This window comes from Phytohabitans houttuyneae, assembly GCF_011764425.1.
Lineage (GTDB): Bacteria > Actinomycetota > Actinomycetes > Mycobacteriales > Micromonosporaceae > Phytohabitans > Phytohabitans houttuyneae.
Genome location: NZ_BLPF01000003.1, coordinates 1,359,814 through 1,589,034, shown reverse-complemented (window position 1 = coordinate 1,589,034; position 229,221 = coordinate 1,359,814). Strand labels below are relative to the sequence as shown.

Genomic DNA, 229,221 nt, shown 5'->3' with positions numbered 1-229,221 from the left:
GTTGCGGCTGGTGGGCGAGATCGTGACGACGGTACCGAGGACGGCGCCACCGTCGTTGACCGGCACCGCCACGATCAGTGGCTGCTCGTGCCACGGCCACAGCGTCGTCGGCGTGCCCACCTGGCGGCCGGCGAGCGCGCCGCGGATCACCGGGTGCAGCTGGTCGTCGGCCGGCAGCGGCCCGCCGAAGACGCTCTTGACCTGTGCGTCCTGGTCGAGCAGGACAGAGGCGATGCCGTACAGGTCGTAGTAGCGCCGCAGCTCGGCCTTGACCGTGTCCAGCTCGTTGCCGCGCAGGGCGGGCGCCGCGAGCGCGGCGAAGCGGGTCGCGTCGGCGAGGCGGTCGGCCAGCACGCGCTGCGTCTCGCGGTTGGTCAGGGACACCGCGAGCGGCACCTCGAGTGCGAGCAGCACCATGCAGAGCAGCAGCACATAGGTACTCACCAGTCGTCGGCGCACGGCACCCCTGCCCCGCTAGTCGGTGCGCAGACGGTAGCCCACGCCGCGGACGGTCTGCACCAGGTTGGGCTCGTCGAGCTTGGCGCGCAACGACGCCACATGCACCTCGAGCGTGTGACGGCCGGACCAGGTGGTCTGCCAGACGTCGAGCAGGATCCGCTCGCGGGTGACGGCGACGCCGGGCTGGCGGGCCAGCGAGGCGAGGATGTCGAACTCCTTGCGGGTCAGGCTCACCGGACGCCCGTGCAGCTCGACGGTGCGGGCGGCGTGGTCGATCTTCAGCCCGCCGACCTCGACCGCCTCGCGGGGCGGCACGTGGCGGGCCGCGCGGCGCAGCAGCGCCTCGATCCGCGCCTGGAGCTCGGCCATGGAGAACGGCTTGACCACGTAGTCGTCGGCGCCCACCCGCAGCCCGGTGACCCGGTCGCGCTCCTCGCCCCGCGCGGTGACCGCGATGATGCCGAGGTGCTCGTTGCGCGCGCGCAGCGTGCGGCACACGTCGACGCCGTCGCCGTCGGGCAGGTTGAGGTCGAGCAGCACGAGGTCGCACGGCGCCGCGGCCAGCGCGGCGGTCGCCGTGGCCGCGTGCTCGACCTCGTAGCCGCGCCGCTGCAGCATCGACGTCATCACGGCGGTGACCCGCCGGTCATCCTCCACGAGCAGTATCCGCATCGGCTTCCGCCCATCGCCCGTCATGCTGTGAACCTCGTCAACCTCCCTCACTGTGAGGGTGCCGCGCACGCTCCGCGCCATCCAGGTCGATAGAGGTCCAACCCCAACGGGCCGGAATGTAGCCCATGGATGTTTCTGGAAGGTGTGCACCGCCCTGAGCCCTGGCCGCCAACCTAGTCCACCGCGGCGGCGCGTTCCGGGCCCCGGCGGTAACGGGAAGATAACGCGAGCGACGGCGAGTGAGCATCGCAGGGAGCGCTAGCGACCGAGGAGCGGAGCGAGCCCAAAGCGAGCCCGATGGAACCGTGGCGGCACTTCCGCGGTCATGGTCGCATCGGATACAGTGCAGCCGACTAGCCGGGCGATCCACCATCCTGGATGGATGTGATGTCGAGTGCCCCGCTTGCCTGTCATCTTTCTCGCTGTCCTGGTCACCGGGATCGTCGTACCCGCCGCCCCCGCGTCCGCCGAGGTCACCTTCACCAGCACGGTCGTCAACCACAGCACCGCCACCTGCGCCGAGGTGCCCGGCGGTGCCACGACCAGCGCGCTCCAGCTCGCCCAGGCGGCCTGCGGCGCCGGCGCGCGCCAGACATTCACGTTCACACCCGCGGCCGGGGTCGCCGCCACGTACACGATCCGCACGCTGACCGCCGGTAGCTGCGTCGACGTGAGCGGCGCCTCCACCGCCGACAACGCCGCGATCATCCAGTACGCCTGCCACAGCAACAACAACCAGCGCTTCCGGCTGACGCAGACGTCCGGCGCGTTCCAGCTGATCGCCGTGCACTCCAACAAGTGCGTCGCCCCGGCGTCCGACAACCGGCTCGTCCAACTGCCGTGCAACACGACCGCGGCACGGCTGTGGCGGCTCGCCGGCTACACCAACGGGGGTACCGGGACGCGCACCTTCACCAACCCGATCAAGATGCGTGGTCCGGATCCGTGGTTGACGTACTACAGCGGTTTCTACTATCTGGCGACGACGACGTGGAACAACACGATCACGATGCGCCGCTCCCGGACCCTGGGCGGCCTGGCGAGTGCGCAGGAGACGGTGTTGTTCACGTTGACCCGGCCGAATGGTGCCGGGACGATGTGGGCGCCGGAGTTTCATCTGTTGAACGGTCCGAGTGGTCAGCGGTGGTACTTCTACTACACGGCCGGTCAGGAACCCTTCAACCTCGGCACACAGCGGATCCATGTGTTGGAGAGTGCGGGGTTGGATCCGATGGGGCCGTATACGTTCAAGGCGGACCTGTTGGACCCGGTCTCGGACAACACGTGGGAGCTGGACCCGGGGATCCTGCAGCTGAACGGCAATCTCTACCTGTTGGGGACGTTCTACAACGGGTCGCAGCCGATGTTCATCCGGCCGTTGAGTAATCCGTGGACGGCGTCCGGCACCCGCAGGATTTTGACGACGCCGACGTTGTCGTGGGAGACGGTTGGTGGTGCGGTGGCCGAGGGTGGTGAGGTGTTGCAGCGTGGTGGGCGGACGTTCATCGTGTACTCGGCGTCGCACTGTTCGACGCCGGATTACAAGTTGGGGATGTTGGAGTACACCGGTGGTGATCCGCTCAGTAGTTCGTCGTGGCGGAAGTTCCCGAACCCGGTGTTCCAGCGCAGCAACGCCGCTGGGGTGTATGGGCCGGGGCACAACGGGCTTTTCACGTCGCCGGATGGGACTGAGGACTGGATCGTGTACCACGCGAACAGTTCGGCTGGTGGTGGGTGTGACATGAACCGGTCGACGCGGGCGCAGAAGTTCACCTGGAACGCGGACGGTACGCCGAACTTCGGCACTCCGGTGTCGTTGGGTGCCCAGTTGGCGGTGCCGTCCGGCGAACCGGCTTCCTGACGGGCTGGCCGCCGGGGAGCCCGACCCTCAAGCTCCCCGGCCGCCGGTCAGCGCTCGAACTCCTGCCGCACGACGCCACCGGCCACCGCGCACCACGTCGCGAGGTCGACCCGCCCGGTCGGCGCGAGGCCGTGCAGGCGCTGGACCGCGCGGACCGCGTCGCGGGTGGCGGTGTCGAACGCCCCGGTCAGCTCCACCGGGTACCCCTTCGACAGCAGGATGCTCTGCAGCCCGAGCACCGCGTCGCCGGTCGACCGGCCGTCCAGCGCCGGCACCAGCACGTCCCACGTCCCGCCGAGCACCTCACCCAACCCGGCCGCCGGCATCCCGTTGCGCACCTGGAAGTCGTTGACGGCGGCCACCGTCCCCGCGTCGAACGTGCCCGTCGCCTGCACCGCGTACCCGTGTGTCCGCAGTAGATACTGGACGAGCCGCACGACCGGCCCGGTGCTCGGTGAGAGCACGTTCGGCCAGGTGCGCGCCGGGGTCGCCGACGGCCGCTGGCCCAGCGCGCGGGCCACGTCCCGCCGCACGTTCGGGAAGAGCTTGTAGAACTCGATGCCCGGGCACTGCGTCTCGCGGAAGTCCCAGTGGCCGAAGAGGACGTGCGCGCCCAACCCGTACCGCCGGCAGACCTCCACGCACAGCGACGTGAGCCCGGCGAGCATCGACCGCGGCGGCGCCTCCTCGACGTAGATGCCCTCGTTTTCGATGCCGATCGCGCGACCGTTCTCACCCGGCGAGTGCGCGCCGACGACCTGCTGGGTGCCGCCGCGCAGTGCGGCGAGGCTGCCGGCCCGCCCTTCCAGCACGAAGCCGCCGCGGCTGACCGTGAAGTGCTGGCCGCTGTCGAGCCAGCCGTTGCCGTCCATGTGCAGGTTCTGGATGTCGCGGGCGAGCCAGATCGCCTGGTTGACCGAGTAGTCGGTGCTGTTCGGGTACGCCGTGTGGTGGATGACGACCTTCTGCGTCGTACCGGTGTTGAGCGTCGGCGTACCGGACGGGGCGCGGGCCGCCCACGACGTGCCGGTGATGATCTGGTCGATGAACGGCTGCGCCGGCCGCCTGTCCGCTGTGGACGGTGCCGCCGCCGCGACGCCCGGGAGCGCGAGGCCCCCGACCGCGGCCGCGCCGGCGCCGCTCTTGATGAGGGTACGGCGGTCGAGGGTCATGGCTCACTCCTGGTGGTTTCTGCCGACAAAGTGGACCGCGCGTGAAAGATATTGCCAGCGGTCGACACGCCGGGTCAATCGCCACGTCCGAATCCCGCCAGCAACGCGGCCCGCGAGGGGGCAGATTGGAGTCATGTCCACTGTGTTCGCGACCCTCGAAACGCCCGTCGGAGCCCTTCTACTGGCAGCCTCGGACGGCGCGCTGACCACCGTCCGCTTCGGCCGGCCGGACCCCTCGTGGCGGCCCGGCGCGCTGCCCGACGCGAGCGACCAGCTGCGCGCGTACCTCGCCGGCGAGCGGCACGCGTTCGACCTGCCGGTGCGCACCGTCGGGACGCCGTTCCAGGAGCGGGTGTGGGCGGCGCTTTCCGGCATCCCGTACGGGCACACGCTCACGTACGGCGCGCTGGCCGAGCGGGTCGGCGCACCCCGCGACCGCATTCGCGCCGTGGCGGCCGCGGTCGGCGCGAACCCGCTGCTCGTCGTCCGCCCGTGCCACCGGGTGATGGGCGCGGACGGTTCGCTCACCGGGTACGCGGGCGGCCTGCCCGCCAAGCGCCACCTGCTCACGCTCGAAGGCGCGCTCCAGGCCGCCCTCTTCTGAGCCTTGTGCGACAAGGCCGGGGTGGCACGTTCCGGGGATATCACCGGACAGGCGCTTTCCTAGCGTGAAGGCCATGACGGACTTCCATGTCCCGCCCGAGTCCGGCCACGAGCCCACGGCCGGTACCCCCGGCGACCGCGTCCTCGACCACTACCGCAACCGGCGCGGCCCGGCGGACCGGCTCTCCTACGACCTCGCCGGCGGCGGCCACTTCGAGCTCGTCAAGGCCGAGATCGACGCCGCCGGCCCGGCGGAGAACCCCAACCGCTGCTGACCGCCACCCCCACCCCGCCCGGGTCCGGCGGCGCCCGGGCGCGGTGGGGAGGATGTACGGATGCGGTACGGGGTGCTCGGCGCGACACAGGTGCGCGGCGCCGGTGGGGTCGAGGTTCCCGCCGGTGGCCCGCGGGCCCGCGCGCTGCTCGTGCTGCTCCTGCTCGACGCCGGGCGGATCGTGCCCGCCGAGCGGCTGATCGACGGCCTCTACGGCGACAACCCGCCCGCCGGCGCGGCGAACGCACTCCAGTCGCAGGTGTCGCGGCTGCGCCAGGCGCTCGGGGAGTACGCGCCGATCGAGCACCACACCGCCGGCTACCGGCTCGCGGTCGAGCCCGACGACGTCGACGTGCACCGCTTCACGCGGCTGGCCGCCGAGGGGCAGCGGGCGCTCGTCGCCGGCGACCTGGCCGGTGCGGCCGCGGCGCTGCGGGAGGGCCTGGGCCTGTGGCGGGGGCCGGCGCTGGCCGACGCGCCGTACGCGGCCGGTCGCGCGTCCCGCCTCGACGAGCTGCGGCTCGGCGCCGTCGAAGACCGGGTCGAGGCGGAGCTGGGGCTCGGGGCGTCCTCCGGCCAGCTGGTCGCCGAGCTGCGCGACGTCGTGGCGGCCCACCCGCTGCGGGAGCGCCCGCGGGCGCTGCTGATGCGCGCCCTGTACGCGGCGGGGCGGCCGGGCGAGGCGCTGGCCGCCTACGAGGACGCGCGCCACGTCTTCGCCGAGGAGCTGGGCACCGACCCGTCGCCGGAGATGGCCGCGCTGCACGTGGCCATCCTGCGCGACGAGGTGGCGCGGCCGGCCGGGTTTGTGGGGCGCGACCAGGTGGCGCGGCTGCCGGGTCAGCTGACCAGCTTCGTGGGGCGCGAGGAGGAGCTGCGCCGGGTGGGCAAGCTGCTCGGGGAGGCGCGGCTGGTGACGCTGCACGGGCCGGGCGGCGCGGGCAAGACGCGGCTCGCGGTCGAGGCGGCGGGGGCGCAGGACGGCGAGGTGTGCTTCGTCGAGCTCGCCGCGCTGCGGCCCCCGAGGCTGCCCGACGGCGCCGAGCACCCTGTTCACCCCGCGAGCGAGGCCGGCCCCGACGACGACGTGGCCCTCGCCGTGCTCGGCGCGCTCGGCCTGCGCGAGGCCGGCCTGCGCGGCTCGGCCGACCCGCGGGACGCGACCGAGCGGCTTGTCGCGGCGCTCGCCGACCGCCGGCTGCTCGTCGTGCTCGACAACTGCGAACACGTCATCGCCGAGGCGGCCCAGCTGGCCGCGCGCATCCTCGCCGCCGCGCCGGGCGTGCGGGTGCTGGCCACCAGCCGCGAGCCGCTGGGCATCACCGGCGAGGCGCTCTGCCCGGTCCTCGGGCTGGCCGTCCCGCCCGACGAGGCGCCGCGGGACGCCGGCACGTACCCGGCCGTGCGCCTGTTCGCCGACCGGGCGGCCGACGCCGTGCCCGGGTTCGCCGTCGACGACTCCACTGTGGAGGATGTGCTGCGCGTCGTCCGTACCCTCGACGGGTTGCCACTCGCGATCGAGCTGGCCGCGGCGCGCCTGCGGGCGCTGCCCGTCGCGGACCTCGCGGTCCGCCTCGACGACCGCTTCCGCCTGCTCAGCCGCGGCAGCCGCGCGGCGCAGCCCCGCCACCAGACCCTCCGCGCGGTGGTCGAGTGGAGCTGGGACCTGCTCGACGAGGCGGAGCGGGCGCTCGCCCGCCGGCTCACCGTCTTCTCCGGCGGCGCCACATTGGACGCCGCGGAGCGGGTGTGCGGCGCCGACCTCGACGTGCTGGCCAGCCTGGTGGACAAGTCGCTGGTGGTGGCCGCCGGTGGGCGGTACCGGATGCTGGAGACCGTGCGCGCCTTCTGCGCCGAGCGGCTCGCGGAGGCCGGGGAGGTCGCCGGCGTGCGGGCGAGGCACACCGCCTACTTCCTGGAGCTGGCCCGCGAGGCCGACCCGCACCTGCGCCGCGCCGAGCAGCTGGAGTGGCTGCGCCGCCTGGACGCCGAGCGGGACAACCTGCGTACCGCGCTGGCCCGGTCGGTCGACGACGACCCCATCACCGCGCTGCGGCTGCTCTCCGCGCTCTCGTTCTACTGGTGGATGCGCGGCCTGCGCACCGAGGGCGCGGTGCTCGCGGCGCGGTTGCTGGCCGCGGTGGGCGAGCAGCCGGAGGGCATGGCCGAGGAGTACGCGATCTGCGCGATCACCGCCCACCTCGGCGGCGCCGCCGACGTGCCGCTGCGCCCGTGGGCGACCGAGCACATCATCCCCGCGCTGGGCAGACCGCCGCGGCAGCCATTTCTGCTGTACCTCTCGGCGATGGCCACCGGCCCGCCCGACGAGGGCCCGCTCACCATGCCGGAGATGGTGCGGCGGTGGGGTCCGATCTTCGGCGACGACCCGTGGATCCACGCGTTGGGCGCGATCGGCTCGGGCCTCATGCAGCTGTTCCGGCAGCGGGTGGACGAGGCCGCGCGGGAGATCGAGGGCGCGCTGGCCGGCTTCCGGGCGATCGGCGAGCGGTGGGGCATGATGCTGGCGCTCGCGGCGACGGCCGAGTTCGCGGACGGGCGCGGCGACCACGCGGCCGCCGCGGCGCCGATGGACGAGGCACTGCGCCTGGCCGAGGAGCTGGGCTCCACAGTGGACATGGCCGACCTGCTGCGCACCCGCGGCGACGGGCGGGTCGCGGCCGGCGAGCTGGAGCGGGCGCGCGCCGACTACGAGCGTTCGGCGACGCTGGCCCGGCGCTCCGGCGCCACCGAGATGGTCGCCGCCGCCCACCTGGGGCTCGCCGAGGTGGCGCGCCGCGGCGGCGACCTGGCCACGGCGCGGCGGTGGTGCGCGCAGGCACTGGCGGAGTGCCCGACCGGATGGTTCAGCGCGGACGCGACCCGCTTCGGCCTGCTGGTGGCCCAGGGCCGGATCGCACAGGCCGAGGGGGACGAGGCGGCGGCCCGAGACTGGTACCGCCGGGCGCTCGCCGCGACCACCGGCGTCCGCGCGATGCCGGTGGCGGTCGACGCGATCGAGGGACTTGTCGCGCTCTCCCCGCCGGATGAGGCGTCGGTGCTGCTCGGCGCCGCGGCGGCGGTGCAGGCGCTTCCGCACGACGAGACCCGCGCCCGCGCCCCGTCGGTGCCGGCCTTCGACCGCGCCGCGGCCTTGTCCCGCGACGAGGCTTTGGCGCTGCTGGCCGGTCACCCGTCGTAGAGCGGGCCTTCCTCGGGGTGGCTTGGCGCTCCGACTCCGCGCGGGGCGCCGCATCGCCATGATCACGCGGGTTCGGGGGCGCCGTCGGCGCGCCGGCCCGGCCACCGCCGGCGGCGCGCTGACCGGGCGGTCAGCGGGCGGTGCGTGGGCGGTCAGCGGCCGGCGGGACGGTGGCCGGCATGACGACGACGACTCCCGCGGTGGTGGCGGAGGACCTGCGCAAGCGGTACGGCGCGACCGCCGCCCTCGACGGCTTCGACCTCACGGTGCCGGCCGGCACCGTGTGCGGCATCCTCGGCCCGAACGGCGCGGGCAAGACCACCGCGGTGCGGGTCCTCTCCACGCTGGTGCGCCTCGACAGCGGCCGGGCGTGGGTGGCCGGCCACGACGTGGCCCGCGAGCCCAGCCGGGTGCGCGGCGCGATCGGCCTCACCGGGCAGTACGCGGCCGTGGACGACATCCTCTCCGGCCGCCAGAACCTGGTCCTCTTCGGCCGCCTGCACCACCTGCGACCGCGCGCGGCCAAGCGGCGGGCGGACGAGCTGCTGGAGCGGTTCGGGCTGGTGGAGGCGGCGGACAAGTCGGCCAAGGACTTCTCGGGCGGCATGCGGCGGCGCCTCGACCTCGCGGCCAGCCTCATCCGCACCCCGCAGGTGCTCTTCCTCGACGAGCCCACCACCGGCCTCGACCCGCGCAGCCGCAACCAGCTGTGGGACGCGGTGCGCGAGCTGGTCGGGGGTGGGACGACGGTGCTGCTCACGACCCAGTACCTGGAGGAGGCCGACCAGCTCGCCGACCGCATCTCGGTGGTCGACCACGGGCGCGTGGTGGCCGAGGGGACGTCCGACGAGCTCAAGCGGAAGATCGGCGCGGACCGCATCGAGGTGGTCGTGCGGGACGCGGCGGACCTGGGGGAGGCGGCCCGGCTCGTCGGCCAGGCCACCGCCGCGCCGCCGCAGGTGGACGATGATGTACGCACGGTGAGCGCACCGGTCGCGGACCGCGTCGCCGCCCTCGCCGAGGTGATGCGGGTGCTCCAGGCCGCGCGGATCACCGTGGAGGACATCGGCGTGCGCCGGCCCACGCTCGACGAGGCGTTCCTGCAGATCACCGGCCACCCGGCGGGGCAGGAGGTGTCGCGGTGAGCGCGCTGCGGTGGGGGATCGCGGACGGGTGGACGATGACCCGCCGCAACATGGCGCACGTCGTGCGCGCCCCGGAGGAGATCGTCATCTACTTCAGCCTGCCGATCATGTTCGTACTCGTCTTCGGGTACGTCTTCGGCAGCGGCATGTCCGTCCCCGACGGCGGCGGCTACCGGGAGTACCTGCTGCCCGGCGTGTTCGTCATGACCATGCTGTACGGCCTCGGCGCGACCGCCACCGGCATCGCCGTCGACGTCAGCCGCGGCGTCGTCGACCGCTTCCGCTCGATCGACATGGCCCGCTCCGCGCTGCTGGTCGGCCGCAGCGGCGCCGACCTGCTCCGCGCGCTGCTGGAGATGACGACGCTCGTCGTGTGCGGCCTGCTGGTCGGCTGGCAGTGGCGCAACGGCGTGGTCGACGCGCTCGCCGCGGTCGGGCTGATCCTGCTGCTGCGGCTCGCGCTGACCTGGGTCGGCATCTTCCTCGGCCTGGTCGTCCCCAACCCGGACACCGTCTCGGTGATCGTGTTTCCGCTCGCGTTCCCGCTGACCGCGCTCTCGAACGTCTACGTCGCTCCCGAGCTGATGCCCGACTGGCTCGGGACGGTCGCCTCCTGGAACCCGCTCTCCGCGACGGTGGCGGCCAGCCGCGAGCTGTTCGGCAACCCGGGCACCGGCGGCGACTCGTGGGTCGCGCAGCACGCCCTGCTGCTGGCGTTCGTGTGGCCGGCGCTGCTGATCGCGATCTTCGCCCCGCTGGCGGTGCGGCGCTACCAGCGCCTGAGCCGCTGAACCCACCCCTCGGCGACGCGGCCGGACCGTCCCGCGGTCCGGCCGCCTACTATACCCCCCTAGGGTAAATCTGGCGGGTAGGATGGGCGGTCGGGAGAGGATGACATGGACGAGACCGCACACGCACACCACGGATACATCCACCAGAAGGACGACTACCTCAAGCGCCTGCGCCGCATCGAGGGTCAGGCGCGCGGCCTGCAGCGCATGGTCGAGGAGGAGAAGTACTGCATCGACATCCTGACCCAGGTGTCGGCGATGACGAAGGCACTCCAGTCGGTCGCGCTCGGCCTGCTCGAAGAGCACCTCAGCCACTGCGTGGCGCAGGCGGCGCAGGCCGGTGGCGCGGAGGCCGACGAGAAGATCCGTGAGGCGTCCGACGCCATCGCGCGGCTCGTCCGCTCGTAAATTCGGAGGCGCCGCCCGGCCGGCGGCGGCAGGCTGAGTGGATGTCCACGTTCGAGGAGCTGGTCGAGGAAGGGGCGTCCGCGCCCGTCGAGGGCTGGGACTTCTCGTGGTTCGCCGGGCGGGCGACCGAGGAGCGGCCGCCCTGGGGGTACGCGCGGCTGGTCGGGCGGCGCATGGCCGAGGTGGAGGCCGGCCTCGACGTGCAGACCGGCGGCGGCGAGGTGCTCGCCACCATCCCCACGCCGCCACCCCGCCTGGCCGCCACCGAGTCGTGGCCGCCCAACGTGGCGGTGGCCCGCCGCAACCTCGCGCCGCTGGGCGCGACGGTGCACGAGGTGGCCGACGAGGCGGACCTGCCGTTTCCCGACGGCTCGTTCGACCTGGTGGTGAGCCGCCACCCCACGATGACCCGGTGGGACGAGATCGCGCGGGTGCTGCGGCCCGGCGGCACGTACCTGTCGCAGCAGATCGGCAACGGCACCATGCGCGAGCTCACCGTGGCGATGATGGGCCCCGTGCCGGCCGGCACCGCACGCGACACGGGCCGCGCCGTCGCCGCCGCCGAAGCCGCCGGGCTGCGCGTGGTCGACCTGCGGGAGGTGGCGCTGCGGGCGGAGTTCTTCGACGTCGGCGCGGTCGTGCACTTCCTGCGCAAGGTGATCTGGACGGTGCCGGGCTTCACCGTCGACGCCTACCGCGACCAGCTGCGCGCGGTGCACGAGCGGATCCAGGCGGAGGGACGGTTTCTGGCGTGGAGCCGCAGGTTTCTGATCGAAGCGGTCAAACCCGACGATCCAGCCGGGGCGCCGAGGCCAGCGTCCTGACCGCCGCCACCGTCGCGTAGCCGCGCCACTCGAGGGCCGCCGCCGGCGAACCCGCCGCGAAGTCGACCCGCCACCCGCCGTCGTCCTGCTGGCCGTCCGCGAGGCGGGCGAGGTCGGCGGCGATCAGGTCCGCCGGCATCGTGTCGCGCAGCGGGCCGGGGTGCGGCGCGAGGTCCAGGGGGCGCATCGACTCGCCCTCGATCCCGCCGGCCACGGGCAGCACGCCGGACTCCGGCAGGAAGCCGACCAGGCGGCGCAGCTCGGCCGCCGCGCCGGGCCACGCGCCGTGCGCCGCGTCCAGGAAGAGCAGCATGTACCGGTACTCCAGGGCGTGCCCCACCTCGGTCAGCGCGGCGATCCGCTCCTGGCAGTACGCCGTGGCCCGGGCCAGCCACGGATGCTCGCGCACCGCCGGGTCGACGGCGGCGACCCAGTGCGCGGACGCGGCGACCGCGCACGTCATGTGCGGTGACGACGCGGTGGTGTCGGCGTCGGTCCAGACCCACGAGGAGCCGGCCGGCACGGTGAGGGGGAGCGCGAACGGCAGTCCGCCGTCACTGAAGGTGACCGTGTCGAGCCAGTCGCAGAGCGGGCCGCCGAAGCCGCCGCCCGTCCCCGCCTCGGCGAGCGCCTCGAACGCGTGCAGCGCACCGGCCGGCTGGCTCTCCGGCGAGCGCAGGTCCGGCTCGACGGACCAGCCGAAGCCGCCGTCCGCGTTGCGGTAGCCGGCCAGCGCGGCGAGGACACCCGCGCCGTCGCCCCGCCCGGTCACCAGGTCGAACCGGCGCCGGTCGATGAGCCGCGCGGTACCGGCCAGAAACTCCTCGGCCCTTCTCAGATAGGTCTCCACGGGCCCATCGTGGCCGCCGCGTACCGGTCGCGTCTTGAATAAAAGAGACAAGCGCGAACTATCGCACACCGGACACGTCGTATCACCGGGACGCGCGGGCCGCTCATGTCTGCGTGATGCCAAAATCGATCCCGTCCAATCAGCACCGTCCAGGGGCGCGTCGTGGACTTGCCGGTCGGCCGTTCGCGAGAATGGGGCCGGCGATCCGGGGGACGGGATGGACCCATTGGCCGAGGCGGATGCGCGCGATCTCGTGGAGCGGGTGCGGGGTGGCGACAATGACGCGTGGACGGCGCTGACCGACCGTTACGTCAGCCTCCTCTGGTCCGTGGCCCGCGGCATGCGGCTCAGCGAGGCCGACGCCGCCGACGCGGTGCAGACCACGTGGCTGCGGCTGGTCGAGGCGCTCGACGGGCTGCGCGACCCGGCGCGGGTCGGCTCCTGGCTGGCCACCACGATGCGGCGCGAGTGCCTGGCGGTGCTGCGGCGCCGCGCGCGGGTGGTGGTCGCGGCCGAGGGGTGGGACCAGCTGGCCGGCGACACCGCCGCGCTGGACGAGGCGCTGCTGCGGCAGGAGCGGGACGCGGCGCTGTGGCGGGCGTTCAAGGGGCTCGGCCCGCGCTGCCAGTCGCTGCTGCGGATGCTCATGGCCGACCCGGCACCGTCGTACGCGGAGGTCTCCGCGGCGCTCGACATGCCGGTCGGCGGCATCGGCCCGACGCGGCGCCGCTGCCTCGACAACCTTCGCAAGATCATGCTGACCGGGGCGCATCCCTTCGAAGCCCCGTCCGCCGGAAGCGTGTGAGGACGGCCGCCATGAACACCACACCCGTCAGCGCCAGCGACCGCGACGACGACGCCCTGATGGCGGCCCTGCGCCGGGTCGCGGCCGAGGTCGATCCGGTGCCGCCCGGCGTCATCGAGGCGGCCCGCGCCGCGATCCTCACCCGCCACCTCGACCACGAGCTAGCCGAGCTGATCGCCGACTCGGCGGACACCGGCTCCGGCCTGCTCTTCGAGGCGGTGCGGGGGCCGGGGGCGGCGGAGAGCCGCCTGCTCACCTTCGACGGCGGCGGCGTGCAGGTCGACGTCGACCTGGAGCCGACCGGGCAGGGGCTGCGGCTGATCGGCCAGTTCACCGGCGCGGTCACCGAGTGCGGCGTGGAGCTCGGCGACGGCGGCGCGGTCGAGATCGACGTGGACGAGCTGGGCCGCTTCGTCGCCGACGGCGTGCCGGCCGGGCCGATCCGGCTCCGCTACCGCTCCGAGATCGGCCAGCTGGTGCGGACCGCGTGGCTCGTGCCGTGACGCGCGCCGAGGGCGCGGCGTGATCGCTCCGCTAGCGGCCCAGGGCGAGAAACGACAGGGCGGTGGCGGTGGCGACCGGGTCGTCGCCGCCGCTGGCGCGGACCGCGAGCAGCGCCTCGGCGAACGACGCACCGGCCCGCAGCCGCTCGTGGAAGGCGACCATCAGCGGCGCGGTGGCGCCGTCGTGCACCGGCACGACGCTGGCCAGGATGCTCGCGGTGCCGAGCGGCACGAGCGCGGTGACCATGCCGAGCAGCTCGTCGACCACCGGGACACCGGACGAGGGCGCGGCGACGTTGCCCGCGGTGACCGTGCCGGCCACGCCGGACTCGCAGCTGGAGAGCACCAGCCGCAGCGGCGCGCGGCGCAGCCGGCCCAGGTCGTGCACCATCAGCGGCCCGTCGTCCAGCGACAGCGCGGAGAAGAGCGGGTTTTCGCTGTGGAACGTGCCGTGCGCGGCCACATGAGCGGTCCACGCCCCGTCCAGCGCGGCCAGCGTCGCCGCGGCCGTGGCGGCGCCCTCGCTGAGCATGACCGCGTCGGGGTAGAGGGCAGCGAGCTGCTTCAGCTCGACCGCGCTGGCGTCCAGGCCCGGCCCGCCGACCAGTGCCACCCGGTGCCGCCGCGGCCCCGGCACGGCGCCGGCGCGCAGCCAGGTGACGGCGGACGGCGCGACCGCGACCGGGGTCCCGCGCAGCGCCGGGAGCAGCGCCCACGGCACCGCGTGCAGCTGCGCCGGCGGCACCACGACCACCGGCCCGTCGCCGGCGAGGTCGCCGGCGGCCGGCCCGAGCAGCGCCCGCTGCAGCGCCGCCCCGGCCCGGTCGAGGCGGTCGAGCGCGCCGCGGGGTGCCCGGCCGTGCGCGAGGCGGCGCAGCATGAACCGGGCCAGCTCCACCTCCCGCTCGGCCTCGGCGACCGGGCCGACGGCGTGCATGCGGACGCGGCGGCCGACGACCGTCGTGGCGTACAGCACGCCGTCGACCGCGGTCAGCTCGGCGAGCCGGTGGCCGCCGAGGCCGTCGAGGATCGCGGCGACGTCGGCACCGGCGAAGCCGCCGCCGGCCGGGTCACCCGCCGCCCGCCGGGTGCGCGCCCGGATCGAGGCTTCGAGCAGGCCGCGCTCGTGGTCGAGGCGCGCGGTCGCCGAGCCCTCGGCGCGGGCGGACTCCAGCCGGCGTACCACCGCGCGCAGCGCGCCGAGCTCGGCGACCAGCTCCGGGTCGTCGGGCGGCAGCGCGGGCGGCACCGCGAGCGCGCTGGCCCGCCACCGCTCGGTCCACCGCAGCAGCATCCGCCCGTCGCCGCGCTTGACGGCGTGGCGCAGCGCGATGGCGACCAGCTCCGTACCGTACGCCGCGGCGTGCGCCCGCAGCTCCGGCGCGCCGAGCGTGCGCTGGTGCTCACCGGCGGCGACGAGCCCGCGGCGGCAGGCGACGAGCACCGCGGCGGTGTCGCCCCGGCTCTGCGCCCGCAACGCCTGGGCCAGCCAGCCGGCCGCGTGCCCGAACGTGGGGCCGCGGTGCCGGAAGCGGGCCGCGCCGGCGAGGTGGCGCTCCGCGTCGTCCGCCCGGCCCAGCCCCGCGGCGAGCCGCCCGGCCAGCAGGTGCGCGGCCGGCGCCTCCTCGGCCCGCAGCGCGTCCAGGCGGTGGGCCAGCTCGACGGCCCGCCGCAGCAGGCGGACGCCGTGCTCGCCCGCCGCGTACCGCGACTGGGTCACCACGAACTCCGCGCGGGCGTGCCACCACCGCCGCCCCTGCCGGCGGAAGAGGTCGCGGGCGGCGGCGGCCCGGGTGGACGCGTCGGCGAAGCGCCCGGCGGCGAGGGCGGCCCGCGCGCCGGCGAGCGTCAGCTCCGCCACCTTCGACGCCCAGCCGGGGCCGATGCGCCGCACCGCGTCGTCGGCCACCATGACCGCCTCGACGGCGAGGCCGGCCGCGAGCAGCACGGCGCACCGGTCGAGGGCGAGGTTCGGGCGCACGGCGCCGAGCGCCGAGTACCTGTCGTCGGCCTCGTCCAGGAAGCCCAGTGCGCGCGGGACGTCGCCGCCCTGCAGGGCGACGTCGGCCCGGTTGTGCACCGCGATCGCCGACTCCAGCTCCTGCCCCTGCGCGGCGAACAGGCGCTCGGCGATGACCAGGTCGCGGTCGGCGCGGGCGGCCTGACCGAGCGCCGCGTACACGAGGAAGCGGTGCGTGCGCGAGCGGGCCTCCCAGATCGGGTCGCCGCCGCGGCGCAGGAGCTCGATGGCGCGGCGCAGGTCGGTGAGCGCGTCGTCGTACCGCCCGACGAGCCGCAGTATGCTGGCCCGGCGCATCAGCACCCGGCCGGCGAGCACCCCGCCCGCGCAGCCCGCGACCGCGGTGTCCAACATGGTCAGACCCTGCGACGTGCGCCCGGCGAAGCCGAGCGTCACACCGAGGGTCGCCCGCACGTCGACCAACCGCTCGGCCGAGCCGGATCGGCCGGCGGCGCGCAAAGCCGCACGAAGCTCGACGACGGCCTCGTCCACCCGGCCGGAGTCACGCAGTACGATCGCCCGCGCCTGATGCGCGAACGACTCCGTCAGCGCGTCCGCCGCCTCGGCGAGCAGCTGGCCGGCGCGGGCGAGCGCGTCCGCCGGACGGGACAGGGTGAGGGCCAGCAGCGCCTCGCCGTGCCGTTCGGCTTCGTTCACCAGAACATCGTAGGAATTCCATGGAAGCGATACGGACACCGGGGAGGGTGCCGTGGCTGAGAAGCCGGCAGGCAAGTCGAGATCGATTCAGCAGATACAGACCGACCACGCCGTGCGCGCGCTGGGGGGCGCGGACGAGGTTGGCGTGCGCCGGGACGGCGAGACGGGGGAGATCCAGTACCTGTACCGCAAGGGCTGCATCCTGGTCCGCGAGGAGGCGGTGCCGCACGTACGGTCCATTTTGGACCGGTACGAGGAGAGTGTGCGGGGCCGGCGTGACTACGGCGACCGGGACCGCGACGACCGCACCGACCCGCCGCCGGCCCGCGAGCGGGACCGCATCGAGCAGGTGGTCAACGGTGTCCGTCTCGTGTGGCTGCGCGGCCTGGAGACGCACGACGCGCTCGACCTGGTGCGGGAGGGCAACGAGGAGTTCGACATCCCGGGGCTCGGCGCGGGGTGGGCCGCTCCCGACCACGCCGTGCACATCGCCGGTGACGCGGGGCACTGCCCGGCGACCGAGCCGGAGCCGATCGGGCCGGGCGGCGCGCCGTACCCGCCGATGTCCGCCGACCCGGCGGCCGGCGCGGGCGTCAAGGTCGTCGTGGTCGACACCGGCCTCGACACCGAGCTGACCGCCAACCCGTTCTGGATGCGCGGGGTCACCGGCGAGCGCGACCCGCTGGTGCGGCCGGGGCGGGTGCTCGACCCGTACGCGGGGCACGGCACGTTCATCGCCGGGCTGGTGCGGGCGATGGCGCCGCGGGCCGAGGTGCACGTGCTGAGCCTCTTCGCGCGGGGCGGCGCCACCTGGGAGTCCACGCTCGTGCAGAACCTCGACCGGGCCGTCGCGGCCGAGTACCCGGACGTGATCAGCATGTCCGCCGGCACCCGGGCGTACGCGGGCGGGCTGCTGGCCTTCAAGGTCTGGGGTGAGGAGCGGCTGCGCCACCACAAGGGGATCGCGCTGGTCGTGGCCGCCGGCAACGACGGGGACCGGACGTTCTTCTGGCCGGCGGCCGCGCCGTTCACGGTGTCGGTGGGCGCGCTGGGCACCGACTGGCGCAGCCGGGCCGAGTTCAGCAACTTCGGCGGCTGGGTCGACGTGTACGCGCCCGGCACCGACCTGGTCAACGCGTTCCCGGACGGCAAGTTCACCTACCAGGAGCCGCCGAACATCCCGCCCACGCTGCCGCAGGCGCGGGTGGAGACGTTCGCCGGGCTGGCGATGTGGAGCGGCACGTCGTTCTCCACGCCGATCGTCGCCGGCATGATCGCCGCGCGGATGTCCCGCACCGGCGAAAACGGCCGGGACGCGGCGGCCGCGCTGCTCGCGCAGGCGCGCGCCCAGGCGGTGCCGGGAGTGGGCGCGGTCCTACTGCCGTAGGCCGGCGACCAGGCGGTCCAGCTCCTCCTCGGTGTTGTAGTAGTGCACCGAGGCGCGCACGACGTCGGGCAGGCCGCGGGCGGCGAGGTCGAAGCGGGCGTACTCCATCGGGGAGACGCTCGTGTTGACCCCGGCCGCCCGCAGCCGCCGGCTGACCTCGGCGGCCGGGACGCCGTCGACGGTGAACGTGACGATGCCGCACCGCCGCGTCCCCTCGTCGCGCACGGTCACGCCGGGCACCTCGGCGAGCCGCTCGCGCAGCCCGGCCGCGAGCGCGGTGACCCGCGCCTCGATCGCGTCGAGCCCCCACCCGAGCGCGTAGTCGACCGCCACGCCGAGCCCGATCTTGCCGGCGTAGTTGGTCTCCCACGTCTCGAAGCGGCGGGCGTCCGGCCTGATCTCGTACGCGTCCGGCGCCGTCCAGGTCGCCGCGTGCAGGTCCAGGAACGGCGGTTCGAGGCGCTCGACGATCCGCTCGGACACGTACAGGAAGCCGGTGCCGCGCGGCCCCCGCAGGAACTTGCGGCCGGTGGCGGCGAGCATGTCGCACCCGATCGCGGCCACGTCGACGGGCAGCTGGCCGACCGACTGGCAGGCGTCCAGCAGGTACGGCACGCCGGCCGCCCGGGCCAGCGCGCCGATCTCCGCGGCCGGGTTGACCAGCCCGCTGTGCGTGGGCACGTGGGTGACCGCGACCAGCGCCGCGCCCCGCGAAAGCTCGCGGGCCAGGTGGTCCAGCGAGGGCAGGCCGTGCCCGTCGGTCTCGATCACCTCGACGGTGGCGCCGGTGCGGGCGGCCACCTGGAGCAGGGCGATCACGTTGCTCGCGTACTCGGTGCGGGTCGTCAGGATGCGGTCGCCGGGCCCGAACGCCAGCGCGTAGAACGCCATGTCCCACCCGCGGGTGGCGTTTTCCACCACCGCGACCTCGTGCGGCGCGCACCCGATCAGCCGCGCGATCGCCGTGTAGACGTGCTCCACCTCGGCCTCGGCCGCCTCCGCCGCCTCGTACCCGCCGATCCGCTCCTCCAGGCGCAGGTGGCCGACGACCGCGTCGGTGACCGCGGCGGGCGGGAGGGCGGCGCCGGCGTTGTTGAGGTGCGCCACGTGCGCGCAGCCCGGCGTCTCCCTCCGCGCCCGTTCGACGTCGATCACCGGATGGCCGCCCGGGCCAGCGTCACGCCGAAGCGCCCCGGCGTGTCGGTCCACCACCGCACCGGCTCGAAGCCCGCCGCCGTGAGCTCGGCCGCGATGCCGGCCCGGCGGAACTTCGCGGAGATCTCCGTGTACAGCTCCTCGCCGTTCGCGAAGGACACCGACAGGTCGAGCGCCGCCACCCGCACCCGCATCGGCCGGGCCGCCCGCAGCCGCATCTCGATCCACTCCCGCTCCGCGTCCCAGAGCGCCACGTGGTCGAACGCCTCCGGGTCGAAGTCGGCGTCCAGCTGGCGGTTGAGCACGCGCAGCACGTTGCGGTTGAACTCGGCGGTGACGCCGGCGCTGTCGTCGTACGCCGCGACCAGCGTGTCCGCGTCCTTGACCAAATCGGTGCCGAGCAGGAACCACTCGCCCGGGTGCAGCACCGCGCGCAGGTCGCGCAGGAAGCGGGCCCGCTCGGCCGGCTCGAAGTTGCCGATCGTGCCGCCCAGGAACACGACGAGCCGCCCGTCGCCGGCCGGTATCTCGTCCAGGTGGCGGGTGAAGTCGCCGGCGATCGCGTGCACGTCGAGGTCGGGGTAGTCCGCGTCGATCGCGGTGGCGGCCGCGCGCAGCGCCGGCTCGGAGACGTCCAGCGGCACGAAGCGGCCCAGCGTGCCGTACCGGTGCAGCGCGTCCAGCAGCAGCCGGGTCTTGTCGGAGGAGCCCGAGCCGAGCTCGACGAGGGTCTTCGCGGCGGTGACCTCGGCGATCTCGCCGGCGTGCGCGGTGAGCGCGGCCCGCTCGGCGCGCGTCGGGTAGTACTCCGGCAGCTCGGTGATCCGCTCGAAGAGCTCGCTGCCGTGGGCGTCGTAGAACCACTTCGGTGGCAGGGTCTTGGGTGTCGCGGTGAGCCCGGCGCGCGCGTCCTCGCGCAGCGCGCGGGCCAGGTCGGCCTCGGTCAGGTGGATGTCGAGCCTCACAGGTCCTCCACGTTGTGGGTCGCCAGGTCGGCGACCACGAGCGAGCGGTCGGGGACGGGCTGCCACGCGGGGTCGCCGTCGTAGGGTTCGGAGGCGACGAGTCCGGGCCGCGTCCACAGCGAGTGGCCGGCCGCCGTCGCGTAGATCCGGTCGCCGTCGGTGAGCAGCAGGTTGAGCCGCGAGCCCGGCGCCGCGGCGTCCACTTCGGACACGAGCGCGGCGAGCGCGGCGGCCGGGTCGGCGCCGCCGCGCAGCCGGTGGCGCAGCAGCGCCCACAGGAAAGCGGCGTCGGTGGGCGCGTCGAGCGTGAGAAGGTCGGTGACGGGCAGCTCACCGGCGAGCTTGGCGACGCTGTGCGGCCAGCCCGTCACCCGGCCGTTGTGGCTGAACAGCAGGCCGTCGCCGGCGAACGGCGCGGCCGCCGTCTCCACCACCGGCATGCCCACGGTCGCCGAGCGCACCGCCGCCAGGACCGCGCCGCTGCTGGTCGACCGCGCGAGGTCGGGCAGCGCGGCGTCACTCCACATCGGACTTCCGCGCCGGTACCGGACCGGACCGTCCGGTGTGTACCAGCCGACGCCGAAGCCGTCCGCGTTGATCGTGCCGCCGCCACGCATGTCCCGCGGCGCCCAGGACTGGCGCAGCAGCGAGTGCGGCGGCTCCAGCAGCAGGGCGGCCAGCGTCACCGGCCGCCCCACGTACGCCAGGTGCCGGCACACTAGGCGGGCTCCGGCGTCGTCGCTTCGCTCCTTGCCAGCTCCGGTGCCGTGCCTGGCGCGCTCGCTTCGCTCGCTGGGTGGCCCCTGGAGCCGGCGCGCTCCAGCCTCGTCGCTTCGCTCCTCGGGCCGGAGCTTGCCAGCTCCGACGGGGCCGTGCGCGCGCACCGGAAGCCGGCGAAGATCTGGCGCCGGATCGGGTAGTCCCAGTTGCGGAACGTGCCGCGGCAGGCCGCCTTGTCGGTGCCGAACGAGCCGCCGCGCAGCACCTTGTACTCCGGGCCGAAGAACACCTCCGAGTACTCCCGGTACGGGAACGGGGCGAACCCCGGATAGCCGTGGAAGTCCGACGACGTCCACTCCCACACGTCACCGATCAGCTGGTGCACGCCGGCCGGCGAGGCGCCGCCCGGGTAGGCGCCGACCGGCGCGGGGGAGAGGTGGCGCTGCCCCAGGTTGGCGTGGTGCTCCGCCGGGTCCTCGTCGCCCCACGGGTACCGCCGCGAGCGACCGGTCGCCGGGTCGAAGCGGGCCGCCTTCTCCCACTCCGCCTCGGTCGGCAGGCGCTTGCCGGCCCACGCCGCGTAGGCCTCCGCCTCGTACCAGCACACGTGCACCACCGGCTCGTCCGGCACGAGCGGCTCGCGCCGCCCGAACCGCGTGTACGTGCCGTCGCCGTGCCAGTGCATCGGCCCGGCCAGCCCCGCCCGCTGGCGGTGCTCCCACCCCTCGGGGCTCCACCAGCGCGGGTCCTCGTAGCCGCCCGCGTCGACGAACTCCTGGAACTGGCGGTTGGTCACCGGCGCGCGGTCGATGAGGTACGCCGGCAGGTCGACGGTGTGCGCCGGCCGCTCGTTGTCGAGTGCCCAGGGCTCGGCCGAGGTACCCATCGTGAACGGCCCGGCCGGGATGAGCGCCTCCCCGTCGACGGCGGCCGCGGGGCGCGGCGGCGGCGCGGCCGCGAGCACCGGCGGCCCGGCGCGCAGCTGGTGGGTGGCGAGCATCGTCTCGTCGTGCTGCTGCTCGTGCTGCACGATCATGCCGAAGGCGAACCCCTGCTCGACCAGCGGCCGCCCCTCCAGCTCCACCCGGTCGAGCAGGTCGAGCACCTTGTCGCGCACCGTGCGCGTGTACGCCCGCGCCTCGGCCGGCCCGAGCAGCGGCAGCTGGGGGCGGTCCTTGCGGGGGTGCTTGAACGCGTCGTACAGATGGTCGATGTCCTGCCGCACCGGCTCGCGCCCGCCGACGTCGCGGACCAGCCACAGCTCCTCCTGGTTGCCGACGTGGGCGAGGTCCCACACCAGCGGCGACATCAGCGGGGAGTGCTGGCGCACCAGGTCGTCGTCGTCCACCGCGTCGGTCAGCGTGACGCTGCGCCGCCGGGTGCGCTCCAGCTCGGCGGCGACACGCGCGCGAACGTCAAGATCAGTCACTGCAAAGCCTCCTGAAGCCGCTTGTCCACCGCGCCGGCCTGCGCCGCGGTGAGGTCGGTGTCGGCGAGCGCCCTGCGCGCCAGCTCCACGAGCCCCGGCGCGACCGCGCCGATCACCGGGTCCGCGAGCCCGTCGCGCGCCGCCGCCACCCATCGGTCCGCGGTGGGCAGGGCCCGCGCGGACACCTCGTCCACCGTCTCCTCACGAGCGAAAAGCGCCGCGAGTACCGCCACCGGGGCGAACCAGTCGCCGGACGGCTGGGTGTCCAGGTAGCGGACCTCGAGATAGCCCCTGGCCCGCACCGGCGTGAAGAGCGTGGACAGGTGGTAGTCGAGGTCGTCGTAGGTGGGTGGCCGGTCCGGCGCGCCCGCGACGCCGTCGATCCAGCCGGCGAACGTCACCGGCCCGGGCGTGTCCACCACCTCCTCGCCCTCGCGGACGAAGAGCACCGGCGTGTCGAGGATGCGGCCGGCCCACGAGCCCGCCTCTCCGTCACCCGGCGGTGGCGGATGGGTGCGGCTCGGGTCGGTGCCGAACCAGGTGCGCACCCGGCTGGACGCCCAGCCGGTGTGCCGGCCGGCCTGCCGGGGCGAGTTGGCGAACAGGGCCACCAGCACCGGACCGAGCCTGTGCAGCGCGGTCCAGCGGGCGGCGACCCGGTCGCCTGTTCCCGCGTCGAGGCAGACCTGGAGCCCCGCGGACCCGGACATCCAGTCGCGGCCGTGCGGCCCGATGCGGTCGAAGGCCCGCTCCATCGCCTGGTAGCGCGGCGTGTGCAGCACGCGCCGCGCCGGCCGGTGCGGGTCGCACCCGTGGTCGCCGAGGCGCAGGCCGGCGCCGGCCAGGCGGGCCGCGACGTAGTCGATGTCGGCCGCCGTGCCGGCGTGCAGTCGGGAAAGGGAGGAGGCGGGCGGGGTGGATATCTCCACCTGGCCGCCCGGCTCGAGGGTGACCGTGCCGCCGTGCGGCAACGGGAGGTGTGGACTCTCCGGCCGCAGCGTGCGCGGCGCGTGGTCACCGAGTGCCGCGGTGAGCGCGGCGGGGTCGAGGGGACGGGACAGATCTTCGGTGTGGTGGACGGTCCATTCGAGCTCGACGCCGACGTGGCGGGGTGGTCCGGTCTTGAAGCAGACCCGCCCCACATAACCCTCGGCATCCGCCCGATCGGTGACCAGTGGTGCGGTCGCCGTTACCGATTCGAGATGTGACACGGTCGCGACCATACCCCGGCCGTATGACATCTACTCCAGCTTGGGGCGTTCCTTCAGGTCGCGGGGCGGTGCACGTCCTCAAGACAGGGCCAGTCGCCGCCCCCGCCGGCGCGGATCCGGCCCGTGCCGCCACAACGCCGACAGTCGTCCGTGCCGAGGCTGGCGGCGGGCTTCCCGCGGGAGCCGCGGAGCGCGAGGGAAACGGCCACCAAGATACCGACCAGAAGCAGGGCGAGCATGCCGAGATCTCGCGGTGCCTCCTGAAACAACCACGGGAACACGGGTCACCTCTGTACCGGACGAGGTTTGATGGAGGAGCATTCTCCGGACCGATTCATCTGTCAAGTACGAATGAAAGTCTGGACAGCGTCGAGAAGATGGGCGACAGTGTGCGCTCATGGAGAGTACGGCCATGCGCGGTCTACCGGATCTCGCCGGCAGATCTTTATCGGCCGGGTCGCCTTCTCCGCTTGCCGAGCGGCAGAATGCGAAGGATCTTATCCATTTGTTGAAGGCGATCATCATCGCGCACCGCCGGGCCCGGAGGTACGACGCGACGTATCTTTCGGTATCGATTCTTGTCGCGTTGTCCGGCCTGGTCGCAACATTTGTCAAAGGACTCGCCGTGCCGGTATCCGTGATCGGCGGACTATGGGCCGCCGCCTGCGCGGCGGGTGTGGTGGCGTGGACGCGGCGCGAGATCCAGCGTGCCGCCACAATCCAGGAGATGTTCGACGTGCGGCTCTTCCGGCTGTCGTGGAACTCGATCGCGGCCGGCGACCCGATCGACACCGCGCAGGTGAACTGGCTGGCCAAGCGGTACCGAGGGGACCGGTCGGCGCTGCGTGACTACTACGACGTCCCCAGGCTGCCCGCCCCGTACGACGTTGTCGCCTGCCAGATGCTCAACCTCGCCTGGGGCGCGCGGGTGCGCCGCCGCTACGCCCGGGTGCTGCTCACGGGCGTCCTGGCCTGGTCCGTCGCGGGCGTAGCGGTCGGCGCGGCGGCCGGACTAACGGTGATCGAGACGGCTCTGTGGTGGTACGTGCCGTCCCTCGGCGTGGCGCTGCTGGCCTGGGACGCCCTGCGGGCGCAGCGGGAGGTGGCCGCCGAGCGCGAGCGGCTGCTGGGCATCCTCTGGGAGCGGGTCCGGGCAAGCGTCACGGGCAGCGGCGTGGACCTGCCGGCGACCGTACGGGCGGTCCAGGACGCGATCTTTCAGACCCGCCAGCGGGACATCCGGGTGCCGACCTGGTTCTTCAGCCGTTTCGAGGCGGCTGACCGCGCCGACTTCCGGGCCATCATGGCCGAGCTCACGTCGACGGTCAGCGTCCGGACCGCCGGCGACCGGGCGAACGCGTGACGGACCAGGACGCGCTCGCCGCGTACCTCAAGAGCGTCGACGTTGCCAACGAGCTGGTCGCGTGCGGTCGGGAGCGGGGCTGGACCCCACGGGCGCCGGCGGATGGTTGGCAGGCCCGGGGATACACCGATGCCACGCTCGCCACAGTCGTGGTCGACTGGGGCGACCGCGCCGAGAAGGTCATCGTGAAGGTGGCACCCAGCGCCACCTGGGACCACGCGGCCTACAAGGCGGCCGACATACAGTGCCCGGACGACTTCCGCGGGCACCTCGTGCTCGACGCCATGCCCTCCTGGCGGATGGACTCAGGCGGCATCGTCACCTTTCAGAGGCTCGCGGCCGACGACGTCACCAACTGCAAACCGCTCTCGGCTCTCGCCGTCGCGGACCTGCCAGCCGCCTGCGAGCTGATCGTCCGTGGGCTCGCACACAGCTGGAACCCCGAGCCGCCGCGACCGGTCCGTCGGCTCCTCACCGCGGTGCTGCGCGACCAGATGGGGTGGGAGCTGGGCAGCTACGGCTCGATCCGGGCCTGGGCGCGGGACGCGGACCTGCTCGCCGAGGAGATGCCGTGGCTCGCATTGAGGGACGAACCGGCCGTGTGCCCCAACCCGCTGCTGCTCGCGGACGACCCCTCACCACTCGGCGCGGCGACCGCCGAGATCCTGGAAGGGCGGTGTCACGGGGATCTCCACCTCCTCAACGTCCTGCTGCCCTGCCGTCCCGGCGGCACGCTCCTGCCGGAGGACTTCCTCCTCATCGACCTCGGCGGATACCAGCGTTCCCGGCCGCTGACCACCGATCCGGTGTTTCTGATGCTCTCCGCCATCGCGTCCGGCCTGGGCCGCCTCACTCCGGAAGGCCGCCAGGAACTGCTCGACCACCTCGTCCGCCCAGGCGCGACCGCCCCGCGGGGATACCTCGCCGAGGTCGTCGACCGGGTGATGGGCACCGTGGCTGGCCGGGTCACCGCCGACGACCGGGGGTGGAGCCAGGAGCTGCGCGCGCAGCTGCGGCTCTCCATCATCGGCATCGCGACGCTCTTCACCAGCTTCAGCAACCTGGGTGCGCAGGCCCGGTGGTGGTTCTTCCGCCTCGCCGCCCGCCTCGGGCGCGACCTGCTCGGCGACCTCGAGGTGCAGATCCCCGCACAGGCGCCGCCGGCCACCAACCCGTTTCACGACACGCCGGTGTCCGCTCCCGCGCCGCGCCGGCCCGCCGCCTACGCGCCCGCCACGCGCGAGGTCGTGCTCGCCTGGCGTGCCGCACTCTCCGACCCCGCGGCCGCGCGCCACCACCTCCGGGCGGCCTACGCGCTGGTTGACCTGGCCGCTGACCGCGGCCCGGCAGGTGCGGCCGCGACCTGTGAGGCGCTCGATGGCCTGGTGCACGATGCCGCGCGGATCCTCGGCGATGAGGATCCGTGCACGCTGCGCCTGCGGCACAAGCTCGCCGGCTGGACCCACCTGGCCGGCGACGCGGTCACCGCCCTGGAGACCTATCGGGCGGTGGCGGGGATACGCGCCCGCGTGCTCGGGTCCAACCATCCGGACACCCTGGAAAGCGAACGGCGTGCCGGCTGGCCGCCCCTGCTCGACGACGCGGCGCGCCAGGCCTACGGCTCCTGAACTGCCTCGCCTGTGCCCGCCAGGGTCTTCTCCGCGACGCTGATCAGCTCTTCGTACGTGATGACGGTGATCCCCGTGACGAACGTGTTGCGTACCCGGATCTCCTCCCGGACCTGCCGCCGATCGAGCTCCGGCACGTGGCCGGGGTGCCCGATGAGGATGGTGACGAACGGCCGCCGGTACTCGACCGGCAGCTCTTCGCTCACCTCCTCCTCGTGGTCGTCGAGCGCGCGAACCAGCCCACGGGCCCGTGCCTCGGCGGCCGCCACGAGCGGGGACAACGCGTATCCGCCACCCTCCACGGCCACGACGAGGTCGGGCACGGCGGGCGGGCCGACGATCACCAGGTGGATCGCGCTGTCGTAGCGGAGCATCGCGATGACGTCGTCCGCCGCCCCAGGGAGGATCTTCGTGGTGATCCTGGGCATCAAGTGGCCACCGAACACCCACCACTCCTTGCGCAGGAGCCGGCACAGCTCCGGCAAGCTGACCGCCGGGTTGTCGACGGCCAGCCGGAGCTGGCTCAGCCCTTGGAGCCGCCTCATCTGCTGGATCAGGTGCGTCAGATGGCCGGCCGCATCGAGCTCGACCAGGCGGGGCAAGAGCTGCTCGTTGCGGGAGAACGCGTCAAAGATGCTTTTCAGCGAGCCCTCGTCCAGCGAGCTCGACTCGATCAGCTCGACCACCGATGGGACTATCGCGCTTTTCGACTCTGACGGTGTGCGGGTCCGAACCGCGCCGGTGCTCAGCAAGGCCTCCAGGCGCCGGATCTGTTCGCCCGGTGAGTCGATGCCGTTCCGGGAAAAGGCAAAGGTCTCGATACGGTCACCAGCCACCGCGGCGCGAGCGGATGGCAGTGGCGGCGCGGGAACGGAAACCGTTATCGCGCCCGTCCAGACGGATCTTTCCGGCGACGTGGTGCCCACGAATCGACGGTAAGCGCCGGGATACGAAGGCACCCCTCGTCCGAACGGGTGACGTTCAGTAATGATCAACGATTGCAAATGCGGAATGCGTCGGAAGATGCACAGTGGGGATGAGCGTTTGTTCCCCACCCGCTAATATTTCGTTCGCCCAATTTCCGCTGCACCATGATCCTCGGATGGAGGCGGCAGTGTCGGTCCGGCCCGACGCCAGCCCAGCCGTGTGGATCCTCGCCCCGGGCAGTGACCCGGAGGACGCGCCCGCGGCCTGCGGCTGCCTTGTCGCGGACGACCTCGTTCTTACCTCAGCGATACCGGATCTCCCGGACGACGGTTACCGGGTCACGTTCGGGCCCGGGCCCCAGGTGTACTCGGGCCGGCTCGTCGTCCGCTCGCATGACGATACGACCGGCATGAACGCGGGTCTACTACGCATAGAAGACCCGGGATGGGCGCCCCCGGCCGACCGCCAGCCCCCGAGGTGGGGCACCTTCACCGGTGGCCTGGCCTGGTCCGCCGCGAGAGTCCATGCCGACGTGGCGCACCCGGTGGACGTCAGTCCGCTCTCCTGGCGGCGACGGGCCCGGTGGGACCTGCGGCACGGTCCGTCCGCCGGGCACGGCGGCGACGGGGCGCCGCTGTTCATCGGCGACCTCCTCATAGGCGTGGCGATCGGCGAGGGCGAGGGCGACGCCCGCCGGTGGACGGCCGTGCCGGTCGCCGAGCTGGTCCGGCTCGCCGAGTTTCGGGCTCCGATCGAGGACCGCGTCGGACGGCCGCTGCACCTGGAGCCGATTGAGTGCGCCGGGCTGCTCGCGCCGTGGGCGCCGGTCGCGGGCTGCCGCATCGCCGCGGATCTCCTCGACCCGCGACGCGCGGTGGCACCATTCGTCGGTCAGGGCGACGCGCTCCGGCGGCTGCTCGCCTGGTGCCACCGGGGAGAGGCGCTGGCCGGACTACTGCTCACCGGCGCGCCCGGCCGCGGTAAGACCCGCCTCGCCCGGCAGGCCGCCGACCGGCTGTACGCGCTGAACTGGCTGGTCGGTGAGGTCGCGGCCACCACCGTCACCGACGCCTGGCTGCGTCACCTCGCCGCCCTCGACCGCCCCGCGCTGCTCATCTTCGACGGCATGGGCTCACTCGACATCGCGGCCGCGGTCGTCGACCACCTCGCCGCCGAGCCACCCCGCCACCCGGTTCGGCTGCTGGTCACGGCGGTCGCCGGCGATGAGCGCTGGACCGCCTGGCGAGAGCGGCCGGGCGCGATCCCGTCGGTATTCGGGGCCGCGGCGCTGGTGCTGCCCGAGTTTTCACTCGGGACCGACGAGGCGGAGACGGAGGTCGCCACCACCCGGTTCGGTTCGGCGTTCGCGCGAAGCCTGGAGCGGTTAGTCGGGGCGGCTGACCTCGAGCGGCGGCTCGCCAAGCCCGAGACCCGGGCCGCACCTACCTGGGTGGCCGACGGTTCCCCGTCGACGGTTGCGGTGGCGATGCTGGCCACGCTGCTCAGCGATGAACCCCTGGCGGGCAGCGCCGAGGCCGAGGAAGTCCTTCTGGCGGACGCGGTGAGCCGTTGGCGAAGTGAGTCCGAAGCACTCGATGACGGGCAGGCCCGCCGGCTGGCGCAGCCGGCCCTCGACCTTGCCCTGGTCACCCGCCCCGCCGATCAGGCCGAGGCCGTCGAGGTCCTCACGGCGCTGGCCGGGGCGGGCGGGCCGGCGGCGGCGCTGGCCGCGTGGATCCGCAGGCTCCATCCGCCGGCCGAGCCGGACCAGCGCTACTGGGGAGCGCTGTTGCCGCCGTCCTTGCGCGCTCGACGGCTGGCGGTGGCGTGCGGGGAGGCCGAGTTTTCGGCTGCGTTGCGCCGCCTGGGTGCGGAGCGGCTTACGTACGCGCTCGCGCGATTGGCCGAGGCCGCCGACAATCACAGCGCCCCGGCCGCGCTGCTCCGGGACGTCCTCGGCGACGATCCGGCGGGCCTCGGCACCGCCGCGGTCGTCGCCGTGTCCGTGACCGAGGCGCCGGCTCCGCTCGTCGCGGTCCTGCGCGATGTGGCCAGCCGCGACGATCTGCCGACCGAAGCGGCGGCGACCCTGGCCGACGCGATTCCCGCCCCGGCCGGTGCGCTCTGCGAGGTGGAGGTGCTGCTGCGCGCTCGGATCACTGACGAGCACCGGCGGGCCGGCGAGGGCGGCCAGCGGCAGGCCTGGTCCCGCCTGGCGACCGAGCTCGTGTCCCTGTCCCGGGCGCTGGCAGCGGTCGACCGTCATGCTGAGGCCCGGGCCGCCGCGAGTGAGGCCGTAGACCGACACCGCGCACTGTGCGACACCACGCCCGGCCCCGCCGTCGTGCGCGGGCTGCGCACCGCGCTGCGTGTGCTGGGCGAGCGGGAGCTGGCGCTCGGCGACATGGAGGGCGCCACCAAGGCGGCGTTGGAAGCCACCGGCGTCTGCCGCGCCGCCGCCGCGACCGACCGCCGGTTCTCCCCGTGGCTCGCCGCCGACCTGGAGTTCCTGGCGGTGCTGCGCCTCGACGGCGGCGATCCGGAGGGCGCGGTCGAGGCATACGAGGAAGCCGCCCGCGAGCACCGGTCCGGGGACACGGTGGACCTCGATGCGGCCGGCGCGGTGCTGTGCGGTCTGTCGGATGCCCTCGCCACCTGCGGGCGGCCGGGGGCCGCGGCCGCAGCGATGGCCGAGGCGGCCGGCCTGTACGAGGGACTGGCTGGTGCGGACCCACGTGCGTACCTGCGTCCCTTCGCCGCCGCGCTTGAGGTCTGCGCCGGGCGGCTCGCCGAGGCCGGCCGAGGCGGCGAGGCGGCACAGGCCGCCGAGCGCGCGGTGTTCGCTTACCGCAGGCTGGACGAGCAGCGCCACGACGCGACCTCGACGGACTGCGCCGAGGCCCTGCGGCGCCTCTCCGACCGGTACGCGGCCATTGGGCGTGGGCCGGATGCGTTGGCCGCCGCGCACGAGAGCGTGAGCAAGCACCGGGCCGCCACCACGGCGGCGAAGCAGATGGTGTCCGCGCCACTGTGCCTCGCGCTGCACACCCTCGCCCGCCGCTATGACGAGGCGGGCCAGGTGGACTATGCCGCCGACGCCTCGATGGAGGCCGCGCAGGGGTACCGGAGGCTCGTCGAGCGCGGGCAGCAGGAGTACCGGGCGGCACTCGCCGGTGCCCTGAGCAACGCCGCCGTGTTACGCGGACGGCAAGGTGTGCCGCAGGAGAGCGAGCCATTGGCCCGGCAGGCGCTGGAAGCGGCTGACCAGCTCGATCCGGCCACGATCGCAGGTATCCGCAACAACCTCGCCATCGTGCTCGGCGAAGCGGCTGACCGGACGGGTGCCACGCGGCTGGTGGACGAGAGTGCCGCCCTCGCCGCCCGCGCCGTACGGGATCTCGGCGAGGCCGGCCAGTCGGGCCACGTCGCCCTGGCGCGCGCGCTGATCACGCTGGCCCACCGCGAGGCCGCCGCCGGTCGTTCGGCGGAAAGCATCGCCGCGGCCGAGGGCGCCGTCGAGGCATGCGACACCACGGACCCTGAGCAGGTCGTGCTGGCCGCCGCACTGCGCACGCTCGCCGAGCAGTACGTGGACGCGGAGCGGTTCAGCGAAGGGGCGCCGGCCGCTGAGCGCGCCCGGACGGTGTACCGCCAGCTCGTCCGGATGGGGCGAGCCGAAAGCCGGGCCGATCTGGCCGCGTTGGCGATGTTACAGGCCAGCATGCCCACCGACGTCCTGTCGCCGTTGGCCGCGGCGGCTGCAGCAGAAGAGGCGGTTCTCTGCTACAGCGCGCTCGCGGCCGAGAGTCCCGAGCGGTACCGCGACGCCCTCCTCGCCGCACTCGACCTCTCGGCTCACCTGCACGCCTCGATGGAGGGGTACGAGCAACGCGCGGAAGAGCGCCTCGCGGAGGCGATCAACCTCGGCGACACGCTGGTCGACAATGCCCCGCGCGACCACGCCGCCGGCCAGTCGGCACGCCTGCGGTGGCTCGCCGAGCGGCTCCTGCCAACCGACCGAGCCGGTGCGTTGGCTGCGGCCGAGCAGGCATTCGCCCTGAGTCAGGAGGTGCGCGACCTCGCTTCGACCCGGCTGGAGCTGGCGGCGTCAGCGGTGCTGCTGGCGCGGCTGCTACCCCGCGACGACCCTTCCGGCGACGGTGCTCGTCCGATGCGGCTGACCAACGCAGCGGTGGTGTGGTTCGAGGAACTAGCACGCGAGCGTCCCGACCTGCACCTGGCCGATCTCGCCACGGTACTGATGTTTCGCGCCTACCTCAGAGCCCAGGTAGGTAACGACCGGGGGTGCGCCGCCGACGCGGACCTGGCGTTGAGATACCACCGGGACGTCGCTGCCAACGTCGCCGCGCATCGGCCGGCGCTGGCCGAGGCCCTGCTGGCACGGCTGGAACTGCCGGCCGACGGGCGACTCGACCGCCTGACGCTGCTACGCGAGGTGACGGCAGTTTACGAGGAGCTCAGCCAGGACGACCCCGACGAGTACCTGCCAAGCCTGGCGCGCCTCCACTTGCGCCTCGCCGCCGAGCTGCAGCCGAACGAGAAGAAGGCCACGCCGGAGAGCCTCCTGCACCGACGTCAAGGCATCGACATTTTGGCGGACCTGGCCGAACGTGGGCGTCTCGAGCTGGGTCCGGAAGCGGTCCGGGAGCTGCTCCGGCTCGGCACGCTCCTGGCCAGGGCAGGCCGTGATGTGGAGGCCCAGGGAGTACGCGGACGGGCGTCACGGCTCAACGACCGGCTGGGGGCTGGCGGCGGGGGTACGGACGACGAGCAGGAGACCTGAGCTGCGGGTCAGGCCACGTGGTTGGCGCGGAGGCCGACGCCTCGGTCAATGCCTCGTGGGTTTGAGGGTGTCGTCCAGGAAGTCGATCGACGCGTCGATCAGGGCGGCCACGTCCGGGGCGCCCTCGAAGATGTGGTCGGCGCCGGGCACCGGGTGCAGGTCGCAGCGCAGGCCGTACGCGTGCAGCAGCGCGGCCAGGTGTTCGCTCTGTGAGTAGGGCACGACGCGGTCGTCGGTGCCGTGCACGCACAGGAACGGCGGCGCGTCCGGATGGGTGTGTTCGGTCGGGCTGGCCAGCCTCGCCAGGTCGGGCACCTCGGCCGGCGGCGCGCCGAGCAGCTGCGCCGACGGGCTCTCCGGGTTTCGGCCGCCCATCGCGAGGATGTCGGTGACGCCGTACCAGTCGACGGCCGCGTGCACCGCGCTCGACACGCCGGTCAGCCCCACGTCGCCCTCCAGCGTGGCGTGGTCGGGCGTCAGCGCGGCGAGTGCGGCCAGGTGCGCGCCCGCGGACTCGCCCCACACCGCGAAGCGGCCGGCGTCCAGGTCGAGGTCGGCGGCGAAGGCGCGCAGCCACCGGACCGCCGCCTTCACGTCGTGCAGCTGAGCGGGGAAGTGCGCCTCGGCGGACAGGCGGTAGTCGACGCTCGCGACCGCGTACCCCCGCTGCTGGATGCGCTCGAAGAACCGCAACGGGGCGATGGTGGCCGGCAGAATGCGGCGGTCGCCCGTGCGCCACCCGCCGCCGTGCACCCAGATGGCGACCGGCCACGGGCCGGCGCCGGCGGGGACGCGCAGGTCGAGGCGGAGGGGGCGGTGGCCGAGCACCGTCGCGTAGATGGCGCTGGCGTACAGGCGGGTGCCGTCCGGGCGGACGTGGGCGCGCGGCGGCGGCGCGGTGTCGGCGTCGGTCACACCGGGAGCGTAGCGAGGTTTGCCCGCGGATCACCCGGGTAGCAGAGCGCGGACAGGGGGTTGAGAGCGGAGCCCGGGCTCGTGTTGAGGCATCCCCTGCCGACCGGGCCCCGCCTGGCGCCCCCGGGGAGGAAGCCGGACCGGCGGAAGTGACCTCCGCGGCCGACCATACGGCGCCACACTTGAGGTATCCCAGGCGGCCGCCTTCCAAACCCCGAGAGACCACCCGAGCAGGAGAGGTTGATCAATGGCTCGTCCGCGGATCGTCATCGTCGGGGCCGGGTTCGCCGGCTACCAGTGCGCACGGAAGCTGGCCCGCCTCTCCAAAGGGGCGGCGGACATCGTGCTGCTCAACCCGACCGACTACTTCCTGTACCTGCCGCTGCTGCCGGAGGTCGCCGCGTCCGGGCTGGAGGCGCGGCGGATCGCGGTGTCGATCCCCGGCACGATCGGCGACCGGGTGCGGCTGGCGCTGGGCAAGGCGACGGCCGTCGACCTCGACGGGCGGCGCGTGGAGTACACCGACCCGGAGGGCGGCGGCGGCGACCTGCGGTACGACCGGCTCGTGCTCGCCGCCGGCAGCGTCAACAAGCTGCTGCCGATCCCGGGCGTGGCCGAGCACGCGCACGGGTTCCGCGGCATCTTCGAGGCCCTGTACCTGCGCGACCACGTCACCCGCCAGGTCGAGCTCGCCGACGCCGCCGACGACCGGGGCGAGCGGGCGGCGCGGCTGACGTTCGTGGTGGTGGGCGCCGGCTACACCGGCACGGAGGTGGCCGCGCACGGCGCGCTGTTCACCCGGGACCTGGTCGCCCGCCACCCGCGGCTGGCCGACGACCCGGTGCGGTGGATGCTGCTGGACGTGGCCGGCCGCGTGCTGCCCGAGCTCGACGAGCGGCTGTCCCGCACCGCCGACCGGGTGCTGCGCGAGCGCGACGTCGACGTGCGGACGGGGTGCTCGGTGAAGGAGGCCACGCACGAGGGCGTACACCTCAGCGACGGGAGCTTCGTGCCCACCCGCACGCTCGTGTGGTGTGTCGGCGTGCGGCCGGACCCGCTCGTGGCCGACCTCGGCCTGCCCACCAACAAGGGGCGGCTGGTGGTCGACGAGTACCTCGGCGTGCCCGGCCGGCCCGAGGTGCTGGCCTGCGGCGACGCCGCGGCGGTGCCCGACCTGACCCGGCCCGGCGAGATCACCGCGATGACCGCGCAGCACGCCAGCCGGCAGGGCAGGCTCGCCGCGCACAACATCGCCGCGTCGTACGGCAAGGGCCGGCCGCGCGCGTACAAGCACCACGACCTCGGCTTCGTCGTCGACCTCGGCGGCGTGCAGGCGGCGGCCGACCCGCTCGGCATCCCGCTCGGCGGGCCGGTGGCGAAGGCGGTCACGTCGGGCTACCACCTCCTGGCGATGCCGGGCAACCGGGTGCGTACCGCCGCGGACTGGGCGCTCAACGCCGTGCTGCGGCGCGAGACCGTCCAACTTGGACTTGTGCGGGCCCCCGCGGTCCCGCTGGACACGACGCAGCCCGAGGTCCGTACCATCTGATCATGGTGCGGTACGCGGAGGCCGCCGGCCGGTGGGTCCTGCTGGCCACCGTGCTCGGCTCGGGCCTCACGTTCCTCGACGCCACCGTGGTCAACATCGCGCTGCCCCGGATCGGCGAGGACTTCGAGGCCGGCGCGGCGGCTCTGCAGTGGACGGTCAACGGGTACACGCTCAGCCTCGCCGCCCTCATCCTGCTCGGCGGCTCGCTCGGCGACCGCTACGGGCGCCGCCGGGTGTTCGTGATCGGCGTCGCCTGGTTCGCCGTCGCCTCGCTGCTGTGCGGCCTCGCGCCCAACGACGAGACGCTGATCGCCGCCCGCGTCCTGCAGGGTGTCGGCGGCGCGCTGCTCACGCCCGGCTCGCTGGCGATCCTGGAGGCGTCGTTCGACTCCGACGACCGCGCCAAGGCGATCGGCGCGTGGTCGGGCATGGCGGGGGTGGCGGGTGCGATCGGCCCGTTCCTCGGCGGGTGGCTGGTCGGCGCGGCGTCGTGGCGGTGGGTCTTCCTGATCAACGTGCCGCTCGCCGCGCTGGTCGTCTACGTCGCGCTGCGGCACGTGCCCGAGTCCTCGAACCCCGACGCCGCGCCGCGCCTCGACATCGCCGGCGTGGTCACCGGCGCGGCCGGGCTCGCCGGCCTCACCTACGGCTTCACCGCGTGGGCCGCCGAGGGGCCCGGCTCGCCGGTCGTGCTGGCCACGCTCGCGGTCGGGGTCGGCGGGATCGCCGCGTTCCTGCTCGTCGAACGCCGCTCCAGCCACCCGATGCTGCCGCTCGAGATCTTCCGGATCCGGCCGTTCACCGCGGCCAACCTGGTCACCTTCGCCGTGTACGCGGCGCTCGGCGGCGTGTTCTTCCTGGTGGTGCTCAACCTCCAGGTCGTGGCCGGCTTCAGCCCGCTCGCGGCGGGCACCGCGCTGCTGCCGGTCACCGCGCTGATGCTGGTGCTCTCCGCCCGGGCCGGCGCGCTGGGCCAGCGGATCGGCCCGCGCATCCCGATGACCGCCGGCCCGCTGCTGTGCGCGGTCGCGCTGGTGCTGCTGTCCCGGGTCGGCGCCGGCGCGGACTACGCGGTGGACGTGCTGCCCGCCGCGATCCTGCTCGGCCTCGGCCTGTCGCTGACCGTGGCGCCGCTCACCGCGACCGCGCTGGGCTCGGTGCCCGAGCGGCACGCCGGCATCGCCAGCGGCGTCAACAACGCCGTGGCCCGCGCCGCCGGCCTGCTCGCCGTCGCGACACTCCCGCTCGCCGCCGGCATCGGCACCGGCAGCCTCACCGACGCCGGCGACCTCGCGCCGGTGTACCGCAACGCCATGCTGATCTGCGCCGGCCTCCTGGTGGCCGGCGCCGCCGCCGCGGTGGCCTGGGTGCCGCGCCGGGTGGCCCGCGACGAGCCGGTCCCGGTCCATTGCGCCGTTACCGGCCCGCCGCCGCGCCAGGTCGGGGAACAATCGCCAGGATGAGCGACATGCTGGCGTGGGAGGTGCGGCAGCCGGGCCCGATCGCCACGGACCCCCTCCGCGCGGTGGTCCGGCGCCGCCCGGAGCCCGACGTGGGTGAGTTGCTTCTGCGGGTACGGGCGTGTGCCGTCTGCCGCACGGACCTGCATGTGGCGGAGGGCGACCTGCCCGTGCACCGCCCCGGCGTCACCCCCGGCCACGAGATCGTGGGTGAGGTGGTCGCGCTCGGCGACGGCGTCGAGGGGTTCGGCGAGGGGGAGCGGGTCGGCGTGGCGTGGCTGCGGCACACCTGCGGCCACTGCGTGTACTGCCTGCGCGGCGCGGAGAACCTCTGCACCGAGTCCCGCTACACCGGCTGGGACGCGGACGGCGGGTACGCGCAGTACACGGTCGCCCCGGCCGCATACGTATACCGGCTGCCCGAGCGCTACTCCGACGCCGAGGTCGCCCCGCTGCTGTGCGCCGGCATCATCGGCTTCCGGGCGCTGCGCCGCGCCGACCTGCCGCCCGGCGGCCGCCTCGGCGTGTACGGCTTCGGCGCCTCCGCCCACCTCGCCACCCAGGTCGCCCTCGCGCAGGGCGCGCGGGTGCACGTGCTCACCCGGGCGGCCGCCGCCCGCGCGCTCGCGCTCGACCTCGGTGCCGCCTCCGCGGGCGGTGCGGACGAACCGCCGCCCGAGCCGCTCGACGCCGCCATCCTCTTCGCGCCGGTCGGCGACCTCGTACCGGTCGCGCTCGCCGCCCTCGACCGCGGCGGCACGCTCGCGATCGCCGGCATCCACCTCACCGACATCCCGCCGCTGAACTACGAGCGCCACCTCTTCCAGGAGCGGCAGGTGCGCAGCGTCACCGCGAACACGCGCGCGGACGGGCGCGACTTCCTCGCCTTCGCCGCCGCGCACCCGCTGCGCGTCACCACCACGCCCTACCCGCTGGAGGCCGCCGGCACCGCGCTCGCCGACCTGGCCGCCGACCGGGTCAACGGGGCCGCCGTGCTGGTCCCGTGATCCACCTCCATACTTAGGCGCGTGACGCACGAGTTCGAGCTCGGGACGGACGGTCCCGCGGTGCTCGTCGTGGGCGTCGACGGCTCGACCACGTCGATGCGCGCCGGTGCGTACGCGGCCGGCCTGGCCCGCCGCCAGCGCTCCCGCCTCGTCGTCGTGTACGTCTCCCGCCCCGGCGCCTTCGTCGGCCTCGCGCCCGGCGCGGCGGCGGTGGCGCGGCAGGCCGACCACGAGTTCGCCGAGGACCTGCGCCGGCAGGTCGAGGAGGCGGCCGTGTCGACCGGCGTGCGCGCCACCTTCCAGGAGGTCTACGGCGACCCCTACTCAGAACTGGTCCGCGTCGCCACCGAGGTGAACGCCGACGGCGTCATCGTCGGCGCCTCGATGCGCGCCGGCCACCGGTTCGCCGGCTCCCTGGCCATCCGCCTGGTCAAGTCCGGCCGCTGGCCGGTGACGGTAGTCCCCTGACCCCCTATCCCCGGTTGATCAGGGAGTTGGTGGGCGTGTGGGGCGGCGCGTCCGGGCACGCGGTCGCTGATCAACGGGGGGTTGTCCGGCCCGCGGGGAGCGGGAAGGCGCGCCGCCGGCAGGGCGTCCTGCAGGGACTGGGCCAGGCGGCGGACCACCGGCTCCACCTCGGCGCCCTCCACCAGGTCGACCTCGGCCCTGGCCAGTGCGGTCCACACCTGGCGCATCTCCGGGCGCGAGGGCATCGGGTCGCCGGACCGGCACTCGGCGTAGAAGGCGGCCATCACCGCGTCCCGCGCGACCACCTCGTCGAGGGCGCTGCGCAGTGCCGGCGGGCGGGGCTGCAGGTCGTACAGGGCCTGTGCCACGTCGGTACGGGTCAGGTAGTGCGCGGCGAGGTCCTGCGCGATCGTCTTGTTGCGCCCGCGCTTGGTGAGGAAGAACCCGTGCACCGACGTGAACGGCCGCACCGCCGCGTGCCCCTCGTACGCCGGCACCGGCCCCACCGCGAACGACAGCCCCGCGCGGCGGGCGTCGGTGACCACCCGCGAGGCGCAGATGAGGTACGGCGTGCGCCCGGCCTCGAACAGCGCGGTGGCCCGGTCCTTGTCGATCTCCCGGCGCAGCACGCCCGCACCCCGCGCGCCCAGCCCCCGGATGCGCGCGAACGCGGCCACCGTCTCCGGCGCGGTCACGCCTAGCCGCGTCGGGTCGGGCCGGCCGGCCGCGTCCCGCCCGAATAGCCAGCCGCCGGCGGCGAGCAGCAGCGGGTACATGTAGTACGGGTCGCCCTCCGCGCCCACCTGCACGACGAGCGCCTCGTCGGCCCGCCCGGCCGCCCGCAGCGCCTGGCCCGAGGCGAGCAGCTCCTCGAACGTCGCGGGCTGCTCCGGCGCCAGGTCGGTGTTGCGCAGCAGCACGGCGGTGTCGAGGGCGTACGGCACGCCGTACAGCTCGCCGTTCCACGTCATCGCCTCGATCGCCTCGGGCAGGAACGCCTCCCGCCGGCGGTGCGACATGACCAGCGGCTCGATCAGCCCGCGCGCGGCCAGGTCGCCGACCCAGTCGTGCGGGCCGACCACCACGTCCGGCACCTCGTCGCCGTCGCCGCCGTCGACCAGCAGCGCGTGCAGCCGCTCCAGCTGCTCGGTGCGGAAGCGCAGCCGTACCCCGTGGGTGGCGAGGAAGTCCGCGGCGAACCTGCGCAGCGCGTCGGCCCGCCGCTGGTCCGCCCAGATGAGCACCTCGGGCCGCAGCTCGGAGAGGCGGCCGAGCTGGTCGCGGATCCACCGCACGCCGGCCGAGTCGGTGAACGTGACCTCCACCCGGTAGTCGACCGCCCGTGCCCCGTCGGCGATCAGCCCGGTGCCCAGCTCGCTGGGGTGGAAGGCCGGGTCGGCCGACGGCGGCACGATCGGCAGGTCGACGCGCTCGCCGACGTTGGGGTCGTGCACGTCCAGCACGGTGAGGCTGACCTGGTAGACCGGCGTCTCGGAGGCGTTGCGCACGAACGCGCCCCACCGGTCGCGGTCCCAACCCCACCACGCCGACACGAGCGCCGCCTGCGTACGCCGCTGGAACGCCTCCTGCTGCCGCCGGGCGTCGGCCGCCACCCGGTCGCGCTCCGACTCGATGCGGTACACCCGCTGCGCCCCGAGGGCGGCGAGCGCGGCGAACAGCAGCGCCAGGATCGTCGCGATCGAGGAGAGCCAGGTGGGTACGTCACCCCAGTCGGCAGCCAGTGTCACGCCTCGACTGTAGACAGTGGATCAACCGTGGCCGCGGAAGGTGCGGCGGTAGGCGGTCGGCGGTACGCCGATCGAGAGCTGGAACTGCTGGCGCAGCGCGGCCGCCGTGCCGAAGCCGGACTGGCGGGCGACCTGGTCCACGCCCAGGTCCGTGGTCTCCAGCAGCAGGCGGGCACGGTCGAGCCGCTGCTGGAGCAGCCACCGGGCGGGGCTGACGCCGGTCTCCTCGCGGAACCGCCGCGTGAACGTGCGCACGCTCATCCGCGCGTGCCCGGCCAGCCCGCTCAGCGTGAGCGGCTCGTCGAGGCGGGCCAGGGCCCACTCGCGAGTGGGTGCGGTGCCGGCCGCGCCGATCTCCGGGACCGGGCGCTCGGTGTACTGCGCCTGGCCGCCCTCCCGCCACGGCGGCACCACGCACCGGCGGGCCGCGCTGTTGGCGACCTCGGCGCCGTGGTCGCGGCGGATGATGTGCAGGCACAGGTCGATGCCGGCGGCCACGCCGGCCGACGTGAGGATCTCGCCGTCGTCGATGAAGAGCACGTCGGGGTCGAGCTTGACCTTCGGGTACATGACGCGGAACTCGTCCGCGTGCGCCCAGTGGGTGGCGGCCGGCCGGTCGTCGAGCAGCCCCGCGGCGGCCAGCACGAACGATCCCGTGCAGATCGACACGATCCGCGCGCCCCGGCCGTGCGCGGCCCGCAGCGCCTCGCCCACGGCGGGGTCGACGGTGCCGTCGGTGAGCGGTGGGCCGTCGTGGATGCCGGGCACGACCACCGTGTCGGCGGTCGCGGTCAGGTCGAGGCCGTGGTCGGGCACCACCTGGAAGCGGGCGGCGGAGCGGACCGGGCCGCCGGTGGGGGTGCACACGTCCACCGCGTACCGCCGGTCGCCGCGCGCGTCCCGGGCGGCGCCGAGCACCTGGGACGGGGTGCCGAGGTCGAGGCCGACGACGTGGTCGAGGGCGAGGACGGCGACGCGGTGGGCGTTCGGCGCGATGCTCATCGCCCGAGTATATGGCCGAATCTTTGCGCATGATGGCTCGCGGGCCACTCGTCGTTTCGTACCCCTTGATCGAGACTCGGTGCGTGACCCGTCGCCTCCACCCCGCCTGGCTCGCGGCCGGCGTGGCCCTCGTCGCGCTCGTCGGCGCCGCCGGCTTCCGCGCCACCCCGGCCGTGATGCTGCACCCGCTGCACGAGGAGTTCCGCTGGCCGCTCGCCACGATCTCCGCGGCCGTCTCCGTCAACCTGATCCTCTACGGCCTCACCGCCCCGTTCGCGGCGGCGCTGATGGAGAAGTTCGGCATGCGGCGGGTGGTCAGCGGCGCGCTGCTGCTGGTGGCGGCGGGCAGCGGGCTCACCGTGTTCATGAACGCCAGCTGGCAGCTCATCCTCTGCTGGGGCGTGCTGGTCGGCCTCGGCACCGGCTCGATGGCGCTCGCGTTCGTGGCGACGGTCACCGGCCGCTGGTTCGTCAAGCGCCGCGGCCTGGTCACCGGCGTGCTGACCGCCGGGGGAGCGGCCGGGCAGCTCGTCTTCCTGCCGCTGCTGGCAACGGTCGTCGAGAAGAGCGGGTGGCGCACCGCCGCGCTGATCGTGGCGGCCGCCGCGCTCGCCGTGGTACCCCTCGTCGTGTGGCGGCTGCGCGACCACCCGTCCGACCTGGGCGTGTCCGCGTACGGCGCGGCTCCCGACGACCCGCCACCACCCCCGATGACTGGCGGCGCCGCCGCACGGGCACTCGGCGCGTTGCGCGCGGCCGCGAAGACGCGCCCGTTCTGGCTGCTGGCCGGCGGCTTCGCGATCTGCGGCGCCACCACGAACGGCCTTGTCGGCACCCACTTCATCCCCGCCGCCCACGACCACGGCATGTCCGAGACCACGGCGGCGAGCCTGCTCGCGCTGGTCGGCCTCTTCGACATCGCCGGCACGATCGCCTCCGGCTGGCTCACCGACCGGGTCGACAGCCGGGTACTGCTCGGCGCCTACTACGCCCTCCGCGGCGGCTCGCTGCTGGTGCTGCCCACCCTCTTCGCCGAGACGGTGGGCCCGAGCATGCTGGTCTTCATCATCTTCTACGGCCTGGACTGGGTGGCCACGGTCCCACCGACGGTCGCCCTCTGCCGCGAGTACTTCGGCGCCAGCGGCCCGGTCGTCTTCGGCTGGGTCTTCGCCTCACACCAGTTCGGCGCCGCCATCGCCGCGACCGGCGCCGGCCTGGTCCGCGACCAGCTCGGCACGTACGCCCTGGCCTGGTACATCGCCGGCGCCCTCTCCATCGGCGCCGCCGTGCTGTCCCTCCTGCTACGCCGCGGCGGCCGCGCCGTCCCGGTCGCCATCGAACCGCCCGCGCCGAAGATCCCCGTCGGCTGGCGCCTACGCCCCGCTGAGGACTAGCGACCTTTTCGAGGCCGCCCGGGGGTGAGATCTCGGCGGCCTTCAGGAGACCCAACCCAAACCCGATGCGAGCTACCGCGACGCCCGTCGTGGTCCGGACCGTCGCTCCCGCGGCCTCACCCTCCGCGTCGGCCCAGCTCACCCCGCTCCCGCAGATCTCCGGCAGCTCACCTCCAACTCGGGGCGGGGCCGCTGCTCAGGTGGTCCAGGGGCGGAGCTTTTCGGGGTTGCGTACGGCCCAGATGTGGGTGATCCGGGCGCCGGCCACCTCGAAGGCGATCACCGTCGCGGTCGCGCCGTCCAGTTGGGCGACCAGGCCGGGCTGGCCGTTGACGGTGCGCTCCAGCAGCGTCATGTCGCGGATCCTCGGGGCGAGGTCGGCGAAGTAGCGGGCGACCGGCTCGCCGCCCTCGACCGGGTGCAGCATGGCGCTGACCAGGCCGCCGCCGTCGCCGACCGCGAGCACGGCGGGGTCGAGGAGGGCGATGAGGGCCTCGATGTCGCCGGCCTCCCACGCGCGCTTGAAGTCGCGGACCACGGCGGCGCGGCGGGTCGTGGGGGTGGCGGGCGGTTGGGAGACGTCGATGCGGTGGCGGGCCGAGGAGGCCAGCTTGCGGCAGGCGGCCGGGGTGCGGCCGACGATCTCGGCCACCTCGGCGAACGAGTAGCGGAACACGTCGTGCAGGACGAACGCCACCCGCTCGGCCGGCGTCATCGACTCCAGCACCACCAGGAACGCCATGTTGACCGACTCGTCCAGCGTGATGCGGTCGGCCGGGTCGCCGGCGGGGCGGCCGGTCGTCCACTCGGCGCTGTCCGGCAGGGGCTCGGGGATCCACTCGCCGACGTACCGCTCGCGCCGCACCCGGGCCGAGCCGAGCAGGTCCAGGCAGACGCGGCTGGCGACCTTGGTGAGCCAGGCGCCGGGGGACTCGATCGCGTCCTGCTGCTCGCGGGACATCGCGTACCAGCGGGTGTACGTCTCCTGCACCGCGTCCTCGGCGTCGGCGAGCGAGCCGAGCAGGCGGTACGCGAGGTTGATCAGCTGTCGCCGCTCACTCATGATCGCGTCGAGGCCGTCGTCCGGCTCCGGTTGGCTGCCCATGGTCCACACCTCCACCCGGTCCGACGAGACAGCGCGCCGGAGTGTGAGGTGGCCGGCCCGCCCTCACAATACGAGGGCCCGCGTCGTCGGACCGGGCATGGAACCTGTCAACGTCTCGATCATCTACTACAGCGCCACCGGTACCGTGCACGCGCTGGCCCAGGCCGTCGCCGAGGGCGCGGAGAAGGCCGGCGCCCGCGTGCGCCTGCGCAAGGTGCGTGAGCTGGCACCCCAGGAGGTGATCGACACCAACCCCGCATGGGGCCAGCACATCCAGGACAGCGCCGGTGTCACCGAGGTCAGCCACGACGACGTGGCCTGGGCGGACGTGGTGCTGTTCGGCACGCCCGCCCGTTTCGGCAACATGGCCGGCCCGCTCAAGGCGTTCCTCGACACCACCGGCCGGCTGTGGCGGTCCGGGCAGCTCGCCGACAAGGTGTGCTCCGCCTTCGTCGCCAGCAGCACCCTGCACGGCGGGCAGGAGTCGGCGCTGCTCGCGCTCGGCAACGTCTTCTACCACTGGGGCGGCATCATCGTCCCGCCCGGCTACACCGATCCGGTGCAGTTCCGGTCCGGCAACCCGTACGGCACGTCGCACGTCTCCTCCGCCGGCCCGCCGGACGACGTGGCCCTGGACGCGGCCCGCTACCAGGCGCGCCGCGCCGTGGAGACCGCGGCGGCGCTCAAGGCCGGGCGCGAGGCCCTCGCCGCGTCCCGCTGAGCCGAGACACCAACCCCGGGCGCGCCGCTCACCGCTGCGCGGCGCGCCCGATCGGCCGGGCCGGGTTGCCTCCCCACAGCTCGTCGTCCGGGATCACCGTGCCCATCGTCGCGACCGAGTTGGGGGCCAGCACCGCGTGCTCGCCGAGCGTCACGCCGGGCAGCACGACCGAGTGCACGCCGACGACCGCGTACGCCCCGATGCGCACCGGCGCGAACACGACCCGGTCGCCGGTGATCAGGTGGGCGGTCACCACCGAGCCGTGGCCGAGCGTGCTGCGCGGGCCGAAGTCGACAAGCGGCAGGTCCTCGGCGTCACCGCCGAACGCGGCCTGCGCGCCCACCCGGGCGCCGAAGACCGCGTACAGCAACGGCTTGGTGAACACCGTGGTGAACGGGCGCAGCGCCTTGTGCGCCAGGTCGGAGAGGACCGCGCAGAGCTTCCAGTACGTGAACTGGCGCGACACCATCGGGTACTCGCCGACGGGGTAGGGCGAGAACCGCCGGACCATCGCGAGCAGCAGCGCCGTGAACAGGCCGTAGGCGAGCAGGAACGCCGCGGTGCCGAGCAGGACGCGGTACGGGCTGTGCTGCCAGGGACCGTTCGTGGAGACCGCCCACGCCGTGCCGGTGGCCAGGCACAGCAGCACGGTGACGCAGGCTCCACTGAGGACGTAGTCGAGCGGTCCGGTCTTCATCCGTTTGGTCGCTTCCTGGAAGGCGTCGCGGCGCGCACATCGTCGCGGACGGCGCGGGCGGGAGCAACCCCGGCGACCATTGATTCCTACTAAATCTATAGGGTAACGTCCTGACCATGGACGAGGCTCAGTACGACCGGACGCGCCTTGCGCAGTTTCTCGCGGGGGAGGCGCGCGCGGACGGCCTCTCGCGGCGGGGCCTGATGCGGCTGTCGGCGGCGGTTGGCGTCGGCGTCGCCGCGGGAGGCGCGGGTGCGTCGGTGGGGGCGCACCCGCGCGCGCGGCCGACCCGCCGATCCTCAAGCCGCTGCCGGCGGAGCTCTTCACGGTCTTCGGCACCAACGCCGAGACACGGTGGGAGGCGCTGCGCGACACCGGCTACCTGGTACCCGTGGACCGCTTCTTCGTGCGCAACCACACGCTGACGCCGCGCATCGACGCGGACGCCTGGCGGCTGCGGATCTCGGGCAGCGGCCTGCGCGGCGGACCGGTCGAGCTGACCTACCGCGACCTGCGCCACCTGCCGTCGGACACGATCACCGCGGCCGTCGAGTGCGCCGGCAACGGGCGCAGCTTCTTCACCAGCCAGCAGGGCCAGACCGTCTCGGGCACCGCGTGGAAGCTCGGCGCGATCGGCGTGGCCCGCTGGAAGGGTGTGCGCCTGTCCACGGTGCTCAAGCGGGCGGGCCTGCGCCGCGCGGCCGTCGACGTGCAGCCGGTCGGGCTCGACCCGGACTTCGTCACCGGCGGCGTCAACCTCGGCCCGGTGCGCCGCCCGCTGCCGCTGGACAAGGCGCTGCACGACGTGCTCCTCGCCTACGAGATGAACGGTGAGCCGCTCCCGCCCGACCACGGCTTCCCGGTGCGGGTCGTCGTGCCCAACTGGATCGGCATCGCCTCGATCAAGTGGCTGGGGCAGCTGGAGGTCTCCGCCGAGCCGCTCTTCTCGCCGTGGAACACCCAGTTCTACCGACTCTTCGGCCCGGCGTACCCCACCGATGGCGAGCTGGTGAGCCGGCAGACCGTCAAGAGCGCGTTCGAGCTGCCGTGGGAGGCGAGCCTCGCGGCCGGGCGCCAGGTGCTGCGCGGGCGCTCGTGGTCCGGCAACGGGCGCATCCGCCGCGTCGAGGTGAGCACGGACGGCCGCACCTGGCGCCCCGCGCGCCCCATCGGTCACGGGCCGGTGTGGCAGCGCTGGGAGCTTCCGTGGCACCCGGCGCCCGGCGCGTACACGCTGCGGGCGCGCGCCACCGACGTCACCGGCGTCACCCAGCCCGAGACGGTGCCGCACAACACGCTGGGGTACCTGTTCGGTGCGATCGTTCGGCATCCGGTGACCGTCGTGTAGACGTACCGTGATCGGATGAGCGAGGCGTACCGCCGGTGGGCGTGGGTCGCGGTCCTGGTGGTGGGCCTGATTCTGTACCTCGTCGTGCTCCGCACGATGGTCAGCACCAGGAACCCGAACTTCGTGCCCACCACCATCCTGCTCGGCGCGACGGTGGTACCGGCGACGTTCCTGACCTTCGCCGCGGGGCGCTCCGGCAGGTGGCAGGTGCCCGCGTGGCTCCTGGTCGCGGCCGCGTTCTTCGGCGGTGTGGTCGGCGTGATCGTGGCCGGCCAGCTCGAGTACGACGCCCTGCGCGACCTGGGCGCCCTGCCGATGCTCTTCGTCGCGGTGATCGAGGAGTGCGCCAAGCTCATCGTCCCGGCCGTGATCCTCGCCCTGCTGTGGCGCCGCCGGCGCGAGCCGGCCGACGGCCTGGTCATCGGCGTGGCCTGCGGCGCCGGGTTCGCGGCGCTGGAGACGATGGGGTACGCGTTCACCGCCCTGCTCGCCTCCGGCGGCAACATCGGCGCCGTCGAGGAGACGCTCTTCGTCCGCGGGCTGCTGGCGCCCGCCGGGCACACCGCGTGGACGGGCCTCACCGCCGGCGCGCTCTTCGCGCTCGCCGCCAGGCCGTCGGGCCGCCGGGTCTGGATCTTCCTGGGTACCCTGCTCGGCGCGATCGTGCTGCACGCCCTGTGGGACAGCATCGGGGCGGTCCTCGGGTACGTGGTGCTCGGCGTGGTCAGCGTCGGCTGGCTGCTGCTGGAGATGCGCCACTACCGCACGTTCGGCGAGCACCGCGCGCCCGCCAGCGCCGCCCGCCGCCCCGTCGTGGCCTCCTGACCCGCGCTACGGCACCTCGACGGCGAGGCGCTCCGGGCGTGCCTGCCGGATCGGGGTGAGCGTGCCGACCACGGCCACCAGCAGGCACGCCACGCCTGACACGAGGGTGGTGGCCGGCACGCCGTAGGTGGCGGCGGAGGCGGTGAGCACGGCCGCGCCGAGCGGGCCCAGCGCCGAGTGGATCGTCCAGAACGACGACGTGACGCGCCCCAGCATGTGGTCCGGCGTGACCTCCTGGCGCAGCGACATCGAGCAGATGCCGGCGACGCCGATGCCGAACACGACGGTCGTGGCCAGGGCGGCCACCACCGGGACGCTGCGGGTCATGCCGATGCCGGCGATGGCGAGGCCGCAGAGGGCGTACGAGCCGAGCCAGCAGGCGCCGAAGCCCCACGAGCGGCGGGCCGGTGCCACCACGAACGCGGCGAGGATCGTGCCGGCCGCGGCGGTGGCAAGCACGTACCCGACCGTGGTGTCCGGGCGGCTCAGCTCGTGACCCACGTAATACACGATGATGTCGGTCAGTCCCAGCGTCAGGAACGTCAGAAACCACAGCAGCATGGTCAGCGCCCGCAGCACCGGGTGCCGCCACAGGAAGCGGACGCCCACCACGAGGTCGCGCCAGGACATGCCGTCCGGCTGGCGGGGCTCGCCGGCCGGGACGCGCACCCGGAGGCGGACGAAACAGAGCCCGACCGCCGACACGGCGAAGGTGATCGCGTCGACGGCGATCGCGGCCGTCGGGCCGTGCAGGCCGGACAGGACGCCGGCGAGCACCGGGCCGCCCACCGCCGCGGCGGCGTAGGTGGCGGAGAGGCGGGCGTTGGCCTCGGTGATCCGTTCCGGGTTGACCAGGTTGGGGAGGGCGGCCACGTACGTGACCCGGAAGATCATCGCGAACCCGGCGCCGAGCGGGACGATCGCGTACAGGATCCAGATCTGCGGCGAGAAGATCCAGAGGATCGGGATCAGCGCGTACAGGGCGGCGCGCGCGACGTCGCAGACGATCAGCAACAGGCGCCGGTCGACCCGGTCGGCGAGCGCACCGGCGAACACGCCGGTGAGGATCGTGGCGGCAGCGGCGAGGCCGGTGAGCAGACCCATCTGCGATACCGAGCCGGTGCCGCGCAGCACAAGGAGAGGAATCGCCACATAGGAGAACGAGTCGCCCGCGACGGACAGCGTCTGCACCACCCAGAACAGCGTGAAGTCGCGGTCTCGCCACAGCGACGCGGAGACCATGGCGTATTGGATCACTCACAGCACGTGTTCGTCAGTATCGATGAGCGTTAACATCCTCACATTGACGTGCGTACGGTATGTTTTGCGTGTATGAGAGCGATCTTCGCCGTGATCCCCGCCATTGTTCTCGCCGTCACCGCCACCCCCGCCCACGCGGCCGGCCGACCCTCGTGGCAGCTCGCCGAATCCGGCTCCACCGCGCGCCTGCGGGGCCTCGACGTGGTCAGCGCGAAGGTGGCGTGGGCCAGCGGTTCGGGCGGCACCGTGCTGCGCACCGTCGACGGTGGACGCACCTGGCGCTCCGTGGGCCCGCCGGACACCGCCGACCTGCAGTTCCGCGACATCGAGGCGTTCAGCGCCGACCGCGCGGTCGCCCTCTCGATCGGCGAGGGCGAGGCCTCCCGCGTGTACGCGACCGGCGACGGCGGCCGCACCTGGACCGAGACGTTCCGCAACGACGAGCCGCGCGCGTTCTACGACTGCATGGCGTTCTTCGACCACCGCCGGGGCCTCGCGCTGTCCGACCCGGTCGACGGGAGGTTCCGGATCGCGTCCACCGTGGACGGTGGGCGCTCGTGGAGGGTGCTGCCGGCCGACCGCATGCCCGACGCGCTCGCCGGCGAGTTCGCGTTCGCGGCGAGCGGCACGTGCCTGGTGACCGCCGGGCCGGGGCCGTGGGCGTGGTTCGGGACCGGGGGTGGCGCGACGGCGCGGGTCTTCGCCACCGCCGACTACGGCCGCGGCTGGAGGGTCACCGACTCGCCGCTGCCCAGCGGGGCGTCGGCGGGCATCTACTCCCTCGCGTTCCGCGACCCGTGGCACGGCATCGCGGTGGGCGGCGACTTCGCCGCGCCCACGGCCGCGCCGGACGGTGCCGCGACCACGCGCGACGGCGGCCGCGGCTGGCAGGTCGCGCGCACGGTGCCGGGGGAGTACCGCTCCGGCTCGGCGTGGGTCCCCTGGCGCTGGAACACCGCGCTCGCGGTCGGCCCGACCGGCAGCGACGTCTCGCGGGACGGCGGCCGCACGTGGACCCGCTTCGACACGGGCAGTTTCGACGCCGTGGACTGCGCTTTCGACGGCACGTGCTGGGCGTCGGGGGAGCAGGGGCGGCTGGCCAGGTTGCGCCACTTGTAACTGGTTTGTCACAGTCGCCGTCCGGCGCGGCGGTCGCTCGATGGCTCGTACCAATGATGGTATTTCGGGGTGAATCGCGCATCGTGGCGCGTCCGCGGCGGCGCGGCACTGGCCGTGCTGCTCGCGGGCGTCGCGGGTCTTGTCCTGGTCCGTCCCGGGGTCGCGGCGGCGCCGTCGCGGCCCAACATCCTGCTGCTCGTCCTCGACGACGCGCGCACCGGCGCGACCGGCGTGATGTCCAAGACGGAGGACTGGCTGCGGCGCGGCGGCACCTATCTGCCCAACACGGTCGCCACCACGCCGAGCTGCTGCCCCAGCCGCGCCTCGCTGCTCAGCGGCCGCTTCACGCACAACCACGGGGTCAACCAGCAGGACGCGATCGGCCGCTACGACCACGAGCGCACGCTGCAGCACGACCTCAAGGCCGCCGGCTACGGGACCGCCGCGGTGGGCAAGCTCTTCAACCGCTGGCCGCTGGCGCAACGGCCGCCGGGCTTCGACCGCTGGGCGCTGACCCATGGGGGGTACGACGGCGCGTGGTTCGGCGTCGAGGGCAAGAGCCGGCGGGTGGGGTACTCGACGACGTTCATCGGTGAGCAGGTCAACCGGTACCTGGATGATTTCGAGGCCGATGACACGCGACCGTGGTTCATGTACGCGGGCTTCACCGCGCCGCACTCGCCCTACACGCCGGAGGACAAGTACGCGGGGCGCGAGTTTCCGTGGGACGGCAACCCCGCGACCCGGGAGACCGACCGGCGGGACAAGCCGTCGTGGGTGCGCAAGTACTCGATCAGCTTCGAGGAGGGCACCGCCACGCGGGCGGCCCAGCTGCGCACGTTGCTGTCGGTGGACGATGCGGTGGAGTCGGTGCGGCAGCACCTGTCCGCGCGCGGCGAGCTCGACAACACGCTGGTCATGCTGGTCTCGGACAACGGCAAGGCGTGGGGCGAGCACGGGCTGCCGAGCAAGTTCACGCCGTACCGCGAGTCGGTCAACGTGCCCGTGTACCTGTGGTGGCCCGGCCACGTCCCGGCCCGCGAGGACACCCGGCTCGCCGCCCTCGTCGACGTCGCGCCGACACTGCTCGCGGCCGCCGGCCTGCGCCCGAGCTACGAGCTGGACGGCCGGTCGCTGCTCGGCCCGGCGCGGGAGCGGGTGCTGCTGGAGTACTGGCGCGACAAGGCGAACGGCAGCTTCCCGACCTGGGCGTCACTGCTGTCGTGGGGCCGCTACCAGTACACCGAGTACTTCGACGGCGAGGGGCGGCGCACGGAGCGCGAGTACTACGACCTCGCCGCCGACCCGTGGCAGCTGACCAACCTGCTCGGCGACCGCGACCCAGCGAACGACCCGGCGCTCACTCCGCTGGCGGACGCGCTGGCCGCGCAGCGGCGGTGCGCCGGGTCGGGCTGCTTCTAGGGTTGGCCTTTTGGGTTTTCGGCTGGCCTTTGTTCTGGCCGGCTTGCTCCGGTCGGCCTGTTCTGGCCGGCCCCGGTCGGCCTGTTCTGGTCGGCCCTGGTCGGCCTGTTCTGGTCGGCTTGTTCTGGTCGGCCTGTTCTGGTCGGCTCTTTGTTTCAGAGGAAGCTGATTGGCGGAGGTTCGTTGCCGGGGCGCCATTTGATGCCGCAGCCCGAACTCGGCACGTGCGGCTCCGGCACGGACTCGCCGCGCAACACCGCGTCGGCGGCGGCGCGCAGCAGGTTGCCGGTCACCGGGACATCGTTCTTCGGGCGAGCCTCGTCGAACGCGCCGCGGTAGACCAACCGCCGCTGCCCGTCGTAGAGGAAGAAGTCGGGCGTGCACGCGGCGCTGTACGCCTTCGCCACGTCCTGCGCGCTGTCCACCAGATAGGGGAACGTGAACCCGGCCCGCTCCACCTGCCCGGCGAGGCCCGGCACGTCGTCGTCGGGGTAGTTCACGACGTCGTTGCTGCTGATGCCGATGGTGGCGAGCCCCTTGCCGACGTACTCCGCGGCGAAGGCGCCGAGCGCCGACTCGACGTGCCGCACGTACGGGCAGTGGTTGCTGAGGAAGACGACGAGCAGCGCCGGCGCGGACACGTCGGCGAGCTTCACCTCCCGCCCATCCACGGACGGCAGGGCAAAGTCCGGCGCGGGCGTGCCCAGCGGCACGAGAAACGACGAAACGGCCATGCGTCGAAGCCTAGCCGGACGGTGGGAGATGCGCCGTCGCGCCCTAGCCCCGTCTTTGTGGCTGCCCCGCCCGGGGCCCGTGGACACCGCCCGCCAGGGTGAGCCCGTGCTGGGTGCGTGCGTGCCCGTGCTGCGCGCGTTGTTCTGCCGCGGCGTTTTCCGTGGTGGGTGCGTTGTCGTGATTGCGCGCGTCCCCATGCTGGGTGCGCGCCCATGTTGGGGTGCGCGCCTGTGCTGGTTGCGTCCCTGTGCTGGGGCTTTGTGTCTGTGATGCGTGCTGGGGCGTTTCCGTGGGGGTGCGTTGTCCTGTTGCGCGTGCCCCCGTGCTGGGTGCGTGCCCGTGTGGGGTGCGTTGCCGTGCGGCACCTTGCCGTGCTGGGCGCGTGAGCTGGCTCGGTGTGCGCACGCCGGTGCTGCCTGCCCTCCTGGTGGCCGGGGTCGTTGAGCCGTGCGGCCCGCGGCCTCAGGCGCCCGGCCGGACCAGGCCCGTCTCGTAGGCGAGGATGACCGCCTGGACGCGGTCGCGCAGGTCGAGCTTGGCCAGGATGCGCTTCACGTGGGTCTTGACCGTCGACTCCTCGACGACCAGCGACCTCGCTATCTCCGCATTGGACAGTCCACGCGCGACGAGCTCCAGCACGTCACGCTCCCGCGGCGTGAGGTCGCGCAGCCGGCGGCCGGCCGCCGGGTCCGCCTGCGGCTGGCGCGCCATGCGGTCGATCACCGTCCGGGTTACCGACGGCGACAGCAGCGACTCGCCACCCGCGATCGTGTGGATCGCCTCGATGAGCTGCTCAGGCCGGGTGCGCTTGAGCAGGAAGCCGGACGCGCCGGCGCTCAGCGCGCCGAATACGTAGTCGTCGTCCTCGAACGTCGTCAACATCAGAATCCGCGTCTCCGGCGCCGCCCCGAGCAGCTCCCGCGTGGCGGCGATGCCGTCGAGCCGCGGCATGCGCACGTCCATCAGCACGACGTCGGGGCAGAGGCGGCGGGCACCGTCGACCGCGGCCCGCCCGTCGGCCGCCTCCCCGACCACATCGATCGCCTCGTCACTGGAGAGGACCGCCCGCAGCCCGGCCCGCATGAGATCGTCGTCGTCGACAAGCAGTACCCGGATCATGCCGCCGCGCGCCCCTTCGGCCTTGCACCCCTGTGCCAGCGCCCGTGCCTTTGCCGGCGGTCGTGCACTTCCCGGCCGTCGTGGTCTTCCCGGCGGTTCAGCTCTTGCTTGCGGTCGTGCCTTTCCTGATGCTCGTGCCTTTGCTGGTGGTCCTGCATTCGCAGGCGGGCGCGCCTTGCTCGCGCCTCGGCTGGCCGGTTCGGGCCCGCTGGGGTGTGCCGCCCGGGCCTGCCCGCGGTCATGCCGGCTGCCCGTGCGGCAGGTGGGCGTGCAGCCGGAAGACGCCGCGCTCCACCGCGGCGTCCAGCGTCCCGCCCAGCAGGGTGGCCCGCTCGCGCATCCCGACGATCCCGTGGCCGCCGCCGGTGACCGCGGTGGTGCCAGCCGCCGGGGTGGTGCCCGCGGTCGGGTTGGTGACCGTGATGTCGACGGCACCCGGCGCGAACCGCACCGCCACGTCCGCACTGCCCCGACCGTGGCGCGCCGCGTTGGTCAGGGCCTCCTGCAGGATCCGGTAAGCCGCCCAGGCCACGCCGTGCGGCAGCGTCCGGCCCGGCGGCGGGATCACCGCGGCGATGGCCAGCCCGCTGGCGCGGTGCCGCTCGACCAGCTCCGCCAGCGCGGTCGGATCGGCGGGCGCGGGCGGCACCGGACCGTCATCGCGCAGCGCCCGCACCAGGCGGTCGATCTCGCCGATCGTGCCGCGGGCCACGTCCTCGATGGCGGTGATCGCGCGCCGCGAGCCCGCCGGGTCGCGCTCGTGCAGCAGGCGGGCGGCGCCGGCTTGGACGAGGATCACGTTGATCGCGTGGCCGGCGGAGTCGTGCAGCTCGCGGGCGATCCGCGTGCGCTCCTCGGCGACCGCCAGCCGCCGCTCCCGCTCGGCGTCCCGCCCGGCGCGGCGGGCCTGCTCCTCCAGCTCGGCCATCCGCTCCCGGCGCATCCGGGCCTGCTCCTCCAGCTCGGCCATCCGCTCCCGGCGCATCCGGGCCCGGTCGCCGGCCAGGTAGAGCGTGGCCGCGACCAGGGCGACGCCGAGCAGCTCGGGCACCAGGATCTCGCCGACGTCCTCGCCGCGCAGCAGGTAGGCAAAGCCCAGCAGCGGCGCGAACGCGAGCGCCACCTGCAGCGCGAGCCGCCGGTGCCACGGCCGCGGGTCGCCGCCGTAGGCCATGCCGAGCGTGTAGATGGCGATGCCCGGACCGATAGGCAGGTCGAACGGATACCCGAACCGGTACAGCACGGCGCTCGCCGCGAACGTCACCACGCACACGACCATCGGCGCCCGCGCCCGGAACACGAGCGGCAGGGCCGTCATCGCCGTCACCAGCACGCCGATGCCGTCGAGGTGGTGCACGCTGGCGTCGGGCGTGCCGAACCCGTCGGCCGCGAGGACGCCGAGCGACAGCACGAACGCGAGCACGGCGAGGCCCGCGTCGACGGTCGTGCTGCGGCGGATCACGGTTCCGAGCGTAAGCCAGCCGGGTGCCTCACCGGATCGCCCCGCGGGAGCACGCCGTGTACCCCCACGGGGGGACGGACGGTTCGCCCCGCGGCGCGACGCGGCGAAGCGCCCACCGTCCCTAGCGTTGCCGCATGCCCGTTTCCGCACCGTCCCGCCCCACCACACGCACATCGCGCCTCGCCCGCCTCGCCGGCTGGTCGCAGCGGCACCGCTGGTGGGCCCTCGTCCTGTGGGTGCTGACCCTCGCCGCTGTCACGGTCGGCTCGCAGGCGGTCGGCAGTGCGTACCACAACGACTTCTCGCTGCCCGGCACGGATTCGCAGCGGGCGGTCGACGCCCTCCGCGAGCACGCCCCGGTCCGGGCCGGTGACACGGTCCAGATCGTGGTGCAGGACCCGGGCGGCGTGAGCGCACCCGGCACGCGGGAGCGGGTCGAGGCGATGCTCGACCGGGTGCGGCCCCTGCCGTACGTCGCCGATGTCCAGAGCCCGTTCGGAGGGCCGGGGGCCGTGTCGGCGGACGGCACGATCGCGTACGCGACGGTCACGCTCGACGGGCATGCGCAGGACGTTCCGCTCGAGGACGTCCGCACGATCATCGACACGGCGCAGGCGGCCGAGGGCGACGGGCTGCGGGTCGAGCTGGGCGGCGACGCCGTGCGCGGCGCCGAGGAGAGCGAGGGCGGCGCGGCGGAGGGCATCGGCCTGCTCGCCGCGCTGGTGATCCTCGTGCTGCTTTTCGGCTCCCTGCTCGCGGCGAGCCTTCCGATCGTCATCGCGGTGTTCGCGGTCGGCAGCTCGATCGGGCTGGTGGTGCTCGCCTCGCACCTGGCGACCATCGCCGACTTCACGCCGCCGCTGATGATCCTCGTCGGCCTCGGCGTGGGCATCGACTACGCCCTGCTGGTCTTCTCGCGGTACCGGGCGGAGCTGATCGCCGGCCTCCGGGACGGCGAGGACGCCGGGCCGGACCGTGCGGCGGCCGTCCGGGTGGCGCTGGACACGGCCGGCCGCACCGTGTTCTTCGCCGGCTGCACGGTGATCATCGCGCTGATGGGGCTCGTCGCGCTCGGCCTCGGCTCGCTGCAGGGCGTGGCCGTCGCCGTCGCCGTCACCGTGCTCGTCACGATGATCGCCTCGTTGACGCTGCTCCCGGCGCTGCTGGCCATCTTCGGCCGCCGCATCGAGCGGGGCGTGCGCCGCCGCGCCGGCAAGGCACGCCGTCCCGAAGGCGACCGGTGGCGGCGCTGGGCGGCCGGGGTGCAGCGCCGTCCGTGGACCGCCGCGCTGGTGTCGGTGGCCGCGCTGCTGGCGATCACCGCACCCGCGCTCGGCATCCGCCTCGGTTTCGCCGACGCCGGCAACGACGCGCCGTCCACGACCAGCCGCCAGGCGTACGACCTGCTGGCCGAGGGCTTCGGCCCGGGGTTCAACGGCCCGCTCGTCGTGGTGGTCGAGGGCGACCTGTCGGCCGCGGCAGCCGCCGCGCAGGCTCTGAAGCGCGTGCCCGGCGTGGCCGAGACCGTCGCGCCCCCACCCTCCGGCGACGTCGCGACGCTCATCGTCTTCCCCTCGTCGAAGCCGCAGGACGCGCAGACCCACGACCTCGTGGAGCGCCTGCGCGACGAGGTGCTGCCGCCGCTGTCCCGGGAGACCGGCGCCACCTTCCTGGTGGGCGGCAGTGTGGCAGCGGCCGAAGACTTCGCCGACGCGGTCGCGGGGCGCCTGCCGCTCTTCGTGGCGGTCGTGGTGGGGCTGTCCGCGCTGCTGCTGATGGCCGTGTTCCGCTCGCTGCTGATCCCGATCAAGGCCGCGGTGCTCAACCTGCTCAGCGTCGGCGCCTCGATGGGCGTGATCACGCTGGTCTTCCAGCACGGCCTGTTCGGCGCCCAGCCCGGCCCGATCGAGGCCTACGTGCCCGTCATGATCTTCGCGATCGTGTTCGGCCTGTCGATGGACTACGAGGTGTTCCTGCTGTCCCGCATGCACGAGGAGTGGGAGCACCACCACGACGCCCCGGCGGCCGTCCGCGAGGGCCTGGCCACGACCGGCCGCGTGGTCACCGCGGCCGCAGCCATCATGGTGGTGGTGTTCGGGGCGTTCCTGCTGAGCCCCGACCGGATGCTGCAGCAGTTCGGCCTCGGCCTCGCGGTCGCGGTCCTCCTCGACGCGGTCGTGATCCGCTGCCTGGTGCTGCCCGCGGTGATGCAGCTGCTCGGCGCCCGCGCCTGGTGGCTCCCACGCCCGCTCGCCCGCATCCTGCCCCGCCTCGCCATCGAGCGCCCGACGAACGGCTGACCGGTGGAGACCCGCGCCCGACGAGGGGCTGACCGCGGAGACCGTGCACGACGGGCACCCCGACACGCGGCTCACGGTGGAGACCCGCGCACGATGGGGCACCCCGACGAGCGGCTGACCGGTGGAGACCTGCGCGCGATGGAGCACCCCGACGAGCGGCTCACCGTGGAGGCCCGCCGGCCGGGGAGAGCACGGCCCGCCCGGGACCGGCACCAGGCGCCAGCGCGGAGCCGGCGGCGAGACCCCATAATGGACGGATGCTGAGGTGGGAGTACGCCCTGCTGGTCCGCCGCCGCGAGGCGTCAGGGCCGTCGGATTGGCGCATGTCGTATACGTGGTACTCGCCGGACGGCACCCGGCAGGACGTGTCCGCGCTGGGCGACACCGCGATCTCTCACCTGAACCGGGCCGGTGCCCGCGGCTGGGAGCTGGTGTCGACCGAAGAGGACGTCAACAACCTCGAAGGGACCACGGAGGTCCACCGCTACTACCTGAAGCGACCACTGCCGGAGGGCGACCCTGTCCCTTAGCATCCGGCCCGCCCGCGGTCCGACCCGCGACCGTCAGACCCGCCCGCCATGCCAGGCTCGTCCGAGATCCAGCCCGCCACGGCCAGGCCCGACAGGCCAGCCACGGCAAGGGCCAGACCAGCCCGCCAGGGCAAGGCGCGGACCGTCCATGGTCCAGCCCGCCACGAGCCGGGCCGGGAAAAAGGGGCCGGGACGGAAGGGACAGGACGGGACGGGACGTCCTAACGACTGCGGGCCGGCCGCCGCGACGCCTGGAGGAAGTCGCGGTTGAGCTGCCCGATCGTCTCCAGCGGGATCCCCTTCGGACACACCGCCGTGCACTCGCCCGTGTTCGTGCACCCGCCGAATCCAGCCACGTCATGCGCGGCCACCATGTCCAGGACGCGCGTCCGGCGTTCCGGCTGGCCCTGGGGCAGGTGGCCGAGGTGGGTGACCTTCGCGGCGGTGAAGAGCATCGCGGAGCCGTTCGGGCAGGCGGCCACGCACGCGCCGCAGCCGATGCAGGTCGCGGCCTCGAAGGCGGCGTCCGCGTCCGCCTTGGGCACGGGGATCGCGTGGGCGTCCGGGGCGCTGCCGGTGGGTGCGCTGACGTAGCCGCCGGCCTGGATCACGCGGTCCAGCGCGCCGCGGTCCACGACCAGATCCTTCACGACCGGAAACGCCCTGGCCCGCCACGGCTCCACGTCGATCGTGTCGCCGTCGCGGAAGTGTCGCATGTGGAGCTGGCAGGTGGTGGTCGCCTTCTCCGGGCCGTGCGCCACGCCGTTGATGACCAGGCCGCACGCGCCGCAGATGCCCTCGCGGCAGTCGTGGTCGAACGCGACCGGCTCGGCGCCCTCCACCGTCAGCCGCTCGTTGAGCATGTCGAGCACCTCGAGGAACGACATGTCGGGCGAGACGTCCTCCACCCGGTACGCCACCATGCGCCCCTTGGCGTCGGGACCGCTCTGCCGCCAGATGCGCAGGGTCAGGTTCACTTGTAGCTCCGCTGGCTGGGTGTCACGTACTCGAACTCCAGGGCCTCCCGGTGGAGCACCGGCGCGCCGCCGGTCCATTCCCACGCCGCCACGTACGCGAAGCGCTCGTCGTCGCGCAGCGCCTCGCCGTCCGGGTCTGGCTCTCCGCCCGGAAGTGGCCGCCACACGACTCGGTGCGGTGCAGCGCGTCCACGCACATCAGCTCGGCCAGCTCGAAGAAGTCGGCCACGCGACCGGCCCGTTCGAGGGCCTGGTTGAGGCCGTCGCCGTCGCCGGGCACCCGTACCCGCGTCCAGAACTCCGACCGCAGCGCGCGGATCTCCTCGATGGCCTTGCGGAGGCCGGCGTCGGTGCGTTCCATGCCGCAGTGGTCCCACATGATGCGGCCCAGCTCGCGGTGGAAGGAGTCGACGGTGCGGTCACCGTTGACGGCCAGGAGCCGGGCGAGCCGGTCGTTCACCGCCGTCACCGCGGACGAGGCCTCGGCCCGAGAGACCGGCGGGAACGGGCCGTCCGCCAGGTAGTCGTTGATGGTGTTGGGCAGGACGAAGTACCCGTCGGCGAGCCCTTGCATGAGGGCGGAGGCGCCGAGGCGGTTCGCGCCGTGGTCGGAGAAGTTGGCCTCGCCGATCACGAACAGGCCGGGGATCGTCGCGCGCAGGTCGTAGTCGACCCACAGGCCGCCCATCGTGTAGTGCACCGCCGGGTAGATGCGCATCGGTACCTCGTAGGGGTCCTCGCCGGTGATGCGCTGGTACATCTCGAACAGGTTCCCGTAGCGCTCCTCGACCGCCGGCCGTCCCAGCCGCGCGATGGCGTCCGCGAAGTCGAGGTGGACACCGAGCCCTCCAGGCCCCACCCGCGGCCGTCGTCGCAGACGTTCTTGGCGGCGCGGGAGGCGATGTCGCGGGGGACGAGGTTGCCGAACGCGGGGTACATGCGCTCCAGGTAGTAGTCCCGCTCGGCCTCGGGGATGTCGCCGGGCGCGCGGCCGTCGCCGGCCCGCAGCGGCACCCACACGCGGCCGTCGTTGCGCAGCGACTCGCTCATCAGCGTCAGCTTCGACTGGTGCGGGCCGGACTGCGGAATGCACGTCGGGTGGATCTGCGTGAAGCAGGGGTTGGCGAACAGCGCGCCCCGCCGGTGCGCCCGCCACGTGGCGGTGACGTTGCAGCCCTTGGCGTTCGTGGAGAGGAAGAAGACGTTGCCGTACCCGCCGGTGGCGAGCACCACCGCGTCCGCGAGGTCGGTGGTCACCTCGCCGGTGACCAGGTCGCGCACGACGATGCCGCGGGCCCGCCCGTCCACCACGACGAGGTCGAGCATCTCGTGCCGGGTGAACGCGGCGACCGTGCCGGCCGCGACTTGCCGTTCGAGCGCCTGGTACGCCCCGAGCAGCAGCTGCTGCCCCGTCTGCCCCCGCGCGTAGAAGGTGCGCGACACCTGCGCGCCGCCGAAGGAGCGGTTGTCGAGCAGCCCGCCGTACTCCCGCGTGAACGGCACGCCCTGCGCCACGCACTGGTCGATGATCTCGACAGAGACCTGGGCGAGACGGTGCACATTGGACTCCCGGGAGCGGAAGTCGCCGCCCTTGACCGTGTCGTAGAAGAGGCGGTGTACCGAGTCGCCGTCGTTGCGGTAGTTCTTGGCCGCGTTGATGCCGCCCTGCGCGGCGATCGAGTGGGCGCGGCGCGGGCTGTCCTGGTAGCAGTACGACCGCACCCGGTACCCCGCCTCGCCCAGCGTCGCGGCGGCCGACGCGCCCGCGAGCCCGGTGCCCACGACGATGATCGTCAGGCGGCGGCGGTTGGCCGGGTTGACCAGCCGCGCCTCGAAGCGCCGCCGGTCCCACCGCTCCTCGATCGGCCCGCTCGGCACGCGCGTGTCCTTGATCGGCGCACCCTCAGTGAACAGCATCAACCCACCAGCCCGAGGTGAACAGCATCAAGCCACCAACCCGAGGTGAACAGCATCGACCCACCAACCCGATGTAAACGCATCAACTCACCAGCCCCAGCGAGACGGCGAAGGGCACCGACAGGAAGCCGGCGCACAGGCCGACCGAGGCCACCAGTGCCACCAGCCGCGCGCGCCGCTCACCCGCCGCGGTGCGCTGGCCCAGCGTGCGCATCGCGCTGAACACGCCGTGCCGCAGGTGGAGACCCACCGACAGCACCGCGAGCGTGTAGAAGAGCGTGACGTACCACCGCTGCGGCGCGAAGTCCGCGACCACGTTCCCGTACGGGTGCGCGCGGTCGCCGACCGGGTTCAGGTGGCCGGTGGTCAGGTCCAGCACGTGGTACACGGCGAAGAGCAGGATGATCACGCCACCCCACCGCATCGTGCGGGCGGCGTAGCTGCCCTGCACCGGGCGGCGGTGCGCGTACCGCACCGGCTGCGCCGCACGGGCCCGGAGAGCGAGCGTGGTCGCCGCCCACACGTGGGCGGCCAGCGCCGCGGTGAGCACGGTCCGCTGGATCCACAGGTACCCCGAGTCGGGCAGCAGCGGCGCGCCGATCGTGCGCAGCCAGTGCGCGTAGTGGTCGAACGACTCGGCCCCCACGAACACCTTGAGGTTGCCGATCATGTGCGCCACCAGGAACAGCACCAGCACGATGCCGCTCACCGCCATCAGGGCCTTCTGCCCGACGGAGGTCCGCACCGCACTCACCGTTACCACGGCACCGACGCTAGGTGCGGCCGGATCATTCGTCCAATGAATCATTACGGTACCGGCGATAGCTGTAGGCTATGGCGGTGCAGCTCCAGCAGCTCAGGTACTTCCTCGCCGTCGCCGATGAGCGCCACTTCACACGCGCGGCGGCCGACCTCGGCGTGGCGCAGCCCACGCTGAGCAAGCAGATCCACAGCCTGGAGCGCGACATCGGCGCCCCGCTGCTCGACCGCACCCGCGGCGCCGTCACGCTCACCCCGGCCGGCGCGGCGCTGCTGCCGATCGCGCGGCGCATCCTCGCCGACGTCGAGACCGCGCGCCGCGAGGTGCAGGAGCTCGTCGGGCTGCGCCGCGGGCGGGTGCGGCTCGGTGCCACGCCCAGCCTCTCCACCAGCCTCGTCGCGCGCGTGCTGCCCCGCTTCCGCGCCGCGCACCCGGGCATCGACCTGCACGTCGAGGAGAGCGGCTCGCAGGACCTCGTCCGCCACCTCACCGAGGGCAACCTCGACCTCGCGCTGGTCATCCTGCCGCCGCACGGCATCGACCCGGCCCTGCGGGCCGAGCCGATCCTCCGCGAGGACCTCGTCGTCGCCTCGGCCTCACCCCTTCCGGCGCCCGCGGGCCGCATTCCGATCACGGACCTGCGGGACCGACCTCTGGTGATGTTCCGCCGCGGGTACGACCTGCGCGACGCGACCCTCAACGCCTGCCGCGCCGCGGGGTTCGAGCCGTCGTTCGCGGTCGAGGGCGGCGAGATGGACGCGGTGCTCAGCTTCGTCGCCGCCGGCCTGGGCGTGGCCGTGGTGCCGGCCATGGTGCTCGCCGCCCATCCGCGCCTGCACTCGGCACCGCTCGCGCCGCCCGGCATCCAGCGCACCGTCGCGATCGCCGAGCGCCGCGAATCGACGCCCACCCACGCGGCGGCCGCGCTGCGCCGCGAGATCCTCGCGTTCCTGGGAGACTGAGCCGCGTGGACCATTCCGACGTGCTGCGCTGGGTCGAGTCGTACGAGCGGGCGTGGCGCGCGCCCGGCACCGCCGGCCTCGGCGCCCTCTTCACCGATGACGCGAGCTATCTGCAGGGGCCGTTCGAGCAGCCGGTCGTGGGGCTGCCCGCGGTCGCCGAGATGTGGGAGGCGGAGCGGGAGGGGCCGGACGAGGCGTTCGACATGAGCTGCGACGTGGTGGCCGTCGACGGCGACACCGCGGTGGTGCGGGCCGAGGTGCGGTACGGGCCGCCGCTGGACCAGCTGTGGCGCGACCTGTGGATCCTGCGGTTCGCGTCCGACGGGCGGTGCGCGTGGTTCGAGGAGTGGCCGATCGCTCCGCGCGATTGACGCCTGGCGATCAACCTCGGCCGCTTGGGAGGATATGACCGTCTCCTGGGGAGGTGGTGCACCATGTCCACATCACTGTCCGACACCCCTACCCGCGCCGGCCGCGCCACCGAGGTGGCCACCCCGCGCGAAGACCTCGTCACCGTCCTGCTCGGTGCCTGCCTGATCGGCGGTGCGATGTCCGACGGGTGGGCGCACACCAACATCCTCGACACGATCGAGGGCTTCTTCACGCCGTGGCACGCGCTGCTCTACTTCGGGTTCGCCGCCACCGGGGCGTGGATCTTCTTCCTGGCGTACCGGCGCCGCGCCGCCCACCCCTACTGGTGGCGGGACGCCTGGCCCAGCGGCTACCGTGCCGGTGCCGCCGGTGTCGCGCTCTTCATGGTCGCCGGCCTCGCCGACATGGTGTGGCACGAGACGATCGGCGTCGAGGTGGGGCTCAACGCCGCGTTCAGCCCCAGCCACATGCTGCTGGACGTCGGCGCGCTGCTGATGCTGAGCAGCCCGCTGCGCTCCTGGTGGGCCGGGGGTGCCGGCGGTGGCCTGCGCGCAGGTACCGGCGTGGCCTCGCTCGCGCTGACCGCGATGGGCGCCACCATCCTGCTGAGCCACTCGATCATCTTCTCGATGGCCCGCCCCACGCTGCCGTACGAGGCGATGGACGGCGCCAGCAACGAGCGGCTCGAGCACGTGCTCGCCGTGCAGGGCGTCGACGCGTACCTGGTGACGACGCTGCTCATCGGGATACCGCTGCTGATGGCGCACCGCCGGCGGGCGACGCCCGGCGCGGCGGCCGCGCTGGTCGGCGGCGTGGCGCTCTTCGTCCTGGTCATGCGGGAGTTTCCGGCGGTGCTGGTCGCGGGGGCGCTCGGCGCGCTGGTGGGGGCGGCCGTCGCCGACATCGTGCTGGAGCGGCTCGACGCCGTGCGCGGCGCCGACGCCCCGCTGCGCCTGCCGATCGCCGGAGCCCTCCTCGCCGCCGCCGTGTCCGGCGGCAACCTCGTGGGCCTCCACCTCGCCGAGGGCGTCCGGTGGCCGGTCGAGATGTGGACCGGGCTGGTGGTGCTCTGCGCCGTTCTCGGCGCGCTCCTCGGCGGTCTCGTGGCGCGCCCCGCGCCACACGTACACAGCTGATTTTCAGTCGCTTTTCAGTAGCCGGCGTTACCGTCGCTGGATGGACGAGAGCAGGGCTCAGCGGGTCGTCGACGCGCTCCGCGACCGTGGCGTGCCGGCACACCTGGAGCGGGCGGGAGTCGCGCAGTACGGGGTTCGGGTCGCGCTGCGCGACGGCCGCCAGGCGATGTGGGACACCGACGGCACCGCCGGCCTGGAGGCCCAGGTCATGCGGGACGGCGTGCTGGTCGGTTTCGTGCCGCACATCGAGGGTTCGGAAAACTTCGACGAGCACCAGGTCGTCGACGCGATCGCGCGCACCGACTACGACCAGCCGATCGCGCGGCAGCGGACCACCGCGCCACCCGCGGCGCCGCCCCTACCCCGCGAGGGTGGCCTGTTTCGCCGATTCAGGCAAGGCTTTCGAGAGTAACCCGGGCAGTTATGCTCCGCATTTCCGCCAATGGTGGGAAAGGGCCGCATGAAGGCGGTCTTCTATGGCGGCTGATTTCATTTCCCGGGGTCATCCCTACCGGGGAATGTGACCTTGTCAATGTCTTGATATCGTCCTGTGATCGTTGGATCGCGGAGGGCGAATAGGCTTTGACGACAAGGACGCCGGCAGTTGGGGCAGCGGCACGCATGCTGTTGCTCGCCGCCGCTGCCGTCGTGGCGTACCTTCTGCTGTCCCTCTTCGACGACCCCGCCCACGCCGACGAGGGCCTCGACCTCGGCCTCGGCCCGGCCACCACCGCCACGCCCGCCCTGCCCCCGGTCGGCGACCTGCTCGGCCTCACCGGCGGCCGCGACGCGCCGCCACCCGCCACGGCACCGCCCACAGCCGACCGCGGCGGCCCGCTCGACGCCGGCCCGCCAGCCCGAGGCGGCAAGGTCCCCGGCGTCCACACCGGACCCCCTCGTCCGGGCCGGGAGGCACGGATCGCGACCACGACCGCGCGCCGCCCGCCGCGGCGGGGAGGACGCCCCGCGGAGCGGGAGACCTGGGCACCCGCGTCGGTCGGGGTGGACCCGTCAGCGGCGCTCCGCCCATCACGAGCGCTCCCCACACAGCCGAGCCAGCAGGCGCCGCGACCCCGCCCTCGACGGGCCAGGTCGGTGTCCCCGACGCCACTCGCCCGGCGGCGACGCGCCCGGTGCCGGCCGGCCTCGTGGGCGGCGCGCCGGCCACCGCGCCGCGGCCGGCACTCGATCCGGGCACCCTCACCGGCGTAACACGGCCCACGACCGGCCCGAACACCCTCAGCCAGACCGTGGATGCAGTCGCTGGCCCGGGCGGCCTGAGCGAAACCGTGGATATGGTGGCGGGCCGGAGCGGCGCCAGCCAAACCGTGGATGCGGTAACTGGCCCGAGCGGCCCGAGCCCAACGGTGGGCGCGGTGGCTGGCCTGAGCGAGACCGTCGGCGCGGTGGCCGGCCCAAGCAGCCCCAGCCAAACCGTGGAGGCCTTGGTAGGGCTAGGCGGCACCAGGCAGACCGTCGACGCCGTGGGCGGGCTCGTTGGCCAGGCCCTCAGCGGCGCGGCAGGGACCGTGATCGGTGCGGACGGGCTCATAGGCGGGACGGCCGACACCCTCACGCGGCCACTCGGCGTAGACCTTGAGACGACTGTCGTCCAGCCGGTCGTGCGCGTGGTCGAGGTGGCTGCGGCGACCGTCGTCGAGCCGGTCGTGCGTGTGGTCGAGGTGGCTGCGGCGGCCGTCGTCGAGCCGGTCGTGCGGGTGGTCGAGGTGGCTGCCACGACCGTCCTCGATCCGGTCGTGCGGGTGGTCGAGGGGACCACCGCGACCGTCGCCCCCATCCTCGACCAGGTCCTGCCGCCCGCACCCGCTCCGGGCGACGGCGCACCGCCCGTGCCGGCCGCCCCCGACGTGCCGCAGACCGAACAACCGCCGGCGACCCAGCCGCCGTCCGATCAGCCGCAGGCCGGCCAACCGCCATCCGACCAGCCTCAGACCGGCACGTCCGGCCCCGGAACGGCCCCGACCGCGGCCGCCGCGAGCGGGCCGACCGCCGCCCTCCAGACCGGTACCGAGCGATGGGCCGCGGCGATGATCGGGCCGCGGGTCGGCGCGAACAGCAGCATCACCAAACCGCCCCAGCAGCCCTTCGCCGCCGTCCGTGCGCGCACCGAGCCGGTCGTGCCCGGTCCGGGTCTCGGCGGCGGGTGCGTGCCCGGCGGGTGCGCGCACACCAGCGACGCCATCAGCGCCGGCGGGCAGCCGCTCGTGCTCCCCGCCGTGCTCACCGTGCGGCCGGACGTTCGCGGGGGCCTCGTCGCGCCACCCGCGGGCCTGCCGTTCGCCGGCCGCCTTCCCGGGGTCGCACCGCTCCCCGGCTGACCGCGCACGGGGGCTGGCGGGATCCGACCGACGGGACGCGGCGACAAGGCGCCCAGGGAAGGTCACGATCCGCGAGCGAGGCGTGCCGCCTGAGGCGCCCGGGAGCGCTCCGCAAGCGGAGGCGTGCCACCCGAGGCGAACAAGGCGCCCCGGGAGCTGGTCACGGTCCGCGAGCGAAGCGTGACGTCCAAGGGCGAACAAGGCGCCCGTGGCCGGTCACAGTCCGTGAGCGAAACGTGACGCCAAAGGCGAACAAGAGCGCCCTGGGCGCACCCAAAGCGCGCCGCTCACCACCCGCCTGAACCCCCGCCCCACCTGCCCGTCTTACGGCAGGCGTCCTCCCGCGATCTAGGCCGGCCGCGGCCGGGTGATCTTTGTGCGCCCTAGATCGTGCGAGATGAATGCGCGACTCGGTGTTGCGGTGTGTGGGTCGGCAGCGATGACCCATAGAGCGACGCGATAACAAACCTGCGGTCCACAAAGGACCGGCATAGAGCTGTGGGGCACCAGAGATCGGAGAACACCCTCGTGATCCGCATCATGGTCGTCGAGGAGATTGGGCTGCTGCGAAGCGCCCTGCGCACCGTGCTGTCGAGTGAACATGACCTGGAGGTGGTGGCCGAGATCGGAGAGCAGAGGTCGATCCTGCCCGTCGCGGCGCGGGAGCGGCCCGACGTGGTCGTGGTGGACGTGGACCTCACCGCCGCGGACACCCGTGGCGTGCTGACGCGGCTGCGCGAGCAGCTGCCGCACGTGGCCCTGCTGGCCCTCAGCGGGCGCTGGACCGCCGACTCGCTGCGGCGGGCCCTCGCCGCGGGCACGCTGGGCTTCGCCGGCACGGATGTGACGCCGGCGCAGCTCGTGCGGATCGTGCGGTCCGTCGCGGGCGGTAACCGCGTCATCGACCCGGCGGTGGCCGCGGCGGTCCTCAACCCGCCGCCGAACCCGCTGACCACCCGCGAGCGGGAGATCCTCAGCGCGGCCGCCGAGGGCCTCCCGCCCAAGGAGATCGCCAACCGCCTCTACCTGGCGCACGGCACGGTGCGTAACCGGATGTCGGCGATCCTGCGCAAGACCGGCGCCCGCAACCGCTTGGAGGCGATTCGCCGCGCGCAGGAGAGGGGGTGGTTGTGACGGCCCGCGATCCTGCGCGAGACCGGCGCCCGCACCCGTCTGGAGGCCAGCAGGAGAGGGAGAGGCCAGCAGAGGAGGGAGCCAGCAGGAGACTGGAGGCCAGCAGGAGAGGGAGGCAGCCCGCGATCCTGCGCAGGACCAGCGCCCGAGGCGATCCGCCGCGCGCGGGAGACAGGAGACGGGGTGGCTATGACAGCCCGGCGAGTCCGGCGGCCACCGACTCGGACAGGGGCGTCGTGGGGCGTCCGATCAGGCGGCCGAGGTCGCCCGTCTCCACGAGCAGCCTGCCCTCCTTCAGCGACACGTCCGACGCGGCCAGCAGCTGCGCGTACCCGTCCGGCAGGCCGGCCGCGACCAGCGCACCCGCGTACTCCGCCGGCGGCAGGTCGCGGTACACGACCTGCCGGCCGCTCTGCCGCGACACCTCGGCGGCCAGCTCGGCCAGGGTGAACGGCTGGTCCCCGCCCAGCTCGTACACCGTGTTGGCGTGCCCGTCGCCGGCCAGGACGGCGGCCGCCGCGGCCGCGAAGTCGGCGCGCGGCGCGGCGGAGACCTTGCCGTCGCCGGCCGAGCCCAGAATCGCGCCGTGCTGGAGGGCGGTGGCGAGGTTGGCGGTGTAGTTCTCCACGTACCAGCAGTTGCGCAGGAACGTGAACGGCACCCCGCTGGCGCGGATGACCTCCTCGGTCGCCTTGTGCTCGGGCGCGATCGGCAGGTCGGTGGTGTCCGCGTACGGCGCGCTCGTGTACGCGACCAGCGACACGCCCGCCGCCACCGCCGCGTTCACCGCGTTGGTGTGCTGGGGGACGCGGATGCCGACCTCGCTGGCCGAGATCAGCAGCAGCCGGTCCACCCCGGCGAACGCCCCGGCGAGCGTGTCGGGCCGGTCGTAGTCGGCCTCGCGCACCCGTACGCCCAGCGCGGCCAGGTCGGCGATCTTCTCGGGGCTGCGCGCGCCCGCGACGATGTCGGCGGCCGGGACGCCCCGGTCGAGGAGGGCGTGGACGGTGAGGCGGCCCAGGTGGCCACTGGCGGCGGTGACGGCGACGGTCATGGGAAGGCTCCACTAACTTCTAGAAAGCACTAACCAGAGGAGAGTACCCCACCATCGGGTAGCCTGGTCGGCATGCCAGAGGAGGCCATGGAGGATCTCGTCGCCGACGTGTTCGCGCGCGCCTGCACCTCCCGCCTCGTGCTGGAGGCGGTCGGCGGAAAGTGGGGCACCCTCGCCCTCGCCGCGCTCGCCGAGGGCACGTACCGGTTCAACGCGCTGCGCCGCCGGGTCGACGGCATCAGCGAGAAGATGCTCAGCCAGACGCTCCAGACCCTGGAGCGCGACGGCCTGGTGCGGCGGGACGTGGTGGCCACGATCCCGCCCCGCGTGGAGTACTCGCTGACCGAGCTCGGCACCCGCGTCTCGGCCAAGCTGATCGAGCTGATCGAGCTGGTCGAGGGCGAGATGCCCGCGGTGCGCAAGGCCCAGGCGGAGTACGACGCCCGCTAACGCCCCTCGACCAGCGCCGCCACCCCGTCCAGCATCCGCGCCAGGCCGAACTCGAACGCGCGGGCCGGGTCGAGCGGCGCCGCGTACTCCTCGCCGGCCGCCGCGCCCACCCGCGTCGCCACCGGGAAGCGCTCCGGGTCGTAGACCTGCTCCAGCAGCGGCGACAGCTCGGCCCACCACTCGTCGTCGGTCTTGCCGCTCTCCTTCGGCACGGAGACTGCGGCCAGCGCGCTGCGCACCGCGCCGTGCACGTAGTCGCCGACCATCGTCACGACCAGGTCCATCTCGATGTCGGTGAGGCCGACGCCGTCGACGGCGCGCAGCTCGTAGTCGTACCGCGCGATCAGGTTCGGCCCCAGCACGGGCCGGTTGGTCGCGACGTGCAGCAGCCACGGGTGGCGCATGTAGAGCGCCCACGTCTCGCGGGCCACCAGCTCCAGGCGGGCCCGCCACCCGCCCGGCACGTCGTCGGGCTTGGCGGTCTCGGCGCAGACCCGGTCGAGCATGAGGTCGAGCAGCTCCGCCTTGCCCGGCACGTACGTGTACAGCGACATCGCCGTCACACCCAGCCGCTCGGCGACCCGCCGCATGGAGAGCGCGGCCAGCCCTTCGGTGTCGGCGATCTCGGTCGCCGCCTCGACGATCTGCGCGGCGGTCAGGCGGGGCTTGGGGCCGCGGCGGGTGCGTTCGGGGGCGCCCCACAGCAGCTCCATGATCCGCTTCGGGTCACTTCCGCCGGTGTACTCGGTGGTCACTCTGTACAGCGTAGAGCTATACTCCCGGAGCATCTATTCTGTACGGCGTAGAGAATTTGGTGGGTGATCATGGCTCCTGAGCTGGCGGTCCAGGTGGAGGGACTGCGCAAGCGTTACGGGGACAAGGCGGCGCTGGACGGTTTCGACCTCGACGTGCGGGCCGGCACGGTGCACGGCCTGCTCGGCCCCAACGGGGCGGGCAAGACCACCGCCGTGCGCGTGCTCGCCACGCTGCTGCGGGCGGACGGGGGACGGGCGCTCGTCGCCGGGTACGACGTGGCGCGCCGCCCCGCCCAGGTGCGCGAGCGCATCGGGCTGGTCGGGCAGCACGCGGCGGTCGACGAGGTGCTCGGCGGCCGGGCCAACCTGGTGATGTTCGGCCGCCTCTTCCACCTCGGCAAGGCGGAGGCCGCCCGCCGCGCCGACCACCTCCTCGAACGGTTCGGCCTCGCCGACGCGGCCGCCAAGCCGGTCAAGCAGTACTCCGGTGGCATGCGCCGCCGCCTCGACCTCGCGGCCAGCCTCATCCTGCGCCCCGCGGTGCTCTTCCTCGACGAGCCGACCACCGGCCTCGACCCGCGCGGGCGCAACGAGGTGTGGGCGGCGGTGCGGGCGCTTGTCGCGGACGGCACGACGGTGCTGCTCACGACGCAGTACCTGGACGAGGCCGACCAGCTCGCCGGCCAGATCTCGGTGCTGGACCGGGGGCGGGTTGTCGCCAGCGGTACCCCCGATGAGCTGAAGTCCCGGATCGGGGGTGACCGGATCGACGTGGTCGTGCGCGCGGACGCCGATCTGGCCCCCGCGGCGGCGGTGCTCAAGGAGATCGCGCACGCCGAGCCGGAGCTCGACCCGGACAGCCGGCGGGTCTCCGCGCCGGTGCGGGACCGGGTGGCCGCGCTCACCGAGGCGGTGCGGGCGCTCGACGCCCGCGGCATCGCGGTGGAGGACATCGCGCTGCGCCGCCCCACGCTCGACGAGGTGTTCCTGCGGATGACGGAGGTGGCGGCGTGACGAGGCTGCGGTGGGCCCTCGCGGACGGGTGGACGATCACGCTGCGCGACCTCAAGCACTGGGTCGCCCAGCCGTGGCAGATCGTCTTCGGGCTGCTGTTCTCGGTGATGCTGGTGGTGACGTTCGGGTACCTCTTCGGCGGCGCGATCGAGGTGCCCGGCGGCGGCGACTACCGGGAGTTCCTGATGCCCGGCATGTTCGCGCTGACGATGCTGTTCGGGCTCGAGGCCACGTACACGGCGGTCACCACCGACGCCAACCGCGGCGTGACCGACCGCTTCCGCGCGATGCCGATGGCCGGCTCCGCGGTCGTGGTGGGCCGCGCGAGCGCCGACATGCTCAACTCGGTGCTCACGCTCGCCGCCCTCGTCGTGTGCGGCCTCGCGGTCGGCTGGACATGGCACGAGGGGATCGGGCGGGCGGCGGCCGGGTTCGGGCTGTTGCTGCTGCTGCGGTTCGCGCTGCTGTGGCTGGGCATCTTCCTCGCGCTCGTGCTGCGCAGCGCGGAAGCCCTGATGGCGCTGCAGATCCTGGTGTGGCCGCTCGGCTTCCTGTCCAATGTGTACGTCTCACCCGAGACCATGCCCGACTGGCTCGCCGCCATCGCCGCGTGGAACCCGCTCTCCGCGACGGTCGGCGCCGCCCGCGAGCTGTTCGGCAACCCGGGCTGGGGCGGCGACTCGTGGCCGGCGCAGCACGCCGTGCTGATGGCGTTGGTGTGGCCGGCCGCGCTGATCGCGGTCTTCTTCCCCCTGTCGGTCCGCGCCTACCGCCGGCTGAGCCGGTAGCCGGGACGGGGCAGGATCGGGGCGTGTACATCCTCGCCCTCATGGCGACGGTCGGGGTCGCGGCGCTGCTGCCGGCGCGCGGCCCCGCCGCCACCGTGGCGTCGGTGGCAACGGCCGTCGCGATCGGCGGGCTCTTCTTCCTCTACGGCGCGCGCATCGCCCCGCGCGCCGCCTGGGAGGGCGCCCGGCACTGGAGGCTGCACGCGGTGGTGCTGGCCTGCACGTTCGCGCTCTTCCCGCTGCTCGCGCTCGCCGGCTGGTGGCTGGACGGCCCGGTGCTGACGCCCGCGCTCTACGACGGGCTGCTCTACCTCAGCGCGGTGCCGTCCACGGTGCAGACCTCGATCGCGTTCACCGCGCTGGCCGGCGGCAACGTGCCGGCCGCCATCTTCAGCGCCTCCTTCTCCAACCTCGCCGGCGTACTGCTCACCCCGATGCTGGCCGCGGCCCTGCTCGGCGGCGGCGCCATCTTCTCGGCCGCCTCGCTGGGCGGGATCGCCGCGCAGGTGGTCCTCCCGTTCGCCGCCGGCCAGGCCGCCCGCCCGTGGCTCGCCCCCTGGCTGGACCGCCACGCCCGCCTGCTCGGACACGCCGACCGCGGCGCGATCCTGCTCGTCGTCTACACCGCCTTCAGCGCCGGCGTCGTCGCGGGCGTCTGGCACCAGCTCTCGCCTGCCCGCCTCGCCGCGCTGCTCGCCGTACTCACGGTGCTGCTGGCCCTGGTGCTCGCCCTGACCTGGCTGACCGGCCGCCTGCTGGCCTTCGACCGCCCCGACCGCGTCACGATCGTCTTCTGCGGCTCCAAGAAGAGCATGGCCACGGGCCTGCCGATGGCCGCCGTGATGTTCGGCCCCGCGGCCGCCGCGGTGCTGGTGGTGCCCCTGATACTTTTCCACCAGATCCAGTTCGTGGTTTGCGCCATACTCGCCCGCCGCTGGGGTCGGTAGTCTCAGGCCGCATGGGGGAGCTGTTTCACGTCCGCGTGGGGGTGCGCGGCTACGAGCTTGACATCCAGGGCCATCTCAACCAGGCCGTCTACCTGCAGTACGCCGAGCACGCCCGCTGGGAGCACCTGCGCGCCGCCGGCATCACGCCGCAGAAGATGCAGGCCGCGCGGCGCGGGCCGGTGGTCCTTGAGACGACGATCCGGTACCTGTCCGAGCTGCGTGCCGGTGACGAGGTCGACATCAGCTGCGCCTTCGAGTGGGGCGGCGGCAAGACCTTCCGCCTGCGGCAGGAGCTCCGCAAGACCGACGGCACGCTCGCATCCGAGATCACCGCCGTCGGCGGCGTTCTCGACCTCGACGCCCGCCGCCTCGTCGCCGACCCCGCCGCCGAGCTCACCAAGCTCGCCGACCACCCCGAGGTGCTCGACGCCTCCTAGCGGGGGTCCGTACATCAAGCCCTTTTGGAGCGAGATTTGCCCCGGTCCGCGTCACCTGCGGACCGCATGCTCCCGCGGGCACCGCTGCGGCCGGCGGCTCGCCAGGGCTCGCCGACTTCCCCGGCCTCCGCTGCCGGGTCCGCGGGCCGAGCCCTGGACGCCCGCTGTGCCCGCCGCCGTAACGACAACTCAGGGATTTCGCTGCCTCAGAACCTCTCGACTTACGGAGTAGGGATTGCTTTGCCGTGCGACAGCCTGCGGTGTCCTCCCAGCTCACGGTGTCCGTGCCGCAGCCGCCAGCTCCGCCCGTGCTCTGCAGATCTTCGAGGCGGGAGTGCGCGAGGCCGCCCGGGTTCGGCGCCGTCGTCGCGGTGTGTGACTGCCGATCAAGGTGCAGGCGGCGTGAGCGTCGAATCTTGGTGAGTTGGCGCGCCATCTCGACGCCAACTCACCAAGATCTGCCGGAGCGGGCTCCTGGGTTGAGCTGGGCGACCACGCACGGTGATGCGATGACCTCACTCGCGTCGTGCCCGGCGTCATGCGCGAGTGCTCGGCGGTCTACGCAGCGCGCGGTGCCCGAGGCTCGGTGCTGGGGTGGGACGGTGGCCGGCCGGCGGGGGTGAGTCGCGCGCAGTGGATAGGCCTACTGTGCCGGGCGGGGCGTGACGGGCGGTGGAGGTGAGCCCGGGCGAGGTGGCCGGAGGCGGGCGTGGCGCTCAAGCACCTGCGTGCCGAGCCGGCCGAGGTCGAGGCGGGAAAAACACCCGCTGCGGTAGCGGCCCGGCGACCAGGTCCTCGTCGAGAACGGGATCAGCGGCGGACTTCGTGGCCCGGTGCTGGGTGCCCAGTTCGTGGGCCCGTGGCTGGCACACGTGGTCGCCGGCCCCACGGTGTCGGGCGGAGGGTGACCGGCGACAGAGGTGAGGTCGCGCGGCGGGCGAGGCCAGCGGTTTTGGGCGGAGGGTGGCCGGTGACGGGATGAGGCCGAGCGAGGCCCCGCGGCGCCGGTGGACGGTGACCGGCGGCGGGGGCTGAGGTCGCGCGCAGGCGAGGCCAGCGGGTGCGGGGGACGGTGACCGGCGGCGGAGGTGAAGGCGAGCGGGGGCCCAGGCCCCGCGGTTCCAGGCGGGAGGTGGCGGCGGCGCAGCGTGAGCCGCGCGGGGCGGGCGAGGCCCCGCGGCGCCGGGCGGGAGCGGGACCGGCGGCGGAGGGTGAGGCCGCGGGAGCGACGGTCCGGACCACGGCGGGCGTCGCGGTAGCTCGCGATGTGGGTCGGGTTTGGCTTGTGGAAGGCGGCGGCCTACCGCGCGGCGCGGTGCAGGGGCCTCGTGCGGCGGCCGCTGGCGCGGTGGCCCGCCCCGGCGGCCTCGGCGAGGATCCCGGCCAGGTCGTCGAAGCCGTCGCGGACCAGGCCGACCGTCACCCGGATGTGGTCCTCGCCCAGCGGCCGCACCTCGAACGGCGCGCCCGGCGCCGCCCCGATGCCGTGCGCGGCCAGCGTCACCAACGCCACCTGCTGGTCGCGGACCGCGATCCACATGTTGATGCCGTCCGCGGCCGTCGCCTCCACGCCGTGGGCGGTGAGGGCGGACAGCAGCAGGTCGCGGCGGCGGGCGTACTCGCGGCGGGCGGCCGCCACGGCGCGCACCGTGGCCGGGTCGGTGAGCAGGTCCAGCAGCACCGCCTGCAGCACCCGGCTGGACCAGCCGGGGCCGAGCAGGCGGCGGTCGGCCACGGCGGTGACCAGCGCGGCGGGGCCGCCCACGGCCGCGAGGCGCAGGTCGGGGCCGTGGCTCTTGGAGAAGCTGCGCACGTGCGCCACCCGGTCGGGCAGGTGGGCGCCGAGCGACACGGCCGGCGCGGTCGCGATATCGCCCACGTGGTCGTCCTCCACGACGATGATCGAGTCGTGGGCGGCGAGCACGGCGGCGAGGGCGGCGGCGCGGTCCGGGGTCATCGAGACGCCGGTCGGGTTGTGCGCGCGCGGCTGGAGGAAGACCGCGGTGGGGGAGTGCTCCATCGCCGCGGCGAGGGCGGCGGGCTCCATGCCCGCGGCGTCCATCGACACGGGTACCGGCACCGCGCCGACCGACTCCAGCAGGTCGAGCAGCGGCGGGAACGTCGGGTTTTCCACCACCACGTGCGCGCCGAACCGCACCACCGCGCCGACCACCCGGTCGAGGGCGTCGAGGGCGCCGTCGACGACGGTGAGCTGCTGCGGCGGGTACGGCCAGCGCTCGCGCAGCACCACCTCCAGGCGGGGCAGCACCGGATCCTCCAGGTACGACGTGGTCAGCCGCGTGTCGCCGATCCGCCGCAGCGCCGGCGCGAGGTCGGGGAGCAGGTCGTGGTCGGGCACGCCGGTGGAGAAGTCGTGCGGCAGCGTCGACGGGTTGGCGACCAGGCGGGAGAAGCGCATCTTCTGCCGCGGCCGGGTGGGCGTGAGCACGAACGTGCCGGAGCGCCCCCGCGTCTGTATCGCCCCCGCGCTGGCCAGCGACCGCCACGCCTCGCTCACCGTCGTGGGGCTGATGCCGAGCGCCTGCGCGACCGAGCGGACGGTGGGCAGGCGGGTGCCGGCGGGCAGCTCACCGGTGTGCACGAGACGGCTCACCGCGGCGGCGATCCCGCGGGCGGTGCGATCGTTGACCGCACCGGCGATGAGCTGGAGCATGTTACTCCTACGCAATATCCTGTAACAATCTCGCCATTGTCCGCCCGCACCTGTGTCACTAAAGTCCTACGCCATCAGCTGAGAAAAGAACAGAGCCGAGAGGGGACAACCCCATGGCAGACCTTGTCCGCGCCGCGCTCGTCCAGACCACGTGGACCGGCGACAAGGAATCGATGATCAAGGCTCATGAGGAGTACGCGCGCCAGGCGGCCGCCCAGGGCGCGAAGGTGATCTGCTTCCAGGAGCTCTTCTACGGGCCGTACTTCTGCCAGGTCCAGGACAGCCAGTACTACTCGTACGCCGAGTCGATCCCCGGCCCCACCACCGAGCGCTTCCAGGCCCTCGCGGCCGAGCTCGGCATGGTGATGGTCCTGCCGATGTACGAGCAGGAGCAGCCCGGCGTCCTCTACAACACCGCCGCGGTCGTCGACGCCGACGGAAGCTACCTCGGCAAGTACCGCAAGACGCACATCCCGCAGGTCAAGGGCTTCTGGGAGAAGTTCTACTTCCGTCCCGGCAACCTCGGCTACCCCACGTTCGACACCGCCGTGGGGCGCATCGGCGTGTACATCTGCTACGACCGCCACTTCCCGGAGGGCTGGCGCGCGCTGGGCCTCGGCGGCGCCACGATCGTGTTCAACCCGAGCGCGACCCACCGCGGCCTCTCCTCGTACCTGTGGAAGCTGGAGCAGCCGGCCAGCGCGGTCGCCAACGAGTACTTCGTCGGCGCGATCAACCGGGTCGGCGTCGAGCCGCTCGGCGAAAACGACTTCTACGGCACGTCGTACTTTGTGGACCCCGAGGGCAAGTTCGTCGGCGAGACCGGCGACCCGCACGAGGCCGAGCTGATCGTCCGCGACCTCGACCTCGGCCTGCTTGCCGAGGTGCGCGACCGGTGGGCCTTCTACCGCGACCGCCGCCCGGACGCCTACGGTCCGCTGGTCCAGCCGTAAGAGAGGGATGAACCGCATGAGTCTGCTGATCACCGGGGCACCGTGATCGGCCCCACCGGCGCGAGCCCGGCCGACGTGCTCGTCGACGGCGAGACGATCGCCGCGATCTACACGCCCGGCGCCGGACCCGCCGACACCCAGACCCTGGACGCCACCGGCAAGTACGTCATCCCGGGCGGCATCGACGCGCACACCCACATGGAGCTGCCGTTCGGGGGACGTTCGCGTCGGACACGTTCGACACGGGCACCAAGGCGGCCGCGTTCGGCGGCACCACCACGATCATCGACTTCGCGGTGCAGCGCACCGGCGAGGTGGTGCAGGACGGGCTCGCCGCCTGGCACGCCAAGGCCGACGGCAACTGCCACGTCGACTACGCGTTCCACATGATCCTCGGCGGCGTCGACGACGACTCGCTCAAGGCGATGGACCAGCTCGTCGGCGAGGGGATCACGAGCTTCAAGCTTTTCATGGCGTACCCGGGCGTCTTCTACTCCGACGACGGCCAGATCCTGCGCGCCATGCAGAAGGCCCGTGACAACGGCGCGATCATCATGATGCACGCGGAAAACGGCATCGCGATCGACGTGCTCGTGCAGCAGGCCCTCGCCCGCGGCGAGACCGACCCGATCTACCACGGCATCACCCGCCCCGAGGCCCTGGAGGCCGAGGCGACGCACCGGGCGATCATGCTGGCCGAGGTGGCGCAGGACTGCCCGCTCTACATCGTGCACCTGTCCGCCAGCCGCGCCCTCGCCGAGGTGGCCGCCGCCCGCGACGCCGGCCGCAACGTGTTCGCCGAGACCTGCCCGCAGTACCTGTACCTCACGCTGGAGGACCAGCTCGGCGCGCCCGGCTTCGAAGGCGCCAAGTGGGTCTGCTCGACCCCGCTGCGCAGCAAGCACGAGTCGCACCAGAAGGACCTGTGGCAGGGGCTGCGCTCCAACGACCTCGCCGTGGTCTCCACCGACCACTGCCCGTTCTGCTTCAAGGACCAGAAGGAGCTGGGCGTCGGCGACTTCTCCAAGATTCCCAACGGCATCGGCGGCGTCGAGCACCGCGTCGACCTGCTGTACCAGGGCGTGGTCGACGGCAAGCTGTCGCTGCAGCGGTGGGTGGAGACGATCGCCACGACGCCGGCCCGCATGTTCGGCCTCTACCCGCGCAAGGGCGTCATCGCGCCCGGCTCGGACGCCGACATCGTGGTGTACGACCCGAACGGCCGCACCCGGATCAGCGTCGAGACCCACCACATGAACATGGACCACTCGGCGTACGAGGGCTACGAGATCGCCGGGAAGGTCGACACCGTCATCTCCCGCGGGAGATCCTCGTGTCCGAGGGCGCCTACCACGGGCGCGCCGGGCGCGGAAAGTACCTGCCCCGCGGCCTCTCGACATACCTGGTGTGATGACAATGCGAATCGTTCCACATTGGATCCGAGGGGCTCAGGTCGAGGGGACGGGCGACCGCCGCCTCCCGGTCTGGGACCCGGCCACCGGCGAGCAGCAGGCCACGGTCGTGGCGGCCACCGACGCGGAGGTGCGCTCCGCGGTCAAGGCCGCGCTCGACGCGCAGCCGGGGTGGCGGGCCGCCTCGCTGTCCCGCCGCGCCGAGGTCATGTTCCGCTTCCGCGACCTCGTCGACGCCAACCGCAAGGAGATCGCCACGCTGCTGTCCGCGGAGCACGGCAAGACCGTCGCGGACGCGTCCGGCGAGGTGGCCCGCGGCCTGGAAAACGCCGAGTTCGCGGCCGGCGCGCCGCACCTGCTCAAGGGTGGGTACAGCGAGCAGGCCGCCACCGGCGTCGACGTGTACTCGATCAGGCAGCCGCTGGGCGTGGTCGCCGGCATCACGCCGTTCAACTTCCCGGCCATGGTGCCGATGTGGATGTTCTGCAACGCGCTGGTCGCCGGCAACACGTTCGTGCTCAAGCCGAGCGAAAAGGACCCGTCCGTCTCACTGCTGCTGGCCGACCTGCTGCACCGGGCCGGGCTGCCGGACGGCGCGTTCAACGTGGTGCAGGGCGACCGCAGCGCCGTCGACGCGCTGATCGCCGACCCGGACGTGCAGGCGCTCTCGTTCGTCGGCTCGACGCCGGTGGCGCGGGCCATCTACGAGGCCGGCACCCGGGCGGGCAAGCGCGTGCAGGCGCTCGGCGGTGCCAAGAACCACATGGTGGTGCTCCCCGACGCGGACGTCGACGCGGCGGCCGACGCGGCGGTCTCGGCCGGCTACGGCTCGGCGGGGGAGCGGTGCATGGCCGTCTCCGTCGTGGTCGCGGTCGGTGCGGCCGGCGACGCGCTCGTGCCGGCCATCGCCTCCCGCCTGGGCAAGATCCGGGTGGGGCCGGCCAGCGACCCGGACTCGGAGATGGGCCCGCTGATCACCCGGGAGCACCGCGACCGCGTGGCCGGCTACCTGTCGATGGGCGAGGTCGTCGTCGACGGACGCGAGGACCCGGCGACCGGCGGGCCCGGCTTCTTCCTCGGCGCGTCCCTTGTGGACAACGTGTCGACCGACTCGCCGCTCTACACCGACGAGATCTTCGGGCCGGTGCTGTCGGTGGTGCGGGTCGGCACGTACGAGGAGGCGCTCAAGCTGGTGAACGAAAACCAGTACGGCAACGGCACCGCCATCTTCACCCGTGACGGCGGGGCGGCCCGCCGCTTCCAGTACGACGCGGTGTGCGGCATGGTCGGCGTCAACGTGCCGATCCCGGTGCCGGTGGCGTACTACAGCTTCGGGGGCTGGAAGGCGTCCCTCTTCGGCGACCTGCACATGTACGGTCCGGAAGGCTTGCAGTTCTACACCCGTACCAAGGTGGTCACATCGCGGTGGCCCGACCCCGCAACATCCGAAGTGGACCTGGGCTTCCCGAAAGTGCGGTGACATAGCGTATGGACATCGGCGTCGTCTTCCAGTGCGACCCTCCCGCGTCCACTGTGGTCGACCTGTCGGTCAAGGCCGAGGCCGCCGGCTTCAGTCACGTGTGGACGTTCGACTCCCACCTGCTGTGGCAGGAGCCGTTCGTCATCTACTCGCAGATCCTCGCCAGGACGTCCAAGGTGGTCGTCGGGCCGATGGTGACCAACCCGGGCACCCGCGACTGGACCGTGACGGCGTCGCTGTTCGCCACGCTCAACGAGATGTACGGCGACCGCACCATCTGCGGCATCGGCCGCGGTGACTCGGCGCTGCGCACGCTCGGGTACCCGCCCACCACGCTCAAGGAGCTGGGCGAGTGCGTGCACGTGATCCGCGAGCTGGCCGCCGGGCGGGCCGTGCATTACCGGGGCAACGAGGTGCGCCTGCCGTGGGTCAAGCCCGGCGCCGAGCTCGAGGTGTGGGTCGCCGCGTACGGGCCGAAGGCGCTCGCGCTGACCGGCGAGGTCGGCGACGGGTACATCCTGCAGCTCGCCGACCCGGACATCGCCGCCTGGATGATCAAGACGGTGCGGGCGGCGGCGGAGAAGGCGGGGCGTGACCCGGCGGCCATCAAGTTCTGCGTGGCCGCACCCGCGTACGTCGGCGACGACCTGGCGCACCAGCGCGAGCAGACCCGGTGGTTCGGCGGCATGGTGGGCAACCACGTGGCCGACATCGTCGCTCGCTACGGCGCCACCGGCGCGGTGCCGCAGGCGCTGACCGACTACATCGAGGGCCGCCGCGGCTACGACTACTCCCAGCACGGAAAGGCCGGCAACACCCACACCGAGTTCGTCCCGGACGACATCGTCGACCGGTTCTGCGTACTGGGTCCGGTGGAGTCCCACCTGGACAAGCTGCGCGCACTGCGGGACCTGGGCGTCGACCAGTTCGCGGTGTACCTGCAGCACGACGACAAGGAGCAGACCCTCGCCGCGTACGGCGAGAAGATCATTCCCGCGCTCGTGGCATGAGAGGGCTCCGCGCCGTCGCGACAGGTGTCGCGGCGATCCTCGCGGCGGTCCTGCTGTGGGAGGCGTACAAGGCGGTCGGTGCCGACGACGGCGCCTCGCTCTTCGGGGTGCGGGTGCTGCCGCGCGCCGACGACGCCGCGATGCCGCACGTGTGGGACGTGGTGCGCCGCTTCGGCGAGCCGGAGCTGACCGGCGGCGACCCCATCGCCCTGGTGGTGCTCAGGTCGTGCCTGTTCACGCTGCGCAGCGTCGCGGTGGGGTTCGGCGTCGGGGCGGCCGTCGGGCTGGTGCTGGCCGTCGCCATGCAGCGCTTCCGGGTGGTGGAGCGCGGCCTGCTGCCGTACGTGATCCTGTCGCAGACCGTGCCACTCATCGCGCTGGCGCCGGCCATCGCCGGGTGGGGCGGGAAGCTGTCGCTCGGCTCGTACCCGTGGCAGCCCTGGATGTCGGTCGCCACGATCGCGGCCTACCTGGCCTTCTTCCCGGTGGCGGTCGGCATGCTGCGCGGCCTGCAGTCGCCGCCGAAGGTGGCCGAGGAGCTGATGCACAGCTACGCGGCCGGGTGGTGGCACACGCTGCTCAAGCTGCGGCTGCCGGCCTCGACCCCCTACCTGTTCCCCGCGTTGCGGCTCGCGGGGGCCGCAGCCGTCGTCGGGGCCGTGGTCGGAGAGATCTCCACGGGTACCCGCGGCGGTATCGGCCGCCTCGTCATCGAGTACTCCCGGGAGGCGACCGCCGACCCGGCGAAGGTCTACACCGCGATGGTCGGCGCGGCGCTGCTCGGCCTGTTCGTCGCGGCGCTGGTGGGCGCCGCCGAGTTCGCACTCAACCGACGGAGGGCAACATGACGGCCGCTGTGGAGCTGACCGGCGTCGGGAAGGTCTTCAACCCCGGCCGGCCGGACCAGGTCGCCGCGCTCACCGGCGTCGACCTGACCGTTGAGAGTGGACAGTTCGTGTCGCTGATCGGGCCGTCCGGCTGCGGCAAGTCCACGCTGCTGCGCCTCGTCGCCGACCTCGTGCCGCCGACCGGGGGCACCGTGACCGTCGCCGGAAAGCCGGCCCGCAAGGCGCGGCTGGACCAGGAGTACGGCATCGCCTTCCAGCAGGCCGGCCTCTTCGACTGGCGCACCGTGCAGCGCAACGTCGAGCTGCCGCTGGAGCTGCGCGGAGCGTCCCGCACCGAGCGGCGCGAGCGGGCCCGGGAGATGCTCGACCTCGTCGGGCTCGGCGACTTCGCCAAGCACTACCCGCCGCAGCTGTCCGGCGGCATGCAGCAGCGGGTGGCGATCGCGCGGGCGCTCGCGGTGCACCCGCCGCTGCTGCTGATGGACGAGCCGTTCGGCGCGCTCGACGAGATGACCCGCGAACGCCTGCAGGACGAGCTGCTGCGGATCTGCGCCCGCACCGGCACCAGCACGATCTTCGTCACCCACTCGATCCCCGAGGCCGTGTACCTGTCCGACCGGGTCGTCGTCATGTCGCCGCGGCCGGGCCGGATCACCGACGTCATCGAGATCGACCTCGGCGAGCGCACCGAGGCGACCCGCCAGTCAGCCGGCTTCTTCGCCGGCATCACCAAGGTGCGTCGCGCTCTCCGGGCGCCCTCGGAGGTGCCGGCATGAGGTCGCGGGGCTCGGCCTGCTGCCGCCGGTCCTCGTCGGTGTCGGCGGGCTCGCGCTGTGGGAGGTGGTCGTCAAGGCCGGGCGGGTGGCGCCGTTCATCCTGCCGGCGCCGTCGGTGATCTGGGAGCAGTTCTGGCTCAGCCGCGAGGTGATCTGGAAGACCGGCCTCGCCAGCGGCGCCAACGCGCTCGTCGGCCTGGTCGCCGGCGCGGTGCTGGGCATCCTCGCGGCGATGGCGGCCAGCCGCTTCCGGTTCTTCGGCGAGGCGTCGATCCCGGTGGCCGCGGCCCTCAACGCGCTGCCGATCATCGCGCTCGCGCCGATCCTCAACAACATGTTCGACTCGACCAGCAGCATCCCCCGCCGCGTGGTGGTGGCGATCGTGGTCTTCTTCCCCGTGTTCGTCAACACCCTGCGCGGGCTGCGCCAGGTCGACCCCACCCACCGGGAGCTGATGGACAGCTACGCCGCCGGCGGCTGGACGTTCACCCGGCTGGTGCGGCTGCCCGGCGCGCTCCCGTTCGTGTTCACCGGTCTTCGCCAGGCGTCCTCCCTGGCGGTGATCGCGGCGGTGGTCGCGGAGTACTTCGGCGGTCTGCAGGACGGCCTCGGCTCCCGCATCACCTCGGCGGCCTCGAACACCGCGTACCCGCGCGCCTGGGCCTTCGTGGTCGGCGCGTGCGTGCTCGGTCTCGTCTTCTACGCCGCCGCGCTCGGACTGGAGTGGCTCGCCACGCCGTGGCGCCGCTCCGGATAACTACCCCCTTGGAGGATGCGATGAGAAAGATGATTGGCGGGGCGCTCGCGGGCGTCCTCGCGCTTGCCGCGTGCGGCACGGCGGACGAGCCGGAGACCCCGAGCGGGGGCAGCGGCGGCACCACCGCGGTGAAGCTGCAGCTGCAGTGGTTCGTGCAGGCCCAGTTCGCCGGGTACATCGCCGCGGTGGACAAGGGCTTCTACCGCGAGCAGGGCCTGGACGTGCAGATCCTGGAGGGCGGCGTCGACATCGTGCCGCAGACCGTCCTCGCGCAGGGCCAGGCCGACTTCGCGGTCGCGTGGGTGCCCAAGGCGCTCGCCTCGCGCGAGCAGGGTGCCGGGATCACCGAGATCGCCCAGGTGTTCCAGCGTTCCGGCACGTACCAGGTGTCGTTCGCGGACAGCGGCATCAAGGCGCCCGCGGACCTGAAGGGCAAGAAGGTCGGCAACTGGGGCTTCGGCAACGAGTTCGAGCTCTTCGCCGCGATGACCAAGGCCGGGCTCGACCCGGGCAAGGACGTCACGCTGGTGCAGCAGCAGTTCGACATGCAGGCGCTGCTGCGGCGGGACATCGACGCGGCGCAGGCGATGAGCTACAACGAGTACGCGCAGCTGCTGGAGGCGAAGAACCCGAAGACCGGCGCGCTGTACCAGCCGTCCGACTTCACGGTCCTCAACTGGAACGACGTCGGCACCGCCATGCTCCAGGACGCGGTGTGGGCCAACAGCGAGAAGCTCGGTGACGCCGCCTTCCAGGACACGGCGGTCAAGTTCCTGACCGGGTCGCTCAAGGGCTGGGCGTACTGCCGGGACAACGCGCAGGAGTGCCGCGACCTGGTGGTCAAGCGCGGCTCCAAGCTCGGCGCCAGCCACCAGCTGTGGCAGATGAACGAGGTCAACAAGCTCGTCTGGCCCTCGCCGAACGGGGTCGGCATGCTCGACGAGGCCGAGTGGCGGAAGACGGTCGACCTCGCGCTCACCACCAAGAACCAGGACGGGCAGACGGTCATCACCAAGCAGCCGGAGGATACGGCGTACACGAACGAGTACGTCCAGAAGGCGCTCGACGCGCTCAAGGGCGCGGGCGTGGACGTCAACGGCACCTCGTTCCAGCCGACGACGGTGGAGCTGAAGGAGGGCGGCGCGTAAGGCACGCCACGGAAATTCCCGGTGATCCCTACTAGACCGATGGGGTTTATGGGGTAGGGTATGTGCCATGACGTTGTTCTCGGACTTGCTCGCCGCGGCGCGGCGGTGGGCGTCTGACCCCGGCTCATGGCCGATCCAGCCCCAGTACGACACCGCCGAGCGGTGGTACGCGAGGCTCGCCGAGACGCCCGAGCACGAGGTCTGGCTGCTGACCTGGCTGCCCGGGCAGGAGACCGACTGGCACGACCACGGCGGTTCGGCCGGGGCGTTCACGGTGGTCTCCGGCGCCCTCGTGGAGCGGACGGTGAGCGGCGGGCGGGTGCGGCACACGGACCTGCCCGCCGGCTCCGGCCGCCGCTTCGGCGCCCACCACGTGCACAGCGTGGCCAACCGCGGCGCGGTACCGGCGATCAGCATCCACGTGTACGCGCCGGCGCTTCGCTCGATGACCCGGTACCGCCTGCTGGACGGCAAGCTGCGGGTGGCCGAGGTGGAGCGGGCGGGGGTCTCGTGGTGAGGACGACACTGGCCTGTCCGGGGCACATCGGCGCGCCCGCGGGCTCGCGCGGCATCGACGAGATCCTGGCCGAGGCGCGGTCCCGGCTGCGCCGGCTGGAGCCGGAGGAGGCCCACCTCGCGTACCGGCGCGGCGCCCACCTCGTCGACATCCGCCCGGCCGCCCAGCGCGCCGCCAACGGCGAGATTCCCGGCGCGCTGATCGTCGAGCGCAACGTCCTCGAGTGGCGCTTCGACCCGCGCAGCGACGCGCGGCTGCCGATCGCCGGCCGGTACGACCTGCCGGTGATCGTCTTCTGCCAGGAGGGCTACACCTCCTCCCTCGCGGCCGCCGCCCTCCAGGACCTGGGGCTGCACCGCGCCACCGACGTGGCGGGCGGCTTCGCCGCCTGGCGCCTGGCCGGGCTGCCCGCCTTCGGCCCGGCGGACGTCTACGCCTACCTGCAGTCAGTCGCGCCGGGTGACCCCCGGTTACGGCCGGCCACCTGAGGAGTCTCCATGAGCGTCATCGCGATCCCGCAGCGCCGCTACCCGCAGCAGCTCACCGGCCCTGGCCGGGCGCCCCGGCGCCCCGCGAACACGCCGGAGCTCACCGTGACGTTCACGGTGCCGCTGGCCGGCGAGTCGATGAGCCCGCACGCGTTCCGCCTCCTAGAGGTGGTCCGCGACCTCGTCGAGCGCGGCGAGGGCCAGATCACGATCGTCCCCACGCCGGCCCCGGCGCCGGCGCCGCTGGTGCCGCCCGAGCCGATCGTGCTGCCCGCGGCCGAGGACCACCGCGGCCTGCGCGTCTGCCGCGACGCCCGGACCGTGACGCTCGACAGGCGCCCGCTCGAGCTGACCCGCCTGGAGTTCGACCTGCTCGTCTTCCTGGCCGAAAACCCGCGGCGCGTCTTCACCCGGCTCCAGTTGCTCGGCGCCGTCTGGGGCTACGAGCACGCGGTCGCCCGCACGGTCGACGTCCACGTGCGCCGCCTGCGCGCGAAGATCGGCGACACCGTGCCCCTCGTCACCACCGTCTACGGCGTCGGCTACCGCCTCGCCGACGACGCCGACGTGGAGCTCATCGACGGCTAGCCTCCCCGGGAACGGAACGGCCCGCGGCCTGCCGGGCGCATGCGAGGGCACATGCGCCCGGCAGGCCGCCGCGGTCCGGGCCGTGGTGGGCCCACAGGTCGGGTGGGGCTTGCGCCGGCTCTCAAGCTGGGCGCACCAATGCGCCCAGCCTCGGGATGCCTCAGCGGTTTCGGGGTGGGCCGGCCGTGCCCGGCACCGGCCCGCCGATGCGGAGATCTGCGGGAGCGGGCTCTTCGGGTTGGGCTGGTCGAGCGCGGAGGGTGAGGCCGCGGGAGCAACGGTCCGGACCACCGCGGACGTCGCGGTAGCCCAAATCTTGATCTGAAGCGCCGGTCAGCGGCGGGGGAGGAGCTCGATGATCGAGCGGGTGCCGGCGGGGGCGACCGTGCCGGCGTCGAGGCCCGCCCGCGCGGCGAGCGCGGCCAGCTCGTCGAGGGTGCGGTCGCGGCCGCGCACGTAGCAGAGCATGCGCAGGTCGCCCTCCGTCGACGGGGTGTCGCGGTCGGCGCCGATCGCGTCCTCCACCACGAGCACGCGGCCGGTGTCCGGGGCGGCCTCGACGCAGCGGCGGAGGATGCGGCCGGCACCCTCGTCGTCCCAGTCGTGCAGGACGCCGGAGAGCACGTAGCCGCCGGCGCCGGCGGGCAGCGGGTCGAAGAAGCTGCCGGCGTGCGCGGTGGCGCGGTCGGCGAGGCCGGCGGACGCGAACGCCGCCTCGGCGCGGGCCGCCGGGCCGGGCAGGTCGACGACCGTGCCGCGCAGGCCGGCGTGGGCGCGCAGGATGGCGATCAGCAGCGTCCCGGTGCCGCCGCCGACGTCGACGACGTGGCCGAGCGTGCCCCACGGGTAGGCGGTGGCTATCTCGGGCGCGTCCGCGCCCAGGCGGCCGCCCATCAGCGCGTCGAACGAGGCGGCCAGCGCCGGGTCGGCGGACAGGTCGTCCCAGAACGGGCGGCCGAACTGCTGGGGGAACGCCGGCTCGCCGGTGCGCACGGTGTGCAGCAGCTGGACGAACGAGGTCTCCGCCCGGCCCACCGCCCCCTCCAGGTCGAGCCAGGGTCGCAGGCCGCGGGGATCGTCGTCGCGCAGCTGCTCACCCAGCGGCGTGAGGCCGTAGGCGCCGGGCTCGGCCCGGGTCAGCACGCGGGCGGTCACCAGGTGGCGCAGCACCCGGTCGAGCGCGTCCTCGTCGGCCTGGACGGCCGCGGCCAGCTCCCGCGCCGTCCGCCGCCCGGCGGCGATGTGGTCGGCCAGCCGCAGCGTGGCCGCCACCCGGATGGCCATGGGCGTCACCAGGTCGGCGGCCGCCCACAGCTCACCGCCCCACGCGGTGGTCTCCTCGTCGGCCACGGCACCTCCCGGCTCGTCGGCAGACCGCCAGTCTGCCACCGGCCGGGCCCGCCCGGCGCGCGCCGGGCGGGCTTCCACAAGGGACGGCTAGCCGCCGGCGCCGGAACCCGCGGCGGTCCAGAAGATGGCGCGGCCGACCTGGGCGAACAGGCCCTTCGGGTGGGCCCGGAAGAGCGGCTCGGTGCCGAACAGCACCGCCGCCGTGCCGCGCGGGCCGACGCCGGAGACCACGGCCGCCTGGCCCGCCGCCTCGGCCGGCCCGCCGGTGCCGTCCTCGGGGTCGGCGATCCAGTGGCCGGCGACCAGCGGCGTGGCGGCGTACCGCTGGTCGACCGCCACGCCCGCGCCGAGGTCGGTGAACCACAGCGGCGCGTACACGAACGAGTGCGGCGGCGCGCCGGTGCCGGCCGGACCGCCGCCGTTCGTGACCGAGACGACCCCGTTGGCGTCGGAGCGGCCGGCCACCGCGCGGGCCGGCAGCACACCGGCGTCGGCGTTGAACCGGGCGCCGGTCGCACCCCGCGTGATGACGCCGCCCCGCGCCAGCAGCGCGTCCACTTCGGAGCGCGCGGCCGGGTCGAGGGCCGGATAGGACAGTCCTGAGGAGACGAACAGCACATCCACACCGGACAGTGCGGGGCCGGCGTTGAGGGTGGCCGTGGAGACCGGCCGCACGTCGAAGCCGAGCTCGCGCAGCACGAACAGCTCGTCCGCGGCGACCGCGGCCGCGAGCACCGGCTTGCGCAGCTCCTCGCCGCGCGGGTGCCGGCCGGCAGAGGTGAAGCGCACGCCCAGCCGCTCGGCCACGGCGGCGGCGGTGCGGCGGGCGGAGGCCGGTGCCACGACGGTGCCGTCGTCCTGGCGCAGCAGCCGCACGCCCGCGTCGAGGAGGGCGTTGACCGCCTGGACGTCCTTGCCGTCGGTGAGGGTGAGGGCCAGGTCGTTTCCGTACGCGGCGAGCACGCCACCGGTCGGCCCGGCGACGGCCACGGCGGTGGTGGGCACCCGCGGCGCCTCCCACCGGCTGGTGTGGACGGTCGCGCCCCACAGCAGGCCGTGGCTCCAGCCGGAGATGTCGTACATCTGCGGGACCAGCGACGAGATGTCCCGCCCCGCTTCGAGCACCGCGTTGGCGAGGCCGCGCTTGGGCTGGTGCATGTCGACCACATAGGACCCCGCGGGGTGCCAGCGGCCGGCGACGCGGAACGGTGCCTTCGCCCGCCGCACCCGCACGTCGTGCGCCACCAGGTGGTCGACAAGGCGCGCCGCGGCGGCCGGTGAGCGCTGGCCGGCGCCGGCCGGGATCACGTACGCGCGCGGGAACGTGGTCGTGTACCGGTCCTCCGGCCCGAAGCCGGGCACGTACCCGTCGGGCACGTACCGCTGCGCCTCGCCCGCCCAGCCGCGCCGGAACAGCTCGATCTGGTCGGCGAGCAGCGCGCCGCGGTGGGTGTCCGCGTAGCCGATCGCGGCCCGGATCGTCGCCGCCGCCACGTCGGTGTTGATGCCCGAGCGGCGGCGCAGCTCCTCGACCGGGAGGCTGTTGTACGCGCCGCGGTTCACCTGCATCGGCACCTCGACGGTGTGCCCGACCGCGCCCTGGTAGATCGCGTACATCGGGGTGAAGATCGGCGGCCAGTCGTCCCAGTCGCCCGGCGCGTAGTCGCGGAACGGGATGTCCGCCGCCGCCGTCTCCGGGTGGCCCAGCGCGGCGATCGCGGCCTCCATGCCGAGCGCGTTCGGGTAGGCGTGGCGGATGTACAGGTCGTAGTCGTAGTTCTGCCCGTGCGGGGCGGTGCTCGGCTCGATGAGCGTCGTGCCGGTGTACCCGTGCTCGTCCAGCATCACCACCGGCTGGGTGGCGATGACCACGTCCCGTACCGCCCGCGACTCGGGCTGGCTGGACGTGATGTGGTCGCGGTTGATGTCGAAGCCGGCGCCGTTGACGCGGGTGCCGGCGACCCGCCCGTCCGGGTTGTTGGTGACCGTGAAGTAGAGCCGGCTGCGCTCCAGCAGCCGCCGCGTCGCGGTGTCCGTGGCGGTGGCGAGCGCGGTGATGACGCGCAGCGCGCCGTCGGTGCCCTCCCACTCGTCGCCGTGGATGTTCCCGTTGATCCACACCGGCGTCTTGTACCCCGCGCGCAGCTGCCGGTCCCGCGCTGCGGCCCGCGGGTCGTCCTCGATGAGCCGCCGCCACCGGTCCTGCTGCCGCGACTGGCCGGCGTGCTCGGGCGCGGTCACGGTGACGAGGTAGAGGTCGCGGCCCAATGTGGACTGACCGATGACTTCGACGGAGACGCGGTCGCTGCGGGCCTGCAGGTCGTTGAGGGCGGGCGCGATGCCGTGGTACGGCATCAGGCCGAGCCTGATCGAACGGTCGGTCGGGTCCTCCGGGTACACCCGGAGCTTTGTCTGCCGCGGGTAGCCGGCGGTCTTCGCCGGCTGGTTGTGGCCCTGCGCGCGGGCGGCGGCGCCCGCGGCGGAGAGCGGGTCGGTGGCGGCGGTCTCGTGGCGCTCGGGCCCGTTGCCCGGCTCGCGGGTGGCACCGACCGGTGGGTCGGCCGGTGCGGCGGCGGCCGGCGTCGCGGGCAGCGCGACGGCGAGGGCGAGGAGGGCGGCGAGGGCGCGGGGGTATCGGGACACGGGCGGCACCTCCGAAGTGGACGTGTGAACGATCGTTCCGGTCGCATCCACGCCGGTCAACCCGCAAGACGTGGCCGGGTACCCGCGGAGCGGCCACCGGCCGCTACTGTCCCCGCCATGCGTCGACTCCTCCCCGCGGCCGCCACGGCGTTCGCGGTGCTCCTCGCCGGCTGTGGCGGCGACACGCCAGCCGCCTCGACCCCGTCCACCCCGCCGGCAAGCCCCTCCGCCTCGCCGGAGAGTGCCGCCACCACCATCCAGCGGGCGCTCGAGCGCAGCTTCGCCACGACGTTCACCCTGCGCACGTCGATCCGGTCGAAGGGCGCGAGGATCAACATGGACGCCCAGATCGACCCGGTCGGCCGCGTCTTCTGGGCCACCGGCAACCTGCCCGGCCCGACCGAGATGCGCCAGCTCGGCGAGACGATGTACCTGAAGTCGGACCTGGTCAAGGGCGGTCGGACCTGGCTCAGCATCGACATCCGGCGGCTCGGTCCGGACAGCTCGCTGCGCCGCACGTTCGACCCCGAGGCGCAGGCCGGGCTGCTCGGCGGGATCGTGAGCGCGGAGAGCCTCGGCGGCGGCCGGTACAAGGGGACGGCCGACCTCACGAAGGCGGCCGGGACCGCCGGGCCGGGCAGCTCTGCCGCCAACAACCTGGAGGACATCCTGCGCGTCGCCGCCGACCCGGGGCGGGTGCCGTTCGAGGTGCGGCTGGAGCCGGGCGGCCGGCTGACCCTTTTCACGTACACGCTGGCCACGAAGGACGGCGGCGACATGGTCGGCGAGCTCGTCATCGGCGGCTTCGGTGTCGCGGTGAACGTCGACCCGCCGCCGGAGGAGGACACCGAAGAGGCGAGTCCCGCGATGTATGACGCGCTGTGACGCCGCCGTTCTCCTACGAACGGCCGGCACTCTCCGTACACGGGGATGATCTTCAGGTCCTGGAGCGGGAGACGCCGGGTGGATTTCGCCCACTAAATCACCACAATCCCGCCCTACAGCAAGGCTCCAGCTGACCTTGAGGTTGAGGGTTCGGGGTGGCGTACGCGACAGGCGCCCCGCTAGTTTGCGCCCGTCTCACCTTTCGTTTTCCTTAAACACCTCTCCCACGGAGTTCATTGATGAACGCTCGTACCCGCGTCCTGGCCTACGCCGGCGCCGCGGCCGTCGGCCTCGTCGCCGCGGGCGCGCTCGGCGCGCCGGCGCTCGCCGCGGGCCCGACCGACCTGTCGCTCTCCCTGAGCGGTACGACGTTGGCCGCCACCACCTCCGGCAAGGTCGGCTTCGCCACCGTCACCAACAAGGGTGCGGAGACCGCGACCGGGATCGTCATCACCTTCGACCTCAGCGAGCTCGACACGAGCGTGGTCGACCTGCCGGTGCCGGCGCCCGACGCCTGCGAGCAGGACGGCAGCAAGATCACTTGCCACGTGGTGGACCTCAAGCCCGGTGAGAACGCCGACCTGTCCTTCGAGCTCATCCGCAGCGGCGACGGCACGCCCGGCGAGCTGACCGCCACCGTCTCGCACGAGGGCGACGACCCGGAGGCCGGCAACGACAGCGCCACCGCCACGGTCACCATCAGCGAGAACAGCGGCCCCGACCTCACCGTCGTGGTGCCGGACGTGCCGCTGAACGAAGAGGGCCAGACCGGCACTGTCGCTCCGGGCGAGCAGACCGAGCTCGGGTACGTGGTGGCGAACTTCGGCGACCTGTCCGTCCAGGATCTCAAGCTGACGATCCAGCTCCCGCAGCACGTGACGTTCGTGGAGCAGGAGGAGGGCTGCGAGTACTCCTCGGACAACCGCACGGCCACCTGCGGCTACGAGATCACGCTGATCCCGTTCGACGAGGACTCCGGCGAGGAGGGACCGTACTCGGCCGCCGGCTTCTTCAACCTGATCAAGGTTGCCGACGACGCTCCCGCCCCGGCCGTGCTCGGCGGCGGCCTGGTAACCGCCGAGGGCACCGCGGTCCAGCAGCCGGAGGTGGCCGCCCGCCGCGCCGCGCCGGCCCTGCCCGAGGGGGTCGAGGGCCTGTCGGCCAAGGACGTCGACGAGAGCGACAACAGCGACGAGTTCTCCGTGCACGTCGCCAAGTCGGGCGGCGCGGGCGGCGGCGGCGAGCTGCCCGTCACCGGCGTCCAGGCCGGCCTGATCGGCGGCGTCGGCCTCGTCGTCGTGGCCGGTGGCGGCGCGATGCTGCTCATGTCCCGCCGGCGGCGCGTCGTGCTCGCCGTCCCGGACGACGAGAAGCCGGCCGTCTGAGCCAGCTGATCCGCGACGAAAGGCCCGGCGCCGGTGGCGCCGGGCCTTTCGTCCTTCCGTCCCTCCGTGTCGCCTTTCGTCCTCGCGGCGGTGGGGGTAACGCGGAGGCGTGGCGAGACGCTCTTCCCTTCGGCGCATCCCGAAGCTACGGAGGGCTGAACATGATCGACGACCTCGGCGCGGCACCGACCGGCCTCATCGTCTCCGCGGTGCACGGAAACGACGGCATCCGGCTCGTGGTCGCGGGCGACGTCGACGTCATCTCGGCCGGACAGTTCCGGGAGTACCTCGCGGGCGCGCTCGACCTGCGTCCCGCCGCGCTCACCGTCGACCTCGGCGGCGTCAGGTTTCTCGACTCGACCGGCCTCAGCGCGCTCGTCTACGCCCACAACCGCGCCCAGGACGCCGGCATCTCGCTCGTGGTCGCCGCCCCGCAGCCGCAGGTGCGCCGGATTCTCGATGTCACCGGTCTGCTGACGGTGCTCACCGAGGAGGGCTGACCGGGACACCCCCACCGGCCGGCCCGAACCCCTCCTCCTCGCCGCTGGCTGTGGGGCGGCGAGGAGGAGGGGCGCTTACCGCGGTGGATCAGCCCAGCACGATGCTGACGCCGTACGCCGCCTGCGTCTCGAGCCACGGGGTCGCGTAGCTCGTCCCGCCGCCACCGGCGATGTGGTGGCCGCGGATCCAGATGTTGCCCGAGCTGTCCTTGACGTAGAACGCGCCGCCGGAGTCGCCACCCTGCGGCAGGATCCCTCCGTTGTAGACGATCACGGGCGACTTGCAGCCGGTCTGCGTGCACACCTGGCCGTCGATGTCGGTCGCGGTGTGGCCGCAGTTCTCACCGGTGGTGCGGCCGCTGGTGCAGTAGTTGTTGAAACCCTCGAACGCGGTGCCCGCGGCCACCACCGGAGCGCTGGTGCTGCTGTCCACACCACCGGTGAAGACCCGGCCCCAGTAGCCCTGGCCGCCGATCAGCTCCATGTCCTGCGCGTGGCCGGTCACGGTGGGCAGGCGCCGGTTGGAGACGGTGCCGTACGTACGGTTGCCCGACTCGGTCAGCACGGTCACGCCGTTGGCGAAGCAGTGGCCGGCGGTCACCATGAAGCGGGTGCCGGCGCTGTTCTGCACCGTGAAGCCGGACGAGCACCACGGCGTGCCCGCGGTCTGCGTGATGCCACCGCCGCCGTAGAAGTTCGGCACGTCGTCCCGCCGGCTGAACGCGTCGTCGATCGCCGTGCGCCGTACCTGCGCCAGGCCCGCCACCTGCGCCTGCGCGGTGGTCATGCCGGAGGTGCTGGTCAGCGACGACACCACCGCGTCGGGCGCGTCGGTCTCCACCACGATCCGGCCGGTGCCGGCGTCGAAGTAGCTGCCGAAGCTGTAGGCGGTGCCGTTGGTCGCCACGTACTTGGCGATGCGCTTCTGGATCGCGGCGAGCGCGGCCTTCGCGGTGGGTGACGCGGTCGCCTTGGGCTTGGCCAGCCGGTCGGGCGCGAGGCTGGCATCAACCCGCGCGGTGGCCGCGCTGGTGCCCTCCTTGCCCTTGTCCGCGTCCGGCGCGGCCTGCGCCGCACTGGCGCCGAGCCCGGCGAACGCGACGGTCGCTGCGACGACGGCGCCGATGAGCGCCCTCTTCGTCACGAGCATGTGGGTTCCTCCCCCTGATCGGCCACGGTCCGTCGCCGTGGCACAACAGAGGAAGGCCTTGGGTGGTCGTTTGATAGCACGCTGTCGATGTTGTGACAGCGTGTATCAGGGGTGTGTCAGGGCCGCCCGCGCGCGGGCTTCTTCGCCGTGGTTGCGCGCCCTTCGCGGGGGTGGCTGGGTTTGCGTGCGGTCGTGGCTGGCTTCGCGCGGTCGTGGTGGGCTTCGCGCGGTCGTGGCGGGCTTCGCGTGGGCCTGGCTGGCTTTGCGCGGGCCTGGCTATCTTTGCGCGCGCTGACTGGCTCTGTGGCTGTCTGGTTGCGCGCTGCCCGGCCTTACGCGCCGCCGACGCTTGCTTCTCCGCGGCGCCTGATCGTGGTGCCCGGTCGCCGCTGCCTATTCGCGGTGCCGGCGGTCGGTGCCGCTCGTGGCCAGGTTGGCCAGGTCCTTTGGCAGCTGGGCCACCGCGTCCATGAACTCCTTGTAGCCAGCCACATCCCGCAGCGCGTGCAGCACCGCCGCCACGCCCGCCTCGGCGGTGGCGAGGTCGACGCCGGCGGATCGGGCGACCCGCCCGACGAACTCCGCGTACGGGAACACCTCCGGCTGCTCCTCGGCCTTCGTGAGGTAGGGACGCAGCTCGTCCGGCACACGATCGGCCAGGTCGGCCGCCTCGCCGCCGGAGATGCGCTGGGTGAGCGTGCGCAACGTCGCCTCGGCCAGCGCCTGGGCGACGTCCGCGCTGGTGCCGGTCCACTCGGTGACCTTCTGGATGAATGCGAGCTCCATAGCCCCAACGTCCCGGTGGCGGGGATGAGCCCGTATCGCCCGGCGCGGGTGGGCGCCTGTGGGGAACGCGTTCAAATCCGGCGGACGCCAGGGGTCCCAGGCACGCCAGCGGTGAGGGCCGGCGTGCCGCCAGAGCTGGGCCGGCACGGAACCTAGCCTCCTAGGATGCTCTAGCGGACGTGACGTGGAGGACGAACACTCACCAGGCAACGACGAGAGCTAGGGCGACGGGCCGCCCGCGTGACTCAGCTCGTGGCGCCCGGCACGCGCCGAGCGGGCGCGGCGGCCAAGCCGGGCGCGGCGGCCAGGCGGGCAGGCGGGGAGGCGGCGGGAACGCGGAGCGGGCTCAGTAGTGGGCGCGCAGGAAGGCCGCCGCGCGTGCCTGCCACTCGCGGGCCGACACCAGCACCGCGGTCATCTCGTGCGAGCCGTGCACGTGCCCGGCCCATTCGACCACCTCGGCCGAGCCGCCCGCCTCGACCAGCCGCCGCCCGTACGCCGCGCCGTCGTCGCGCAGGATGTCGAGCTCGGCGGTCATCACCAGCGCCGGCGGCAGGCCGGACAGGTCAGGGGCGAGCAGGGGAGAGGCGTAGGGGTGGCGGAGGTCGGCGGGGTCGGCGTAGCGGGCGATGTTTTCCGCCAGGTCGTCGCGCGTCAGCACCACCGGTCCGGCCGTCGCGTTGACCGAGGGCTGGCTCATCGTCAGGTCCAGTGCGGGGATCTCCAGCACCTGGGCGACCAGCGCCGGCCCGCCCTCGTCCCGCGCCACGAGCGCCGTCGCGGCGGCGAGGTTGGCGCCGGAGGAGTCGCCGCCGATCGACAGGCGGGACGCGTCCACGCCCAGCTCGGCCGCCCGGCCCGCCAACCACATCAGGGCCGCCACGCAGTCGCGCACCGGCACCGGAAACCAGTGTTCGGGCGCGAGCCGGTGGGCGACCGAGGCCACCACGCACCGCGCGTCGACCGCGAGCCGTGCGCAGGCGGCGTCGCGGTGGGCGAGGGTGCCGAGCCACCAGCCGCCGCCGTGCACGTACAGGTGGGCGGGCAGCGGCCCCTCGACGTCCGGCCGGTAGGTGCGGACGGTGATCTCGCCGCCCTCCACCGGCACGGCGTGGTCGGTGACCGCGACGGGTGGTGGCGGCAGCGCGACCGCCGCCGCGCGCTGGTCCATGCCGCGGTGGATGGCGGCGCGCCGCTCGGCGACCGGCAGCGCGGGGTCGGGCACGTGGGCGCGGGCGGCCTCGATGCGGGCGAGCATCGGCGCGAGTTCGGGTAGGGCCGGCATGTTGTCCCCCGTTTCGATACAGTCTCTGTAACGAGCTGTTTCAGTCACTGTAGCGAAGTAGGTGTGCGATGGTCGAGCGCGCGGCGCAGAAGCGGGAGACCCGGCGGCGGATCGCGGAGGCCGCGTTCGGGCTCTTCGTGCGGCGCGGGTTCGACCTGGTGACGGTGGCCGACGTGGCCGCGGCGGCCGGCGTGACGGAGAAGACCGTCTTCAACCACTTCCGCTCCAAAGAGGACCTCGTCTACAGCGAGGACGCGGCGTTCGAGGCCGCACTCCTGGACGCGGTCGGTGGCCGGCCGCCGCGGGAGACGCCACTGTCCGCGGCAAAGGCGTTCTTCCAGCGGAGGTACGAGAAGGTCAGGCTGGACCCCGACGGACGGCGCCGGGCGGCCGCGCTCGCGGCGCTCGTGGCCGACAGCCCGGCGCTGCGCGCCCGCGAGCGGGACATCCACAGCCGGTACGCGGAGGCGCTCGCCGAGCTGATCGCCGCCGAGCAGGACGCGCCCGCCGACGACCTGCGCCCGCGCCTCGCCGCGGAGGCGATCGTCGCCGTGCACCGCGAGACGGTGGCCGCGGTCCGGCGGGCCCTGCTCGCGGGCGCGCCGGACGAGGAGATCGCGGCCCGCGCGCTTCGCGTGTCCGGGGAGGCGTTCGCGCTGCTCGCCGGCGGCCTGGCGCGCTACGCGGCGAAGCCGGCGCGGTCGCGGGTGAAAGCGATTTGAAGCCCAACCCTGAAACACTCCCACGCGCCGCCCGGCCGGGCGGTCCGTCGCGGACGGCATCGATGGGAGCGCGGTGGTGGACAGGCTCGGCCGGGTGGAGGGCCCGGCGACCGGACCCGTGCCGCTAGCGTTCGGGCTGCTCGGCCCCTTCGAGATGCGGGTTGCGGGGCGGGACGTGCCGGTCCGCTCCCCGAAGCACCGCGTCCTGCTCGCCGCGCTCGTGCTGCACGCCGGCCGGGTCGTTCCGGTGCGCGACCTCGCCGAGGCGATGTGGGGCGCCCGCCCGCCGCAAAACCCGCGCCGCGCCACCCAGCTCGCCGTGGTGCGGCTGCGCGCGCTGCTCGACGAGGCCGGCGCCGCGGGCGCGATCGTCACCAGCGCCGACGGGTACCTGATCGACGTGGCCCCGGCGGACGTGGACATCGAGCGCTTCCGCCGAGCGCTGGCCGAGGCGGACGGCGCCGCCGACCCGGCCGCCGAGGCCACCGCGCTGCGCGCCGCACTGTCCCACTGGCGCGGCGAGCCGCTGGCCGACGTACCGTCCGACACGCTCCAGCAGCAGACCGTGCCGCGCCTGCGCGAGCTGCGGCTGTACGCGCAGGAGCGCCGGTTCGACGCCGACCTGCGCCTCGGCCGCCACGAGGCGGTGATCGGGGAGCTCGTGCAGGCGACCGCCGAGCACCCCCTCCGCGAGCGCTTCTGGGGCCAGCTCATGACCGCGCTGCACGGCGCCGGGCGGCGGGCCGACGCGCTGGCCGCGTACCACGACGCGCGGCGCCACCTCGCCGAGGAGCTCGGCATCGACCCCGGCGAGGAGATGCGGAAGGTGCACGCGGCGATCCTCGGCGGGTTCCGGTCGCCGGCCACCGGCGCGGTGCTGCTCCCGGCGGTACCGCGGCAGCTGCCGCCGGAGGTGTCCGCGTTCACCGGGCGGGTCCGCGAGGTGGCCCACCTCGACACGGTGCTGCTCGGCTCCGCCGGCCCCACCACCATCGCCGTCGTGAGCGGTACCGCTGGCGTGGGCAAGACCTCGCTCGCACTGCACTGGGCCCGCCGCACCGCCGACCGCTTCCCGGACGGGCAGCTGTGGGTCAACCTGCGGGGGTACGACCACCGGCCCGCGATGACCCCCGGCCAGGCGCTCACGCTCTTCCTGCGCGCCCTCGGCGTGCCCGGCGAGGCGATACCGCCCGATGTGGAGGGTCAGACCGGGCTGTACCGCTCCCTCATGGACGGTCGCCGCGTGCTCGTGGTCGTGGACAACGCCAGCGCCGCGGAGCAGGTACGCCCGCTGCTGCCCGGCGGCCCCGGCAACGCGGTCGTCGTCACCAGCCGCAACCAGCTGACCGGCCTTGTCGCGGTCGACGGCGCGCACGCGGTGCCGCTCGACCTGTTCACCGCCGCGGAAGGGCGGGAGCTGCTCGCCCGCAGGCTCGGCGCCGAGCGGGTGCGGGCCGCGCCGGTCGCGGTACGCGAGATCGTGGAGCGCTGCGCCGGCCTGCCGCTGGCCCTCGCGATCGCCGCCGCCCGCGCCGCCCAGCGCCCGTCCCTGCCGCTCGCGGCGTTCGCGGGCCAGCTGCGCGCCGCGCGGGACAGCCTCGACGAGTTCGCCTCGGCGGACACCGCCACCGACGTGCGCGCCGTCTTCTGCTGTTCGTACCGCACGCTCAGCGAGCCGGCCGCGCGCCTGTTCCGCCTGCTCGGCCTGCACCCCGGCCCCGACCTGGCCGGCGGCGCCCTCGCCAGCCTCGCCGGTGTGCCGCCGCAGGTGCTGCGTCCCGCCCTCGACGAGCTGGCCGCCGCGCACCTGGTGACCGAGCACGTCGAGGGCCGGTGGACGCTGCACGACCTGCTCCGCGCCTACGCCGCCGAGCTCGTGCACGCCCACGACGGTGCCGGCGAACGCAACGCCGCGCTGCGCCGCGTCCTCGACCACTACGTCCACACCGGACACGCCGCCGCCCTGCTCATCGAGCCGCTGCGCGAGCCGCTGCCGCTGCCGCCGCCCGACCAGTCGGTCACCGTCCACCCACCGGTCGGCCGGGAGGCGGCGCTGGCCTGGTTCGGCGCCGAGTACACGGGGCTGCTGGCCGCGATCGAACGGTCCGGGCGCGGCGGGTTCGACACGCACACGTGGCAGCTGGTGTGGACGCTCGCCGACTTCCAGCAGTGGCGTGGCCTGTGGCCGGACCGGGCGGCCAGCCTCCAGGCCGCGCTCGAAGCCACCCGCCGCCTCGACAACCGCACCGAGCAGGCCCGCGCGCACCGGGGCCTGGGGTACGCGTACACCCGGCTGCACCGCAACGACGACGCTCGGCTGCACCTGCGTCAGGCGCTGAACCACTACACCGACCTCGGCGACCCGGTCGGTCAGGGCCGCGCCCACCATGGACTGTCCTATGTGCTCGAACGGCGCGGTGACCCGCGGGCCGCGCTGTGGCACGCCGAACGGGCCCTGGACCTCTTCCCGCCCGACGGCAACCGGGCGCAGCGGGCCCGCGCGCTGGGCACCGTCGGGTGGTGCCACGGCCAGCTCGGCGACCACCGGCAGTCGCTGCGCCGCAACGAGGAGGCGCTCGTGCTGCTGGCCGGCACCGGCGACCGGGTCGCCGAGGCGGCGACGTGGGACAGCATCGGGTACGCCCACCACCACCTCGGCGACCACAAGCGGGCCATCGACGGCTACGAGACCGCGCTGCGGCTGCGGCGCGACCTGGGCCACCGCTACGGCGAGGCGAACACGCTCGACCACCTCGGCGACACCTACGAGGCGCTCGGCGACACCGAGCAGGCGCGCCGCGCGTGGCGGGGCGCGCTCACCGTGCTGGAGCAGCTGCGCGAGCCGGACGCCGACCGGGTCCGCGCCAAGCTCACCCGCCTCGGCGTGCCGGCACCGCGCGGCTGAGCGCTACCCCAGGCCGCGCAGCGCCTCGACCGCGTCCCGCTCGGCCTCGTACACAGTGGACAGGCACGCGGCCAGCGCGGCGAAGTCGGCTTCCACGGGCGGCTTCTCGTGCAGCTCCGCCCGCAGCGCCCACAGCTCGCCGGCCGCCTCGGCCCGCGCCGCCGCGCCCTCGTCACCGGCCGCCACACCGGCCGCCAGGTCGGCGGTCAGCTCGCGCAGACGCCGGTACTCCGGCACGTCCTCGGGCAGCGCCGCCTCGGCCAGCGCGTGCCAGCGCCGCCCCGACTCCCGGAAGGCGGATGCGGCCGCGGCTGTGTCGCCGATCAGCGGCGCTGCCTCGTCGAGGAAGTCCGCGTACAGGTCGCGCAGGTGCCCGCCGTTCGCGCCGACCGGCTCGACACCGTCCCAGATGGACAGCAGCGCGTCGGTCAGCCCGCGCCCGCCGGCGAAGACCCGGGGCCAGCCCTTGGCGTTGCGGGTGTCGGTCACCAGCCGCGCCCACTTGCCCCAGGCCGGCACCGCGAAGGACGCCGACTGCGCGCCCAGGTGCGCGACGCAGTCGGCGATGCCCGCGCGCACGAGCGGTGCGAGGTCCGCGGGGGCGGTCGCGGTTTCGACCGACACGAGATTGTTCTTGTACGACGACACCCGCCCCGCGCCGTGTCCAGAGTGGACCGCGCGACGGTGAGGGGAGCGAGGTTGCGGTCGTCCACGCGCACCGCGTCACCGGTGTCCGCGTACACGACGACCGGATGCCCGCCGAACCCGTCGATGTGCGGCGGCAGCTGCCAGTACCCGATCAGCTGCCGGTCCGGCCACACGATGGCCGGCCGGCCCGCGGCGAGCGAGGCGGTCAGCTCGGTGGCCGCGCCCTTGGCCCCGGAGGTGGCGTGCACGCGCGCGGTGGCGCCGAGCCGGTCGAGGGTGCGCGCGGTCCAGTCGATGTAGTTCCACCGGTACCGGTAGCCGAGCGTGAGGTGCGTGTACCCGTGCTCCTTGAACTCCCACAGGATGTAGCCGGCGCCCAGCCCGCCGCCGACGCCGAGGACCATCGCCTCGGACAGGCCCGGCACGCCGGTGTGGGCGAGCACGTTGGCGATGTTGGCCGAGTCGGGGTGGGTGCCGCCGCGCAGCGTCCAGCCGTGGTCGGTGGGTGCCGGCTCGGCGGCGCCGGCGACGTGCCTTCTGGCCGTGCTGTACCGCTCGCCGGTGCGGGCCATGCGCGCGCGGATCCGCGCCTTGAGGTGCTTGCCGCTGGTCATCGTGCGTCCTTCACCTGGTCGCGCGCCGCCGCCGACCCACGCTTGCACGGCCGCCGCGACCATGAGGTGCGAACAGACGACACGGACCCAAACCACATCCCGAGGCCGGACACCCCTTTGCCTCCGCGTCGCCGGGTCGCGTGGGGACCCGGTCAGGAGGTTGGGCGCGGGAACACGCCACGCGCAGGATACCTCCTGGCCGATAGCCGCGCGCCCCCCGGTCAGGTGGCCGCCGGGCGGGGGATGGCCGGGTGCAGGTGCGCCGTGGCGCCGCGCCGGTACAGCTCGGCCCAGCCCCGGCCGGTGGCGAGCTTCTCGCCGGTCGGCTCCACGAACCCGGGCGTCGAGAGCACCTTCCGCCGGAAGTTGGCCGCGTGCAGCGGCACACCCCACACCGTCTCGTACACGCGGCGCAGGTCGGCGATCGTGAACGGCTCGTCCAGGAACGTCGCGGCCAGGCCGGTGTACTCCAGCTTGGCCCTTGCCCGCTCGATCCCCTCGGCGAGGATGCGGTCGTGGTCGAAGGCGAGCGACTGCTCCGTGCCGCCGAGCTTCGCCACCGGCAGGTAGCGTGCCTCGCTGGCGTCGGTGCCGGCGACCGGCGTGGGCAGGTCGGGCACCAGCGCCAGGTAGGCCACCGAGACCACCCGCATGCGCGGGTCGCGCCCCGGGTCGCCGAACGTGGCGAGCTGCTCAAGGTGCGCCCCGGCCCGGATCCCGGTCTCCTCGGCAAGCTCCCGCGCGGCGGCCTCGTCGAGCGTCTCGTCCGGGCCGACGAAGCCGCCCGGCAGCGCCCACCGCCCGCGCTGGGGCGGCTCGCCTCGGCGGATCTGCAGCACGCACAGCTCGCCGGCGCGCACGGTGAGGATGACCAGGTCAACCGTGACGGCGGCGGGTGGGAACGCGTGCGGGTCGTAGCCGGCGAGAAACTTCCGGTCCTCGTCGGTGAGGTGGTTGTCGGCGGTCACACCGAGCATTGTACTCATGATGAGTTGTGTTGCGACTCAAAGTGAGTCATGATGCTTGGCATGGTGTTCGGCGTGTCGCCGCTCCCTCGCGGCGACGCCCTCCGGAAAGGAGCCTCCATGACACCGAAGGAGCGCCTCACCGCCCTGCGCGACGCGGAGCTGGACGGCAAGCCGATCAACCTCATGCCGTTCTGGGGACACCGGCCGACCGCGAGCGGCACGGCCGGACCGGGCTGCCTGAGCCAGTGGTGGCCGGCCCCGTTCACAGTGGACGGGGTCACCTACCCGACCGCCGAGCACTGGATGATGGCGGCCAAGGCGCGCATGTTCGGCGACGCGGACGGGCTCGCCGCCGTGCTCGCGGCGAAAAGTCCGGCCGCGGCCAAGACCGCCGGCCGCAAGGTGCGGGACTTCGACGAGCACACGTGGGCCGCCGGGCGGTACGACATCGTGGTCGCCGGCAACCTCGCCAAGTTCAGCCAGCACGAGGACCTGCGCGAATACCTGATCGGTACCGGCGACAGCGTGCTGGTCGAGGCGAGCCCGTTCGACCGCGTGTGGGGCATCGGCATGGGCCGCGACAACCCCGACACCGCCTCGCCGCTGAAGTGGCGCGGGCTCAACCTGCTCGGGTTCGCCCTCATGGACGTGCGGGAGCGGCTGTGAACAACCAACGCCTGCGGGGCGTCGCGGCGGAGACCGTGGCGATCTCCCAGGCCGGCGGCTACCGCAACCGCACCGGCCGGTGGGTCGACATCCGCGGCGCGGTGCGCGCGGCGGTGGCCGGCACCCGGCTGTACCTGCCCGGCGACCCGCTGCCCGGCATCGCCGCCCGGGGCGGCGCCGGCGTGGTCGAGGTCACCAACGAGTCCACACTGGCCGCCGCGCGCCGCCTCGGCGACGGTTCGGCGGCGCTGGTGTTCGCGTCCGCCCGCAACCCCGGCGGCGGATTTCTCACCGGCGCGCGGGCGCAGGAGGAGGACGTGGCCCGCGCCTCCGCGCTGCACGCCTGCCTCAGTGTGGTGCCGGCGTACTACCTGCACCACCGCACCAGCACCGACCTGCGCTACACCGACCGGGTCATCTACTCGCCCGGCGTGCCGGTCTTCCGCGACGACGCCCTGCGCCTGCTCGACCGTCCACATCGGATCGGGATGCTCACGGCGGCGGCGCCCAACCTGCGCGCGATCCGCGCCAACCAGCCCGAGGCCGCGGCCTCCGTCCCCGCCGTGCTCTACGGCCGGGCGCTGCGCGTGCTGGAGGTCGCCGCCGCGTACGGGCACCGCCGCCTGGTACTCGGCGCCTGGGGCTGTGGCGTCTTCGGCAACGACGCCGCGACGGTCGCGGCCGCCTTCACCGCCGCACTGGACCGGCTCGACGCCTTCGACCACGTCGTGTTCGCGGTGCTCGACCGGATGGCCGGCACGCCCACGTTCCACGCCTTCGCCTCGGCGGCGTCGTCGCGGGTGTAGTCAGGTGGCGCGGCCGCGGGCCAGGGCGTCGACGCGGCGCAGCGCGTCCGGCATCCGGTGCGGGCCGGACATGGCGGCGACGAGCCCCGCGGCAACCGCCACCGGCACGCCGGCCGCCGTCACGAACAGCGGCCGCGCCGCACCGCCCCGGCGCACCGCCACCGCGTGCGTGGCACCCCGGAACGCGGTCTTCGCCACCCCGACCACCGGGACCTGGATCTGCGCGTGCAGGTGCGCGCCGAGGCCGGGGCGGCCGTCCGGGTCGAGGTCGACGTAGCCGTCGACCACAACCAGCGCCAGGCCCTCCACGCCGGTGAGGACGGCGCGCACGGCCGGCAGTTCGCGGGCGAAGAACCGGCCCGGCTCGTACGGCGCGACCTCCGGCAGCCACCGCACCCGCTCGTCCACGATGGACGCGAACCGGTCGTCGCCGGCCACCACCGCCGCGGCCCGGGCACCGCCGTCCGGCGGGTAGTGCACGTCGACGGCCGCGAACCGCCCGGTCACTCGCCGACCGGCCCGCCGGCGAGCTCCGCGACGATGTCGAGGTGGCCCAGGTGCCGGGCGTACTCCTGCACCAGGTGGAACAGGATCCGCTCCAGCGTCGCCGGCGCGGCGCCCGCCCAGCGCGGACCGGGCGGCGCGACCGCGTCGAGGTCGGCCGCCGACACCACCGCCCGCGTGTGCTCGCCCTGCGCGCGCAGCTCGGCCACGAGGCCGTCCAGCGTCTCCTCCGGCGCCACGTACCACCGGTCGTCGCGGCGGTCGCCCCACGGGTCGGGGACGTCGCGCCCCTCGAAGCCCCACTCGATCCAGCGCAGCTCCACGTACCGCAGGTGCTTGAGCAGCTCCAGCGGCGTCCAGCCGCTGGCCAGCCGGCTCGTGCGCAGCTCGCCCTCGGGCAGCGCCGACGCCTTCTCCACTGTGGACTCGCGGAAGAAGTCGAGGTACCGCAGGAAGACCTCGGTGCGGTCGGCGGCGGGGATCGACGGCGACGGAAACGGCAGGCTCATGGCTGGCCAGTCTTCCCGGTGCCCCTGACCTGCCGCAACTCGCCACGGCGCCGGCCCGTGCCCCGGGCCGGCCCTTCGCGTGTCAGTCCTGTATGGACCCGGTCACCTTGCCGGTGCTGGACATCGCGACGCAGGTGACGCCCTGGTCGCCGAGGCGCCACGAGCTTCGCGTCGGGTGGAGGAAGTAGATTTCGAGGTTGGGGTCGTCTGCGGCCTTGGGAGCGTGGGTCTCCAACCGGTCGACGCACCCGTCCTCGGCCTTCTTGGCCACGTCCTCGTCGCCCGGGTAGTCGCCGTCGGGTAGCTCGAAGACCGCGAACACCTCGCCCTCGTGCGGCTGCGTGCACGGCACGACCGGAAGGTTGCGGATCGTGCTGCTCTCCTCCAAGCCGTTGAGGCACTGGCCCGGCGCCAGCTGCTGCACCTTCACGTCGGCGCTGTCGGAGGTGGACGCGATCGGGGTGCCGCTGTTGCCGGACGACGCGAACGCGCCGATCACCCCCGCGACCACGAAGCCGGCCAGCCACAGGCCGGACAGGGTCAGACCGGCGACCGCCAGCCCCTTGCCGCCCTGGCCGCGGCGCTTGATCTGCGACAGCGCGACGAAGCCGAAGATGGCAGCCAGCAGCACGCCGCCGAAGATGCCGAAGATGAGCGACGCGATCGCGAAGCCGTTGGTGCCCCGGCGCTGCGGCGGATAGGGCGGTGGCTGCTGGCCCCACTGCCCGGGTGGCTGCTGCCCCCACTGGCCGGGCGGCTGCTGGCCCCACTGTCCCGCGGGCGGCTGCCCCCACTGCTGCTGCGGCGGCTGCTGGCCCCAGGCCGGGGGCTGCTGCGGACCCCAGGGGTCGGGCTGCTGCGGCGCGCCGGACGTGGGGTAGGAGCCGGGCGGCGGCGGGTATCCGTACGGAGGGGGCGAAGTCACGGCCGGGACATTAGCAGGGCCGCGAGGCTCCCACCTGCCTGTTTGCTGTCGTCCTCCGTACAGCGAAGATCACGATTCCGACACTTGCCGACGCATGGGCGCTCGGAGTGTTCGGCGCGTCACGCAGTGTCAACGGTGTGGGCGGGCGCGGTGGCCGCCCGGTCAGGCGTCGGGGATGTCGCGCACGCCGATGCGGCGGCGGAAGACCCAGTAGGTCCAGCTTTGGTAGAGCAGGACGATCGGGGTGAAGGCGAGGGCGACCCAGGTCATGATTTTGAGTGTGTAGGGGGTGGAGGAGGCGTTGTCGATGGTGAGGTTGTTCGCGGTGTCGGTTGTGGAGGGTAGGACGTTGGGGAACAGGGCGGCGAAGAGGGTGGCGACGGCGAGGGCGATGGCTGCGGCGGTGCCGAGGAAGGCCCGGCCTTCGCGGCCGGCGCGGTTGGCGGCGAGGCCGGCGACGAGTGCGGCGGCGGCGAGGATGGCGAGGATGGTGGCGGTGGTGCCGCCGCGGATGTCGAGGATGGTCCAGGTCAGGAAGGCTACGGCGAGGGCGCCGGTGATCAGGCCGGTGCGGGCGGCTAGGGCGTTGGCGCGGGTCCGTATGTCGCCGGTGGTTTTCAGTGCGAGGAAGACGGCGCCGTGGGTGGTGAAGAGGGTGAGGGTGACGAGGCCGCCGAGTAGGGCGTAGGGGTTGAGTAGGTGCCAGAGGTTGCCGATGTATTCGTGGTCGGCGTCGAGGGGTACGCCGCGGACGATGTTGGCGAAGGCGACGCCCCAGAGCAGGGCGGGCAGGAGGGATCCGGCGACGATGGCCGTGTCCCAGCGGGCCCGCCAGGCGGGGTCGGGGCGTTTGCCGCGGTATTCGAAGGCGACGCCGCGCAGGATGAGGGCGACGAGGATGAGTAGTAGGGGGAGGTAGAAGCCGGAGAAGAGGGTGGCGTACCACTCGGGGAAGGCGGCGAACATGGCGCCGCCGGCGGTGATGACCCATACTTCGTTGCCGTCCCAGACGGGGCCGATGGTGTTGATGAGTACCCGGCGTTCGCGTTCGTCGTGGGCGAGTACGGGCAGCAGGATGCCGACGCCGAAGTCGAAGCCTTCCAGGACGAAGTAGCCGATGAACAGCACCGCGATGAGCAGGAACCACAGGGTCGAGAGGTCCATCGTGGATGCTCCTCAGTAGGCGAACGAGAGCGGGCGGTCGTGGTGCTTGTCCACGTCGGACGGCGGGTTGGCGTCGGGCAGGCCGGCCTTGGCGAAGCGGAGCAGCAGGCCGACCTCGACGACGGCGAGCGCGCCGTACAGGAGCGTGAAGCCGGCCAGGGATGTGACGACCTCGCCGGTGGAGACGCTGGGGGACACGCCGTCCCGGGTGAACATCTCGCTGAACACGATCCAGGGCTGGCGGCCCATCTCGGTGAAGATCCAGCCGCACGCGTTGCCGGCCAGCGGCAGCAGGGGGAGTACGACCGCGGCGCGCACGAGCCATCTGGAGGTCGGCGTGCGCCCGCGGCGCAGTGTCCACAGTGCCCAGAGGGCGACCAGCGCGGCGAGGATGCCGAAGCCGATCATCAGGCGGAACGTCCAGTAGGTGACCGGGATGATCGGCTTGTACGAGCCGGGGCCGTACTGCGCGACGTACTGCGCCTGCAGGTCGTTGATGCCCTCGACCTTCCCGTCGAAGTCGCCGGTGGCCAGCCAGGACAGCAGCCCCGGGATCGTCACCGAGAAGACCTCCTGGCTGCCGTCGAGCGTGCCGATGGTGAAGATGGAGAACGCCGCCGGCTGCTCGGTCTCGTAGAGCGCCTCCGCGGCGGCCATCTTCATCGGCTGTACCTGCGTCATGATCTTGCCCTGGGTGTCGCCGGTGACGAACGCGGCCGCCGCCGCCCCGATCGTGACCCATGCCCCAAGTTTCGCGGCGCTGCGGAAGGCGCTGGCCTGGTCGGTGCCGGGCCGGCGGATCAGGTGCCACAGGGCGACGGCGAGTACGAGTGCGCCGGCGGTCAGGAAGCAGCCGGCGAGTGTGTGCGGGAAGGTGACCAGGGTGACCTTGTTGGTCAGCACGGCGCCGAAGTCGTGCAGCTCGGCGCGGCCGGTCTCGGGGTTGAAGCGGTAGCCGACCGGGTGCTGCATCCAGGAGTTGGCGGCGAGGATGAAGTAGGCGGACAGGATGGTGCCGACCGCGACCGCCCAGATGCATGCGAGGTGTATGCGGCGGGGGAGTCGGTCCCAGCCGAATATCCACAGGCCGAGGAATGTGGATTCCAGGAAGAAGGCGAGGAGGGCTTCGATGGCCAGGGGTGCGCCGAAGATGTCGCCGACGAAGCGGGAGTAGTCGCTCCAGTTCATGCCGAACTGGAACTCCTGCACGATGCCGGTGACCACGCCCATCGCGAAGTTGATCAGGAGTAGCTTGCCGTAGAAGCGGGTCAGCCGCAGCCACCGTTTGTCGCCGGTCCGCGCCCAGACCGTCTGCATGGTCGCGACCAGGCAGGACAGGCCGATCGTGATCGGTACGAACAGGAAGTGGTAGACGGTGGTGACGCCGAACTGCCACCGCGCCAGGTCGAGAGCGTCCACGCACCGGCCCTTTCAGACGTTTATGGGCAGTGTGTCCCATAAACGGGCGGCATGTGGCCACTTTTCGATCATCAGGGGTTCGTGACGGACTCCGGGTCCCACCGCCAGTCGGTGATCTCGGGCGCGTCCTCGCCGTACCGGCGCGTGTGGTCGCGGCAGCGCTGGCGCGCGTCGACCATCGCCTGGCGCAGGTGGGCGGCCCGGGTCCGCAGGGCCGGCACGCGGTCGATCACATCGATGACGAGGTGGTACCGGTCCAGGTCGTTCAGCATCACCATGTCGAACGGCGTCGTCGTCGTGCCCTCCTCCTTGTACCCGCGCACGTGGATGTTCTTGTGGTTGGTCCGCCGGTAGGTGAGCCGGTGGATCAGCGACGGGTAACCGTGGAACGCGAAGATGACCGGCCGGTCGGTGGTGAAGACCGTGTCGAACTGGGTGTCCAGCAGCCCGTGCGGGTGTTCGCTGTCCGGCTGCAGGCGCATGAGGTCGACGACGTTGACCACGCGCACCTTGAGGCCGGGCAGGTGGCGGTGGAGCAGGTCCGCCGCGGCGAGCGTCTCCATCGTCGGCACGTTGCCCGCGCAGGCCAGCACCACGTCCGGCGCGGCGCCCTCGTCGGTGCTGGCCCACTCCCAGATGCCCAGGCCGCGCCGGCAGTGCAGGATCGCCTCGTCCATCGTCAGCCAGCTCGGCGCGGGCTGCTTGCCGGCGATCACGACGTTGATGTAGTGCCGGCTGCGCAGGCAGTGGTCCATCGTGGACAGCAGCGTGTTCGTGTCCGGCGGCAGGTACACGCGGACCACCTCGGCGCGCTTGTTGACGACGTGGTCGATGAAGCCCGGGTCCTGGTGCGAGAAGCCGTTATGGTCCTGGCGCCACACGTGCGAGGAGAGCAAATAGTTGAGCGAGGCGATCGGCCGGCGCCACGGGATGCCGCGGGTCACCTTCAGCCACTTCGCGTGCTGGTTGACCATCGAGTCGACGACGTGGATGAACGCCTCGTAGCTGGTGAAGATGCCGTGCCGCCCGGTCAGCAGGTAGCCCTCCAGCCAGCCTTCGCACAGGTGCTCCGACAGCACCTCGACGATCTGGCCGTCGACGCCGAGGTGCTCGTCGTTCTCCCGCCGCTCGGCGAGGAACCTGCGGTCGGTGGCCTCGAACACCGGGTCCAGCCGGTTGGAGGCCACCTCGTCCGGGCCGAAGAGGCGGAACCGGTCGGGGTTGGCCCGGATGACGTCGCGCAGCCAGCCGCCCAGCATCCGGGTCGCCTCCGAGCGCGGGTCGCCCGGCCGGGTCACCTCGACGCCGTATGTCCGGTAGTCGGGCAGCACCAGGTCGCGCAGCACGGTACCGCCGTTGGCGTGCGGGTTCGCGCTCATCCGCCGGTCGCCGCGGGGCGCCAGGGCGGCGATCTCCTCGACCGGCGCCCCGGTCGCGTCGAACAGTTCCTCGGGCCGGTACGAGCGCAGCCACTGCTCCAGCTGCCGCAGGTGCTCGTCGTTGCGGCGGACCCCGTCGAGCGGGACCTGGTGGGCGTGGAAGGTGCCCTCCACCTGCCTGCCGTCGACCCGCTTCGGGCCGGTCCAGCCCTTGGGCGTGCGCATCACGATGACCGGCCAGCGCGGGCGGACCGCCTCGCCGGTGGTACGCGCGTGCCGCTGGATCGCCGCGATGTCGTCCAGCGCCCGGTCGAACGCGGCGGCCAGTCCCTGGTGCACGGCCTCGGCCTGGTCGCCCTCGACGACGTACGGGCGGTAGCCGTAGCCGCGCAGGATGGCGAGCAGGTCCTCGCGCGGGATGCGGTCGAGCACCGCCGGGTTGGCGATCTTGTACCCGTTGAGGTGCAGGATCGGCAGCACCGCACCGTCCCGCGCCGGGTTGTTGAACACGTTCGACAGCCAGCTTCCCTGCAGCGGCCCGGTCTCCGCCTCGCCGTCGCCGATCACACAGGCGACGAGCAGGTCGGGGTTATCGAAGGCGGCGCCGTACGCGTGCATGAGTGAGTAGCCCAGCTCGCCACCCTCGTGGATGGAGCCGGGCACCTCGGCCGCGACGTGGCTGGGGATGCCGCCGGGAAACGAGAACTGGCGAAACAGCCGCGCCATCCCGGCCTCGTCCCGGGACACCGACGGGTAGAGCTCGCTGTACGTGCCCTCCAGCCACGTGTTGGCCACGATCGCAGGGCCGCCGTGTCCCGGGCCGGTGACCAGGATCGCGTTGAGGTCGCGCATCCCGATGGCGCGGTTGAGGTGGGCGTAGAGGAGGTTCAGCCCCGGGCTGGTGCCCCAGTGCCCGAGCAGGCGGGGCTTGATGTGCTCGCGGCGCAGCGGTTCGCGCAGCAGCGGGTTGGTCATCAGGTAGATCTGCCCCACGGTCAGGTAGTTGGCAGCACGCCAGTACGCGTCCAGCCGCGCCAGCTCGCTGCCGGTGAGCGGGGCGGCCGCCTCCAGCGTGGTGTCCATGACGGTCGGGCTACCCGCGCGCGGCCCGCTCATGCACAGGTCGGTGCACGAGGTGGGTGCCGCTCGTCCGTGGGTGGGTGCGTGCGTCGTCCACAGGTGCGTGCTTCGTCCACAGGTCAGTACACGACGTGCCTGCCGCCGTCGAGGATCAGCGCCTCGCCGGTGACGAGCTCCATGCCCAGCAGCCGCACCGCCGCCTGCGCGACGTGCTCGGGCTCGGCGGTGCGGCCTAGCGGCACCACCTCCCGCTCCTTCGCGGCCCGCCGCGCGAACTCCTCCTCCCCGTGCAGGCCCGGCTGCCAGCGGGTGGCGGCCACCGTGCCCGGCGCGACCGCGTTGACCCGCACCTCCGGCGCGAGCGCCACCGCGAGGTTGCGGGTGAGCTGCAGCAGGGCGGCCTTGCTCACGCCGTAGGCGATGGAGGAACCGCCGGCCCGGTACCCGGTGATGGAGGCGATGTCGACGATCGCGCCGCGGCTCGCCCGCGGTGCCGGCGCGAAGGCGCGGGCGCAGTGGAACGCGCCGAGCAGGTTCGTGTCCAGTGACGTCGGGCCAGATCTCGTCGGTCAGCCCGTCGAGCTCGGCGTGCTCCACCGCGCGGGTGGTGCCGGCGTTGTTGACGAGCGCGTCAACCTGGCCGAGGTTGTCCACAACCCGCGCGGCCATCCGCCGCACCCGCGCGTCGTCGGCCACGTCGGCGGCCTCCGCGACCGCGTCGCAGCCCAGCGCCCGAGCCCGCTCGACGGTGGCCCGCGCCTCGGCGGCCGATTCGCGGTACGTGACGGCGACCGCGCGGGCGCCGGCCCGGGCGAGCGCGAGCGGGCTGCGCCGGGCCGCGCGGCGCCATACGGCGTAAACCCGAGGTCGTCCAAACACCGGCGCGCCCCGCACCACTTGACGCCGCCATGCGGCGTCGGCCATCGGGTCGCATGCGGCACTGGTATGCCCGCCACCACCGGACGACGCCTGGACTCCGGCTCGCATCGACAAACGGCGTGTGGCGTCGGGTGGATAGAGTGTGGCCCATGCCGCCTATAGCACGACTTGTCCCCGCGGCCGTGGCAGTGGTGGTGCTCCTGGCCGCCGGCTGCGGTGACAACGCCGACGAGCCGGCCGCGACGGTGACGGCCCCGCCGGCATCCGCGACCAGCGCCGCGCCGGTGCCGTCGACACCGGCGAGCCAGCAGCCGCACATCCTGGTCTTCACGGCCACCGGCACCGCCGCGCTCACGTCGGTCACGTACGAGCTGGACGGCAAGTCCACAGCGGTGACCGACCGAAAGCTGCCGCTGCGGCTGTCGGTCGACGTGCCCTCCGACGGGCTGCGCCACGAGTGGAAGCTCACCATCAAGCATGGCAAGGGCAACGTGGAGCTGCGCGCAATCTTCAACGGCAAGGTTGTGGGCACGAGCCGGGGCAGCACGTCGGGTACGGGCACGGCCAGCGCCGGCGGTTCGGTGCTCGGCTGACCATCGCTCAGGCTCCGACGAAGCTGACCGAACGCTCAGCGCTTAGACGGGCTGAGCCCGCGGTCAGGCTTCGGCCGGGACTGAGCGCGCGGTCAGCCCTCGGCGAAGCGATCCTCGCTCAGGCTCTGACGAAGCTGGGCTCGCGGTCAGCGCGGTGGCAGCGGCCCCGCTTCGTGCCGCCACCAGTCGATCATCGCGAACGGGTCGTCGCCCTGGAAGGCGAAAGCCTGGATCGCCAGCTGGTCGGTCGTCCACACGAGGTACAGGGTGCCGTTTTGGGCCTGCGCGCACTCCAGCCGGCCGGTCATGCCGCCGCGGCGGTACGCGGACTCGCCCTGGAAGCCGTCCGGGAGGCTCGTGCAGTCCTCCCCGTTCGTCGTGCCGCTGCCGTAGCTCTGCCGCATCGAGGCCACATCGCGGAACTGGTAGTAGAACACGATCCGCGCACCGGCCGTCGGTCCACACACGACAGCGACCACCGGCGCCTCGCCGACGTTGTTTCGCACCTGCTCGGCCGAGGGGCGCAGGCAGTTCTGGCGGGAGCGCTCCGGGATGTGGGCCAGCAGCGCCCGCTCCCGCTCCGACGGAAACGGCGGCTGCGAGGCGGCGTTGACCGCCTCGACCACGCGGGCGGTCGGCGGGTCGGAGCTGCCCCGCCACCAGCCGGCGAGTGCCTTCGCGTCGGTGCCCACGCCGCGCCCGGCCACCAGCAGCGCCTCGACGCTCCACTCCATCACGAGGGTGCTCTGTGGACCCGGGTGGCAGGACAGCACCCCGATCTCGGCGCTGCGCAGGTCGAAGCGTCGGGTACCGAGGAATTCAGGCGCCTCGCCCTCGTCACAGTTGACACCCGGCTTAGCGCCGGTCGCGGCGACCCGGGCGTCCATCGCGCCGCGCAGGGCGTCGAGGCTCGGGAAGCGGTAGTACGACACCGCGCTCGCCCCGGTGCCGCGCGGCCTGCACGCCACACCGGCGGTGGCGCCCGCGAAGTCGTCCAGGTCGGCGAAGCCGGCCCGGCGGCAGTCGGCGAGGCCCACCAGCCCGACCAGATCGGCCTCCTCGGCGGTCGGGAACGCCGGCGATCCCGTCCACGCCCGCCACGCCGCGCGCAGCTCGGGAAGGTCCTGTGTGGACGACTCGGCGCGTGACAGGATGGCGGCCTGGCCGTCGATCCACAGCAGCGTGGCCGTACCGTCGCGCTCGAAGCAGAGCACGCGGCCGCGGGCCGGGCCGGTGTCCGGGTAGCGGTGCTCGCCGCGGGCGCCCGTGCCGCAGTCGCCTTCGCCGGCGGTCGCACCGGACTCGCGTACCGCGCGGTCGTAGGCGGCGTCGGCGCCGGCCTGGCCGGCGAAGAGGCCCACCACCGTGTCGCCCGCCGGCCCGGGGCAGAGTGCCGCGGCGCTCGCGCCCGGCACGTCGGAGGGCGCGCCGCGGTGGCAGCCGGCCCGCATCGCCTCCGGGATGCCGCGCAGCAGGTCCGGCGGGGATCCCGGCGCTGGTACAGCAGGACGGCAGCGACGGTGGCCAGCAGCGCGATCGCGAGACCGGCGGCGGCGAGGACGCGCGGTGACAGCCGCCTGGGCTCCACCGGCTCGGGCGGGACCGGCGGCTCACCCGGCCAGTCGGGTCCCTCGGCGGCCGGCTCGCCGGGTGGCGCGGTGGTCGGGCTGGCACGCAGGCTGCCCTCGGCCACCGCGAGCTCGGGCTGCTCCACGACCGTGGGCGCGACGCCGAGGTGGCGGTGCAGCAGCCGCGCCGCGAGGGGCATCCGGCTCGAACCGCCGACCAGGAAGAGCCCGGCCAGGTCGGACGCCGCGAAGCCGGCGGCGGCCAGCACCCGCCCGCTGAGCGCGACCGTGCGCTCGAGGATCGGGCGGGCCAGCTCCTCGACCTCCTCGCGGCCGAGCGGGGCGTCGTCGTCGAAGACCGGCACGTGTACGGACGTGCGCGGCGCCCGCGAGAGCATCTCCTTGCCCGCGCGGACGTCGTCCCACAGCGCCCGCGCCGCCCGCTGGTCGGCGCGGGCGACCGGCTCGGCGAGGCGCGCCCAGGCCGCCGGGTCGCGCCCGGCGTACGTCCGGCCGAGCGAGGCGAACACGGCCGCGTCGATGTCGAGCCCACCCACGTCGGGCAGGCCTTCGGCGGCGAGCACCTCGAACCCGCCCGCCGTCCGGCGGACCACCGACGCGTCGAACGTGCCCGCGCCGAGGTCGTAGACCATGACGCTGGAGCCGACCGGCACGCGCCCGCCCGCCACGGCGACGAAGTACGTGGCGGCGGCGACCGGCTCGGTCACCAGCTCCACGCCGGCGAACTCCGCCCGCGCCGCGGCCAGCAGCACCTCGCGGCGGGCCGCACCCCACCCCGCCGGGCAGGTGAGGACCGCGCGGGCCACGGGCGCGCCGGCAACCCGCGCGGCCTCCGCGGCCACCCGCCGCAGGACCGCGCGGAACAGGTCGGGCACCGGCACGGACCGGTCGCCGAGCAGCACGGTACCGTCGTCGACACAGCGTTTGGGGTGCGGCTCGAAACAATCCGGCCGGGTCCTGGCCGCATGCGTGGCGTCCCGGCCGACCAGCAGCCCGGCGAGCGGGCCGCCGGACAGCCCGGCCACCGGGCCGGACCCGGCGGGGGCGTCGCCGGGCATCGGTTCGGAACCGGCGGCCTGCGAACCCGTGGCGGTCGGGTCGGCGAAGACGGCGGACGGGAGCAGGGGCGAGCCGTCGAAGAGCAGCGGGCGCACGCGGCCGTCGGGGAAGGCGAGGACGGCGGCGGTGTTCGAGGTGCCGAGGTCGACGCCGACCCGGTACCCGTCGCCCCCCACTCGGCCACCTTATGCGGTGCCGGCCAGCGGGCGGGAAGTCGGTGGCACCGCGGGCCGGCCGCGGCTACCGTCGCGCATCGTGGATCGGACGGTGCGCCTGGTGCTCGTCGACGGGGCCGGCGCCCCGCTCGGTGCGCTGCCGCCGTTCGATGTCTCCGAGCCGTGGTGGCAGGAGGTCGCCGGCGTGGTCGCCGAGGCCCGCGCCCGCTTCGGTGTCGAGGTCGCCGTGCTGCGGCTGCTCCACGCGGACCGGCCCGAGCCACCCGGTGGCACGGTCACCTACCTCGCCCAGCTCGACCGCGAGCCGGCCCCTGGACTGCCCGCGCCGCCCGTCGCCGGCGAGCGGGTGGAAGCCACCGCCGGCGAGCGGGTGAAGGCCACCGGCGGCGAGCCGCCCTCCGGGCAGGTGCCGGCGGCGGAGGTCGCCGCCGCGGTGGTGAGCGGCGGGCCCGGACCGCTGGTGGGACGCGACCGGGCGGCGCATCCGCTCAGGGCGCCCTACGCGGAGCCGGGTGGCCCGGCCGGCAGCCTCGCCTGGGCGGGGAAGGTCCTGGCCGATGCCGGCTGGGCCGGGCTGACCGCCACCCAGATCCGCACCTGGAACCTCTCCGCCATCTGGCGCCTGGACGAGAGCCCGCCGCCGGGAGGGCCCACTGTGGACGGTTTCGCGGCGGACGGCCGGCCGCGGCGGGCGTGGCTCAAGCAGGTCCCGCGGTTCTTCCGGCACGAGGCCGCGGTGCTGCGCTGGCTCGGTGCGGCCGTGCCCGGCGCGGCACCGGCGCTGCTCGCCGCCGGCGACGAGGGGCGGATGCTCCTGCGGGACGCGCCCGGTGTGGACGGCTGGGACGCCGGTCCGGTCGAGCGGGACGCGATCGCGGCGGTGCAGCACCGCATCCAGGTCGCCTCGCTCGGCGCGCTGGACGCACTCGTCGCGTCCGGCGTACCCGACCGGCGCGGCCCGCTGCTGTGCCGCTGGGTCCGCGACCGGCTCACCGGCTGGCGTCCGGCGCCCGGTGAGGACGCGCCCGACGTCGCCGAACTGCTCGCCAACATGGATGCCCGGGTGGCGGCCGTCCGGGACTGCGGGCTGCCGGACACTCTGGTCCACGGTGACCTGCACGGCGGCAACGCCCGCCTCGGCGGCGGTGGCCCGCCCGTCGTCATCGACTGGGGAGACTGCGTCGTGGGCAACCCGGCCGCCGACATCCTGCGCCTCACCGAGCGGCTGGACGGCGCGGACCGCGACGCGCTCATCTCCTCCTGGGCGGCCCGCTGGCGGCGCACGGTGCCCGGCTGCGAGCCGGAGCGCGCCGTCCGGCTGTGGCGACCGGTGTCCGAGCTGCACCTGGCCGCCGTCTACGCCGCGTTCGTGGCGAACATCGAGCCGTCCGAGCGCCCGTACCACGCCGGGGACGTGGCGCCGTCGTTGCGGCGGGCGGCGGAGTTCGCCTGAGCCACGCACGCGGGGCCCGGCGCCCGCCGCGCGCCTCCGGCGGACGCGCCGCGCCCGCCGGAGGCGGATGACTGATCGATCAGGTCTCGTCGGAGGCGTCGTAGTCGGGCGGCACCTTGTACGGGGCGGAGAACGCGCGAGCACCCGCCGCAACCCCCGTCGGGTCCGGCGGGCGGCGCAGGTGGTGGTCGGTGACGGCCTGGTAGGCGGCGACGACCGCGAGCAGGCGTTCCTCACCGAACGGTGGGGCGCCCAGCGTCGTGCCGCGCGGCACGGGCAGGCCGGTGGTGGTGTCGACGCCCATGCCGTACGGGAACGCGATGAGCGGCAGCCCGATCCCGTCGAAGACGGTGCCGGTCAGGAACACGTCGCACTTGTCGAAGACCTGGTCCAGCACGAGCCGCAGGAACTGGTACCGGGCCTGGAGCATCTTCATGTAGTTGTCGGAGCTGCGGAACATCCCGTTGAGGAAGCCGGGCAGCCGGTCGGCGAAGAGGCTCACGTCCTTGCGCAGGAACGGCAGGAACATGTTCGTCGCCTCGCCCGCGGTGCTGGACAGGCCGGAGAGCAGCTCCCACTCCGCCGGGTACGGCACCTCCTCCACCCGGCATCCCACGGCCGCCAAGGTATCCAGAAGCGACTGTCGCATGGGGAGGGTCTCGGCGTTGGCGCCGCTCAGGAAGTCGGGCGGGTAGCCCACCGTCGTGGCCCACCGGACCTTTGGTCGGCCTCGGTGCGTGTAGACGGTGGCGGCCCGGACGAGGTTGGGCACCGGCGGCATGCCGAGGGTGCGCGGGTCGTTGCCGTCCGGGCCGGCAAACGACTGGAGCATGATGGCGGCGTCCATCGCGTCGCGGGCGAGCGGCCCCGGATGGTCGCGGGTGAACGTGAGCGGCACGATCCCGAACAGTGACGCCCGCCCGAAGGTCGGTTTGAGGCCGGTGAGGTTCTGCGCCTGCGAGGGGCTGGTGATCGACCCGCCGGTCTGCGTGCCGGTGCCCGATGTGGACAGTCGCCCGGCGACCGCGGTGGCGGTGCCGCCGCTGGAGCCGCTCGGGCTGTACCGGATGTCGTCGGGTGTCCACGCGTTCACCGTGGTGGCCGTGCCGTCGGGGAGGCGGGCGCGGCCGGAGGCGAGCGGCCCCATCGCGGCCTTGCCCATCATGATGGCGCCGGCCGCCTTGAGTCGCGAGTGGACGGTCGAGTCGTACGCGGGGACGAAGTCCGCGTACACCGGCGACATCGCGGTGGTCGGGATGTCCTTGGTGTAGAAGTTGTCCTTCTCGGCGGTCACGATGCCGGCCAGCGGGGTGGAGCGGGAGTCGATGCGCACCCGCCGCGCGGCGGCGAGCAGTTCCGCGTCGGTGGGCCGCCACAGGAAGGCCTTGTAGATGTCCTCGAACCGCGCGAGCCGTTCCAGGTAGGCCTCCATCAGGTCGACCGGGCGCAGCAGCCGGCGGCGGAACGCGGCGGCCGCCTCGCTGATCGTCAGCTCGGTCGGGTCGTCGAGCGCGGCGCGGCGGATCGTCTTCGCGTACGCCGTCTCCCACACACCACCGCCGTGCGCGGCGGCCGGCGCGGCGGCCAGGCCGCCACCGAGCAGGGTCCCGGCGCCGGCCGCCGCCCACACGGCCGCCATCCGGGACAGGAACCACCGGCGGTCGACCGCCAGGTCCTGGGGCAGGTCCGCGCTCATGGCTTGTACTCTCCGGTCCACACCGCGAACGGTGCCGGGTAGAGCACGGCCGCGTGCGCCTGCTGGTCGGGCACGTAGTCGGAGTACTGCACTTCCTGGCGGATCGTGCTGCGCGCGTTGGCCATCACGCGTGCCTGGTCCATGGGAGCGGCGGGGTCGTTCTCCGGCAGGGTGGACAGGTCGATGCCGACCAGGGCATAACGGATCTTGATGTAGGCGTCAAGTTCGGCGTCGGTGGGTGGCGGGGGAGCAGCCATGCTGCCATTCCTTCCTCGCGACGCGCGCGACCGTCCGGATCGCGCGACCGTCTGGAGTGAATGGCCGCCGTGTTACCGCCGATGATCATCCATTGTTACGGCGGCGTGGCGGATTGTTACAGCGAGATTGAGCTACCGCGATGCCCGTCGGGGTCCGGACCGTCGCTCCCGCGGCGTCACCCTCCGCCGCCGGTCACGGCAAAGCGGCCTCGCCCTCCGCCGCCGGTCACGGCAAACCCGAGCCACCCGCGGGTGGCTCGGGTCGAAAGAGCGCTGGATCGCCGCTACGACAGGTCGGACTTGCTGCCCTGGGTCGGCACCGCGACGGTCGCCTCTTCGAGCGCGGCCCGGGGGTGGTGGTCCGCCTCGTCGACCTCGTCGTCGTAATCCTCGATGCCGTCGATCGACTGCGGGTCGACCCGCGGCTCGTCCACCCACAGCGAGCGGAGCTGGTGCTGCATGAACGAGGTGAGCCGGGCCCGGTAGTCGTGGTCGAACTGCTCCAGCGCCTCGATCTGCCGCTGCAGCGCCTCGCGCTTGGCGGCGAGGCTGCCGACCACGTCCTCAAACCGCTGCTGCGCCTGGTGCTTCAGCTCGTCGGCGCTGGCCTGGGACGCCTTGACCAGCTCGTCGGCGCGGGCCCGGGCGTCGCCGAGGATGTCGTCGGCGCTGCGCTGCGCGGCGTCCGAGTGGGCCTGCGCGGCCTCGGTGATCTGCGCGGCGGAGGCGTGCGCGTCGGCGAGTGCCTTCTCCGCCTCCTTCTGCAGGACCTGCGCGTGCGACTGGGCGTCGCGCATCACCTGCTCGGCCTGCGCGCGGGCCTCGGCGATGATCCGGTCCGACTCGCGCCGGGCGCTCGCGATGTGCTCCTCGCCCGTGCGCTGGGCGAGCGTGAGCACCTGAAGGGCGTGGTGCTGGGCGTTGGCGTCGTTCGGGGACACGTCCATCGGCTCCAGGGTGTCGTTGACGAAGGGCGTGGGCCCTCCGAGTAGTCCTTTCACACGACCTCTCATCCCGCTGTCAGTCACTGGAAGACCTCCTGGATCCCAGCCGTGAGAGCGGCAGATTACCAAGCCCCGAGGCCGCCTGGGAGGGGTAACGCGACTTGTAGCCAAGGCATTACGGTCAGTTCGGACTACCGTCCACTTTGGTCAAATTGCCCGGATCGTCACCAGGGCCACCTGCGGCGCGGCGCGGACGCGGCGGCCAGTGCCGCGAGGCCCTCCTCGGTGTCCGTGCGCCACGCCGGCTCGAGCGTCGCGGTGCCGGCGACGATCGCGTCGGCGACCCGCTGCACGTCGACCGCCCGGTACTCCACCCAGCTCACGTACTGCCCCTGCGGGTTGGTCGAGCTGCGCCGCCGGGCGCGGACCCCGTTGGCCGCGGCGGCCCTCGGCACGTCCCACACCACCTGCCAGGCGACGCGGACCTCGTCCCAGAAGAGGTAGCCCGGCCGCGCCGCCAGCCGGTCGCGGGGCCGCCGCTCGATCAGGGCGAGCGCGACGCCGTCGCGGGGCAGGACGTCGTCGGCGACCGCCGGGTCGTAGTCGGCCGGGCCGGTGGTCTCCACCTCGACCGGCACGCCGGCCGGAGAGACAAGCTCGCGCAGCCGGTCGGCCAGCGCCGGCACGTCGAAGCCGCCGGGCAGCGACTCCCGCACCGTGCCGCGGTGGAACTCCAGGCGCAGCCCGACCTGGCCGGCGGTGCGCAGGACGAAGGGGTAGCGGTGCGACTGCTGGACCGTGTGCCGCAGCAGGATCCGGCGCAGCCGCGAGATCGGGTACTCCTCGGAACGCACGCTGCCCACGACGCGGACGACGCCGGGGTCGTGGGCCGGCCGGAACTCGATCCGCCGCGTGCCGCCCAGCACCTGCCAGGACAGCACGGCCGCGGCGACCGTGAACACGCCGGCCGTGGTGCCGAGCACCGGCGGCAGCGAGAACTGGCCGAACACCAGCGTCACCGCCGTGATGAGCCCCGCGCAGACGAGCGCGGCGACCGAGGCGATGGCCGTGCCGATGCCGAGCTCGCCGCGCAGGCCGAGGCTGCCGACGTCGGCGACGACAAGATCGACGGACTCCGGTCCGGTGTGCAGGGGAAGGCCGGCGCGGTCCATGTATCGACGTTAGCGAGCCGGCACCACCATGGCGAGATCACCACAGTGGACAGTGCGCCGCCGGTGGCTGCCGGCCGGTCAGATAAGGTGATGGCGTGGACGCGAGAGAGGTGCTGGCAGAGGCGTTCGACCGCCTTCCCGACCTGGTCCGATCCGCCGTCGACGGCCTGAGCCCGGAGGAGCTGCACTGGGTTCCCGCGGCCGGTGCCAACTCGGTGGGCTGGCTGGTCTGGCACCTCACCCGCATCCAGGACGACCACGTCGCCGACCTCATGGGCGAGGAGCAGGTATGGGTCCGCGACGGCTGGGCGACCCGCTTCGGCCTGGCGCCCGGGTCCGACGACACGGGGTACGGGCACAGTGCCGGCCAGGTCGACCGGATCCGGCCGGACAGCGCCGAGACGCTGATCGGCTACTTCGACGCGGTGGCCGCCCGCACCAGCGAGTTTCTACGCGGGCTGAGCGCGAAGGACCTCGACCGGGTGGTCGACGAGGGCTGGGACCCGCCGGTCACGCTCGGCGTGCGCCTGGTCAGCGTGCTCAACGACGACGACCAGCACGTGGGGCAGGCCGCCTACGTGCGGGGCCTGATCAAAGCCCGCTAGCCTCGCGGGCCGCCTGCACGGCGGGCAGGTGGCGCCGGCTCCACGCGCAGCAGGCGGCCATCGGCTCCAGCAGCGAGCGGCCGAGCTGCGTCAGGGCGTACTCGACGCGGGGCGGGACCTCCTCGTACGCCGTGCGGGTGACAAGTCCGTCGCGGTGCATCGCGCGCAGGGACTCGGTGAGCACCTTCGGCGTGACGCCGCGCAGCGGCACCTGGAGCTCGGAGAAGCGGCGCGGCCCGTCCCGCAGGCAGGCGATGATCTTCGCGGTCCACTTGTCGCCGATCCGGATCAGCGGGGCGGTGTCGCAGCCGGTGAACATGTCCGGGTCCAGTGGCTCGCTCACCCGCCCACCGTACGCCCACTATCGTTGCGGTAACCGAGGCCCTGCCGGCTACCGTCCGCGGCGACGTCACCGTGGAGGGAGCGCGAGCATGGGCAAGGTCATCGTTTTCGGTGCCGGCGGTCGGGCCGGGCGGCGGGTCGCCGCCGAGGCGGCCGCGCGGGGACATCAGGTCACCGCGGTGGTGCGCGACCCCGGCCGGTACCCCGATCTGGACGCGGTCGCCGGCGACGTGACCTCGGCGGAGGACGTGGCGGCCCTGGCCGCGGGACACGACGCGGCGGTGCACGCGGCCGCGCGGCTGGACGTGCCGGCGGCCGACTTCTTCCCGGCCGCGGCGCGCGCCCTCGCCGACGGCCTGGCCCGCGCCGGCGTCGCCCGCCTGGTGGGGATCGGCATCGGCAGCACGCTCGAGACCGCGCCGGGCGTGGCCGTGCACGACGCGCCGGACTACCCCGCCGAGTACCGGCCCTTCTCGCTCGGGCACGCGGCGCAGATCGAGGTGCTGCGGTCCGGCGGGCCGGCGCTGGACTGGGTGCTGCTGGTGCCGCCGCCCACGCTGCTGGACGCTGAGGCCGCGCGCACCGGGCGGTACCGCACCGGGGGCACGGGCGTGCTGTCGACGGGGACGCTGTCGTACGCGGACCTCGCGGTCGCCGTCGTCGACGAGTGTGAGGCCCCGCGCCACCACCGCGAGATCGTCGCGGTGGCACCCTGGGCGGTACAGCTCACCGAACCTGGAGGTGCGGATGGCGGCGCCCGCCCCACGTGACCCGGTCGCCCGCCTGGCCGACCTCGACGCGGCGACCGTCCACGAGGCCGCCGGGCGGTCCGGCGACCTCGACCCGGGGATCCGGCCGATCCAGAGCGGGGTCACCCTCGCCGGCCGGGCGGTCACCGCGGACTGCCATCCCGGCGACAACCTGGCGGTACACCGCGCCGTGCTCGCCGCCGGCCCGGGTGACGTGCTGGTCGTCGCGGCCGGCGGCCACCTGGCCGGCTACTGGGGCGAGATCCTCGCGGTCGCCGCGCGGGCCCGCGGCGTGGCCGGCCTGGTGATCGACGGCGGCTGCCGGGACACCGCGGCACTGCGCCGCATGGGCTTTCCGGTCTGGTCGGCCGGCGTCAGCGTGCGCGGCACCGTGAAACGGACCGTCCGGTCGGTCGGCGAGCCGGTCGTCGCCGGCGGCGTGCTGGTCGCGCCCGGCGACTACGTGCTCGCCGACGACGACGGCGTGGTGGTCGTGCCGGCCGCCCGGGTGGCCGCGGTGCTCGACGCCGCCGAGGCCCGGCGGGAGCGGGAGGAGGCCGGCTTCGCGCGGCTGCGGGAGGGCGCGACGACCTTCGAGGTGCTCGGCATCGAGGACGTGAGCGGGCGTGGGTGACGGCGCGGCGCGGCTGGCCGCCATCCACGCGGCGCGCAGCCAGGCGGTGATCGAGGGGATCGAGAGCATCGACCCCGACTTCGTGCTGCACCTGGCCAGCAGCACGCTCGGCGTGGTCCTCGACCACTTCATCACCGGGCCGGGTGCGCGCCCGGGGCGCACGGTCTTCGCGATGCCGCGCGAGGAGGAAGGTGTCGCGGTCACCTCCGGCCTGGAGCTGGCCGGGCGCCGGCCGGTCATGGTTTTCCAGGACAACGGCGTGGGCAACCTGCTGACCGTGCTGCTCACGTTCCCCCAGCCGTACCACGTGCCGCTGTACGGCGTGGTCGCGCGGCGCGGCGGGCTGGGCGAGTACAACTCGATGATCCATACGGTCAGCGAGCGGGTCGAGGCGATCCTCGACGCGGCCGGCGTGCGGTGGTTCCAGCTCGACGCGCGCACCCCGGTGGAGTCCTGGGCGCCGGAGATCAAGCGCGCCTGGACGTACTCGCGCACCACGCACCGGCCGGTGTTCACCCTCGTCAACCTGATGGGCGGCTGACGATGGCGCTGAACCGCGCGGACGTGCTGCGGCGGATCGACGCGGCGTTCCCCGCCGAACCGGTGGTCCTCACGCTCGGCGGCACCGCCCGCGAGATGGTCGCCGTCGCCGGCCGCCGCCCCCACCACCTGGTCAACCTCGACGCCATGGGCCAGACCGTCGGCGTGGCGCTCGGCCTTGCCCTGGGCCTGCGCGACCGGCGGGACGGCAAGGTGGTCGCGGTCGAGGGCGACGGGTCGCTGCTGATGGGCCTGAGCGTGCTCGGCACGGCGGGCCACCTCAAGCCCGACAACCTCGTCGTCGTGCTGCTGGACAACGGGGTGTACCTGGCCACGGGTGGGCAGCCCACCGCCTCCGCCTCCGCCGACCTCGTCGCGATGGCGCTGGCCTGCGGCTGGGCCGGCGGCCGCGAGGTGCGCACCGAGGAGGAGCTCGGCGCGGCGCTCGACTGGGCACGGCAGGCGCCGGGGCCGCTGCTGGTGCGGGTGTACGTGGGCACCGCACAGTTCCGCACCGACTACCTGCTCGAGGACCCGGCGATCCTGGCCGAGGACTTCCGCCGCTGGCTGCGCTCCCCGGCGGTGGACAAGATCACGACGGCCGAGCCGCCCGAGGGGCCGGTGGTGACGTAAGGTGTTCAGTATCTCTTAACAAGCGGCCGGTGCCGCGGACATCGTCCACAGTGGAGGGAGGTGTGCGATGAGCGTCGACGAGAAAGAGCTTGTCGCCTCCGTACCAGATGGGCTTTTCATCGGGGGAGAATGGCGACCGGCCGCGGGCGGCGAGTGGGTCGACGTGGTCGACCCCGCGACCACCCGGCCCCTCACCCGGGTGGCCGACGCCACGGCGGACGACGCGGTGGCCGCGCTGGACGCCGCCGCGGCCGCGCAGTCCTCGTGGGCCGCCACGCCGGCCCGGCAGCGCGGCGAGATCCTGCGCCGCTGCTTCGAGCTGATGAACGAGCGGGTCGACGAGCTCGCGCTCATGGTGACCCTGGAGATGGGCAAGCCGATCGCCGAAGCCACGGCCGAGGTGAAGTACGCGGCCGAGTTCTTCCGGTGGTTCGCCGAGGAGGCGGTGCGGATCAGCGGCCGCTGGTCCGACGAGCCGAACGGCGCCGGCCGCCTGCTCACCATGAAGCAGCCGGTCGGGCCCTGCCTGCTGATCACGCCGTGGAACTTTCCGCTCGCGATGGGCGCCCGCAAGATCGGCCCCGCCCTCGCGGCCGGCTGCACGATGGTGGTCAAGCCCGCCCAGCTCACCCCGCTGTCCAACAACCTGATGGTCAAGCTGCTGGTCGAGGCGGGCCTGCCGGCCGGCGTGGTCAACGTCATCACCGCGTCCTCCGCCAGCCGCGTGATCAAGCCGATCCTCGGCGACCGGCGGCTGCGCAAGCTCTCCTTCACCGGCTCGACCGAGGTGGGCAAGACGCTCGTCGAGCAGTCCGCCGGCAACCTGCTGCGGCTGTCGATGGAGCTGGGCGGCAACGCGCCGTTCCTGGTCTTCGAGGATGCCGACCTCGAGCTCGCCGTCGAGCAGGCGGTCATCGCCAAGATGCGCAACATGGGCGAGTCCTGCGTGGCGGCCAACCGTTTCTACGCGCACGAGTCGGTCGCGCAGGAGTTCGCCGAGCGGCTGGCGGCGGCGCTCGCCGGCATGCCGGTCGGCCGCGGCACCGAGCCGGGCGTCAAGGTCGGCCCGCTGATCGACGAGAAGCAGCGCGGCAAAGTGGTCGAGCTGGTCGGCGACGCGGTACACCGCGGCGCCCAGGTCCTCACCGGCGGCGGCGCGCCCGAGCGGGACGGCTACTTCTTCACCCCGACCGTCCTCACCGGCGTGCCGACCGAGGCGTCCATGCACCGCGAGGAGATCTTCGGGCCGGTGGCGCCGGTGTACCAGTTCCGCACCGACGACGAGGCGCTGCGGCTCGCCAACGACACCGAGTACGGGCTCGTCGCGTACGCGTTCACCCGCGACCTGGGGCGCAGCCTGCGCGTCGTCGAGGGCCTGGAGAGCGGCATGGTCGGCCTCAACAAGGGCCTGGTCTCCAACCCGGCCGCGCCGTTCGGCGGCGTCAAGTGGTCCGGCATGGGCCGCGAAGGCGGGCCGGAGGGCATCGAGGAGTACCTGAACATCAAGTACGCCGGTATCGCCACCTGACCGCGGAACCGCGAGCCGCCGCCGCCCATCCAAACCCCATGCGCTCGCGGACGGTGACCAGGACGCTCCAGCTCGGACTCGTGGCGGTGCTGGTGGCCACCTGCGCGACCGCCGCCGGCCCGGCCGTCGCGGCACCGCAGGGCTTCGTCACCGCGGGCGTCGCGCGCGCCGCCGCCGCGCCGGGAGCGCCGGTGCCCGCGGTCGTCGACGGGCTGACCGCGTTCGGGCACCGGATGGCCGGCCGCGACGACGCGTCCGGCACCAACTGGGTCATGTCGCCGCTCAGCGTGGCGTACCTGTTCGCCATGGCCCGCGCCGGCGCCGGCGGTGACACGGCCGCGCAGATCGACCGGCTGTTCGGCTTCCCGGCGGCCGGCACGCCCGAGGCGTTCAACGCGCTCGACCGGCAGCTCGCGCGGCCCGGCGGTCCGCTGCGCGCCGCCAACGCGCTGTGGGCGCAGCCCGGCCTGCCGATCGGCGAGCCGTTCCTGCGCACCCTCGCCGCGCAGTACGGCACGGGCGTGCGCACCGTCGACTTCGGCTCGCCGGGCGCCACCGACGCGATCGACGCGTGGGTGCGCGCGCAGACCAACGGCCGCATCCGCAAGCTCTTCGACCGGCTCAGCCCCGACACCCGGGCGGTACTGGCCAACGCCATCTACTTCAAGGGGAGTGGCGCACGCCGTTTCGGGGCACCGAGCCGGACGCCACGTTCACCGTGGCGGACGGCAGCACCGTGCGGGCGCCGATGATGCGGGAGCCGGTCGCGGCGTCCTATGCCGAGGGACCCGGTTGGCGGGCTGTCGAGCTGCCGTACAGCGAGGGCGACTACGCGATGTGGGTGCTGCTGCCCGACCCGTCCGGCGCGCCGGCCGACCTTCTCGCACCGGACGTCCTCGCCGCGGTCGGCGCCGGGCTGCGGCCCACGGTCGTGGACGTGTCGCTGCCGAAGTGGGAGTTCGGCACCGACATCGACCTGCTCGCCGCGCTGAACGACCTCGGCGCCACCGCCCTCACCGACTTCTCCGGCATCAACCCCGACCTCACCCTGGACCAGGCCGTCCACCGGGCGAACATCACGGTGGACGAGGAGGGCACCGAGGCCGCCGCGGCGAGCGGCATGGCGTTCACCGTCTCCGCGGGTCCGATGCCCGAGGTGGCGTTCCGCGCGGACCGCCCCTTTGCCTTCGCGATCGTGCACACGCCCAGCCGCACGCCGGCTTTCATCGGCACCGTCGCGAACCCGGCCGCGTAGCATCCGGGCGAGACCCGGCCGGGATGCGGACACTTGGTGCGACGCGAGTCAGGGTCGCGCGCCGACCGTTGATTCATGAACAACTACCCGGTACCCGGGCACACGGGGAACCACCGGCTCACGCTCGACCTCGTGACCGACGTGCGCGGGGTGCTGGTCAAGCACGGCTACCCCGAACTGACCTACGACGACCTCAACCTGCTGCGGGCGATGCTGGCCCGGTTCATCTACGCGCCGTACACCGCCACCGGCGCGGCGGCCGGCGGCGGTGCACGCGAGGCGGTGCGGCTGGACCCGTCCGCTCCGAAGAGCGCGGCCCCGTCAGGCGACGGTGCAGGCGGCGCCGTTGAGGGTGAAGGAGCCGGGCCGTCCGGTGTTACCCGTGTGGGTGGCCTGGAAGCCGATACCGGTCGACGCGTTCGGCGCCAGCGTGCCGTTGTACGAGGCGTTGCGGGCGGTCACCGCCCCACTGTTCGGTGAGTACGAGGCGTTCCAGCCGGACGTGATCGTCTGTCCACTGGGGAGTGTGAAGGCCAGCGTCCAGCCGTTGACCGCGCTGCCGCCGGTGTTCGTGATCGTGATCGACGCGGTCAGCCCGGAGTTCCACGCGTTGACCGTGTAGCCGACGCGGCAGGCACCACCGGTGGGCGGCGGGCCGGTCGTGGGCGGGTTCGAGGTGGGCGGGCTCGACGTGGGCGGGGCCGAGGTCGGCGGGGCGGACGTCGGCGGGTTCGAGGTGGGCGGCGTGGAGGTGTTGAGCCCGAAGAAGCGGATCGCCTCGGCCGCGTTCACCGGCAGGTTGTGCGACACGCCCTGCATGCTGATCGCCTCGACCGGCGCCTGCGCGCCGCTGCTGCCGTACCGCGTGCGGGTCTGCCCCGACGCGGGCGTGTCGGTGAACGTCGGCGTCTGGCTCAACCCGTGCAGGTTGGTCCACTGCTTGATCTCTTCGGTGAAGTTGGGGTAGCGCAGCGTCTCGTCGTTCGTACCGTGCCAGAGCTGCATCCTCGGCCGCGCGCCGGTGTAGCCGGGGTACGCGTTGCGCACCAGGTCGCCCCACTGCTGCGCGGTGCGGACGATCTGGCCGTTGGCGCACTGGCTGTTCCAGGTGGAGCCGTCGGTGGTGGCGAAGCAGCCGAACGGCACGCCGGCGAACGCGGCGCCCGCCTTGAACACGTCCGGGTAGAGGCCGAGCAGCACGTTCGTCATCATCGCGCCGGAGGAGGTGCCGGTGGCGAAGATGCGGTTGGGGTCGGCGTTGTACCGCTGCTGGACGTAGCTGACCATCGACCGGATCGAGACCGGGTCGCTGCCGCCGTCGCGGCGCAGGGCCTGCGGCGAGTACACGTCGAAGCAGTTGCCGCTGCGGGTGGCGGACGGGTAGATGACGATGAAGCCGTACTGGTCGGCCTGCTGCGCGAACTGGGTGCCCGAGTAGAACGCCGGGCCGCTGCCGGTGCAGTAGTGGACGGCGACGAGGATGCCCGGGCGGGCCTGGACCCGGTCCGGCACGTAGAGGTGCATCCGCAGGTTGCTCGGGTTGGTGCCGAAGCCGGTCACCTCGACGAGCGAGGCCGCGGACGCGGGTTGGGCGAGTGTGAGGGTGGCCGCCACGAGCGCGGTGGCGAGGCCCGCGGCGGCGATGGCGATGCGTCGAAGTCTCATGCGGGGTGGTCCTCCCGAACCGTTCGATGCCCAGGGCGCTGAAACATTCCGTAGTATGTACCGGAACAGATCAGCGTGCAAACGTCCATCTATATGCTGAGGTCAGAATGGACAAAATGCCGGGGCGCGCGGGCCGGGCGATCGGCCGGGGGAGAGCAACGACCACGCGGACACATCCGGGAGTTCCGGAAGAGGTGTCGCAACACGGGGGCGGCTTGCACCGTACAATTCCGGTCGTGACCGCGACGGGCGCCACCGCCTCCGTCGGCGACGGCCGTCGCCGCGGCAAGGTCACCGTGGCCACGATCGCGCGGCTGGCCGGCGTCTCCGCGCCCACCGTGTCCCGCGTCATCAACGGGCAGGCGGGCGTCGCGCTGAGCACCCGGCGGCGGGTCGAGGCGGTGCTGCACGAGCACGGCTACCAGCGCGGTGACGCGGCGGCCCAGGCGCCGCTGATCGAGCTGGTCTTCCACGCGCTCGACAGCCTGTGGGCGCTGGAGATCATCCAGGGGGTCGAGGAGGTCGCCCGCGACCAGAAGCTCGGCGTCGTGCTCACCACCATGCAGGGGCGGCTCACCCCCGGCGCCGGCTGGACCGAGCAGGTGCTGTCCCGCCGGCCGATGGGCGTGATCGCCGTGCTCTCCGACCTGACCACGCACCAGCAGGCGCAGCTGGCCACCGGCTCGATCCCGCTGGTCACGCTCGACCCCACCGGCGAGCCGCTGCACGACACGCCCTCGGTCGGCGCGGCCAACTACAGCGGCGCGCTGGTCGCCACCCGCCACCTGCTGGAGCTCGGCCACCGGCGGATCGGCATGCTCTGCGGCAACCTGAAGTGGCCCTTCTGCCGGGCCCGGCTCGACGGCTTCCGCGCCGCGATGGACCAGGCCGGCGTGCCGGTCGACCCCGACCTTGTGCGGGTCGGCCCGCTCTACGTCGAGGGCGCGGCCCGCGAGACCGCCGCGCTGCTGCGGCTGCCGGAGCCGCCCACCGCGCTCTTCGCCACCAACGACCTGCAGGCGCACGGCGTCTACGAGGCGGCCCGCGAGGCCGGGCTGCGCATCCCCGACGACCTCAGCGTCGTCGGCTTCGACGACCTGCCGTTCACCCGGTGGGCCGGCCCGCCGATGACCACCGTGCGGCAGCCGCTCAAGCGGATGGGCACGACCGCCGCCGCCATGCTCGTCGCGATCGCGTCCGGCCAGGCGCCGCGGGAGCGCCGGGTCGAGCTCACCACCGACCTCATCGTGCGGCAGAGCACCGCCCGCCCGCGCACGAGATAGAAATTTCGAGCTACCGCGACGTCCGTCGTGGTCCGGACCGCTGCTCCCGCCACGTCACCGTCCGCGGTGGTCCGGCGCGGCGCCGGACCGGGTCAGGCGCCGGTGCCGCCGTTGGTCCACGGGCCTGGGGCGTTGATGTTGCGGGCGCGGTCCGCCGTCCGCTCGGCGTCCCTTGCCACCCGCCGCGCGGTAGGGTCGGCGAGCCTGGCGACCTTGGCGGCACGCCGCTCGGCGCGCCGGGACTTCCACTCGCGTAAGTTGAACATCCGTCGAGCGTAGGACCCCAAGTCCAGGGAAATGCACATGCCGCTTCTTTTCTCGTACGGCACCCTTCGCGATCCCGCCGTTCAACGGGCGAGCTTCGGCCGGGAGCTGGCCGGCCGGGAGGACAACCTTCCCGGGTACCGGCTGGAGGCGCTGGAGATCAGCGACCCGCACGTGCTCGACCTCAGCGGGCTCGCCGAGCACCCGATCGTGGTCGCCACCGGCGACGCGCGCGACGCCGTCGCGGGCGTGGTCTTCGAGGTGACCGAGGAGGAGCTCGCGGCCGCCGACGAGTACGAAGTGGACGACTACGCGCGGGTGCTCGCCACGCTCTCCTCGGGCGCGCACGCCTGGGTGTACGTGCGCGGCGCCTGACCGCCCCCGCGCCTCAGGCGGGGGTGAGGCCCTCGTAGTACGGCTTCTGCGCGGGGTAGTAGTCGCCGAACTCGGCGCGCGGCGTGCCCTCCCGGGCGGCGACGAGCAGGTCCAGGTAGTACTCCCAGCCCGGCCCGACCTCGCCCACGCCCTCGGCGCTGTCCAGGTGGTGCACGAAGCGCAGCGCGGTCACCCCGTCCACCTCGGACAGCAGCAGCTCGGTGCGCCACGTGCCGGACTCGTCCACCGAGGACAGCTCCAGCCGGCGGGGCGGCTCGCAGGCCTCGACGCGCACGTCCATCCAGGGCGCGCCCTCCTCGAACGCCATCTGCACCTTGACCGACCGGCCCGGCGCGGCCCGACCCTCCCACGTCCCGAACCACCGGGCCGTGCGCTCAGGCTCGGTCACGCTGGCCCACACGTCCTCGACCGGGGCCCGGAAGGTGCGGGTCAGCACCAGGTCGACGCCGGCTTCGGTGCGGAACAACCCGCCTGTGGGTACGGGGCTCATGCGCTGCGTTCCTCTCTGTCGATGGCGGCGGGCTCACCGCTCGCCGCGGGCCGGCGGCGCTCGCGGCGCGTCCGGTACACCTCGGTCTCCAGGGCGTCGAACCGGCCCGACGCGGCGGCCACGCGCTCGCCGGTGGTGGTCGCGCCGTCCGGCAGGAAGGTCGTCAGCCATCCCGCCAGCTCGACCAGCGGCGCCGGGTCGAGGCGGTAGAGGCGCTGCCGGCCGGTGAGCTCGTCGTGCACAAGGCCGCTCGCGCGCAGCACGCGCAGGTGGCGGCTGACCGCCGGCCGGCTGATCGCGAACCGGTCGGCGATCTCCCCGGCCGGCATGCGCCGCTCGCGGAGCATCGCCAGGATCTCCCGCCGCACCGGATCCGCGATCGCGCCGGCCACCTCGTCCACGGCGAAAGCGTAACCTACTGGTTACGCGTTTACCAGGAGCCGGTGCATCGCGATATATACCGTGAGGCGGTATATTCACGTGCCATGAGCATCGGTCCGTCCAGGACCCCGCGCTCCGCACCCGGTGCAACGAAGGGGACGCCTCGAGCGTCTGACATGCAGGCACGCCGGTAACGGGAGGGGAGTGCCCATGACGTTCGCCCAGGTGCGCGCGTTCGTGTTCGTCACCGTCCTGCTCATCGGGGGCGCGCTGGTGATCGCGGTCGTGATCGGCAAGGACAGCCAGCGCGACCCCGTCGCCGCGGCCTGCCCGGCGGACTGGCCGCGCGCGGACATGTCGCTGCCCGCCGTCCGCGACATCACGGTCGCCGTCTTCAACGGCACCCGCAAGGCGGGCGCGGCCGCGACCGTCGCGGAGGAGTTCCGCAACCGCGGGTTCGAGGTGAAGCCGGTGCGCGAGCCGGCCAAGCGGGAGAAGGTGGCGGGCGTCGCGGTGCTGCGCCACGGGCCGGACGCGGTGGGCGCGGCGCACGTCGTGGACGCCTACTTCCTGGGCAAGGCCGAGCGGGTGTACGACCCGGGCCGGCGCGGCACGCAGATCGACGTGGTCGTCGGCGAGCAGTTCAAGTCGCTGGCCCAGCCCACCGACGTCAACATCGCCCTGGCGGACATGGGCCATCCCAAGGTGCCGCCGCAGACCTGCGTCCGCGAGGTGTGAGGCGGTGCCCGCCCGCACGGGGGAGGGGCGGGCACCGCGCGAATCTCAGCGCCAGGTGATGGTCACGGTGGTGCCGCCGGAGGGCGTCAGCGTCCGGTTGGCGCCGGACTCCCAGGTCACCGTGCCGTCGGGGTTCTTCTTGACCAGTTTGTACTCGACCGCCTGCCCGGTCGGCAACGAGACCGTGCCTGTCCACACTGGATACTGGGTCGGCGAGAGCGCGACCGCGGCGGCCGGGTTCCACGCGCCGAGCGGCGCGGTGGAGCCGACGACGAAGACGTTCTGCCCGAACGTCGTGGTGGCCGTCGCGTTGAACGCGACCGCCGCCGTGCCACCGCCGCCGGCCTGGTTCCACGTCGCGGTGTGCGCCGCGCCGCCGGTACCGCCGCGGTTGGGTGTGCTCTCCCAGGTGACCTGGCCGTTGCTGATCCGCACCAGCTTCCACTCGAATGCCGTGCCGGCCGGGATCGAGACGCTGCCGCTGAACGAGCCGGCGGCCGCTCCCGGTGTGAGCCGCAGCCCGCTGGCCGGCGTCCACGCACCGAGCTGCGCGACCGAGCCGACGACGTAGACGTCCTGGCCGGTCGGCGCGGTGACGGTGAACGTGGTGTCGCCGGCCGGCGGCGGCGTGGTCGGCGGCGGCGGGGTGGGCGTGCCGTTGGTACGCGCGTTGACGTGCAGGGCCACGCCCCGGTTGGCCGGGATGCTCGTGGTGAACGCGCCGCCCGCGACGCCGATCGTGCCGCCGCTGCAGGCGCCGGTCGTCGCGTTGAAGGTGCCGCGTGCGACGTTGCAGTACGTCCCGTCCGGCAGGCTCGTGCTGAACGTGCGGCTCCACGCGTCGCCGGTCGCGTTGAAGGCGGCGTAGCCGCGGCTGCCGCGGGCGAACGCCAGCCGACCGTTGCCGTCGGTCACCGTGCCGGAGACGCCGGTGCCCTCGGTCGCGTTGCGGAAGCTCGGCATGCCGGCGACCTGCTCGTTGCGGTGCTCGCAGATCCACTGGCCGTTCGCGCAGTCGGTGGCGCTGGTCGTGCCGTTGGACGAGCTGGGCGGGCCCTGCGCCTGGTTGGCGCCGAACGCGTAGCTCGACATCAGCTGCACGGTGCCGTACGGGTGGGCCATCATGAACGCGTCCGCGAGGTAGTACCGGTCGCCGTTCTTGTACGTCAGGGTGGGGCTGGCCCGCTGGGTGTCGTGGTTGTCGACGAACACGACGGCCTGGCCGCCGGAGAGCCCGCCATAGTTCGGCAGGTTGGCGAACTGGGCGATGTTGCCGCCCTGGAAGCCGCTGGCGACCGCCCGCTGGTAGTCGAAGTTTGTCACCTTGCCCAGCGGCGCGTACGCGGTGTAGGGGATCGTCGCGTCGCCGTACACCTCGTGGAAGATGTCCGGCCGGCCGCCGAAGCCGGGCACGTCGTGCAGGCGGGAGATGACGTCGGCCAGGTGCGCCTCCTGCACGTGCTTGGCCGCGTCCACCCGGAAGCCGGCCACGCCGAGGTCGATCACCGCGTTCATGTACTTGGCTATCTTGCGGCGCACCTCGGGGTCGCCGGTGTTGAGGTCGGCGAGCGCGAGCAGCTCGCAGTCCTGCACCTCGGCCTTGTTGCCCCAGTTGCTGATCGTCGTGTAGCAGGAGCCGAAGTCCGGGTAGGTGTACGCGTCGCCGGAGCCGTCGTTGAACAGGTTCGGGTACTCGTACTTGCTGTACACCGTGCCCGCGCTGCCGGGGCCGCTGCCGGCCGAACCGGTGCCGCTCATGTGGTTGAGCACGACGTCGACGTAGATCTTGACGCCCGAGTTGCGGCAGCGGGTGACCATGTCGACGAACTCGGCGCGGGTGCCCCGCCGCGTCTCGTCGAGCCGGTACGAGACCGGCTGGTAGTCCTGCCACCAGGGGTAGGTGGCGCCTTCGGCGCTCGGCAGCACGACGTGCTCCTGCGGTGGGGAGACCTGGACGCCGCCCCAGCCGTTGGGCCCGAGCGTGGTCTCGCACTCCCGCGCGATGGAGCTCCACCGCCACTGGAACAGGTGCACGATCGACGACCCGTTCGCGACGGCGGCCTGTGCGGCCGGCGCGGTGGCGACGGTGACGGCGGTGAGCAGGAGCAACGGGATGGTCGCGGCCGCTGCCCAGCTGGTCGCGGCCCTTCTTCGAAGTGTCACTGCGCACTCCCGGGTAGGGGGGATCGGAACGTTTTGCTACGCCTGCAAGAACTTCCGCACACTGTCGCAACAAACTAGCAACATCGACGCCCATTTGTGAACCGCTTGCTGTGCCCGCGTCCTGCGGGGCTCTCGCTGTTGATCAGGGAGTTGGTGGGCGTGTCCGTCGGCGTGTCCACCCACGAAGTCCCTGATCAACCGGCTCGAGGGTCCCCGTGCTGCCGGGCGCCACGGCGAGCCGCGCATGAAAGGCCTTCCGAATGCTGCAAGAAGTTGCTAGCGTGCGGCGGCAACAACCCCCACGCGCAACTGAATAGGAGCTCCCATGCGCATCCGTACCGCGGGTGTGGTCGCCGCCGCCTTGGCCCTGTCGCTCGCCGCCACCGGCTGCGGTGGTGGCGGCGACGAGCCGGCCGCGTCCGACTCGCCCGCCGCGAAGGCGGCCGGTGGCCGGTTGGTGATCTGGGCAGACACCAAGCGCACCGCCGCCCTCAAGCCGTTCGCCGACCACTTCGGCCAGGAGAACGGCGTCACCGTCGAGGTGCAGGAGATAGCCGACGAGCAGCAGACCACGTTCGTGACCGCCTCCCAGCAGGGCAGCGGGCCGGACGTGATGGTCGGCGCGCACGACTGGATCGGCAACCTGGTGCAGAACGGCGCCATCGACCCGGTGCAGCTGTCCGCGCAGCAGAAGGCCGGCTTCGCGGAGATCGCCCTCAAGGCGGTCACGTTCAACGGCCAGGTGTACGGCGTGCCGTACGCGATGGAGAACATCGCCCTGATCCGCAACACCGACCTCGCGCCGCAGGCACCGGCCACTGTGGAGGACCTTGTCGCGACCGGCAAGCGGCTCAAGGCGCAGAAGAAGGCCAGCGAGATCCTGTGCCTGCAGGTCGGGCAGAGCGGCGACGCCTACCACCTCTACCCGCTCTACACCTCGGCCGGCGGCTACCTCTTCGGCACCGCCGCGAACGGCGACTACGACCCCAAGGACCTGGGCGTCGGCACTCCGGGCTCGGTGGCCGCGTTCAAGAAGATCCGGGCTCTGGGGGAGAAGGGCGACGGCGCGCTCAAGCGCTCGATCGGCGGCGAGAACTCGATCGCCACGTTCACGGCCAAGAAGTGCGCGTTCCTCGTCTCCGGGCCGTGGGCGATCACGGACGTGAAGAAGGCGGGGCTGGCCTACGACATCTCGCCGGTGCCCGGGTTCGCCGGCGGCGAGCCGGCCACGCCGTTCGTCGGCGTGCAGGCCTTCTACGTGGCGGCCAAGGGCAAGAACAAGGCGCTCGCGCAGGAGTTCGTGGCGAACTACCTGACGGTGCCCGACCTTGCCGTCGCCCTCTACAAGGCGGAGCCGCGGCCGCCGGCGCTCACCGCCGCGCTCGACCAGGTCAAGGCCGAAGATGGGGACCTGGTCAAGTTCCAGGAGGCGGGCCGCGCCGGCGCGGTGCTGCCGGCGATACCGGAGATGGCCGCGATCTGGGACCCGTTCGGCAAGGCGGAGGCCGCGATCATCGGCGGCGCCGACGTCGCCACCACGGTCAACGCCGCCGCCAAGACGATCTCCGGGCAGATCAGGTAGATGGCCACCCAACTGACGAGTCCGGGGCCGCCCGTCGTGGCCCCGGACGGCGGCCGGCACCGCCCGCAGCGGCCGCGCACCGCGCGTGACTCGGCGCCGGTCACGCTCACCGGCCTGGCGGCGAAGGTGGTGCTGCTCGGCCTCGCCGCCGGCATCGCGATCTGGGCCGCGTTTCCGCTGGTGGAGGCGCGCGCCTGGGCCGGCCTGGCGATCCTCGCCGGCACCACCGCCGCGATCTTCTACCTCTACCTGACCCGCCGGCACGTGCCGGCCAAGTACCTCGTGCCCGGCACGCTCTTCCTCATCGCGTTCCAGGTCTTCCCGATCCTCTACACGGCCAGCACCGCGTTCACCAACTTCGGCGACGGCCACCGGGGGAGCAAGGACGAGGCCATCGTGGCCATCCAGACCGCGTCGGTCACCCAGGTGCCGGGCTCCACCGAGTACGCCCTCGCGGTCGCCACCACCGGTGAACCGGCGACCGGCCCGCTGGTCTTCCTCGTCACCGACCCCGCCACGCGCGCGGTCTCCGCCGGTGACGCCACCGGGCTGCGCGCCCTCCCGGAAGGTGACGTGACCGTCAACTCCGCCGGGAAGGTGACCGCCGCGCGCGGGTACACCGTGCTCACCGCCGCGCAGGCCGGCGCCCGCAGCGCCGAGATCACCGCGTTCGCGGTGCCCACGGCCGGGGGCGCGATCCGCTCGTCGGGGCTGTCCCGCGCCTACGAGGGCAAGGCGACCCGGGAGTACGCCGCGGGCTGCGACTGCGTCCGGGACACCGCGACAGGTCGCACCTGGACGGCCGACGAGGGTGCCGGCGCGTTCGTCGCCGCCGACGGGGAGCGGCTCGCGCAGGGCTGGAAGGTCGGCGTGGGGCTGAAGAACTTCTCCCGCGTGCTGACCGACTCGACCATCTCCGGCCCGTTCCTGCGCACGCTGCTGTGGAACGTCGCGTTCGCCGTCGGCTCGGTCGCGGTCACCTTCGGGCTCGGCCTGCTGTGCGCGTTCGCCCTGCACACGCCGCGGATGCGCGGCCGCTCCCTGTACCGGGTGCTGCTGATCCTGCCGTACGCGATGCCGTCGTTCGCGATGCTGCTTGTCTGGCGGGACCTGTTCAACACCGACTTCGGGCTGGTCAACCGGCTGTTCGGGCTCGACGTCGACTGGCTCGGCGGGGTCTGGTCGGCGCGGCTCGCGGTCGTGCTCGTGCAGATGTGGCTCGGCTTCCCGTACATGTTCCTGGTCGCCACCGGCGCGCTGCAGGCGATACCGAAGGAGCTCACCGAGGCGTCCAAGGTGGACGGCGCCGCGCCGTGGCAGTCGTTCCGGCAGGTGACGCTGCCGCTGCTGATGGTGGCGCTGACCCCGCTGCTGATCTCGTCTTTCGCGTTCAACTTCAACAACTTCAACGCGGTCTACCTCACCACGGAGGGCGGCCCGTTCCCCGCCGACAATCCCACCGCCGGCGCGACCGACCTGCTGATCACGTACACGTTCCGGCTCGCGTTCGGCGCCGCCGGCGCGCAGTACGGGTTCGCGGCCGCCATCTCCGTCTTCATCTTCGCGATCGTCGCGCTGCTGTCGGCGGTCAGCTTCCGGCGCACCCGCCGCCAGGAGGAGCTGTACGCATGAGAACACTTCCGCTACGCCACGCGGTCGCGGCCGGCGCCGTCGCGTTCGCGCTCTTCCCGATCCTGTTCGTGCTGTCGGCGGCGCTCAACCCGCGCGGCACGCTGTCGTCGACCGAGCTGGTGCCGACCGGGCTGTCGCTGGAGAACTTCGGCCGGCTGCTGTCGGAGACGAGATTCGCGAGCTGGTTCGCCAACACGATGCTGATCGCCGGCCTCGCCTCGGCGGCGGCGGTCTTCCTCGGCGCGCTCGCCGCGTACGCGTTCAGCCGCATGCGCTTCCGCGGCCGCCGCACCGGGCTGCTGGCGCTGCTGCTCATCCAGATGTTCCCGCAGTTCCTCGCGATCGTCACGATCTTCCTGATGTTCAGCACGGTCACCGGGCTGTGGCCGGCGGTCGGCTTCAACACGCCGTGGGGCCTGGTGCTGCTGTACCTCGGCGGTGCGCTGGGCGTGAACACCTGGCTGATGAAGGGCTTCCTGGACACGCTGCCCCGCGAGCTCGACGAGTCGGCCACCATCGACGGGGCCACGCACGCACAGGTGTTCTTCCGGATCATGCTGCCGCTGGTGGCGCCGATCCTGGCGGTCACCGGGCTGCTGGTGTTCATCGCGACCGTCAACGAGTTCCTCATAGCCAACGTGTTCCTGACCGACACCGGCTCCAAGACGCTCGCCGTCGGCATGTACGGGCTCATCTCCGGCGAGCGGAACAACAACTTCGGCGTCTTCTGCGCCGGCACGCTGCTGACCGCGGTACCGACCGTGCTCGTCTTCCAGTTCCTGCAGCGCTACATCGTCTCGGGCCTGACCGCCGGAGCAGTGAAGGGATAGCCACGTGCCACACCACGACGGGACCATGGTGTCCACACAGACCCCGGCCCTCGGCGAGACCGTGACCGTGTTCGTGCGGGTGCCGGCGGGCACGCCCGCGCGGCGCGTCCACGTGCGGTCCACACCGGACGGTGAGCCGCACTTCACGCCGGCGGCGGTCGACCGCACCACGCCGGACGCGACCTGGTGGCGGGCCGAGGTGGTCGTGCGCAACCCGGTCACCAACTACCGGTTCCTCGTCGACGACCGGTGGCTGAACGGGCTCGGCGTCGCCGCCCACGACGTGCCGGACGACCTCGACTTCCGCCTCGTCGCCCACGACCCGCCGCCGGCCTGGTCCCGCGACGCCGTCGTGTACGAGATCTTCCCGGACCGCTTCGCCCGATCCGGACGGGACCTGCCGCCGGCGCCGGACTGGGCGGTGCCCTGCGACTGGGACACGCCGGTCGACACCGGGCAGGCGCTCGTGCAGCGGCAGTTCTACGGCGGCGACCTCGACGGTATCGCGGGGCGCCTGGACCACCTGGAACGGCTCGGTGTCAACACCGTCTACCTGACGCCCATCTTCCCGGCCCGCTCCAACCACCGGTACGACGCGGCCGCGTTCGACCGCATCGACCCGCTGCTCGGCGGCGACGCGGCGCTGGCCCGGCTCGCCGCCGCGGTGCACGCCCGCGGGTGGCGGCTCATCGGGGACGTCACCACCAACCACACCGGCGACGCGCATCCGTGGTTCACCGCCGCGGTGTCCGATGTGGAGGCCTCCGAGCGGGCGATGTACTACTTCGACGAGAGCGGCGACTACGAGTCGTGGACCGGTGTGAAGACGCTGCCGAAGCTCAACTGGGCCTCGCCCGTGCTGCGGGAGCGGCTCGCCGAGGTGGTGCGGGCCTGGCGGCGGCCACCGTACGGCCTGGACGGCTGGCGGGTCGACGTGGCCAACATGACCGGGCGGTGCGGCGCCGACGCGTACACCCACGAGGTGGCCGCGCACCTGCGCGCCGCGGCGGGCGACGGGCTCTTCGTCGCCGAACACGCCCACGACCACACCGGCGACCTGGACCGCGACGGCTGGCAGGGCACGATGAACTACGCCGGCTTCCTGCGTCCACTCTGGACCTGGCTGCGCGGGGACGACCTCGACCTGCCGCTGTTCCTCGGCGTGCCGGGCGGGGTGCCGCGCCGGGACGGGGTGGCCGCCCTCGCCACCGTGCGGGCCTTCGCCGCCCGGGTGTCGTGGCGCGCCCTGACCCACTCGTGGACGCTGCTCGGCTCGCACGACACCGCCCGCGTCCGCACCGTGGTCGGCGACCCGTACCGGCAGGAGGTCGCGGCCGGGCTGCTGATGACGATGCCGGGCACGCCGATGGTCTTCGCCGGCGACGAGATCGGCCTGCGCGGCGTCGACGGCGAGGACTCCCGCACGCCGATGCCGTGGCAGCGGACCGGGGAGTGGGACCACGCCACGTTCGCGCGGTACCGGGAGCTTGTCGCGCTGCGCCGGGACACGCCCGCCCTGCGGCACGGCGGCCTGCGCTGGGTGCACGCGGACGCCGACGCGCTCGCCTTCGTCCGCGAGACCGAGGGCGAGAGCGTGCTGGTGCTCGCCCGGCGGGCGACCGGCGAGCCGGTCCGGCTCACCGGCGTGCCGGGCGGCGCCAACGTGTACGGCGGCGCGGCCGACCTGCGCCCGGACGCCGCCGGCGCGGTGACGCTGCCGGCGGACGGCCCGAGCTTTCAGGTGTGGCGGTCCTAGGGGTTGGCGACGCAGCCTGAGCCGGCGGTCAGGCTCAGCTCGGTCCGGAGGATGTCGAGGTACCGGCAGCCGTCGCGGGCGTTGGGCTCGATGTAGCCGCCCTCGTGCCACTCGTTCCAGGCGTAGACGAGCACGAAGTTGTCCACCGCGGAGGTGCGGGTGGAACCGGCGATGTCGGTCGCCGCGTTCCGCGCCGCCTGGGTGAACAGGTCGAAGGTCTGGTCCGGGAAGAACGTCACGTCCGCCGCGTTCGGCACGAGGATCGGGTAGCGGGGACGTTCGTCGAAGTCGGACATGACACATCGGACGTACGCCGGCGCGCCCGCGTTGAACGTCGCCCGCTGCCCGCGTACGTAGCCGGCGTAGGTGCCCGCCTGCACGGCCGCGTACGGGGCGGCGCAGTAGCTGCCGTCGGCGCCGACGTTGCCGAGCACCAGCCCCAGGTCCTGGTGGGCGAGCACGAGGATCTCCTCGCCGAGCGCGGCGCGGGCCCGCGTGCGCAGCTCGCCGACGAAGCCCCGGACGGCGGCGGCGCTACCGTCGCCGATGCCGCGGGTGTCGCAGAGCCACACGATCGGCCGCCCGTCGTTGGCCCGCAGGTAGTTGGGCTGTGCCAGGTAGTCGCCGACCAGTGTGCCGGCGACCAGGCCGTACTGGTCCGCGGGGATCTTCAGGATGCCGTTGTCCCAGGCGTGGGCGCAGATGCTGATGCCGAAGTCGAGCGCGTCCCGGTTGCCCGCGCGCAGGAACGAGCGCAGCCCGGCGGCGTGCCGCTCGGTGCGCTCGGCGGGGTTCCAGTACCAGTAGAACGTGAAGTGGTCCAGCCCGGCCGAGGACGCCTGGGTGATGTGCTTCTCCACGGTGGACACCTGGGCGTCGTCGTAGAAGCCGATCGACGGCGCGCGGTCGGAGAAGTCCTCGTCCGGCCACAGCCCCTTGTACGCGGGCACGGTCGGGTCGGCGCCGGAGAAGTCGCGGACGCCGGCCCACCAGTCGGGGTAGGTGCGCTTGTAGAAGTCGTACCCGCCCTGGATGATGCGGGCGTTGGAGCCGGCGTTCCAGGTGCCGAAGTAGAGGGCGCCCACGCGGTTCCACTGTGGATGCACGTAGCCCAGCGGCCCGTCCCGCTTGAAGCCGCGGGCGAGCAGGTCGTCCGGGTTGCCGTACGGCGCCTCCAGGGACACCCGCCAGCCGGCCGGCCCGGAGAAGCGGGACAGCAGCGCCAGGCCGGTGGCCGGCCGTGCGGCGGCGTGCCCGACAACGCCCTCGTACCGGAAGGTCCCGGCCGCGACGAGCGCGTCACGCTCCGACGTGGACGCGGTCAGCAGCCACCCCGCGCCGCCGGTCCGGGTGAGCCGGTAGACCGGCTGCGAGCCGGTGAACGCGGCCTGCCGTAGGTAGCCCAACCGGTTGGGCAGCAGGCGGAAGCCGTGCTGGGCCACCGCCGCGTCCGCCTCCGCGCGGGACAGCGTCCACAGTGGCGTACCGGCACCGTTTTCCAGCTGGAGCAGTGGCACCGGATCGCGCACCGCGGCCTGCCCCGCGGCGGCCGCCCGCAGCCCGGTGCCGGCCTGCGCGTCCGGCCAGAACAGCTGCATGCCGGCCGCGACAAGCACCATCCCGGCGGCAGCCGCCAGCGTCCCCCGTATCCCCCGCACGATGTTTTCCTCCGCTAGTCGTCCTCGGACACCAACACGATGAGCGCCGCGCCGTCCGCCGGCGGCCGCCCCTCGACGAGCGCGATGCCGGCCGAGAAGTCGCCGTCGCGCCACACCTTCGAGCGGTAGCCGGTGCCGCCGTCCTCCGGGTACCGCGTGTCCTCCGTCCACGTCGCGCCGAGCTCACCCGCGTAGTGCGCGGTCAGCGCGTCCCAGCCGGTGCCGGCGGGCAGGCGGTAGCCCAGGTGCTCCCACGGGCCGTCGAAATGCTTGTCCAGCCGCCGGCGCAGGTCGGTCATCGCGAGCGACGCCGCGGTGACGGTCTCTCCCTCGCCGAGGCCGTTCACGGCGCCGGCCGGGGCGGGTGGCGGAGGCGGCGGCTCGCCCTGTCCACAGGCACCCGTCGCCAGGAGGGTCGCCAGCAGCACTGTGGACACGCGGATCCCGGTGGCGATCATCGCACGGGAGCCTAGCGGGTGCATGCTAGGCGCGTGGGTATGGACAACCTGACGCCGCTCGCCGACGTGACGCCCGGCGACTGGATCGTCACCCGGCTGCGTGGGCTGGACGGCACGGTCGGCTCGGTGGTGCCGCCGGGCTTCGCGGCGTACGCGCGGGTGCCGCATCCCGTCGAGACGGGCGATGACCCCGGCGGTGACGTGCGGGTCGGCAGCCTCGCCCCGGCGGCGCTGGCCACCCTGCTCGACGTGCTCGCCCCGGCGACCGGTGACCAGGAGTGCTACCACGCCCTGTGGGAAGGCTGGGGATGGGTCGACGGCGGCGGCGTCGCCGCGTGGGCTGTGGACGAGGAGCGCGGCGGCCCGCCGGTGCGGCTGCCGGTGACCCCGGGCGTGTCACCGCGCGTATGGGGGCTGCCGCGGCTGCGCCTTCCCGGCCGTGACTACCTGCTGTTTCGCGGACCGCTGCGGGCGGCGCTGGAGATGGGGTGGCACCAGCCGGCACCGTTCGGCTTTACCCCGCAGTCGCCGAGCCTGCTGTGGCCGGCGGACCGTTCCTGGTGCGTCGCCACGGAAGTTGACGACACCGCCACTTTCGTCGGCGGTCCACAGGCGGTGGTCGACCGGGTCGTCCACAGCCCGGTCCTGGCCGCGACGCCGGCCAGCCCTGTGGACAAGCTTGTGTGGACCGCGACCAGCGACGAAGGGTGAGGCCGCGGGAGCAACGGTCCGGACCACGGCGGACGCCGCGGTAGCCCACATCTTGTTATTCGGGGTTGAGAGCGCCCGACTCGGCGAGCAGTTTCCACAGGCCCGCGCCGTCCGGGGCGGAAAACCAGTGCTTGCCGGCCCGGTCGGAGGTGGTGAGCTCCTGGCCCGCCGGCGACGGGAGGCCGCCGGCGAGGACGGCCTGGGTGGGGGAGAGCGCGCGGATCGCGACCGCGGCCACGTGGTCGGGGTGCGTCTCGGCGAAGGTGCGGTAGATCTCCGGGTCGTGCTGGCCGTCGTCGCCGATGAGCAGCCACCGGATCCACGGCAGCTCCTCGGCCATCCGGTTGAGCGCGGCCAGCTTGTGCGCGCGGCCGCTGCGGAAGAAGCGGTCCCGCTGCGGGCCCCAGTCGGTGAGCAGGAGCGGGCCGAGCGGGTAGAGGTGGCGGGAGAGGAAGCGGGTGAGGGCGGGTGCGACGTTCCACGCGCCTGTGGACAGGTAGAAGACGGGCGCGCCGGGGTGTGCGGTGGTGAGGCGTTCGTAGAGGACGGCCATGCCGGGGACGGCGGCGCGGGCGTGTTCGTCGAGGACGAAGGTGTTCCACGCGGCGAGCAGCGGGCGGGGCAGCGCGGTGACCATCACGGTGTCGTCGATGTCGGATACCACGCCGAAGCGGGCGTCCGGGTCGACGATGCGGACCGGGGCCTCGACCGGGGCGCCGGTGCCGCTGCTGATGGCGACGGTGCGCCAGCCGGGTTCGAGGTCGGCCTTGACCACGGTGTCGATGAAGCCGCCCCGGTCGGCGACGGCCTCGTGGCGGCGGCCGGCGACCTCGACGGTGACCGGCGCGTCCTTGGCGGAGACGGTGGTGAAGCTGCGCCAGCCCCGGAGCTTGCCGGCCTTGCGGGGGCGGCCCTTGTCGGGGCGGCTGACCATGACGCGGCCCATCACGCGGACCCAGCCGGGGGCGCCGTAGCCGGTGTACGGGACGACGGTCGCGGACCAGCCGCGCTTGCGTAGCCAGCCTTCGAGGACGTCGTGCACCGCGTCCTCGATCCGCGCCGCGCGGTGCACCTCTGTCACGCCGAACAGCGTGACACACGATCATGGTGTGTGCAGCTCGACGCCTTGATCAATCGTCGGCAGCGTGACGCGGAAGACCGCGCCGCGGCCGTCGGCGGGCGTGATGACGCCGACGTGGCCGCCGTGGGCGCCGACCAGCGAGGCGACGATGGCCAGCCCGAGCCCGGCGCCGCCTCCTCGGCCTTGTGCGCTGCTGGTGTCGCCTCGGGTGTCGTCCGTGCGGCCGTGGGGGTCGCGCGTGGGGTCTCGGGTGTCGCTGGTTGGGCCTTGGGCGTGGGTGGTCGGTTTTCCGGAGTCGTTGCTCGGGTCTTGGGTTTCGCTGGTGTGGTCTGGGGCGTGGTGGGTCGGGTCTGGGGAGTGGGTGCTTGGTTTTTCGGAGTCGTTGCTTGGGCTTCGGGTGTCGCTGGTGTGGCCTGGGGTGTGGTGAGTGGGGTCTGGGGTGTGGGTGGTTGGTTTTTCGGAGTCGTGGGTGGGGCTTCGGGTGTCGCTCGTCCGGTCCTGGGGTTGGTGGGTGGGGTCTCGGGGCTCGCTGGTGCGGCCGCGGGTGTTGTGGGTGGGGTCTGTGGTCACGGTGGTGCGGTCCCGGGTGTTGTGGGTGGGGTCTGGGGTCACGGTGGTGCGGTCCCGGGAGTCGGTGCGGTCTCGGGAGTCGGTGCGGTCTCGGGAGTCGCTGGTGCGGTCTCGGGCGTCGCTGGTGCGGTAGAAGCGGTCGAAGACTCGGACGGCGTCTTCCGGTGCCAGGCCCGGGCCGCGGTCCGCCACCTCGAACACCGCGGCGCCGTCCTCGACACCGACGCCGATGCGCACCGGGGTGCCGGCGGGTGTGTGCGCGACCGCGTTGCCGACCAGGTTGGCGACCACCTGGCGGAGGCGGGCCTCGTCGCCGTCGACCGGCGCCGGACCGGGTGGGCCGGCGCCGCCCGGTCCGGTCACCGTCACCTCGCGGGTGGGGTCGAGCGCGTGGAGGTCGCGGCGGGCGTCGGCGGCGAGGGTGCGCAGGTCCATCGGCGCGCGGTGCAGCGGCAGGCCGGCCTCGCCCTCGTCCAGCCGGGCGAGTAGCAGCAGGTCCTCGGTCAGCTTCGCCAGCCGGGCGGACTCGCTCTCGATGCGCGCCATCGTGAGGGCCACCTCGGCGTCGCCGGTGACGCCGCCCATCCGGTACAGCTCCGTGAAGCCCTTGATGCCGAACAGTGGCGTGCGCAGCTCGTGGCTCACGTCCGCCACGAACCGCCGCATCCGCGCCTCCGACGCCGCCCGCGCCGCGAACGCGGTCTCGACCTGGCCGAGCATGCCGTTCAGCGCGGTGGAGAGGCGGCCGATCTCGGTGCCGGGCGGGGCCTCGGCCGGTACCCGCTTGGACAGGTCGCCGCCCGCGATGGCCGCCGCGGTCTGCTCGATCCGGCGCAGCGGTCGCAGCCCCGCGCGGATCGCGAACCAGCCGGCCGCCGCGAGCACCGCTACCAGAGCGAGCCCGGTGAGCAGGCAGATGGTCCGCAGGCGGCTGACCGTGCCGTCGACGGCGGAGGTGGAGGCGGCCACGGCGATGCCACTCCCGGCCGGTGGCGGGCTGCCCAGCAGCGGCGCGGCCGAGCGGGGGAGCGCGACCACCCGCCACCCGGCCCCGCCGTCCACGTCGGCCACGCCGAACGGCCGACCGCCGTGCGCCGCGACGGCCGCGGTGTCGAGGCGGGGCAGTTGGGGTGCGCCGGGGCCGGGGGTGTGCATGAGGCGTTCAACTCCGCCGTCGGCGTGGAGGTACACGATCTCGACGTCGGCGATCAGGTCGAGCCGGGCGCCGAGCTCGCTGGGTATGACGGTGGGGTCGAAGGCGGGGATCGCGTCCGGCGAGACGCCGCCCAGGAGGGTGGTGAGCTGTACCAGCTGCGAGTCCACCCGGTCGACAAGGTGGCCGCGCAGCACCTGCGAGACCACGGCGCCGCTGACTGTGAACCCGACCGCCAGCAGCGCCACGCAGATCAGCAGGAGCCGCGCCCGCAGCGAGAGGCGCTTCACGGGCGCGGCCTGCGCAGGACGTAGCCGACGCCGTGCACGGTGTGGATGAGCTTGGGCTCCGCCGTGTCCACCTTGCGGCGCAGGTAGCTGATGTAGGTGTCGACGATGCTGGGGTCGCCGCCGAAGTCGTACCGCCAGACCTCGTCGAGGATGCGGGCTTTGGGGACGACCTGGCCCGCGTTCGCCATCAGGTAGTGCAGGAGGCGGAACTCGGTGGGCGACAGGCGCACCGCCCGCCCGCCGCGCGTGACCTGGCGGCCGTCCGGGTCGAGGGTGAGGTCGCCGACGGTGAGCTCGCCGCCGGCACCGCTGGTGCGGCGCAGGATCGCGCGGATGCGGGCGATCAGCTCCTCCAGGTCGAACGGCTTGGTCACGTAGTCGTCACCGCCCAGCGTCAGGCCGTTGACCTTGTCTTCGGGCGCGTCGCGGGCGGTGAGGAACAGGACCGGTACCGGTTGGCCGCGGGCGCGCAGGCGACGTATCACGTCGAAGCCCTCCATGTCCGGCAGCATGACGTCCAGCAGCACGAGGTCAGGTGCCTGGCTGCCGGACAGGGCGATCGCCTCCGCGCCGGTGGCGGCGGACACGACCGCGAAGCCGGCGAACCGCAGGGTCGCCGAGAGTAGTTCGCGCAGGGTCGGCTCGTCCTCGACCACGAGTAGCCGTGCCGTACCGTCCATCGGCTGTCGCCCTCCTCGGTCTGAATCCGTGCCGTGCCTTGCCGCCTTGCCTCGGTTGCGCCGGGTCACCGCCCGAGTGGTGCCCCGGCCCGGCTGGGTGCGGGTCCCGCCCCGATCGTGCCGGTATGGCCCGAGTGCGTGGGCGCGACACCCCGGCCCTCGCGGGTCGCACCGCGCGGCGCGTTACCTGGCTTGCCTCCGTGCCGGGCAACACAGGCCGGAGCCGCAAGGACCCGAACCCTGCGGGGCTACCCAGCCTGGACCCGCGCCTGGCGAAACCAGGGCGGACGCTGCGAGGGAACGCGAACCCTGCGGGCCGCCCCCAGCCCGGACCCACGCCGAGCGATCCGGGACGGACGCGGCGGGGGAACCCTGGCCGGACCCCCACGCGGGACCGATCCACGCGGGACCGATCCACGCTGGACCGATCCACGCCAGACTGACCCGCGGCGGGGTGCGGACCCTGCAAGGACCGGCTCGCTCGGCGCGGTGATCGGCACGGGCGCCGGCCGCGGCACGGGGCTGCTGTACCTCGGCTGGTCCCCCGCAGAGCGACCCCCGGCCCGAACCGCGCAGCCTGCCACCGGACCGGATCCACGCGGAGCGAGCCGGGTGCGCCCGGAGGCAATCCGCCGCACTCTCCCCGCCGCCCGGAGCCGAAGCGCCTCAAGCGTCCCGGGCCCGCAGCACCACGAACGCCGCCACCAGCGTGCCCGCCACCGCGACGCAGAGGACGCCGTAGCCCGCCCACGGTCCGAGCAGGTCCGGATCCGGCTTCACGGTCATCACGCGCGAGCCGGCGGTCGTCGGCCACCACCGCACCAGGCGTTCGCCCCAGCCGCCCGGCAGTCCCTGGCCGAACGCGGGGACCAGCAGCGTGACCGCCACCAGCACGGTGATGCCCCGGCGGTCGAGCGCACGAGCGTGCCCACCGCGACGCCGAACAGCCCGATCGTGGCCAGGTACAGCCCGGCGCCGGCCACCGCCCGCAGCACGTGCGGCTCGGCGAGCGTGGTGTGCGGGGCGTCCTGGCCGGCGAGCGTGGCCTGGCCCAGCAGGAACGCCCCGAAGCCCACCACCAGGCCGGCGACCAGCGCGACCGCCGCGAACACCGCGGCCTTCGCGGCCAGCAGCCGCTCCCGCCTCGGTACCGCCGTGAGGCTGGTGCGGATCATGCCGGTGGCGTACTCGCCGCTGACGACCAGCACGCCGAGCACGCCGAGGGCGAGTTGGGCGGCGAGGTAGCTCTGCGTGCTGACCTGTGTGGGGTCGAACGCGTCCCGTTCGGCCGGTGCCAGCTCGGTGTAGCCGTCGCCGGCGCCGGAGCTGATCAGCACGCCCAACCCGACGGCGAGTGCGGCCAGGGCCAGCAGGGTGTACGCGGTGGAGCGGAGCGAGCGCAGCTTCGTCCACTCGGACAGCAGGATCCCGGTCATCGCTCCACTCCGAACTCGACTGATTCGCGGGTCAGCGCCATGAACGCCTCCTCCAGCGACTGGCTGCGGGGGGTGAGCTCGATCAGCGGTACGCCGTCGACGGCCGCGAGCCGGCCGATCTCCGCGCTGTCGAGGTCGGTCACGACGAGCTCGTCGGCCTTGTCGCGGCGCACCGTGGCGCCGGCGGTGCGGAGGCGGTCGGCGAACGACGCCGCCTCGCTCGTGCGCACCAGCACCGCGCGGTCGGCGCTGCCGCGCATGAACGCGTCCAGCGCCGTGTCCGCGATGAGCCGGCCCCGCCCGATCACGACCAGGTGGTCGGCGGTGAGCGCCATCTCGCTCATCAGGTGGCTGGAGACGAGCACGGTGCGCCCTTCGGCCGCCAGGTCGCGCATGAGGGTACGGATCCAGCGGATGCCGTCCGGGTCCAGACCGTTGACCGGCTCGTCGAACAGCAACACGGCCGGGTCACCCAGCAGCGCGGCGGCGATGCCGAGGCGCTGGCTCATGCCGAGCGAGAAGCGGCCCGCCCGGCGCCGCGCCACCGCCTCCAGCCCGACGATGCCGAGCACCTCGTCGACCCGGCGCCTGCCGATGCGGTTGCTCTGGGCGAGGCACAGCAGGTGGTGGTACGCCGTGCGGCCGCCGTGCACCGCCCGCGCGTCCAGCAGCGCGCCGACCTCGCGCATCGGTACCGGCAGGTCGGTGAAGCGGTGGCCGCGCACCGTCACCGTGCCCCGCGTCGGCGCGTCGAGGCCCAGGATCATGCGCATCGTGGTGGTCTTGCCGGCGCCGTTGGGGCCGAGGAACCCGGTGACCCGGCCGGGCGTGATGGTGCAGGTGAGGTCGTCGACCGCCAGGTGGCGGCCGAACTGTTTGGTCAACCCGCGCAGCTCGATCATGCCGGCGATGGTGGCGGACCAGGATGGCCCTTCCGGTGAGGTCCTGAGAGCTTTCTGTGAGCGGCCGCGCCCGCGAACCGCGCCCGCCACGCCCGCGAATCGCGCCCGCCACGCCCGCGAACCGCGCCCGCCACGCCCGCGAACTGAGCCCCACGTCGCGAACCGAGCCGCCAACACTCACCGGTCGCTGCGGCGAACTGTCCGAAATCCACAGGAAAATTTCAGCGCTGCATTGACAAGCATAACTGTCTACGTGAGGGTGTGTTAACGCTAACTGGGCAAGCGAAGGGTGAGAATCATGGCGCGGAAACGATGGCGCGGAGCGTTCGCCGGACTGGCGGCGGCCGTGGTCCTCGGCGGTGCCGGCGCGGTGTCGGCGCTCACGGCGGCGGACGCGGCGACCTACCCCAACCCCGGCCGGGTGACCGGCGACACGGGCGCGCACGACCCCACGGTGGTGCGCGCGCCGGATGGGCGCTACATCCTCGCCGCGACCGGCAACAACCTGTCGCTGAAGACCTCGACCGACCGCGTCGCGTGGCGCAACGCCGGCGCGGTCTGGCCGGGCGGCGCGCCGTGGACCACGCCGTACACCAACGGGGGCCGCAACCTCTGGGCGCCCGACATCTCTTACCACAATGGACAGTACTACCTGTACTACTCGGCCTCGACGTTCGGCTCGCAGCGCTCGGCCATCTTCCTTGCCACGAGCCCGACCGCGGCGTCCGGCTCGTGGACGAACCAGGGTCTGATCATCGAGAGCAGCAACGCGGTCAACTACAACGCGATCGACCCCAACCTCGTCGTGGACCAGAGCGGGCAGTGGTGGCTGAGCTTCGGCTCGTTCTGGAGCGGGTTGAAGATGATCCGCCTCGACGCCGGCACCGGGCGCCGCTCCACATCGGACACCGCCGTGCGCGCGATCGCCAGCCGCCCCAACGCGGGCGGCGCCATCGAGGCACCGGTCATCCACCGTCGCGGCGGCTACTACTACCTGTGGGTGTCGTTCGACCGCTGCTGCCAGGGCGCGTCGAGCACCTACCGGGTGATGGCCGGCCGCTCCACGTCGGTGACCGGCCCCTACACCGACCGCAACGGCACGCCGCTCACCTCCGGCGGCGGCACCGAGGTCCTGGCCGGCCACGACGCCATCCACGGCCCCGGCCACCAGGCGGTCCTGACCGACGGCGGCGGCGACGTGCTGTTCTACCACTACTACGCCGACAACGGCGCGTCGTACCTGGGGATCAACCTGATCGCCTACGACGCGGCCGGCTGGCCGTACGTGTACTGAGGCGCCGGCGAACACCGGCGGCGGGCACTTCGGCGCCCGCCGCACCGGTGTGTGATCATGGCGTACGTGCAGGTCAAGCAGGGTGCCTCGGAGTGCGCGGCCCGGGGGGTCAGCCCGCTGGACTGGCTCGGCGCCGGCCTGCTCGCACTCGGGCTTGTCGCCGTCGCGGTGGGGCTGCTGCCGTGGCGCGACGCGCGGGCGACCGACGAGCGCATCCTCCCGCTGCTGGTCTTCCTCGGCACCGTCGTCGTGCTGGCCGAGCTCGCCGCCCGAGCCCAGGTCTTCGACGTCCTCGCCGCCCGGCTGACCATCGCGGCCCGCGGGCGCAACCCCGCGCTCTTCCTGCTCACGGTGCTCTTCGCCACGCTCACCACGGCGTTTCTCAACCTGGACACCACGGCGGTGCTGCTCACCCCGGTCATGCTGGCCACCGCCCGCCGCGCCGGCCTCGCGCCGCTGCCGCTCGCCATGACCACGGTCTGGCTGGCGAACACCGCGAGCCTGCTGCTCCCGGTCTCCAACCTGACCAACCTGCTGGCCATGGAGCGGGTGCGCCTCGAACCGCTCGGGTTCGCCGCCCGCATGGCGCTGCCGCAGGCGGCCGTGCTGGTCGTGGTGGCGGCGAGCCTGTGGGTGTTCTACTGGCGCCGCAACCCGCCCCGCTACGAGCCGCCGGCGCGGGTCCGCCCCCGCAACCGCGCGCTCTTCGTGGCCGCCTCGACGGCATGCGCCGCGTTCATGGCCGGCATCGTGGCGGGACTGAGCATCTACGCGGTGTCGGCGGTGTGCGCGGCCGGCCTGGTGGTGGCCTACTGGCGCTACGACCGCGGCGGCCTCACCTGGAGCCTCGTGCCGTGGCGGCTGCTGGTCTTCGTGACCGGACTGTTCCTCGTCGTCGACACGCTCGGCCGGCACGGGCTCTCCGGCTGGATGTCCGCGCTGATCGGCACGGACCCCGGCGCCGTCGGCGTGGTGCGGGCCGCGGCGGCCGGCGGTGCGCTGTCCAACGCGCTCAACAACCTGCCGGCCTACGTGGCCGCCGAGGCGGTCGTGCCCGCCGCCAACCACACCCAGCTGCTCGGCCTGCTCGTCGGCACCAACGTCGCCCCGCTCGTCGCCCCGTGGGCGTCGCTGGCCACGCTGCTGTGGGCCGAACGCTGCCGCGCCGCGGGCCTCACCATCCCGTGGGGCCGCTTCGCCGCCACCGGCGCGGTCACCGCGGTCCTCGCACTCGCCGCGGGCGTGGCCACCCTGCTCGCCGTGAGCTGACCACCGCCGCTCGCCGGACGCCCTCACCCGGACCCGCGAGAAGCCGAGCCGCACGTGACCCGGCCCGCGGCGGCTCGCCGGGATCCCCGAGCCACACGTGACCCGGCCCTTGGGCTCGCCGGGACCCCCGACTCCAAAGGCCGGTTCCGCGGGCGGAAAGCCCGGCGGACGCTCAACTCCAGTCGGCGCGGAGCATCGCGTACACGTACTCGTCGCGCCAGGCGTCCTTCACCAGCTGGTTCTGCCGGAAGTGGGCCTCGCGGCGCATGCCGAGGCGCTCCAGCAGGGCGGCCGAGGCGGTGTTGGCGGCCGAGCAGCGGCCGATGACGCGGTGCAGCCGCAGGCCGTCGAAGCCGAGCCGCAGCACCTCGCGCGCCGCCTCGGTGGCCAGGCCGGCGCCCTGGTAGCGGGGGTCGAGCACGTACCCGATCTCGCCCTGGCCGCTGCGGTCGCTGAGCCACACCAGTTCTACCTGGCCGACCAGCACGCCGGTCGCCCGTTCGACCACCGCGAGGCTCAGGCAGTCGCCCTCGCGGGCCAAGCGGTCCTCCTTGACCATCCGCTGCAGCGCGACCGTCACCTGCATGAGGTCGCGCGGCTCCCAGAGCATGTGCTCGGCCACCTCGGGCAGCCGCTGGTACCCCCACAGCGGGTCGAGGTCGCCCATCGTGAACGGGCGGAGCGTCAACCGTCGCGTGTGGATGGGGTACGTCGGCCGGAACACCTCGACGATCTTAGGGCGCGCCCTCGCTCCACGAGCGCCACACCCGGTAGGTGACCGCGGTGATGGGTACGGCGACCAGCGCGCCCGCCACGCCGGCCGTCAGGGCGCCGGCGGTGACCGCGACGAGGACGACCGCGGGGTGCAGGCGCAGCGCGCGGCCCATGATGAGCGGCTCGAGGAGGTTGCCCTCGATCTGCTGGACCGCGACGACCACGAGCAGGACCAGGAGGGCGTCGACGGGGCCGTTCGCGGCGAGGGCGACGAGCACGGCGACCGCGCCGGCCACGGTCGCGCCGATGATCGGCACGAACGCGGCGACGAACGTGAGCAGCGCCAGCGGCAGCGCGAGCGGTACCCCGATCAGCACAAGGCCGAGCCCGATGCCCAGCGCGTCGATCGCGGCGACCGCGACCGTGCCCCGCGCGTAGCGGGACAGCGCCGTCCAACCGTCACGCCCGGCCTGGCCGGCGCGCTCGCGGCTGCGTTCGGGGAGGCGGGCGGTGGCCCACGCGGCCATCCGGCGGCCGTCCTTGAGCAGGAAGAAGAGCAGCACGATCGCGAGCAGCGCGGCGCCCAGCGCCTCGAAGACGCCCATCGCCGCGGCGGTGAGGCCGCCGCCCGCCGCGCGGGCCCGCTCGCGGATGCGGTCGCTCAGCGACTGCAGCTGCTCCTCGCTCAGGCCGGCGCCGACGATCCACTCGCGGGTGCGGTCCCAGCCCTGGGCGAGCTGCTCCGGCAGGTCGGCGGCCTGTTCGGCGGTGACCTGCCAGAGCAGGACGGCGGGCAGCACGACGACCGCGAGCATGACCGCGATGGCCGCGAGGGCGGCGAGCGAGTCGGGCGCGCGCAGCCGGCGTACGGCGTCCGCGATCGGCTGCAGCAGCGCGGCCAGCAGCAGCGCCACGATGATCGCGAGGGTCAACGGCGCCACCAGCACCGCGAGGCGGATGACCAGGTACAGCACCGCCGCGATGAGCAGCACGCAGCCGCAGGCCACCGCGCCGTACCGCAGTGACCAGGACAGGGACTCCCAGACGCCGCGCGTCTTTGTTGGCTTCTCGGCCAGGTCGGTCGACACGCCGCCAGGTACCCCGCGGCGCATCGACGTACACCCTCACCAGGTGGCGAAGACGCGGGCCTGGCCGCCGGAGCCCTCCTGGTAGGGGATGAGGCCGACGATGATCGTGGCGCCGGAGCGGGGGAGGCGGTCGAGGCCGGCGAGGTTCTCCACGCCGTACCGGTCGGCGCCGGTCAGGATCAGATGCGTGTCGAACGTGGACGAAACGCCCGGATCGATGCTGAGCGTGTCGACGCCGAGGCTGCGGATGCGGCGGTGGCGCAGCAGCCACTCGGTCGCCTCCGCGCTGAAGCCGGGAAAGTGCAGCGTGCCGCCCGCGTCGGTGCCGCGGTAGGCGTCCGGGTCGCCGGCCTTCGCCGCCCAGCCGGAGTACATGAGGACGGCCGCGTCCCGCGGGATCCGCCCGTACCGCCGCTCGTAGCCCTTGATGTCCGCGACCGTGACGGTCGTGTCGGGGTCGCGGGCCGCGCGGGCCGCGATGTCGATGACCGCGGCGGGCGTGACGAGCTCGGCGGCGGCGAGCTCGGTCGAGGTGCGCCCACCGGGTATGAAGTGGCCGGGTGCGTCGACGTGCGTGCCGTAGTGCTCGAGGATCCGCCACTCCTGCATGTAGTAGCCGTTTTCCTCGATCGTCACGTACGTGCGGCGGCTCGGCTCCTCACCCGGCGCGAATGCCGGGAACGTCGTGGTCAGCGGGTGGGTGAGGTCACGCACCCCGCGCCCGTACCCGCCCTTGGGACCGGCCTGCGCCGGCTCGGCCATCACGGCGGACGCCGCTATCGCGGCCGCACCGGCCAGCGCCGCCCGGCGGCTGAACGCTCCCGCCCGGCCGGCCTGCTTCAGACACTCCTCAGTGCACATTCCAGGACTCCTCTCTGCCGTCTGTCACTAAACGCCGTGTCGGACCGTCGCGCTACGGTGACGCGCGTGAACGTCCTGGACAACCGCGCGCTCAACCGCGCCCTGCTGGCCCGCCAGCTCCTGCTGCGCCGCCACGACCTGACCGCGCACGCCGCGCTTTCGCACCTCGTGGGCATCAGGCGCAGGAGCCGCAGGAGCCGTTCGTGGGGCTGTGGAGCCGCCTTGTGGCGTTCGACCCGCACGAGCTGTCGAAGCTTGTCGAGGAGCGCACGGCCGTCCGCACGCTGCTGATGCGCCGCACGCTCCACGTGGTCACCGCGGCTGACGCGCTCGCGCTGCGCGGCGTGCACCAGCCGATGCTGGAGGCGCGCATGTGGGCCACGCTGCGCCGCAACCTGCCCGGTGTCGACCTGGCCGAGCTGGCCGAGGCCGGGCGCCCGCTCTTCGAGGGCGAGCCGCGCATGCTCACCGACGCCGCCCGCGAGATCGCCGACCGCTGGCCCGGCGTCGCCACCCGCGACCTCGGCGACGCGCTCAGCTGCCTGGTCCCGCTGGTCCAGGTGCCGCCGCGCGGCCTGTGGGGGCAGCGCGGCGCCGCGCTGAACGTCACGGTCGACCGGTGGCTGGGCACCGCGCCCGAGCCGCAGACGCCCGAGGCGGTCGACGCGCTGGTGCTGCGCTACCTGGCGGCGTTCGGCCCGGCGGCCAGCGCCGACATCCGCGCCTGGTCCGGCCTGAGCGGGCTGCGCGAGTCGGTCACCCGCCTGCGGCCGCGGCTGCGCGTCTTCCGCGACGAGCGGCGGCGCGAGCTCCTCGACGTCGAGGACGGCGCGCTGCCCGACCCGCGGACACCGGCGCCGGTGCGGTTCCTGCCCGCGTTCGACAACGCGGTGCTCGGCTTCGACGACCGGAGCCGCATCATCGACCAGGAGCATCGCGGGCTGAGCGTGCAGGGCGCGCGGTTCGTGCTCGTCGACGGCCGGGTCGCCGCGACCTGGTCGGTGGCCGGGGGCGTGCTGCGCGTCGAGCCGCTGCGCCCGCTGACCCGCCGCGAGCGCGCCGAGGTGGGCGCCGAGGCCGAGCCGCTGCTCGAGCTCCACGGCGGCGGCCGGCTGGAGATCGCCTGACGATTTTGGGCTACCGCGACGTCCGCCGTGGTCCGGACCGTTGCGCGGGCCCCCGGGGAGACGTGGCGCGCAGCGGAGCGTCTTCTCGGGGTGCGTTCCCGCGGCCTCACCGTCCGCGGGGGTTGGGCTTGGCCCGCGGACCTGGCAGCGGAGGTCGGGGATCTCGGCGAGCCCTGGCGAGCCGCCGACCTTCGCGTTGCCCGCGGGAGCGTCCGGTCCGCAGGTGACGCGGACGTGGGCAGATATGTCCGAAAGGATCGTCGGGCGGCCAAGGGCGGGCGGCGGCATCCCACGGCGGACCGCCGCCCGCCCGCCTGAGGAGGGGCCGATCGCCCGCACTTAAATGTAAAGATTCTTAAGTGTTCCAATGAGACCATCGGCGGCGGGCGCTGTCAACGCGGACGTTCACCGGGCGGTGGGCCGCGGTTCGCGCGGTAGGCGCCGCGCGGAAGGGGAGGCCGCCTAGCGTCCGGAGGCGATGAGCCCCAAGACCCTGCTGGCTGGCAAGCGGGGGCTGCCCGCCCACGTCACCGTGTACCTGTTCGTCATCGTCCCGTTCCTCGCCCTGCTCGCGGCCGTGCCGATCGCGTGGGGCTGGGGACTGTCCTGGGTGGACGTCGCGCTCGCCGCCGCCTGGTACACCTTCACCTGCCTCGGCGTCACCGTGGGCTTCCACCGCTACTTCACGCACGGCGCGTTCAGGGCGGGACGGCGGATGCGGGTGGCGCTGGCGGTCGCCGGCAGCATGGCGGTGCAGGGGCCGATCCTGCACTGGGTGGCCGACCACCGGCGCCACCACGCGTTCTCCGACCGGGAGGGCGACCCGCACTCGCCGTGGCTGTTCGGCACGTCGGCGGCGGCCCTCGCGCGCGGCTTCTGGCACGCGCACCTGGGCTGGGTCCTCGACCGTGACCTCACCAACCAGGAACGCTTCGCACCCGACCTGCTCGCCGACCGCGACATGCGCCTGGTGCACCGCACGTTCGGCCTCTGGACCGCGGTGACGCTGGTGGCGCCCGCGGCGATGGGCGGCCTGATCACCTGGTCGTGGTGGGGAGCGGTGACCGCGTTCTTCTGGGCCGGCCTGGTGCGGGTGACGCTGCTGCACCACGTCACGCGGTCGGTCAACTCGGTGTGCCACATGGTCGGCGAACGCCCCTTCGCCGCCCGCGACCGGTCGGCCAACGTCTGGCCGCTCGCGATCCTGAGCATGGGCGAGTCGTGGCACAACCTGCACCACGCCGACCCGACCTGCGCCCGCCACGGCGTACGCCCCTGGGAGATCGACATATCGGCGCGCGTGATCTGGCTGTTCGAGAGGGCCGGCTGGGTGCGCGACGTCCGCTGGCCGACCCCGCCGCGCGTGGCGAAGCTCCGCGTGGCCACCTGACGCGGTACTACCGGGCAACGCGGCCCGCCGCCGGCGCCGGTGTGTGGCAGGATCTGCGGGGCGCGTCCTGACCCCGGCGAAAGGGAACCCTCTCGATGAGTCGGCCGTGGAGCCGGGTCGGCATCCGGGCACTCGCGCTCGCGCTGATCGCCGCGGGTGCCGGCGGCGGCTACCAGCTGGCGCAGGGCCGGGACGCCGAGCGCGACGGCATCCGCGCGCAGCTCGCGGCGGACGCCGGCCAGGGCGAGATCGCGTACCTCAAGCAGCGGCACCGCGACCACACGGCGGCGACCGCCCAGCAGCGCGAGGCACAGCGGCTCGCCGCCGAGAAGGCCGCCGCCACCGCGAAGACCGAGGCCGAGCGCGCCCGCAAGGCCGCCGACGCCGCCGGCCGCCGTAAGCGCGAGAAGGACCAGGCGAACGCGCCGACCAAGCCCTACGACGGGCCGGTGCCCGCCTCCTGCAACGCCTACAGCGGCAACCGGCGCACCGGCTGCGCGCTGCTGCTGAACAGCGGCTTCGGCCTCGACCAGATGCCCTGCCTGGACAAGCTGTGGACCAAGGAGAGCGGCTGGAACCACAAGGCCCGCAACCCGTCCTCCGGCGCGTACGGCATCCCGCAGGCGTATCCGGGCGGCAAGATGGCCGCGGCCGGCGCCGACTGGCAGACCAACCCGGTGACCCAGATCAGGTGGGGCCTGGACTACATCAAGAAGCGCTATGACGACCCGTGCGGTGCGTGGCAGCACTCCGAGGAGACCGGCTCGTACTAGCGCCGGGCGGGAGACGCGTCCAGATACGTCGGGCGTGTCGCGATTTGGCGGGGACGGTGTCGGTTGAACGACCGTTAATCGTGCAACCATCCCCCGAAAAGCCGCTCCCAACAGCCGAAACAGACCAGCGCGCAATTGTTGGAGATCGTCGTCCATTAATCTCGCGTTCGTAGACTTTCGCGCATGTGGTACGGGGAGTTCGGACTTCAGGGAAGAAAGTTTGAGCGCCACATCATCGACCAGGTCGTCGACGGGCTGAGGTCCCGCGGCGGCGCAACGCCCGGGGGCGACACCCCCGGAAGCGGTGACAGCCTGCTGCTGCTCGGCGAGGCCGGGATCGGCAAGAGCGCCCTCCTGCGGTACGCGGCGGACCGCGCCGGCGACGCGCGTGTCCTTGCCACCGGGGGTGTGCCCGCCGAGGCCGCCCTGCCGTTCGCGGGCCTGCACGCGCTGCTCGGGCCGGTGCTGCACCTGCTGCCGGAGCTGCCGGCGCGGCAGGCGGCCGCGCTGTCGGCGGCGTTCGCGCTGGTTCCGGCGACGGGGGTGGACCCGTTCGCGCTGGCGGCCGGCACGTTCCAGCTGCTCGCCGCGGCGGCGCGGGAGCGGCCGCTGCTCGTGCTCGTGGACGACCTGCAGAGCCTCGACGAGACCTCGCGGGAGGCGCTGCTGTTCGCCGCCCGCCGCACGCCGGCGGAGGGGATCGCCACCCTGCTCTCGGCCACCGCGGACGGTCCCGGGTGCGGCGCGGAGAACGGGCTGCGGGCGCACCGGGTGCCGCGCCTGGACCCGGTCAGCGCGCGGGAGCTGCTGCTGCGGGCCAGCCCGTCGCCGGTGGACGGCGCGGTCGCGGACCGGCTCGTGGACGCCGCGGGCGGGCTGCCGCTCGCGCTCGTCGACCTGCCGGCCGCGCTCACCCCGGCGCAGCTCGCGGGCGCCGCGCCGGTACGCGACCCGCTGCCGGCCGGTCCCGAGGCGCGCCGGGTGTTCGGGCCCCGGCTGGCGGCGCTGGACCCGGCCGTGCGGGCGGCACTGCTGGTGGCCGCCGCGGCCGGGGACGCCGGGTTCACCGCCACCATCGACGCGGTCGCCGCGCTCGGCATCGACATCGCGGCGCTCGCCGCGGCGGAGGCGGCCGGCCTGGTGCGGATGGAGGAGGACGGCGTCGCGTTCCGCAACCCGCTGCTGCGGTCGGTCGCCTACCACGAGGCCGCGCCGGCCAACCGGCGCGCCGCGCACCGGGCGCTCGCCGCGGTCACCGCGCAGGTGCCGCGCGCGTGGCACCTCGCCGCCGCCGCGCTGCGACCGGACGAGGAGACCGCCGACGAGCTGGAGCGCACCGCCGCGCGGGAGGCCGCGCACCTGCCGGTGCCGGAGGCGGCGCAGCTCGTCGAGCGGGCGGCCGAGCTCACCGGCCCCGAGGAGAGGCGGGCTGCGCGGCTGGTCAGCGCGGCCGAGAGCTGGCAGCTGGCCGGCGCCGGAGAGCGGGTACGCGACCTCGTCGACCGGGCCGGCAGGCTCACCGGCGACCTCGCCGTCCGCGGCCGGGCGCAGGACCTGATGGCCCGCGAGGAGCTGCGCCGCGGCCGGGCCGGGCACGCGCACCGGCAGCTGGCCCGGGAGGCGGCGAGGGTGCGCGGCACCGCACCGGCCGTCGCCGCCGCGCTGCTGCTCGACGCCGCCACGGCCGCGCGGTTGGCCGGCGACACCGCCGCCGCGCTTGTCGCCGTGCGGCAGGCCCGCCTGGTCAGCGGCGCGGCGAACGGTGCGCTCGTCGTCGAGCACGCCGCCGTCCTGGCCTGCGCCGGCCGGCTCACCGAGGCGCGGGCGCTGCTCGACGAACGCCGCGCCGACCTGGAGAAGGAGGTGCTCGCCGGCGGCGGCCACCGGACACTGTGGACCGGCCTGCCCTCGCTGCTGGCCCGGCTCGGCGAGCTCGACGCGGCGCTGCTGCTCGTCGACGACCTGGTCAGCCGCTGCCGCCTGCTCGACGTCACCGGCCTGCTGCCCGGCCTGCTGGTCACCCGCGCCGAGCTGCACCTGCGCGCCGGCGACTGGGACACCGCGGCGGCCGACGCCGGCGAGGCGACCGCCGCGGCCGGCCGGCTCGGCCAGGACGGCGACGCCGCGGCCGCGCAGGTGTGCCTGGGCCGGATCGCCGCCGCCCGCGGCGCGCGCGCCCAGTGCGCCGCGCACCTCGCCCAGGCGCGCGAGGTGCGTACCCGCGGGCAGCTCGGCGCGCTCGCGGTGCCGGTCGAGGCCGCCGCCGGCCTGCTCGAGCTGGGCGAGGGCGACCACGAGGCCGCGTACGCGCGCCTGGAGCAGATCGTCCGCCAGGTCGAGGCCGGCCTCGCGCCGGACCCGGGCGCGGTGTGCTGGCTGCCCGACTTCGTGGAGGCGGCGGTGCGGGTCTCCCGCCCCGACGAGGCCCGCCGCGTGGTCGCCGCCGTGTCGCCGCACGCCGCCGGCTCGCCGCCGTTCGCCGCCGCCGTCGCCCGCAGCCGGGCGCTGCTCGCGGCCGGCACCGACGCCGCGGAGCAGTGGTTCCACGCCGCGCTGCGCGTCGACGGCGCCGGCGCCGAACCGTTCGAACGCGCCCGCGACGCGCTCTGCTACGGCGAGTGGCTGCGCCGCCACGACCGCGCGGGCGAGGCCGCACCGCGCCTCGCGGCCGCCCGCGCCACGTTCGAAACCCTCGGCGCCGCGCCGTGGGCCGGCCGCGCCGGACGCGCACTGTCCGCAGTGGACAAAATCCCATCCGGTACGGAGGACGCCGCACCCGGTCCACGGACACCCCTGCCGCGCCTGACCGAGCAGGAGCGCCGGGTCACGCTGCTGGTCGGGCGCGGGGCCACCAACCGGGAGGCGGCCCGGGAGCTGTTCCTGAGCACCAAGACGATCGAGTTCCACCTGCGCAGCGTGTACCGCAAGCTCGGCGTGCGCTCCCGCGCCGAGCTGGCCAACCTCGTCGGCCGCTCCGCTGGGGACATCCCTGGCACCGCCGCCGGCGAAACCCTAGGGCGGTGACTGGGGACTTCACCGGCGCAGCCGCGCCCACCGCGCCATAGCGTCGTCGGCGTCGATCCGTACACGTGGGGGACGGGAGGACGCGGCATGGGGGACTACACCGTCGTGGGCGAGGTCTCCACGCTCATCGAGCGGACCCTGCACGCGGCGGTACAGGCCGTCGACGGCAACGCCGTGGCGATCCTGGACGACCTGTCGGGCAACGTACCCACCTCGCCGCCCAAGCTGACCATCTTCCTGTACGAGATCGCCGAGGACCCGCCGTCGCGCAACCGGCCGCACGTGCGCCCCGACCCCGCCAACCCGCAGGTCGTGCGCAAGGCGCCGATGGCGCTGCTGCTGCGCTACCTGGTGACGGCGTGGGGCGGCGACCAGGTGACGCAGCACCGCATGCTCGGCGTGGCGCTGCGCACCTTCTACGACAACGCGATCTTCACCGGCCCGCGCCTGACCGGCGGGCTCGCGGCCGGCGCCGACGCGCTGCACTTCACGCTCACCCCGCTCACGCTCGACCAGAAGTCGCTGGTCTGGTACGCGCTGCAGAAGCCGTACCGCCTCTCGCTCAACTACGAGGTCCGGGTGGTCAACCTGGACGCGACCGAGGACCTGCCCGGCGCCCCGGTGCGCAGCCGGGCGGTCGTCCCGGGGCTGGTGTCCTGATGACTCCACTGTGGACGCCGTTGCCGGGCGAGCGCCGGGTGCTGTACAGCCCGGCCTGGTTCGTGCCGTACGACGACTGGCGCCGCCGCCCGCTCGCCGCCGGCTTCACCGTCGCGCTGGACCGGTGGGACGGCGCGGCCTGGCTCGCCACCACCGTGGCGGCGACCCGCACGCCGAGCGGCTTCATCGCCTACCCGGGCCTCGGCCGCCGGCGCGAGCCGGCCACCGCCGAGCCCGAGCTCTACCGGGCCCGGTTCGAGTCGGCCGGCTACCGCGCCCTCTACCCCGACCTGACCGCGCAGGAGCCGTTCGCCGCCGACCGGGTGGGCAAGGAGTTCCTCGCCTACCCGTACGACGACACGCAGCCGCCGGCGATCACCGTCCAGCCCGAGCCGGTGCCGCTGCTGCCCGGCGTGGCGTACCCGTACCCGCCCGGCACCCGGCTCGTGCGCGGCGCGGTCCGCACGGCCACCGGTGCCCCGGTCGCCAACGCCCTCGTCGAGGCGGCCGGGGTGAGCGCCGACGACGGCAGCCCGTGGCGCGAGCGCACGCTGTCCGATGTGGACGGCGCGTACCGCCTCTCGCTCCGCTTCCCGGGAACCGGCGCCGACGGAGGGCGGGAGACGTTCCGCCTGGTCGCCACCGAGCGGCCGGGGCGCACCGGCGAGCTGGCGATCCGGCTGCCCGACGACCTGACCCGCACGAACGTCATCGAGATAGCGGACCAGTAACAGCGAGGAGTTGCGCCGATGCCCGAGTACCTCAGTCCCGGCGTCTACGTCGAGGAGATCGCCGCGGGCCCCCGCCCGATCGCGGGTGTCAGCACGAGCACGGCCGGCATGGTCGGCGTGACCGCGCGCGGCCCGGCGGCCGGCAAGCCGCAGCTGGTCACCACGTTCCTGGAGTTCCAGGACACGTTCGGCGGCTTCCTGCCCGAGCCGGACCAGGCCGCCCGCGACCGGTGGGAGCAGGACGCGGGCGAAGGCGGCCGGTGGTGGCACTTCCCCCTGGCGGTCAAGGGCTTCTTCGACAACGGCGGCCAGCGCCTGTACGTCAAGCGGGTGGTCAGCGGCACCGCCGTGGCGGCCTCCGCGGCGCTCGGCGGCGGGCTGGTCAGCGAGGTCACCCGGGACGCGGCGGCCGGCGCGAGCAGCCTCGACGTGCGGCACCTGGTCGGCTTCACCGGCACCGACGTGGTCACGATCGTGCGCGGCGACACCGGCGACGAGATCCACTCCACGTCCGTCACCGGGTACTCCACGTCGGGCCCGCGGATCACGCTCGCCGCGCCGCTGCCGGCGCAGGTCCGCGCGGCCCGCGGGGACCACGTGCGGGTCGGCGGCGCGGTGACCACCCCGCCCGCCGACGGCAACCGCACGGTCAGCTTCACCGCGGTCAGCCCGGGCGGCTGGGGCAGCACCCTGCAGGTGCGGGTCCGCCCGGCCGTCGGCGCCACGCTCGCGCTGCTGCCGGACGTCGCCGAGGGCGCGCTGTTCGTGACCCGCCTCGCCGCGCCCGCCGACCCCGACAGCACGGGCGTGCGCGTCGAGCCGGCCGCCGGCCTCGACGCCGCCGACCTGCCCGACCCCACCTGGGTGTCGATCGGGCAGGGCCGCTTCGCGGTCACCGTCGGCGCCCCCGACGACGACGGGCTGATCCCGCTGACCTTCGCCGGCGGCACCACCCATCCGGCCTGGCCGCGCGGCCTCGGCGTGCGGCGGGTGCGGCGGGCCAACGCCGGCGGCGCCACCGGTGAGCTGCGGGTCGGCGCGGCCTCCCGGCTGTACCCGGGCGCGGTCGTCCAGCTCGACAACGGCACCGCCCGGCCGGCGCACACGGTGGCCACCGTCGACGGGGAGACGGTGACGTTCAGGTCCCAGGTGGACGGTGACTTCTTCGAGGGCGACCGGGTCTTCCTGGCCGAGGCCGAGGTCCAGGTGCGGTTCACCGACGAGTCCGGCGACACCACCACCGAGACGTTCGGCAACCTGCGCCTGCGCGGCGACGAGCCGGCCAGCCTGGCCCGCGCGGTCGCCGCCCGCTCCCGCCTGGTACGCGCCACGGTCGAGCGGGACTTCGAGGGCGACCTCGGGCAGTTTCCGACCGCACCGGGCGGCGGCTGGCTCACCCTGACCGGCGGCGACGACGGGTACGACGGGCTGGACGTCGCGGACTTCGTCGGCGAGGACGGCGGCAGCGGCGCCCGTACCGGCATCGTCGCCCTGGAGGACATCGACGAGATCGCGATCTGCGCGGTGCCCGGCGTGTGGTCCGGCACCGTCCAGTCCGCGCTGGTCACGCACTGCGAGTCGCTGCGCGACAGGTTCGCCATCCTCGACCCGCGCAACGGGCTCAGTATCGAGGGCGTCCAGGAGTTCCGCGAGCCGTACGACACCACCTACGCCGCCCTCTACTACCCGTGGCTCGTCACCCGTCACCCGGTGACCGGCGAGGACGTCGAGGTCGCACCCTCCGGGTTCATGGCCGGCATCTACGCCCGCACGGACGTCGAGCGGGGCGTGCACAAGGCGCCCGCCAACGCGGTCATCCGCGGCATCCGCACCCGCGACGGCATCGCACAGGACGTCACCCGCCGCCACCAGGACCTGCTCAACCCGCGCGGGATCAACGCGCTGCGGTTCTTCCCCGGCGCCGGCCACCGGGTCTGGGGCGCCCGCACGCTCTCCTCGGACAGCGCGTGGAAGTACGTCAACGTGCGGCGGCTCTTCCTCTTCATCGAGGAGTCCATCGACGAGGGCACCCAGTGGGTGGTCTTCGAGCCCAACGCCGAGCCGCTGTGGGCGCTGGTCAAGCAGACCGTGGAGAACTTCCTCGGCACCGTGTGGCGCTCCGGCGCGCTGGCCGGCACCACGCCCGACGAGGCGTTCTTCGTCGCCTGCGACCGCACCACGATGACCGAGGACGACCTGGCCAACGGCCGGCTGATCTGCGTCGTCGGTGTCGCGCCCGTCTACCCGGCCGAGTTCGTGGTCTTCCGGATCCAGCAGAAGACCCGGGAAACCCAGCTCGCCTGACCCACGTGAGGAGAGGTACCGCCGATGCCGCCCGTCATCCGGGACGACCCGTACGCCGTCTACAACTTCCAGGTCATCGTCACCAACGTCAGCGACGACGGGGTCGCGGTCAGCGGCTCCTTCAACGAGGTCAGCGGGCTGGAGCTGGAGATAGCCCCGATCGAGTACCGCACCGGGTCCGAGGACGTCACGATGCGCAAGCTCACCGGGCTGGTCAAGTACACGAACATCACGCTCAAGCGCGGGATCACCGGCCACGTCGGCTTCTGGCAGTGGATCGTCGAGGCCCTCAACGGCCGCGTCCGGCGTACCTCCGGCTCGATCGTCATGCTGGACGAAAACCGGCAGGAGGCCATGCGCTGGAACTTCGACCGCGGCTGGCCCACCAAGTACACCGGGCCGACGCTGTCCGCCGGCAAGAACGAGGTCGCCATCGAGACCCTCGTGCTCGCCGTCGAGCGGCTCGCGATCGCGCAGTAGCCGATGACCGCCGCCCTGCCCGGCCTGTCGCTGACCGCCGCGCCCCGCCGCACCGAGCCGGAACCGCTGCGCACCGACGTGGCCGCCCTGCTCGGACGCACCCGGCGCGGCCCGGTCGGCGTGCCGGTGCGCGTGGAGAGCTGGCCGGACGCGCAGCGCGTCCTCGGCCCGCTGGACGGCGGCGCGGCCACACCGTACGCGCTGCACGGCTTCTTCGAGAACGGCGGCCGCACCGCCTGGGTGGTCCGGGTGGCCGGGCCGGGCGGCACCGCGGGTGCGATGTGGACGGTCGGCGAGCCGGGCGGGGTCGACTGGCCGGCGCGGGCCGGGTTCCGGTACGCCCGCTACCGGGTCGCCGCCGCCAGCCCGGGCGCCTGGGCCAACAACACCCGCGTGTCGATCCGCTTCCGGGCCAGCAGCATCGCCGGCCCGCCCGCGCTGACCGTGCGGGTGGCGCCGCCGGGCGAGCCGGCCGAGACGTTCACCGGCGTCCGCCCCGCCGACCTCGTCGAGGCCCTCGCCGCGTCCCGGCTGGTCCGGCTGGAGCCGGACGGGCCGCCGCTGCCGCCCGGAGCGACCTCGCCCACCGGCCCGCTCTCCGCGAGCTGGGAGGTGGTGCTCGGCGCCGGCGCGGAGCAGGGTAGCGACGCCCCGCCCGGGCCGGACGACTACCGCCGCGCCGTCGAGGCGATGGCCGACCTGCCCGAGCCGGCCCTCGTCGCGCTGCCCGACCTCGCCGGCGACCTCGGCGAACCGGTCCGCACCGCGGTGGTGCTCGAATGCCTGGCCACGGTCGCGGCGCTGGCCGACCGCCTCGTGGTACTCGACGTGCCGGAGGACGACGCGGACGCCGCACTGTCCTGGGTGGACGATCTGGCCGCGGCCGGCGACCCGGCCCTGCTCGGCGCGGCCGCCGTCTACCACCCGCGGCTTGTCGTGCCCGACCCGGCCGGCGGGCCCGGCGCACCCACCCGCGCGGTGCCGGCCAGCGGCCACGTCCTCGGCCTCGTCGCCCGGCTCGACGCCGAGCGCGGCGCCCACCACACCCCCGCGAACGCCGTCCTGCTCGACGCCGTCGACCTCGCGGTCGCGCTGCCCGAGCCGCGGCAGGCCCGGCTCTTCGACGCCGGCGTCAACCTGCTGCGCTGCGCGCCCGGCCGTGGCCTGCGCGTGTGGGGCGGGCGCACGCTCGCCACCGCGCCGGGCCGCCGCTACGTCGCCCACCGCCGCCTCGTGCACCTGCTGGTCCGGGCGCTGCGCCGGGTCGCCGACCCGCTCGTGTTCGACGTCAACGGACCCGAGCTGCGCCTCGCCCTCGTACGCGGGGTGACCTCGGTGCTGCTGGAGGCGTTCCGGTCCGGCGCGCTGGCCGGCGCCCGCGCCGCCGAGGCGTTCCGGGTCACCTGCGACGACACCACCAACCCGCCGGGCCAGGACGTCGCGCTCGTGGTCTGCGACGTCGAGGTGGCGCCGGCGACGCCGATGGAGTTCATCCGGCTGCGCCTCGTGCTCGGCCAGGACCGCGGCCTGGAGGTGATCGAGGCGTGACGTCCCCCGACCCGCTGCTCAAGTACCGGTTCCTGGTCACCCTCGACCCCGGCGACGCGTACCTGCCGCCGGCGCAGGCGCGGCTGCTGCCGATGGTCGCGGCCGGCGCCTTCCAGGAGGTGGCCGGGCTCGGCGGGCAGCTGGAGGTGCTCGCGTACGCGGAGGGGGGCCGCAACGACTCCACCCTCCAGCTGCCGGTCCGCCACTCCTGGAACCGGCTCACGCTCAAGCGCGGCGTTGCCCGCGACACGAGCCTGTTCGCCTGGTACGCGGCCGGGCTCGCCGACTCCCTCGGCGCCCGCCGCGACGGCGCGGTGATCCTGCTGTCCCCGTCCGGCGCGCCCGCGCTGGCCTGGGCCTTCCGCGGCGGGCTGGCGGCCAAGTGGTCCGGCCCCGACCTGCACGCCGAGCAGAACGGCGTCGCCGTCGAGGCGCTCGAGATCGCCCACGAGGGGCTGACCCACGTGGACCAGGTGAGGTGAGGAGCCCGATGCCGACCGTGACCATCCACCACCTGGAGGTGCGCTTCCAGGTCAGCGGCGACGGCGACCAGGCCGTCTTCACCCGGCTCTTCGAGCGGCACATCAACGCGTGGTGCCGCGCCTACGAGGAGCAGTGCGCCCGGGACAAGCGCGCCGCCATGGAACGCGGCCTCGGCGACCGCGGGGTGAGGCGGTGACCGCGCCGGTCTCCGCCGCCGGCCGGGGCGCCGCCCTCGCCCGGCTGGAGATCGTGCGGCCGGTGATCGCCGACGAGCGGGCCCGCCGCGTCCCGCTGCGCTTCAACCCCACCGACTACAAGCTCAGCAAGAGCAACACGTTCGCCGAGATCGCCATCCCGGGGCTGGAGTCGCCGCCGATCCAGTACGTGCGCGGCGGCAGCGAGACCCTCACCGTCGAGGCGCTCGTGGACACCTCGGACACGGTCGAGGACGTGCGCGCCAAGTACGTCGAGCGGCTGCGCGGCCTGATGACACCGGACAGCCGCGAGCACGCACCGCCGATCGTCCGGTTCGTGTGGGGCCGCTCGGTCTTCACCGGCGTCATGGAGAAGCTCGACATCACGTACCAGCTCTTCCTGCCCGACGGCACCCCGCTGCGGGCGAAGCTGGAGCTGGGCCTCAAGGAGTACCGGCCGGCGGCCGTGCAGGCGATGGACCCGCCGCGCTCCTCGCCGACGGTGGAGAAGAGCTACCTGGTGCGCCGCGGCGACACGCTCAGCAGCATCGCCGCCGCCCTCTACCGCCGGCCGGACGCGTGGCGGGAGCTGGCCCGCGCCAACGGCATCACCGACCCCCGCGACCTGCGCCCCGGCCAGGTGCTGACCGTCCCGAGGCTGCCGTGACGTCGCCGGCCAACCTCGTCGAGGTCGCGTCGCCGGACCGGTACGCGCCGGACTTCCGGGTGGAGATCGAAGGGCTGGAGCTGGACCCCACCACCCGCAACGACATCATCGACATCAAGGTCCACCGCGACCTGGAGGAGATGTCCGGCTTCGAGCTGACCCTCAACAACTGGGACGACACGCTGCTGCGCTTCAAGCACAGCGACTCGCCGCGCTTCACGCTCGGCCGGCGCGTCGTCGTCCAGCTCGGGTACGGCGGCACGCTGCTCACGGTCGCCACCGGCGCGATCACCACGATCAACCCGACGTTCCCGGACGCGGCGTCGCCGACCGTGGCGGTCAGCGGCGTCGACGGGCTCGTCCGGCTCAAGGACCGCAAGCCGGCCGGCACCGAGCCGAAGCAGTACGTGGGAAAGACCGACTGGCAGATCGCCCAGGAGATCGGGCAGCGCAACAAGCTCCGCGTCGTGGTCACCGAGAGCGGCCCGACGCACCCGCTGGTGGTGCAGAAGAACCAGGACGACGCCACGTTCCTGATGGAGCGCGCCAAGCGGGTCGACTTCGACTGCTACCTGCTGCCCGACCAGGACAGCGGCCAGGACACGCTCTACTTCATCCGCCCCACGGACGGGCGCGACGGCCGGCCGGTGCGGGTGTACCGCCTCGCGTACGCGCCCGGCCTCGCCACCGGACCCGGCGACCAGCCGGCCGGGCTGGTGCCCAACCTGATCACGTTCACGCCCACCCTCACCGTCTCCGGCCAGGTCGGCAAGGTGACCGTGCGCGGCTGGGACCCGCGGACCAAGCAGGCGATCAGCTTCACCGCCGACGCCTCGCACGTGCCCGCCGCCGGCTCCGACGCGGGCGGGGAGAACGGCCCGGCCGCCGCCGACTCGACCATGGGCGGCCGGCAGGACGTGGTCGTGGACGCGCCGGTCGCCAGCGACGAGGAGGCCCGCGAGCTGGCGGTGAGCCTGCTGCGCGAGCGGGCGTACGAGTTCGTCACCGCCACCGGCCGGGTCGCCGGGCTGCCCGAGCTGCGGCCCGGCGACAACCTGGAGATCTACGGCCTCGGCCGCCGCTTCTCCGGCGGCTACTTCGTCAAGCGGGTCGACCACACGCTCGACTCCGGCGGCTTCTTCACCGACTTCACGGCCCGGCGCATCCACGACGGAGGTACCCGATGAGCCGCGTGGAGCCGCGTTCGCGCAGCACCGACCAGCGGTACTACGGCGTCGTCGAGGCGCTTGTCGAGGAGGTCGACGGCGACGACGAGGCGCGGGTGCGGCTGCGCTTCCCGTGGTTCGACGACGGCACGGTCACCGGCTGGTGCCGGGTCAGCCAGCTCTACGCCGGCAACGGGTACGGGTCGGTGTTCGTGCCCGAGAAGGGCGACGAGGTGCTGGTCGCGTTCGTGCACGGCGACATGCGCTTCCCGATCGTGCTCGGCGGCCTCTACAACGGCGCGGACAAGCCGCCCACCAGCCGCCGCGACGGCCAGGACCGCAAGATGATCCGCACCCGGCACGGCCACGAGCTGGTCTTCGACGACCAGCGGTCGCGGGCGGCCGTGCGGGTCACGTCGGCGGCCGGGCACGTGGTCGAGCTCGACGACGCCGGCAAGGCCATCCGGGTACGGGCCGCCGAGGGCGGAAGCGTCTCCATCCAGGCGGACGGGGCGATCACGCTGGAGTCCGGCACCGCGATCACGCTCAAGGCGCCGGCCGTCAACCTCGGCGACCCCACCACCGACCCGGCCGTGCTCGGCGGCACCCTCACCCGGGCGTTCGCCAGCCACGTCCACCCGGTCGGTACGGCCACCAGCGGACCGCCGACGCCGCCGGCGCCGCCGTTCGTCTCCGGGGTGGTGAAGACTGCGTGAACGACGACTTTCTGGGTACCGGCTGGCGCTTCCCGATCCTGCCGGACGAGGCCGGGCGGCTGCCCTACGCCAGCGGCGAGGAGAGCATCGCCCACTGCCTGCGCGCCCTGCTGCTGACCGGGCTCGGCGAGCGGGTCATGCGCCCCGACTTCGGCACCCGCGCCCCCGACCTCGTCTTCGCCCCGGACAGCGTGCAGAACCTGCACGACCTGGAGGACTCGATCCGGGACGCGGTGCGCCAGTTCGAGCCGCGGGTCGAGCTGGACGAGGTGCGCGCCGAGGTGGCCCCGGGACCGGCGGGATCCAGTCCGAGGAGCGTAGCGACGAGGTCGGATGGCGCCGGTCTCCCGGAGCCTTCAGCGAGCGGAGCGAGCGCAACAAGCGGAGCACCCGGCGAGGAGGGCGTGGTCACGGTCTCCGTCACGTACCGGATCCGGCGCACCAACACCCGCGCCAACCTCGTCTTCCCGTACTACCTCGGTCTCGTGAGGGGTGTCTCGTGACGGTGCCGCTGCCCCGCCTGGACGACCTGACCTGGGACGCGCTGATGACGGCGACCCGGCAGCGGATCCCCGCCGAGTCGGGCGGGGCGTGGACGCTGCACGCGCCCGCCGACCCCGGCGTGACCGTCCTGGAGCTGCTCGCGTACCTGCTCGAACAGCGCCTGTACCGCCTGGACCAGGTGCCGGACGCGCTGGTGGTCGCGGTGCTGCGGCTGCTCGGCGTGCCCGGTCCCGCCCCGGCCGTACCGGCGGCCACGGTGCTGCGGCTCACCGGCTCGGCGCCGGCCGGCACCGTGTTCACCCGCGACCCGCTCGAACAGCTCACGTTCACGCTCGACGAGGACGTGACCGTCGCGCCGGTGCGGGACGTGACCGTGTGGGCTGGCGGCCGGGACCGCGGCGCCGACCTGCGCGCCGGGCGCGGCGTGCCGCTGCTGCCGGCCGGTGGCGACGCCGCCTCGTTCCGGGTGGACGTCGCCTTCGACGGCGCCGCGCCGCCGCCCGGCACGGTGGTGTCGCTGCTGTTCGACCTCGACACGCCCGCCGGCGTCCCGCCACAGTGGAGCCCCGACGCGGTCCGCGGCGTGCGGCCGCCGGCCGACCTGTCGTGGTCGTGGTCCCTTGTGGACGACGGCACGGCCGGGCTGCGCCGGTCCGGGATCGTCCGGCTGGAGCTGCCCGCCGAGGGCCCGCTCACCGTCGCCACCCGCGCCTCGACGTACGCGGCGCCGCCCGTGCTGCGCCAGCTCGTGCCCAACACCGGCATCGCGCGGCAGCGGGAGACCCGCACCGTCACCGACGCCGACCTGCGCGACCAGCTCACCCGGTGGCTGCGCCTGCCCGGCCAGCACCTCGACCTGCCCGGCGCGCGGGGCGTGCTGCTCGACGCCGAGCTGCGGCTGCGCCGGCGCGGCGCGGTACAGGTGTGGTCGGCGGCGCCGGACCTGACGTTCGCCGGCCCCGGCGACCCGGTGTTCGTGCTCGACCGCGCCGAGGGCGCGCTCCGCTTCGGCGACGGCCTCACCGGCGCCGTCCCCGTGCACGACGACCTCGACGGTCCCGGGGCCGTCGGGATCCGGTCCGAGGAGCGCAGCGACGAGGCCGGATGGCGGCGGCTGCCCGGGGCCTTCAGCGAGCGAAGCGAGCGCGACAAGATGAGCCCCGGGCCCGTCGTCGAGGTGGAGTACCGGCGCGGTGGGGGAGCGGCGGGCAACGGCGGGCGCACGGACAACTGGTGGGTGGCCGGGCGACCGGCCGGCGGCGCCGGCGCGGCGAACGTCGTACCGGCGGCGGGCGGTCGCGACGCGGAGACCGTCGACGAGGCCCGCCGCCGCGCGGCCGAGGAGCTGACCCGGGTGACCCGCGCGGTCACCGCGGCCGACTTCGCCGAGCTGGCCGCCGGTACGCCCGGTGTCGCCGTCGGACGGTCCTATGTGGGCATCGGCGAGCACCCCGGCTACCCGGGCACCACCGTCCCCGGCGCCGTCGTCGTGCGGGTGGTGCCGGCGGTGACCGGTGTGCCCGCCCCGCGGCCCGACCCGGGAATGCTCGCCGCCGTGCGCCGGCACCTGGAGCGGGCCCGGCTCATCGGCACCGAGCTGTACGTGTGCCGCCCCCGCTACCGCACCGCCGCCCTCCGCGTCGACCTCGCCGACAAGCCGAGCGACCCGGGCCGCGTCCGGTCCGCACTGGAGGAGGCGCTGCGCGGCTACCTCGACCCGCTCACCGGCGGCGACGACGGGGACGGGTGGCCGTTCGGCGGCCCGCTGCACCCGTCCGCGCTGCTGCGGGTGGCGCAGGCGGCGGCCGGCGACACGGCGCGGGTCGCCGCGGTCGCGGTCGGGCTGGACGGCGCGCCGCCCGCCGTCGACTGCGCGGACGTCCCGCTGCGCCGCGGCGAACTGCCCGCACTGTCCGGGGTCACGATCGGGGTGGGGACATGAGCGACGCGGTGTGGTGGGAGCGGGCCGCCGCGGGCGGGGAGGCCCGCGGCGTGCCCGGGCCGGGGCCGAGCGGCGGGCAGCCGGAGCTCGTCGAGGCGACCCGCGAGCGGGTGCGGGCGGAGATCGCGCGGCGGCTGCCCGCGTACACGCCGGACTGGACCAACCCGGACCGCGCCGACGCCGGCGTCGCGCTCGTGCGCCTCTTCGGCGCGCAGGCCGAGCCGGTGCTGCGCCGCCTCAACCGGCTGCCGGAGAAGCTGCTCGCCGCGCACCTCGGCATCGCCGGCGTACGACCGCTGCCGGCCACGCCCGCGACCGCGCTGCTCCAGTTCACCGTGACCCCGCCCGGCGGCGAGTCGGTGCTCGTGCCGGCCGGCTTCCAGGCCAGCGCCGCACCCGCGCCGGGTACCGCGAGCGCCCCCGGCGAGCAGGTCGTCTTCGAGACCGAGCGGGACCTTTACGCCACGCCGGCAACGCTCGGCGCGGTCGCCGTCGCCGAGTCGGACCGGCTCGCCCTGGTACCCGGCGCCGCGAGCGGGCAGGGCCGGCCGTTCGCCGCGTTCGGCGCCCGTCCCCGCCCCGGCAACGCGCTGTGGATCGGGCTGGCCGGCGGCGCCGCACCGTACCCGCTGCTCTCCATCGGCCTGGTCCTCGCCGGACCCGGCGCGCCGCCCGCGCCCCTGCTGCGGTGGGAGATCCTGGACGGCGGCCGCTACCTGCCCGCCGAGGTCTCCCGCGACGGCACCGGAGGGCTGACCGCCTCCGGCGTCGTCGAGCTGCGGCTGCCGCGCACGTGGCGCCCGGCCCGCCCGCCGGGCCCGCGCCCGCTGCCCGAGCTGCGGTGGCTGCGGGTGACCGTCGCGCACGGCGCCTTCGCGGTGCCGCCGCTGGTGGCGTCCGTGCGGCTCAACCTGGTGCCCTCCACCGCCGTGCGCACGGTCCGCGACGAGGTGCCCCAGACCGTCCAAGGTGGACCCGCCGACGGCCGTACCCGGATGCGCCTCACCCAGGTCCCGATCGTGCCGGGCAGCGTCGTCGTCGCGGTCGAGGGAGACGCCGAAGGCGACGTGTTCGGCACGACCACCCTGGCGCCGACCCGGTGGCGGGAGGTGCCGAGCCTGGCCGGGTGCGGGCTGGACGAGCGCGTCTTCACGGTGGCGCACGCGACCGGCGAGCTCACCTTCGGCGACGGCGTCAACGGCGCCCGGGTCCCGCTCGGCTTCCGCAACGTCATGGCCGAGAGCTACCGCGTCGGCGGCGGCGCGGCCGGCGGTGTCCGCGCCGGGCAGGTGACGTCGCTGGTCACCTCGCTGGCCTTCGTGACCGGCGTGACAAACCCGTTTCCGGCCGATCCGGGCGCCGACGCCGAGCCGGTCGCCGAGACCCTGCGCCGCGGCCCCGAGCAGCTCGCCGCCCGCGGCCGGGCCGTCACCCCGGCGGACTACGCGCTGCTCGCCCTCCGCGCGCCCGGCGCGCTGGTCGCCCGCGCACACGGGGTACCCGGACTCGACCCCGCCCGCCTCGGCGTCCCGCAGCCCGGCGTCGTCGGCGTGCTCGTCGTGCCCGGCGGGCCGGCCGCCACGGAGTCCGACCAGCCGCCGGTGCCGGACCAGCGCACGCTCCGCGCGGTCGCCGACCACCTCACCGCCGTCGCCGCGCCCGCCGGGGTGCGGGTCGCCGCCGGGGCGCCGCGGTACCAGCGGGTGGCCGTCGAGGCGTGGCTCGTGCTCGACCCGGCCCGCGAACGCGCCGGCGTGCTCGCCCGCGCCGCCGACGACCTGACCACCTACCTGCACCCGGTGCGCGGCGACCACCCGTTCGGCGCCCCGATCCGCTACGTGACGCTGGTGCGGCGCCTGCTCGCCGTCCCGGGGGTACGCGCCGTGCCGAGGCTCCGCCTCGTCGTCGACGGCGTCGCCGCACCGCCGTGCGCCGACCAGCCGCTGCGCCCCCACGCGCTGCCCTGGCCGGCCCGGCCGCTGCTCGTCCCGGTGAGCCCCGGAGGTACGGCATGACGTGCGGACCGGCGACGGCGAGCTTCCGGCTCCTCGACGCGTACGTGGGCTGGGACCAGGACACCGTCAGCGGCGTCGACGGCCTCGACGACCCGGCCGGACTGCGGCTGGCCCGCACCGGCGGCCGGCCCGACCGGCAGGAGCTGCTGCCGTGGTTTCCCGACCCGCGGCTCGCGCCCGGCTGCCGCGCCGGTAGCTGGTTCCTGGCGACCCCGGCGGCCGTCCTGCGCCGGGAGGGCCCCGGCTGCCCGTGGCTGCCGGTGTGGCCGCCGCACTGCGCGCCGCCCGGGCGGACGGCGGCGCTCGCCGCGGCGGGGCACTGGCTCGCGACGGCCGGCCGGCGCGGCCCGGTCCGGGTGTGGTGGCGCGAGGGCGAGCAGGTCGTGACCGAGGTGCCGGGCCCGGCGCGGGTGGTCGCCGTGACCGGCCGCGGCGACGTGTACGCCGCCCGGGACGGTGCGACGGACGTGCTGTTCTGCCGGGCCGGCGCGTCGGCCTTCGAGGTGCTGCACACCGGGTTGCCCGGCCGCGTCGACGGGCTGCGGGTCGGGCGGGACCGCCGGCTGTGGGTCCTCACCACCGGCGACGGCGGCGCCGCGCGGATCTGGGTGGACGGGCAGCCGGCGACGCTGGCGCAGCTGGCCAGCGAGTTTCCGCGCAGCGCCCTGACGGCCACCTGGGACGGCGGCTTCCGGCTCGGCGGCGAGTCCTTCGACTGGGAGGGCCGGCCGCTGGACGGGCCACCGCCGCCCGCCGGCGGGCTCGGCACCGAGGGCCGGCTCGCGACCACCGCGATCGACAGTGGACTGTCCCGCTGCCGCTGGCACCGGGTCGCGCTCGACGCCGACGTGCCGGACGGCACCGCCGTGGGGCTGTCCCTGGCCGTCGGCGAGGACCGCGACACCGCGCCCGAGGAGGGCGACTGGCAGGCCGCACCGGCCGGCGCGCGCGACGTCCTCGTCGACCAGCCGCCCGGCCGGTACCTGTTCCTGCGCCTCACGCTCACCGGCGACGGCACCGCCACCCCGGTGGTCCGCCGGGCCCGGCTCGACTTCCCCCGCGCCACGAGCGCCGAGCTGCTGCCCACCGCCTTCCGCGCGGACCCGGCGGCCGACGACTTCACCGAACGCTTCCTGTCGCTGTTCGACGCCACCCTCGGCGGCATCGACCGGGTCATCGAGCGCTACCCGGCGCTGCTGGACGTGCGCGGCGTACCCGACGGGGCGCTGCCCTGGCTCGGCGGCCTGCTCGGCCTCGCGTTCGAGGCCGGGTGGAGCGCGGCGACCCGGCGGGAGCTGCTGGCCGCCGCGCCCGCGCTGTACCGCCGCCGCGGCACCCCCTGGGCGCTGCGCGAGGTGGTGCGCATCGTGACCGGGGTCGAGCCGGTGGTGACCGAGCTGGCCGCGGAGCGGGCGTGGCTGCGCCTCGGCTCCGCCCGGGACACGGGGCCGCGCGGGGACGGGTACGTGGGAGGCGCGCGGCTGTTCGGGCGGTCGGCGGCCCGCTTCCGGGTCGGCACGTCCGGGCTCTCCGGCGCGCCGGTGCGCGGCGGCGGCGACACACACACCGACCCGCTGTCCGCGCACGCGTACCGCTTCCGGGTGGCGCTGCCGCCGCACGCGCCATCCACTGTGGACGACGCGGCGCTGCGCCGGCTCGTGGCCGCGCAGGCGCCCGCGCACACGGCCGGGAGCGTGCGGCGCGGCGGGCAGGGCTGGGTGGTGGGCGTGTGGTCGGCGGTGGGTGTGGACACGGCGTTCACGACGCCGCCCGCGCCCGTGCTGGGCCGCACGGTGCGGCTCGGGCGGGCCAGTGTCGTGGCGACCAGCCGCCGCGGCGCCCACCGCGCGATCGCGGTCGGCGAGCGGGCGTCGGTCGGGACGGAGACGGTGGCGTGGTGACATTCGGGAGGGACGAGATGACGGAGACACGAACCGGGTTCGACGTGCCCGAGCTGCGGCGGCTGCGGTACTTCCACGGCCGGCTCCTCGGGGCCCGCGACCTGCAGCGCGAGCAGGACTACTTCCGGGAGCGGCTGAAGCTGCGCATGCGGTACCTGCTCGGGTACGGCGTCGCGTGTGGACTGCTGGTCGAGCCGGTGGCCGCACCGGCGGACCACGGCGGCGGGGAGGAGAAGACCACGCCCCGCGTGGCGAAGGTGCGCATCGCGCCGGGGCTCGGCGTCGACGCGTACGGCAACGAGATCGTCGTGCGGGACGCCTGCGTGGTGGACCTGTGGGAGGCGCTGTCGGGTTCGGCGCACACCACGACCACCGACCCGAAGACGGTCTGGGTGGGCGTGGAGTACAAGGAGACGCCGGTCGACCCGACCCGCACCATCTTCACGTCCGACTGCGGCGACACCTCGGACTGCGAGTTCGGCTGGACGAAGGAGACGTACACGATCCGGGTCACCGCCGACCGCCCCGAGGCCGACCGCCGCTGCGACACCTGCGGCGACCTGCACGGCGAGGGCAGCGGGGTGCTGTGGCTGGCCCGGATCGACGGCGTCGACTGGCACAAGCCGCTGCGCGCGTCGCAGATCGACCAGAGCATCCGGCGCCCGTTCGGCCGGCGGGTGCCCACGGTCATCACCGGTATCAACTGGCGGCACGGCCACACGTACACGGTGAGCGAGGCCAAGGAGCTGCTCGGCACCGTCAACGACAAGGGCGGCCTGGTGGTCCGCTTCTCCGACGACATCCGGGTCGACTCGTTGCGCCGCGGCGTGGTCGACATCCAGGTCGTCGAGGGCGGCGCGGGCAAGAACGCCGAGTCCTGGTTCATGGGTGGCGAGTTCGCGGCGCTGCCGAAGACCGAGTTCACCCGCGAGTTCCGCTTCCGGCAGACCACCCGGGAGACGCTGCAGGACGACGACCGGGTGCTCATCACAATACGTTCGGCGTTCCTGCTGGACCGCTGCTGCCGGCCGGTCGACGGCACGCACGTCGGCGGCAAGGTCCCGTACCTGCGGACCGGGTCCGGAAAGGACGCGGACGCCGAGGCGGACCTCTCGGCCGCGACCGACGGCGGCTGCGCCCTGCCGCCCTCCGGCGTCGGGCCGTGGACGTCCGGCGTCGGCCTGGGCGGCGACGTGTTCGAGAGCTGGTTCTTCGTGAGGGAAGGCTGAGGATGACTGTCACGGCTCCGGCCCGGACGGGCTGCGGGTGCGGCTGCGGCGCCGCGGCCACGCACCCGTCGACCGGCTTCACACGGCCGCGGTTCTTCGCCGGCCAGCTGCTCACCGAGGACGATCTGCAGGCGCTGACCGCGTACGTGACCGGCAAGGACCGGCTGCGCAACCGGCTGCTGTTCGGGCCCGGCGTCGTCTGCGGGCTGCACGTGGCCTGCGACCCGTGCGGCGGCGGGGTGGTCACGGTCCGCCCGGGGTACGCGATCGACCCGTGCGGCAACGACGTCGTGGTCGGCTGCGCGGAGAAGGTCGACGTGCTCGCGCTCGTCCGCGACCTGCGGGTGAGCGCGCTCGGCGCGGACTGCGGCGACCCGTGCGCCGACGACCGGGTCTACGGCCTCTACCTGCACTACACCGAGGAGGCCGCCGAGCCGGTCGCGGCGTACCCGACGGACGAGTCGTGCCCGCCTGAAGGGTGCACGCCGACCCGGATCCGCGAGACGTACCGCTTCGCCGTGCGCTGCCTCGACGGCGACGGCGACGGCGACGCCCGGTACACGCCGGCGACGGCGCTCGACGCGCGCCTCGGCGACCGCGAGCGGCTGGCCGCCGAGCGGGCCAGGGCACGGCTGCTCGCCGCGTACGGCGGGCCGCTCGCCGGCGCGGTGCGGGCCGCCGGCGCGCCGGTGCTGTTCACCGAGGAGACGGCGGGCCGGTGGAAGGCGGCGGCAGCCGACCTCGCGCAGCAGCCGTCGACGCCGGAGCAGGCGCGCGCGGCGACGGAGCACGTGCGTACGCTCGCCGGCGCGGTGGCCGCCCTCGACACGCACGACGAGCAGGGCCGGGCGTCGCTCGCCGACCGGTACGACCTCGACGTCGAGGCCGCCCGCGCGCTGCTCGGCTCCACGGTGTCCACATTGGAGGCGATGGACCCGGCGGCGGTCTGGCCCACGCCGGCGCACCGCCCGCTCGCCCAGGCCGTGCTGGCCGAGGCGCGGGCACGGGTGGTGGAGCAGCGGGACGGCGCCTCCCTCGAAGCGCGGATGCTGGCGCAGGGCGCACCGCTCAGCTACGGCATGCGGGCCGCGCTCGCCGGCGACCTGGCCCGGACCCGGCACTGGCTGCTCGGCCGGCTCGACCGGGACCGGGACCTGGCCGACTGCGGCATCCGGGCGAGCGTGGCCGGCGCCACCCTGCCGCCCGCGCTGCCGCCGGAGCCGCCGCCGGGCCGCGAGGTGGCCGGCGCGACCGAGCTGAGCCTCGCCGCGGCGGCGGCCGGGCGGCTCTCGACGGCGCTGACCCGGTACGTGACCGACGCGGCCTGCGCGAGCGTCCTGCCGCCCTGCGCCGCCCCGGCCGGCGACGGCGGGGTGCTGCTGGCCCGCCTGGAGCTCGACGACTGCGAGGTGCTGCGGGCCTGTGCGGCCGGGCGTCCACAGTGGCTGCCGGGCGGGCCGGGCTACGCGGCCTGGGCGCCGGTGCTCGACCGGGCGCGGGAGCTGGCCGCGTCGCTGTGCTGCGCGCCGGTGCCCACGCCGGCCGAACCGCCGCCGCCCGCCGAGGGCGGACCGGTGGCGCTCGGGTGGGTGCACGGGCTGTTCGAGGCCGCGCCCGGCCCGACCGACCTGGACGAGCTGCTGGCGCTGCTGACCGGGGCCACGTCCACGCAGGCCACGTCCACGCCGGCGGCGACCGAGGACGCCGGCGCTGACCTGCGGCGGGAGGTGGCGGAGCTGCGCGCGCTGGTGGGCTCGCTCGCCGCGGCCGTGCGATCCGCACCCGCACCGGCCGCCGAGCCGGCCCCGGACTCCACGGTGGACGACGCACCCGCGGAGGAGGCACCCGCCGAGGAGGAGCCGGCGGAGGAGCCCGAACCGGCACCCGCGCGGAAGGCGCCGGCCGCCCGGCCGAAGGCGCAGCCACCGGCGAAGGCGCCGCCGCGCAAGGCGACCCGCACCCGGCGGACCGGCGGGCAGGAGGGGTAAGAGCATGACCGAGCTACAAAGGCCGGCGTTCTTCGAAGGGCAGATCCTGGCGGCGGCGGACCTGGCGGGCACGGTCGACCACGGGCGGGGCCGGGCCGCACGGCACGACCGGTACCTGCACGAGTGGGGCATCGCCGAGGGGCTCGCGCTGACCGGGGAGGGGCAGACCGACCCGGACGACGGCAGCCGGTACGTGGAGGTGACGCTGCAGCCGGGCGTCGCCGTCGACGGTACCGGCCGCGAGGTGGTGGTGCCCGAGCCGGTCGCGCTGCGGGAGGCGCTCTTCGAGGAGGTCAACGGCGCCGACCCGGACAGCGGCGACGCGTACCCCGTCTTCCTCGCCGGCCTCGACCGCGAACCGGCCGGCGGCGCGCTCGTGCCCGACGGCTGCGGCGACCCCGGCGGGGCGAGCCGGGTGGACGAGTCGTACCAGATCCTCTTCGGACGGTTGGGCGACGAGCGGCTCGTCGCCGACCAGCGCCCGCCGGCCCCGGGCGACGGACCGGGCGACGGCACCACGCCGTGGCTCATCCTGCTCGGGTACCTCACGTGGGCCGGCGGGCGGTTCCGCGCGGTGCTGCCCGAGGCCGGTGGCGTGCGTCCCCGGTACGCGGGGGTGCGCGCCGACACGGTCGCCGCACGCGCCGGCCGCCTCGCGCTGCGCACCGCGCCGGCGGCGGCCGAGGGCGGGCCGGTCGTGACGCTCGACCGGCAGGCTGGGCTGGCGTTCGGCCTGTACCGCGCCGACGGCTCCGTCGACGAGGTGCTCGCCGTCTCCCCTCGGGGCGACGTCACGGTACGCGGGAAGCTGTCGATCGGCACCACCGGCGGCGCGGTCGCGGCGGTCTCCGGCGTGGCCACCGACGGGGTGCTGCTGCCGCTGCCCGCGGGCGTGAGCGCGGACGAGGTGGCGCAGGGCCGGGTGGTCCTGCACACGATGCTCGCGCCGCGGCCGCCCACATTGGACGGCGTGTGGCTGAGCGGCCCGGTCGAGTGCACTGTGGACGGCGAGCGGCGGGTGCGCAGCCGGATGCGCAGCATGCGCGCGGACGGCGACCGCGAGGTGCGCGACCACGCGGTGCCGGTCGACTTCCTGGTCCTCGCCGCGGCCGTACCGGCGCCGGGGCCCGCGGCGAGCGGGGGAGTGGCACGTGAGCCTCACGGTGGCGTACGCGAAGGAGACCGGGCACGTGCTCGGCGCGCTCGCGGTGTCCGGCCCGGTGGCGGCCGGTGACCTGTACGGGGCGGGCATCCCGCTGTGGGTGCCGCTGCCCGGCGGCGGGACCGCCAGCCTGACCGTGCCGGCGGCGCGGCTGGGCGTGGCGGCGGTGGACGACGAACCCGGTGCGCTGGCCGCGCCGCGCGACTGGGGCGTGGAGGCCGGCCGTACCGCGCTGCGCCCGCTCGCGCCCTGGACCGGCGGGATCACGGCCGCCGCGGACGGGCTGACGGTCACGGTGTCCCGGGCGGTGCCCGCGGCCGCGGCGGTGCTCGTCGTGGTCGCCGGCGGGCCGCCGCTGGCCGGGCAGATCGCGGAGGGGGAGCGGGAGACCACGCTGGGCGTCCGCCTCGCGCCGGGCGATCACGGCGTGCTGGTCCTCGTCTCCGGCTGGGTGGGCCGGCTGGAACGCGTGTCGCTGGCGGAGTCCGGGTGAGCGAGGAGCCCGATGTCGTCGTACGCCGCTGCGACGTGACAGTGGTCCGCGGCGGCGGCTGGAGCTGGGGCCCGGCCCCCGGCGAGCTGGTGCGGCGGGTCGTGGAGGCGCTGCCCGCGCTCATCCACGCCCAGCTGGAACGGGACGAGCGGCTCGCCGCCGCCCTGGCGGCCGCCGTGGACGGCGACGTGGAGATCACCGAGCCGGTGCGCGTGGTGGTACCGCTCTCCCTCGCCGACCTGGCGGCCGGCCTCGTCCCGGGCCCCGCCGCGCCCGGGCCCGCCACCGGTGGCGCCGCCGCGCCGCCACCCGACGCCCAGCGGGATGGCGAGGCCGCGCCCGCCGGCGCGCGGGAGGCGCGGTACCCGCGGCCGCCGCTGCCCTCGGGCCTGGCGCCCGTGCTGTCGGCCCTCGCCGAGCGGGGCGAGCTCGGCCGCCTCCTCGCCGCGCTGCCGCCCGCGGCGCTCGCCGCCTACGCCGCGTCGCTGGGTGTGCCGGGCGCGGAGCCGGCCGCCGCGGCCGCGGCGACGGCGCAGCCGAGGGAAACCGACCGCGCGGCCGGTCCGCGGATGGGCGAGGTCGAGGTCGGCTCCGTGCTGCCGTTCCTCGTCGCGGCCGCCCTCCACAAGGTCGACCTGCTGGCGCCGGTCGCGCCGGCGCTGGGCGGGGACGTGCGCGCGTTCGCCGCCGGTCTCGCCTACAAGGTGCTGTCCCCGCCCGGGCGCGGCTGGCGGCGTTCCACATCGGACGTCGAGGCCGCCGCCGCGTTCGCCGGCGTGCGCGGCGCCGTGGCGGACGACGTGCTGGCCGACCTCGCCCGCCGTGACGTGCCCGGGCTGCCGCTGCTGGACGGCCTCGCCGGCCTCGCCGTCTGCCGCGGCCACGAGGCGGACCGGCCGCTGCTGGTCACCCGGGCGGAGGGCGGGCTGCTGCTGGTCGAGCCGGACGGGCTGTTTCCGGTCGCGTGGGCCGACGCCGGGACACCTCTGGTGCCGTTCTGGGAGGCGTGCGGCCGCCCGCTCGTGGTCGCCGCGGGCGGGGTGCCGGTGGACGAGCTGGCCGCGGCCGGCGTACCGCTCGTGACCGCGACACCGCCGGCCCGGGGTGAGCCGTGGCGGCGGCTGCCGGGCGCCGGGCGGCGCTGGGTCGCCGGGCCCGCGGACAGCTGGTCGGACCGGCGCCTCGTGCCGCGCGCGGCGGCCGCCGACCTCACCGGACCGGTCGGGGCGGTCGACGAGCTGCTGGCCGCGATGGCCGCCCGCCGCGCGGTGCCCCGCGCGCCCCGCCCCGGACTGGAACGCACGCTCACCCTGATGGCCGCGACCGGCCTCGGCACGATCGCCTGGCTGCTGTGGCGCGACCGCGAACCGACCGAGCCCCAGCTCGCCCTCGCCCGCCTCGCCGACCTCGGCGGCCTGGTCCGCTTCGGGGAGGACGAGGTGCGGGTACGCCTGCCGTACGGCCGCCGCCACGACGACCTCGCCGCGCACGGCCTGCTCGCCGACGTGCCCGCCGTGGCCTGGCTCGACGGCCGCACGCTCACGTTCGGGCGCGGGTGAGCGCCGTGCCCACCCGCGCCGACCTCGCCCTGGCCCACCTGCGGCTGCGGCTGGCCGGCCCGCACCGGGCGCTGCGCGCGGCGGCCACCCGGCAGGCGGAGCTGGCCGCTCGCCTTCTCCGCCCCGACCTCACCCCGTACTGCGTGACCGACGAGCAGGCCGCGCTGCTGCTGGAACGCCTCGACGCCTGGTCCGCGCCGGGTCCGTCCTCCACCGGTGAGACGGGTCCGCCCGGGGACGGGGACGAGCAGGAGCGGGAGCTGCGGCGGGAGGCGGAAGGTGCCGGGATCGTGCTGCCGCTGGACGCGCTCGCCGCCCGCTGCGGGCTGGACCGGACCGAGCAGGACATCCTGCTGCTGGTCGCCGGACCCGAGCTGGACCCCGCGTACGAGCGGGTCTACGCGTACATCGTGGACAACCTCCACCGCCGCCTGCCCTCGGTGGAGCTGGTCGCCGCCACCCTGGGCGGGCCCGGCGCGCGGCGGCGGCTGGCGGTGCGGCGGATGCTCGGCCCGGCGGGGCGGCTGCGCCGGTACGGGCTCGTCGACGTGCTGCCCGGCACCGGCGTCGAGCTGGCCCGCGAGCTCGTGCCCGCCCCGGGCGTCACCGACCTGCTGCTCGGCGAGCCCGACGCCGGACTGGTGGGGCACGATCCGGGCGAGGTCGCCACACCGCCCGGGTACGCGCCGCCCGCGGTCGACCCGGCCCGCACCGCCCGGCTCGGGCGCGCGCTCGCCACCGGGCAGGTCGACCTGCTCGGCCTGTGGGGCGCCACGCCGTCCGCCCGGCGCGACGCCGCCGTCGCCGTCGCCGCGCACAGCGGCCGTCCACTTCGGACCGTCCTGCCCGGTGCCGACCCGGCCGAGGCGGTGCGGCTGGCGGCGGCCCTCGGCGCCGTGCTGTGGCTGCCCACCGGCGAGCCGGCCGAATCGCCGTCCACAGTGGACCTGCTGGTCCGTGCCCGGCTGCCGGTCATCCTGAGCGGCGACTCACCCTGGCGTCCGGTGCCGCTGCTGGCCGCCCGGGCGTACGCGGAATGGGACCTGCCCGCCCCCGGCTTCCGCGAGCGGCACGAGAGCTGGTCCACCGCGCTGCCCGGCCTTTCCGGCCCGCTGCTGGACGAGCTCGCGGCCCGCTACCGGCTCGGCGGCGACGAGTTGCGCGCGGTGGCCGCGGTCGCCGGGGCGGGCGCCCGGTTCGCCGGCAACGGCCGCCCGGCGCCGATCGCCGACCACGTCCGCCCGGCGGTCGCGGCCGTGACACGGGGCCGCACCAGCGGGTACCTGCGCGCGGTCACGCCCCGCCGCACCCTCGACGACCTCGTGCTGCCGCCGGAGCAGCTGCGCCACATCACCGAGATCGCCGCCGCGTTCCGGGCGTGGCCGAGGGTCGCCGAGGCGTGGGGCTTCGGCCGGCACCCGGGCGACGCCGGCGTGAAGGTGCTCTTCAGCGGCGAGCCGGGCACCGGCAAGACGCTCTGCGCCGAGATCCTCGCCGGCACGCTCGGTGTCGACCTGCTCACCGTCGACCTGTCCCAGGTGGTCTCCAAGTGGGTCGGCGAGACGGAGAAGAACCTGGACGCCGCGTTCCGCCAGGCCGAGGAGAGCCGGGCGGTCCTGTTCTTCGACGAGGCCGACTCGCTGTTCGGCAAGCGCGGCGACGTGCGGCACGGCACCGACCGGTACGCGAACCTGGAGATCGGCTACCTGCTGCAGCGGCTGGAGTCCAGCGACGTGCTGGTCATCCTCGCCAGCAACCTGCGGGAGAACATCGACGCCGCGTTCACCCGCCGCTTCACGTTCGTCGTCCACTTCACCCGCCCCGGCCCGGCCGAGCGCCGCCGGCTGTGGCGCCTCGCCTTCCCGCCCGCCGCGCCGCTCGCCTCCGATGTGGACCTCGCGGCGCTGTCCAGGCTCGACATGACCGGTGCGGCCATCGCCGCGGCCGCGCGCAGCGCCGCGCTCATCGCCGCCGAGAGCGGCGGCGGGACGATCCCGATGCGCGCGGTGGTGGCCGGCGTGGCCCGGCAGTACCAGCGCGAGGCGCGCCTGCTCCGCCCGGCCGAGCTGGGCGCGCACGCGGCTCTGCTCGCGCCCGTTGAACCCTCGGGCTAGCCATCACGGTCGATGTACGCGGAGGGCGCGTTCTGCCAGGCTGTGCCCCGTGCGCGAACGCGAGCTCCTGCTCCAGGAGGGCGAGCGGCTGCGTGCCGAGGCGCGGGCCCGCCCGGCCGCGGACGCCGCCCCGCTGTGGCGCGCCTTCGAGAAGGTGGCCGAGCGGTACCGGGAGCTGCTGCCGGAGGTGCCGGTCGCCCGCTGCCCGTTCACCGACGCGCCGGTGTGGTGGCCGGTCGACACGGCCGGGCTGGACGGGTGGTTCTGGGAGTACCCGAGCGCGGCCCGCCGCCACCCCCGCCCGCGTCCGCCGTCGTGGCTCGCGATGACCGGCGCGATGCGGCTGGCCGCGCCGGTGGAGCACACGCCGTTCGCGGTGGTGCCGGGGCCGGGCGTGCCGTTCGTCGTGCCGCGCGTGCTGGGTGCGGCGCCGGAGGTGCGGGGCGTGATCGCCCAGGTCGCGGTCGGGCGGCACACCGGCTGGGCGATCAGCTACTTCGGGCGGCCGGCACCCGGCACCCGGCTGGTGAACCTGTGGGGCACCGCCTCGTACCCCGTCGAGGGCGGCCTGTGGACAGGGTGGGAGCGGGAGGAGGCCGGGGTGGAGCGGTACGACTTCGACCTGGAGCCGTGGGTGGGGACGGGCGCGCTGCTGTGGATAACCCCTGGGGACGAGTCGGCGACCCTGCGCAAGGGTGTGGACGGCTGCCCGTACCTCGGCCTGCCCGGACCGCGGCGCTTCGCGGTCGTCGAGCGCGGCGAGGTGCGCTACGCCGAGCGGTTGGGGTGACGCGGCGGCGGGTACCCCGAAAGGGAAGTTGAGGAGGTCGTCATGATGCAACCCTTCATCCCACCGTTCGCACCGTGGGTCTGGCGCGACCCGTCCTGGCTCACCGCGCAGGACCCCGCGGCGGCCGAGCAGCGCGACGAGAGCATCGAGGCCGACGAGCGGGCGCACGCCAACCTGGCCGGCTACGACGTCGAGGCCACCGACGGCGGCATCGGCTCGATCGACGAGGCAAGCAACGAGGTCGACGGAGCCCACCTGGTCGTGGACACCGGACCGTGGATCTTCGGCCGCAAGGTGCTGCTGCCGGCCGGCACCGTGCAGCACGTGGACCACGACGAGCGCAAGGTCTACGTCGACCGCACCAAGGAGCAGATCAAGGACTCGCCGGAGTACGACAAGGACACGTTCGACTCGCCGGAGTACCGGGAGCGGGTCGGCACCTACTACACCGACAGCTACCGTTCCGTCCCGCCGCCCATGTAGGCACCCAATCGGGTGTTTCAGGGTGACTCGGGGCGTAACGGACTGATGTGATCGGGGGTCCGACCTTTCCAGAAAGGCTGGCCCCCCGTGACGCAACCTTTCACGCTGCCCGAGTTCTACACGCCCCACCCGGCCCGGCTGAACCCGCATCTCGAACAGGCCCGCACGCACTCCAAGGCGTGGGCGCGCGAGATGGCGATGATCGAGGGCTCGGAGATCTGGGACGAGGCAGACTTCGACAACCACGACTACGCGCTGCTGTGCGCGTACACCCACCCGGACGCCACGGCCGCCGACCTGGACCTGGTCACCGACTGGTACGTGTGGGTGTTCTTCTTCGACGACCACTTCCTGGAGGTCTACAAGAAGACGCGGGACATCCCGGGCGCGAAGGCGTACCTGGAGCGGCTGCGCGCGTTCATGCCGGTCAGCCTCGACGCGGGACTGCCCGAGCCGACCAACGCGGTCGAGGCTGGCCTCGGGGACCTGTGGCGGCGGACGGTGCCGGCGCGGTCGGCGGGGTGGCGGCGGCGGTTCGCGGAGAGCACGCAGGCGCTGCTGGAGGAGTCGCTGTGGGAGCTGTCCAACATCAGCGAGGCGCGGGTGCCCAACCCGGTCGAGTACGTGGAGATGCGCCGCAAGGTGGGTGGCGCCCCGTGGTCGGCCGACCTTGTCGAGCACGCGGTGCACGCCGAGGTGCCGGACGAGATCGCGGCGAGCCGGCCGATGCGGGTGCTCAAGGACGCCTTCTCCGACGGTGTGCACCTGCGCAACGACATCTTCTCGTACCAGCGGGAGACCGAAACTGAGGGTGAGCTCAACAACGGCGTGCTGGTGATGGAGCGGTTCCTCGGCTGTACTCCCCAGCGCGCCGCCGACACCGTCAACGACCTGCTGACCTCGCGGCTGCAGCAGTTCGAGAACACGGCTCTGACCGAGGTGGCGCCGCTGCTGGCCGAGTACGGCGTGGACCCGGCGCGCTGTGCCGACGTGCTGCGGTACGTCAAGGGGCTGCAGGACTGGCAGGCCGGCGGGCACGAGTGGCACATGCGGTCCAGCCGGTACATGAACAAGGGCGGGACCGTCCACCTGGGCGCGAAGGGCTTCGGCGCCTCGGCCGCGCTGCTGCCGGGCGTGTGGGCGCGGGCGCGCAGCCAGTCGTACAAGCCGTTCCTGCCGGTCGGGCCGGTGGACCTGCCGGACTTCCACATGCCGTACGAGGTGGGCACCAGCCCGCACCTGGACCGGGCGCGCGAGGCGGCGGTGCGGTGGGCCCGCGACATGCAGCTCATCGACGCCCCGCCGGGCGTGCCGGGCGCCGGCATCTGGGACGAGCGCAAGCTGCGCGGCTTCGACTTCGCGCTCTGCTCGGCCGGCATCGACCCGGACGGCGACCCGGAGGATCTGGACCGGTCGGCGCAGTGGCTGACCTGGGGCACCTACGCCGACGACTACTTCCCGCTGCTCTACAACACCACCCGCGACATGGCCGGCGCGCGGGCCTGCCACGAGCGGATGAAGCAGATGATGCCGGTGGACGGCCCGCCGGGCGTCGCGCCGTCCACACCCCTCGAACGCGGCCTCGCCGACCTGTGGACACGCACGACCGCCGGCATGCCTGTGGAAAACCGGCGGCAGTTCCGCGCGGCTGTGGAGACGATGACGGAGAGCTGGCTGTGGGAACTGGCCAACCACATCCAGCACCGCGTGCCCGACCCTGTGGACTACGTCGAGATGCGCCGCCGCACGTTCGGCTCCGACCTGACGATGAGCCTGGCCCGTCTCGGCCACGGCCGGCTGGTGCCGCCGGAGATCTGGCGGACCCGGCCGATCCGGTCGCTGGAGAACGCGGCCATGGACTACGGGTGCCTGACCAACGACATCTTCTCGTACCAGAAGGAGGTCGAGTTCGAGGGCGAGCTGCACAACGCGGTGCTGGTCATCCAGCACTTCCTGGGCTGCGACCCGGCCGCCGCCGTATCCGTCGCGAACGACCTGATGACCGCGCGGATCCGCCAGTTCGAGCGGACGGCGACGACCGAGCTGCCCGCGCTCTACGAGGACTTCGCGCTGGAGGCGGGCGCGCGGGCGGCCCTGGACGCGTATGTCGGGGAGCTGCGGGACTGGATGGCGGGGTGCTGCGCTGGCACCGGCAGACGAGCCGCTACGACGAGGTTGAGCTGCGCCGGGGAGGGCCTGGCCCCGGTGGCGGGTGGGCCGGCCCGCTCTTCGCTCTGCCTGGGCTTTCCGCCGCGCCCGGCCCTTCCGTGCTGCCTGGCCTTTCCGTGCTTCTTGGCGGCCAGGCCGCGGCTCTGGCCGGCAACTCGGCGGCGCGGTACCCCGCCAGCGCGGGGCCGTGCAGCCCGGCACGGGGGCGGTTGCGGACTCTGGTAGCCCGGCGGCGGTGCTGCCCGGCACGGGGGCGGTTGCGCAGTCAGGCGGCGGCCCGGCGGCGGTGCTGCCCGGCGCACGGGCGGTTGCGCTGTCCGGAGGCCCGGCGTCCGCGCTGTCAGGCGGCCCGATGGTGGCGCTACCCAGCAGCCCGGCGGCGAGGTCGTCCGGCGGCCCGGTGGTGGTGCCGTCATCCAGCCAGGGCGACCAGCCGGTGGCGCCACCGGTCTCGGCACTGCGCGGTCCGACTGGCCTCGGCACCTCGGCGGCACGGCCGTTCGCCCGCCCCGCGAGCCGCGCCTGAACTCTCCACTCGCGCCGCGACGCCCCAGCCGGCGTCGCGGTACACCGCCCAGCGTGGCGCCGCGCTGGGCGGTGTGCCGCGCAGGGCCTCCGCGCCTGTTGATCAGGGACTTCGTGGGGTGACACGCCGGCAGGCACGCCCACCAACTCCCTGATCAACCGCGCCGGGGGCGGGGACCGCGCGTGTATACCCAAAGTCACGCCGCCGTCGTAGGATCGGGACATTGGGATTGATGGATCTCGATCTCACCATCATCACCACCACGGAGGTTGTCATGGCCGTTACCACCAGCCGGAGCGGCGGGCGCGGTCGTGTCGCGCCGCGGCGTGCGCGCCGTGCGTGGACCCGCCCCGAGGTTCGCTGCCTGGAGACCCGCCCAGAGGTGACCGCGTACTCCGGCGACACCGGACCGTGGCTGTAGCCCGGCCGCGCGGCCGGGACGAGTTCGCCGGGGCCCTTCGCGGCCTCGGCGACCGCTACTGGGATCGCCACCCCTTCCACCTGCGGCTGCACACCGGCAAGTGCGAGCCGGACGAGGTGCGGTCGTGGGTGGCCAACCGCTGGTACTACCAGCGCAGCCTCTCCCAGAAGAACGCGGCCATCATCGCCAACTGCCCGCTGCCCGACGTGCGGCGCCGGTGGGTCGAGCGGATCGTGTTCCAGGACGGCCGCGACGGGGGCGAGGGCGGGCTCGGCGACTGGCTCGCGCTCGCCGACGCCGTCGGGCTGGACCGGTCCGCGATGCTCGACGAGCGGCACGTGGTGCGCGGCGTGCGCTTCGCCGTCGACGCGTACGTCACCTTCTGCCGCACCCACACCTGGTGGGAGGGGGTGGCCGCGGCGCTGACCGAGCTGTTCTCGCCCGGTCACATGGCCGCCCGGATCACCGCGTGGCGCCGCCACTACGGCTGGATCGACCCCGCCGGCTTCGCCTACTTCGAGAGCCGCATCCCGGTGGTGCGGGCCGACTCGGCGTACACGCTGGATCTTGTCCTCAACCACTGCGACACCCGGCGGCGGCAGGACGCGGCGCTCGCGGCGCTGGCGTTCAAATGCGACGTGCTGGGCGCCATGCTCGACGCCGTCGACTACCACGGCGGGCGGCGATGAGCCAGGTCACCGCCGCCGACCGCCCCGGCCTGCGTACCGGTGTCCGGCTGACCTACGACCCGGTGCGTGACCGGCACGCGCTGCTGTACCCCGAAGGCGTGCTGCTGCTCAACGAGACCGCCGCCGACGTCCTCGGCCTGTGCGACGGTGCCACGGTCGGTGAGATCGCGGCCCGGCTCGCCCAGGAGTACGACGGCGTGCCGGCCGGCGACGTCGCCGCGCTGCTGGACGACCTGGTGCGGCGCCGGCTCGTCACGGTCGTCGGCGACGGGCGCCCGGCGCCCCCGCCGGCCGATCCGCCCGGCGGGTGGACGGAGCCGCGCGAGCCGGTACCGGCCGGGATGCTCGCCGAGCTGACCTACCGCTGCCCGCTGCACTGCACGTACTGCTCCAACCCGCTCGCGCCCTCCGGCGGTGAACTGTTCACCGAGGACTGGCTGCGCGTGCTGGACCAGGCGCGGGACCTCGGCGTGCTCCAGGTCCACTTTTCCGGCGGCGAGCCGCTGCTGCGCACCGACCTGACCGCGCTCGTGGCCCGCGCGCACCGCCTCGGCCTCTACAGCAACCTCATCACCAGCGGCATCCCGATGAGCGACGCCGCGATCGGCTCGCTCGCCGCCGCCGGCCTCGACCACGTGCAACTGTCCATCCAGGACGCCGACCCGGCCGCCGGCGACGCCGTGGCCGGGCTGCGCGCGCACGCGCGCAAGCGGGAGGCGGCCGCGCTCGTGCGGCGGTACGGGCTGCCGCTGACCGTCAACGTCGTGCTGCACGCCGGCAACGTCGACCGGCTCGCCGAGATAGCCGACCTGGCGGTGGGGCTCGGCGCCGACCGGCTGGAGCTGGCGCACACCCAGTTCTACGGGTGGGCGTGGCGCAACCGGGCCGCGCTGCTGCCCACCGCCGACCAGCTCGCCCGCGCCGACGAGGCGGCCGCCGGCGTCAAGGAGCGGCACGGCGACCGGGTCGAGATCGTGTACGTGGCCGCCGACTACCACGCCACCCGCCCCAAGCCCTGCATGCGGGGCTGGGGCCGCCGGCAGCTGGTGGTCGCGCCGGACGGCGGCGTGCTGCCGTGCCTGTCCGCCGCCCAGCTGCCCGGGCTCGACGTGGTCGACGTACGCGCCGCCGACCTGGCCTGGATCTGGTACGACTCGCCGGCGTTCAACCGTTTCCGCGGCACCGCCTGGATGCCCGCGCCGTGCCGCGACTGCGCGCTGCGCGAGGTGGACTTCGGCGGCTGCCGCTGCCAGGCGTACCAGCTGCTCGGCGACGCCGCCCTCACCGACCCGGCCTGCGACCTGTCGCCGCACCACGGCGTCCTGGCCGGCCTCGCCGCGCGGGCCGAGCGGGTCGCGGCCGTGCCGAGGAGGCTGCCGCGATGAGGGTACGGCTGCTCGGCACCGCCGCCGGCGGAGGTGTTCCACAGTGGAACTGCGCGTGCACCGCCTGCCGCCGCGCCCGCAAGGCCGGCACCGTGCGCACCCAGGACTGCGTCGCGGTGACCGGCGACGGGCGCACCTGGTACCTGCTCAACGCCTCACCCGACCTGCGCGCACAGCTCGTCGCCGCACCGGAGCTGGCACCCGGGCCGGGACCGAGGCAGACACCGGTGCGCGGGGTGCTGCTGTGCACCGCCGAGCTCGACCACACGCTCGGCCTGCTCGCTCTGCGCGAGGCGGAACGCATCACCGTGTACGGCACCGCCGCCGTGCTCGGCGCGCTGTCCGGCCCGTTCCCCGTGCGCGACATCCTCGCCGCGTACACCTCGCTCACCTGGACCCCGATCGCCGCCGGCGAACCGATCACCCTGCCCGGCGGCCTCACCGCGACGGCGGTCACCGTCGGCGCCAAGCGCCCCCGCTACGTCGCCACACCGTCCGCAGGGGACTGGGTGGTGGCGTGGCGGATCGCCGACCCGCGCACCGGCGGCGTCCTCGTCTACGCGCCCTGCCTACCGGCTGTCGCCGGCCCGTTCCGGACCGCGGTCGCCGGGGCGCGCGTGGTCGTCGTCGACGGCACGTTCCTCTACGACGACGAGATGGCCCGCGCCACCGGCGGCGGCCGCACCGCCACCGCGATGGGCCACCTGCCGGTGAGCGCGTCGCTGCGGGACCTGGCGACGGCCGGCGCGCGCGTGCTCTACACCCACCTGAACAACACCAACCCGCTCTGCGCCCCCGACGCTCCCGAGCGCGACACCCTGGCCGCCTACGGCGCCGAAGTCGCCGAAGACGGCCAGGCGATCAACCTGTAACGCGAGCACCATTGCGTGACAGGCCTTTGCCCGCGTCCGCTTCAGCTGCGGACCGCATACTCCTATGGGGAATACGCCTCGAACTCGTAGACGCGGGCGGCGGTGTCGGTGTTGCTTGTCGGAGTCAGGATGTTGAGCCGGATGTAGCGCGCGTTGACGGTGCTGATGGTGTGGGTGGTGACGCTGGCGGTGTTGGCGCGGGCCTGTACCCGCGTCGTCCACGTCGCACCGTCCACACTGGTCTGGATGTCGAAGTCGCGGGTGTTCCAGGCGGTGTTCTCGCCGCCCGCGCCGGCGTGCCGCACCACGAAGCGGGACACCGGCGACGCCGCGCCCAGGTCGACGCGCCACCACCTGGAGCCGCTCACCGAGCACCACTTGTCGGCGTTGCCGCCGCTGACGCTGCCGTTGACCGCCTTCTCCGGGCCCTCGTCGGCGGCGCAGGAGCTGTCGGCGGTGGCCGCCTTGCCCAGCGCGAGGTTGACCGGCGCGGGCGGCTCGCCTGCGCCGCCGGTCAGCGTGAAGTCGTCCACGTCGAACAGGCCGCCGGTACCGGTGCCGCCGAAGACCAGGTAAAGCGGGCCTGAGCCGGCGCTCAGGGCCGTGCTGACGTCGGTGAACGTGCCGTAGCCGCCGGTGTTCGGCACCGCCAGCGTGCCCAGCAGCGGGCCGGTCGGGGAGCCGGTGCGGACCTGGACCGTGCCGCCGGTGCCGCCGGACGCGACGCGGGCGGTGATGCCGGTGCGGCCGGCCGGGCTGACCGCCGCGTACGCGAGCCAGTCGCCGTTGTCGATGTACCCGACGCGGGTGCCGCCGTGCGCGTTGCCGTCGGCGACGTTCTGCGTCCCGGACTGGGACGTGTACGACTCGGCCTCCACCCGCTGCGGCTGCGTGGTGGGCGGGGCGGTGGTCGGCGGGGCAGTGGTCGGCGTGGACGACGACACCGTCTGGTACCGGTGCCCGGCGACCGCCGCGAACGTCGCCTGTGGACCGTTCCGGGTGACGGCGACCGCCTGCCCGGTCGTGAGGTCGACCACGCCGGCGGTGGCCAGCAGCGGGTTGCGGACGGTCAGCTCGCCGCTGCTGCCGGCGGCGACCGTGATGCGGGTGGCCGCGCCGCCGCTCCACGCCACGTCCACGGTGGCGTTGCCGCGGGCGCGCAGGCCGGTGACCGCGCCGGTGGACCACGCGGCGGGCAGCGCCGGGAGCACGTCGACGACGCCGGTCTGGCTCTGCAACAGCATCTCGGCGATGCCGGACGTGGCGCCGAAGTTGCCGTCGATCTGGAACGGCGGGTGGGTGTCCCACAGGTTGGCCAGGGTGCTGCCGGTCAGCTGCTCGCGCAGGAGCTTGTGCGCGCGGTCGCCGTCGCGCAGCCGGGCCCAGAAGTTGATCTTCCATGCCTTGCTCCAGCCGGTACCGCCGTCGCCGCGGGCGTTGAGCGAGACCCGCGCGGCGTTGGCGTAGGCGGCGGTGGTCAGCGGGGAGATCTGCCGGCCGGGGTGCAGGCCGAACAGGTGCGAGACGTGCCGGTGGGTGTCGCCGGGGTTGTCCCAGTCGCCCTTCCACTCCTGCAGCTGCCCCACGAACCGATCCGCAGCCCTGGGTCGAGGCGGTCCAGCGTGGACTGCCACTGCGCCCGGGCGGTGGCGTCGAGGCCGAGCGTGGCGCTGGCCGCGACCGTGTTGCTCAGCAGCTCCCACACGATCTGCTGGGACATCGAGGCGCCGGCGGTGAAGTCGCCGTTTTCCGGCGAGTAGCTGGGCGAGACCACGAGCCGGCCGTCGCGCGGGTCGGTGTGCAGGCTGGCCACCCAGAAGTCGGCGACCTCCCTCATCGCCGGGTACGCCCGGTCGCGCAGGAACGCGGTGTCGCCCGAGAAGCGGTAGTGGTCGTACAGGTGCTGGCACAGCCAGGCGGCCGCTTCGGGAAACCAGAACGAGGTGGGCCAGTCGTGCACACCGGTGTACCCGAAGGGGGTCGTCTCGTTGTGCACCACCCACCCGGGCGCGCCGAACATCGACTGCGCGGTCACCCGCCCCGGCGGCCGCAGCCCGTCGACGAAGTCGAACAGCGGCGCGGTGGTCTCGCCGAGGTTGGTGATCTCGGCGGGCCAGTAGTTCATCTGCAGGTTGATGTTGACGTGGTAGTCGGCGGCCCACGGCGGGCTTGTCGAGTTGTTCCACACGCCCTGCAGGTTGGCCGGCAGCGAGCCGGCGCGGGAGGAGGCGATGAGCAGGTACCGGCCGTACTGGAAGAACAGCGCCTCCAGCGCCCGGTCGGCGGCGCCGCTCCCGCCGGTGTACGCCGAGCGGAGGTTGTCGGTCGGTATGTCCGGCATCTGCTGCCCGATGTCGAGGCTCACCCGGTCGAACAGTCCTTTGTAGTCGGCCACGTGCTGGGCCCAGAGCGCGTCCCACGACTGAGCCGCCGCTGCGTCCACCGCCGCCGTCACGCGGGCGTGGGGGTCGGCGCCGCGGTAGCTCGGGTACGCCTGCGCGTAGTTGGTGCCGGCGGAGAAGACGATCGTCGCGCTGTTGGCGCCCGCGACGGTGATGCGGTCGCCGCCACTGGTGCGGGTACCGCCGTCGGTGATCACGCGGAACTGGGACTCGTACACGATCCCGTTGTTGGGCAGCGTGCCCCGCACGGTGATCCGGTCGCCGGAGACGGTGAGGGCGGCGCCGGCGTGCGGCGACGTGTGCCGCAGCACGAAGGAGACGCGGCCGGCCTGGCTGGCGGTGAGGCGGGCGACGATCGCGTTGCGGGGGTGGCTGGCGATGTACTCCCGCCGGTACGTCACCCCGCCGTGCTCGTAGCCGACCCGCGCGGTGGCCTCGGCGATGTCGAGCTCGCGGCGGTACCCGTTGACGGCGCCGGGTGTCCCGGTCATGTCGAGGTAGGCGTCGCCGAAGTTCTGGTACGCGCCGAAGCCGGCCCGCGGCCCGCCCAGCCGGCTCGCCACAGTGGACGGTGCCATCCGCTGGTCGCGGTCGAGCTGCGCCTGCACGTCGTCGATGGCGGTGGGGCGGGGCGAGGTCCAGTTGCCGTTGTGGTACTGGCCGTCGCCCGGGCCGCCGTTCCACAAGGTCTTCTCGTTGTACTGCAGGCGCTCGGTCTGTACGCCGCCGAAGACGCTCGCGCCGAGCGCGCCGTTGCCGATCGGCAGCGACTGCGTCTCCCAGTCGGTGGCCGGCTCGTCGTACCACAGGGCGAGCGCGGGGTTCGCCGCCGCGGCGGCCGGGTGGAGTCCGGGCACGACGGCGAGCGTACCGGCGATCAAGGCGGCGCCGGCCGCGACGGCCAGCCAGCGCCGGGCGAGGGGAGGGGGTGGGTGCCCATGGCGTGGACGGTACAAAGAGTGAACTCATGGATGCAAGAACTTCGATGAAACTCGAAAAAACAGGACGGGAGGCGCCCCGATTATGGAGCGCCTCCCGTCCCCGGAGAGCGGCTAGCGGCTACCGGCGCCGGCCAGCTCCGCCTCCGGCGCGGGCTCCGGCGGGACCGGCAGGTGCCGCTCCGGCTGGCCCTCGACGTGCAGCTCGGGAAGGAGCCGGCCGAGCCACGCCGGCATCCACCAGTTGGCGCGGCCGAGCAGGTGCATGACCGCCGGCACCAGCAGCATGCGCACCACCGTCGCGTCGACGAGGATCGCCGCGGCCATGCCGATGCCGATCATCTTGAGCACCAGGTTCGAGCTGGGCACGAAGGCCGCGAAGACCGCGATCATGATGGCCGCGGCGGCCGTGATGACCCGGCCGGTGCCGGCGAGCCCTTCGGTGATGGCGCGGCCGTTGTCGCGGGTCCGGGTCCACGCCTCGCGCATCCGCGAGACCAGGAACACCTCGTAGTCCATCGACAGTCCGAACAGGACGGCGAACATCAGCACCGGCACGAACGACGGCAGCGGCGTCTCGGTGTCGATGCCGATCAGCTGGCCGGCCCAGCCGCCCTGCAGGACCAGGGCGACCACGCCGTAGGCGGCCGCCACGGACAGCAGGTTCATCGCCGCGGCCTTGACCGCCACGGCCACGCTGCGGAACGAGGCGAGCAGCAGCAGCATCGACAGCAGCACCACGCCGCCGATGAGCAGCGGGATGCGGCGGGCCACGTTTTCGTTGCTGTCGATCGCGGTGGCCGTCACGCCCCCCACCCGCACCGTGGCGGCGGAGTCGTCGACGGCGGAGGGGATTGTTTCGTCGCGCAGGCGGTGTACCAGATCTTCGGTCTGCGCGTCCTGCGGCCCGGTGGCCGGCAGCACGGTGAGCACCGCGGTGTCGCCGGCGGGGTTGAGCCGGGGTGCCGTGACCAGGGCGACCCCCGGTGTCGCCGCGACCGCCGCGCGCAGGCCGTCCAGCGCGGACGCGTCGCCCGGCCGGGCCAGCTCCGCGGCCAGCACCAGCGGGCCGTTGGCGCCGGCGCCGAACGCGGCCGCCTGCATGTCGTACGCCTGCCGCGTGGAGGTCTCCGCGCGGTCGTTGCCCGCGTCCGGGTAGCCGTAGCGGACGCCGAGGAACGGCGCGGCGAGCGCGAGCAGGATGGCCACGCCGGCCAGCGCCGCGACGACGCGGTGGCGCTGCACGAGGCGGCTCCACGCCAGCCAGCCGCGCCCCGGCTCGACGTGCCCGCCGACCGCGACCTCGACCGGGCGGCGCCGGCCCAGCGGCAGGCGCAGCCGGTCGACGTGGCGGCCGAGGTAGCCGAGCAGGGCGGGGAAGAGGGTGGCGCTGGCGGCCATCACGACGAAGACGCCGATGATCGTGACCACGGCGGCGCCGCGCATGAAGGACAGCCCCATCGCGAACAGGCCGAGCATGCTGACCACGACCGTGCTGCCGGCGACCATCACCGCGCGGCCGGCGGTGTCCAGCGTGGCCACGGTCGCCGCCTCGGGCTCCAGCCCGGCGGCCCGCCACTCGCGGAAGCGGGTGACCATGAGCAGCACGTAGTCGATGCCGATGCCGATGCCCATCATCGTGGCGAGCGACGTGGACCAGTCCGGCGCGTCGACGAAGCGCAGCACCAGGCCGGTGAGCGTGCTGCTGACCGCGAGGCCGGCGACCGCGGTGAGGATCGGCAGGCCGGCGGCGACCACCGAGCCGAACGTGAGCAGCAGGATCACCGCGGCCGCGAGCAGGCCGATGCCCTCCGAGCCGATCTCGCCCTGCTCGGCCAGGTTGACCGTCTGGCCGCCGAGCGCGACGTCGAGGCCGGGCCGGTCGGCGCCCTTCGCGATGTCGAGGAGCCGCTCGGTGTCCGCGTGCGGCATGTCGTTGGGGTTGGTCACGTCGAGGCGCAGGTGCGCGACGAGCGTGCCGCCGTCCGGCGAGATGCCGCCCGGGACGCTGAAGGGGTCGTCCACGCCCGCCACGTGCGGCACGACCTTGAGCTCGTCGAGCAGCGCCTGCACGTCGCCGCGGGCGGTGGTGACCCCGCCGTCGACCCGGACCACCACGTCGACGACCTCGCCGGCCTGCGCCGGGAACTTCTCCTGGAGCAGGTCCTGCGCCGCCTTGGAGTCCGAGCCGGGCGCCGAGTAGTCGGCGGAGAACTCGCCGCCGAAGGCCGCCGAGAGGCCGGCGGCGAGCATGAGTGCGGCCAGCCACAGCAGTACGGTGCGGCCGCGGTTGCGGTAGGTGAGCCGGGCCAGCCGGCCCAGCGGTCCTGCGTTGCTCATCGCCGTTCCCCGCCGTTCATGTCCGTTCCCCCAGTGAAGTGATGTCAGATCCGTTAAGGTCCATAACAAACACGATGGAACGTCACTTGTCAAGCGCCTTCACGTCTGTAACGATGCTTAACGGAACGTTTGACATGGAGGAAACATGAGCGAGCGGAGCGAGCGAATCATCGGGCTCAGCGCCTGTGGTGCCTCATGGTCGCCCGCAGCGAAGCGAGGACGGCCATGAGCCCGACCCCGCGGACCGCCCCCGCCGCGAACGGGCGCGGGCAGCGACGATCGACGAGATCAAGCAGACCGCGTTCGCCCTCATGCGGGAGCGGGGGACGGTCGACGTGCGCTTCACCGACATCGCCCGCGTGATGGACATGACACCGCCCGCGCTGTACCGGTACTTCGCCGACCGGGACGAACTGGTCAGCGCGTTGATCTCGGACGCGTACGAGGCGCTCGGCACCGCCGTCGCCAAGGCCCGCGCGCAGGTGCCGCCGGGCGACGTCGCGGCCGCTTTCGTCGCGGCCTGCCAGGCGTACCGGCGGTGGGCGCACGAGGAGCCGCAGCAGTTCGCGCTGATCCTGGGCATGCCGCTGCCCGACTACGCGGCGCCGGAGGACGGCAGCACCAGCGAGGCGGCCGGCCGCGCGATGGCGCAGCTGTCGTCACTGTTCGTCGAGGCGCTGCAGTTGGGACGGCTGGCGCCGCCGCGGATCACCGAGGTGGACCCGGCGGTGGAGCTGTGCGCCCAGGCCAAGCACGAAAAGCACGAGATCGGCGTCGACCCGGCGCATTTCCAGGCGATGCTGCACGCCTGGGCGTCGCTGCACGGGTTCACGTCGCTGGAGGCCAACGGCCACTTCGCCTGGATGGACGAGGAGGCGCGGGACGCGCTGTTTCTCGGCCAGCTCCGCCTGGCGGCGGAGGCGGCGGGCCTGCCGGTGACCTAGGCGGTGGTAGCCGGCGTCGGCGGCAGGGGGAGCGGCAGACCCGGCAGGCCGTCGATGCTTGCCGCGATGTGCTCCTTCTTCTCGAAGTAGGCGCTCAGCGACGCGTCGTCCTCCCGCGCGAACCGCTTGCCGTGCAGGTCGCGGTCCTCCTGGTACGCCATGAACGGCACCGCGTAGCCGCAGGTGTCCCGGATCAGCTCGGCCCGCACGACGACGATCGCGCGCAGTCCGTGGATGCTCGCGTCGATGTCCGGGAAGTGGGCGAACAGCTCGCCCCAGCGCGGGTCGTCGCGGAAGACGGGCTCGCCCCGACCGTGCACCCGCACGATGTTGGGCGGCCCCTGGAAGGCGCACCACATGAGCGTGATCCGGCCGTTTTCCCGCAGGTGGGCGACCGTCTCGGCGTTGCTGCCCGCGAAGTCGAGGTAGGCGACGGTCAGCTCGTCGATGACCGCGAGCGAGCCGCGCAGCCCTTTCGGCGAGAGGTTGATCGTGCCGTCGCCGGCCAGCGGCGCGGTCGCGGTGAAGAACATCGGCTGCGCCTCGATGAACTCCCGCAGCCGCCCGTCGATGCGCTCGTGAACCTTCCCCATGATCACGATTATGGCCGCTGCCGGGTGCGGGGTCGTGTGTGATTCCGGTGGGTGGAAGGGCCAGCGGCACGTCGAGAACCGGCGGGCGGCTCCGACTCCCCTCGGAGTCCGACATCCGACGAAGGAGTGGGTCATGGAGACGAAGACGCTTTCCGTGCCGGGGGCGAGCCTGCACTACGAGGTGCGCGGTGCCGGGCCGGTGCTGCTGCTGATCTGCGGGGGCGTGTACGACGCGGCCGCGTTCGCGCCGCTCGCGCAGGAGCTCGCGGACCGGTACACGGTCGTGACGTACGACCGGCGGGGCAACTCGCGCAGCCGGCTCGACGGGGCGCCCGGTCCGCAGGCGATCGAGGAGCACGGCGACGACGCGTACCGGGTGCTGGCGGCGGTCGGGGTGTCCGGGGCGGCCCCGGCGTACGTGTTCGGCAACAGCTCGGGCGCGATCATCGGCCTCGAGCTGGCCGCGCGGCACCCGGAGCTGGTGCGGGTGCTGGTGGCGCACGAGCCGCCGCTGTTCGAGCTGCTGCCGGAGCGGGAGCACTGGCGGGACGTGATGCGCGAGGTGGAGGCCGCGTACCGCGACGGCGGGTCGGCGGCGGCCGGGCAGGTGCTCGGCGCCGCGCTGGGGATGAGCGGGGCGCCGTCCGGCGACGAGGGCGAGGACCGGGTGCCGGGCGGTGCCGAGGCGCCGCCGGAGCTGGACCCGCAGACGGCCGCGATGCTCGCGCGGTTCGCGGCGAACAACGAGTTCTTCCTGGAGTTCGAGGTGCCGCCGTTCGCCCGGTACGTCCCGGACGGCCACGCGCTCAAGAGCGGCAGCACGCGGGTCGTGCCGGCGGCCGGCGCGGCGTCCGAGGGGGAGCCGCCGGCACGGGCCGCGCACGCGGTGGGCGCGCTGCTGGGCGTGCCGGTGGCGACGTTCCCCGGTGACCACGGCGGGTTCGGGCTGGAGACCGCCCTGTTCGCGCGCCGCCTCGACGACGTCCTGCGCGCGGCCTGAGTGGTTGATCAGGGACTTGGTGCGGGACACGCCGGCGGACACGCCCGACCAAGTCCCTGATCAACCGCGAGGGGTGGGGCGAGGGCGGGCGGTGGCGGCCGCCGTCAGGGCGAGCATCGCGGCGGCTGTCAGGGCGAAGCTGATCGGGTAGCCGGCGGCGCCCGCCACCACGCCGAAGCCGAGCGCGCCGAGGCCGTACCCGGTGTCGTAGGCGACGCTCCAGATCGCGGTGGCCGTGCCGTACGCGGCGGTGGAGACGCGGGCGTACATCATCGCGAGGCTGGCGTTCTGCACGACGCCGAAGCCGGCGCCGAAGGCGAGCATCCCGCCCAGCAGCGCGACAGCGCTCCCGGCGGCCAGCACCAGCGCGAGGACGCCGGCGGCGGCGAGCAGCGCGCCCGGCACCAGCAGCCGTGCGGCGCCGTGGCGGTCGCCGAAGCGCCCGGCCCACCAGCGGGCGGCGGTCGTCGCGACGGCCTGGGCCAGCAGCGCGACGGCGGCCAGGCTGCCGGCGTGCGCCACCGCCGGCACGAAGGTCACCACGATGCCGGCGGCCGTCGCCGTGCCCGCGAAGACGACCGCGGGGCGGACCAGCGCCGGCTCGCGCAGGCCGGCGCCGGGCGCGACCGCCGTGCGGCCGGCGGGCAGGCCGAGCACCGCGCCGAGGCCGGCGAGCGCGGCCAGGGCGCCGAGCACGAACACCGCCTCGGCGCCCGCGCGGTCCATCAGCCACACGCCGAGCGGGGTGGCGATGACGGCGGGCAGGCCGGCGACGATCCCGAGGACGCCGAGGCCCTCGCCACGCCGCCCGGCGGGGATCATCTCGGCGGCCCACGCGCCGCACACGACGAAGATGACCGCGAGCCCGAGGCCGCGCAGCACGCACACCACGACCACCACCGGCAGCGCGGACGAGGCGAGCAGCGCCAGCGCCGGCAGGGCCAGCAGGGCGAGGCCGGCGGCGAGGATGGCGCGGTAGCCGTACCGGGCGGCGAGGCGGGGGATGGCCAGCTCCCCGGCCACCGACGACAGCATCAGCACGCCGGTGGCCAGGCCCGCCGCGAAGCCGCCGGCGCCGGCCGCGGTCAGATGCGCGGGTACCACCGACAGCAGCAGGTAGAAGCCGAACAGCCCGGCGAAGTCGGCCAGCATGACCAGCGCGAGCGGGCGGGACAGCAGGCGGGGCGCGGGTGCGGGTGCGGCCAGGGCGATCGTCGTCATGTCCTGAACGTACGAACCCAGCCGGCCCACGCTAAGCTCCAATTCTGTGTCGATCGAGTGGGCCGGTTTGGGACCGGAGGTGCTGCTGCGGCTGGACCGCGACGGGCCGGAGCCGCTGCGCGCCCAGCTCGAGGGCGGCCTGCGCGAGGCGATCCGCGCCGGGCGCCTGCGGGCCGGCGAGCGCCTGCCCTCCTCCCGCGAGCTGGCCCGCCAGCTCGGCGTCTCCCGCGGCCTCGTGCAGGACTGCTACGGCCAGCTCTACGCCGAGGGGTACCTGACCGCGCGGGTCGGCTCGGCCACGCGGGTGGCGGCGACCGCGCCCGCCCGCCCCGCGCCCGCCCCGGCCGAGCGTCCCGCCGCGGCGCGCCTCGACGTCGACTTCGCGTCCGGTGTGCCCGACCTGGCCGGCTTCCCGCGTGCCGACTGGGCGTGGGCGGTCCGCGAGGCGTGTCGCACGGTCGCCAACGCCGACCTCCACTACGGCGACCCGCGCGGCGACCGCACCCTCCGCCGGGTGCTGGCCGGCTACCTGCGCCGCGTGCGGGCCGCCGTCGCCGAGCCGGCCGACATCGTGGTCTGCACGGGCTTCGCGCAGGGGCTCGGGCTGGTCCTGCGGGCGCTGTCCCGGTCCGGGGTGCGCGCCGTCGGGTTCGAGGATCCGGGGTACGGGCAGGGCGAGACCCTCGCCGCGGTCACCCGGCTGGGCATCGAGGCGGTGCCGGTACCGGTCGACGAGGGCGGCGTCGACGTGGCCGCGCTCGCCCGCACCGGCGTGGCGGCCGTGGTGCTCACGCCGGCCCACCAGTCGCCGACCGGGGTGGTGCTCGCGCCCGACCGCCGGCACGCGCTCGCGGCGTGGGCCGCCGACCGGGACGCGGTCGTCGTCGAGGACGACTACGACGCCGAGTTCCGGTACGACCGCGAGCCCGTCGGCACCCTCCAGGGCATCGCCGCCGGCCGCGTCGTGCTGCTCGGCACGGTCAGCAAGTCGCTGGCCCCGGCGATGCGGCTCGGCTGGGTGGTGTGCCCGCCGCACCTGACCGAGGCGATCGTGGAGGAGAAGCGGCTCAGCGACCGCGGCTCGCCCGGCCTGGACCAGCTGGCGCTCGCCCGCCTGATCGAGTCCGGCCGGTACGACCGCCACCTGCGCCGCATGCGCGGCGTCTACGCGGGCCGCCGGGAGGCGCTGGCCGGCGCGCTCGCCCGGCACGCGCCCGGCCTGCGGCTGACCGGGCTCGCCGCCGGCTTCCACGCGGTGCTCCACCTGCCGGAGGGCGTGCGCGAGGCGGACGTCGTCGCCGCCGCGCGGGAGCGGTCGGTCGGGCTGTACGGCATGAGCGACTTCCGGATGTCCGGCGGCACCACGCCCGGGCAGCTGGTCATCGGCTTCGGCAACCTCGGCGAGCCCGCCATCGAGCGCGGCGTCGCGGCGGTCGCCGACCTGCTCACCGGAAAGCCGGGTGGCCACGCCGACTGATCGCCGTCGCGGCGCTGCCAGCCGGGCGGCGGCCGCCCACGCCGGACGACCTGCTCGCGGCCGTGCGGTCGATCACGGCGGGCTGAGCCGGGCATAGGATGCGGCGCCATGGGCGAGCTGAGCGACGGGTCAGCGGACACGGCGGGCGCGGGTCCGGCCCCTGCCGGTGCGCAACCGGTGGCGCGGGTGCGGCGGCGCCGGTGGCGGGTGCTGCGGCGGGTCGCGCTGGTGGCCCTGGCCGGGCTGACGGCGCTCGCGCTCGTGGCGGGCGTGCTCGCGGTGTGGGCGGTGCGCCGCTCCTTCGCGGAGTACGCCGGAGAGCGCACCCTGCCCGGACTCTCCGCCGAGGTGACCGTGCACCGCGACGGGTACGGGGTGCCGCAGATCTACGCGCGCACCGCCGGTGACCTGTTCCGCGCGCAGGGGTACGTGCACGCCCAGGAACGGTTCTGGGAGATGGACTTCCGCCGCCACGTGACCGCCGGCCGGCTCAGCGAGCTGTTCGGCCGCGACCAGCTGGAGACCGACACCTACCTGCGCACGCTCGGCTGGCGGCGGGTCGCCGAGCGGGAGTGGGGGATCGTCTCCGAGGAGAGCCGCGGCTTCCTGCAGGCGTACGCGGACGGCGTCAACGCCTGGCTCGACCAGCACGGCGGCGGCGAGCCGAGCGGCGACGTGAGCCTCGAGTACACGGTGCTGGGCCTGACCAACCGCGACTACCGGATCGAACGGTGGAGCCCCGTCGACAGCCTCGCCTGGCTCAAGGCGATGGCCTGGGACCTGCGCGGCAACATGAGCGACGAGATCGAGCGCGCCGTCCTGCTCGGCGCTGGGCTCACCCGTCCGGCGGTCGACGAGCTGTTCCCGCCGTACCCGATGGATCGAAACAGGCCGATCGTCGACGGCGGGCGGGTGGCCGGCGGCGCTTTCGTGGCCGCGGAGGCCGGCGGTGCCGGAGGCGGGTGGGTGCCGGCGCTCACCGCGGTGCGCGACGGGCTGGCGGACCTGCCCGCCCTCCTCGGCCGCCAGGGCACCGGCCTCGGCTCCAACTCGTGGGTGATCGCCGGCAGCCGCACCTCCAGCGGCAAGCCGCTGCTCGCCAACGACCCGCACCTCGCGCCGAGCATGCCCGGCATCTGGTTCCAGGCCGGGCTGCACTGCGAATGCGGGTTCAACCTGTCCGGGTTCACGTTCGCCGGGGTGCCGGGCGTGGTGATCGGCCACAACGACGCGGTCGCGTGGGGCTTCACCAACCTGGGACCGGACGTGACCGACCTCTACCTGGAGGAGGTCGCCGGCGACAAGGTGCGCGTCGGCGGCGGCTGGCAGGACCTGGAGAAGCGGACCGAGACGATCAAGGTGGCCGGCGGCGGGCCCGTCACGATCACCGTCCGCACCAGCCGGAACGGGCCGCTGCTGTCCGACGCGTCCGAGGAGCTGCGCGACGTCGGCGGCCGCCACGCGGTCGCGCTGCGCTGGACCGCCCTCGACCCCGGCCGCACGATCGACGCGCTCTTCGCGCTCAACCGCGCCCGCGACTGGGCGGACTTCCGGGCGGCGGCCGCCCTGTTCGAGGTGCCCGCGCAGAACCTCGTGTACGCGGACGTGGCCGGCAACATCGGCTACCAGGCGCCGGGCCGCATCCCGGTGCGGGGCAAGGGTGACGGGCGGGTGCCGGCGCCGGGGTGGGACACGGGGTACGGGTGGCGCTCGTACATCCCGTTCGACGAGCTGCCGAGCGTGCTCAACCCGGCGCAGGGCTACATCGTGACGGCCAACCAGGCGGTGGTCGGCCCCGGCTACCCGTACCTGCTCACCCACGACTGGTCGTACGGATACCGCTCCGAACGCATCAACGAGCTGATCGAGCGGGCCGGGCGCATGGTCACCGTCGAGGACGTGGGGCGGATGCAGACGGACGCGTACAACGCGCTCGCGCCGCTGCTCGTGCCCCACCTGCTGCGCGTACCGTCCGCCACGGGCGCGGTCGACCTGCTGCGCGGCTGGGACTACCAGCAGCCGGTCGACTCGGCCGCGGCCGCGTACTTCAACGCCGTGTGGCGGGCGCTGCTCGCGCGGACCTTCGACGAGCTGCCCGCCGACTACGAGCCCGACGGCGGCGACCGCTGGTGGGAGGTCGTGCGCGCCCTGCTGGAAAAGCCGGCGTCGCCGTGGTGGGACGACCGGGCCACGCCCGCGGCGGAGACGATGGACCAGATCCTGTCCGCCGCGCTCGCCGACGCCGGCGCCGAGCTGACCGACCGGTTGGGCGACGACCCGCGCGCCTGGCGCTGGGGCGACCTGCATACGCTCGAACTGCGCAACCAGAGCTTCGGCGAGTCCGGCATCGCGCCCGTGGAGTGGCTGTTCAACCGGGGCCCCGAGGCGGTGCCGGGCGGATCGTCCATTGTGAACGCCACCAGCTGGGACGCCGCCTCCGGCTACGAGGTGGACGCCCTGCCGTCGATGCGCATGGTGGTCGACCTCGGCAACCTCGACGGCTCGCGGTGGGTCCAGCCGGCCGGCAACTCCGGACACGCGTTCAGCGCGCACTACGCCGACCAGTCCGACCCGTGGCGGCGCGGCGAGCTGCTGCCGATGCGCTGGGACCCGGACACCATCCGCCGCGAGGCCACCGGCACGCTCGTGCTCCGCGCGCCCTGACCCCCGGCCTCGGAACGCCGCTACTGGGCGTCGGAGAGCTTGGCGATCGTGGCCGTGGCGCGGCGGACGGTGCGGATCTCGCCGGTGGGGATGGCGTCGTCGAGGAAGGCGTAGCGGCGGGCCATCTCGGCGTCGGGGGTGCCGGCGCGCGTGCGGTCCTTGGTGGCGCGCCACCAGTCGCCGATGTCGCCCCAGCCGGGCGCGGACAGCGAGCCGCCGAAGTGCTGGACCGAGAGGGCGGCCACGAGGTTGGCGAACGCCAGGCGGTCGGCCAGTGGCCAGCCGGCCAGGGTGCCGGCGATGAACCCGGCGCCGAAGACGTCGCCGGCGCCCGTGGGGTCCAGCGCCTCGACCGGGATGCCGGGCACGGACGCCTGCTCGCCGGTGCCCGCGTCGAGCGCGAGCGCGCCGGCCGGGCCGCACGTCACCACGGCCACCGGCACCCGCTCGGCCAGGGCGCGCAGCGCGGCCTCGGGAGTGTCGGTGTGGGTGTAGCGCATCGCCTCGACGGCGTTGGGCACGAAGGCGTGGCAGTGGTCCAGCACCGACAGCGCCTCGGCCGACCAGGTGCCGGTCGCGTCCCAGCCGGCGTCGGCGAAGACCAGCGTGCCGGCGGCGTGGGCACGGCGTACCCAGGGCATGGGTTCCAGGCCCAGGCTGACGTACGCGGTGCGGGCCGCGGGCAGGTCGCCGACCAGGCCCTCCACGGTCGCCGGCGCGGGGTGACCGTGCGTGATCATGCTGCGGTCGCGCTCGTAGGCGAGCGAGACCGTCACGGGCGAGTGCCAGTCGTCGAAGCGGCGGGAGGCGGTCAGGTCGACGTTCTCCTCGCCGCAGAGGATCTGCCAGCAGAAGTCGCCGTACGCGTCGGAGCTGATCGGCGAGCTCAGCCCCGTGCGGACGCCGAGGCGGCTGGCCGCGACGGCGAGGTTGGCGATGCCGCCGGGGCTGGAGCCCATGCCGAGCGTCCACACCTCGGTGCCCGGCGCGGGCAGGGCCGGGAGACCGGTGAAGATGATGTCGAGGTACACGATGCCGGCCGCGAAGAGGTCGAGGGGCTGACCGTCGACGGCGCTGTCCACAGTGGCCGGCATCTACCGATCATGCCACGGCCTGGTCAGGGGCGAGCGGAAGAGTCACGCGAACGAGCAGGCCACCGCCGTCGCGGGGCTCGGCCGTCACGTCGCCGCCGTGCGCGCGGGCGACCGACCGCACGATCGACAGGCCCAGGCCGGCGCCGCGGTCGCGGTCGACGCGTTCGGTGCCGTACCGGCGGAACGGCTCGAACAGCCCCGGGATCTCGTAGCGGGGGATGACCGGTCCGGAGTTGCTCACGGTGAGCTCCACGACGCCGCCGGGGAGCGTGCGGCAGGCCACCCGCACCCAGCCGTCCGGCGGGGCGTTGTGGCGGATGCCGTTTTCGACCAGGTTCTGCACGAGACGTTCCAGCAGGACGGGGTCGCCGAGCGTGGGCGCGGGCGAGGGCTCGCCGCCGACCCGGACGTCCGCCTTGTCCGCCTCCGGCGTCAGGTGGGTGACCGTGTGCGCGACGACGTCGGCGAGGTCGACGGGGCTCTTGTCGAGCATCTCGTTGTCGGTGCGGGCGAGCAGCAGCAGCCCGTTGATGAGCCGCTCGTGCCGCAGGTTGATGTCGAGCAGCAGCTCGGTCAGCTGCCGCACCTCGGGCGTGAGCGCGTCGCGGTGTGCGGCGTACTCCAGCACGGCCCGGCTCAGCGTGAGCGGGGTGCGCAGCTCGTGCGAGGCGTTGGCGACGAAGCGGCGCTGGCCGTCGAAGGAGCGGTCCAGCCGTTCCAGCATCGTGTCGAACGTGTCGGCCAGCTCTTTGATCTCGTCGGTCGGCCCGGCCAGCGCGATCCGCTCGTGCAGCCCCGGTCGGCGGCGGGCGCGGCGGCGATGCGGTGCGCGGTCTCGGTGATCCGGTGCAGCGGCTGCAGCGCCCGCCCGGCCAGCAGCCACCCGAACGCGACCGCCACGGTCGTGACGAGTACCAGCGCGACGATGCCGGTGGTGAGCATGTCGTCGAGGGCGGCGTCGCGCAGCTTGGCGGGCAGCTCCGCGGCGTAGAGCTGGTCGACGTCGGTCGGCGCCTGGCCGGGCGGGCCGGTCCGGGTCAGCAGCTTCATCGTGGTGGGCAGGCGCTGGCCGACCAGCACGTACATGACCGCGACAAGCACCGCGCCGGCCACGAGCAGCAGCCCGCCGTAGAGCACCGTCAGCCGCGCGCGGATCGTCAGGCGCCTCACCGGATCACGTACCCGTCGCCGGGCACGGTCTCCACGACCGGCGGGTCGCCGAGCTTGCGGCGCAGCTTGAGGATCGTCACCCGCACCGCGGCCGTGAACGGGTCGGCGTGCTCGTCCCACACCTTCTCCAGCAGGTGCTCGGCGCTGACCACCGCGCCGTCCGCCCGCATCAGCTCGGCCAACGTCGCGAACTCCTTCCGGGAAAGCGCCACATAGCGTCCATTGCGGTACACCTCGCGCCGCGGCAGGTCGACGGTGATGCCGGCGCGGTTGAGCACCGGGGGCGCGGCCGGGCGGGCCCGCCGGCCGAGGGCCAGCACGCGGGCGGCGAGCTCGGCGAAGGCGAACGGCTTGGGCAGGTAGTCGTCCGCGCCGAGGGAGAGCCCGGCCACCCGGTCGCCGATCTCGGCCGCCGCGGTGAGCATCAGCACCCGCGTCTGCGCCCCGAGTCGACCAGCGCCCGGCACACGTCGTCGCCGTGCACCACCGGCAGGTCGCGGTCGAGCACCACCACGTCGTAGTCGTTGACGCCCAGCCGTTCCAGCGCGGCGTCGCCGTCGTACGCGACGTCCACCGCGTGGGCCTCACCCCGCAGCCAGCGGGCGATCAGGTCGGCGAGCAGCCGCTCGTCCTCGACGACCAGTACACGCATCGCCCCATGATTGCCGATGGGCGTGTTCGTTCGGCGTTAACGCCCGCGGAAACCGCCGGGTAACGGGCCGCCGCGTTGACTCTCAGCCGTTCGCCGGCCGCTGGGGCCGGCCGTTTCGGGAGACACCATGAGAAGGACGGTTTGGGCGGTCGTGGCGGCGGTGTTCGCCTTCGCGCTCGCCGGCTGCGGCGGGGACGACGGCGGCAACGGCGGCATCGCCTCCGCGGGAGGTACGGCCAGCGCGGCGCCGGGGGCCAGCCCGTCGGCGAGCAAGGACAACTACGAGGCGATGCTCGAGTTCACCGAGTGCATGCGCGGCGAGGGCATCGAGATGGACGACCCCCAGCCCGGCGCCGGCGTACAGCTGCGGCTGCGCGGCAGCGACCCGGCCAAGACCGAGGCCGCGATGGCCAAGTGCCGCCACCTGATGCCGAACGGCGGCGAGCTGCAGAAGGCCGACCCGGATCGGATCGAGAAGGCCCGCCAGTACTCCAAGTGCATGCGCGACAACGGGGTGGCCGCCTTCCCCGACCCCGACCCGGAGACCGGCGGCATCATGCTGCGCGCCGCGCCGGGCAGCGGCCTGGACCCGAACGACCCGACGTTCCAGGCCGCGCAGAAGACCTGCGAGAAGCTGCGCCCGGTCCCGCCCGGGAGCGGCGGATGAAGCGGCGTCGTCGCGGGCGCGTGTTCCTGGCCGCGGGGGTGGCGGTCGCCGCGGCGGGCGGTACGGCCGCCGCGGTCACCCTCGACCGCGGCGCGAGCGGGACGGCCGGCGGCAGCACCCTGCCGCCGGCCACGGCCCAGGTGCAGCGCTCCACGCTGGTGGACGCGGAGACGGTCGACGGCACGCTCGGGTACGGCACCGAGACCGCCGTCACGCCCCGCCTGCGCGGCACCGTCACGTGGCTGCCCGCGGCCGGGGCGACGGTCAAGCGCGGCGGCCGCCTCTACGGGGTCGACGACACCCCGGTGGTGCTGCTGCGCGGCACGCTCCCGCTGTACCGGCCCCTCACGCCGGGCGTCGAGGGCGCGGACGTGAAGCAGTTCGAGCAGAACCTCGCGGCGCTCGGCTACGACGGCTTCACGGTCGACGAGGAGTACACCGACTCCACCGCCGACGCCGTGCGCGAGTGGCAGGAGGACCTCGGCGCCCCGGAGACCGGCGCGGTCGAGGTGGGCCGGGTCGCGTACGCCGCCGGCGACGTGCGGATCTACGAGGTGCGCGGCCAGGTCGGCGACCCGGCGGGCGGGCAGGCGGTGCTCTCCTACACGGGTACCACGCGGGTGGTCACCGCCGACCTCGACGTGGACCAGCAGCGGCTGGCCGGCAAGGGCGCGGCGGTGAGCGTCACGCTGCCCGACGGGCGCACCGTCCAGGGCGAGGTCGCCGCCGTCGAGACCGTCATCGAGCTGGGCGACGGCCAGAACCAGGAGCCGGAGACCAAGCTCGAGGTCACCGTCTCGGTCGCCGACCAGAAGGGGCTGGGCACGCTCGACCGGGCCGCCGTGGACGTGTCGTTCACCGCCGAGAAGCGGGAGGGCGTGCTCAGCGTGCCGGTCGCCGCCCTGCTCGCGCTCGCGGAGGGCGGGTACGGCGTGCAGGTCGTCGAGGGCACCGCGACCCGCATCGTGCCGGTGGAGATCGGCATGTTCTCCGGCGGGCGGGTCGAGGTCACCGGCGAGCTGTCCGAGGGCGTGACCGTGGGCGTGGCCTCATGACCGCGCTCGTCCTGGAGCTCGAGGGGGTGACGAAGACGTACCCCGGCGGCGTCGCGGCCGTGCGCGGCGTGTCGCTGGCCGTGGCCCGCGGCGAGATGGTGGCGATCGTCGGCCCCTCCGGCTCCGGAAAGTCGACGATGCTCCACCTGATCGGCACACTCGACCGCCCCACCAACGGCACCGTACGGGTGGACGGGTTCGACGTGGCCCGGCTCTCGGACCGGGAGCTGTCCGCGCTGCGGGCCACCCGGATCGGGTTCGTGTTCCAGCAGTTCCACCTGGCGGCCGGCGTGCGCGCGGTGGACAACGTCGCGGACGGCCTGCTCTACGCCGGCGTCTCCCGCCGGGAGCGGCGCAGGCGGGCGGCGGCCGCGCTGGAACGCGTCGGTCTCGGCCACCGCCTCGACCACCGCCCGCACGAGCTGTCCGGCGGCGAACGGCAGCGCGTGGCCATCGCCCGCGCGGTCGTGGGGGAGCCCGCGCTGCTGCTCGCCGACGAGCCCACCGGCAACCTGGACACCGCGTCCGGCACGGCGGTGATGGCGCTGCTGCGCGAGCTGCACGCGGCCGGTACCACCATCGTGGTCATCACCCACGACCTGGAGATCGCGGCCAGCGTGCCCCGGCAGGTGCGCATGCGCGACGGCCAGGTGGAGGCGGCCGAGGTGGAGGCGGCGGTGACGGTATGAGTGCCATCGGCCACCGGCTGGCGCCCGCGCGAATGCGGGCATCCGACGTCCTGATCGTCGGCGGAGCGGGACTGCGGACGCGGCCGCTGCGCGCGTTCCTGTCCGCGCTGGGCATCGCCATCGGCATCGCCGCGATGGTCGCGGTCGTGGGCGTCTCCACGTCCAGCCGCGCCGACCTGCAGCAGACGCTCGACCGGCTGGGCACCAACCTGCTCACGGCGGGGCCCGGCAACGACCTCTTCGGCGCCGCGGCCACCCTGCCCGACGAGTCGGTCGAGATGATCCGCCGGATCGGGCCGGTGACGGCGGTGTCCGCGGTGGGCAAGGTGCCCGACGCGAAGGTGTACCGCTCCGACCGCATCCCGGAGATCGAGACCAACGGCCTGCTCTGCCTCGCCGCCCGGCTCGACCTGCTGGAGACCGTGAGCGCGACGCTGGAGAGCGGCACGTGGCTCAACGAGGCCACCGCCCGCTACCCCGCGGTGGTGCTGGGCAGCGCGGCGGCCGACCGCCTGGGCATCGGCGCGGCCGGCCAGGACGTGCGGGTGTACATCGGCGGCGAGTGGTTCACCGTGGTCGGCGTGCTCCACCCGGCCCCGCTCGCGCCGGAGCTGGACTCGGCCGCGCTGGTCGGCTGGGCGGCCGCGGAGTCCTATTTGGACTTCGACAGCCACCCGACCACCGTCTACACGCGGGCCGACGAGGAGTACGTCACGGACGTCCGCGACGTGCTCGCCGCGACCGCCAACCCGGAGACGCCGAGCGAGGTCGACGTGTCCCGCCCGTCCGACGCCCTGGCGGCCAAGCAGGCGGCGGACCGCGCGTTCACCGGCCTGCTGCTCGGGCTGGGCGCGGTGGCGCTGCTCGTCGGCGGGGTGGGCGTGGCGAACACGATGGTCATCTCGGTGCTCGAACGCCGCGCCGAGATCGGGCTGCGCCGCTCGCTGGGCGCGACCCGCGGCCAGGTCCGCGTGCAGTTCCTGTCCGAGTCGCTGCTGCTGTCCGCGCTGGGCGGCGCCGGCGGCGTGGTACTGGGTACGGCCGTGACCGCCTTCTACGCCACGACGCAGGACTGGCCGGCGGTCATCCCGCCGTGGGCGGCGGCCGGCGGCATCGGCGCGACGCTGGTGATCGGCGCCATCGCCGGCCTGTACCCGGCGATCCGGGCCGCCCGCCTCCCACCGACGGAGGCACTGTCCGCACCCTGACGGTCAGGCCGTGTTCTGGAAAATCCTTTGGCCCGGCCGGAACCCTCCGGCCGGGCCGTGGGACGTGGGGCGGGCCGGCACCGCCGGGGGCCATCGCCGCCGGTGCCGGCCCGGGTCTCAGCGCGGCGTCAGACCGCGCGCCAGAGGGCGGGGACGTTCGGGGGTTCCCATCCGGCGAGCGCGGTGTGGGCCTGCAGGCACTGGTACGTCCTGCCGCCGTAGGTGACGCGCGCGCCCACCGCGTACGCCGTGCCGGCCGCCCACGTGCCGCCCTGGGACGGCGGGGGTGTGGTCGGGTTCGGCGGTGGCGTGGTGGGGTTGGGCGGCGGGGTGGTGGGGTTGGTGCCGCCGCCTCCGACCTGCAGGTCGACGCAGGCGTAGAACGCCATCGGGGTGTCGGCGATGTTCCAGATGGCGAGCACCGTCTGGCGGCCGCTGGGGATCCCGCTGACCGTGTGTGACAGCGAGAACGGCGGCTGCTGGTTGTTCTGGCTGAACGACGCGAGCAGCCGGCTGCCCACCCAGTACTCCCAGGTAGTCGTCCGGTGTGCCGCGGTCAGCCGCCAGTTGAACGTGACGGTGCTGCCGGTGCTCGTCGCCGGGAAGCGGGAGCTGTCGTTGAGCACCGCGAACTGGGCCAGCCCGCCGTTGCAGCTGCGCAGGCCCTTGGGGCCCTCGACGCTCTGCGGCTCGTACTGGATCGGGCCGCAGTTGGCCACCCTGCCGGTGGCGCACATGTCCTGGCGGCTGGGTGGCGAGGTGATCCACCCGTGCCCGCTGGCCGGGCTCGACGGCAGTGCGATGAGCACCAGCGGCAGGGCCGCGATGCCACCGGCGAACGCCGCGACCTTTCGTCGTAGGTTCATCCAGCTCTCTCCTTGTGGGGGGAAACAGGGGAATCCGGCCGTGGGTAGCGAGAGGTTACATCGGCGTGACACGATCTGTAAATATTGTTAAGAGAAGATGCGCGCCTTACTCTTAATCTTCTTTACGGTTGGGAGTGTCGATGTCACGTCGCGTGGTCGCCCTGGTCGCGGTGCTGCTGCTCGCCGGCTGCACCGGCACCGCCGGGAGCCCGCCGGCGCCCGTGCCGTCCACACCGGACACGCGGGTCGGGGGCTCAACAACACCGACGTCATGTTCCTGCAGATGATCCTGCCGCATCACCGGCAGGGCGTGGAGCTGGCCGGGCTCGGCCACGCCAAGGCCGGCCGCGCCGAGCTTGTGGAGCTGGCCGCCGCGATCGAGGTGACCCAGGAGGACGAGGTCGAGCTGATGGCCGGCATCCTCGCCGGCTCCGGCGCGCCCGAGTCGGCGCCGGCCCCGGCGGGAGGTGAGGACCCGCACGCCGCGCACGGCGGGCTGCCCGGCACGAGCGAGCAGCAGGTCACCGCGCTGCGCGAGTCGACGGGGGCGGAGTTCGAGCGCCGCTTCCTGAACACGATGATGGCCCACCAGGGCGACGCCATCCAGCTCGCCAAGATGGAGGCGGCCAGCGGCGCCTACCAGCGCCTCGTCGACCTGGCGCGGCGGATCGAGCAGTCCCGCACCGCCCAGATCGAACAGATGCAGAAGCTCCTCGACGCCACCCCCCGCTAGCTTCGCGGTTGACCAGGGAGTTCGTGGGGCGGATCGCCGGCCGACACGCCCACCAACTCCCTGATCAACTGGGAGGGCGGGGGGCGTGGGCGCGCTCCCGGCCGCACGGTAGGTTGGACCCCTTATTTCAACACGTGGCGGAAGTGCGGGGTCGGTGGACGCGAAGCGAGCGACCGTACGGGACATGCGCCGCCGCAACCGGGCGGTGCTGCTGTCGAGGCTCTACCACGACGGGCCGCTGAGCCGGCAGGAGCTCACCGGCGCCACCGGGCTCAGCGCGGCCAGCGTCAGCAACCTGGTCGGCGAGATGCTGGAGCAGGGGCTCGTCGAGGAGGCCGGCGCGGTCGACTCCGACGGCGGACGGCCGCGCACGCTGCTGCGCGTGCGCCCCGGCTACGGCTACCTGGTCGGCGTCGACGTGGGCGAGACGCGCGTACAGGTGGAGCTCTTCGACCTGTCGATGACCGGCCTCGCCAAGGCGGACCACCCGATCGAGTCGGCCCGGCCGGCGCCGGAGACGGTGGTGCGGCACATCCTTTCGGGCCTGGCGTCCGTGACCGCCGCCGCCGGCATCCCGCACGAGTCGCTCCTCGGCGTCGGCGTCGGGGTGCCCGGCGTGGTCGAGCAGGGCGAGTCGGCGACGGTGCACGCGCAGACGCTCGGCTGGGAGGGCGTGCCGCTCGAGGCGATGCTCCGCGAGGGGACCGACGCCCGGCTGTACTTCGACAACGGGGCCAAGACGCTCGGCCGCGCGGAGATGTGGTTCGGCGCCGGGCGCGGCGCGCGCCACGTGGTGATCGCCCTGGTCGGCTCCGGCGTCGGTGCCGCCGTGCTCACGGACGGCGTCAGCTACCGCGGGGTCAGCAGCAGCGCCAGCGAGTGGGGGCACACCACGATCGTGTACGGCGGGCGCCGGTGCCGCTGCGGCGCGGACGGCTGCCTGGAGGCGTACGTGGGCGCCGAGGCGGTGCTCGACCGCTGGCGGGTGGCCCGGCGCGGCCGCGCGGTCCCCGGGCCGGACGAGGAGAGCGGGATCGCGGCACTGGTCGCCGGCGCCGAGCGTGGCGAGTCCGCGGCCCGCGTGCTGGAGGAGACCGCCGGGTACCTGGGCGCCGGCATCGCCAACCTGATCAACCTGTTCAACCCGGAGCGGATCGTGCTCGGCGGCTGGGCGGGGCTCGCGCTCGGCGGCGCCCTGCTGCCGCGCATCCGCGAGGTGGCGGCCGCGCACGCGCTGCGCCACCCGTACGGGCAGGCGTCCATCGAGCTGTGCCGGCTCGGCCCGGACGCGGTGTCGGTGGGCGCGGCGACGCTGCCGGTCGCCCGGCTGCTGACCTCCGGCGGCGCCCGCTAGTGCGTCGACCACTCTGGTTCGCCGGGGAACCCGGCGAACCAGGCCCTGCCGGGCGCAGGGTTTCCGGGTCCGCCCGCTGCGCGGGCGGACCCGGAAACGTCAGTGGTCACCGCACCAGGCGCACGGGAACGGGCAACAACTTATTTCAATGCTTGTATTGACTATTAATAGTAAAGCTTCCTAACCTTTGTGACACCTGCGCGGTTCCGCTGTCGGCGGGCGGCCCCGCGACCGGACGACTACCGAAAGGATCGTCGATGTCACGAAGGGCCCTCACCGCGCTGGTCGGCGCGGCCGCGACCGTCGCGGCCGCCGCGCTCGTCGCGGTGCTCAACCCGGCCACGTCCAGCGCCGCCGTGCTGCCGAACGGCTTCAAGAGCGTCGGTTACATGCCGTCCTGGTCCGGCAACGTCAGCACCATCCAGTACAGCAAGCTGACCCACATCAACTACTCGTTCGCGCTGCCGAACGCCAACGGCACCATCCAGCCGGTGGAGAACATCGCCAAGCTCCAGCAGCTCGTCTCGCTCGGCCACGCCAACAACGTCAAGGTGCTCATCGCGGTCGGCGGGTGGAACGACGGCAACGACTCGGCGTTCGAGACGTTCGCGGCCAGCTCGGGCGGGCGCACCACGTTCGTCAACACGATGGTCAACTTCGTCACGCAGTACAACCTGGACGGTGTCGACATCGACTGGGAGTACCCGGACCCGGGCGCGTCGGGCAACAACTTCACGCTGCTGATGCAGCAGCTCAGCACCGCCATGCACAGCCGGGGCAAGCTGCTCACCGCCGCGGTCGTCTCCGGCGGCACCACGGCGAACGGCGTGCAGCCGGCCGTCTTCGGCTACGTCGACTTCCTCAACATCATGACGTACGACGGCGGCAGCCCGCACGCCAACTACGACTGGGCGGTCAGCAACGTCAACGCGTGGAAGGCGCGCGGCCTGCCGGCGAGCAAGACCGTGATGGGCGTGCCGTTCTACAGCCGGCCGGGCTACTACACGTACGCCAACCTCGTCTCGATGGACCCCGCCAACGCCAACCGCGACTGCACCACCGCCGGCGGCGCGCAGCAGTGCTACAACGGCATCCCGACGGTGAAGCGCAAGACGCAGTACATGATGGCCAACGGCGGCGGCATGATGAACTGGGAGCTGTCCCAGGACGCCACCGGCGCCAACTCGCTGGTGAGCGCGATCTACGAGGTGGCCACGGGCGGCAACCCGAACCCGCCGACCACCCCGCCGCCGGGCGGCCGCACCGGCCAGATCCTCGGCATCGCCAGCAAGTGCGTGGACGTCGCCGGCGCCAGCACCGCGAACGGCGCGGCGGTCCAGCTCTACGCGTGCAACGGCACCAACGCTCAACAGTGGACGGTCGGCTCCGACGGCACGCTCCGCGCGCTGGGCAAGTGCATGGACGTCACCGCGGCCGGTACGGCCAACGGCACGAAGGTGCAGCTCTACGACTGCAACGGCACCGGCTCGCAGGTGTGGCAGGCGCAGTCGAACCTGACGCTGCGCAACCCGCAGTCGGGCAGGTGCCTGGACGCCACCGGCAACAGCTCGGCGGACGGCACGCGGCTGCAGATCTGGGACTGCTTCGGCGGCGCCAACCAGCAGTGGCGCCTGCCCTAGTCCCGTCGGAAACCGCGGGCCGCGCCCCCTCACCGGTGGGGCGCGGCCCGCGACCCGTCACACGTGGCCGGAGACGGCGTGCGGCGCGTACGGCGCCTCGAGTGCCGCCGCCTCCTCGTCGGTGAGCGACAGCTCGGTGGCGGCGACCGCGTCCTCGATGTGCGGGAGCTTCGTGGCGCCGACGATCGGGGCGGTCACCGCCGGCTGGCGCAGCAGCCAGGCGAGCGCCACCTGCGCGCTCGGCACCCCGCGCCGCTCGGCGAGCGCGGCCACCGCCTCGGCGACGGCCACGTCCGAGTCCTGGTACAGCTCCTTGAGGAACGCGTCGCTGCCGGCCCGGGTGGTGCCGCCCTTGCCGGCGCGGGCCAGCAGGCCGCGCGCGAGCGGGCTCCACGGGATCACGCCGACGCCCTGGTCGAGGCAGAGCGGGAGCATCTCCCGCTCCTCCTCGCGGTACATCAGGTTGTAGTGGTTCTGCATGGTGACGAACCGGGTCCAGCCGTTGGCGCTCGCCACGTGCTGTGCCTTGGCGAACTGCCACGCCCACATGCTGGAGGCGCCGATGTAGCGGGCCTTGCCGGCCTTCACCACGTCGTGCAGCGCCTCCATCGTCTCCTCGATGGGCGTGTCGTAGTCCCACCGGTGGATCTGGTACAGGTCGACGTGGTCGGTGCCGAGCCGGCGCAGCGAGCTGTCGATCGAGGCCATGATGTGCTTGCGGGACAGGCCGCGGTCGTTGGGGCCGTCACCCATCGGGTTGTAGACCTTGGTGGCCAGCACGTAGTCCTCGCGCCGGGCGAAGAGGCTGTCCAGCAGCTTGCCGGTCACCTCCTCGCTGGCGCCCACCGAGTACACGTCGGCGGTGTCGAAGAAGGTGACGCCGAGCTCGACGGCGCGCCGTACGATCGGCTCGCCCGCCTCCTGGTCCAGGACCCACTCCCGCCACTGGGTGGAGCCGTAGCTCATCATGCCGAGGCAGATCCGGGAGACCTTGAGGCCGGTCGAGCCGAGTCGTACGTAGTCCATACCCCTACCCTATGCGGGCCGATCGCCTACGTCGGCGGATACGCCTTCACCTCCAGCAGGCCGACGGAGTCCGCGGCGCTCTGCAGCACCACCCGCAGCTGCGTCGTGCTCACCGTGTTGAACGTGACGTTGTTGTACTGGTCGGCCGCCACCGGGTAGCCGCCCGCGCCGGGCACGTCGACGAAGGTGCTGCCGTTCCAGTACTGCAGCCGCCAGGAGGCCGGCAGGTCGATGCCCTGCCCGTCGTCGAAGAAGTACACCTCGGCGCGGTTGAGCGAGACCGCCGACGGCCAGGTGAGCTGCGCCCACTGCTCACCCTCGTTCGGCCAGGTGCCCCAGCGGGGGTTGACGGTGTCGTTCGACGACGGCGGGTCGATCCCGTCGTTGATCGCGTTCACGTTCTCCCACGAGGAGGTGTACGACGCGGACGGGGTCGCCGAGCCCGCGACGTTGCCGGTCGGCGGGTCCGGGTCGGGGATGGTGCCGCCCCGGTTGTACGCCTTGACCTCGGTCAGGCCCGCCTTGGAACCGGACGCGTGGGTCAGCTGAACCCGGATGCGCTGGGTGGTGACCGGCGCGAAGCGCACGTTGTTGTAGTTGCCCTGCGGCGTGGCCGGCGACTTCACCTGGGACGACACGTTCGTCCAGGTGCTGCCGGACAGGTACTGCACGTTGTACGACGCCGGCGCCCGGTAGGTGGCGTTCTGCGGGCGGCTGTCCCGGAAGTGCAGGCGCAGCTCGTCCACCGTCCGCGACTGGTTGAAGTTGAGCTCGTACCAGTCCTGGGTGTTCGGCGAGCCCGCCGCGCCCCAGATCGGGTCGTTGATCGTGTACCCGTCGATCGCCGCGCCGGTCGACGTGCCCGAGGCGGTGAACGACGCGGTCGCGCTCGCACCCTGCGCCAGGTTGGGCAGCGTCGAGGTGAGGTCGACGCCCGCCTTGGCGAACATGTCGACCATGCGGGCCGAGGACTGCGCCACCGCGTTCGGCGCCTTGACCGGCGAGGTGGTGTTGAAGGCGACCGAGCCGCCGGCCGGCAGCGACACCGCGCCGGTGGCCGGGTTGTAGACCACCCGGGTCAGCTGGTTGACGGTGAACGCGCGCTGCCCGTTGACGAACACCGAGTAGCCCTGCGGCACGCCCGCGTACCGGGTCACGCCGTCGTTCGGGTCGTCCCAGACGATGGAGAGGTCGGTGTCGCGGTACCGCAGGTTGTTGACCGCGAAGTGCGACCACCCGATGTTGATCGGCCACAGCTCGATCTGCGCGTCGTTGCGCGGCCGCAGCCCGGCGACGTCCTCGATGACGGTCCAGTTGCTGCTGCCGAGGATGTTGTGGTGGATCCACGAGCGGTAGTTGATGCTGCGGGACGAGCCGTTCCAGTTCGCCCAGAACTCGTTGGCGTCCGGCCAGGCGGTGTTGCCGCCGACGTACTGCGCCCAGACGTTCCAGTAGAGCAGCTGCTTGTAGTTTTCGGCGGTCATCCACTGGTTCGGGTAGTTGCGCAGCGCCGAGCCGTACAGCCGGAACTGCACCGTCGAGTTGATGGTGGAGAAGTTGTTGCTGCCCGGCTGCCCGGCCGCGGCGGCCGCCGCCTTGTCGACCTGGTTCGCCGTGTAGAACGGGAAGATCGGGTACTCGGCGGGGTTGTCGAACAGGCGCAGCGCCTGGCGGTACTGGTCGGTGTTCGGCATCAGCCCGACGGCGTAGGGGTAGTAGTTGTTGATCTCCTTCCACGGCACGTGCGTGTTCGTCGAGACGTGCCGGTGCTCCAGCAGGTTGCGGGACGGGTTCCAGAGCTGGTTGATGATGCCGTCGCGCACCCGGTTGGCGATCGTCTGCATCTCGTTCGCCTTGGCGGTGTTGCCCAGCAGCGTGTACGCCTGCACGGCGGCGAGGGCGTTGCTGTACACGTACGCGCCCTCGGCCCGGTCCAGCCAGCCCGCGCGCCAGTGGAACGAGACCGCGTCGGCGTCGTTGCCGGTCAGCGCGCCCCAGTCGTACTCGATCACGCCGTCGTTGTCGTGGTCGTAGAAGGAGAGCTGCCCCTTGACGTCCTGCTCGGCGTAGCGGGCGAAGTTGCCCAGCATCGCCGGCTGTCCACCGTGGATCTGGTACGCCCGCCAGCCGGCCTCGGAGATGTACTGGGTGTAGGAGTTGGACCAGTTGGCCGGGTCACCGGGGTTGTCCATGTACCGGCCGTTGCGCGAGACGCTGCCGACGTTGAGCCAGTTGCCGTACGCGTACTTCGGGTCGCGCAGGTACTTCAGGTCGTCGATGTGCATGGGCTGGGTCAGCACGATCGCGTTGTTGTAGCCCAGCGCGCCCTCCACAGAGGACGGGAACTGGAAGGTCTGGCCGGGGATGTCGCCGTCGAAGTTGTTGAAGCGCATCAGCCACCAGCGGTAGTAAATGTTCTTCTTGATCGCGGCCTCGGGCACGTCGATGTAGGGGACGTTCTCGGCCCACCAGCGGTTGTACGCCCGCACGTGGGTGGCGAACGCGGTCGCGTTGTTGAAGCCGCGGTACGTGTTGTACTCCGACAGCGACTCAGGGATCTCGTTGACGACGAAGCCCATCTGCACCTTGGCCTCGACGGTCTGCCCGGCGCCCACGGTGATCGACCGGTTGAGGCCGCCGCTGTTGACGGCGAACCCGCCGTCACCGCTCAGCCGCGGGAAGAGCGTGGTCAGGCTGTTGTACGAGGCGCGCTGCCCGGTCAGCTCGCTGCCGCTGGCGGTGGTCGCGTACGGCGAGGTGGCCCGCAGCTGCAGCGTGGTCGACGCCGAGCCGCTGTTGGTGATCGACAGGTTGGTCACCAGCACGTTGTTGTCGGTGATGAACTTGGTCTGGTTGACCCGGATCGAGCCGGACGTGTGCACGCTGCGCCAGTGGCTGGGCGCCTGCCAGCGCTGCGCCGCCTGCTCGGTGAACGTGCCGGGCGTGATCGCCACCGTGTACGCGCTCTGGTCGCTGATGCTCTCGAAGTAGGCCACCCGGCCGGCGAAACCGATGGTCCCGGGCGTGTGGATCTTCATGAACGCGCCGCGGCCGCGGGTCATCAGGATGCCGCCGTCCGCGTCGGACGGGTCGCTGCCCGAGCGGGACAGCAGGCGGTCGACCCAGAAGTCGGTGCCGGACGCCTCGGCGTCGTAGATGGCCCGCATCATGTTCGCGGTGGTGTAGCCGACCGGCGGCTGCGGGACCGCGGGGCCGGAGAAGGTGGGAAGGCCGATCGTCTGAGCGGCGCTGGCGGGAGAGGCCAGCAGCGCGGCCGCGAGTATGGCAACGGCGGCCGCCGCTAGGGGTTTGCGCATCGCGTAACTCCTACGAGGGGGACCGGGCGAAACCGGTGCGAGACCGGTGTGAGCGACGCCGCCCGGCCGCGCTCACGTGATGCGTATGGGGGAGCGTACATTACGCTCGGCCCGTGCTCTACCCACCGGAACGCCTCGCGCACGCACAGACGGCCATCACTGCGGCGGGCCTCGACGCGCTGCTGCTGACACCCGGCTCCGACCTGCGCTACCTGACCGGCTACAACGCGCACGCCCTCGAGCGCCTGACCTGCCTGGTCCTGCCCGCCGAGGGACCGCGACGCTCATCGTGCCGCGCCTGGAGCGCCCCGCGGCCGAGGCGTCGCCGGCACCCGGCACCGGGGTCGCCGTCATCGACCACGTGGACGGTGAGGACCCGTACCCCCTGGTGCGGAAGGCGCTCGGCGGACCCGTACGTGCCGTCGGCCTGGCGGACCGGATGTGGGCGGCGCAGGTCCTGGCCCTGCGCGCGGCGCTGCCGGACGCGGCGCAGCGCCTGGCCAGCGAGGTCATCGCCCCGCTGCGGATGCGCAAGACGCCGGCGGAGGTGGCGGCGCTGCGCGAGGCCGGCGCGGCGATCGACGCGGTGCACGCGCGGATGGGCGAGTGGCTGCGCGCCGGCCGGACCGAGGCCGAGGTCGGCCTGGACATCGCGCGGGCGATCCGGGAGGCCGGCCACGAGACGGTGGACTTCGTGATAGTCGCCTCCGGGCCGAACGGCGCCAGCCCGCACCACGCCACCTCCGACCGCGTGATCGCGCCGGGCGACCCGGTCGTCGTCGACATCGGTGGCACGATGCCGTCGGGCTACTGCTCCGACTCGACCAGGACCTACGTCGTGGGCACGCCGCCGAGCGAGTTCACCGGGTACTACGAGGTGCTGCACGCCGCGCAGAAGGCGGCCGTGGCCGCGGTGCGCCCCGGCGTGAGCGCCTCGTCGGTCGACGCGGCCGCGCGTTCGCCCATCGCGGACGCCGGCTACGGCGAGGCGTTCGTGCACCGCACCGGCCACGGGATCGGGCTGGACGGGCACGAGGACCCGTACATCGTGACGGGCAACGATTTGCCGCTGGAGCCGGGGATGGCGTTCTCCGTCGAGCCGGGCATCTACCTGGCCGGCCGCCACGGCGCGCGGATCGAGGACATCGTGGTGTGCACCGATGGCGGCGTCGAGCGGCTCAACACGCTTGGCACCGAGTTGGTGGAGCTGTAACCCTAACGACCGTTAAGCTAGTGGGCATGGAACGTCTCCTGCCCACGCCCGAGGCGTACGAGCTGCTGGACCTCGCCCGCGAGCTGGCCGATGGCGAGCTGGCCCCGCGGGTGGACGACTTCGAGGCGCGCGGCGAGTTCCCGCGCGAGGTGATCCGCACGATCGGCCGCGCCGGCCTGCTCGGCCTGCCCTACCCGGAGGACCTCGGCGGCGCCGGCCAGCCGTACGAGGTCTACCTGCAGGTGGTGGAGATCCTCGCCGGTCGGTGGCTGGCCGTCGCGGAGGCGGTCAGCGTCCACACGCTGTCCTGCTATCCGGTGTACGCACACGGCGGCGAGCAGCTGCGCAAGCTCCTGCCCGACATGCTCGGCGGCGAGCTGCTGGGCGCCTACTGCCTGAGCGAGCCGCAGGGTGGCTCCGACGCCGCCAGCCTGGCCACGAAGGCGGTGCTGGACGGCGAGGCGTACGTGGTCACCGGCACCAAGGCGTGGATCACGCACGCCGGCCGGGCCGACTTCTACAACATCTTCTGCCGTACCGGCGGGGAGGGCTCGCACGGCATCTCCTGCCTGCTGGCCGACGCGGCCACGCCGGGCATCGTGCCGCAGGCGCCGGAGAAGACGATGGGGCTGCGCTCGTCCCCGGTCGCCCAGATCGCGTTCGACGGCGCCCGCGTCCCCGCCGACCGCCTCGTGGGCGCCGAGGGCACCGGCTTCCGGATCGCGATGGAGGCGCTCGACTCGGGCCGCCTGGGCATCGCGTCCTGCGCGGTCGGTCTCGCCCAGGCGGCGCTCGACTACGCGGTGGGGTACGCCCGGGAGCGCGAGCAGTTCGGCCGCTCCATCCTGGACTTCCAGGGCATCCGCTTCATGCTCGCCGACGCCGCGACCGGCATCGCGGCGGCGCGGGCGCTGGTGCTGGCCGCGGCGCGGCTCAAGGACGCCGGCCGCCCGTACTCGGCCGAGGCCGCGAAGGCCAAGCTCTTCGCGACGGACATGGCGATGCGCGTGACGACGGACGCGGTGCAGGTGCTGGGCGGGTACGGCTACGTGGCGGACCATCCGGTGGAGCGGTACATGCGCGAGGCCAAGGTGCTGCAGATCGTCGAGGGCACCAACCAGATCCAACGCCTGGTGATCGCCAAGTCGTTGTGACGGGGGGTTAGGCGCGATCGTGGTACCTGGCTGTAGCGGGGGCAACAGTCAGGTACCACGATCGGTCACCGACCACTGTCGGCACCCGTCCTCCGGGTCTCTAGGCTGGCGGCGTGGGCGGGGTGAAGGCGCTGCTCGACCGGGTGTGGCGCGACGAGGCGGGCAGCATGCTCGGCGTGCTCAGCCGGCGCCTCGGCGACCTCGACCTCGCCGAGGACGCGCTGCAGGAGGCGGTCGGTGAGGCGCTGCGGCGCTGGCCCGCCGACGGCGTGCCGGACAGCCCCACCGGGTGGTTGGTCACGGCGGCGTGGCGCAAGGCGGTCGACCGGCTGCGGCGGGAGCGGGCCGGCCGGAGAAGCTCGCGCTCGTCGCCGGTGAGCCGCCGGCCGAGCCGACCGGGGACGACCGGCTGGCGCTGATCTTCGCGTGCTGCCACCCGTCGCTGAACGAGCCGCTGCAGGTGGCGTTGACGCTGCACGCGGCGAGCGGGCTGGCGGCGGAGGCGATCGCGGCCGCGTTCCTGGTGCCGACGCCGACGATGGCGCAGCGGCTGGTGCGGGCCAAGCGGCAGCTGCGCGCCGGCGGGGTGCGGTTCGAGCTGCCGCCGCCGGAGGAGTACCCGCTGCGGCTGCCCGCGGTGCTCGCCACCGTGTACCTGGTCTTCAACGAGGGGTACCTGGCCAGCGCCCGGGACACCCCGCAGCGGCGCGACCTCACCCGCGAGGCGCTCGACCTGGCGCGCCAGCTCGCCGCGCTGATGCCGGGGGAGCCGGAGGCGGCGGGGCTGGCCGCGCTCCTGGAGCTGAACGAGGCGCGTGCCGCCACCCGCTTCGACGCCGAGGGGCGGTTGGTGCTGCTGGAGGAGCAGGACCGTACCCGATGGGACCGGCGTGCGATCGAGGCCGCGGCCGCGCGCCTGCGGCGGGCGGTGACCCTCGACCGGCCCGGGCCTTACCTGCTGCAGGCCGCGATCGCCGCACAGCACGCGCTCGCCCCCACGTACGCGCGAACGGACTGGGCGGCCATCCGCGGCCTCTACGACACGCTCTACCTCGTCCAGCCGACGCCCGTGGTGCGGCTGGGGCGGGCGGTGGCGACCCGGTACACGGACGGGCCGGCCGCCGCGCTGGCCGAGGTGGACGAGCTGGCGCAGCGGCTGTCCGGGTACCGGCTGTGGCACTCCACGCGCGCCGAGCTGCTGCGTGACCTGGGCCGCGACGAGGAGGCGGCCGAGGCCACGCGGCGGGCGCTCGCGCTGGCCACCAACCCGGCCGAGCGCGAGCTGCTCGCGCGCCGCCTCGGCAGTGGCTCGCTCAGTCCTCGCGTTGGATGATGGGGCGGACCTCGACCTTTTCGTCGAACGGCGCGATGGCCGGCCACGTCGACGCGATCGCCACCGCCTCGTCGAGGTCGTCGCAGTCGAGGTTGATGATGCCGGCGATGACCTCCTTGAGCTCCAGGAACGGGCCGTCGGTCACCACCGGTCGCCCGTCGGTGCCGCGGCTGATGGTCTTGGCCTTGCGCACCGAGTCGAGCTGGGCGCCGCCGTCGACCACCTTGCCGGCGGCGTGCCACTTGTCGTACCAGGCGAAGATCTCCTGGTACACGGACTGGGTCTTCTCCTCGTCCGCGCCCCAGCCTTCCTCGTCCACCGAGATCAACATGACGTAGCGCATCGGTTCAACTCCCTCTCGCTCCGGCGCTGATTCTGTCGGGATGACGAACCGCGCGCTGCCGCACTCGACATCTCCCGCCGTGTAGTTTTCTCGCGTGGAGGAGATCGATCGCGCCATCCTCGCGGCGCTCACCGCGGACGGCCGCCTGTCGTACACGGACCTGGCCGAGCGGGTGGGGCTGTCGGTGTCCGCGGTGCACCAGCGGGTGCGGCGGCTGGAGCAGCGCGGCGTCATCAAGGGGTACGGCGCGCGCGTCTCGTACGAGGCGCTCGACCTGCCGTTGAGCGCGTTCATCGCGATCCGCCCGCTCGACCCGTCGCAGCCCGACGACGCGCCCGACCGGCTCGCCCACCTGCCCGAGATCGACTCCTGCTACTCGGTGGCGGGGGAGGACTTCTACATGCTGCTGGTGCGCGTGGCCAGCCCGGCCGAGCTGGAGCGCCTGCTGCAGCAGATCCGCACCGCGGCGAACGTGACCACCCGCACCACCGTCGTCCTCTCCACCCCCTACGAGGGGCGGCCGCCGCGGATCACGCGTTCCACTGGCGGATGACCGGGCGGCGGTGCTCGTAGCCCAGGACCGAGATCGTGGCGGTGTCCAGCCGCAGCTTGCCGCCGCCGCTGGCCGGCAGCTCCACCCACCGCGCGCCGGCCACCCGCAGCGCGTGGCCGTGCCCGACCAGCGCCACGTCACCCCGCTCGGCGGCCACGCGCGCTTTGGCGAGCGCCCGGTCGAGGCGCGCGCCCACCTGGTCGGGGGACTCGCCGCCGGGGCAGCCGTCGGTCCAGAGGTTCCAGTGTGGATCGCGGGTGCGGTGGATCTCGTCGGTGGTGATCCCCTCGTACTCCCCGTAGTCCCACTCCACCAGGTCCGCGTCCACCTCGGACACCGCGAGGCCGGCCAGCTTCGCGGTGCGCAGCGCCCGCTTGCGCGGGCTGCAGAAGACCGCGACGAACGCCCGGCCGGCGAGGGTGCGCCCGGTCGCGCGGGCCTGTTGCTCGCCGTCGGCCGTCAGGTCGATGTCGGTGTACGACGTGTGCCGGTGCGCGGCGCTCCACTCGGTCTGACCGTGGCGCACGAGTACGACTTCCCCCACGCGCCCAGTCAACCAGAGCCGGCGCCGCCTCGCCCTCCACCCAAGACACCTAGCCTCCTAGGACGCTGTAGGGGTTGTGGCGCTCGGCTGTTCGGTTGGCGGGTGCTCGCCCGAGCGTGAGGTGTGGTCGCGGTAGGACGGTCGCAGCAGCCGCGATGATCAGCAGCCTGGCTCGGGTACAGATCAGGTGCAGGCGCAGGCACCAGAAGGAACCCAGAGGGTGAGGCGCAGGCGCCGTTAACCAGTCCAGCCGCCAGCAGCGGAGCATTACCGGTGACCGCGCCACGCCGGGCCGGGCCGGGTACGGTCGCCCGGCATGCCGGGCGACCCAGGGAACGCCCGCCCTTCGTCGCCGACGAGCGCACGCAGCTCGACCTGCAGCGGGCGACCGGCAGTCACGGACCGCGGCCCCGCGTCCGCCCACGATGCGGCGCCGTCCTGCAGGGCTTTACTACCGTCAGTGACCATCCGTCGGACGCATGCGGCGCCGCAGTCGAGATCTTGGTGAGTTGGCGCGCTATTCCGACGCTAACTTGCCAAGATCTGCCGGTTCGGCGCCTGGGTTGAGCTGGGCGACCGCGGAGGGTGAGGCCGCGGGAGCAACGGTCCGGACCACCGCGGACATCGCGGTAGCTCGCATATGGCTCGGGGTGGGTCTTTCGAGGACGCATACCTAGCTTCCTAGGACGCCTTACGGGGTGTGCCATGCGGCACAGGGGAGCGGGTTTTCACCGACCGAGGAGCGGGCACCTCAAGGTCAGAGGTGAACTACCTAGGAGGACCTTGCGATGAGCTTCGCGGATAAGGCAAAGAACAAGGCCGAAGAGCTGAAGGGCACGGTCAAGGAGCGCATCGGCGACGCCACCGACAACGAGCGCATGCAGGCCGAGGGCGCCAGTGAGCGTACGGCCGCGAAGGCCAAGCAGGCCGGCGAGCACGTGAAGGACGCCGGCCGCGACGCCCGGGACGTGTTCCGGGGCTGACTTTGGCTTAGCTCGAACCCATCTGCCGCACGCGGGACGTCCACACAGGACGTCCCGCGTCGCGTTGTGTGTCAGGCGTTCTGCTGCTGCTTGCGCCACCACTTCTGGCCGGAGTCGGGCAGGGTGTCGATCGGGTCGTAGTACGGGTACTGGCGGGCCAGCGCCTCGTCGTCCTCCTGCTCGATGGAGGTGCGGTAGTTCTTGGTCCAGTACGAGATGCCGTGTTCGCGGTCGTACTCGGTGACCATGTGTACCCAGCGCTTGCCGACCAGCGGTACGTCGCACACGATGCGGGGCGTGGCGTAGCCGGGCAGGTAGCCCATGATGTCGTGCTGGAGCTCCTGGGCCTGCCACACGGGCACGCGCCAGTGTTCGGCGTTGGGGATCATGTCGCACATGTAGAAGTAGTACGGCAGGATGCCGGCCTCGCCCTGGAGCGCGAAGCACAGGTCGAGCAGCTCGGGTGTGGTGGCGTTGACGCCGCGCATGAGGACGCCCTGGTTGCGTACGTCGCGTACGCCGACTTCGAGTGCGGTCTGCGCGGCGCGGGCGACCAGCGGGGTGAGTGAGTTGGCGTGGTTGACGTGGGTGTGGATGGCGAGGTTGACGCCGCGGCGGGCGGCGGTGCGGGCGACGCGTTCGAGGCCTTCGACGACGTCGGGCTGGAGCCAGTGTTGCGGCAGGCCCATGAGTGCCTTGGTGGCGAGGCGGATGTCGCGGATGGTCTCGATGTCGAGCAGGCGCATGAGGTACGACTCGAGGTGGCGCCAGGGGACGTTGGCCACGTCGCCGCCGGATACGACGACGTCGCGGACGCCGGGGTGGGCGCGCAGGTAGGTGATGTGCGCGTCGTAGCGGTCGGTGGGTTTGAGGGTGAGCTTGAGTTTGTCGACGGCGGGTGTGGAGTTGCCGACGAGGTCCATGCGGGTGCAGTGGCCGCAGTACTGCGGGCAGGTGGAGAGCAGTTCGGCGAGGACCTTGGTGGGGTAGCGGTGGGTGAGGCCTTCGGCGACCCACATGTCGTGCTCGTGGAGGGAGTCGCGGGTGGCGTGCGGGTGTGAGGGCCAGTCGGTGCGGCGGTCGGAGGCGACCGGGATCATGTAGCGCCGGATGGGGTCGGCGTAGAAGTCGCCGGTCGACATGGTGTTGAGCATCTGGGGCGGTACGAGCATCGACATGGTGGCGTGTGTGCCCTGGTCGGCGGCGAGGTCGTCGTAGAACGTGTCGGGGACGAGGTCGCCGAGGACGGCGTGGAGCTGTTTGGCGTTTTTGACGCAGTGGGCGCGTTGCCACTGCGCGGACTCCCACTGCTCGCGGGTGACGTCGCGCCAGCCGGGGAAGCGGGCCCAGTCGGGTTCGACGAGCTCGCGCCGGCGGTACTCGTATGGCTGTCCCACGTCGGCCCCCATGCTAGAAATTGTCCTGTGATCTAGATAATCTACCGTAAGATTTCCTGCGGAAGAGGGCAAGGGACATGACTTCACCGGTTGGGCTGCATCGCGTGCTGGCGCCGGCGGGTGTGTTGCCGCAGGCGGCGGAGCGCCTCGACGCGCGCCCGGAGGTGGGTGCGGACGAGGTGCGGATCGCGGTCGAGCGGCTCAACCTGGACGCGGCGAGCTTCCGGCAGCTGTGGGAGAAGCACGGCGGTGACGGCGACGCGGTGCGGGCCGAGGTGCTGGAGATCGTCGAGCGGCGCGGCAAGATGCACAATCCGGTCACCGGGTCGGGCGGGATGCTGATCGGGACGGTGGACGAGGTGGGTCCGGACTCGCCGCTGGGGCTGCGGCGCGGTGACCGGGTGGCGACGCTGGTGTCGTTGACGCTGACGCCGCTGCGGATCACGGGTACGGCGTGGGACGGGCGCGGCGAGCAGGTGCCGTGCGCGGGGCACGCGATCCTGTTCGCGCGGTCGGTGGCGGCGGTGCTCCCCGACGACCTGGATCCGCGGCTGTCGCTGGCGGTGCTCGACGTGTGCGGCGCTCCGGCGTTGACGGCGCGGGTCGTGCGGCCCGGTGCGGCGGTGGCGGTGCTGGGTGCGGCGGGCAAGAGCGGTTCGCTGTCCCTGGCCGCGGCGCGGGAGGCCGGTGCCGGTCGGCTGGTGGGGTGGTGCGCGACGCGCGGGAGGCGGCGCTGCTGGGCGGTGCGGGGCTGGCGGACGAGGTGGTGGTCGCGGACGCGCGGGACCCGGTGGCGGTGGCCGCGGCGGTGGGTGTGCCGGTGGACGTGACGGTGGTGTGTGTGGACGTGCCGGGGTGTGAGCACGGGGCGATCCTGGCCACGGCGGCGGGCGGCACGGTGGTGTTCTTCTCGATGGCGACGAGCTTCGCGGCGGCGGCGTTGGGCGCGGAGGGGCTGGCGGCCGATGTGACGATGCTGGTCGGCAACGGGTATGTGCCGGGGCACGCCGACTATGCCCTGGACCTGGTGCGCAAAGTCTCCTCCGTGCGGCATCTGTTCGAGGGCAGACTGAGCGCATGACTGCTGCCTCCACCCTGTACCGGAATGGTTCCGTCTACAGCCCGGCGGACCCGACGGCGTCCGCGTTGCTGGTGCGTGACGGCGTGATCGCGTGGGTCGGCCCGGACGCCGACGCGCCGGCGGCCGACGTGACCGTGGATCTGGACGGCGCGCTGGTGACGCCGGCGTTCGTCGACGCGCACGTGCATGCCACGGACACCGGGTTGGCGCTGTCGGGGCTGGACGTGAGCGGGGCGCGTTCGGCGGGTGAGGTGCTGGCGGCGGTGGCGGCGTTCGCGGGTGGGCTGCCGGGTGACGCGGTGGTGCTGGGGCACGGGTGGGACGAGACGACGTGGGTGGACCAGGCCAAGCCGGACGCGGCGGCGTTGGAGCGGGCGGCGGGCGGGCGCCGGGTGTACCTGTCGCAGGCGTCGATCCATTCGGCGCTGTGTTCGCCGTCGCTGCTGTCGGCGGCGCGGGGTGTGCCGGGGTTCGACGAGTCGGGGTGGGTGCGGCGGGAGGCGCACCACGTGGTGCGGGAGCTGGCGCTGGGTTCGGTGCCGGCGCCGCAGCGGACCCTCGCGCAGCGGGCGACGCTGGCGCGGGCGGCGGCGCTGGGCATCGCGGCGGTGCACGAGTGTGGTGGGCCGGGCACGTCGAGCGAGGCCGACTTCACCGGGTTGCTCGCGCTTTCCGGGCAGGGGCTGCCGGAGGTGTACGGGTACTGGGGTGAGCTGATGGCGGCGGCGAAGGCGCGCGAGCTGGGCGCGGTGGGTGCCGGTGGTGACCTGTACGCGGATGGGGCGCTGGGTTCGCAGACGGCGCATCTGTCGGAGTCCTACCTGGACGCGGATGGGTGCGGCCACGGGTACGTGACGGCGGAGCAGGTGCGTGACCATCTGCTGGACTGTGCGGCGCACGGGGTGCAGGGCGGGTTCCACGCGATCGGTGACGCGGCGATCGGGACGGTGCTGGCGGGGTTCCGGGAGGCGGCGGGGAAGCTCGGTGTGGAGAAGCTGCGGGACGCGCGGCACCGGGTCGAGCACGCCGAGATCATGAACAAGCGGCTGATCGCGGGCTTTGTGGAGTTCGGGATCGTGGCGAGCATGCAGCCGGCGTTCGACCGGTTGTGGGGTGGCGAGTCGCAGATGTACGCGCAGCGGCTCGGTGTGGCGCGGTCGCTTGAGTCGAACCCGATGGGTGCGATGCACGGGGTGGGTGTGGCGCTGGCGTTCGGGTCGGATTCGCCGGTGACGCCGCTGGATCCGTGGGGCGGTGTGCGGGCGGCGGTGCGGCATTTCAACCCGGTGCAGCGGATGAGTGTGCGGGCGGCGTTCGCGGCGCACACGCGGGGTGGTTGGCGGGCGGTGCACCGGGACGGCGAGGGTGTGCTGTCGCCGGGTGCGCCGGCGACGTTCGCGGTGTGGTCGGTGCCGTCGGGGTTGGACAAGGGGCTGCCGGTGCTGGACGAGCTGCCGGTGTGCCGGCGCACGGTGCTGCGCGGAGACGCGATCTACGAGGGATAGCGCTGCCGGGGCTTCGCCACCGGCGGCGATTGACGAGGGTGACACGCATGGGCAAGCTCGGTCTCGATCCGGGGACCGTCGCGCGGGCGCGGGAGCTCGCGGCGCAGGCCGGGCGGCCCGTGGTGGAGCTGGCGCGTGGTCACACGACGGTGTCGGTGGAGCGTGCGGTGCTGCGGCTGGCGGGGGTTGCCGGTGCCGACCCGGACGGTATCCCGTGGGTGAATCGCCTGGTGGACGCGGTTGTCGCGGATGTGGGGCTGGGTCACGGTGTGGCGCTGCCGGTGTTCGACGCGTTGCTGCGTGAGGGTGTCGACGATGTGACGCTGCTGGCGCAGAAGGCGGCGGCGGGGTCGGTGCGGTTTTCGGTGCCGGATGGTCGTTTCCGGACGGCGGCGCGGCGGGTGGCGGATCGGCAGGTGCGGGCGGGGCTGCGGCGGATCGACCGGCGGCGGGTGGAGCGGGACCGTTTGATCAAGCGGTTCGGTGACGCGCCGCGCCGGCCGTGGATCTATCTGATCGTGGCGACCGGTGACATCTTCGAGGACATCCCGCAGGCGCAGGCGGCGGCGCGGGCGGGCGCGGACGTGATCGCGGTGATCCGGTCGACGGGGCAGTCGTTGCTGGACTACGTGCCGGAGGGTGCGACGCGGGAGGGGTTCGCGGGTACGTACGCGACGCAGGAGAACTTCCGGCTGATGCGGGCGGCGCTGGATGAGACGTCGGCGCGGCTGGGGCGGTACGTGCGGTTGACGAACTACGCGTCGGGGCTGTGCATGCCGGAGATGGCGGTGCTGGCCGGCCTGGAGCGGCTGGACATGATGTTGAACGACTCGATGTACGGGATCCTGTTCCGGGACATCAACCCGATCCGCACGTTTGTGGACCAGCGGTTTTCGCGGCAGGTGCACGCGCGGGCCGGGATCGTCATCAACACCGGTGAGGACAACTACCTGACGACGGCGGACGCGCTCGAGGCGGCGCACACGGTGACGGTGTCGCAGCTGTTGAACGAGTACTTCGCGCACGAGGCGGGTCTGGCGGACTGGCAGCTGGGGCTGGGGCACGCGTTCGAGATCAACCCGGATCTGCCGGAGTCGTTCCGGCTGG

197 protein-coding genes and 10 pseudogenes (2 of these 207 cut by a window edge) are annotated in these 229,221 nt (G+C 73.8%); 128 read left to right on the top strand and 79 right to left on the bottom strand.

What is annotated here, in order from left to right:
• Both Phou_RS42180 and Phou_RS42175 read right to left on the bottom strand, forming a co-directional pair.
• Positions 1-459, bottom strand: partial view of a sensor histidine kinase gene (locus Phou_RS42180; protein WP_173068624.1) — the 5' portion only. The gene continues 1,008 nt to the left of window position 1, outside the view; only the first 459 of its 1,467 coding nucleotides appear in the window; it begins with the start codon at positions 457-459; its stop codon lies beyond the left edge, outside the window.
• Between the two features lie 15 nt (positions 460-474).
• The gene (locus Phou_RS42175; RefSeq protein ID WP_173069179.1) at positions 475-1,131 is read right to left on the bottom strand and encodes a response regulator transcription factor; all 657 of its coding nucleotides are present in this window, start codon (positions 1,129-1,131) and stop codon (positions 475-477) included.
• A 403-nt stretch (positions 1,132-1,534) separates the two neighbouring features.
• Here Phou_RS42175 and Phou_RS42170 point away from each other — a divergent pair, with 403 nt between their 5' ends.
• On the top strand, positions 1,535-2,992 hold the full coding sequence (locus tag Phou_RS42170) for a family 43 glycosylhydrolase (RefSeq protein ID WP_246274379.1): 1,458 nt from the start codon (positions 1,535-1,537) through the stop codon (positions 2,990-2,992).
• Between the two features lie 47 nt (positions 2,993-3,039).
• On the opposite strand, the gene Phou_RS42165 is transcribed toward Phou_RS42170, so the two are convergent.
• Positions 3,040-4,164, bottom strand: coding sequence for a peptidoglycan recognition protein family protein (locus Phou_RS42165; RefSeq protein WP_173068620.1), 1,125 nt, complete (start codon positions 4,162-4,164; stop codon positions 3,040-3,042).
• A gap of 133 nt (positions 4,165-4,297) precedes the next feature.
• Here Phou_RS42165 and Phou_RS42160 point away from each other — a divergent pair, with 133 nt between their 5' ends.
• The 7 genes from Phou_RS42160 to Phou_RS42130 all read left to right on the top strand — a co-directional run bounded on the left by Phou_RS42160 (position 4,298) and on the right by Phou_RS42130 (position 11,408).
• A complete protein-coding gene (locus Phou_RS42160; protein ID WP_173068618.1) occupies positions 4,298-4,768 on the top strand; it encodes a methylated-DNA--[protein]-cysteine S-methyltransferase in 471 nt (156 codons plus the stop codon).
• 73 nt (positions 4,769-4,841) lie between these two features.
• Positions 4,842-5,042, top strand: a complete 201-nt coding sequence (locus Phou_RS42155; protein ID WP_173068616.1) for a hypothetical protein — start codon at positions 4,842-4,844, stop codon at positions 5,040-5,042.
• Between the two features lie 60 nt (positions 5,043-5,102).
• On the top strand, positions 5,103-8,240 hold the full coding sequence (locus Phou_RS42150) for an AfsR/SARP family transcriptional regulator (protein ID WP_173068614.1): 3,138 nt from the start codon (positions 5,103-5,105) through the stop codon (positions 8,238-8,240).
• Between the two features lie 179 nt (positions 8,241-8,419).
• Positions 8,420-9,385 (top strand): ATP-binding cassette domain-containing protein, encoded by a 966-nt coding sequence (locus Phou_RS42145; RefSeq protein ID WP_173068612.1) that lies wholly within the window; start codon positions 8,420-8,422, stop codon positions 9,383-9,385.
• Between the two features lie 35 nt (positions 9,386-9,420).
• A complete protein-coding gene (locus Phou_RS42140) occupies positions 9,421-10,176 on the top strand; it encodes an ABC transporter permease (protein WP_173069176.1) in 756 nt (251 codons plus the stop codon).
• 105 nt (positions 10,177-10,281) lie between these two features.
• Positions 10,282-10,584 carry a metal-sensitive transcriptional regulator gene (locus Phou_RS42135; RefSeq protein ID WP_173068610.1) on the top strand — a complete coding sequence of 101 codons (303 nt, stop codon included), beginning with the start codon at positions 10,282-10,284 and terminating at the stop codon, positions 10,582-10,584.
• Between the two features lie 41 nt (positions 10,585-10,625).
• Positions 10,626-11,408 carry a class I SAM-dependent methyltransferase gene (locus Phou_RS42130; protein WP_173068607.1) on the top strand — a complete coding sequence of 261 codons (783 nt, stop codon included), beginning with the start codon at positions 10,626-10,628 and terminating at the stop codon, positions 11,406-11,408.
• Here the strand turns inward: Phou_RS42130 and Phou_RS42125 are convergent.
• Complete coding sequence (locus Phou_RS42125; protein ID WP_173068605.1) at positions 11,365-12,258, bottom strand: hypothetical protein; 894 nt, start codon at positions 12,256-12,258, stop codon at positions 11,365-11,367. The genes Phou_RS42130 and Phou_RS42125 overlap by 44 nt on opposite strands.
• Positions 12,259-12,475: 217 nt before the next feature.
• Between Phou_RS42125 and Phou_RS42120 the strand changes: the two genes are divergently transcribed.
• Positions 12,476-13,063 (top strand): RNA polymerase sigma factor, encoded by a 588-nt coding sequence (locus tag Phou_RS42120; RefSeq protein WP_173068602.1) that lies wholly within the window; start codon positions 12,476-12,478, stop codon positions 13,061-13,063.
• 11 nt (positions 13,064-13,074) lie between these two features.
• A complete protein-coding gene (locus tag Phou_RS42115) occupies positions 13,075-13,566 on the top strand; it encodes a hypothetical protein (RefSeq protein ID WP_173068599.1) in 492 nt (163 codons plus the stop codon).
• Between the two features lie 31 nt (positions 13,567-13,597).
• Here Phou_RS42115 and Phou_RS42110 read toward each other — a convergent pair whose 3' ends face one another.
• Positions 13,598-16,243 (bottom strand): CHAT domain-containing protein, encoded by a 2,646-nt coding sequence (locus Phou_RS42110; RefSeq protein ID WP_173068596.1) that lies wholly within the window; start codon positions 16,241-16,243, stop codon positions 13,598-13,600.
• 52 nt (positions 16,244-16,295) lie between these two features.
• Here Phou_RS42110 and Phou_RS42105 point away from each other — a divergent pair, with 52 nt between their 5' ends.
• Positions 16,296-17,630, top strand: coding sequence for a S8/S53 family peptidase (locus tag Phou_RS42105; protein WP_173068593.1), 1,335 nt, complete (start codon positions 16,296-16,298; stop codon positions 17,628-17,630).
• Here the strand turns inward: Phou_RS42105 and Phou_RS42100 are convergent.
• The 5 genes and pseudogenes from Phou_RS42100 to Phou_RS42080 all read right to left on the bottom strand — a co-directional run bounded on the left by Phou_RS42100 (position 17,619) and on the right by Phou_RS42080 (position 23,110).
• On the bottom strand, positions 17,619-18,785 hold the full coding sequence (locus tag Phou_RS42100; RefSeq protein WP_173068590.1) for an aminotransferase class V-fold PLP-dependent enzyme: 1,167 nt from the start codon (positions 18,783-18,785) through the stop codon (positions 17,619-17,621). The genes Phou_RS42105 and Phou_RS42100 overlap by 12 nt on opposite strands.
• Positions 18,782-19,750 (bottom strand): L-histidine N(alpha)-methyltransferase, encoded by a 969-nt coding sequence (gene egtD / locus Phou_RS42095; protein WP_173068587.1) that lies wholly within the window; start codon positions 19,748-19,750, stop codon positions 18,782-18,784. Before egtD ends, Phou_RS42100 begins: the two co-directional genes overlap by 4 nt.
• On the bottom strand, positions 19,747-20,469 hold the full coding sequence (gene egtC, locus Phou_RS42090; RefSeq protein ID WP_173068584.1) for an ergothioneine biosynthesis protein EgtC: 723 nt from the start codon (positions 20,467-20,469) through the stop codon (positions 19,747-19,749). Before egtC ends, egtD begins: the two co-directional genes overlap by 4 nt.
• Before the next feature lie 140 nt (positions 20,470-20,609).
• A pseudogene (egtB, locus tag Phou_RS42085) lies at positions 20,610-21,899 on the bottom strand (ergothioneine biosynthesis protein EgtB); the annotation flags it as partial.
• Positions 21,896-23,110 (bottom strand): glutamate-cysteine ligase family protein, encoded by a 1,215-nt coding sequence (locus Phou_RS42080; protein ID WP_246274376.1) that lies wholly within the window; start codon positions 23,108-23,110, stop codon positions 21,896-21,898. The pseudogene egtB and the gene Phou_RS42080, both read right to left, overlap by 4 nt.
• A gap of 397 nt (positions 23,111-23,507) precedes the next feature.
• On the opposite strand from Phou_RS42080, the gene Phou_RS42075 reads away from it, so the two are divergent.
• Together Phou_RS42075 and Phou_RS42070 are read left to right on the top strand one after the other, a co-directional pair.
• Entirely contained in the window at positions 23,508-24,473 is a 966-nt protein-coding gene (locus tag Phou_RS42075) for an S-4TM family putative pore-forming effector (RefSeq protein ID WP_308784917.1), read from the top strand.
• Positions 24,470-26,101 carry a protein kinase family protein gene (locus Phou_RS42070; protein WP_173068575.1) on the top strand — a complete coding sequence of 544 codons (1,632 nt, stop codon included), beginning with the start codon at positions 24,470-24,472 and terminating at the stop codon, positions 26,099-26,101. Before Phou_RS42075 ends, Phou_RS42070 begins: the two co-directional genes overlap by 4 nt.
• On the opposite strand, the gene Phou_RS42065 is transcribed toward Phou_RS42070, so the two are convergent.
• On the bottom strand, positions 26,089-26,787 hold the full coding sequence (locus Phou_RS42065) for a hypothetical protein (RefSeq protein ID WP_173068572.1): 699 nt from the start codon (positions 26,785-26,787) through the stop codon (positions 26,089-26,091). The genes Phou_RS42070 and Phou_RS42065 overlap by 13 nt on opposite strands.
• 416 nt (positions 26,788-27,203) lie before the next feature.
• Between Phou_RS42065 and Phou_RS42060 the strand changes: the two genes are divergently transcribed.
• On the top strand, positions 27,204-31,832 hold the full coding sequence (locus Phou_RS42060; protein WP_173068569.1) for a hypothetical protein: 4,629 nt from the start codon (positions 27,204-27,206) through the stop codon (positions 31,830-31,832).
• Positions 31,833-31,877: 45 nt separating this feature from the next.
• On the opposite strand, the gene Phou_RS42055 is transcribed toward Phou_RS42060, so the two are convergent.
• Entirely contained in the window at positions 31,878-32,747 is an 870-nt protein-coding gene (locus Phou_RS42055) for an alpha/beta hydrolase (protein ID WP_173068566.1), read from the bottom strand.
• 247 nt (positions 32,748-32,994) lie between these two features.
• Here Phou_RS42055 and Phou_RS42050 point away from each other — a divergent pair, with 247 nt between their 5' ends.
• Genes Phou_RS42050 through Phou_RS42035 form a run of 4 tightly spaced genes read left to right on the top strand, consistent with a single transcriptional unit; the run spans position 32,995 to position 37,231 of the window.
• Positions 32,995-34,296, top strand: coding sequence for an NAD(P)/FAD-dependent oxidoreductase (locus tag Phou_RS42050; RefSeq protein ID WP_173068563.1), 1,302 nt, complete (start codon positions 32,995-32,997; stop codon positions 34,294-34,296).
• A 2-nt stretch (positions 34,297-34,298) separates the two neighbouring features.
• Positions 34,299-35,759 (top strand): DHA2 family efflux MFS transporter permease subunit, encoded by a 1,461-nt coding sequence (locus Phou_RS42045; RefSeq protein WP_173068560.1) that lies wholly within the window; start codon positions 34,299-34,301, stop codon positions 35,757-35,759.
• Positions 35,756-36,763, top strand: a complete 1,008-nt coding sequence (locus Phou_RS42040) for a zinc-binding alcohol dehydrogenase family protein (protein WP_218579514.1) — start codon at positions 35,756-35,758, stop codon at positions 36,761-36,763. The genes Phou_RS42045 and Phou_RS42040 overlap by 4 nt, the downstream gene beginning before the upstream one ends.
• Positions 36,764-36,784: 21 nt before the next feature.
• On the top strand, positions 36,785-37,231 hold the full coding sequence (locus tag Phou_RS42035; RefSeq protein ID WP_246274374.1) for a universal stress protein: 447 nt from the start codon (positions 36,785-36,787) through the stop codon (positions 37,229-37,231).
• Between the two features lie 299 nt (positions 37,232-37,530).
• On the opposite strand, the pseudogene Phou_RS53915 reads toward Phou_RS42035, so the two are convergent.
• Positions 37,531-38,475: pseudogene (locus Phou_RS53915) on the bottom strand (sugar ABC transporter substrate-binding protein); the annotation flags it as partial.
• A 525-nt stretch (positions 38,476-39,000) separates the two neighbouring features.
• Positions 39,001-39,981 (bottom strand): GlxA family transcriptional regulator, encoded by a 981-nt coding sequence (locus Phou_RS42030; protein ID WP_173068557.1) that lies wholly within the window; start codon positions 39,979-39,981, stop codon positions 39,001-39,003.
• 83 nt (positions 39,982-40,064) lie between these two features.
• Between Phou_RS42030 and Phou_RS42025 the strand changes: the two genes are divergently transcribed.
• The gene (locus tag Phou_RS42025) at positions 40,065-41,375 is read left to right on the top strand and encodes an MFS transporter (RefSeq protein ID WP_246274372.1); all 1,311 of its coding nucleotides are present in this window, start codon (positions 40,065-40,067) and stop codon (positions 41,373-41,375) included.
• Positions 41,376-41,571: 196 nt separating this feature from the next.
• Here Phou_RS42025 and sigJ read toward each other — a convergent pair whose 3' ends face one another.
• Complete coding sequence (sigJ, locus tag Phou_RS42020) at positions 41,572-42,480, bottom strand: RNA polymerase sigma factor SigJ (protein WP_173068554.1); 909 nt, start codon at positions 42,478-42,480, stop codon at positions 41,572-41,574.
• A 97-nt stretch (positions 42,481-42,577) separates the two neighbouring features.
• Here sigJ and wrbA point away from each other — a divergent pair, with 97 nt between their 5' ends.
• Entirely contained in the window at positions 42,578-43,201 is a 624-nt protein-coding gene (wrbA, locus tag Phou_RS42015; RefSeq protein ID WP_173068551.1) for an NAD(P)H:quinone oxidoreductase, read from the top strand.
• Between the two features lie 28 nt (positions 43,202-43,229).
• Here the strand turns inward: wrbA and Phou_RS42010 are convergent, their stop codons facing one another.
• The gene (locus tag Phou_RS42010; RefSeq protein WP_173068549.1) at positions 43,230-43,898 is read right to left on the bottom strand and encodes an acyltransferase; all 669 of its coding nucleotides are present in this window, start codon (positions 43,896-43,898) and stop codon (positions 43,230-43,232) included.
• 391 nt (positions 43,899-44,289) lie between these two features.
• Between Phou_RS42010 and Phou_RS42005 the strand changes: the two genes are divergently transcribed.
• Positions 44,290-45,246: a sulfite oxidase gene (locus Phou_RS42005; RefSeq protein WP_246274370.1), complete on the top strand. Its 957-nt coding sequence runs from the start codon at positions 44,290-44,292 to the stop codon at positions 45,244-45,246.
• Between the two features lie 15 nt (positions 45,247-45,261).
• Positions 45,262-46,071 (top strand): PrsW family intramembrane metalloprotease, encoded by an 810-nt coding sequence (locus Phou_RS42000; protein ID WP_173068546.1) that lies wholly within the window; start codon positions 45,262-45,264, stop codon positions 46,069-46,071.
• Between the two features lie 6 nt (positions 46,072-46,077).
• On the opposite strand, the gene Phou_RS41995 is transcribed toward Phou_RS42000, so the two are convergent.
• Positions 46,078-47,328 (bottom strand): MFS transporter, encoded by a 1,251-nt coding sequence (locus Phou_RS41995; protein WP_246274368.1) that lies wholly within the window; start codon positions 47,326-47,328, stop codon positions 46,078-46,080.
• A gap of 75 nt (positions 47,329-47,403) precedes the next feature.
• On the opposite strand from Phou_RS41995, the gene Phou_RS41990 reads away from it, so the two are divergent.
• Both Phou_RS41990 and Phou_RS41985 read left to right on the top strand, forming a co-directional pair.
• Positions 47,404-48,450 (top strand): beta propeller repeat protein, encoded by a 1,047-nt coding sequence (locus tag Phou_RS41990; RefSeq protein WP_173068543.1) that lies wholly within the window; start codon positions 47,404-47,406, stop codon positions 48,448-48,450.
• A gap of 69 nt (positions 48,451-48,519) precedes the next feature.
• Complete coding sequence (locus tag Phou_RS41985; RefSeq protein ID WP_173068540.1) at positions 48,520-49,872, top strand: sulfatase family protein; 1,353 nt, start codon at positions 48,520-48,522, stop codon at positions 49,870-49,872.
• A 155-nt stretch (positions 49,873-50,027) separates the two neighbouring features.
• Here Phou_RS41985 and Phou_RS41980 read toward each other — a convergent pair whose 3' ends face one another.
• The 3 genes from Phou_RS41980 to Phou_RS41970 all read right to left on the bottom strand — a co-directional run bounded on the left by Phou_RS41980 (position 50,028) and on the right by Phou_RS41970 (position 53,188).
• Complete coding sequence (locus Phou_RS41980; protein WP_173068537.1) at positions 50,028-50,606, bottom strand: thioredoxin family protein; 579 nt, start codon at positions 50,604-50,606, stop codon at positions 50,028-50,030.
• Between the two features lie 463 nt (positions 50,607-51,069).
• Positions 51,070-51,726, bottom strand: a complete 657-nt coding sequence (locus tag Phou_RS41975) for a response regulator (RefSeq protein ID WP_173068534.1) — start codon at positions 51,724-51,726, stop codon at positions 51,070-51,072.
• 238 nt (positions 51,727-51,964) lie between these two features.
• The gene (locus Phou_RS41970; protein ID WP_173068531.1) at positions 51,965-53,188 is read right to left on the bottom strand and encodes a sensor histidine kinase; all 1,224 of its coding nucleotides are present in this window, start codon (positions 53,186-53,188) and stop codon (positions 51,965-51,967) included.
• A 134-nt stretch (positions 53,189-53,322) separates the two neighbouring features.
• Between Phou_RS41970 and Phou_RS41965 the strand changes: the two genes are divergently transcribed.
• Both Phou_RS41965 and Phou_RS41960 read left to right on the top strand, forming a co-directional pair.
• Positions 53,323-55,488, top strand: coding sequence for an MMPL family transporter (locus Phou_RS41965; RefSeq protein WP_173068528.1), 2,166 nt, complete (start codon positions 53,323-53,325; stop codon positions 55,486-55,488).
• A 257-nt stretch (positions 55,489-55,745) separates the two neighbouring features.
• A complete protein-coding gene (locus Phou_RS41960; protein WP_173068525.1) occupies positions 55,746-56,018 on the top strand; it encodes a hypothetical protein in 273 nt (90 codons plus the stop codon).
• 221 nt (positions 56,019-56,239) lie between these two features.
• Here the strand turns inward: Phou_RS41960 and Phou_RS41955 are convergent, their stop codons facing one another.
• The 3 genes and pseudogenes from Phou_RS41955 to Phou_RS41945 all read right to left on the bottom strand — a co-directional run bounded on the left by Phou_RS41955 (position 56,240) and on the right by Phou_RS41945 (position 59,720).
• Positions 56,240-56,995 carry a succinate dehydrogenase/fumarate reductase iron-sulfur subunit gene (locus tag Phou_RS41955; RefSeq protein ID WP_173068523.1) on the bottom strand — a complete coding sequence of 252 codons (756 nt, stop codon included), beginning with the start codon at positions 56,993-56,995 and terminating at the stop codon, positions 56,240-56,242.
• Positions 56,992-58,915 (bottom strand): annotated as a pseudogene (locus Phou_RS41950) (fumarate reductase/succinate dehydrogenase flavoprotein subunit). The gene Phou_RS41955 and the pseudogene Phou_RS41950 overlap by 4 nt, the downstream one beginning before the upstream one ends.
• A 79-nt stretch (positions 58,916-58,994) precedes the next feature.
• Positions 58,995-59,720, bottom strand: a complete 726-nt coding sequence (locus Phou_RS41945; RefSeq protein WP_173068520.1) for a succinate dehydrogenase cytochrome b subunit — start codon at positions 59,718-59,720, stop codon at positions 58,995-58,997.
• A gap of 26 nt (positions 59,721-59,746) precedes the next feature.
• Here Phou_RS41945 and Phou_RS41940 point away from each other — a divergent pair, with 26 nt between their 5' ends.
• The 7 genes from Phou_RS41940 to Phou_RS41910 all read left to right on the top strand — a co-directional run bounded on the left by Phou_RS41940 (position 59,747) and on the right by Phou_RS41910 (position 65,615).
• Positions 59,747-60,634 (top strand): LysR family transcriptional regulator, encoded by an 888-nt coding sequence (locus Phou_RS41940; RefSeq protein WP_173068517.1) that lies wholly within the window; start codon positions 59,747-59,749, stop codon positions 60,632-60,634.
• A gap of 5 nt (positions 60,635-60,639) precedes the next feature.
• The gene (locus Phou_RS41935) at positions 60,640-61,005 is read left to right on the top strand and encodes a YybH family protein (protein ID WP_246274366.1); all 366 of its coding nucleotides are present in this window, start codon (positions 60,640-60,642) and stop codon (positions 61,003-61,005) included.
• A 63-nt stretch (positions 61,006-61,068) separates the two neighbouring features.
• Positions 61,069-62,142 (top strand): hypothetical protein, encoded by a 1,074-nt coding sequence (locus tag Phou_RS41930; RefSeq protein WP_173068516.1) that lies wholly within the window; start codon positions 61,069-61,071, stop codon positions 62,140-62,142.
• Positions 62,143-62,182: 40 nt separating this feature from the next.
• Complete coding sequence (locus Phou_RS41925; protein ID WP_173068514.1) at positions 62,183-62,554, top strand: hypothetical protein; 372 nt, start codon at positions 62,183-62,185, stop codon at positions 62,552-62,554.
• Positions 62,555-62,763: 209 nt separating this feature from the next.
• Entirely contained in the window at positions 62,764-63,354 is a 591-nt protein-coding gene (locus Phou_RS41920) for a hypothetical protein (protein ID WP_173068512.1), read from the top strand.
• A 272-nt stretch (positions 63,355-63,626) separates the two neighbouring features.
• On the top strand, positions 63,627-64,481 hold the full coding sequence (locus Phou_RS41915; protein ID WP_173068510.1) for a hypothetical protein: 855 nt from the start codon (positions 63,627-63,629) through the stop codon (positions 64,479-64,481).
• A gap of 528 nt (positions 64,482-65,009) precedes the next feature.
• Positions 65,010-65,615 carry a response regulator transcription factor gene (locus Phou_RS41910; RefSeq protein ID WP_246274364.1) on the top strand — a complete coding sequence of 202 codons (606 nt, stop codon included), beginning with the start codon at positions 65,010-65,012 and terminating at the stop codon, positions 65,613-65,615.
• 187 nt (positions 65,616-65,802) lie between these two features.
• On the opposite strand, the gene Phou_RS41905 is transcribed toward Phou_RS41910, so the two are convergent.
• Positions 65,803-66,669 (bottom strand): SDR family oxidoreductase, encoded by an 867-nt coding sequence (locus Phou_RS41905; protein ID WP_173068508.1) that lies wholly within the window; start codon positions 66,667-66,669, stop codon positions 65,803-65,805.
• Positions 66,670-66,741: 72 nt separating this feature from the next.
• Between Phou_RS41905 and Phou_RS41900 the strand changes: the two genes are divergently transcribed.
• Entirely contained in the window at positions 66,742-67,119 is a 378-nt protein-coding gene (locus Phou_RS41900) for a winged helix-turn-helix transcriptional regulator (protein ID WP_173068506.1), read from the top strand.
• Here the strand turns inward: Phou_RS41900 and Phou_RS41895 are convergent.
• Complete coding sequence (locus Phou_RS41895) at positions 67,116-67,874, bottom strand: TetR/AcrR family transcriptional regulator (RefSeq protein WP_246274362.1); 759 nt, start codon at positions 67,872-67,874, stop codon at positions 67,116-67,118. The genes Phou_RS41900 and Phou_RS41895 overlap by 4 nt on opposite strands.
• A 69-nt stretch (positions 67,875-67,943) precedes the next feature.
• On the opposite strand from Phou_RS41895, the gene Phou_RS41890 reads away from it, so the two are divergent.
• From Phou_RS41890 to Phou_RS41875, 4 genes are read left to right on the top strand one after another with little or no spacing between them, the layout of a single operon-like run.
• Positions 67,944-68,888: an ATP-binding cassette domain-containing protein gene (locus tag Phou_RS41890; RefSeq protein WP_218579513.1), complete on the top strand. Its 945-nt coding sequence runs from the start codon at positions 67,944-67,946 to the stop codon at positions 68,886-68,888.
• A gap of 5 nt (positions 68,889-68,893) precedes the next feature.
• Positions 68,894-69,676 carry an ABC transporter permease gene (locus tag Phou_RS41885; RefSeq protein WP_218579557.1) on the top strand — a complete coding sequence of 261 codons (783 nt, stop codon included), beginning with the start codon at positions 68,894-68,896 and terminating at the stop codon, positions 69,674-69,676.
• A gap of 23 nt (positions 69,677-69,699) precedes the next feature.
• Positions 69,700-70,623 carry a bile acid:sodium symporter family protein gene (locus tag Phou_RS41880; RefSeq protein WP_246274360.1) on the top strand — a complete coding sequence of 308 codons (924 nt, stop codon included), beginning with the start codon at positions 69,700-69,702 and terminating at the stop codon, positions 70,621-70,623.
• Between the two features lie 11 nt (positions 70,624-70,634).
• A complete protein-coding gene (locus Phou_RS41875; RefSeq protein ID WP_173068500.1) occupies positions 70,635-71,060 on the top strand; it encodes an acyl-CoA thioesterase in 426 nt (141 codons plus the stop codon).
• A gap of 1,300 nt (positions 71,061-72,360) precedes the next feature.
• Here Phou_RS41875 and Phou_RS41870 read toward each other — a convergent pair.
• Positions 72,361-73,734 carry an aminotransferase-like domain-containing protein gene (locus Phou_RS41870; protein ID WP_173068498.1) on the bottom strand — a complete coding sequence of 458 codons (1,374 nt, stop codon included), beginning with the start codon at positions 73,732-73,734 and terminating at the stop codon, positions 72,361-72,363.
• Positions 73,735-73,847: 113 nt separating this feature from the next.
• On the opposite strand from Phou_RS41870, the gene Phou_RS41865 reads away from it, so the two are divergent.
• The 11 genes and pseudogenes from Phou_RS41865 to Phou_RS41815 all read left to right on the top strand — a co-directional run bounded on the left by Phou_RS41865 (position 73,848) and on the right by Phou_RS41815 (position 83,711).
• Positions 73,848-74,687, top strand: a complete 840-nt coding sequence (locus Phou_RS41865; RefSeq protein ID WP_173068496.1) for a nitrilase-related carbon-nitrogen hydrolase — start codon at positions 73,848-73,850, stop codon at positions 74,685-74,687.
• Positions 74,688-74,953: 266 nt separating this feature from the next.
• Positions 74,954-75,958: pseudogene (hydA, locus tag Phou_RS41860) on the top strand (dihydropyrimidinase); the annotation flags it as partial.
• A gap of 145 nt (positions 75,959-76,103) precedes the next feature.
• On the top strand, positions 76,104-77,579 hold the full coding sequence (locus Phou_RS41855; protein ID WP_173069134.1) for a CoA-acylating methylmalonate-semialdehyde dehydrogenase: 1,476 nt from the start codon (positions 76,104-76,106) through the stop codon (positions 77,577-77,579).
• A gap of 8 nt (positions 77,580-77,587) precedes the next feature.
• Positions 77,588-78,589: a TIGR03842 family LLM class F420-dependent oxidoreductase gene (locus tag Phou_RS41850; RefSeq protein ID WP_173068494.1), complete on the top strand. Its 1,002-nt coding sequence runs from the start codon at positions 77,588-77,590 to the stop codon at positions 78,587-78,589.
• Entirely contained in the window at positions 78,586-79,437 is an 852-nt protein-coding gene (locus Phou_RS41845; protein ID WP_173068492.1) for an ABC transporter permease, read from the top strand. The genes Phou_RS41850 and Phou_RS41845 overlap by 4 nt, the downstream gene beginning before the upstream one ends.
• Positions 79,434-80,213 carry an ABC transporter ATP-binding protein gene (locus Phou_RS41840; RefSeq protein ID WP_173068490.1) on the top strand — a complete coding sequence of 260 codons (780 nt, stop codon included), beginning with the start codon at positions 79,434-79,436 and terminating at the stop codon, positions 80,211-80,213. Before Phou_RS41845 ends, Phou_RS41840 begins: the two co-directional genes overlap by 4 nt.
• A 64-nt stretch (positions 80,214-80,277) precedes the next feature.
• Positions 80,278-80,970, top strand: a complete 693-nt coding sequence (locus Phou_RS41835) for an ABC transporter permease (protein ID WP_246274358.1) — start codon at positions 80,278-80,280, stop codon at positions 80,968-80,970.
• A gap of 20 nt (positions 80,971-80,990) precedes the next feature.
• The gene (locus Phou_RS41830; protein WP_173068488.1) at positions 80,991-82,118 is read left to right on the top strand and encodes an ABC transporter substrate-binding protein; all 1,128 of its coding nucleotides are present in this window, start codon (positions 80,991-80,993) and stop codon (positions 82,116-82,118) included.
• 67 nt (positions 82,119-82,185) lie between these two features.
• Positions 82,186-82,635: a cysteine dioxygenase gene (locus Phou_RS41825; RefSeq protein ID WP_173068486.1), complete on the top strand. Its 450-nt coding sequence runs from the start codon at positions 82,186-82,188 to the stop codon at positions 82,633-82,635.
• Positions 82,636-82,661: 26 nt separating this feature from the next.
• Complete coding sequence (locus tag Phou_RS41820) at positions 82,662-83,123, top strand: rhodanese-like domain-containing protein (protein ID WP_371872265.1); 462 nt, start codon at positions 82,662-82,664, stop codon at positions 83,121-83,123.
• 9 nt (positions 83,124-83,132) lie between these two features.
• On the top strand, positions 83,133-83,711 hold the full coding sequence (locus Phou_RS41815) for a winged helix-turn-helix domain-containing protein (protein ID WP_173068483.1): 579 nt from the start codon (positions 83,133-83,135) through the stop codon (positions 83,709-83,711).
• Positions 83,712-84,044: 333 nt separating this feature from the next.
• On the opposite strand, the gene Phou_RS41810 is transcribed toward Phou_RS41815, so the two are convergent.
• Together Phou_RS41810 and Phou_RS41805 are read right to left on the bottom strand one after the other, a co-directional pair.
• Entirely contained in the window at positions 84,045-85,061 is a 1,017-nt protein-coding gene (locus Phou_RS41810; RefSeq protein WP_246274356.1) for a methyltransferase, read from the bottom strand.
• Positions 85,062-85,148: 87 nt separating this feature from the next.
• Entirely contained in the window at positions 85,149-87,704 is a 2,556-nt protein-coding gene (locus Phou_RS41805; RefSeq protein ID WP_173068480.1) for a M14 family zinc carboxypeptidase, read from the bottom strand.
• 117 nt (positions 87,705-87,821) lie between these two features.
• Here Phou_RS41805 and Phou_RS41800 point away from each other — a divergent pair, with 117 nt between their 5' ends.
• The 3 genes from Phou_RS41800 to Phou_RS41790 all read left to right on the top strand — a co-directional run bounded on the left by Phou_RS41800 (position 87,822) and on the right by Phou_RS41790 (position 90,474).
• Positions 87,822-88,589, top strand: coding sequence for a YajG family lipoprotein (locus tag Phou_RS41800; RefSeq protein WP_173068477.1), 768 nt, complete (start codon positions 87,822-87,824; stop codon positions 88,587-88,589).
• 239 nt (positions 88,590-88,828) lie between these two features.
• The gene (locus Phou_RS41795) at positions 88,829-89,974 is read left to right on the top strand and encodes a COG1361 family protein (protein ID WP_173068474.1); all 1,146 of its coding nucleotides are present in this window, start codon (positions 88,829-88,831) and stop codon (positions 89,972-89,974) included.
• A gap of 161 nt (positions 89,975-90,135) precedes the next feature.
• The gene (locus tag Phou_RS41790) at positions 90,136-90,474 is read left to right on the top strand and encodes an STAS domain-containing protein (RefSeq protein ID WP_173068471.1); all 339 of its coding nucleotides are present in this window, start codon (positions 90,136-90,138) and stop codon (positions 90,472-90,474) included.
• 88 nt (positions 90,475-90,562) lie between these two features.
• Here Phou_RS41790 and Phou_RS41785 read toward each other — a convergent pair whose 3' ends face one another.
• From Phou_RS41785 to Phou_RS41775, 3 genes are all read right to left on the bottom strand, one after another.
• Positions 90,563-91,624, bottom strand: a complete 1,062-nt coding sequence (locus Phou_RS41785; RefSeq protein WP_173068468.1) for a chymotrypsin family serine protease — start codon at positions 91,622-91,624, stop codon at positions 90,563-90,565.
• A gap of 393 nt (positions 91,625-92,017) precedes the next feature.
• A complete protein-coding gene (locus Phou_RS41780) occupies positions 92,018-92,410 on the bottom strand; it encodes a DUF2267 domain-containing protein (RefSeq protein ID WP_173068465.1) in 393 nt (130 codons plus the stop codon).
• 346 nt (positions 92,411-92,756) lie between these two features.
• Positions 92,757-93,695: an alpha/beta hydrolase gene (locus tag Phou_RS41775; RefSeq protein ID WP_173068462.1), complete on the bottom strand. Its 939-nt coding sequence runs from the start codon at positions 93,693-93,695 to the stop codon at positions 92,757-92,759.
• A 68-nt stretch (positions 93,696-93,763) separates the two neighbouring features.
• Here Phou_RS41775 and Phou_RS41770 point away from each other — a divergent pair, with 68 nt between their 5' ends.
• Together Phou_RS41770 and Phou_RS41765 are read left to right on the top strand one after the other, a co-directional pair.
• Positions 93,764-94,417: a TetR family transcriptional regulator gene (locus Phou_RS41770; protein ID WP_173068459.1), complete on the top strand. Its 654-nt coding sequence runs from the start codon at positions 93,764-93,766 to the stop codon at positions 94,415-94,417.
• Between the two features lie 76 nt (positions 94,418-94,493).
• Positions 94,494-97,322 (top strand): AfsR/SARP family transcriptional regulator, encoded by a 2,829-nt coding sequence (locus Phou_RS41765; protein ID WP_173068456.1) that lies wholly within the window; start codon positions 94,494-94,496, stop codon positions 97,320-97,322.
• Positions 97,323-97,325: 3 nt separating this feature from the next.
• Here Phou_RS41765 and Phou_RS41760 read toward each other — a convergent pair whose 3' ends face one another.
• From Phou_RS41760 to Phou_RS41750, 3 genes are all read right to left on the bottom strand, one after another.
• On the bottom strand, positions 97,326-97,901 hold the full coding sequence (locus Phou_RS41760; protein ID WP_246274354.1) for a DUF4872 domain-containing protein: 576 nt from the start codon (positions 97,899-97,901) through the stop codon (positions 97,326-97,328).
• Positions 97,808-98,584, bottom strand: coding sequence for a BtrH N-terminal domain-containing protein (locus tag Phou_RS41755; RefSeq protein ID WP_173068452.1), 777 nt, complete (start codon positions 98,582-98,584; stop codon positions 97,808-97,810). The genes Phou_RS41760 and Phou_RS41755 overlap by 94 nt, the downstream gene beginning before the upstream one ends.
• A gap of 221 nt (positions 98,585-98,805) precedes the next feature.
• Positions 98,806-99,561, bottom strand: a complete 756-nt coding sequence (locus Phou_RS41750) for an NUDIX hydrolase (RefSeq protein WP_173068449.1) — start codon at positions 99,559-99,561, stop codon at positions 98,806-98,808.
• A 108-nt stretch (positions 99,562-99,669) separates the two neighbouring features.
• Between Phou_RS41750 and ybiA the strand changes: the two genes are divergently transcribed.
• Both ybiA and Phou_RS41740 read left to right on the top strand, forming a co-directional pair.
• A complete protein-coding gene (gene ybiA, locus Phou_RS41745; RefSeq protein WP_173068446.1) occupies positions 99,670-100,218 on the top strand; it encodes a riboflavin biosynthesis intermediates N-glycosidase in 549 nt (182 codons plus the stop codon).
• Positions 100,215-101,024 carry a TIGR02452 family protein gene (locus Phou_RS41740; RefSeq protein ID WP_246274353.1) on the top strand — a complete coding sequence of 270 codons (810 nt, stop codon included), beginning with the start codon at positions 100,215-100,217 and terminating at the stop codon, positions 101,022-101,024. The genes ybiA and Phou_RS41740 overlap by 4 nt, the downstream gene beginning before the upstream one ends.
• Here the strand turns inward: Phou_RS41740 and Phou_RS41735 are convergent, their stop codons facing one another.
• The 8 genes and pseudogenes from Phou_RS41735 to Phou_RS55885 form a co-directional block, all read right to left on the bottom strand.
• Entirely contained in the window at positions 101,025-101,531 is a 507-nt protein-coding gene (locus tag Phou_RS41735) for an endonuclease V (protein ID WP_173068443.1), read from the bottom strand.
• Positions 101,528-102,037 carry a DinB family protein gene (locus Phou_RS41730; protein WP_173068441.1) on the bottom strand — a complete coding sequence of 170 codons (510 nt, stop codon included), beginning with the start codon at positions 102,035-102,037 and terminating at the stop codon, positions 101,528-101,530. The genes Phou_RS41735 and Phou_RS41730 overlap by 4 nt, the downstream gene beginning before the upstream one ends.
• Before the next feature lie 82 nt (positions 102,038-102,119).
• The gene (locus Phou_RS41725; RefSeq protein ID WP_173068439.1) at positions 102,120-102,962 is read right to left on the bottom strand and encodes a DUF4190 domain-containing protein; all 843 of its coding nucleotides are present in this window, start codon (positions 102,960-102,962) and stop codon (positions 102,120-102,122) included.
• 162 nt (positions 102,963-103,124) lie between these two features.
• Entirely contained in the window at positions 103,125-104,126 is a 1,002-nt protein-coding gene (cydB, locus tag Phou_RS41720) for a cytochrome d ubiquinol oxidase subunit II (RefSeq protein ID WP_173068437.1), read from the bottom strand.
• Between the two features lie 12 nt (positions 104,127-104,138).
• Positions 104,139-105,545: a cytochrome ubiquinol oxidase subunit I gene (locus tag Phou_RS41715; RefSeq protein WP_173068435.1), complete on the bottom strand. Its 1,407-nt coding sequence runs from the start codon at positions 105,543-105,545 to the stop codon at positions 104,139-104,141.
• 71 nt (positions 105,546-105,616) lie between these two features.
• On the bottom strand, positions 105,617-108,007 hold the full coding sequence (locus Phou_RS41710) for a phosphoketolase family protein (protein WP_173068433.1): 2,391 nt from the start codon (positions 108,005-108,007) through the stop codon (positions 105,617-105,619).
• A 116-nt stretch (positions 108,008-108,123) separates the two neighbouring features.
• Positions 108,124-108,549, bottom strand: coding sequence for an SDR family NAD(P)-dependent oxidoreductase (locus Phou_RS54800; protein WP_281365175.1), 426 nt, complete (start codon positions 108,547-108,549; stop codon positions 108,124-108,126).
• Positions 108,550-108,607: 58 nt separating this feature from the next.
• Positions 108,608-108,928: pseudogene (locus Phou_RS55885) on the bottom strand (SDR family NAD(P)-dependent oxidoreductase); the annotation flags it as partial.
• Between the two features lie 104 nt (positions 108,929-109,032).
• Here Phou_RS55885 and Phou_RS41700 point away from each other — a divergent pair.
• Positions 109,033-109,476 carry a hypothetical protein gene (locus Phou_RS41700; RefSeq protein WP_173068430.1) on the top strand — a complete coding sequence of 148 codons (444 nt, stop codon included), beginning with the start codon at positions 109,033-109,035 and terminating at the stop codon, positions 109,474-109,476.
• A 146-nt stretch (positions 109,477-109,622) separates the two neighbouring features.
• On the opposite strand, the gene Phou_RS41695 is transcribed toward Phou_RS41700, so the two are convergent.
• Together Phou_RS41695 and Phou_RS41690 are read right to left on the bottom strand one after the other, a co-directional pair.
• Positions 109,623-110,210 (bottom strand): hypothetical protein, encoded by a 588-nt coding sequence (locus Phou_RS41695; RefSeq protein ID WP_173068426.1) that lies wholly within the window; start codon positions 110,208-110,210, stop codon positions 109,623-109,625.
• Complete coding sequence (locus Phou_RS41690) at positions 110,210-112,300, bottom strand: Hsp70 family protein (RefSeq protein ID WP_173068423.1); 2,091 nt, start codon at positions 112,298-112,300, stop codon at positions 110,210-110,212. Before Phou_RS41690 ends, Phou_RS41695 begins: the two co-directional genes overlap by 1 nt.
• Positions 112,301-112,379: 79 nt before the next feature.
• Between Phou_RS41690 and Phou_RS41685 the strand changes: the two genes are divergently transcribed.
• On the top strand, positions 112,380-113,753 hold the full coding sequence (locus Phou_RS41685; RefSeq protein WP_173068420.1) for a phosphotransferase: 1,374 nt from the start codon (positions 112,380-112,382) through the stop codon (positions 113,751-113,753).
• 79 nt (positions 113,754-113,832) lie between these two features.
• On the opposite strand, the gene Phou_RS41680 is transcribed toward Phou_RS41685, so the two are convergent.
• The 4 genes from Phou_RS41680 to Phou_RS41665 all read right to left on the bottom strand — a co-directional run bounded on the left by Phou_RS41680 (position 113,833) and on the right by Phou_RS41665 (position 117,822).
• The gene (locus Phou_RS41680) at positions 113,833-115,449 is read right to left on the bottom strand and encodes an amidase (protein WP_173068417.1); all 1,617 of its coding nucleotides are present in this window, start codon (positions 115,447-115,449) and stop codon (positions 113,833-113,835) included.
• A complete protein-coding gene (locus Phou_RS41675) occupies positions 115,446-115,706 on the bottom strand; it encodes a hypothetical protein (protein WP_173068414.1) in 261 nt (86 codons plus the stop codon). Before Phou_RS41675 ends, Phou_RS41680 begins: the two co-directional genes overlap by 4 nt.
• Before the next feature lie 284 nt (positions 115,707-115,990).
• Entirely contained in the window at positions 115,991-116,653 is a 663-nt protein-coding gene (locus tag Phou_RS41670; RefSeq protein ID WP_173068411.1) for a DivIVA domain-containing protein, read from the bottom strand.
• Between the two features lie 221 nt (positions 116,654-116,874).
• Complete coding sequence (locus Phou_RS41665) at positions 116,875-117,822, bottom strand: hypothetical protein (protein ID WP_173068409.1); 948 nt, start codon at positions 117,820-117,822, stop codon at positions 116,875-116,877.
• Positions 117,823-117,917: 95 nt separating this feature from the next.
• On the opposite strand from Phou_RS41665, the gene Phou_RS41660 reads away from it, so the two are divergent.
• Positions 117,918-118,427: a mycothiol transferase gene (locus tag Phou_RS41660; protein WP_173068406.1), complete on the top strand. Its 510-nt coding sequence runs from the start codon at positions 117,918-117,920 to the stop codon at positions 118,425-118,427.
• Here the strand turns inward: Phou_RS41660 and Phou_RS41655 are convergent.
• A complete protein-coding gene (locus Phou_RS41655; protein ID WP_246274351.1) occupies positions 118,414-118,770 on the bottom strand; it encodes a winged helix-turn-helix transcriptional regulator in 357 nt (118 codons plus the stop codon). The two genes, Phou_RS41660 and Phou_RS41655, sit on opposite strands and share 14 nt — an antisense overlap.
• Positions 118,771-118,858: 88 nt before the next feature.
• On the opposite strand from Phou_RS41655, the gene Phou_RS41650 reads away from it, so the two are divergent.
• The 6 genes and pseudogenes from Phou_RS41650 (at position 118,859) to Phou_RS55880 (ending at position 124,108) form a co-directional block, all read left to right on the top strand.
• Positions 118,859-119,539 carry an NAD(P)-dependent oxidoreductase gene (locus Phou_RS41650; protein WP_173068403.1) on the top strand — a complete coding sequence of 227 codons (681 nt, stop codon included), beginning with the start codon at positions 118,859-118,861 and terminating at the stop codon, positions 119,537-119,539.
• A complete protein-coding gene (locus Phou_RS41645; protein ID WP_173068400.1) occupies positions 119,517-120,152 on the top strand; it encodes a 4-carboxy-4-hydroxy-2-oxoadipate aldolase/oxaloacetate decarboxylase in 636 nt (211 codons plus the stop codon). The genes Phou_RS41650 and Phou_RS41645 overlap by 23 nt, the downstream gene beginning before the upstream one ends.
• Positions 120,145-120,693, top strand: a complete 549-nt coding sequence (locus Phou_RS41640) for a thiamine pyrophosphate-binding protein (protein ID WP_173068397.1) — start codon at positions 120,145-120,147, stop codon at positions 120,691-120,693. The genes Phou_RS41645 and Phou_RS41640 overlap by 8 nt, the downstream gene beginning before the upstream one ends.
• 2 nt (positions 120,694-120,695) lie before the next feature.
• Positions 120,696-121,325, top strand: a complete 630-nt coding sequence (locus Phou_RS41635; protein ID WP_173068394.1) for a thiamine pyrophosphate-dependent enzyme — start codon at positions 120,696-120,698, stop codon at positions 121,323-121,325.
• Positions 121,326-121,392: 67 nt separating this feature from the next.
• Positions 121,393-122,853 carry an NAD-dependent succinate-semialdehyde dehydrogenase gene (locus tag Phou_RS41630; RefSeq protein ID WP_173068391.1) on the top strand — a complete coding sequence of 487 codons (1,461 nt, stop codon included), beginning with the start codon at positions 121,393-121,395 and terminating at the stop codon, positions 122,851-122,853.
• Between the two features lie 38 nt (positions 122,854-122,891).
• A pseudogene (locus tag Phou_RS55880) lies at positions 122,892-124,108 on the top strand (serpin family protein).
• Between the two features lie 321 nt (positions 124,109-124,429).
• On the opposite strand, the gene Phou_RS41620 reads toward Phou_RS55880, so the two are convergent.
• Complete coding sequence (locus Phou_RS41620) at positions 124,430-125,773, bottom strand: extracellular catalytic domain type 1 short-chain-length polyhydroxyalkanoate depolymerase (protein ID WP_173068386.1); 1,344 nt, start codon at positions 125,771-125,773, stop codon at positions 124,430-124,432.
• A gap of 236 nt (positions 125,774-126,009) precedes the next feature.
• Here Phou_RS41620 and Phou_RS41615 point away from each other — a divergent pair, with 236 nt between their 5' ends.
• Positions 126,010-127,056, top strand: a complete 1,047-nt coding sequence (locus tag Phou_RS41615; protein ID WP_246274343.1) for a LacI family DNA-binding transcriptional regulator — start codon at positions 126,010-126,012, stop codon at positions 127,054-127,056.
• A gap of 92 nt (positions 127,057-127,148) precedes the next feature.
• Here Phou_RS41615 and Phou_RS41610 read toward each other — a convergent pair whose 3' ends face one another.
• Positions 127,149-127,322 (bottom strand): hypothetical protein, encoded by a 174-nt coding sequence (locus tag Phou_RS41610; protein WP_173068380.1) that lies wholly within the window; start codon positions 127,320-127,322, stop codon positions 127,149-127,151.
• A 37-nt stretch (positions 127,323-127,359) separates the two neighbouring features.
• Here Phou_RS41610 and Phou_RS41605 point away from each other — a divergent pair, with 37 nt between their 5' ends.
• Complete coding sequence (locus Phou_RS41605; protein ID WP_218579511.1) at positions 127,360-127,695, top strand: gamma-glutamylcyclotransferase family protein; 336 nt, start codon at positions 127,360-127,362, stop codon at positions 127,693-127,695.
• A 13-nt stretch (positions 127,696-127,708) separates the two neighbouring features.
• Here Phou_RS41605 and Phou_RS41600 read toward each other — a convergent pair whose 3' ends face one another.
• Entirely contained in the window at positions 127,709-128,206 is a 498-nt protein-coding gene (locus Phou_RS41600; protein ID WP_173068375.1) for an SRPBCC family protein, read from the bottom strand.
• Positions 128,203-128,607 (bottom strand): metalloregulator ArsR/SmtB family transcription factor, encoded by a 405-nt coding sequence (locus tag Phou_RS41595; RefSeq protein WP_173068372.1) that lies wholly within the window; start codon positions 128,605-128,607, stop codon positions 128,203-128,205. The genes Phou_RS41600 and Phou_RS41595 overlap by 4 nt, the downstream gene beginning before the upstream one ends.
• Before the next feature lie 190 nt (positions 128,608-128,797).
• Between Phou_RS41595 and Phou_RS41590 the strand changes: the two genes are divergently transcribed.
• Entirely contained in the window at positions 128,798-129,325 is a 528-nt protein-coding gene (locus Phou_RS41590) for a LytR C-terminal domain-containing protein (RefSeq protein WP_173068369.1), read from the top strand.
• A 45-nt stretch (positions 129,326-129,370) separates the two neighbouring features.
• Here the strand turns inward: Phou_RS41590 and Phou_RS41585 are convergent, their stop codons facing one another.
• Positions 129,371-131,488 (bottom strand): carbohydrate-binding module family 20 domain-containing protein, encoded by a 2,118-nt coding sequence (locus Phou_RS41585; RefSeq protein WP_173068366.1) that lies wholly within the window; start codon positions 131,486-131,488, stop codon positions 129,371-129,373.
• 325 nt (positions 131,489-131,813) lie between these two features.
• Between Phou_RS41585 and Phou_RS41580 the strand changes: the two genes are divergently transcribed.
• The 4 genes from Phou_RS41580 to Phou_RS41565 are packed head-to-tail and all read left to right on the top strand — an operon-like array spanning position 131,814 to position 137,288.
• Positions 131,814-133,070 carry a sugar ABC transporter substrate-binding protein gene (locus Phou_RS41580; RefSeq protein ID WP_173068363.1) on the top strand — a complete coding sequence of 419 codons (1,257 nt, stop codon included), beginning with the start codon at positions 131,814-131,816 and terminating at the stop codon, positions 133,068-133,070.
• Complete coding sequence (locus tag Phou_RS41575; protein ID WP_173068360.1) at positions 133,071-134,702, top strand: ABC transporter permease subunit; 1,632 nt, start codon at positions 133,071-133,073, stop codon at positions 134,700-134,702.
• Complete coding sequence (locus Phou_RS41570) at positions 134,699-135,532, top strand: sugar ABC transporter permease (RefSeq protein WP_173068357.1); 834 nt, start codon at positions 134,699-134,701, stop codon at positions 135,530-135,532. The genes Phou_RS41575 and Phou_RS41570 overlap by 4 nt, the downstream gene beginning before the upstream one ends.
• Before the next feature lie 4 nt (positions 135,533-135,536).
• Entirely contained in the window at positions 135,537-137,288 is a 1,752-nt protein-coding gene (locus tag Phou_RS41565; RefSeq protein ID WP_308784894.1) for a glycoside hydrolase family 13 protein, read from the top strand.
• On the opposite strand, the gene Phou_RS41560 is transcribed toward Phou_RS41565, so the two are convergent.
• Complete coding sequence (locus Phou_RS41560) at positions 137,285-138,946, bottom strand: glycoside hydrolase family 99-like domain-containing protein (protein ID WP_173068354.1); 1,662 nt, start codon at positions 138,944-138,946, stop codon at positions 137,285-137,287. The two genes, Phou_RS41565 and Phou_RS41560, sit on opposite strands and share 4 nt — an antisense overlap.
• 14 nt (positions 138,947-138,960) lie before the next feature.
• Entirely contained in the window at positions 138,961-139,404 is a 444-nt protein-coding gene (locus Phou_RS41555) for a hypothetical protein (protein WP_173068351.1), read from the bottom strand.
• Between the two features lie 33 nt (positions 139,405-139,437).
• Here Phou_RS41555 and Phou_RS41550 point away from each other — a divergent pair, with 33 nt between their 5' ends.
• Positions 139,438-140,115: a hypothetical protein gene (locus Phou_RS41550; protein WP_173068349.1), complete on the top strand. Its 678-nt coding sequence runs from the start codon at positions 139,438-139,440 to the stop codon at positions 140,113-140,115.
• A gap of 55 nt (positions 140,116-140,170) precedes the next feature.
• On the opposite strand, the gene Phou_RS41545 is transcribed toward Phou_RS41550, so the two are convergent.
• The 5 genes from Phou_RS41545 to Phou_RS41525 all read right to left on the bottom strand — a co-directional run bounded on the left by Phou_RS41545 (position 140,171) and on the right by Phou_RS41525 (position 146,227).
• A complete protein-coding gene (locus Phou_RS41545; protein ID WP_246274341.1) occupies positions 140,171-141,196 on the bottom strand; it encodes an App1 family protein phosphatidate phosphatase in 1,026 nt (341 codons plus the stop codon).
• Between the two features lie 21 nt (positions 141,197-141,217).
• Positions 141,218-143,209, bottom strand: coding sequence for a sensor histidine kinase (locus Phou_RS54790; RefSeq protein WP_173068346.1), 1,992 nt, complete (start codon positions 143,207-143,209; stop codon positions 141,218-141,220).
• On the bottom strand, positions 143,206-143,889 hold the full coding sequence (locus Phou_RS41535) for a response regulator transcription factor (RefSeq protein ID WP_173068343.1): 684 nt from the start codon (positions 143,887-143,889) through the stop codon (positions 143,206-143,208). Before Phou_RS41535 ends, Phou_RS54790 begins: the two co-directional genes overlap by 4 nt.
• Positions 143,890-144,674: 785 nt before the next feature.
• Positions 144,675-145,325, bottom strand: a complete 651-nt coding sequence (locus Phou_RS41530) for an ABC transporter permease (RefSeq protein ID WP_218579510.1) — start codon at positions 145,323-145,325, stop codon at positions 144,675-144,677.
• Positions 145,322-146,227: an ATP-binding cassette domain-containing protein gene (locus tag Phou_RS41525; protein ID WP_173068340.1), complete on the bottom strand. Its 906-nt coding sequence runs from the start codon at positions 146,225-146,227 to the stop codon at positions 145,322-145,324. Before Phou_RS41525 ends, Phou_RS41530 begins: the two co-directional genes overlap by 4 nt.
• 298 nt (positions 146,228-146,525) lie before the next feature.
• Here Phou_RS41525 and Phou_RS41520 point away from each other — a divergent pair, with 298 nt between their 5' ends.
• Positions 146,526-147,521: an arabinan endo-1,5-alpha-L-arabinosidase gene (locus Phou_RS41520; RefSeq protein WP_173068337.1), complete on the top strand. Its 996-nt coding sequence runs from the start codon at positions 146,526-146,528 to the stop codon at positions 147,519-147,521.
• Positions 147,522-147,578: 57 nt separating this feature from the next.
• Positions 147,579-148,790 (top strand): SLC13 family permease, encoded by a 1,212-nt coding sequence (locus Phou_RS41515; RefSeq protein ID WP_173068334.1) that lies wholly within the window; start codon positions 147,579-147,581, stop codon positions 148,788-148,790.
• A gap of 172 nt (positions 148,791-148,962) precedes the next feature.
• On the opposite strand, the gene Phou_RS41510 is transcribed toward Phou_RS41515, so the two are convergent.
• The 3 genes from Phou_RS41510 to Phou_RS41500 are packed head-to-tail and all read right to left on the bottom strand — an operon-like array spanning position 148,963 to position 151,453.
• Positions 148,963-149,514 (bottom strand): GNAT family N-acetyltransferase, encoded by a 552-nt coding sequence (locus Phou_RS41510; RefSeq protein ID WP_173068331.1) that lies wholly within the window; start codon positions 149,512-149,514, stop codon positions 148,963-148,965.
• A gap of 10 nt (positions 149,515-149,524) precedes the next feature.
• Entirely contained in the window at positions 149,525-150,616 is a 1,092-nt protein-coding gene (locus tag Phou_RS41505) for an AI-2E family transporter (protein ID WP_173068328.1), read from the bottom strand.
• A gap of 12 nt (positions 150,617-150,628) precedes the next feature.
• The gene (locus Phou_RS41500) at positions 150,629-151,453 is read right to left on the bottom strand and encodes a cyclase family protein (RefSeq protein WP_173068324.1); all 825 of its coding nucleotides are present in this window, start codon (positions 151,451-151,453) and stop codon (positions 150,629-150,631) included.
• 14 nt (positions 151,454-151,467) lie between these two features.
• Between Phou_RS41500 and Phou_RS41495 the strand changes: the two genes are divergently transcribed.
• The 32 genes from Phou_RS41495 (at position 151,468) to pqqB (ending at position 188,958) form a co-directional block, all read left to right on the top strand.
• The gene (locus Phou_RS41495; RefSeq protein WP_281365174.1) at positions 151,468-152,580 is read left to right on the top strand and encodes a winged helix DNA-binding domain-containing protein; all 1,113 of its coding nucleotides are present in this window, start codon (positions 151,468-151,470) and stop codon (positions 152,578-152,580) included.
• 478 nt (positions 152,581-153,058) lie between these two features.
• Positions 153,059-153,970 (top strand): acyl-CoA desaturase, encoded by a 912-nt coding sequence (locus Phou_RS41490; protein ID WP_173068321.1) that lies wholly within the window; start codon positions 153,059-153,061, stop codon positions 153,968-153,970.
• A gap of 95 nt (positions 153,971-154,065) precedes the next feature.
• Entirely contained in the window at positions 154,066-154,743 is a 678-nt protein-coding gene (locus Phou_RS41485) for an aggregation-promoting factor C-terminal-like domain-containing protein (RefSeq protein ID WP_173068318.1), read from the top strand.
• A 183-nt stretch (positions 154,744-154,926) separates the two neighbouring features.
• Positions 154,927-157,767 (top strand): helix-turn-helix transcriptional regulator, encoded by a 2,841-nt coding sequence (locus Phou_RS41480; RefSeq protein WP_173068315.1) that lies wholly within the window; start codon positions 154,927-154,929, stop codon positions 157,765-157,767.
• A gap of 87 nt (positions 157,768-157,854) precedes the next feature.
• Entirely contained in the window at positions 157,855-158,427 is a 573-nt protein-coding gene (locus Phou_RS41475; RefSeq protein WP_173068312.1) for a Pvc16 family protein, read from the top strand.
• Positions 158,427-159,158, top strand: coding sequence for a carboxypeptidase-like regulatory domain-containing protein (locus Phou_RS41470; protein ID WP_173068309.1), 732 nt, complete (start codon positions 158,427-158,429; stop codon positions 159,156-159,158). The genes Phou_RS41475 and Phou_RS41470 overlap by 1 nt, the downstream gene beginning before the upstream one ends.
• A gap of 18 nt (positions 159,159-159,176) precedes the next feature.
• Positions 159,177-161,462 (top strand): phage tail sheath family protein, encoded by a 2,286-nt coding sequence (locus Phou_RS41465; RefSeq protein ID WP_173068306.1) that lies wholly within the window; start codon positions 159,177-159,179, stop codon positions 161,460-161,462.
• Positions 161,463-161,486: 24 nt separating this feature from the next.
• Positions 161,487-161,942, top strand: coding sequence for a phage tail protein (locus Phou_RS41460; RefSeq protein WP_173068302.1), 456 nt, complete (start codon positions 161,487-161,489; stop codon positions 161,940-161,942).
• 3 nt (positions 161,943-161,945) lie between these two features.
• Positions 161,946-163,490: a phage tail sheath subtilisin-like domain-containing protein gene (locus Phou_RS41455; protein WP_173068299.1), complete on the top strand. Its 1,545-nt coding sequence runs from the start codon at positions 161,946-161,948 to the stop codon at positions 163,488-163,490.
• A complete protein-coding gene (locus tag Phou_RS41450) occupies positions 163,487-163,972 on the top strand; it encodes a phage tail protein (RefSeq protein WP_173068295.1) in 486 nt (161 codons plus the stop codon). The genes Phou_RS41455 and Phou_RS41450 overlap by 4 nt, the downstream gene beginning before the upstream one ends.
• A gap of 8 nt (positions 163,973-163,980) precedes the next feature.
• Positions 163,981-164,169 carry a putative phage tail protein gene (locus tag Phou_RS41445; protein ID WP_173068293.1) on the top strand — a complete coding sequence of 63 codons (189 nt, stop codon included), beginning with the start codon at positions 163,981-163,983 and terminating at the stop codon, positions 164,167-164,169.
• Positions 164,166-164,834: a CIS tube protein gene (locus Phou_RS41440; RefSeq protein ID WP_173068290.1), complete on the top strand. Its 669-nt coding sequence runs from the start codon at positions 164,166-164,168 to the stop codon at positions 164,832-164,834. The genes Phou_RS41445 and Phou_RS41440 overlap by 4 nt, the downstream gene beginning before the upstream one ends.
• The gene (locus Phou_RS41435) at positions 164,831-166,021 is read left to right on the top strand and encodes a phage late control D family protein (protein ID WP_173068287.1); all 1,191 of its coding nucleotides are present in this window, start codon (positions 164,831-164,833) and stop codon (positions 166,019-166,021) included. The genes Phou_RS41440 and Phou_RS41435 overlap by 4 nt, the downstream gene beginning before the upstream one ends.
• Positions 166,018-166,716 (top strand): phage baseplate assembly protein V, encoded by a 699-nt coding sequence (locus Phou_RS41430; protein WP_173068284.1) that lies wholly within the window; start codon positions 166,018-166,020, stop codon positions 166,714-166,716. The genes Phou_RS41435 and Phou_RS41430 overlap by 4 nt, the downstream gene beginning before the upstream one ends.
• Complete coding sequence (locus Phou_RS41425) at positions 166,713-167,219, top strand: GPW/gp25 family protein (RefSeq protein WP_173068280.1); 507 nt, start codon at positions 166,713-166,715, stop codon at positions 167,217-167,219. The genes Phou_RS41430 and Phou_RS41425 overlap by 4 nt, the downstream gene beginning before the upstream one ends.
• Entirely contained in the window at positions 167,216-169,162 is a 1,947-nt protein-coding gene (locus Phou_RS41420) for a putative baseplate assembly protein (RefSeq protein ID WP_173068277.1), read from the top strand. Before Phou_RS41425 ends, Phou_RS41420 begins: the two co-directional genes overlap by 4 nt.
• A complete protein-coding gene (locus tag Phou_RS41415; protein WP_173068274.1) occupies positions 169,159-171,177 on the top strand; it encodes a putative baseplate assembly protein in 2,019 nt (672 codons plus the stop codon). The genes Phou_RS41420 and Phou_RS41415 overlap by 4 nt, the downstream gene beginning before the upstream one ends.
• The gene (locus Phou_RS41410) at positions 171,174-173,078 is read left to right on the top strand and encodes a phage tail protein (RefSeq protein ID WP_173068270.1); all 1,905 of its coding nucleotides are present in this window, start codon (positions 171,174-171,176) and stop codon (positions 173,076-173,078) included. Before Phou_RS41415 ends, Phou_RS41410 begins: the two co-directional genes overlap by 4 nt.
• 17 nt (positions 173,079-173,095) lie before the next feature.
• Positions 173,096-174,307 carry a hypothetical protein gene (locus tag Phou_RS41405; protein WP_173068267.1) on the top strand — a complete coding sequence of 404 codons (1,212 nt, stop codon included), beginning with the start codon at positions 173,096-173,098 and terminating at the stop codon, positions 174,305-174,307.
• 2 nt (positions 174,308-174,309) lie between these two features.
• The gene (locus Phou_RS41400; protein ID WP_178135006.1) at positions 174,310-176,295 is read left to right on the top strand and encodes an ATP-binding protein; all 1,986 of its coding nucleotides are present in this window, start codon (positions 174,310-174,312) and stop codon (positions 176,293-176,295) included.
• Positions 176,296-176,299: 4 nt separating this feature from the next.
• Entirely contained in the window at positions 176,300-177,529 is a 1,230-nt protein-coding gene (locus Phou_RS41395) for a hypothetical protein (protein WP_173068264.1), read from the top strand.
• Entirely contained in the window at positions 177,447-177,950 is a 504-nt protein-coding gene (locus Phou_RS41390; RefSeq protein ID WP_173068261.1) for a hypothetical protein, read from the top strand. Before Phou_RS41395 ends, Phou_RS41390 begins: the two co-directional genes overlap by 83 nt.
• Positions 177,947-179,509 carry a hypothetical protein gene (locus Phou_RS41385; RefSeq protein ID WP_173068259.1) on the top strand — a complete coding sequence of 521 codons (1,563 nt, stop codon included), beginning with the start codon at positions 177,947-177,949 and terminating at the stop codon, positions 179,507-179,509. The genes Phou_RS41390 and Phou_RS41385 overlap by 4 nt, the downstream gene beginning before the upstream one ends.
• A 5-nt stretch (positions 179,510-179,514) precedes the next feature.
• The gene (locus Phou_RS41380) at positions 179,515-181,623 is read left to right on the top strand and encodes an ATP-binding protein (protein ID WP_173069112.1); all 2,109 of its coding nucleotides are present in this window, start codon (positions 179,515-179,517) and stop codon (positions 181,621-181,623) included.
• Between the two features lie 49 nt (positions 181,624-181,672).
• A complete protein-coding gene (locus Phou_RS41375) occupies positions 181,673-182,413 on the top strand; it encodes a hypothetical protein (RefSeq protein ID WP_173068256.1) in 741 nt (246 codons plus the stop codon).
• 45 nt (positions 182,414-182,458) lie between these two features.
• On the top strand, positions 182,459-182,896 hold the full coding sequence (locus Phou_RS41370; protein ID WP_173069109.1) for a PRC-barrel domain-containing protein: 438 nt from the start codon (positions 182,459-182,461) through the stop codon (positions 182,894-182,896).
• An 87-nt stretch (positions 182,897-182,983) separates the two neighbouring features.
• On the top strand, positions 182,984-185,290 hold the full coding sequence (locus Phou_RS41365) for a terpene synthase family protein (RefSeq protein WP_173068254.1): 2,307 nt from the start codon (positions 182,984-182,986) through the stop codon (positions 185,288-185,290).
• Between the two features lie 127 nt (positions 185,291-185,417).
• Positions 185,418-185,591 (top strand): hypothetical protein, encoded by a 174-nt coding sequence (locus Phou_RS41360; protein ID WP_173068251.1) that lies wholly within the window; start codon positions 185,418-185,420, stop codon positions 185,589-185,591.
• Between the two features lie 232 nt (positions 185,592-185,823).
• Positions 185,824-186,012: a hypothetical protein gene (locus Phou_RS41355; RefSeq protein ID WP_173068248.1), complete on the top strand. Its 189-nt coding sequence runs from the start codon at positions 185,824-185,826 to the stop codon at positions 186,010-186,012.
• A complete protein-coding gene (gene pqqC, locus Phou_RS41350; RefSeq protein ID WP_173068245.1) occupies positions 186,003-186,701 on the top strand; it encodes a pyrroloquinoline-quinone synthase PqqC in 699 nt (232 codons plus the stop codon). The genes Phou_RS41355 and pqqC overlap by 10 nt, the downstream gene beginning before the upstream one ends.
• Positions 186,698-188,086, top strand: a complete 1,389-nt coding sequence (pqqE, locus tag Phou_RS41345; RefSeq protein ID WP_173068242.1) for a pyrroloquinoline quinone biosynthesis protein PqqE — start codon at positions 186,698-186,700, stop codon at positions 188,084-188,086. The genes pqqC and pqqE overlap by 4 nt, the downstream gene beginning before the upstream one ends.
• Positions 188,083-188,958: a pyrroloquinoline quinone biosynthesis protein PqqB gene (gene pqqB, locus Phou_RS41340; RefSeq protein WP_173068239.1), complete on the top strand. Its 876-nt coding sequence runs from the start codon at positions 188,083-188,085 to the stop codon at positions 188,956-188,958. Before pqqE ends, pqqB begins: the two co-directional genes overlap by 4 nt.
• 62 nt (positions 188,959-189,020) lie before the next feature.
• Here the strand turns inward: pqqB and Phou_RS53895 are convergent, their stop codons facing one another.
• From Phou_RS53895 to Phou_RS41325, 3 genes and pseudogenes are all read right to left on the bottom strand, one after another.
• Complete coding sequence (locus Phou_RS53895; RefSeq protein WP_371872264.1) at positions 189,021-190,202, bottom strand: carbohydrate-binding protein; 1,182 nt, start codon at positions 190,200-190,202, stop codon at positions 189,021-189,023.
• Positions 190,203-190,256: 54 nt separating this feature from the next.
• A pseudogene (locus tag Phou_RS41330) lies at positions 190,257-192,217 on the bottom strand (glycoside hydrolase family 95 protein); the annotation flags it as partial.
• A gap of 195 nt (positions 192,218-192,412) precedes the next feature.
• The gene (locus Phou_RS41325) at positions 192,413-194,638 is read right to left on the bottom strand and encodes an MMPL family transporter (protein ID WP_173068236.1); all 2,226 of its coding nucleotides are present in this window, start codon (positions 194,636-194,638) and stop codon (positions 192,413-192,415) included.
• Between the two features lie 185 nt (positions 194,639-194,823).
• Between Phou_RS41325 and Phou_RS41320 the strand changes: the two genes are divergently transcribed.
• A complete protein-coding gene (locus Phou_RS41320; protein ID WP_173068233.1) occupies positions 194,824-195,582 on the top strand; it encodes a TetR/AcrR family transcriptional regulator in 759 nt (252 codons plus the stop codon).
• Here the strand turns inward: Phou_RS41320 and Phou_RS41315 are convergent.
• Positions 195,579-196,175 carry a pyridoxamine 5'-phosphate oxidase family protein gene (locus Phou_RS41315; protein ID WP_173068229.1) on the bottom strand — a complete coding sequence of 199 codons (597 nt, stop codon included), beginning with the start codon at positions 196,173-196,175 and terminating at the stop codon, positions 195,579-195,581. The two genes, Phou_RS41320 and Phou_RS41315, sit on opposite strands and share 4 nt — an antisense overlap.
• A gap of 133 nt (positions 196,176-196,308) precedes the next feature.
• On the opposite strand from Phou_RS41315, the gene Phou_RS41310 reads away from it, so the two are divergent.
• Complete coding sequence (locus Phou_RS41310) at positions 196,309-197,175, top strand: alpha/beta fold hydrolase (RefSeq protein ID WP_173068226.1); 867 nt, start codon at positions 196,309-196,311, stop codon at positions 197,173-197,175.
• Positions 197,176-197,235: 60 nt separating this feature from the next.
• Here Phou_RS41310 and Phou_RS41305 read toward each other — a convergent pair whose 3' ends face one another.
• Positions 197,236-198,396 (bottom strand): MFS transporter, encoded by a 1,161-nt coding sequence (locus tag Phou_RS41305; protein WP_173068223.1) that lies wholly within the window; start codon positions 198,394-198,396, stop codon positions 197,236-197,238.
• A gap of 46 nt (positions 198,397-198,442) precedes the next feature.
• On the opposite strand from Phou_RS41305, the gene pdxR reads away from it, so the two are divergent.
• Positions 198,443-199,873 (top strand): MocR-like pyridoxine biosynthesis transcription factor PdxR, encoded by a 1,431-nt coding sequence (gene pdxR, locus Phou_RS41300; RefSeq protein WP_173068196.1) that lies wholly within the window; start codon positions 198,443-198,445, stop codon positions 199,871-199,873.
• Positions 199,874-200,107: 234 nt separating this feature from the next.
• On the top strand, positions 200,108-202,537 hold the full coding sequence (locus Phou_RS41295; protein WP_246274432.1) for a penicillin acylase family protein: 2,430 nt from the start codon (positions 200,108-200,110) through the stop codon (positions 202,535-202,537).
• Between the two features lie 20 nt (positions 202,538-202,557).
• On the opposite strand, the gene Phou_RS41290 is transcribed toward Phou_RS41295, so the two are convergent.
• The 4 genes and pseudogenes from Phou_RS41290 to Phou_RS41280 form a co-directional block, all read right to left on the bottom strand.
• Positions 202,558-203,631, bottom strand: a complete 1,074-nt coding sequence (locus Phou_RS41290) for a PfkB family carbohydrate kinase (RefSeq protein WP_173068190.1) — start codon at positions 203,629-203,631, stop codon at positions 202,558-202,560.
• A gap of 7 nt (positions 203,632-203,638) precedes the next feature.
• Positions 203,639-204,355, bottom strand: coding sequence for a sensor histidine kinase (locus Phou_RS55170; RefSeq protein WP_308784877.1), 717 nt, complete (start codon positions 204,353-204,355; stop codon positions 203,639-203,641).
• Positions 204,268-204,801 carry a hypothetical protein gene (locus Phou_RS55165; RefSeq protein ID WP_308784876.1) on the bottom strand — a complete coding sequence of 178 codons (534 nt, stop codon included), beginning with the start codon at positions 204,799-204,801 and terminating at the stop codon, positions 204,268-204,270. Before Phou_RS55165 ends, Phou_RS55170 begins: the two co-directional genes overlap by 88 nt.
• A pseudogene (locus Phou_RS41280) lies at positions 204,798-205,453 on the bottom strand (response regulator transcription factor). Before Phou_RS41280 ends, Phou_RS55165 begins: the two are co-directional and overlap by 4 nt.
• 127 nt (positions 205,454-205,580) lie before the next feature.
• On the opposite strand from Phou_RS41280, the gene Phou_RS41275 reads away from it, so the two are divergent.
• From Phou_RS41275 to Phou_RS41260, 4 genes are read left to right on the top strand one after another with little or no spacing between them, the layout of a single operon-like run.
• A complete protein-coding gene (locus Phou_RS41275; RefSeq protein ID WP_173068187.1) occupies positions 205,581-206,120 on the top strand; it encodes a hypothetical protein in 540 nt (179 codons plus the stop codon).
• Entirely contained in the window at positions 206,117-207,175 is a 1,059-nt protein-coding gene (locus Phou_RS41270) for a peptidoglycan-binding protein (protein WP_173068184.1), read from the top strand. The genes Phou_RS41275 and Phou_RS41270 overlap by 4 nt, the downstream gene beginning before the upstream one ends.
• The gene (locus tag Phou_RS41265) at positions 207,172-207,864 is read left to right on the top strand and encodes an ABC transporter ATP-binding protein (RefSeq protein WP_173068180.1); all 693 of its coding nucleotides are present in this window, start codon (positions 207,172-207,174) and stop codon (positions 207,862-207,864) included. The genes Phou_RS41270 and Phou_RS41265 overlap by 4 nt, the downstream gene beginning before the upstream one ends.
• A complete protein-coding gene (locus tag Phou_RS41260; RefSeq protein WP_246274337.1) occupies positions 207,861-209,072 on the top strand; it encodes an ABC transporter permease in 1,212 nt (403 codons plus the stop codon). Before Phou_RS41265 ends, Phou_RS41260 begins: the two co-directional genes overlap by 4 nt.
• Positions 209,073-209,200: 128 nt before the next feature.
• Here Phou_RS41260 and Phou_RS41255 read toward each other — a convergent pair whose 3' ends face one another.
• Positions 209,201-209,938: a lytic polysaccharide monooxygenase gene (locus Phou_RS41255; protein ID WP_173068176.1), complete on the bottom strand. Its 738-nt coding sequence runs from the start codon at positions 209,936-209,938 to the stop codon at positions 209,201-209,203.
• A gap of 140 nt (positions 209,939-210,078) precedes the next feature.
• On the opposite strand from Phou_RS41255, the gene Phou_RS41250 reads away from it, so the two are divergent.
• The 4 genes from Phou_RS41250 (at position 210,079) to Phou_RS41235 (ending at position 213,665) form a co-directional block, all read left to right on the top strand.
• Complete coding sequence (locus Phou_RS41250) at positions 210,079-210,225, top strand: hypothetical protein (RefSeq protein ID WP_173068173.1); 147 nt, start codon at positions 210,079-210,081, stop codon at positions 210,223-210,225.
• Positions 210,210-210,671 (top strand): DUF305 domain-containing protein, encoded by a 462-nt coding sequence (locus Phou_RS41245; RefSeq protein ID WP_173068170.1) that lies wholly within the window; start codon positions 210,210-210,212, stop codon positions 210,669-210,671. The genes Phou_RS41250 and Phou_RS41245 overlap by 16 nt, the downstream gene beginning before the upstream one ends.
• Before the next feature lie 184 nt (positions 210,672-210,855).
• Positions 210,856-212,025, top strand: coding sequence for an ROK family transcriptional regulator (locus Phou_RS41240; protein ID WP_246274336.1), 1,170 nt, complete (start codon positions 210,856-210,858; stop codon positions 212,023-212,025).
• A gap of 257 nt (positions 212,026-212,282) precedes the next feature.
• Positions 212,283-213,665, top strand: a complete 1,383-nt coding sequence (locus Phou_RS41235) for a glycosyl hydrolase family 18 protein (protein WP_173068164.1) — start codon at positions 212,283-212,285, stop codon at positions 213,663-213,665.
• Between the two features lie 57 nt (positions 213,666-213,722).
• On the opposite strand, the gene Phou_RS41230 is transcribed toward Phou_RS41235, so the two are convergent.
• Both Phou_RS41230 and Phou_RS41225 read right to left on the bottom strand, forming a co-directional pair.
• Complete coding sequence (locus Phou_RS41230; protein ID WP_173068162.1) at positions 213,723-214,691, bottom strand: aldo/keto reductase; 969 nt, start codon at positions 214,689-214,691, stop codon at positions 213,723-213,725.
• A gap of 26 nt (positions 214,692-214,717) precedes the next feature.
• A complete protein-coding gene (locus Phou_RS41225; RefSeq protein WP_173068159.1) occupies positions 214,718-218,008 on the bottom strand; it encodes a galactose-binding domain-containing protein in 3,291 nt (1,096 codons plus the stop codon).
• Between the two features lie 113 nt (positions 218,009-218,121).
• Between Phou_RS41225 and Phou_RS41220 the strand changes: the two are divergent.
• The 4 genes and pseudogenes from Phou_RS41220 to Phou_RS41210 all read left to right on the top strand — a co-directional run bounded on the left by Phou_RS41220 (position 218,122) and on the right by Phou_RS41210 (position 221,708).
• Positions 218,122-219,221: pseudogene (locus Phou_RS41220) on the top strand (M24 family metallopeptidase).
• A 26-nt stretch (positions 219,222-219,247) separates the two neighbouring features.
• Positions 219,248-220,375: an acyl-CoA dehydrogenase family protein gene (locus tag Phou_RS41215; RefSeq protein ID WP_371872257.1), complete on the top strand. Its 1,128-nt coding sequence runs from the start codon at positions 219,248-219,250 to the stop codon at positions 220,373-220,375.
• A 113-nt stretch (positions 220,376-220,488) separates the two neighbouring features.
• A complete protein-coding gene (locus Phou_RS55160; protein ID WP_308784870.1) occupies positions 220,489-220,794 on the top strand; it encodes a sigma factor in 306 nt (101 codons plus the stop codon).
• Positions 220,683-221,708, top strand: coding sequence for an RNA polymerase sigma factor (locus tag Phou_RS41210; protein WP_308784868.1), 1,026 nt, complete (start codon positions 220,683-220,685; stop codon positions 221,706-221,708). Before Phou_RS55160 ends, Phou_RS41210 begins: the two co-directional genes overlap by 112 nt.
• Here the strand turns inward: Phou_RS41210 and Phou_RS41205 are convergent.
• Positions 221,689-222,051 (bottom strand): YciI family protein, encoded by a 363-nt coding sequence (locus Phou_RS41205; RefSeq protein ID WP_173068154.1) that lies wholly within the window; start codon positions 222,049-222,051, stop codon positions 221,689-221,691. The genes Phou_RS41210 and Phou_RS41205 overlap by 20 nt on opposite strands.
• 94 nt (positions 222,052-222,145) lie before the next feature.
• Here Phou_RS41205 and Phou_RS41200 point away from each other — a divergent pair, with 94 nt between their 5' ends.
• On the top strand, positions 222,146-222,604 hold the full coding sequence (locus Phou_RS41200) for an Lrp/AsnC family transcriptional regulator (protein WP_173068150.1): 459 nt from the start codon (positions 222,146-222,148) through the stop codon (positions 222,602-222,604).
• Here Phou_RS41200 and Phou_RS41195 read toward each other — a convergent pair.
• Positions 222,582-223,148: a histidine phosphatase family protein gene (locus Phou_RS41195; RefSeq protein ID WP_173068147.1), complete on the bottom strand. Its 567-nt coding sequence runs from the start codon at positions 223,146-223,148 to the stop codon at positions 222,582-222,584. The genes Phou_RS41200 and Phou_RS41195 overlap by 23 nt on opposite strands.
• Positions 223,149-223,936: 788 nt before the next feature.
• On the opposite strand from Phou_RS41195, the gene Phou_RS41190 reads away from it, so the two are divergent.
• Entirely contained in the window at positions 223,937-224,131 is a 195-nt protein-coding gene (locus tag Phou_RS41190) for a CsbD family protein (RefSeq protein ID WP_173068144.1), read from the top strand.
• Positions 224,132-224,202: 71 nt separating this feature from the next.
• Here Phou_RS41190 and Phou_RS41185 read toward each other — a convergent pair whose 3' ends face one another.
• A complete protein-coding gene (locus Phou_RS41185) occupies positions 224,203-225,540 on the bottom strand; it encodes a KamA family radical SAM protein (protein ID WP_173068141.1) in 1,338 nt (445 codons plus the stop codon).
• Positions 225,541-225,605: 65 nt separating this feature from the next.
• Between Phou_RS41185 and kdd the strand changes: the two are divergent.
• The 3 genes and pseudogenes from kdd to kamD form a co-directional block, all read left to right on the top strand.
• Positions 225,606-226,609, top strand: a pseudogene (gene kdd, locus Phou_RS41180) (L-erythro-3,5-diaminohexanoate dehydrogenase).
• Positions 226,606-228,114, top strand: coding sequence for an amidohydrolase (locus tag Phou_RS41175; RefSeq protein WP_173068138.1), 1,509 nt, complete (start codon positions 226,606-226,608; stop codon positions 228,112-228,114). Before kdd ends, Phou_RS41175 begins: the two are co-directional and overlap by 4 nt.
• A 47-nt stretch (positions 228,115-228,161) precedes the next feature.
• Positions 228,162-229,221 carry the 5' portion of a lysine 5,6-aminomutase subunit alpha gene (kamD, locus tag Phou_RS41170; RefSeq protein ID WP_173068136.1) on the top strand. 497 nt of this gene lie beyond the right edge of the window, so only the first 1,060 of its 1,557 coding nucleotides appear in the window; its start codon is at positions 228,162-228,164; the stop codon falls past the right edge of the window.

Excerpts from the sequence above, each read along its gene's own strand:
- Phou_RS41580 (WP_173068363.1), top strand. The coding sequence starts at position 131,814 with ATGCGCATCCGTACCGCGGGTGTGGTCGCCGCCGCCTTGGCCCTGTCG.
- Phou_RS41460 (WP_173068302.1), top strand. The coding sequence starts at position 161,487 with ATGCCGCCCGTCATCCGGGACGACCCGTACGCCGTCTACAACTTCCAG.
- Phou_RS41925 (WP_173068514.1), top strand. The coding sequence starts at position 62,183 with ATGGACGAGAGCAGGGCTCAGCGGGTCGTCGACGCGCTCCGCGACCGT.
- Phou_RS42115 (WP_173068599.1), top strand. The coding sequence starts at position 13,075 with ATGAACACCACACCCGTCAGCGCCAGCGACCGCGACGACGACGCCCTG.
- Phou_RS41265 (WP_173068180.1), top strand. The coding sequence starts at position 207,172 with ATGACCGCGCTCGTCCTGGAGCTCGAGGGGGTGACGAAGACGTACCCC.
- Phou_RS41205 (WP_173068154.1), bottom strand. The coding sequence starts at position 222,051 with ATGCGCTACGTCATGTTGATCTCGGTGGACGAGGAAGGCTGGGGCGCG.
- Phou_RS41225 (WP_173068159.1), bottom strand. The coding sequence starts at position 218,008 with ATGCGCAAACCCCTAGCGGCGGCCGCCGTTGCCATACTCGCGGCCGCG.
- Phou_RS42150 (WP_173068614.1), top strand. The coding sequence starts at position 5,103 with ATGCGGTACGGGGTGCTCGGCGCGACACAGGTGCGCGGCGCCGGTGGG.
- Phou_RS41290 (WP_173068190.1), bottom strand. The coding sequence starts at position 203,631 with ATGCCGGCCACTGTGGACAGCGCCGTCGACGGTCAGCCCCTCGACCTC.
- Phou_RS42130 (WP_173068607.1), top strand. The coding sequence starts at position 10,626 with ATGTCCACGTTCGAGGAGCTGGTCGAGGAAGGGGCGTCCGCGCCCGTC.
- Phou_RS41405 (WP_173068267.1), top strand. The coding sequence starts at position 173,096 with ATGACGGAGACACGAACCGGGTTCGACGTGCCCGAGCTGCGGCGGCTG.
- Phou_RS41975 (WP_173068534.1), bottom strand. The coding sequence starts at position 51,726 with ATGATCCGGGTACTGCTTGTCGACGACGACGATCTCATGCGGGCCGGG.
- Phou_RS41665 (WP_173068409.1), bottom strand. The coding sequence starts at position 117,822 with ATGGACCGCGCCGGCCTTCCCCTGCACACCGGACCGGAGTCCGTCGAT.
- Phou_RS41785 (WP_173068468.1), bottom strand. The coding sequence starts at position 91,624 with ATGCTCGTGACGAAGAGGGCGCTCATCGGCGCCGTCGTCGCAGCGACC.
- sigJ (WP_173068554.1), bottom strand. The coding sequence starts at position 42,480 with ATGGGCAGCCAACCGGAGCCGGACGACGGCCTCGACGCGATCATGAGT.
- Phou_RS41780 (WP_173068465.1), bottom strand. The coding sequence starts at position 92,410 with ATGGAGCTCGCATTCATCCAGAAGGTCACCGAGTGGACCGGCACCAGC.
- Phou_RS42050 (WP_173068563.1), top strand. The coding sequence starts at position 32,995 with ATGGCTCGTCCGCGGATCGTCATCGTCGGGGCCGGGTTCGCCGGCTAC.
- Phou_RS41245 (WP_173068170.1), top strand. The coding sequence starts at position 210,210 with ATGTTCCTGCAGATGATCCTGCCGCATCACCGGCAGGGCGTGGAGCTG.
- Phou_RS41770 (WP_173068459.1), top strand. The coding sequence starts at position 93,764 with ATGGTCGAGCGCGCGGCGCAGAAGCGGGAGACCCGGCGGCGGATCGCG.
- Phou_RS41945 (WP_173068520.1), bottom strand. The coding sequence starts at position 59,720 with ATGATTCATTGGACGAATGATCCGGCCGCACCTAGCGTCGGTGCCGTG.
- Phou_RS41630 (WP_173068391.1), top strand. The coding sequence starts at position 121,393 with ATGAGCGTCGACGAGAAAGAGCTTGTCGCCTCCGTACCAGATGGGCTT.
- Phou_RS41315 (WP_173068229.1), bottom strand. The coding sequence starts at position 196,175 with ATGGGGAAGGTTCACGAGCGCATCGACGGGCGGCTGCGGGAGTTCATC.
- Phou_RS41965 (WP_173068528.1), top strand. The coding sequence starts at position 53,323 with ATGCCCGTTTCCGCACCGTCCCGCCCCACCACACGCACATCGCGCCTC.
- Phou_RS41940 (WP_173068517.1), top strand. The coding sequence starts at position 59,747 with ATGGCGGTGCAGCTCCAGCAGCTCAGGTACTTCCTCGCCGTCGCCGAT.
- Phou_RS41175 (WP_173068138.1), top strand. The coding sequence starts at position 226,606 with ATGACTGCTGCCTCCACCCTGTACCGGAATGGTTCCGTCTACAGCCCG.
- Phou_RS41850 (WP_173068494.1), top strand. The coding sequence starts at position 77,588 with ATGGACATCGGCGTCGTCTTCCAGTGCGACCCTCCCGCGTCCACTGTG.
- wrbA (WP_173068551.1), top strand. The coding sequence starts at position 42,578 with ATGGAACCTGTCAACGTCTCGATCATCTACTACAGCGCCACCGGTACC.
- Phou_RS41605 (WP_218579511.1), top strand. The coding sequence starts at position 127,360 with ATGCCGCTTCTTTTCTCGTACGGCACCCTTCGCGATCCCGCCGTTCAA.
- Phou_RS41680 (WP_173068417.1), bottom strand. The coding sequence starts at position 115,449 with ATGAGCGCGGACCTGCCCCAGGACCTGGCGGTCGACCGCCGGTGGTTC.
- Phou_RS42140 (WP_173069176.1), top strand. The coding sequence starts at position 9,421 with ATGACCCGCCGCAACATGGCGCACGTCGTGCGCGCCCCGGAGGAGATC.
- Phou_RS55170 (WP_308784877.1), bottom strand. The coding sequence starts at position 204,355 with ATGCTGGAACGGCTGGACCGCTCCTTCGACGGCCAGCGCCGCTTCGTC.
- Phou_RS41515 (WP_173068334.1), top strand. The coding sequence starts at position 147,579 with ATGGCGTACGTGCAGGTCAAGCAGGGTGCCTCGGAGTGCGCGGCCCGG.
- Phou_RS41535 (WP_173068343.1), bottom strand. The coding sequence starts at position 143,889 with ATGGACGGTACGGCACGGCTACTCGTGGTCGAGGACGAGCCGACCCTG.
- Phou_RS41855 (WP_173069134.1), top strand. The coding sequence starts at position 76,104 with ATGCGAATCGTTCCACATTGGATCCGAGGGGCTCAGGTCGAGGGGACG.
- Phou_RS41875 (WP_173068500.1), top strand. The coding sequence starts at position 70,635 with ATGGGGGAGCTGTTTCACGTCCGCGTGGGGGTGCGCGGCTACGAGCTT.
- Phou_RS41930 (WP_173068516.1), top strand. The coding sequence starts at position 61,069 with ATGTCCACATCACTGTCCGACACCCCTACCCGCGCCGGCCGCGCCACC.
- Phou_RS42075 (WP_308784917.1), top strand. The coding sequence starts at position 23,508 with ATGGAGAGTACGGCCATGCGCGGTCTACCGGATCTCGCCGGCAGATCT.
- Phou_RS42165 (WP_173068620.1), bottom strand. The coding sequence starts at position 4,164 with ATGACCCTCGACCGCCGTACCCTCATCAAGAGCGGCGCCGGCGCGGCC.
- Phou_RS41790 (WP_173068471.1), top strand. The coding sequence starts at position 90,136 with ATGATCGACGACCTCGGCGCGGCACCGACCGGCCTCATCGTCTCCGCG.
- Phou_RS41370 (WP_173069109.1), top strand. The coding sequence starts at position 182,459 with ATGCAACCCTTCATCCCACCGTTCGCACCGTGGGTCTGGCGCGACCCG.
- Phou_RS41310 (WP_173068226.1), top strand. The coding sequence starts at position 196,309 with ATGGAGACGAAGACGCTTTCCGTGCCGGGGGCGAGCCTGCACTACGAG.
- Phou_RS41525 (WP_173068340.1), bottom strand. The coding sequence starts at position 146,227 with ATGATCGAGCTGCGCGGGTTGACCAAACAGTTCGGCCGCCACCTGGCG.
- Phou_RS41235 (WP_173068164.1), top strand. The coding sequence starts at position 212,283 with ATGTCACGAAGGGCCCTCACCGCGCTGGTCGGCGCGGCCGCGACCGTC.
- Phou_RS41240 (WP_246274336.1), top strand. The coding sequence starts at position 210,856 with ATGCGCCGCCGCAACCGGGCGGTGCTGCTGTCGAGGCTCTACCACGAC.
- pqqB (WP_173068239.1), top strand. The coding sequence starts at position 188,083 with ATGAGGGTACGGCTGCTCGGCACCGCCGCCGGCGGAGGTGTTCCACAG.
- Phou_RS41355 (WP_173068248.1), top strand. The coding sequence starts at position 185,824 with ATGGATCTCGATCTCACCATCATCACCACCACGGAGGTTGTCATGGCC.
- Phou_RS42030 (WP_173068557.1), bottom strand. The coding sequence starts at position 39,981 with ATGAGCATCGCGCCGAACGCCCACCGCGTCGCCGTCCTCGCCCTCGAC.
- Phou_RS41455 (WP_173068299.1), top strand. The coding sequence starts at position 161,946 with ATGACCGCCGCCCTGCCCGGCCTGTCGCTGACCGCCGCGCCCCGCCGC.
- Phou_RS41395 (WP_173068264.1), top strand. The coding sequence starts at position 176,300 with ATGACCGAGCTACAAAGGCCGGCGTTCTTCGAAGGGCAGATCCTGGCG.
- Phou_RS41520 (WP_173068337.1), top strand. The coding sequence starts at position 146,526 with ATGGCGCGGAAACGATGGCGCGGAGCGTTCGCCGGACTGGCGGCGGCC.
- Phou_RS42010 (WP_173068549.1), bottom strand. The coding sequence starts at position 43,898 with ATGAAGACCGGACCGCTCGACTACGTCCTCAGTGGAGCCTGCGTCACC.
- Phou_RS41305 (WP_173068223.1), bottom strand. The coding sequence starts at position 198,396 with ATGACGACGATCGCCCTGGCCGCACCCGCACCCGCGCCCCGCCTGCTG.
- Phou_RS41645 (WP_173068400.1), top strand. The coding sequence starts at position 119,517 with ATGGCGGCGCCCGCCCCACGTGACCCGGTCGCCCGCCTGGCCGACCTC.
- Phou_RS41730 (WP_173068441.1), bottom strand. The coding sequence starts at position 102,037 with ATGAGCCTGCCGTTTCCGTCGCCGTCGATCCCCGCCGCCGACCGCACC.
- Phou_RS41575 (WP_173068360.1), top strand. The coding sequence starts at position 133,071 with ATGGCCACCCAACTGACGAGTCCGGGGCCGCCCGTCGTGGCCCCGGAC.
- Phou_RS41675 (WP_173068414.1), bottom strand. The coding sequence starts at position 115,706 with ATGGCTGCTCCCCCGCCACCCACCGACGCCGAACTTGACGCCTACATC.
- Phou_RS41590 (WP_173068369.1), top strand. The coding sequence starts at position 128,798 with ATGACGTTCGCCCAGGTGCGCGCGTTCGTGTTCGTCACCGTCCTGCTC.
- Phou_RS42120 (WP_173068602.1), top strand. The coding sequence starts at position 12,476 with ATGGACCCATTGGCCGAGGCGGATGCGCGCGATCTCGTGGAGCGGGTG.
- Phou_RS41490 (WP_173068321.1), top strand. The coding sequence starts at position 153,059 with ATGAGCCCCAAGACCCTGCTGGCTGGCAAGCGGGGGCTGCCCGCCCAC.
- Phou_RS41270 (WP_173068184.1), top strand. The coding sequence starts at position 206,117 with ATGAAGCGGCGTCGTCGCGGGCGCGTGTTCCTGGCCGCGGGGGTGGCG.
- Phou_RS41865 (WP_173068496.1), top strand. The coding sequence starts at position 73,848 with ATGGCAGACCTTGTCCGCGCCGCGCTCGTCCAGACCACGTGGACCGGC.
- Phou_RS41410 (WP_173068270.1), top strand. The coding sequence starts at position 171,174 with ATGACGTGCGGACCGGCGACGGCGAGCTTCCGGCTCCTCGACGCGTAC.
- Phou_RS41250 (WP_173068173.1), top strand. The coding sequence starts at position 210,079 with ATGTCACGTCGCGTGGTCGCCCTGGTCGCGGTGCTGCTGCTCGCCGGC.
- Phou_RS41700 (WP_173068430.1), top strand. The coding sequence starts at position 109,033 with ATGCCGCCTATAGCACGACTTGTCCCCGCGGCCGTGGCAGTGGTGGTG.
- Phou_RS41830 (WP_173068488.1), top strand. The coding sequence starts at position 80,991 with ATGAGAAAGATGATTGGCGGGGCGCTCGCGGGCGTCCTCGCGCTTGCC.
- Phou_RS42060 (WP_173068569.1), top strand. The coding sequence starts at position 27,204 with ATGGAGGCGGCAGTGTCGGTCCGGCCCGACGCCAGCCCAGCCGTGTGG.
- Phou_RS41475 (WP_173068312.1), top strand. The coding sequence starts at position 157,855 with ATGGGGGACTACACCGTCGTGGGCGAGGTCTCCACGCTCATCGAGCGG.
- Phou_RS41840 (WP_173068490.1), top strand. The coding sequence starts at position 79,434 with ATGACGGCCGCTGTGGAGCTGACCGGCGTCGGGAAGGTCTTCAACCCC.
- Phou_RS41960 (WP_173068525.1), top strand. The coding sequence starts at position 55,746 with ATGCTGAGGTGGGAGTACGCCCTGCTGGTCCGCCGCCGCGAGGCGTCA.
- Phou_RS41650 (WP_173068403.1), top strand. The coding sequence starts at position 118,859 with ATGGGCAAGGTCATCGTTTTCGGTGCCGGCGGTCGGGCCGGGCGGCGG.
- Phou_RS41260 (WP_246274337.1), top strand. The coding sequence starts at position 207,861 with ATGAGTGCCATCGGCCACCGGCTGGCGCCCGCGCGAATGCGGGCATCC.
- Phou_RS41185 (WP_173068141.1), bottom strand. The coding sequence starts at position 225,540 with ATGGGGGCCGACGTGGGACAGCCATACGAGTACCGCCGGCGCGAGCTC.
- Phou_RS41905 (WP_173068508.1), bottom strand. The coding sequence starts at position 66,669 with ATGACCGTCGCCGTCACCGCCGCCAGTGGCCACCTGGGCCGCCTCACC.
- ybiA (WP_173068446.1), top strand. The coding sequence starts at position 99,670 with ATGACACCGAAGGAGCGCCTCACCGCCCTGCGCGACGCGGAGCTGGAC.
- Phou_RS41750 (WP_173068449.1), bottom strand. The coding sequence starts at position 99,561 with ATGCTCGGTGTGACCGCCGACAACCACCTCACCGACGAGGACCGGAAG.
- Phou_RS41230 (WP_173068162.1), bottom strand. The coding sequence starts at position 214,691 with ATGGACTACGTACGACTCGGCTCGACCGGCCTCAAGGTCTCCCGGATC.
- Phou_RS41430 (WP_173068284.1), top strand. The coding sequence starts at position 166,018 with ATGAGCCGCGTGGAGCCGCGTTCGCGCAGCACCGACCAGCGGTACTAC.
- Phou_RS41415 (WP_173068274.1), top strand. The coding sequence starts at position 169,159 with ATGAGCGACGCGGTGTGGTGGGAGCGGGCCGCCGCGGGCGGGGAGGCC.
- Phou_RS41555 (WP_173068351.1), bottom strand. The coding sequence starts at position 139,404 with ATGATCGCCACCGGGATCCGCGTGTCCACAGTGCTGCTGGCGACCCTC.
- Phou_RS41635 (WP_173068394.1), top strand. The coding sequence starts at position 120,696 with ATGGCGCTGAACCGCGCGGACGTGCTGCGGCGGATCGACGCGGCGTTC.
- Phou_RS42045 (WP_173068560.1), top strand. The coding sequence starts at position 34,299 with ATGGTGCGGTACGCGGAGGCCGCCGGCCGGTGGGTCCTGCTGGCCACC.
- Phou_RS41470 (WP_173068309.1), top strand. The coding sequence starts at position 158,427 with ATGACTCCACTGTGGACGCCGTTGCCGGGCGAGCGCCGGGTGCTGTAC.
- pqqE (WP_173068242.1), top strand. The coding sequence starts at position 186,698 with ATGAGCCAGGTCACCGCCGCCGACCGCCCCGGCCTGCGTACCGGTGTC.
- Phou_RS41815 (WP_173068483.1), top strand. The coding sequence starts at position 83,133 with ATGAGCGTCATCGCGATCCCGCAGCGCCGCTACCCGCAGCAGCTCACC.
- Phou_RS41215 (WP_371872257.1), top strand. The coding sequence starts at position 219,248 with ATGGAACGTCTCCTGCCCACGCCCGAGGCGTACGAGCTGCTGGACCTC.
- Phou_RS41620 (WP_173068386.1), bottom strand. The coding sequence starts at position 125,773 with ATGAGACTTCGACGCATCGCCATCGCCGCCGCGGGCCTCGCCACCGCG.
- Phou_RS41610 (WP_173068380.1), bottom strand. The coding sequence starts at position 127,322 with ATGTTCAACTTACGCGAGTGGAAGTCCCGGCGCGCCGAGCGGCGTGCC.
- Phou_RS41670 (WP_173068411.1), bottom strand. The coding sequence starts at position 116,653 with ATGGACGTGTCCCCGAACGACGCCAACGCCCAGCACCACGCCCTTCAG.
- Phou_RS42155 (WP_173068616.1), top strand. The coding sequence starts at position 4,842 with ATGACGGACTTCCATGTCCCGCCCGAGTCCGGCCACGAGCCCACGGCC.
- Phou_RS42040 (WP_218579514.1), top strand. The coding sequence starts at position 35,756 with ATGAGCGACATGCTGGCGTGGGAGGTGCGGCAGCCGGGCCCGATCGCC.
- Phou_RS41400 (WP_178135006.1), top strand. The coding sequence starts at position 174,310 with ATGACTGTCACGGCTCCGGCCCGGACGGGCTGCGGGTGCGGCTGCGGC.
- Phou_RS41485 (WP_173068318.1), top strand. The coding sequence starts at position 154,066 with ATGAGTCGGCCGTGGAGCCGGGTCGGCATCCGGGCACTCGCGCTCGCG.
- Phou_RS41775 (WP_173068462.1), bottom strand. The coding sequence starts at position 93,695 with ATGCCGGCCCTACCCGAACTCGCGCCGATGCTCGCCCGCATCGAGGCC.
- Phou_RS41505 (WP_173068328.1), bottom strand. The coding sequence starts at position 150,616 with ATGCGCCGCGGGGTACCTGGCGGCGTGTCGACCGACCTGGCCGAGAAG.
- Phou_RS41570 (WP_173068357.1), top strand. The coding sequence starts at position 134,699 with ATGAGAACACTTCCGCTACGCCACGCGGTCGCGGCCGGCGCCGTCGCG.
- Phou_RS41870 (WP_173068498.1), bottom strand. The coding sequence starts at position 73,734 with ATGCTCCAGCTCATCGCCGGTGCGGTCAACGATCGCACCGCCCGCGGG.
- Phou_RS53895 (WP_371872264.1), bottom strand. The coding sequence starts at position 190,202 with ATGCTGTTGCAGAGCCAGACCGGCGTCGTCGACGTGCTCCCGGCGCTG.
- Phou_RS41890 (WP_218579513.1), top strand. The coding sequence starts at position 67,944 with ATGGCTCCTGAGCTGGCGGTCCAGGTGGAGGGACTGCGCAAGCGTTAC.
- Phou_RS41900 (WP_173068506.1), top strand. The coding sequence starts at position 66,742 with ATGCCAGAGGAGGCCATGGAGGATCTCGTCGCCGACGTGTTCGCGCGC.
- Phou_RS41190 (WP_173068144.1), top strand. The coding sequence starts at position 223,937 with ATGAGCTTCGCGGATAAGGCAAAGAACAAGGCCGAAGAGCTGAAGGGC.
- Phou_RS41465 (WP_173068306.1), top strand. The coding sequence starts at position 159,177 with ATGCCCGAGTACCTCAGTCCCGGCGTCTACGTCGAGGAGATCGCCGCG.
- Phou_RS41500 (WP_173068324.1), bottom strand. The coding sequence starts at position 151,453 with ATGTGCACTGAGGAGTGTCTGAAGCAGGCCGGCCGGGCGGGAGCGTTC.
- Phou_RS42135 (WP_173068610.1), top strand. The coding sequence starts at position 10,282 with ATGGACGAGACCGCACACGCACACCACGGATACATCCACCAGAAGGAC.
- Phou_RS41255 (WP_173068176.1), bottom strand. The coding sequence starts at position 209,938 with ATGAACCTACGACGAAAGGTCGCGGCGTTCGCCGGTGGCATCGCGGCC.
- Phou_RS41445 (WP_173068293.1), top strand. The coding sequence starts at position 163,981 with ATGCCGACCGTGACCATCCACCACCTGGAGGTGCGCTTCCAGGTCAGC.
- cydB (WP_173068437.1), bottom strand. The coding sequence starts at position 104,126 with ATGGACCTCTCGACCCTGTGGTTCCTGCTCATCGCGGTGCTGTTCATC.
- Phou_RS42175 (WP_173069179.1), bottom strand. The coding sequence starts at position 1,131 with ATGCGGATACTGCTCGTGGAGGATGACCGGCGGGTCACCGCCGTGATG.
- Phou_RS41980 (WP_173068537.1), bottom strand. The coding sequence starts at position 50,606 with ATGGCCGTTTCGTCGTTTCTCGTGCCGCTGGGCACGCCCGCGCCGGAC.
- Phou_RS41480 (WP_173068315.1), top strand. The coding sequence starts at position 154,927 with ATGTGGTACGGGGAGTTCGGACTTCAGGGAAGAAAGTTTGAGCGCCAC.
- Phou_RS42000 (WP_173068546.1), top strand. The coding sequence starts at position 45,262 with ATGAGCGAGGCGTACCGCCGGTGGGCGTGGGTCGCGGTCCTGGTGGTG.
- Phou_RS41275 (WP_173068187.1), top strand. The coding sequence starts at position 205,581 with ATGAGAAGGACGGTTTGGGCGGTCGTGGCGGCGGTGTTCGCCTTCGCG.
- Phou_RS41845 (WP_173068492.1), top strand. The coding sequence starts at position 78,586 with ATGAGAGGGCTCCGCGCCGTCGCGACAGGTGTCGCGGCGATCCTCGCG.
- Phou_RS41825 (WP_173068486.1), top strand. The coding sequence starts at position 82,186 with ATGACGTTGTTCTCGGACTTGCTCGCCGCGGCGCGGCGGTGGGCGTCT.
- Phou_RS42145 (WP_173068612.1), top strand. The coding sequence starts at position 8,420 with ATGACGACGACGACTCCCGCGGTGGTGGCGGAGGACCTGCGCAAGCGG.
- Phou_RS41800 (WP_173068477.1), top strand. The coding sequence starts at position 87,822 with ATGCGTCGACTCCTCCCCGCGGCCGCCACGGCGTTCGCGGTGCTCCTC.
- Phou_RS41920 (WP_173068512.1), top strand. The coding sequence starts at position 62,764 with ATGCTGTTGCTCGCCGCCGCTGCCGTCGTGGCGTACCTTCTGCTGTCC.
- Phou_RS41710 (WP_173068433.1), bottom strand. The coding sequence starts at position 108,007 with ATGGACACCACGCTGGAGGCGGCCGCCCCGCTCACCGGCAGCGAGCTG.
- Phou_RS41325 (WP_173068236.1), bottom strand. The coding sequence starts at position 194,638 with ATGAGCAACGCAGGACCGCTGGGCCGGCTGGCCCGGCTCACCTACCGC.
- Phou_RS41530 (WP_218579510.1), bottom strand. The coding sequence starts at position 145,325 with ATGACCGGGATCCTGCTGTCCGAGTGGACGAAGCTGCGCTCGCTCCGC.
- Phou_RS41360 (WP_173068251.1), top strand. The coding sequence starts at position 185,418 with ATGGTGGCGCTACCCAGCAGCCCGGCGGCGAGGTCGTCCGGCGGCCCG.
- Phou_RS41695 (WP_173068426.1), bottom strand. The coding sequence starts at position 110,210 with ATGGAGTGGAGCGTCGAGGCGCTGCTGGTGGCCGGGCGCGGCGTGGGC.
- Phou_RS42160 (WP_173068618.1), top strand. The coding sequence starts at position 4,298 with ATGTCCACTGTGTTCGCGACCCTCGAAACGCCCGTCGGAGCCCTTCTA.
- Phou_RS41795 (WP_173068474.1), top strand. The coding sequence starts at position 88,829 with ATGAACGCTCGTACCCGCGTCCTGGCCTACGCCGGCGCCGCGGCCGTC.
- Phou_RS41600 (WP_173068375.1), bottom strand. The coding sequence starts at position 128,206 with ATGAGCCCCGTACCCACAGGCGGGTTGTTCCGCACCGAAGCCGGCGTC.
- Phou_RS41755 (WP_173068452.1), bottom strand. The coding sequence starts at position 98,584 with ATGACCAGCGGCAAGCACCTCAAGGCGCGGATCCGCGCGCGCATGGCC.
- Phou_RS41990 (WP_173068543.1), top strand. The coding sequence starts at position 47,404 with ATGAGAGCGATCTTCGCCGTGATCCCCGCCATTGTTCTCGCCGTCACC.